The sequence below is a fragment of the Rhodococcus xishaensis genome (genome assembly GCF_004011825.1).
Taxonomy (GTDB): Bacteria; Actinomycetota; Actinomycetes; order Mycobacteriales; family Mycobacteriaceae; genus Prescottella; species Prescottella xishaensis.
The window spans coordinates 496,949-727,634 of sequence record NZ_RKLO01000001.1 but is presented as its reverse complement, the minus strand read 5'-3'; the positions used below and the strand labels follow the sequence as shown (position 1 = coordinate 727,634).

The window sequence follows — 230,686 nt, the reverse complement described above, 5'->3', positions numbered from 1 at the left end:
AGGTTCGTCCCAGGCTCGCCTTTGTCCAAGACTGTACTCAGCAGTCTCTGAAGCTGCCACACGGCGCCCCACCTGCCGTCTCGCGGCAGGAGCTGCGGGGGTGCTCAACGATCACCCGGAGGATCGGACACAGACGCGCGAGCGAGATCCGCTGCACCGATCATGCCGGCGGCCTCGCCGAGGAGCGTGTGCCGGACCCGGGCGAGCGGGCGGTGACCCGACCCGGTGACAAGCCGGGCATAGTGCTCACGGGCGGCGTCGAGGAACAGCGGAGCGGAGCTGCCCACGCCGCCGCAGATCACGATCAGATCCGGATCGAACACGTCGGCGACCGTGGCGAGCCCAACCCCGAGCCACTTCGCGAAGTCCGCGAACGTGGCCAAGGCCAGTGGGTCGCCGTCTTCCGCGGCGGCCGCGATCCGGCGTCCCGTCAGCGCCCCCGGATCGACCGCGACGTCGCGGGCGAGGACCGTCGACGCGGACGGGTCGGCGGCCAACAATTCGAGCGCTGTCTCGACCAGCGCGGTCCCGCTGCAGTATCGCTCCCAGCATCCCAGCTTGCCGCACGGGCAGGCGCGACCATCGGGGACGACCTGCAAGTGCCCCAGTTCCGGTGCCACACCAAAGCTTCCACGATAGAGGCGCCCGTCGATCAGCAGCGCCGCGCCGATCCCGGTGCCGATCGCGACAATTACGACGTTGTGACCACCGGCGGCCGCTCCGAAGTGGCATTCCGCCCACGCGGCTGCGTTCGCGTCGTGTTCGAGGACGATCGGCAGGCCGAGTCGTTCCCCGAGCGAGCGTGCGACGGACGCGTCCACCCACGGCAGGTGCGGGGCGAAACGGACCGTCGTGCGGTCGGAGTCGATGAATCCGGCCACCGCGAGACCGACTGCCGCGACGTCATGCCGGTGGGCGAGTTCGCGGACCGCGCGCTCGACACCCCGTTCGAGGGCATCGGCCGAGTGCGGAGTCGGCGCGTGGGCCGAGTCGAGCACCTGTCCGTCGCCGTCGACGACGGACGCCCAGATGCTGGTGCCACCGATATCGACACCCACGGTGAGAGGTCCGGCGCTGTCCACGCCGTCGATTGTGCCCAGCCTCATGGAGGCGCGGCTACGCCGGGTCCCGCGTGTCCGACATTCTTGATCGCCACGAGCCCCTGTTCGTCACCAGTTCCTGATAGTCACGAGTTCCTGATCGTCACGTCAATCGGCACGAAGGGCGGCGCGGGGGCCGCTTCCTCGCCCATGGTCGACGTGGCCCCGTCGTGGGCGACCTGGGCGGCGTGCTCCTCGAGCGCGTTGCGCAACTCCGCGAGAAACGTCGACGCCTGGGCGGCGACATGCGTGACGAGATCGTGCTGTTCACCGCGGATCAACGCGGCAAGAGCGCACAGCGGACACCACGAGCAGCTACTGCCGGTCGGCTCACCGTCGGCCGCGCTGTCCTTGACCGCTCCGGTTGCTGCCCTCTCCAGAATCGGGTCGAGCCGGTCGAGCACGGTCTCCGCGAGGGCGCGCAGTTCGGCGACCAGTTCGGTGTGTTCTTCGGTCACTGCGGCCACACCGCCGGATCTGGGACGAAGCGCACGACCAGCTCGGTCCCGTCCAAAATCGCGTCCCGCACGACGCACCGGCGCAGCACCGATGCCAGACGCACGCGACGGCGTCTGCCGTCGGCCCCCACCAACAAGTCGTCCTCCACTCGTCCCAACGTCAATGTCCCGGAGTCGACGAGCGGAAGGTGCATCCGCATCGTGTACACCGATTCCCGGTCACCCGAACCCGATTCGAGCGCGACCAGCACCGGCGCGCGGTCGCTCCGGCAGACCTCCGACACATCGACGGCAGCCGGATAGACCGTCCGCGCGACAGCGCCGAGAGCATCCCACCCTATCGGCTCTACGGGCAGTTCGTCGGTCGAGAGGACGGTAACCCCACCCGACCCGGATCGAAATTCGGCGAGAGCGGTCTGCTGCGCCGTTCGGCGGGTGCGGTACCAGTCCGCGACACCGCTCGGGGTGCCATCCGAATCCAGCTGCGGTAGGAGCTTGTTCACGACAACTGCATCGACCCGCAGGCCCGCGAGTGCTGCTGCGGAAAGGACGCGCCGGGTCTCGGCAAATCCGACATGGTCGGCAGAGGTCACCACCCTCACCGAGGTCCGGGACCGGTCGGTCAGCAGTGTCGACACCGCCGCGGTCGCGTCGAGGAAGCGGTCGACCATCGCGACGACGAACGCCAATCGCGCGTCGGAGCCCGTCGCGGCGGTGACCCGGCGGTGCTGGGGCCAGACCCGCTCGACATACCCGGTCACCGATTCGGGAACCGTCAACGCACGCAACGCGTCCGCGGTCGGCGGACAGTCCACGACGATGACGTCCCAACGTCCCTGACTCGCGAGACGCACGATCTCCCCCAGTCCCAGCAACTCCTCGACGCCGGGCAACCCCGTCAGCTCCTCGGGGGCAAGGTCCGTGAGTTGGACTCCGTGAGCGTGCGCCCCGCCCAGTGCGAGCAGCATCGCGAGCCCACGGTAGCGCTCCTCGAGCAACGCGAGCGTGTCGACCTCGACTGCGTCGAGCCCGGCCGCGACCTGGGTCTCGGCGCCGCGTGCGACAGAGCAGTCGAGCACTTCCGACAGGGAATGTGCCTGATCGACAGACGCCAGCAGGACCCTTTGCCCCTGTTCGGCGAGCGCGACAGCCGTCGCAGCCGCAATCGTCGTCCTGCCCGCGCCGCCTTTGCCGACGAACAGCCGAACCTGTGCGCCGCGGGCGGGGTCGGTGGCGTTCAGCCCTCCACCCGCTTCTTCAGTTCCTTGAGCGCCGTGTCGGTGATGACCCTCTCCGCTTTGCGCTTGAACAGTCCGATCATCGGGATCGTGAGGTCGACTGTCAGCTCGTAAGTCACCCGGGTTCCGCCGTCATCCTCGCGCTCAAGCGTGTACGAACCCGACTGCGCCTTCTGGATCTCGCCGGAGACGAGCTCCCAGCGGACGGACATCCCGTCCGGCGCCCATCGGTACTTCAGAACATAGGTGTCCTTGACCATGCCGGCGTCGAGCACGAACCTGACCTCTTCGGCCCGCCCACCGGGACCGGGCACGAGAACCTCGACGGATTTCGCCGCCTCCACCCACAGCGGGTACGAGTCGAAGTCGGCGATCACACCCATCACCCGCTCGGCGGGTGCGTCGATGGTGATCGACCGTTTGGTCTTCTCGGCCATACCTCGAACGCTTCCTTTCAGAACAGCTCGCAGCGAGCGGGAGCGACGCAACGTGCGTCTCACCGCACCTTCATCTCACACGATTCCGGGGCGGAACGCACAATTCTCTACTCGGGCGGCCCGTTTCTCTACTACTCGGGCGGCTCGCCCGCGGGACGACCGGCCTCTAGCTGTTTCTTGAGCTCGAAGGTCATCACCTTGCCTGCGATACGCCGAGCGTGGTTCATGGCAGCGAGGTCGAGGGACGCCAACGCGTGGGGGCTCACTCCGGTCGGTTCGGCGTGCAGGAAGTAGTGGACGATCGTGCCGTCCATCACAGGCTCGAGCCACACTTCCATCGTCCCGGTCAGCGGCCCTGCGACGGTCCATCGGATCCCCTTCTCCGCGCGATCCTCGCGCACGTCGAGAGCGAGGTCCGGCCACCAAGCACGCCAACGAGCGGGCACGGACACGCGGGCAGCCACCTTCTCCGGGGCTGCGGCTACGAAAGTCTGGTCGGAGACCTGAATGCTGCTCACTCCCACAGCTTCACACATTGGGTCCAGCGCTGGTGATCTGGACTACACCGCTTTGCGGACCGATTTCGACAACCTGCAGGTAGGTGGCGGTGCCGTGGATCACGACGCGGCGGTCTATCGTGAGGACCAGCAAATCCTACTCGCCAGTATCTGCAGTACCGGAGGTTGTCGTGTCCGAGTTCAGCGTTCCCGCCACATTCACCATTCCGGAGGACGCATCCGCGGTCGACTCCGTCTTCGACCACGCGCAGACGAAGCCCGGGCACATCGTCTACCGGCGATTGGTGAACGGTTCATGGACCAACGTCAGCGCTGGTGAGTTCGCCGATCAGGTGACCGCCGTCGCGAAGGGCTTGATTGCCGACGGCGTCCAGCCCGGCGACCGGGTCGCGCTCATGTCCGCAACGCGCTACGAATGGCAGCTGATCGACTACGCCATCTGGGCGGCCGGTGCGGTCACGGTGCCCATCTACGAGACGTCTTCGGCCGACCAGGTGCGCTGGATCCTCGAGGACTCCGGAGCGGTCGGCCTGATAGTCGAGACAGATAAGCACTCGAAGACGGTCGCCGAAGTCGCCGAGGCCGCACCGGATCTGCGTGGAGTACTCCAGATCGAGTCCTCGCAGCCCGGCGGGGGTGCCGTCGCCATCCTGACCGCGCGCGGCGCCGACATCTCCGATGACGAGGTCCGGGCCCGCGTGCAGGGTTTGAAGGCCGCCGATCCCGCGACGCTCATCTACACCTCCGGTACCACCGGACGCCCGAAGGGCTGCCAGCTCACCCACGCGAACCTCATCGCCCAGTCCAAGAGCATCATCGCGTCGTCGCTCGGCGGTCTGCTCACCACGCCGGGTGCGAGCACGCTGATGTTCCTGCCCCTCGCACACGTCCTTGCGCGCGCGGTCAGCATTGCCGCCTTCGACGCCGGTGCTTCGGTCGGCCACACCAGTGACATCCCGAACCTGGTCCCGACCTTCGCAGAGTTCAAGCCCGATTTCATCCTGTCGGTCCCGCGCGTTTTCGAGAAGGTCTACAACAGCGCTCGGCAGAAGGCACGCAGCGAGGGTAGGGGCAAGATTTTCGACGCGGCCGCAGCTACGGCCGTCGCGTGGAGCGAGGCGCAGGACAAGGGCGGGCCGGGCCTGTTGCTGAACCTCAAGCACGCAGTGTTCGACAAGCTCGTCTACTCGAAGCTGCGGGCCGCGCTCGGCGGCAAGTGCCAGCTCGCCATCTCCGGCGGCGCGCCGCTGGGCGCCCGACTGGGCCACTTCTTCCGCGGGATCGGCATCACGATCTACGAGGGCTACGGCCTGACCGAGACCACAGCCGCCGTCGCCGTCAACACGATCGGCAACCAAAAGGTCGGCACGGTCGGAAGACCGTTGGACGGCAACGCCGTTCGCATCGCCGAGGACGGCGAGATCATGCTCCGCGGCCCGGTCGTGTTCTCCGGTTACTGGCACAACGAGGCGGCGACGAAGGAGGCGATCGAGGACGGTTGGTTCCACACCGGCGACCTCGGCACGGTCGACCCCGACGGCTACATCAGCATCACCGGCCGCAAGAAGGAAATCATCGTCACCGCGGGAGGCAAGAACGTAGCGCCGGCGCAACTGGAGGACCACCTGCGGGCGCACCCGCTCATCAGCCAGGCGATCGTGGTCGGTGATCAGAAGCCGTTCATCGGCGCGCTCATCACCATCGACGCCGAGGCCCTGCCGGGCTGGAACGAGCGCAATGGTAAGCCGGCCGCAACCGCGGTCGCCGAGTTGCTGGCCGACGCCGATCTCAATGCCGAGATCGACGAGGCCGTCGCAGAGGCCAACAAGCTCGTGTCGCAGGCCGAGGCGATCAAGAAGTACCGCATCCTGCCGGTGGACTTCACCGAGGAGACAGGCGAACTCACCCCGACCATGAAGCTCAAGCGCAACGTGGTGCATGAGAGCTTCGCCGACGACATCGCCTCTCTGTACGCAAAGTAGGACACCACGCAGCGGTCGTCGTGACACCCGGATTCCGGGAGTTGCGGCGACCGTTGCGTTTTCGGCTGAACGCAAGTTCCTCGTGGTATCGACCCACGTGGGGGGACGCAGCCTCGGACCGGGGGTCACCCACCCGAGGCCGATGGTGGCGTGAACGGCGCCGGCAGCCAGGCAGGCGGGAACGCCCGGGCCGGGCTCTGCCGGCCGAGCGTTCCAAGTAACCTGTTGCCCACCAAACGGATCCGGAGCACGTTCCGACACGCGACGTGTATTCAGGTGCTCGCCCCGACCTCCGGTTGATCCTCCTCCGGTTGCTCCTGCTCCGGTTGATCCTTCTGGCGCGAACGGTCCCGCGCGGCCCCGATGAACATGGACCCGGCATAGATCAGCAGTGCGCCCACGACGACGGTCACCATCAGCTCCCGTTGCTGGCCGGTGATCAGAGTGTTCACATGCCCCATGTAGGGGACGCTGTACCAGACCTTCCCCCTGACCTGCTCCGGGACAACAGGATTGGTATCACGTACCGGGTTCGCGTCACCCTGCGTGACGAAGGTCCTCTCACCCTGCGAGTTCTGCCGCACCATCACGATCCGGTGAGTGACCACCTCGGGGTTGCCCGACTCCTTCTGGAACGTGATCACATCACCGGCCTCGAGCGCCACCGGATCCTCCGGCTTGACCACGATCAAAGTCCCCGGCGGATAGGTGGGCACCATCGAACCGGTGAGCACGGTGAAGGGCGTCGCCCCCGCGATCCGAGGGATCACGATCGTCAACGCGAGGATGCCCACCAGCGCCAGGAGCACCAGCCAGGAGACGATGCTCTTGACCCACCCCCACACACCGGTGTCCGACTCGACGCCCTGCACCGCATCACTCATCGGGATTCAGCTGCGAAGGTGAACGTCGCAGTGGTGCTCGCGTTCTGCTCGGCGTCCTCACCGACAGTTCCCCGCATGCACAACACCTCACTGGCACCCGGTTCGACAGTGCGCCACTCGGGTGCCTGTGCGCCGATCATCGGCCCGTCGTACACCACACTCGCCCCGGCCGGGTCACCCTCCTCCGAGCACGCGTCCTCCGATGCCACCACCGAGACTTTCAAGTCCAGAGACACACCCGGATTGGACTGATTTGCATCCTGCAACCGGTACTTCATCACCACGTCACCGGAGTTGTAGATGCTCAGCGGCGCCTGCGCGTAGTCACCCGCACCGAGACCATCCTTGCCCAACGCCTCGAACGCGTAGTCACTGACCCCCGCACTCCCGACCGCGAGATCCAAAGTGCCCGAGGAGATGGTGCCCGGGTTCAGGGTCTGCGTCTGACCCCACAAAGCACCGGTCCCCAGTGTGGGCCAGAACGCCACGCCGACAATCGCTGCACCGCCGATCGCCAGCCATCGAGTCTTGTTCGACATATCCCTACACCTGCCTGAGAGTGACGTTGAAATTGGACAGGTCGACCTGAACGTTCTGCGCCGCATCACCGTCGGTGTCCGCCGCGAAAGTGATGATCACCTTCACGTCGACGATCGCGCCGTCCAGCGCCGGCGTAACCACCACACCCTCGGAATCAACAGGGACCGGGTCACCACCGGACGTCGCGGTGATCTTGTGATCGACCACCGACTCGAACGCCGGATCACCCGCGATGGTTGCCTCGTCGACCGCCAGGCTCGCCCGCAGATTCGTTCCCTGAGCGGTCACCTCGAAACTCGCCGTGTAGGTCAGAACGTCACCGGGAACCGCACGGAAATCGGTGACTGCGATCGGGCCGTTCTGATCCGCCCAATTCGGTGCCACCGTCTGAGTCAGGGCCAGCGCACCCGCGCCGACCGACCCGCCCCCGATACCGGTACCAGAGTTCCACGCGGCCATCGTGCCCGCTCCCCCGGCCAACAACACCGTCGCAGCACCCGCGGCAATAGCGCCTTTCAACTTCTTGTTCATGTCATGGTCAGCTTTCGTAGGACCCCGTCGGGGTAGGAGACTTCGGACCCATCACCGGAAATGCACACAGTCGGCACCACTACTGGACAAGTGCCGCGATACCCGCCGGCACACCATCAGCACTCGGATCAGCCTCGGTCTTCACCCAGCCACCCGACGATCCGACCAGATACAACTCGCCGGAATCCACAATCCACAACTCATCGGAATCCTTCGCCCACTGCACAACGGCCTTCTCACCCACCGCAATGCTCGACATCACCGAACCCGACTCGTCCGTGATCACCACCCGCGACGAAGACACCTCCGCCACGAAGCTCCCCGACGAGGACACATTCGTGATCGCCGAAGAAGACGAATCCTCCACCGATTCAACAGTGTCCGTCACGTCATCGGCAGGATCCCCCGCCGGCTCGTCAGCGGGCTCTTCGGTCGGCTCGTCTGCGGGCTCTTCCGTTGGCTCGTCGGCGGGCTCGTCGATCGGTTCGTCGGCGGGCTCGTCGATCGGCTCCTCGACGAACGGATCAGTCGACGCCAGGCTCACACTCTTCGCGGACAGGCTCTGCACGTTCTCATCGGGCGGGTTCGCGACATACCTCTCGCCGCCGTCGCACTGCGTGATAGTGACAGTCCTGGCCTGGACTCTCTGTCCACGCCACCCGGTCGACGTGTTCGGCCCGTTCACTGTGTGCACCTCGACGGTGTAATCCCTGCCGGTGTCGTTGATGTCGGCCGTATACGACGTCGCTGTGCCCACGTTCTTTCTTGTCTTGACGTTTCCATTGCTGTCCCGGCGCACAACGACCTCGTACTCGTAGTCGTCCCCCAGGGGTGTCTCCCCGAGGCTGGTCCAGGACACCTTCGCGTCATCAGCCAGCCAACCGCCCACGGTCTGGCAACTGGTGGAGGTGACCACCGGGGTCGGGTAGAAGTTCGCGTTCGCACTGAACGTACTCGCCGCGGTCGCCGTGTCGGTGAACGCGGCGGTGGTACCCGCCGCAGTCCCAACGAACGCCGTCAAACCAGCCGCACCGACCGCCATCAGGGACCGTGTCGGCGACAGCGTGCGGGTCGCGTTGACCGGCACGGCCTCCAACTCGCGTGACGAGTTGGCAGCGATGTCACTGCCCCCCATAGGGTTCGGCTCGACATCAACAGACGGCCCCACCGCGGATGTGCTACCGCCTGCCGCCGAATTCCTGCCCGCGGTGGGCCGGAACGCGATCACCATCAGACTGCCGACGAGGGCACCGCCGAGGAAGATCGCAACCGGTGTCGACAGCCACGCCACCGCGTAACCGAGCCCGGGGACACTGAAGAACACACGATCAGCCTCGCTCACCGTGTACGGAGACACGTCGGCGGCCTCGTTCGCGTCACCCTTGAGGATCAACACCGAACTGTTCGGATTGGACGAGACGATCTCCTCGACCCGGTGGGTGATCCGGGTGCCCTGCGCGTCGAGGACACTGACCACGTCACCGACGGCCAGATCTGATGCCGACACACTACGCGAGAGCGCGAGCGAACCGGTGGTGATCTCCGGCGACATCGAACCCGAACGGAAGACAAGCGGCTTGATGCCGAAGAAGAACGACGCCGCTGCGGCCAGCACACAGATCAGGCCGGCGATCGCCCCCACGTTCAGGGCGATCTCACGAATGGACAGCTTGCGATCCGATCCCATCGGATTTGGATGTGTAGTCATGATGCTCACGCCGCCGTCGCGTGGAAGCTGAACGCAACGTCTACCGACTTGCCCTCAACGCTGTTCGACGTACCCGCAGTGTCCGCCGCGTCCGGATGCAGCCTTATCTGGAAGCACACGTACTCACTCTCCCCCGGTGCCAACGTCCTCGGCTCGTCGAACGCGTCCAACGTTCCACCCTTCTCCATCCACGTAACCGGGCCGAGGTTGTTGCCACTGCACCTGTTACCCGACTCACCATTCGGCTCACCGTCCTTGAGCACAAAAACCATGTACGGAGCCAAGTCCGACGATGACGCCGTCGCCGATATCGTGTAGCTCAGCGGTGTCGTTCCCGTGTTCTGCACCGGCAACTTCGCGCTCGAGCGTTCGCCCGGCAACAGCCCCGCCTTCGACCACGCCGTAAACGCGTACGCGTCAGGGTTGCCCTGCTGACCGTCGATCTGCAGATCGATCGAACCGGTCGAGAACACCCCGGAAGTCGCCGTCGCCGTGTCACTCCAAGCCGCGAGCGTGACGATCGCGCCTAGACCGAAAACGATTCCCAGCGACGCGACCGCCCGCGGCTTACCCCCCGACATCCACGACCGCACCCGGGCACCGAACCCCGGCGGTGAACTCGAAACCTCTTGACGAGACAATGCTGTGCCCTTCCTGATCCATCTAGCCGGGGCGCCGGTGCGCCGGAGTCAGTGCTCTGTATGCGGCCGAACCTCATGTGCGGCAGCCGCGGTCGAAACCCGATGGACGCCGGCCGCCGACCCGATCGGGCCGATGACCTTCGCACCTAGGCGGGCGCCCACCCGAAACCGGGTGGGCGACTACGACTAGGAGATGGTCTGCTGCAGCGTGACACTGAACTCGCTGAGATCGGCCTGCTGCCCCTGCGCCTCGGTGCCACTCGTGTCCGGATCGAAGGTGATCGCAACCTCGACGTCGACGACCTTGTCGTTATGCTCGTCGGTGATTTCCAGGCCCTCACCACTCGGATCGAGCGCGACGCCGTCGATCGTCGCGGTGGTGTCGATTCCCAACCGGTCAGCGAGCTCGTTCCCACCACCGATCGAGCCCAGATCAGCAGTCAGAGTCGCGGACAGGTTGTTGCCCTCGGCCCCGACCAAGAAGCTCGCGCTGTAGGTGAGCACATCACCCGGCACCGCCTTGAAGGTGGTGATATCGATCGGTTCACCGCCGACCGCCCAGCCAGCCTCGCCCTCCTGAGTGAGCGACAGGCTACCGGACTGCACGCCGTCGCCGCCGACCGTCTCCGAGGCGCTCCACGCCGCCCACGTGCCCGCCCCACCGGCGAGCAGGAGTGCGGCCGCACCCGCAGCGATCGCACCCTTGGTCTGCTTGTTCATCTGATATCCCCAGCTTTCGTCGAGTCCCAATAAGGGATTTGGCGGTCGGTCTTGACCCGAATATTCGTGTCCCAAACCGAACTCAGGTTGTCGTCATCGCAACGGCCAACTCGACCCCCCAGAACCCAAGAGCGAGTTGCCCGTTCATGCGATGCGCATGATGTCTATCACAGTGAACGAGCTCGAGTCTCGAGAATCCGAGAAGTAATTGGTCATTCGTCCAACTGGAATTACCAGCTTGCATGGAGTGTCAACAGAAAACTTGGCGGTCGGTCGCGACCCGAATATTCGTGCCCTAGAGATCTGATGTCCTCGACCGCCGATCTCGATGGGCAAAGTTGATCGTGGTCTCTCGGTGCACGCGCTCGCGATCCGCCTATTCCAACAAGATTCATCTCCAAAACTATTGGCTCGGACCAACTTCGGCATCTATGCTGCGCGTCATGAAGACAACCATCAGCGCACCCGGCAGCCTCAAACGGTTGACGACTGCCATCGGCGGCGCAATCTTGGCCTTGTTCCTCGCAGCATTTGGTGCACTGGTGAATCCAGCAGCGGCCCATGCTGACCCCAGCGTGCTCGAATACTCCGCCGACAACGAGAACTGGGGCGGCTTGGAGCAGATTCCGGCCATCACCGGCCAACTCATTCCCAACGGCGAGCTGACGTCCACCTTCTACGCCAGGAACCAGACCGAGCAGGGCGGCGAGCTCCAGGTGTACCTCGGCAACTGGTCGAAGACCTCGCCGGATATGCAGGTCTATGTCCGGGTCGAGATCAACGACGCCTCCGGTGAGCTCGTGGACCTCACCGACAACTCTGCCCAGCCGGGCACCGAACTGAACGCGATCCGCGTCGAACCCGGCGAGACCGCCAAGGTGACTCTCGTGGTCGGGATGCCCGCTGAGGCAGGCAATGAGTCGCAGAATGAGTCCGTCAACCCGGCCTTCGCACTCGACTTCGAGGTCGACGACACCACACCGGGCGGGGGCAACGGGTCGGTCGACAGCCTCTTCGGGTCGCTCGGCAACATCTTCGGTTCCTAGCTCTTCCCTGACAATCGCCCCTACTATGCACGGCTTGTAGCGGTCGTCGCGACACCTGTTTTTCCGGGAGTTGCGGCGACCGTTGCGTTTTCGTGTGAACGACTAGTTCCTCGTGGCGTCGGCTCGGGTGAAGGCATGCTCCCTCGGGCGGGTCATCCATCCGAGCCCGGTTGTGTGAGCGCGGCGCCCACAGCTGGCGTTGATCCTGCACCGGGACAACACGATTAGCATCACGAACCGGTGAGAACGGTGAAGTATGCAGGCTGCCCTGTGGCGACCCGATTCTTGTCGCGACTCCTTCGGGCACGGAGTAATCAAGCCTCCGGGTTCGGGAAGCGCCCAACGGTACAAACCGGTGCACAACCTCCCGGCTAGAGCAGTCGACGGGGTGATGCACCACCCGGGGACGAGAGTGTTGGGGTACGGGTTCCCGACCGTCGCCGCACCGCCGACACACTCGAGGGTTACCAGAACGCCGCAAACCATCTGCACGGAGGAGGCGGACGAGACTCGGGGGTAGTGGGAACCTAAGCGAGCAACGACTGCAGCTTTCCGGCGAGAACGCCCCATTGCCACTCGGCCTTGACCCACTCGCGGCCCGCCGCACCCATTGCAGCAGCGCGGTCGGGATCCGAGAGCACTGTGATCACCGAGCGCGCGACCTCCCCCACCGAGGTGCCGTCAACCACGAGTCCGGTCTTGTGCTCGATGACCGTCTCCGGGGCTCCCCCAGAACGGCCGGCGATGACCGGAACACCCGTCGCCGATGCCTCGAGGTAGACGATGCCCAGTCCCTCGACGTCCAGCCCTGCACCTCGCGTGCGGGACGGCATCGCGAAGACGTCCGCGATAGCGTGGTGCGCGGCGAGTTCGGCGGCGGGAACACCACCGGTGAAGACGACATGCTCGGCCACCCCACACTCGCCGGCGAGTGCGCGCAAGCGTTCGGCATACGGGCCACCACCCACGATCACGAGGACCGCGCCGTCGATGCTCTTCCGGATTTTCGGGAGCGCGCGGATCAGCTGATCCTGCCCCTTCCGGGGCACGAGGCGCGACAGGCACAGGATCGTCGGGCGATTCCCTAGCCCGTAGCGGGCCCGCAGTTCCGCCCGCGCGGACGGATCAGGACGGAACACGTCCGTGTCGACGCCCGGCGGGAGGTGTTCGAGTGCCGCGCCGGCTCCGAACGCCGACGCGAAGCGGCCCCGTGTGTACTTGCTGACGTAGGTGACGGCGTCTGTGTGGTCGCCGATGCGACGCAGCGCCTGCCGCGCACCTGGAATCATCGACCACCCCACCTCGTGGCCGTGGGTCGACGCGACTACCCGTTGCGCTCCAGCCCTGCGAAGTGTCGGGGCGAGCAGAGCGAGCGGGGCTGCGGCCCCGAACCAAACCGCGGTGCATTCGTACTTCTCGACCAGCTTCGCCGCACGCCGTGCGACGAACGGAGTGGGCACCATCAGGGTCGTGGGATGCCGCACGACGTCGTAGGGCTGGTCGGCATCGAACCGGACGTGGCTGTCGCCACGCCAACGGGGGGCGTACACCACCAGCTCCTCCGCCGGGAGCTGGGCGGCGAAGGTGTGCAGGTACGACTGGATCCCACCAGGTCGCGGGGGAAAATCATTCGTCACCAACAGGGTTCGGCGCATGCATCCACCGTATTCGCCCAGGCCCCGGCACCTCGAGCCAGGGTCACAGCACCTGCTTGCTGACCCACGTGCTCCAAGAATGAACCAGTTCGTCGGCGCTCATGCCGAGCACTTCGTGGATTCGGTCGTCGAACTGGGCCGCTGTCATCTCTCCCTGCGCCAGGTCACGGTACATCTCCCCGAGTCGAGCCTCCCCGTACTCGCTCGCGACGAAAATCGCCAGAGACCAGGCTGATTCGTAGGCCAGGCGGGCGGTGTCACCACCGGCGTGGAAGTCCTTGTCCGTGGGAAGTGACGTCGGAGGCGCGCCCGCGGCCACCGACGCTGCAAGGGTCGGCGCGACAGCCCCGAACGTCGACTCGATACCGCGGTAGCCGACGTAATCCGCGTAGCCCTCGAGAATCCACATCGGTGATCCGTCCTCGGTGACCACGCGTGCGGCGACGTGGGTCAGTTCATGCCGCAGCACGGCGACTCGGGTGATGTCGGTAAGGCGGTCGGCCGACTCCGGGCTGAACACGATCCGCTGCCCGGACACGGTCCCCGACCGACGGTCGACGGCGTCCGAAACCGCCACCGCCGCGACGTCCGAACCGCTGTAGGACGTTCCCACGAGCGACTCGAACTCCGCCTCGGAAGCTGCGACGAACACGACGGCGCGGCGCGGCCAGTCCTCACCCCATACCTGGCTCACCTCGTCGACCGCGTCAGCGAGTTCAGTGGCGATCAGATCGACCATCTCGGATTGCGCTGGATGGCCGAGGACGACCGATGACCGTCCGTCGGCACCGGGCACATCACGTACGACAACTGGCCCGAAATCCCAAGGTCCTCGCCAGGTTTCGCGTTGGGAACCGGGAAGACCGGAGTCGCTGACAAGCTTCCACGTGTCCCCCCGTCGTGCCAGGACGAGCGCCACTGGCTTGCGTGTCGGCTGGGTGTCCGCGCCAGCGATCGCATAGCGGAGGTACACCGTCGGTGCCCACACGTCGGACGCTCCGAGTTCGTCGGCCAGTTCGGGAGGGACAGGTTGCTCGGGTTCGGATCCGATGTCGTACCCGAATTCGGAGAACGGAACCTGTGCGGCGTTTTTCGCGCGCCGGATCTCCGCGTCGAGGAAACCTGGTGTGGCCGCAGGATCGAAAAGGTCCGGCAGTGCAGCGGTATCACCCGAACGCACCGCCCGGGCCCACTGGTCGAGCACTTCCTGAGCGCCGACGCGTCGACCGTCCTCGTACGGATTGCCGATCGACGTGGCACCGCCCACGCCGGGCTCCCCGGGACGATGGTCGAATGCGGTCAGCGAGAGCACGAGCGCGACCGCGACCGCGAGACCTGCCAGGGCCACCCATTCCCACCGACGCACACGCCGCTTCGGCGCGGGACTCGGAGGGTGATGGTCGGCCGACACGTCCGACAGTGTAGGAGTCGCTCACCCCGAAAGGCCCGCGACCCGTTGGATCGGGGGTACCGGACCGATCCACCGCTGGCGCATCGGATGAATACCGGGGCCTCGTTTCGTGCTCAGTAGCGGCGAGCGCCGTAGAACGGCATCGCTGCCATGGGAGCTACCTTGACCGGCGTGCCATACGTCGACGCGTGCAAGACGTAGCCGTCGCCGGCATAGATGCCGACGTGCGATGCGTCCTCGTAGAAGGCCACGATGTCGCCGGGCTGCAGTTCGCTCTTGTCCACGGGCACGCCGCCTTGCACCTGTGCCTGACTCGACCGCGGCAGGGTCTTGCCGATCTGCTGGTAGGACCACACCACCAGGCCCGAACAGTCGTAGGCGTCCGGCCCGGTCGCCCCCCAGCTGTAGGGCTTGCCGACCTGGGTCAATCCAGCCTGTAGAGCCTCGGACCCCGATCCCGGAGGGAGGTTCGCAAGGATGCGTTCGGCGTCGATCCCGGGTGGGAACGTCGTGCCTGCCAACTGCGCGCGCTCGGCATCGGTGAGCCGGTCGAACGCCTGCATGACCGAGTCGATCTGGGTCTGCAGTTCACTCTGCTTGTTCTGCAGTTCGTCGCTCACGCGCTTGGCCTCTTCGGTGGCCGCGCGCGCCGCATCCGCAGATTCCCGCGAAGCCTCGGCGGCCGCCTCGGCGTCGGATGTGGCCTGCTTGAATTGCGCGACCGCCTTCGACGTCTCGTTGGAGATCGCATCGAGCGCCGTCATCTGGTCCAGCAGCTGCTGCGGCGAATCGCTGACCATGATCGCGAACAGGCGGTTGGTGCGGGCACCCTGATAGTTCGCCGCTACGAGCTTGTTCACGACGGGGCGAAACTGGTCCATACCGGCCTGCGCGGCGGCGAGCGCCTCCTGGTCGCTGGCGAGTCGAGCCTCGGCGTCGCGCTGCGCCGCCTGCTTGTTGTCGAGTTCGATCTGCGCGTCGTGCAGGGCCTCGGTGGTCTGCTCGGACTCGCGCGACAGTTCAGCGAGTTGCTCCAAAGCGGCGGTCGGATTGTTCAGGACAGGATCCGCCCCGGCCGAGGAGGCGGGCAGTCCCACGATGGTCAGGGAGAGCACTCCCGCCGCCAGGGCGGTACACATCGAGCGCTTCATATTGAGCGACGGCTTACGGTCGAACACAGTTGCGCGACTCTCCGTTTCTGCATTCGTCTCCACCGCGCACCAGCGATGGACTCCGGAAGGTCTCGAATAGGTTACGGAATCCCGTTTGTCCGTGTCTACCCGAAAGTTGGGTTTCTAGCCGAGAGTTTCGGGTTTCCAGCCGAGCGTTGAGCACCCACGATGAACAACCCACCGCGCGCGCCGGGCGGATCCAACCCAGGTCGGACCCGCCCGATGCGTGAATCCCCTACGAATCACACGTAACGACGTGCACCGTCGAACGGCATCGCCGAGACCGGCGACATCTTGACCGGCTGCCCCGACGTGGAGGCGTGGATGACGTTTCCGTTCCCGGCGTAGATGCCCGAGTGGCCCCCGCCGTAGAACGAAACCACGTCGCCGACCTGAAGGTTGTTCTGCGAGACCGGAACGCCCACGGCGGCCTGGTCGTAGCTGGTGCGAGGGAGGTCCAGCCCGGCCTGCTTGTAGGCCCACTGCACCAGACCCGAGCAGTCGAAGGCGTTCGGGCCGGCCGCACCGTACACGTAGGGGGCACCGAGCTTGGTTTCGGCGGCCTTGACAGCCCTTTCCGCGGTGCTGGTGACGGGCGCCTGCGGAGCCGGGGCGGGAGTGACTGGGGCAGCCTGGGCTGGGGCGGGATTTCCTGTGTCCATGCCCTGGCCGAGCGCGGGGGCGAAGGTCGCGATCGCGTCGTCGACCTGTTTCTGGGTGACACCCGGGATTTCGATCGGGCCGACGCCGGGGACGCTGATCGGTTCGGCGAGTGCGGGTGCCGCGGAGGCCGAGACAGCTCCGACGGCGAGTGCGCCGGCGACGGCTGCGCGTTGTGCTGAACGTTTGAAAGCTTTTGACGCCACGGTAAAGAACTCCGTTTCTTCCGTTCGTACGCCGACCGGGTTAGCTGACGGGTTCGGGCTGGGAAGATCAGCCCTACCGACCGGCACCGCGGATGCGGCTCCGGCGGGATTCACCCCAATTTGGAAAGGTGGGTTCCCGGTTCGTCCCTCCGAGGAGGATCCGATTAGGCGGCCCCAGCGACGCCGCTCCAAGGTCGAGCGACAAGACTTCGCTAGGTCTCGAAAAGATTACGAAAGCATCTCCGTCATGTCGACCTGAGCCAGGGTGTTTCGCGTGTTCGCGCGTGTTATAGGTCACTCCCGCAAGGACCCGACTCAAGATCACAACGGGATAACAACCGGTCCGCTACTCCTCGCATGGCGCGCTGCACGCATGATGCGTGTGCCCGACCCGGTACCGCGGACGGACACGTCGGCACAGGTCATGGACGGATACCGACAGGCGCCCCCGGGACACCCGCTCTGGATTCCGCGACTCCGCGCGTGTGCGGCCACGCCGAAATCGATCTCCGGTACCGAGAACCTGAATCGAACACTGTGATGCTCGTCTCTCTTCGCCGAAAACTGCCCCGCGGCGCTGTCGGTGGGTGCGTCTACTGTCTCCCGGCGTGAGAGCACAGCCCGCCGACAGCGCCCACGACGGTCAGCTGGCCCTCGACGAGCTGGATGCACCACTGCGTGAAGTCACCTTCGTGGTTGTCGACCTCGAAACCACGGGGGGCAGCGCCGCGACCGACGCGATCACCGAGATCGGCGCCGTCAAGGTCCGAGGCGGGGAGGTCCTCGGCGAACTGGGCACCCTCATCGACCCGGGGCGGGGGATTCCGCCGCACATCGTCGAGATCACGGGAATCACGACAGCCATGGTGCGCGGCGCACCCCGGATCGACGTCGTTCTACCGACCTTTCTCGAGTTCGCGCGCGGCAGCGTGCTTGTCGCCCACAACGCCGGTTTCGACGTCGGGTTCCTGAAGGCGGCCGCGACCCGCGCCGGCATCCCGTGGCCTCGTTTCCAGGTGCTGTGCACGGTCAAGCTTGCACGTCGGATACTCAGCCGTGACGAAGCTCCGTCCGTCAAACTCTCGGTCTTGGCGCCGCTGCTCGGCGCCGACACCACCCCGACCCACCGCGCCCTCGACGACGCCCGAGCCACCGTCGACGTCCTCCATGCCCTCATCGGGCGGGTAGGCAACCAGGGCGTGCAGAGCCTGCCCGAACTCCTCGACTACCTACCACGGGCGTCGAGGGAGCAGCGCGCGAAGCGCACCCTTGCGAGCCATTTGCCCCGAACCCCCGGCGTCTATCTCTTCCGCGGCCCCTCGGACGAGGTGCTCTACGTCGGCACCGCCGTCGACCTCCGCCGCCGGGTCCGCACCTACTTCACCGGTGCGGAGACGCGCGCCCGGATGAAAGAGATGGTGGCGCTCGCCAGTCGTATCGACCACGTCGAGTGCGCGCACGCTCTCGAGGCAGGAGTCCGCGAGCTTCGGCTGCTCAGCGCTCACACGCCGCCCTACAACCGACGATCCAAGTTTCCTCTGCGGGGATGGTGGATCACCCTCACCACGGAGGCGTTCCCCCGTCTGTCAGTCGTCCGTACCCCAACGGCCGATTCGCTGGGCCCCTTCCGCTCCCGCGCCGACGCCCTCGACGCCGCATTGACGATCGCCGAACACTGCGGCCTGCGGACCTGCACCTCCAGAATCGGGAAGGGGCAACGCCACGGGCCCAAGTGCCCGCCACGGGAGATCGGTGGTTGCCCCGCCGTCGCCGACGAGGAGAACGCCTACCAGGTCGCACCGGAACTCGCACGTGCGCTCCTGCGCGGCACGGACGATACGCCGCTACATCGCGTGCGCGACCGAATCGACCAACTCGTGGCGCGTGAACTGTTCGAGGGCGCTGCGCGTCTGCGCGACCGGCTCGCCGCCCTCGGTCTCGCTCTGCGGCGCATGCAGCGGCTTGCCTCGCTCGCCGCGGTCGACGAGCTCGTCGCCGCCCGCCCAGCCGGGGACGGTGGCTGGGAACTCGCCGTCATCCGGGCTGGACGCCTGGCCTCCGCAGGCGTCGCACGACGCGGAGTCGCACCGATGCCGGTGGTCCAGGCACTGGTCGCGTCCGCCGAGACAGTCCTCCCCGAAGCGACCCCCTTCAGGGGCGCTTCTCCCGAGGAACTCGCGCTCATAGCCTCGTGGCTCGGCGACGACGGCGTGCGGATCGTGCAGACCAGCCACGGATATCGCGAACCCGTCCACGGGGCGGGGTCGTGGGAGAAATGGTGCACACTCGCCCGCGCCGCCCGGCCGCTCGCCCAACCGCCTACTGTGTTCGACGAACGTAAGAACGCCGTGTTCGACGAACGTAAGAACGCCGTGTTCGACGAACGTCAGAACGTTGAAGGAGCGAGATGATCAACGCCATCGTCCTGATCCACGCCGAGGCCGACCGGATCCCCGAAACCGCACAGGCGGTGGCAGATCTCGCCGGGGTATCCGAAGTCTATTCGTGTGCCGGTGACATCGACCTGATCGCGATCGTCAGGGTGCGTGACCATGCGCAGATCGCCGAGGTCGTCACCGAACGGATCAACAGGGTGCAGGGCGTAGTCAAGACCGCGACTCACATTGCGTTCCAGTCGTACTCGAGCGCAGACGTCGAAGCGGGCTTCTCGATCGGCGGGTAGACGCCTTTCTGCTCGCCGAGCTCAGTGGGCGGCGGCCGCGAGTTCCGTGGTCAGGGCCGCCCACCGCTCGAGTAGCGCGCCCGCCGCCCCCGAATCGATCGCGCGGGCGGCCTTCTCCATTCCAGCCGCCAACGCCTCCTCGAGGTCACCTTCGAGGCCGTCGAAGGCCGCGATGGCGCCTGCCGCGTTCAACAGCACCGCGTCCCGCGCCGGCCCCTCGTCGCCGGCGAAGATGCCGCGCGCGACGACAGCATTGTCGGCCGCGTCCCCGCCGCGTAGGGCCTCGAGCGGTACCCGAGCAATGCCGAGGTCGGTCGGATCCAGCTTCTGCGGCCGTACCGTGCCGCCGGAAACGACGTACACCACTGACGTGGTCGACGTCGTCAGCTCGTCGAGACCATCGTCGCCGCGCACCACCAGCGCGGAGTTGCCGCGCTCGGCCATGACGCCGGCGATCACCTCGATGAGATCATCGAAGGCGCACCCGATCAGGCCCGCCCGCGGACGCGCCGGGTTGGTCAGCGGCCCGAGAACGTTGAACACCGTCGGGATACCGATCTCCTTGCGCGGTGCTCCCGCGAACCGCAGCGCCGGATGGAAGACCGGGGCGAAGCAGAAGCCGATACCGACTTCCTCGACGCACCGCGCAACCTCCGCCGCGCCGAGGTTGATGTGCACACCGAGCGCCTCGAGGACGTCTGCGCCGCCGCTCTTCGACGACGCCGCCCGGTTGCCGTGCTTGACGACACGGAGGCCGGACGCAGCCACGACGATCGATGCCATTGTCGAAATGTTGACCGTGTGCGAGCGATCGCCGCCGGTGCCCACGATGTCGACCACGTCCGACGAGACCGGCACCTGGCGGGCGTGCTCGAGCATCGAGTCGGCGAGGCCTCGCAACTCGGCCGGCGTCGGGCCCTTCATCTTCAGGGCGACGCCGAAGGCCGCGATCTGCGCGGAGGTCGCGTTGTCGGACATGATCTCGTCCATCGCCCACGCGGTATCGGCGGCGGTGAGGTCACGGCCGTCGGTGAGCGCACCGAGGACGGCCGGCCAGCTCCGGTCGGTCGCGCCCGCCGCTCGCTCCATGCCTTGTGCTGCCGACCGCCGCACCATCCGACCCCTCCTGCCATTCGCCCACCGACCGCTCGGTGGAGCCTAGTCGCACCGCAGCCTAGTGCGCGACGCCCGGAGTCAGGGTGCCGCGTGCGGCTGCAGCCCCTCCCAGCCGAGCGCTGTGCCGCCGTGTCGCTGCGCCAGACCCACCATTCGGGAGCGCTCCTGCGAGCAATGCAAGGCATCGAGCACCTGGACCCGTTCGAGCCGGAGCACGACGACACCGTCTGCCACCGACTCCGGAGCACTGGTCGGCGCGTAGCCGTCCTGGGCCGCGATATCTAGTACGCCCCGGACGGCGTCGGCCGGCAGACGCAGGTGGTGACGGAGCACGGCGTCTGCGTCCACGACCCACACCGGGTCGTCTTCGATGCCACGTTCGAGCGCCGTAGAGCATGCCTCCGCATCGTCGAAACCCGAGACCACCACGACCAGGTCGGAGCGGGTGCGGTCCAGTCGCGCCGGGGCGCGTCGAGACAGAACTCCGCCTATCAAACGAGCCATGCCGCGCCGGAGTTCCATGTGCCTACATTGTCACGTCGGCCGAGAACGGCGCCCACCCCGGTCGAACGGCTTATGACGTGCTCAGACGCACTGAGTTAGGACCCGGATTACCGCCTTTTACGACAAGGCGTCATACTTCAGTGCGTGACGAGCGCAGTAGGGACTTCAGGATCGGCAATCACCCAGCGCGTGCACTCGCTGAACCGGCCAAACATGGTCAGCGTCGGCACTATCGTGTGGTTGTCAAGCGAGCTCATGTTCTTCGCAGGGCTCTTCGCCATGTATTTCGTTGCACGAGCGCAGGCGAATGGGAACTGGCCGCCGGAGCCGACCCATCTCAACCTCGCGTTGGCCGTGCCGGTGACGCTGGTGCTGATCGCGTCGTCCTTCACCTGCCAGATGGGCGTCTTCGCTGCGGAGCGGGGTGACGTCTACGGCCTGCGGCGGTGGTACATCCTCACTCTCGTGATGGGCACCTTCTTCGTGCTCGGCCAGGGCTACGAGTACATCGCCCTGGTGCAGGACGGCACCACGATCTCGAGCAGCGTCTACGGCTCGGTCTTCTACATGACGACCGGCTTCCACGGCCTGCACGTCATCGGTGGTCTGATTGCGTTCGTCTTCTTGATCGTCCGCACCAAGGTCAGCAAGTTCACGCCTGCACAGGCCACTGCGGCGATCGTTGTTTCGTACTACTGGCACTTCGTCGACATTGTGTGGATCGGCCTGTTCGCCACGATTTATTTCATCCGTTAGCCAGCTGAACGACCAGGCTGCCCCCTGACGCTTCAGCCGTCCCGAGATACCAAAGGGATACAGATACAGATGAGTTCATCCCCCCCTCCCGCAATCGAGGGTGACATGCCCAGCCGAGCCACAGCCGCCAAGGCGCGCCGCCAGCGCAAGCTGCGCCGTCGCGTCACAGGCGCGCTGATCCTCATGATGGGACTGGTCAGCGCTGGATTCCTCGCATCCGCGCTCACGCCTACGCCGCAGGTCGCCACAGCGGACGAAGACTCCGCGGCATTGATCCGCGAGGGCAAGCAGCTCTACGACACCTCCTGCATCACCTGCCACGGTGCGAACCTGCAGGGTGTCCAGGACCGCGGCCCCAGCTTGATCGGTGTCGGCGAGGCGGCCGTGTACTTCCAGGTATCGTCCGGTCGTATGCCGGCCGTCCGCAACGAGGCGCAGGCTTCCCGCAAGCCCGCCAAGTTCGACGCCCGCCAGACCGACGCCATCGGCGCCTACGTCCAGTCGCAGGGTGGCGGCCCGACCGTCATCCGCGACGAGAACGGCGAGATCGCGCAGTCGTCGTTGCGCGGCAACGACATCGCACGCGGCAGCGAGCTGTTCCGCATGAACTGCGCGTCGTGTCACAACTTCACCGGCCGCGGCGGCGCGTTGTCCTCCGGCAAGTACGCGCCCGTTCTGGATCCGGCCAACGAGCAGCAGATCTATACCGCCATGGTCACCGGCCCCCAGAACATGCCCAAGTTCTCCGATCGTCAGCTGACGCTCGAGGAGAAGGAGGACATCATCGCCTACGTCAAGCACTCGAGCGAGGTTGCGGACCCGGGTGGCTACGGCCTCGGCGGTCTCGGACCGTCGTCCGAGGGAGTCGTGGCTTGGGTCGTCGGCATCGTCGCTGTCGTCGGTGCAGCACTGTGGATCGGAGCAAGGTCATGAGCGACGCCGGCAGCGGCGATGCGCCGAAGAAGTACACCGACGACGAACTCGCTCAAATGAGCCGGGACGAGCTCGTCGAGCTCGGCACAAACCTCGATGGGGTCGATGTCGCGTTCCAGCGCGACCGCTGGCCGGTCGAGGGCACCAAGGCCGAGAAGCGCGCCGAGCGCTCGGTGGCCTTCTGGTTCATCCTCGCCGGACTCTCGGCACTCGCCTTCATCGGAATCTTCCTGTTCTGGCCGTGGCAGTGGGCGGGACCGGGTGAGGACACCTACTGGGCGTACAACCTGTACACCCCGCTCATCGGCCTGACGATGGGTGTGGCGATCCTCAGTGTCGGCGTCGGCGCGGTGAAGTACACCAAGAAGTTCATTCCCGAAGAGGTCTCGATCCAGGATCGCCACGACGGCGGTTCCGCCGAGGTCGACAAGCAGACCCTCGGGGCCCAGCTGGGCGACACCCTCGACAAGTCGACGATCGGTCGCCGCAAGATGATCAAGCGCAGCCTGATCTTCGGCGGCGGAGCGGTCGGCATCATGTCGGTGTTGCCCCTCGGCGGCATGATCAAGAACCCGTGGGCGCAGGGCGACAACTCCCCGCTGTGGGTGTCCGGCTGGACACCCCGCTACCCGGGCGAGACGATCTACCTGCGTCGCGACACCGGCCGCCCGCACGACATCGTGCTCGTGCGTCCCGAGGACCTCGACGCCGGCGCCATGGAGACGGTGTTCCCGTTCCGTGAGTCCGAGCGTGGCAACGACCACGAGTTGTTCGCGGCACTGCGCGGTATCCGCAACTCCGTGATGCTGCTCCGACTGCGCACCGAGGACACCGAGAGGGCTGTCAAGCGCAAGGGCCAGGAGAGCTTCAACTACGGCGACTACTTTGCCTACTCGAAGATCTGCACGCACCTCGGTTGCCCCACCTCGCTGTACGAGCAGCAGACCAACAGAATCCTGTGCCCGTGCCATCAGTCGCAGTTCGACGCGCTGCAGTACGGCAAGCCGATCTTCGGACCAGCAGCTCGTCCCCTTCCGCAGCTGCCTATTACTGTGAATGAAGAGGGCTACCTCGTCGCCAACGGTGACTTCATCGAAGCCCTCGGCCCGGCATTTTGGGAGCGTCGACCGTGAGTACTACTACCCAGGCCCGGATGGCGGAGCGAGCAGAAGCTGTCGACTCGCGCTATCACCTCTCAGCCGGCCTCAAGCGCCAGATCAACAAGGTCTTTCCGAGCCACTGGTCCTTCATGCTCGGCGAGATCGCGCTCTACAGCTTCATCATTCTGCTGATCTCGGGTGTCTACCTGACGCTGTTCTTCGACCCGTCATTGGCAGAGGTCACCTACAACGGTGCATACGAGCCGCTCCGCGGCATCGAGATGTCCCGCGCCTACGAGACGACGCTGAACATCTCGTTCGAGGTTCGCGGCGGCCTGTTCGTGCGACAGGTCCACCACTGGGCCGCGCTGCTGTTCGCCGCGTCGATCATCGTGCACCTGCTGCGCATCTTCTTCACCGGCGCGTTCCGTCGTCCGCGTGAGGCGAACTGGGTCATCGGCGTGCTGCTGCTGATCCTGGCGATGTTCGAGGGCTTCTTCGGCTACTCGCTGCCGGACGACCTGCTCTCCGGTACGGGCCTCCGGGCCGCGCTGTCCGGGATCACGATCAGTATTCCGATCGCCGGCACCTGGTTGCACTGGCTGATCTTCGGTGGAGACTTCCCCGGCACGCTGATCATCCCGCGCCTGTACGTCGCACACGTGCTGCTCTTCCCGGGCATCATGCTCGCCCTCATCGCCGCGCACCTCGCGCTGGTGTGGTACCAGAAGCACACGCAGTTCCCCGGACCGGGCCGCACGGAACAGAACGTCGTCGGGGTTCGGATCCTCCCCGTGTTCGCCCTCAAGGGTGGTGCGTTCTTCGCGTTCACCTTCGGCATCCTCGCCCTCATGGGCGGCTTGCTGCAGATCAACCCGATCTGGAACCTCGGCCCGTACAACCCGTCGCAGGTGTCGGCCGGTGTGCAGCCCGACTTCTACCTGATGTGGACCGACGGCATGGCTCGCCTGTGGCCGGCGTGGGAGTTCTACCTGTTCGACCGCTACACCATCCCCGCGGTGTTCGCCGTCGCGGTGATCATGGGCCTCGTGTTCACGCTGCTGATCGCGTACCCGTGGATCGAGAAGAAGTTCACGAAGGACGATGCGCACCACAACCTGCTGCAGCGTCCGCGGGACGTCCCGGTCCGCACCGGCATCGGCGCGATGGCCATCGCGTTCTACGTGGTACTGACCCTCTCCTGCATCAACGACATCATCGCCTACCATCTGGACATCTCGCTGAACGCGATGACCTGGATCGGTCGCATCGGCATGGTGCTCCTGCCTCCGATCGCCTACTACGTCACCTACCGGTTCTGCCTGGGTCTGCAGCGCAGCGACCGTGCGGTGCTCGAGCACGGCATCGAGACGGGCATCATCAAGCGACTGCCGCACGGTGAGTACGTCGAGATCCACCAGCCGCTCGGACCGGTCGACGATCACGGCCACCCGATCCCGCTGGAGTACCAGGGTGCACCGATCCCGAAGAAGATGAACCGGCTCGGCTCGGCCGGCAAGCCCGGCTCGGGCAGCTGGGTCACCCCCGACCCGGTCGAACAGAGCCAGGCGCTCGAGGCCGCCGAGCACGCCGCAGAGCACGAGCAGATGCGTGTTCTCACGGAGTACCAGGACCGCGCCCGCGGAGACGGCTCCGGCAACGGCGAGGCGCACTAGTTCGCCAGAGATCGAACGGGAGAGGCCCCGAACCATACCGGTTCGGGGCCTCTCCCGTTCTCGGTGTTCCTGAAGAGCTGGTGTTCCTGAAGAGCTGGTGTTCCTGAAGAGCTGGTGTGCCTGAAGGAACGTCGGAGCTTCAGCAACCGAGCTGATCGGCAAGATCGAGGAAGTCCGCGGCGTTGACGTCGAAATCCGATTCGTAGGTCGTGTCGACGACCCCGTGTGGGCCGAACTCCACCGGGCGGGCCACGAAGGCCGTCCGGAAGCCGAGTTCCCCTGCCGCTCGCAGGTCGTATTTGTGGCACGCGACCATCATGATGTCTTGTTGCGCAAACCCCAGGTAGCGGGCCGCCATGCGATAGATCCTCGGGTCGGGCTTGAACACACCGCCCATCTCCGCGGTGAACACGGCGTCCCACCTCATGCCGCCGGACTTCGACATCTCCACGACCGCAGCAACGTCCGCGTTGGAGAGCGTGGCGATCGTGAACCGTCCACGTAACCGATCCAGGCCAGCAGTCGTGTCCGGCCACGGTTCGAGTCGTCGCCATGCACTCGTCGCACGCTCACGATCGGCATCCGACCAGCCGGTCACGCCCCACTCGTCCAACAGGACATCAAGCGCATCCCGGTACATCGAGTGCACGGATACCCACTCGCCTCCCCTGATCGACGCGTGCTCGACGGATGCGAAGTACGCTGCGCGCCAGCGATCGACGATCCCCTCCCAATCCTGTCGGATGTTGCGCCCGGCATCGACGGCACGAAGCACACCCGACACGGTCGCGTGAAACTCGGCGGCTGTTCCCTGGACGTCGAACAGCAGAGCCTTCGGCATGTCAGTCGCCATCACGATCCCTTCGCTCACTCCGACACCGCCCGCGGTTCCAGGCGCACCCAATTCCCCGACGCACCCAATTCTCGGACAACACCGCTACCGATCGGGGTCCCGACGGCGACGAGTTTCGCGACGGACGCTACGCAACGGTCCGCGACGGATCACCGAGGCAGCACCGACTGGCCGGAACGCCGAAGGCGCCGAACCCCGGACGGGTTCGGCGCCTTCGGTGAATCGGAGGGTGCTAGTGCTTCTCCGGCCCTATGTGGTACTCGAAGACCAGGCCGGCGGCAGCGGCGAGCACCAGGGCCACCGCAGCGACGATCATCCACGCCTGGAAGAAGGCCAGCGCGAGCGCAGCGATCGCGGCGGCACCGGCCAGCAGGATGGGCCAGAAGCTACCCGGGCTGAAGAAGCCTAGATCGCCCGAGCCGTCGGAAACCTCTGCCTCCTCGTAGTCCTCGGGACGAACGTCGAGGCGACGCGCTACGAACCGGAAGTATGTTCCGACGATCAGACTCAGACCAGCCGACAGGACGATCGCGGTGAGGCCGGCCCATTCGATTCCGGTGCGCGAGTAAGCGGTGAAGACACCGTAGACGATCGCGACGAGAATGAAGAACACCGTCAGGATCTCGAAGAGCTTGGCTTCGATCTTCATATCAGTTCTTGTCCTTGGTCAGGGCACTAGGGCCGTCAGTTGCCGGTGGCCGATGCTTCGCGCGCAGTGCGGTCGGTGTTGAACGGCGAGGTCGAGGTAGCGGTGGGAGATTCACCGATCGACGCCAGCGCCTCGGCGGTGCTCAGACCCTGCCCGCCTTCCTCGACAGACTTGCGAGCCTCGATGTACTGCATGAACTTCTCCGGCGTCACGGCACGGACCTCGAAGTTCATCATCGAGTGGAAGGTGCCGCACATTTCCGCGCAGCGGCCCACGAACGCACCCTCCCTCTCGATCTCGCTGATCTGGAAGACGTTGTCCGAGTGGTTCTCCTTGGGGTTAGGGAGCACGTCACGCTTGAACAGGAACTCCGGGACCCAGAACGAGTGGATGACATCGGCGGAAGCGAGTTCGAACTGGATGCTCCGGTTGGTCGGCAGAACGAGGATCGGGATCTCGTTGCTGGAACCGACGGTCTCGATCTTGTCGTAGCGCAGGTAGGACAGATCCTGCGGGATCTTGCCGTGGATCGGGCCGACAATCTCCCGCCCCTCCTCGTCCACGCCCTCGGGCGTTGATGCAGCGAGTGCGGCGGCGGTGGCGGCCTCGTCGATGCCCTCGTACCTCGCGGTGCCGTCGCCCATGTCGATGGTGCGGTAGCCGAACTTCCAGTTCCACTGGTAGGCAGTGACGTCGACAACGACGTTCGGGTTGTCCTCCTTCTCCGAAACGTAGTTCTGGACAACCACGGTGAAGTAGAAGAGAACGGCGATGATTACGAACGGAACGGCCGTATAGAACAGTTCCAGCGGCACGTTGTATGCCGTCTGACGCGGGAACTCCGGCGAGTCCTTCTTCTTGCGGTGGAAAACGACCACCCAGAAGGTAAGGCCCCACACGATGACACCCATGACGAGGGCCGCGATGACCGACCACGTCCACAGTTCGCGCATACGCTCGGCCTGCGGAGTAACTCCTGATGGCCACCCGAAGCGAAGCACCGAATTGTCGATTGAGCAACCCGACAGCAGCACGGCAGCTGTACCCAGAGATGCTGCCAGCCCGGCTCGCCGAAGGATCCGACCTTGCGCCACGTTCACGCCTTCCTGATCGCCGCAATTCCACTAGGGCACACCCGACGGGAAGGCCCAATTACTACGCAGCGTAGACCAACCGCGCCCAACCTCCACTCCCGGGTCGGGGACGGCGCCGCAGTCGGGAGCGGAGCCCGCCGACCGTACCGGCGCGACCTGGGATTCAGCTGAGAGCGCGGTCCCCTCCGACCCGTCCCCCGTGCAAACTGCGGCATACTTCCCTCGGGAATTCCGACGCTCTCCGGAGCCGTCGGGCCGGGACCGACAAACGACTCTGAATCGAGGGACTCGACGCTGTGTGCGGACTGCTCGGACTACTCACCACGGACGGTACCGGCGACGACGCAGTCACGCGTGTCGACGGGGCCATGCACTGCCTGCGCCATCGTGGTCCTGACGAGCACGGCACGTGGCACGACGAGGATCTGATCCTCGGTTTCAACCGGTTGTCGATCATCGACCTCGAGCACTCGCACCAGCCGTTGCGCTGGGGTCCGCCGGAGAACCCCGGGCGCTACGCGCTCACCTTCAACGGCGAGATCTACAACTACCTAGAGGTTCGCGCAGAGCTGGCGAGGGATCACGGCGCCGAGTTCAACACCGAGGGCGACAGTGAGGCGATCGTCGCCGCGTACCACTACTGGGGAGCCGAGGCGGTCCGCCGGCTGCGTGGCATGTTCGCGTTCGCGGTGTGGGACACCGAGACCCGTGAGCTGTTCCTGGCACGCGACCCGTTCGGCATCAAGCCCCTGTTCATAGCGACCGGAACGAACGGCACCGCTTTCGGTAGCGAGAAGAAGAGCTTGCTCGAACTAGCCGACGTCATCGGGATCGACACCGAACTCGATCCGCGGGCGATCGAGCACTACACGGTCCTGCAGTACGTGCCCGAGCCCGAGACGCTGCACGCGCGGATCCGACGCCTCGAATCGGGATGCTACGCACGCCTGGAACCGGGAAAGGCGCCCGAGGTCACCCGATACTTCACACCGACCTTCCCGGCGGCGCCATTCGCTCCCGGTTCCGAGCAGTCCCGCTACCGCGAGATCACGGAGGCGCTCGAGGACTCGGTCGCCAAGCACATGCGGGCAGACGTCACCGTGGGCTCGTTCCTGTCGGGCGGCATCGACTCGACGGCGATCGCGGCGCTCGCCATGCGGCACAACCCGAACCTGATCACGTTCACGACCGGCTTCGAACGCGAGGGCTATTCCGAGGTCGACGTCGCGGCCGAGTCCGCGGCAGCGATCGGCGCCCGGCACGTGGTCAAGGTCGTGAGCCCCGCTGAGTTCGCGGCCGCCATTCCCGAGATCGTGTGGTATCTCGACGACCCGGTCGCCGACCCGGCACTGGTCCCGCTGTGGTTCGTCGCGAAAGAGGCCCGCAAGCACGTCAAGGTGGTGCTCTCGGGCGAGGGCGCCGACGAACTGTTCGGCGGCTACACCATCTACCGCGAGCCGATCTCGCTTCGGCCGTTCGACCACCTGCCGACTGTGTTGCGCCGCGCGGCCGGCAAACTGTCGGATCGGATCCCCGAGGGCACGCGCGGCAAGAGCCTGCTGCATCGCGGCTCGATGACCCTCGAAGAACGGTACTACGGCAACGCACGCAGCTTCAGCGACGCTCAGTTGCGGGCAGCCCTGCGGGACTTCCGGCCCGAGTGGACGCACCAGGACGTGACGGCGCCGATCTACGCGCAGTCGCGCGGCTGGGATCCCGTGGCACGCATGCAGCACCTCGACCTGTTCACGTGGCTGCGCGGCGACATCCTCGTCAAGGCCGACAAGATGACGATGGCGAACTCCCTCGAACTGCGCGTCCCCTTCCTCGACCCCGAGGTGTTCGCGGTCGCGTCCCGGGTGCCGCTGGACCAGAAGATCACGACCAGGCGAACGAAGCGAGCAGCGTCCGCGCCGTCGACCACCAAGTACGCACTACGGCGGGCGCTCGAAGGAATCGTGCCGCCTCATGTGCTGCACCGCGCGAAGCTGGGCTTTCCGGTGCCGCTACGACACTGGCTGCGCGGAACCGAGTTGTTCGACTGGGCACACCAGCAGATCGTGGAGTCGGGCACCGACCACATCTTCGACAAGGCCGCGATCACCCGGATGCTGACCGAGCACCGTGACGGTTCGTCGGATCACAGCCGCCGACTGTGGACGATCCTGACGTTCATGGTCTGGCACGGCATCTTCGTCGAGCAGCGCATCGTTCCGCAGATCCAGGAGCCGCTCTACCCCGTCAGTCTCTGAGGGCGGAACCGTCCGTCTTCACCTACGGCAGCAGCAGCGCGGCTATCTCGTCGGCCGACTCCCTGCCGTAGGCCTCGGTCAGCCGCTTGACCGCGTCGTCGCGGTCAAGGGTCCACTCCTGGGTGCCGACCGTCTCCAGTACGTACACGGCAACGAGCGAGCCGAGCTGAGCGGAGCGTTCCGCGCTCAGTCCACCCGAATGCGCGAGCAGGAACCCGGCACGGAACGCGTCGCCCACGCCCGTTGGGTCGACCTTCCCACGCTCGGGCACCACGCCGACGCGGACCCAGTTGCCGTCGGCGTCGACGATCTCGACGCCCTTCGAGCCGAGGGTGGTGACCCGCATCCCGACCTGCGCCCGGATCTCTTCCTCCGACAGCCCGGTCTTCTGCTGAAGCAGACCCCACTCGTACTCGTTGGTGAACAGGTACGTCGCGCCCTCGATCAGTCGCTTGGCATCGTCGCCGGACAGTCGGGCGAGCTGCTGGGACGGGTCGGCCGCGAACGGGATGCCGAGCAGTCGGCACTCGTCTGTGTGGCGGAGCATGGCGTCGGGGTCGTTGGCACCGATCAGCACCAGGTCGAGGCCACCGGCGGTCTTCGCGACTGCCGCGAGTTCGATGTCACGGGCTTCGCTCATAGCGCCCGGGTAGAAGGAGGCGATCTGCGCCATGTCGTCGTCGGTGGTGCAAACGAACCGGGCGGTGTGCGCGTCATCCGAGATGCGCACCGCACTACAGTCGACGCCGTTCGATTCCAGCCATGCCCGGTAGTCGGTGAAGTCGGCACCGACCGCGCCGACCAACAACGGCGAACCGCCCAGCACGCCCATCGCGTAGGAGATGTTGCCGCCGACGCCACCGCGGCGGATCACAAGGTCGTCGACGAGAAAGCTCAGCGAGATGTGCGCGAGCTGGTCGGCGAGCAACTGATCGGCAAAGCGGCCCGGAAACCGCATCAGGTGGTCGGTGGCGATTGAACCGGTTACCGCAATGGTCACGCGAGTGTGCCTTTCAGCTCTGGTCTCTGGTGGCAGTACTGGTCTCGGATGGCGCCGGAAGCTGCGTCCCGGCGGAATATAGTCCGACGCGGAGCCCGCCGGTGTAGCGGACTCCGCGTCAGGAGCATCGTTGAGGCCGTATCGGACTCAGTTGAAGGAATCGCCGCAGGCGCACGATCCGGTCGCGTTCGGGTTGTCGATCGTGAAGCCCTGCTTCTCGATGGAGTCGACGAAGTCGATGGAGGCACCGTCGACGTAGGGAGCACTCATCCGATCGACGGTGAGGTTGACACCTCCGAACTCGACGACGAGGTCACCGTCCAGCGCGCGGTCGTCGAAGAACAGCTGATAGCGCAGACCCGCGCAACCACCGGGCTGCACGGCAATGCGCAGCGCAAGGTCATCGCGCCCCTCTTGATCGAGCAGCGCCTTCGCCTTCGCAGACGCAGCCTCGGTCATCGTGACGCCGTGCGTGGCGGTCTCGTTCTGCACAGTCATCGGCTCTCCCTGTCGCTCGTATCAAACCCGTGACCGCTTCAACGGTACTCCGCGCCCCCCTATTCCTCTTGGCCCGGCCCGGACTGGACCGAGCCCTCTACCCCTTCCATTCATCACCGACCCTCGAGGTCAACGCCTCGAGTTGGCCGGCGGCCTCGGCCATGGCCTGCTCGACGGATCCAGCGAAATCCGTGACCGAGAAGGCCGCCACGATCCCGACCTCCCGGGCCGCCTCGTCGTCGACGTCGACCTGACCGGCGATCACGATGGCCGGCACCCCAGCGACCGCCGCAGTGCGGGACAGCGAGGTGACGAGCTTGCCGCGCAACGACTGCTGGTCGAATCTCCCCTCGCCGGTGAGCACCACGTCTGCCGACGCGACCTGACGGGCCTGGTCGGTGAACCGGGCGACGACCGCTGCACCCGACTCCCTGGCGGCACCGAGCGCAAACAGTGCGGCGCCGATCCCACCGGCCGCGCCCGCGCCGGGCAGATCGTCGACATCACGGCCGCACGCTTCGCGTAGTTCGGCCGCCCACGCGGCGTTGCGCTGTTCGAGGATCTCGATCGCGGCACCGTCGGCGCCCTTCTGCGGTCCGAAGACCCGGGCGGCACCGTGCTCACCGAGCAGCGGATGCTCGACGTCGGTGGCTGCGACGACGTCGATCCCGTCGAGCCGCTGCCGAGCGCGATCGAGACCGTCGAGCGCCGTCACCATGCCGCGTCCGCCATCGGTGCAGCAACTGCCGCCGAGTCCGACAACGATCCGCTGAGCCCCCGCATCGATCGCGGCTGCGATCAGCTGCCCCACGCCTCGGCTATGGGCGTGCAGCGCGGTCTCCGGGGTCGGCGGTACCTCGAGCAGTGCAAGCCCGACGGCCTGCGCCGATTCGATGTACGCGACGCCCTCGACAAGGGCCCACCGGGCATCAGTAGGGCTATCCAGCGGTCCGTCGACCCACGTCGTACGGATGCCGGTCGTCCGGGCACCAGTCGCGTCGAGATCAGCTGTTTGGAGATCACTGACGGTGCCCGCGATCACGTCGACGAACCCCGGGCCCCCGTCGGACTGCGGCGCGAGGACGACGTCGTCACCGGGCCGCGCGGCCGACCACCCGGCGGCCATCGCGTCGGCTGCCTGTACCGCAGTGAGGGTTTCGCCGAACGAGTCGGGGGCGATCAGCACGCGCATCAGCGCAGTGTATGGCGACCGCCCGACCACGGCATTTCTCCGCTCGTCCTGAGGTGTCGGCCACAGTCACTTTCGCCAGAAGGACCGTCATCCAATAACCTGGTGACGTGAAGCTGCTACGCCGAGGCGACTCCGACAATTCCGATAAGCGTGACGCCGAGGTCATCGAGTCGACCGCTACGACGTCCGAGCCGCCCGAAACATCGGGGGCGACCGAGACCGCCGGAGCATCGACGCCGGGCAAGGGCCGCCCCACCCCCAAGCGCCGCGAAGCCACTGCCAAGCGCCGCGGTCCGGTTGCGCCTGCACCGCTCACGGCCAAAGAAGCCCGCGCTCGCCGCAGGGCCAACCGCGGCAACAAGGTGGAACGCAAAGCGGCCGCCGCCCAGCGACGCGCCGAGTCGGCCGACCGTCGCGCCCGGATGCTCGCCGGCGAGGACAAGTACCTGCTCCCTCGCGACAAGGGCCCGGTCAGGGCGTTCGCACGCGATCTCGTCGACAGCCGCCGCAACCTGGTCGGGCTGTTCATGCCGCTCGCCCTGATCCTGATCATGGCGATGTTCCTCAATCCCGTGATCCAGAACTACGTCACCCTCGGCATGCTCGTCCTGATGCTGTTCATGGCGGGCGAGGGCTACTTCCTCGGCCGGATGATCAACAACAGAGTCCGCGAACGCTTCCCGGACTCCACCGACGGTGGTTTCCGCCTCGGCTGGTACGCGTTCGTCCGGGCGTCACAGATCCGCAAGATGCGCGCACCCAAGCCGCGCGTCGGCCCCGGCGACGCCGTCTGAACCATTTGCGCTGCGGGCCGGTTCTCGCACAGATCAGACCGGCCCGACTCGATTGGTAGCGTCTACCCTCGTGCCCTCCCCCGATCCGCTCTCCTCTCGCCGCACACTCGTGCTCGGCGGCGCCCGGTCCGGCAAGTCGGCTCGAGCGGAAGGCATGCTCGCCGACCTCGACGAGCACACCGCGGTCCGGTACGTGGCGACTGCCCGCCACGATCCGCGTGACGACGACTGGGCGGCTCGGATCGATCTGCACCGCCGCAGGCGACCGGCGTCGTGGGCGACGGTCGAGATCGGCGCCGACGGCAGCCTCGTCGACCTCCTCGACGCACCCGGTCCACACCCACCGACGCTCGTCGATGATCTGGGCACGTGGCTGACCTGTGAACTCGACGACGCCTCGGCCTGGGCGGCCCCGCGCGGTGCGATCGCGGCCCGCATCGATGCGCTTGTCGCAGCCGTGTCCGGCTTCGACGGCCGGTTGCTGCTGGTCAGCCCCGAGGTCGGTTTGGGCGTGATCCCCCAAACCCGATCGGGCCGACTGTTCCGCGACGAGATCGGCGCTCTCAATTCCCGCCTTGCCTCCGTGTGCGACGACGTGCTCCTCGTAGTCGCCGGTATCGCCCTGACGCTCAAGTGATCGAAGCCGAGAATGAAAGGCCGCCGAGAATGAAAGGCCCCAGCGTGACAAGCGAATCCGTGATTCCGCCGGCTCCCGACTTCGAACCACCCGCTCCGCCGGACCCCGAGATCCGAGCACAGGCGCAGGCCCGACAGGTACTGCTGACCAAGCCGTCCGGCTCACTGGGCCGACTCGAGGAGCTCTCCGTGTGGGTGGCCTCCTGCCAGGGCGTCTGCCCACCCCGGATGTTCCAACGACCCCGCGTGATCGTGTTCGCCGGCGACCACGGCATCGCGCAGGGCGGAGTATCGGCGTTTCCGACCGAGGTAACAGCCCAAATGGTCGCGAACATCCGCGCCGGCGGGGCGGCGATCAACGTGCTCGCCGACAACGCCGGTGCCGGGGTGCGCGTGCTCGATATGGCGGTCGACGCGGATACCGACCCGTCGGTCTCGGCCTACAAGGTGCGCCGGTCGTCCGGGTCGATCGACCGCGAGGACGCGATGACCGACGAGGAGACCCTGCGCGCGATCGCGGCGGGCCGTGCGATCGCCGATGAGGAGGTCGACTCCGGTGCCGACCTGCTGATCGTCGGTGACATGGGCATCGGCAATACGACGCCTGCCGCGACCCTGATCGCCGCGATCACAGACACCGAGCCGGTCGCTGCCGTCGGACGCGGCACCGGCATCGATGACGCCGGATGGATGCTCAAGACGGCCGCTATCCGTGATGGATTGCGGCGAGCGCGCTCCTACACCCGCGACGCCGTCGGTCTGCTCCGTACGGTCTCGGGAGCCGACCTGGCCGCGATGGCCGGGTTCCTCGCGCAGGCCGCCGTCCGCCGCACACCGGTAATCCTCGACGGTCTCGTCGTCACCGCCTCCGCGCTCATCTCCGAGGAGTTCGCCCCCGGCGCTCGCGAGTGGTGGGTCGCCGGCCACCGCTCCACCGAACCGGCCCACACGATCGCCCTGCGGCACCTCGGTCTCGAACCGATTCTCGAGTTGAACATGCGCCTCGGCGAGGGCTCGGGCGCCATCATGGCCCTGCCGGTGCTCCAGGGGGCCGTGGCAACTCTGGCGCACATGGCGACGTTCGCCGAGGCCGGCGTGAGCGACAACACCGGCGTGGACGCCGAAGACCACCCAGCCGTGGACGCCGAAGACCACCCAGCCGTGGACGCCGAAGACCACCCAGCCGTGGACGCCGAACACCACCCAGCCGTGGACGCCGAACACCACCCAGCCGTGGACGCCGGAACGGGATCGGACTGATCGTGCGGAGCGCGGTCACCGGGCTGGCACTGGCCCTGTCCTGGTTGACGGTGCTGCCGGTCCGCGGCCCGCGCGACATCGGTCGCCCCGAGGGCCGACGCGCAATCGCCGCGGCCCCCGTGGTGGGCGTGGTACTAGGGGCTGTCGCGGCCGGCTTGCTCTGGCTGCTGCAGTGGGGCCGCCTCGAACCGGCACTCGCGGGCCTGCTGACCGTCGGGGCCCTGGCACTTGTCACCCGCGGCATGCACATCGACGGTCTCGCCGACACCGCCGACGGCCTCGGTTGCTACGGGCCGCCCGAGCGGGCACGCCAGATCATGCACAGCGGCAGTGCCGGCCCATTCGGGGTCACCGCGCTGGTCGTGACGATCGGCGTCCAAGCTCTAGCCTTCGGGACACTGGCGGCCTACAGCTCCTGGTTCGCGGTGGCCGTCGCCCTCACTGCGGGGCGGGTCGCGGTCGTATTCGCTTGCCGCCGTGGGATTCCCGCGTCCAGTGAACACGGTTTCGGTGCGCTTGTGGCAGGTTCTCAGCCGTCGTGGGCTGCGGCGATGTGGGGCACGGCATTGGTCGTCGCCGCCGCGTGGGCGGTCCCGGACCGGTGGTGGCAGGGCCCGCTCGTGGTGGCCGTGGCCCTGGCCGCCGCCGTGCTGCTGGTGCGGCACTGCGTCCGGCGCTTCGAAGGCATCAACGGCGACGTGCTCGGCGCCGCTGTCGAGTTCACGGTCGCGGCGACCGCTGTCGGGTTCCTGCTCGGAGGCTGACGGGCCAACGGCCAGTTCCCGAACCATCGGCCGACAGGCCCGTCAGCCAACCCCCTGTCCGTCGTGCGCAGGCGCGTTGCGCAGCGTGGTCATCCAGCCGTGGGTGTCGGCGAAAGTGCCACGCTGGATGCCGGTGAGAGTGTCGCGTAGTGCCATCGAGATCTTGCCGGGCTCGCCGTCGCCGATCGTGAACTCGCCCTCGGCTGATTTGACCCAGGCGACAGGGGTGATGACGGCTGCGGTGCCACACGCGAACACCTCGGTGAGCTCCCCCGACAGAGCCTTCTCGGTCCACTCATCGGTACTGATCCTGCGCTCCTCGACAGCGAAACCGGCATCGGTCGCGAGAGTCACCAGAGAGTCCCGGGTGATGCCCGGCAGCAGCGATCCGGACAGCGAAGGCGTCACCAAGCGAGCCTCGGGGCCCGAGCCGAAGATGAAGAACAGGTTCATCGCACCCATCTCTTCGACATACTTGCGCTCGATCGCGTCGAGCCACACCACCTGGTCGCAGCCATGGTTTGCGGCCTCCGCCTGCGCGAGCAGGGACCCCGCATAGTTGCCGGCGAACTTGGCGGCTCCGGTGCCGCCTGGGGCGGCCCGCACGTACTCGCGCGACAGCCACACACTCACGGGCTTGACCCCGCGCGGGAAGTAGGCGCCAGCCGGAGACGCGATCAGCAGGTAGCGGTACTGCTTGGCCGGACGAATGCCCAGACCGACCTCGCTGGCGTACATGAAAGGACGCAAGTACAACGCGTCTTCGCTGCCGGCGGCGGGAACCCACGCCTCGTCCACCTCGAGCAGCGCTTCGATAGAACCCACGAACAGCTCGTCGGGCAGTTCCGGCATCGCCAGCCGGCGAGCCGAGTCGCGCATGCGCTCGGCGTTGGCGGTGACACGGAACGACCCGATACTGCCGTCCGGCTGACGGTACGCCTTGAGGCCCTCGAAGATCGCCTGCCCGTAGTGCAGCACCATCGCGGCAGGGTCGAGCTCGAGGGGGCCGTACGGCACAACCTCGGCGTCGTGCCAACCCCGGCCCTCGGTGTACATGATCGAGACCATGTGATCGGTGAAGTACCGGCCGAACCCGGGCGACTCCAGAATCCCGCGCCGCGCCTCGTCGGTCGCGGGGGAAGGATGCTGGGTGAGCACGAATTCGAGGCCGTCTGTCATGAGCCGGAATCCTATCGAACGGAGATTCGCCGCTTGCCAGGTATGGAGCGTTACTTGGTGTGAACCGGCACGAACGGAGGGGTGACGACCTCGCAGCGAAGGGTACGTCCACGCACGTCGACGGTGACCTCGTCGCCGGCCGACAGGTCCGCGGAGGTGTCGAGCAAGGCAAGCGCTATGCCGACCTTCAAAGTCGGCGAGAACGTGCCCGACGTCGTCTCCCCGATCGCGGCACCGTCACGCGAGACGGCCTGCCCCTGACGCAGCACCCCCCGGTCGAGGGCCTTGATCCCCCACAGACGCCGGGCCGGGCCGGCCTCCTTCTCTGCGACGAGCGCATCGCGGCCGAAGAACTGGGGTTTGGACCATCCGATCGCCCAGCCACACCGCGCCTGCAGCGGAGAGATTTCGAGCGACAGTTCGTGCCCGTGCAGCGGGTAACCCGCCTCGGTTCGGAGGGTGTCGCGGGCGCCCAGGCCCGCGACCTCACCGCCGTGGGCGCGGACGGCGTCGACCAACGCCCGGAAGAGCGCCTCACTGTCGGCCCAGCGCGGCACCAGTTCGTAGCCCCGCTCACCGGTGTAGCCGCTGCGGCACACCCGGACAGGCGCGCCGTTCCAATCGGCGTCCACGAAGGCCATGTACGGGATGTCGGTGGGCAGACCCAGTGCCGTGAGGACCTCGGCGGACCTCGGCCCCTGGACAGCGAACACACCGTAGTCGCGGTGCTGATCGGTGATCTCGAGCCCCACCGGCGCGACGGCCTGCAGACGCGCGACGACATCGGCGGTGTTGGCTGCGTTCGGCACGAGGAACACCTCGTCGTCGGCGACGTAGTAGGCGATCAGATCATCGACGACTCCGCCTGTTTCGGTGCAGCACAGCGTGTACTGGGCCCGGCCCGGTCCGATCTTGGCGAGATCGGCGGTGAGGGTCGAGTTGACGAAGCCCGCTGCGCCGGCACCCTTGACGAGCGCCTTACCGAGGTGGCTCACGTCGAACACGCCCACCGACTCACGCACAGCGGTGTGCTCGGCGACGGTACCGGCGTACGAGACTGGCATCTCCCACCCGCCGAACGGTGCAAATGTGGCACCGAGGTCGACGTGGACGGAATGGATGGGACCCCGAAGCAGCTGCGCGTCGCTCATGGGCGACAACGCTAGCCGACGCCGCCGGCACTCCCGCACCGCATTCTGGGCACTAACATCGGACTTCGGTCATCACGTTTCCCTACTCGCATCGTCACACGCAGGAGATACTCGTGCCCGCAACCGCTTTCCCCTCCCGCCTTCTGGGCCCCGAACTGGTGCTCTCCGGTTCGCTCGGCAAGCGGGTCGACGTTCTCGTGATCGGTCTGGCTACCGGTTCCGACGGCCCCGAGGCGCTGGTTGGCGCCGGGGTGGACGAACAGGTACTTGCGGATCTGGTCGACGACCTGCAGTCGGTGGGCGCCACCGGCAAGGTGGAGGAACTCACCCGTGTCCCGGCCCCCACCGAGTTGCCTGTGTCGAGCGTGCTCGCTGTCGGACTCGGCGCCGCCGACGAGATCGACGCGGAGCAGGTCCGCAAGTCTGCCGGTGTCGCTGCGCGTGCCCTTTCCGGTGTCACGACGGCCGCAACCACGCTCTCCGATACGGATCTCGGTGCCGCGGCCGAGGGCTTCTACCTCGGCGCGTACGACTTCGGCGAATTCAAGTCGAAGTCCGCGCCGGACGGCGACGGATTGCCGCTCGCTCGTGTCGAACTGCTCGTCGAATCGCCGCGCGCAAAGACGTCCAAGGACGCGCTGGCAAGGTCGGCGGCGATTGCCGAGGCCGTCGCCACCGCCCGTGAACTCGTCAACACCCCGCCCAGCCACCTCTTCCCCTCCGAGTTCGCTGCCCGAGCGAAGGCCGTCGGCACCGCCGCCGGGCTGACGGTCAAAGTGTTGGACGAGAAGCAACTCGCGAAGGCCGGGTTCGGCGGGATCATCGGGGTCGGCCAGGGATCGTCTCGCCCGCCGCGCCTGGTACAGATGACGTACTCGGCCAAGAAGCGTCGCGGTGTCAAGAAGGTCGCGCTCGTCGGCAAGGGCGTCACGTTCGACACCGGCGGCATCTCGATCAAGCCGGCCGCAGGTATGGAGAACATGACCTCCGACATGGGTGGTGCCGCCGCCGTCGTCGCGACGGTCGTGCTCGCCGCCAAGCTGGGCCTGCCAGTCGATGTCACGGCGTGGGTGCCGATGGCGGAGAACATGCCCTCGGCTACGGCGCAACGCCCTGGTGACGTCCTTACCCAGTACGACGGCACCACCGTCGAGGTCATCAACACCGATGCCGAGGGCCGCCTGATCCTCGCCGACGCGATCTTGCGGGCCTGCGAGGACGCGCCCGATTATCTGATCGACACGGCCACGCTCACGGGGGCGCAGGTGGTGGCGCTCGGTAATCGCACGCCCGGTGTCATGGGCACCGACGAATTCCGGGACCGGGTCGCCGCGATCTCACAGGAAGTAGGCGAGAACGCCTGGCCCATGCCCCTGCCTGCCGAATTGCGCACCGACCTGAAGTCTCGAGTCGCGGACCTGGCCAACGTCACCTCACACCGCTCGGGGGGCATGCTTGCGGCAGCAATCTTCCTGAAGGAGTTCGTCGCAGACGGTGTGCAGTGGGCGCACATCGACGTCGCCGGGCCGGCGTTCAATACCGGCGGGCCGTTCGGGTACACCGGCAAGGGCGGCACCGGCGTGCCGGTTCGGACCATGATCTCGGTTCTCGAGGACATCGCCGACCACGGCTAGAGGACATCGCCGGCCACGGCTAGAGGACATCGCCCGCCTGGGCTGGAGGCGGCGGCAACGGGCGGCGTGGCGAGGAAGTCCCGCTGCCCGTCACTCGAACTCGCGGGCGCGGGCGCGCTTGCGCTCGATCCGCTGCCGGGCGTCGTAGTCACGCATCCGCTGCGGGTAGCCGGTCTTGCGGACGTCGTAGACGGGAATATGAAGTTCCTGGCCGAGCCGCCTGGCACCGCGTTCACCGCCGACCTTGCGACGCGTCCACTCCCCGTTTGCCGCAACGAGGACCACCGTCAGCTCGGTCACCGTGGTCTCCGGTTCGATGAACGCCTCTACGCCGTAGCGCGAGCGAGCCCAGTCTGCGAGGTGACGCGCGTCGGACACCTCGGCCGAAACCGTTCGCGCCCTGGCGCGAGTGAACCTGTCGAACAGCCCCACGTGAACCTCTCCTCCCTGCCACGCAGGCCAACTGCGGGGCGATCTGTCCGATTTTGCCAGTCGAAACGGTCGGCGGCGAGAAGTCCAGATGACACGCCCCGCGCGACACGCGGTCGGCGCATCAATGAAAGGATGGGCGAAGCACGGCGCACGACGACTCCGAGGCCCTGCACACCATCGGTGTGAAGCACCTCGGAATCGTCGTATTGTCACCGCAACCGTGCATCTCGGGGCATCTCGAGCACAATGGTCTTCGACCACAAGTCGACAAAAACTCAACAACCTGAACACAACAGTCGAGGAGTCAAACGAAATGGCCTTCTCCGTCCAGATGCCAGCCCTTGGTGAGTCTGTCACCGAGGGAACTGTCACGCGGTGGCTCAAGCAGGAAGGGGACACGGTCGAAGTAGACGAGCCGCTCCTCGAGGTCTCGACCGACAAGGTCGACACCGAGATCCCGTCCCCCTCCGCCGGCGTCCTGACGAAGATCGTCGCGCAGGAGGACGACGTCGTCCCGATTGGTGGAGAGCTGGCCGTGATCGGTGATGCCAGCGAGGCTGCCGCGCCCGCCGCCGCTGCTCCGGCCGTACAGACACCTGCAGCGCAGGCTCCCGCAGCTGCCGAGCCCTCCCCTGCGCCCGCCGCTCAAGCTCCGGCACCGACGACTCCCGCTCCTGCCCCGACTCCTCCCGCCGGATCCGCGTCCACCTCGGTCACCATGCCTGAGCTCGGTGAGTCGGTCACCGAGGGCACCGTCACCCGCTGGCTCAAGGCCGTCGGTGACGAAGTCGCCGTGGACGAGCCGCTCCTCGAGGTCTCCACCGACAAGGTCGACACTGAGATCCCCTCACCCGTCGCCGGCGTGCTGCTGGAGATCAGCGCGCAGGAGGACGACGTCGTCGGCGTGGGTGGCCAGCTCGCTGTCGTCGGTTCCGGCGCCCCGGCTGCTTCGGCTCCCCCGCCGGCACCGGCCCCCACTCCGCAGCCCACGCCTGCCCCTGCAGCTGCCGCCCCCGCCGCCCCGGCACCAGCCGGCCCCGCCGCCCCGGCACCTGCTGCCCCGGTCACCAAGCCGTCGTCGGCCGGCGCTACCCCGTACGTAACCCCGCTGGTGCGCAAGCTCGCGGCGGACAACAATGTCGACCTGTCGACGGTCAAGGGCACCGGTGTCGGCGGCCGCATCCGCAAGCAGGACGTCCTCGCCGCAGCCGAGGCCGCGAAAGCTCCCGCACCCGCACCCGCGCCGGCCGCCGCTCCGGCCGCTCCGACGCCGGCCGCCACCGCCGGGGTCCGTCCGGAGTTGGCGCACCTACGCGGCACCACGCAAAAGGCCAACCGCATCCGCCAGATCACCGCGGTCAAGACGCGCGAGTCACTGCAGACCACGGCACAGTTGACCCAGACCTTCGAGGTCGACGTCACCAAGATCGCGACACTGCGTGCGCAGGCCAAGGACGAGTTCGCCGAGCGCGAGGGCGTGAATCTCACCTTCCTGCCGTTCTTCGCGAAGGCTGTCGTCGAGGCGCTCAAGGTTCACCCGAACGTGAACGCGAGCTACGACGAGGACACCAAGCAGATCACCTACCACCCGGCCGAGCACCTGGGCATCGCCGTCGACACCGAGCAGGGCCTGCTCTCACCGGTGATCCACAACGCAGGTGACCTCTCGCTGGCCGGCCTCGCCCGCGCGATCGCCGACATCGCCAAGCGCGCCCGGTCCGGTGGCCTCAAGCCGGACGAGTTGGCCGGCGGCACCTTCACGATCACCAACATCGGCAGCCAGGGCGCCCTGTTCGACACCCCGATCCTGGTTCCGCCGCAGGCGGCGATGCTGGGTACCGGCGCGATCGTCAAGCGTCCGGTCGTCCTGCAGGACGAGAACGGCAACGAGTCCATCGGCGTCCGCTCGATGTGTTACTTGCCGCTCACCTACGACCACCGCCTGGTCGACGGCGCAGACGCGGGTCGCTTCCTGACGACGATCAAGCAACGCCTCGAGGAGGCGGCGTTCGAGGCCGACCTGGGACTGTAGGGCCCCGGGCCACGAACTCGACGTGATACTTCACCGAGGGGCACCATCTCGCGAGGGATGGTGCCCCTCTGTGCGTTCGAGAGCGGTGTGTTCGAGAGCGGTGTGTTCGAGAGCGAGGAGGACGCCATGCGTGTGATCGTCGCCGGATCGTCCGGCCTGATCGGGAAGGCGCTCGTCGAGTCCCTGCGCGGCGCCGGCCACGACGTCGCACGTCTTGTGCGACACGCGCCGGCCGGCCGCGACGAGTTCGAGTGGAATCCGGAGACCGGGTTCGTCGACGCGGGCGCGCTGCGCGGCGCCGACGCAGTGGTCAACCTGTGCGGCGCGGGCATCGGCGACAAGCGTTGGTCGGGGGCCTACAAGCAGGCCATCCGCGATAGTCGGCTCACCACGACGGACGTGCTGGCGCATGCAGTGGTCGAGGCTCAGGTGCCGGTCCTCGTCAACGGCAGCGCCGTCGGGTACTACGGCGACACCGGAGACCGGATTGTCGACGAGCGCTCGTCGGCGGGCAGCGGTTTCCTCGCGCAGGTCTGTCAGGACTGGGAGGACGCGACCACCCCTGCCTACGACGGCGGGGTCCGCACCGTGTCGATCCGCACCGCGACCGTACTGTCTCCGCACGGCGGGATGCTCGGCCGCTTGCGACGGCTGTACTCGTTCGGCCTCGGTGGCCGGCTCGGGAGCGGCCGCCAGTACATGTCGTGGATCTCCCTCGCCGACGAGGTGGCCGCCATCGAGTTCGTCCTGACCCACGGCGAGGTCCAAGGGCCGGTGAACCTGTGCGCACCGGAACCCGTCACGAACGCACGGTTCAATGCGGCCATGGGGCGCGCACTCCGCCGCCCGGCGCCGTGGATGGTGCCGGGATTCGCGGTTACCGCAATGATCGGCGAATTCGGCCGTGAGGCAGTGCTGACCGGACAACGCGCCGTCCCGGCCGCCCTCGAACAGGCGGGATTCTCGTTCCTGCACCCGAGCATCGACGCGGCCCTCGCGTACGCGCTCGAGCCGTGACGGACCATCGGGTCGGCGGGCGTAACGTCTATCCCATGCGCAGTACCACCGCGTCGGCCCGATCCAGTTCCCAGCCGGTGTCCGTCGAACTCCTCGGACACGTCGACTACATGCAGGCCTGGGAGCATCAGCGGGTTCTCGCCACCGCTCGCGCGGACGACCTGGGACCCGACACGCTGCTCCTCCTCGAGCATCCCGCCGTCTACACGGCCGGCCGCCGGACCGCTCCGGAGGACCGGCCAGTCGACGGCACCCCGGTCATCGACGTCGACCGCGGCGGCAAGATCACCTGGCACGGCCCGGGGCAGCTGGTCGGCTACCCCATCGTCAAGCTCGCCGAACCCGTCGACGTCGTCAGCTACGTGCGGCGGATCGAACAAGCACTGATCACTGTGTGCACCGACCTCGGTCTGCTGTGCGGCCGGGTCGAGGGCCGCTCGGGTGTGTGGCTTCCCGCCGCGACGGTCGACGGGCGGTGGCTGCCCGAGCGCAAGATCGCCGCAATCGGCGTGCGAGTCCAGCGTGGGGTCACGATGCACGGCTTCGCTCTCAACTGCAACGCCGCGCTGAGCGGTTTCGACAACATCGTTCCGTGCGGTATCCACGACGCCGGCGTGACGACGCTCTCGCGCGAACTCGGCCGCGATGTCACAGTCGACGAGGTCACCCCAGCGGTCACTACGGCGGTCATGGCGGCCCTGGACGGAAGCCTCCCGGTCACCGCCCACGACATCGAGCGTGTAGCGTCCGGCAGCGCATCGCTGGCGCCCGAGTTCACCACCACCCGGTTCGGCTGAGCCGCCCTGCCCAGTCCCGAGCGCGAGATCCGGTCAGGCGTACGATCAACTTCGTGAGTGTCGCCCCAGACGGACGGAAGCTGCTCCGCATCGAGATCCGAAACGCGGAAACCCCGATCGAGCGCAAGCCCGAGTGGATCCGGACCCGCGCGAAGATGGGCCCGGAGTACACCGAGCTCAAGGGCTTGGTGAAAAGCGAAGGCTTGCATACCGTCTGCGAGGAAGCGGGCTGTCCCAACATCTACGAGTGCTGGGAGGACCGCGAGGCCACCTTCCTCATTGGTGGCGAACAGTGCACGCGCCGTTGCGATTTCTGTCAGATCGACACCGGAAAACCAGCGGAGCTGGATCGGGACGAGCCCCGCCGTGTCGCCGAAAGCGTCAAGGCTATGGGCCTGCGGTACTCGACGATCACCGGCGTCGCGCGTGACGATCTCCCCGACGGCGGTGCGTGGCTGTACGCGGAGACGGTCCGGCAGATCCACGCGATGAACCCGGGTACGGGCGTCGAGAACCTGATCCCCGACTTCAACGGCAAGCCCGAGCTGCTGGCCGAGGTGTTCGAATCGCGCCCGGAGGTGCTCGCACACAACCTCGAGACGGTGCCGCGCATCTTCAAGCGGATTCGTCCGGCGTTCCGCTACGAGCGTTCGCTGGGCGTGATCAGCGCCGCCCGCGACTTCGGCCTGGTCACCAAGTCCAATCTCATCCTCGGTTTGGGCGAGACCCCCGAGGAGGTGCACCAGGCGATGGTGGACCTGCATGAGGCAGGCTGCGACATCATCACCATCACCCAGTACCTGCGCCCGTCACCGCGACACCACCCGGTCGAGCGTTGGGTGAAGCCGGAGGAGTTCGTCGAGCACTCCAAGGCCGCAGAGGAGATCGGCTTCGCGGGTGTCATGGCGGGGCCGCTGGTTCGCTCGTCGTACCGCGCGGGACGTCTCTACGCCCAGGCGATGGCACACCATGGGCGGCCGCTGCCGGCGGGACAGGCACACCTCGCCACGCACGGCACCGCTTCCCAGGAAGCCAGTTCGGTCCTCGAACGTCTCGCTCGCGTCTGACGTGCATTTCCCCTCACCGCGCGCGTGTGGTGCGCGGTGCGGGACGTATCCTGTGAGGTATGGCGAACGGCAGTAAATCCGGAAAAGCGGGCAAACCGAGCAAGGAAGCCAAGGCGGCGGCGAAGGCAGCCCGCAAGCAGGCGTCGAAGGAACGCCGGACTCAGCTCTGGCAGGCGTTCAAGATGCAGCGCAGGGAAGACAAGCTGCTGCTCCCGCTGATCATCGGCGCCGTTGTGCTGAGTGCACTCGTGTTCTTCGTTATCGGCCTGATCTTCGGAATCCAGTGGTTCCTGCTGCCGATCGGCATTCTCGTCGGCGTCCTGCTCGGCTTCATCATCTTCGGGAAGCGAGTCCAGAAGACGGTTTACGGCAAGGCCGAGGGGCAGGCCGGTGCCGCGGCGTGGGCGCTCGACAACATGCAGGGCGCCTGGCGAGTCACCAGTGCCGTCGCGGGCACTACGCAACTCGACGCGGTGCATCGTGTGATCGGTCGCCCCGGCGTGATCCTGATCGCCGAGGGCTCGCCGCAGCGAGTCAAGGGCCTGCTCGCGCAGGAGAAGAAGAAGACCGCGCGACTGGTCGGCGACACCCCAATCTACGACTTCGTCGTCGGTAACGACGAGGGCCAGGTACCGCTCTCACAGCTCACCAAACGGCTGAACAAACTGCCGCGCAACATCAACACCAAGCGCATGGACTCGATCGAGTCCCGGTTGGCGGCACTCGGCGGCCGCGCCGGCGCCGCAACGCCGAAGGGCCCCCTTCCTCCCGGCGCCAAGATGAAGGGCATGCAGCGCACGATTCGCCGCCGCTGACGCCTCCCCTCACGGGTGACCCAATGTCACATCGGTTCGGTCCGAGAACTCGGTCCAGCCGAACCGATGTGACATTCGCCGTTTCGTGATGTGTGCTCAGCGCACGCGGACGAGCGCCGTGCCGGTTGCACGATCGTGCATGCCACGCCCGTCGACGTCGGTGATGACCGCGGGAACGATGAACACCATCAGCACCTGACGGCCCAGCGCCCGGAGGAATCCGACCTTGGCAGGGGCGTCGACTCGAGCGACCTGCAGTCCCAGCATGTACTGACCGGGCGTGAACGAGAACAGCGATACACACGCGACGCCGACCAGGAACCACAACATCAGGGTGTAGGTGCCGAGCCGCGGGTTCTCGAGCGGCGCCTCACCGATCAGCAGCATCACTACGCCCGCCGCGGTGAACCAGTCGACCGCGAGGGCCAGGACGCGCCGTCCGGTCGCCGCGAGCGAACCGGGCCCGTCCGCCGGCAAACCCAGTAGTTCACCCCGATAGGCCTGCGCTTCGGTCTGCCCCTTCGGCAGTGCGGCGGAGGGTCCAGAGAGCCAGGAACCGGTCATACGTGCCATGCCGTCCAGGATAGGCGCCGCCGCCGCGAGCACCGCGCCCCAGTCGGCATCGGTGCTGCGCGTCACACCTGTTCGGTACGGAAACGGTCACATCGACCGTGCGTGCGAACAACCAAGTCAACTCCGACGTGTAACACCCACGAAACATAAGGTTGACTAACGGGCAACACCAGCTCTCTAGCCTCGGGCCTCGACGAAACCGCCGCAACTCAACCGGCAGGTAACCGACTGAAGGAGCACCAACGTGGCTTTCTCCACGGCCGAAGAGGTCATCAAATACATCGCCGACGAGAATGTCGAGTACGTCGACATCCGCTTCAGCGACCTGCCCGGCGTTCTGCAGCACTTCTCCATCCCGGCCACGGCTTTCGGCAAGGAAATCTTCGACGACGGCCTCGCATTCGACGGTTCCTCGGTTCGCGGTTTCCAGTCGATCCACGAGTCGGACATGATGCTGCTTCCCGACATCTCCACCGCGCAGCTCGACCCTTTCCGTACGGCCAAGACGCTGAACATCAACTTCTTCGTCCACGATCCGTTCACTCGTGAGGCTTACAGCCGCGACCCGCGCAACGTCGCACGCAAGGCGGAGGAGTACCTGAGGTCGACCGGCATCGCCGACACCGCCTACTTCGGTGCCGAGGCCGAGTTCTACATCTTCGACAACGTCTCCTACGACTCGAGCATGAACGGCGCGTTCTACAAGGTGGACGCGATCGCGGGCACCTGGAACACCGGAAACGAGCGCAACGCCGACGGCAGCGCGAACCTCGGGTACAAGGTCCGCCCGAAGGGCGGCTACTTCCCGGTCGCACCGTACGACCACTACGTCGACCTGCGCGACGACATCTCCACCAAGCTCCAGCGGGCGGGCTTCGAACTGGAGCGCGGCCACCACGAGGTCGGCACCGGCGGCCAGGCGGAGATCAACTACAAGTTCAACACGCTGCTCTCCGCAGCCGACGACCTGCAGCTGTTCAAGTACATCGTGAAGAACACCGCGTGGCAGCACGGCAAGTCCGTCACCTTCATGCCGAAGCCGCTGTTCGGTGACAACGGGTCGGGCATGCACGTGCACCAGTCGCTGTGGAAGGACGGCAAGCCGCTGTTCCACGACGAGGCCGGCTACGCGGGTCTGTCCGATACTGCTCGGTGGTACATCGGCGGCATCCTGCACCACGCGCCGTCGCTGCTGGCGTTCACGAACCCGACGATCAACTCCTACCACCGCCTGGTGCCGGGCTTCGAGGCCCCGATCAACCTGGTCTACAGCCAGCGCAACCGCTCGGCGGCCGTTCGCATCCCGATCACGGGCAACAACCCGAAGGCCAAGCGCCTCGAGTTCCGCGCCCCGGACTCGTCGGGTAACCCGTACCTGAACTTCGCGGCGCAGATGATGGCCGGCCTGGACGGCATCAAGAACAAGATCGAGCCGATGGCCCCGGTCGACAAGGACCTCTACGAGCTCCCGCCGGAGGAGGCCCGCAACATCCCGCAGGCTCCCACCAGCCTGTCCGCGGTCATCGACCGGCTCGAGCAGGACCACGACTACCTCACCGAGGGTGGCGTGTTCACCAACGACCTCATCGAGACCTGGATCTCGCTCAAGCGTGAGCAGGAGATCGCGCCGGTGAACCTGCGTCCGCACCCCTACGAGTTCAACCTGTACTACGACTGCTGAGGCATAGTGCGCTCTGATTTGTCCTAGCGCAACAACTTGCTTGACCCGAGTCCACCCCCATTGCGATCACCACACCGATCGCAATGGGGGTGGACTCTTCCGTGTCTGGCCGCCGGTTCGCGTTCGATCAACCGCGACATGGCCGACCTTCCACACCCGTCGGTAGCCATCTTCGTGATCTACTAGCCACCGGCCATACTGGCCCTCATTGCGAGGCTCGGTCATAGCCGACACCCTCTTGACTGCAGAACAGGACACCTACTACATGACGACCGCCCCGCAGCCGTTCGACGAGAACGCCGACAAGGCCCCGGCGCCGTACCCGGACAACCAGCCGGAAACTGCGCAGAAGCAACCGCAGTACGGGCCGCCGAACACCGGCTACCCATATCCCCAGCCACAGCAGCAACCGCAGTACGGGCCGCCGAACACAAGCTACCCGTATCCCCAGCCTCAGCAGCAGCCGCAGGCATACGACCAAAACGGTGCGGCGCAGGCATACGCGCAAAGTGGCGGACAGCCATCCCAACACCCTGAATATCAGTACCCATATGGGCAGTACGGGCAGCACCCGCACGGGCATTTCCCGCCGCAGGGTTACTACCCACCACCGGCCGCGCCGACGTCCGTTGCTCAGGCAGTCACCGTGAACAACGTGATCCGTGGAGGGGGTCCCCGCACACAGCACCTGGTGCACTTCATCATGACGCTTCTGACGGGCGGATTGTGGCTGCCGGTCTGGATCATCCGCGCATCAATCAACGCGTCCCGCCGAAATTCCATGTGATCCCTCACGCCGTACTGGCGTAAGAAGTCGTCCAAACGGTGGATCTGTACCGTCGATCAGTGGTTGATGCATCCTGCGAAAGGTCATCAAGAAGGCCTTCGACCGGCCGGACCGCCGGGGACTGTCCTACCAGCCGAATTACGCCGCCGCCTTCACGACCGGTGTTGCTGCACAGTGGTCTCGACAGTGTGCAGGTATCAGTCGCGGCAAAGCTGCAGTCAGGTGACAGGTGCGTCGTTGTCCCCTTACTGCGATTTTCACGTCGTCAGGTTGGATTTCAGTAGTACTCGCCGTCTGGTGCCTACCCGAACAAGGACGGCATCCCGCTTTCCACCTGCATCAACGCCGTTGCCGCTGGGGTTCACGAACCCGACGATCAACTCCTACCACCACATGGTTCCGGGCTTCGAGGCCCCGAACAAACTGGCCTACAGCCAGCGCAACCGTTCGGCGGCCGTGCGCATCCCGACCACGGACAACAACTCGAACGGGTGCCGAACCCTTCAGCAGGTTCGAACGCGGATTCAACGAAACGAACCCGTCACCCCTGCAAGGGTGACGGGATCGGTTCACGTCGAGCGACGCTCGGATCAGTAGCGGGTCGCCCCGTCGAAAGGCATCGAGTCCAACGGCGAGATCTTCACGACGTCGCCCGAGGTCGGGGCGTGGACAACTTGGCCGTCGCCGACGTAGATGCCGATGTGGTTGGCCCCGTAGAAGGAGACGACGTCACCCGGCTGCAGGTTGGCTTTGGACACCGAGGTGCCGCCAGCGATCTGGTCGTAGCTGACCCGGGGGACGGAGATGCCGGCCTGCTTGTGGGCCCACTGGACCAGTCCCGAGCAGTCGAACGAACTCGGCCCTGTCGCGCCCCACACGTACGGGGCGCCAAGCTTGGACTTCGCGGCGTTCGCGATTGCTTGCCCCTGCGAGTCCTGCTGGATGACGGAGTTGCCCCAGCCGGGGATGCCCCAGTCCGGGAGGCCGAAGGGCTGTGCCATCGCAGGGGCGACGGGGATCACCAGAGCGCCAACGGTGACGGCACCGAGCACGAGTCCACGGGTGGTGCGGGTCAGTCGGGTCTTCTTCTGTGCGCGGTGCTTAGCCATTCGAGGTCCTCCGGGTCTTACTTGGGGTCCGACACCTCCGTGGCATCGGTGTTCGGGCACAACCCAGAGTTCCGCCGTTACCAATTCGAGACATCCGCATATCTACCGGGGTGGGTACCTAGTCAGGTATAGGGGGTATACGTGCGAGCGCTCGACGACCCGCTCGAGAGTCCGTCAAAAATGCCTTTGAACAGGCGATTTATGCACCCTGGCCTGAGAAGCCTGATCCCGACGAACTGCCAGGTTCGTGATGTAGCTGACAGCCATGTGTCCCGCGCTCAGGACGCTGCATAACGTCCGCGCTCGACAATCACGACGATGAGATCCAAAAGGTAACGGCTCCGCAACGGACATTTCGGGCAGTTGACGCTGCGGAACCCGTGACGCAGGAACGGGCGTCTACGGACTCCGCGAACCACGTCGGCGCCAACTCGGCCGCAATCGACGCATCCGCATGTTCAGCTGCCCCGGCGTTGAACGCCAGAGCAGCCGATAGATTGGCCCGTCACTCGGGCAACTTGCTCGCCAGCACGTCGACGTTCGTAATGGTGGGGTGAGCGACGAACAGTTCGCCTGCCCGCGCCATCAGTGCCTCCGCGACCTGCCCGGCGAGGTGAGCTTGCCGCCCGGTGTCATCGGGGAATGCATCGAATATGCCGAAGGTCGCCGGCCCGAAGCGAAGCGCGAACCAGGCCGTGGTGTCCGGTTCCTCCTGCACGAGCGCCAACGCGCTCTCTAGGAACTCCGCAACCTCCGCCTCCTTGCCCCGTTTGGCTTCCACTCGCACCAGCAGCGCTGCGCTGACCATCGAGCACCTCCCAAAGAGACCGGTGCCCTTTACTGTTCTCGGAGGCATCGGCCGAGTCAACGCACCCCGGCCTCCGGCCGGTGGAGCGCCATGACGCGTCTCCCCTGAGACCGAAACAAGCTCGTGGCGAGGCACAGGACCCTCGCGTATACGCGAGTATTCGATCGTCGGCGGTGGCATAATCGGCACGTCCGAAGACGGAGCCGATTGGGATGGGACAACGATGACGCGCGAGGACGACCTGGCAGATCTGGGCGTGCTACTGCCGTCGGGCACGGGCCGCTCCGACCAGACGTCCAAGCAATACCTGCGACTGCGCGCCGACATCCTCGAAGGTAAGTTCCCGCAGGGTGCCGCACTGCACGAGACGCAGCTGAGCGAGACCTACGGCGCATCTCGCACGCCGATTCGCGAGGCCCTCAACTGGCTCGCCCACGACGGCTTGCTCGAGCGTGCGGCGCGCGGGTTCCGCGTGCGCTCCGGAACCCCCGAGGACGTCATCGAGATCTATGCGGCGCGGGTGGCGCTGGAATCGGAGGCCGCCGGCGCCGCCGCAGTTCGGCACACCGACCTCGACATGGCCCGCCTCGAACGACTGCACGACTCGTGCTGCCATACCGACGACGACACCGCTGCCCGCGTGGACAACTTTCGGTTCCACGAGGCACTCTGGCAGGCCGCCCACAACGCGACGATCACGACACTGCTCGTTCGCTTGACCACGCAGTTGCGGATCTACGACAGCGGCCCGCCGTCGAACTACGGCGAACCGGAACTGCTCAATTCCGAGCATGAGCACATCCTCGACGCACTACGCGCCCGGGACGCGAAGGCCGCACGCGAACACATGCGAACCCACCTCGAGCACAGCCGAGAGCAGCGGATCCGCGTCTTCGCGAGCGGGTGACCGACCGTCACACTCCCCCGAACACCCGCTGCACGACGGCCTTCGCCCGGCGGGTGATACGCAGGTAGTTGTCGAGGAACTCGTTCGGGTCCCCGTCCGGCGAGCCCGCCACCTGCGCGACGGCCGAGAGCACTTTGCCCGGACCGGGCAGTTGGTCGGTCGGCTTGCCACGAACGAGAACAAGCGCGTTGCGGGCCTTGGTCGCGGTGAGCCAGGCGTCACGCAGCAGTTCGATGTCGGTCTCGCTCAACAACTCCGCCGCACCGATCGCATCGAGGGTCTCGAGGGTCGAGGTGTTGTGGAGCGACGGGACCTCGTGGGCGTGCCGTAGTTGGATCAGCTGCACAGTCCACTCGATGTCGGCGAGACCGCCACGACCGAGCTTCGTGTGAGTGGCAGGGTCCGCACCGCGCGGTAGGCGCTCGGAGTCGACCCGGGCCTTGATCCGCCTGATCTCCTGGACCGCCTGGTCCGACACCCCACCCTTGGGGTACCGAGTCTTGTCGATCATCTTCAAGAACCGCAGACCGAGCTCTTCGTCCCCCGCGACGGTGTGGGCCCGGAGCAGCGCCTGGACCTCCCAGGACTGCGCCCACTGCGCGTAGTACGCCTCGTACGATGCCAGCGTCCGAACAAGCGGACCACTGCGCCCCTCAGGCCGCAGTCCGGTATCCACCACCAGCGGCGGATCGGTGCTGGGAGCACCGAGCAGCGTCCGCACGCGGTCGCCGATCAGGTTGGCCCACTTCACTGCCTGTGTCTCGTCGACACCGGGGCGGGGCTCGCACACGAACAGCACGTCCGCGTCGGAGCCGTAGCCGAGTTCGTTGCCGCCGAGCCGGCCCATGCCGATCACCGCGAAAGTGGCGGGTGCAGGTCCACCCAAATCCGTCTCGCTCGCTCGGATCACAGCGGCGAGCGCAGCGTTGAGCACCGCAGCCCATACCGAAGAAAGCGCCCGGCACACCTGCGGAACGTCGAGCATGCCGAGGATGTCGGCGCTCGCAACACGCGCCAGTTCGTATCGGCGCAGCGAACGCGCCGCGCCGACCGCCCGAATCGGCTCGACGTACCGCGCGGACGACGAGAGGATGCCGCGCGCCACATCTTCGGGGTGCGGCTCGAGCAGGCGCGGACCGGACGGGCCGTCGGCGAGGAGTCGGATGACATCGGGCGCCTTGATCAACAGGTCCGGAATGTACGCCGACGAACCGAGAACCGTCATCAGTCGCTGCGCCACCGACGCCTCGTCCCGCAGCAGCCGCAGGAACCACGTGGCGTTGACGAGGGCATCCGACAGCCGACGGTACGCAAGCAGACCGGCGTCGGGGTCCGGTGTGTCACCGAGCCATTCGAGCAGGGTCGGCAACAGCAGCGCCTGGATGCGTCCCTTTCGGGACGCGCCGCTGGTGAGCGCGGTGAGGTGGCCGAGGGCGTTCTGGGGTGCCGAGTAGCCGAGTGCCGCCAACTGCCGTACGGCCGCATCCGGGCTGAGCCGCAGCGCCTCCTTGTCGATGCGGGCGACCGACTCGAGTAGCGGCCGGTAGAACAGCTTGGCGTGCAGGCGACGCACCCGGTGCGAGTTCCGCTTGATCTCTGCGTTCAGCACGCCCAGGGCGTCGTGGCGCCCGTCCGGACGCATGTGAGCCGCGCGGGCGAGCCACCGCAGTGCCTCCTCGTCCTCCGGCGACGGCAGCGTGTGCGTACGCTTCAGCTTCTGGAGTTGCAGCCGGTGTTCGAGCAATCGCAGGAACTCGTACGACGCCGTGAGGTTGGCCGCGTCTTCACGTCCGACGTAGCCGCCGGCCGCGAGTGCGGTCAGGGCGTCGATCGTGCTCATGACCCGCAGTGACGTGTCGGCGCGGCCGTGGACCAGTTGGAGCAGCTGTACGGCGAACTCGACGTCCCGCAGGCTCCCGCGCCCCAGTTTCAGTTCGCGCTCGCGCAGTTCCGGTGGCACCGAGGCCTCGACGCGACGTCGCATGGCCTGCACCTCGGGCACGAAGTCTTCACGCTCAGCCGCCGCCCACACCATCGGGCCCAACGCGTCGGTGTACTGCCGCCCCAGCTCGACGTCTCCGGTCATCGGACGGGCCTTCAGCAGCGCCTGGAACTCCCAGGTCTTGGCCCACCGCTTGTAGTAGGCGACGTGCGATTCGAGGGTGCGCACCAGCTCGCCGCGCTTGCCCTCCGGCCGCAGAGCAGCGTCGACCTCGAAGAACGCCGATGACCCGATGCGCATCATCTCACCGGCAATCCGGCTTGCCACCGCATTGGACGGTTCGGCGACGAACACGACGTCGACGTCGCTGACGTAGTTGAGCTCGCGGGCGCCGCACTTGCCCATCGCGATCACCGCGATCCGCACCGGACACGGCTCGTCCGGGCACACCACCGTGACGGCCACTGCTAGCGCAGCCGTCAGGGCGGCATCAGCCATGTCGGAAAGCTGGTGTCCCACAGTCTGATACGGGACCACCGGCTCGTTCTCGACTGTTGGGGCGAGGTCGGCGGCAGCCAGGACCATCAACTGGTCGCGATAGCATTTCCGCAGTGCCGCAATGGCTTCGGGCCCGGTCAGCACGGCCCGGTGGAGCATCGGCGAGGCATTTGGACCCGCCTCAGGAACTGCCCCGACGCACGCCAGCAATCGTCGCGTCAGCTCCCCCTTGGAGGGCAAAGTCATGTCTCCAGCCAGCAGCTTCCACGACGACGGGTCCGCCACCAGGTGGTCACCGAAAGCGCTGGACGCGCCGATCAATCCGAACAGCCTGCCACGCAATCTCTGGTCCGAGCGCAGCGCTGAGTCGAGCTCGGTCCACCCGGCGCCCAGCCCCTCCTGCAGCCGCACGAGCGTGCGCAGAGCGAGATCGGCGTTCGCGGCTCGCGAGAGCGCCCACAGAAGCTCGACGCCGTCGAGGTTGGACCACCCGAGTGAATCGAGTTCCTCCGGCGCGGTCGGCTCGATCAACCCCAGTCGGCCGACTCCCGGCACGGCCGACCTCGCGTACGGCGGCTTCACCGTCTTCCCCCGACCTCGACGTCATCACGAATATGTGGACCAGCCGGATGGGGCACGGCTTTCACCTCTTCGGGATCGAGTTCATCAGTCGGCCCCTTACAGGCCGAGGTAGGCCTTCAGTTCGAAGGGAGTGACCTGGCTGCGGTACTCCGCCCACTCGCGTCGCTTGTTGCGGAGGAAGAAGTCGAACACGTGCTCGCCGAGCGCCTCGGCGACCAACTCGGACGTCTCCATCTCGCGCAGCGCTTCGGCGAGGCTTCCGGGCAGCGGCCGGTATCCCATCGCCCGACGCTCGGCCTCGGTCAGCGACCACACGTCATCCTCCGCTTGGGGAGGCAGGTCGTAACCCTTTTCGATGCCACGCAGACCCGCGGCGAGCAGTACCGCGAATGTCAGGTAGGGGTTGCACGCCGAGTCGGGGCTGCGGATCTCGACGCGGCGCGACGACGCCTTGTTCGGCGTATACATCGGCACACGGATCAACGCCGAGCGGTTGGACGGCCCCCAGGTGGCCGCGGTCGGGGCCTCGCCGCCTTGGACCAGGCGCTTGTAGGAGTTCACCCACTGGTTGGTGACGGCGCTGATCTCGCTTGCGTGCTCGAGGACCCCCGCGATGAAGGCCTTGCCGGTCGCCGACAGTTGCATCGGATCGTCGGGGTTGTGGAACGCGTTGGTGTCACCCTCGAACAGGCTCATGTGCGTGTGCATCGCAGAGCCGGCCTGATCGCTGAACGGCTTCGGCATGAACGACGCGCGCACTCCCTCCTCGATCGCGACCTCTTTGACGACGTACCGGAACGTCATCACATTGTCTGCCATCGACAGCGCGTCGGCGTAACGGAGATCGATCTCCTGCTGCCCGGGCGCTGCCTCGTGGTGACTGAACTCCACCGAGATGCCCATCGATTCGAGCGCGTCGATCGCGTGTCGACGGAAGCTGGGGGCCCGGTCGTGGACCGCTTGATCGAAGTAGCCACCGCTGTCGGCGGGCACAGGGGGGTGACCGTCGATCGGACCGTTCTCGAGGAGGAAGAACTCGATCTCAGGATGCACGTAGCACGAGAAGCCCAGATCGCTGGCCTTGTTCAGTTGGCGGCGCAGAACGTTGCGTGGGTCCGCCCACGACGGCGTTCCGTCGGGCATCGCGATGTCGCAGAACATGCGCGCCGAGTGCTGGGCACCATCCTTGTGGGCCCATGGCAAGATCTGGAACGTCGAGGCGTCCGGCATTGCGACGGTATCGGCCTCCGAAACGCGTGAGAAGCCCTCGATCGCGGAGCCGTCGAAGCCGATGCCCTCTTCGAAGGCGCCTTCCAGTTCCGCGGGCGCGATCGCCACCGATTTGAGGTAGCCGAGAACATCGGTGAACCACAACCGCACGAACCGAATGTCGCGCTCTTCGAGGGTGCGAAGCACGAACTCCTTTTGGCGATCCATGCCCGCGAGACTAGGCAAACTCCGTTAATTCTGTGTTACATCGCGGAATTTCGCTTCGTGTCCCGCCTCAACAGGTCAAGTCCGGCTCGGGTGTGGCCAGATCGACGAGATACGCGGTAACCGGATCGTCCACGCACGCGACCCCGTCGAAAGTAGCGGTGTGCTGGGCACCCTGGTATGAGATCAGTGAGGCCCCGAGTCGCTTGGCCAGATCGACTCCCGCCTGGTAAGGGGTCGCAGGGTCCTCGGTGGTCGATACCACGACGACAGGAGGCAACCCCTGCAGGTCGTCGATTCCGCGCGGTCCGTTGGTCGGCGGCACCGTCCAGAACGCGCATGCGTCCAACGGGGCGTATCCGGTGCCGCGACCGTCGTCGAGGAACGGCGCGGCCTGGCGGTACCGGGTGTCCATCTCCCCGACGACACCCCGATCGAGCAGTGGGGGGTCGTCGACACAGCGGATCGCGTTGAAGGCGTCCTCGAGATTCGAGTAGCTGCCATCGTCGAGTCGACCCGCGTACCGGTCCGCGAGCAGCAGGAGCGTGTCCCCGCGCCCCTCGGCCAGTTCGGTCAGGCCGCCCCGCAGGGGCGTCCACAAGCTTGGTGAGTACAGCGCCTGCAGTACACCGGTGACCGCGTCTTCGTAGCTCAGACCCCGAGGATCCGTCGTCGCCGCGGGCTGCGTGACAAGCGGGTCGACCAGAGCCCGGAAATTTGCGTTCGCCACCGCTGGATCGGACCCCAAGGGGCATTCCGGAGATTGTGTGCACTGGGCCACGAACGCATCGAACGCCTGTTGGAAACCTGCCCCTTGCAGGACCGTCTCCTCGACGGGGCTCTGGGCGTTGTCGACTGCCCCGTCGAGAACCATCGCGCGCACGTTCTCCGGGAAGGTCTCGGCGTATTCGGTGCCGATCCGGGTGCCGTAGGAGAATCCGAGATAGTTGAGCTCGGCGTCGCCGAGCGCCGAGCGGATGACGTCCATGTCGCGAACGACGTCTCGCGTCCCGACATTCGCCAGCACCGGCAGCCCGGACCGCTGTGCGCAGCGCTCCGCGTAGGTTCGATTCTTCTGCTCGGTGCGGGCGACCCCGCCCGGGCTCATATCGACGTCGGGATCGCTACGCTCTGCATCGATTTCCTGGGCCGTCTGGCATCGCACCTGCGGGGTGGACGCTCCGACTCCGCGCGGGTCGAATCCGATGACGTCGAACCGCTGCGCCACTTCGGTACCGTCGGCCACCGACGCCTGGCTCAGACCCGAAGCGCCGGGGCCACCTGGGTTGACCAGCAGCGACCCGACCCGGGCACCAGTGGCGGGCGAACGCGAGATCGCTATCTGTGCGGTGGCCCCGGCGGGGTTGTCGTAGTCGAGGGGCACGGTGACCCTGGCGCACTCGAGAGTCGGCTTCAGATGGTCCCCGTCCGTCGCGAAACCGTCGCACGACCCCCACTCGATCTGCTGGGTGTAGAACAACTCGAGTCCGGCCGGGACCACCCCCGCCCCGGGTGGCGGTGCCGCCGCGAACGAGGTTCCGGACAGGGTCTCCGATCCCTGCCGGGCCGTCCCGAGGGTGCATCCGGCAACTAGGACGGCCACCGCGCCGATGGCGGTGGCCAGAAGCAATCGAGGTCTCGGCTGCATGTCTTCGATCGTGCCACGCCGCTCTCGGCCGCGACACGCATGTAGAACGCGACCAACCAGTGTGATGAACAGCACCTGGGCGGCTCTTCGCGGCCCCACGACACGGTGGCAGACTGATCCACGTCATCACCCAACCCGGGGACCCGCCACAGCCGGGCCTCGAGGCCAGAAAGGGACAACGATGTCCGAGACCGCTCCATACGGTTCGACCGGCTCCGGCCCCACCGATACGCCGAGGCGCAGGACCCGGGTCCATCACTTGCAGGCGATGAAGGCCGAGGGCACCCGCTGGGCGGAGCTGACCGCCTACGACTACTCCAGCGCCCGCCTCTTCGAGGAGGCTGGGATCCCCGTGCTGCTCGTCGGCGACTCGGCCGCGAACGTGGTGTACGGCTACGACACCACCGTGCCGGTCACGATCGACGAGATGATTCCCCTCGTCCGTGGCGTCGTGCGCGGCGCACCACACGCCCTCGTAATCGCCGACCTGCCGTTCGGCAGCTACGAGGTGTCGCCGCAGCAGGCACTCGAAACCGCATTCCGCTTCATGAAGGAGGGACAGGCCCACGCCGTGAAGCTCGAGGGCGGCGAACGGGTGGCCCCGCAGATCGCGGCCCTCACAGCCGCCGGCATTCCGGTTCAGGCGCATATCGGGTTCACCCCGCAATCCGTGAACACCCTCGGCGGCTTCCGGGTCCAGGGCCGCGGTGACGGTGCCGAGCAGCTCATCGCCGACGCGATCGCGGTCCAGGAGGCCGGCGCGTTCTCGGTGGTGATGGAGATGGTTCCCGCCGAGCTCGCCGGTCAGGTGACACGCAAGCTCACCATTCCGACGGTCGGCATCGGCGCCGGAAACGAGTGTGACGCCCAAGTGCTGGTATGGCAGGACATGGCCGGCTTCACCAGTGGCAAGACGCCGAAGTTCGTCAAGCTGTTCGGAGAGGTCGGTCCGGCCCTGCGCACCGCGGCCGCGGACTACGCCGCAGAGGTTGCCGCAGGTACGTTCCCGGCCGCCGAGCACAGCTTCTGACGCCACCGGCTGCTGCATTCTCAGTGAGGGACGCCGACCGAAGATACCGGGCGGCGTCCCGAACTTTGGCACACTCGACATTCCGGACCGCGAAGTCGGTCCCCGAGAGAACCGAGGTGCACAATGACCGCACGCCGAGGACGCCTCGCGGCCTCCGTGGCCGCCACAGCCGCACTCGCCGCACTTGTGGGCGCGTGCAGCAACGACCCGTCCCCGACACCCGGTAACGCGGCCCAGAGCACAGCTTCGACGTCTGCCGCAGCCCCGACACCGGACGGCGGCACGAGCAACTCGGCGGGCGGGGTCACCAACGCCCAGGCCGTGCAGCTGTGCTCGGACATGGAGTTGCAGTTGCAGAACTGGCGCACCTACCCGCCGACGTTAGGCAAGAGCGGCCTCAACACAGTCGTAATCTCGTGGGCCACCGCGAACGGCGTCGACCTGCTCGCGCTCGCCGGCGACCGCGAGCGAATCGACACGATCACGTCGACGCAGTGCCCGCAGGTACGCCAGGGGGCGCTCGACGCGCTCGAGATCCCGACGCTGGCGTCCGCTCTGATCGGATTCTGAGCCGTGCGAACGCTCTATCCGCCGATCTCGCCGCACGAGACGGGCTTCCTCGCGGTCGGCGACAACCAGCGGGTGTACTGGGAGGTCAGCGGCAACCCCGGCGGTAAACCCGTCGTCTTCCTCCACGGTGGCCCAGGCGGCGGCACCGACCCCGTGCATCGGCAGTTCTTCGATCCCGACGCTTACCGGATCACGCTGTTCGACCAACGCGGCTGTGGTCGTTCGATACCTCATGTCGCCGACGGTGCGGACTTGTCGGTAAACACCACCGATCACCTCGTAGCCGACATCGAAGCACTCCGAAGACATCTCGGTGTCGACCGCTGGCAGGTCTTCGGTGGGTCGTGGGGGTCGACACTGGCGCTGGCGTACGCGCAGCGCTTCCCGGAACGGGTTACCGAACTGGTGCTACGCGGGATCTTTCTGCTGCGCCGCAGTGAGATCGACTGGTACTACAACGGCGGGACCGCTCACTTGTTTCCCGAGCGCTGGGAGCAGTTCCTGGCTCCGGTTCCGCCCGAGGATCGTTCGGGCGACCTCGTCGAGGCGTACCACCGTTTGCTGCACGCCGACGACCCCGACGTCGCACTGCGCGCGGCGATCGCCTGGTCCGGCTGGGAAGGCGCGACGAGCAACCTCCTTCCGAACCCCGAACGTGTCCGAGAGGCCTCCGATCCGCGATTCGCGTTGGCGTTCGCGCGGATCGAGAACCACTACATGCGCAATGCCGGCTTCATCGACGAAGGGCAGCTTCTGCGCGAAGCCGACACGCTCGAGTCCCTTCCGGGCGTCATCGTGCAGGGTCGTTACGACGTGGTCTGTCCCGCGACGAGCGCGTGGGAGCTGCATCGCGCTTGGCCCGGGTCCGAACTGCACATTGTGGACGACGCCGGCCACGCCGCTGCCGAACCGGGCATCACCCACCATCTCGTAGAGGCCACGGATCGCTTCCGTGCCTGACGGCTTCCGTCGACGTGCGCGATCCGTACTGGTAGACCAGAACTGTGGGAGCACGGACGCACGGCACCGCTGTCGCCGACGTCATTGTCCCGGCGACGCGGCAGCACTACGAGCGGCTCACGTCGCTTGTCGCCGACGTCCGTGTGTCCGCTCCGGACTCGGTGCATCAGATGCGCGTATCCGCGCGCCGGCTTCGTAGCCTGCTCGGCTCCTTCCGACTCGCCTTCCCCCCCAAGGCGACGGCCACGGCCCGCGACGAACTGCGTTGGCTCGGATCAGTTCTCGGCGGTGCCCGCGACGCCGAGGTGCTCGCCGAGCGCTTCTCGGAATTGATCGACACCCAGCCGGCCGATCTCGTGCTCGGCTCGGTGAGCCAGAGGTTGGTCGGGACCCAAGAAGACCTGTGCCGGGCCTCTCACGCGCGCGCGGTCGAAGTGCTCGGCGGGGCGAGGTACGCCGCCCTGTGTGCGCTGCTCGACGAGGTCACGTCCGGCACCCACCCGGTCCCGGCGGACATGACGCTGCGCGGAGGGCTCGACAAGGCATACCGGCAGCTGCGCAGGGCCGCACGGAAGGTACTCGCACACTCCCGGGAGGAAGCTCCGGACATAGGGCCCGCGTTGCATCGGGTCCGCAAGCGTGCCAAGAAACTACGGTACGCAGCCGAGGCCGTCGCCGAGGCTGAGCCGTCCGCCGCAGACCTGGCCACCGCGGCGAAATCCCTCCAGACGGTGCTCGGTGACCATCAGGACGGCGTGCTCGCCAGGAGTTGGATCATGGACACCGCCGCGCGAGCCCGAGACGACGGCGAGGACACCTTTACCTACGGACTCCTGTATGCAATCGAGGAGCAACGCGCCGGCCGAGCAGCCGAGGAACTGCCGCGTCATGTCGAAGCGATTCGCCGGGCACACCGAGAACTAGATTTCCGGAACTGACACCGCCGGCGGTCAGGCCTATTTGTTCCACTCGTCGTCTGCGTCGTCCGCTGCCTTGTTCCGTTCGGCCGCGATCTGCAGCGCACGTTCCGCGCTCGCTTTGTCCGGATACGGACCCATCCGGTTGAAGACATCGCTGTCCTTACCCTGGTGGACCGTGCCGTCGGAAAGGTCGAAGTACCACTGCTTGTCGTCATCGCGCATGCCCTCAGTTTGCCCGGTGACCGGAACGGTCACCACCGCACCACGAACGCGACGTTACTGCCGAGTGAACAAAACGATATGGATCTGTGATAAAGGGGCCTTGGCTGATAACCTCTGCGTGTACGGAGCAACTTCGTCGACGCCTCCGCGTTACCGCAGCAGCCCGTCACCATGTACCGACGCGTCGCGTCAAAGATCGGAGTACCGCATGTCCAACCTCCTCTTCGAGACCCTGCTTCCGCATCTTGGGCCCTCTGCAGCCGAGTACTGGGCCAAGCTCCTCGTCGTGAATCCGATCGGCGGCCACTTCTAGTAGGGCAGACCACGAAGGCCCCGGGTGTCCGGGGCCTTCGTCGTATTCGGTTCGGGCGGACGAGTCGGCGTGTAAGCCGGATCCTGTCCCCGGCGCGAGCGCCGGGTGGCGACCATCCATCTGGGCACACCGTCACCGGGTACCTCGAGCGGTTCACCCGCAGGCTCGGACGAGCAGCCCTCGAACACCTGCGCAGCCGCACTGGTCTCCCGGAGGTCACCAGTGCGGCCTTCAACCTTGCTCCGGGCGGGGTTTACCGAGCCGCCCCAGTCACCTGGGGCGCTGGTGCGCTCTTACCGCACCTTTTCACCCTCACCGACGCACGGCGTCGGCGGTCTGTTTTCTGTGGCACTGTCCCGCGGGTCACCCCGGGTTGCCGTTAGCAACCGCCCTGCTCTGTGGAGTCCGGACTTTCCTCGGCTCCGGGCCTGACACCTCATGGATGTCGGTTCCCGTCGCCGCGGCCGCCCGGCCAACTCGTCCGCATGACAAGCCTACTGGGTGACCAGTCATCGGACCGAATCGACAGGCGCAGTGACACAGTTCGTCGTCGGTGGAGGATAGTAATTTCGTCCCATGGCCCGATACGTAGCGCTCCTGCGCGGCATCAACGTCGGTGGAATCAACATCAAGATGGCCGACCTTCGCAGGGTCTTCGCCGACCTCGGGTTCGACGACGTCAAGACCGTTCTCGCGTCGGGGAACGTGCTCTTCACCTCCGACTCGGCGGACGCCACGGCACTGAAGTCCACTATCGAGGCCGCCCTGCGAGCGGCATTCGCCTACGAGGCCTGGGTAGTCGTGCTGGACACCGACAGCGTGGCCCGGGTCGTCGAGGCCTACCCGTTCGACCCCGCCCACTCCGGCCGGCAGCCGTACGTGATGTTCGCGACGCAACCAGACGTCCTCTCGGAGCTACTCACAGTGCAGGACGCCCTCGATCCGGCGATCGAGCGGATAGCAGCCGGTGACGGCGTCGTGTACTGGGAGGTCGAGCGTGGTCGAACTCTCGACAGCATCTTCGGCAAGAACATCGGCAAACCAAAGCTCAAGGCCGTGATCACCACCCGCAACCTCCGAACGCTGGTCAAACTGCTCGGCTAGACCCGACGTGGCATCATTCGGCGGTGACGGTTGTCGCGGTGATGCTGGTAGCCGCCGTGTTGGTCTTCGCAATCGTGCGGCCGCGCGGCCTGCCGGAGATCGTGGTCGCCGGCCCCGCCGCCGCGATCGCGCTCGCGATCGGGTTGGTGACACCCGGTCAGGCCTGGGACGAGATCACCGAATTGCTGCCTACCGTCGGCTTCCTGGCTGCGATCCTCGTCCTGGCTCATTTCGTCGATGCGTTGGGCGTGTTCACCTGGGTCGCGTCCGTGCTCACCCGGACCGGAGGCGGGAATCCGCGCCGACTACTCACGCTCGTGTTCGTCGTGGCCGCTGTCACCACAGCAGTGCTGAGTCTCGATGCAACGGTGGTGCTACTGACCCCGGTCGTCATTCGCGCGGCACGCGCTCTCCGAATGCAAGTTCGCCCGCACGCGTACGCGACCGCGCACCTTTCGAATTCGGCATCGACGCTCCTGCCGGTATCGAATCTGACGAATCTCATCGCCTTCTCCGCGACCGGGCTCACGTTCATCCACTTCGCCGCTGTGATGGCGCTGCCGTGGCTGGTCACCGTGGCGATCGAACTCGCGGTCTTCCTGGTGTTCTTCCGCCGTGACCTGGCCGATCCGATCGCCGAACCCGTACCTTCCGAAGCACCGGTGCAGCCGGCACCAATCCTGGCGCTGTCCGTCCTGACCGCCACGCTGGTCGGGTTCGCACTCGGGGGCCTCGTCGGGATTGCGCCGGGCTGGATCGCCGCCGCCGGTGCCGCCGTGCTCGCGGTACCGGCGTTGCGTGAAGGCCTCACGACCCCGCGTCGCATCCTGTTCGCCGCGGACCTGTGGTTCTGCGCATTCGTGCTCGCACTGGGCGTGGTGGTGGCCGGACTGTCCGCCGGTCCGGTAGGCAGTTGGCTCGGTGACCGCCTACCCACCGAGGCGAGCCTGCTCGGCATGCTCCTGACTGCCGGGATCGCGGCGGTCGCGGCGAACCTGCTCAACAACCTCCCGGCTACCCTGCTGCTGCTCGCAGCGCTCGGGCCCGGCGCCCCGGCAGGCCTGGTGCTGGCGCTGCTGATCGGGGTCAATCTCGGACCGAACCTCACCTACGTCGGATCCCTCGCGACGATGCTGTGGCGGCGGGTCGCAACCGACGGCCGATGCCGACCCGAACTCGGCACGTTCACCAGGCTCGGGCTGGCAACCACCCCGCTGGCAATCGTCGCGGCGACGACGACGCTGTGGCTCGTCCTGTGAGTGTCAGGCCGGGGCTGGGGCCGGGGCCGGGGCCGGCGTCGGGGCCGGTTCGAGCGACTCGTCGGCGAACGGGTCGCCCCGCCGGGGAGCGTTGTACAGCGACTCGTCGAGGATCTTCTCCCGTTTGGCGACGATCGTCGGCACGAGCGCCTGCCCGGTGACGTTGACGGCGGTGCGGCCCATGTCGACGATCGGCTCCACGGCGAGCAGCAGACCGACACCGGCGAGCGGCAGGCCGAGGGTGGACAGGGTCAACGTGAGCATCACCGTCGCGCCGGTTGTTCCGGCCGTCGCCGCCGATCCGATGACCGATACCACGATGATCAGAAGGTAGTCGGTCAGGCTCAGGTGCACACCGTAGAACTCGGCGACGAAGATCGCCGCGATCGCCGGATACACTGCAGCGCAGCCGTCCATCTTTGTCGTCGCCCCCAGCGGCACCGCGAACGACGCGTACTCGCGGGGCACACCGAGGTTCCGTTCGGTGACCCGCTCGGTAAGCGGCAGGGTGCCGATCGAGGAACGGGATACGAAGCCGAGTTGCGTTGCCGGCCACACCCCGGAGTAGAACCGCTTCACCGAAAGGCCGTGCACGCGAATCAGAGTCGGGTACACCACAAGGAAGATGACAGCCAGGCCGAGGTACACGGCGACGGTGAACACACCGAGCTGGCCGATGGCATCCCAGCCATAGGTGGCGACGGCCTTCGCGATCAGAGCCGCGGTACCGATCGGAGCGAGGCGAATGATCCACCACAGCACCTTCTGGACGATCGCGAGGAGCGATGCGTTGAAGTTCAGGAACGGCTCGGCCTTTTGCCCGACCTTGAGGGCAGCGATGCCAATGGCGATCGCGACCACGAGCAACTGCAGCACGTTGAAGCTCAGCGACGTGGTTGCCGTCAGCGACGAGGCGTTGTCACCGGAGACGGTCGTCTGTGCCCCCAGGCCGAGGAAGTTCTGCGGCACGAGTCCGGTGAGAAATGCCCACCACGATCCGGAACTGCCGGGCTCCGTTGCGTTCGTTGCGTCGACCGTGGTGTTGGTGCCGGGCTGGGTGATCAGCCCGATCGTGATGCCGACCAGCACAGCAATGAAGGCGGTGATCGCGAACCACAAGAGTGTCTGCACCGCCAGGCGGGCGGCATTGGCGACGTTGCGCAAGTTTGCGATGGAACTGACGACGGCCGTGAAGATCAGGGGGATGACCGCGACGGTAAGCAGCGAGACGTAGCTGGATCCGATCGTGGTGACGGTTCCGACAAGCCAGTTCTCGTTGCCGTCCGCGGCGTCGGGCATCGACCGGGCCACCAGACCGAGGATGACACCGACGATCAGACCGGCGACGATCTGAGGACCGAAGGATGTTGCCCACTTGGGCAGGACACGCCGGGGCGCATCGAAGGTAGCGGCCGACATGAGGGCCTTTCCGGTAGGGATCTGGAGACGGCGGCGCAAGACGGACAACGCGCGCGACCGCGAGATGGGCGCAAGGAAGACTCGAACATTCCGAGCTCGAACATTCCGGGCCGAACATTCCGAGCCCGGCCCCGGACACTGGAGGTCGGGGCGTCAGGCGTGACAGACCGCGCTGGCCTGCAGACAGTTGTCGACGTAGAGGCGACAGGTCAACAGGGCATTCACAACGTTCCAGGCTACGCCTGACGTCGACCGGCGAGCCAATCGGAAACCTCACGTGCTGAATCGTCGAAGAATGGGTACCCACGCACCAGACAGCGTGAGCACTCACAGTGCGCCACCGGAGGTGGGACGATGGACCGGCCCGAGGGCCTCGCGCGGACCACGACGCAACTTGCAACGACCGTGGTCGCGGCCGCGATTCTGTTGATCGGGTTTCTCGGTTTCGTCCCCGGCCTCACCTCCGAACTGGACGGCATCGCCTGGGCGGGACCCGGCACCGAGGCCGAACTGTTCGGCTCGTTGGATGTGTCGGTCCTGACCAACGTCGCGCGCATCGGGGCCGGGATCGTGGGACTCGCCATGTCGCGCACGCTGGCCGCATCCGAGATGTTCCTCATCGGCGGCGGGCTGCTGGCCGTTCTACTGGGTGTCTTCGGGCTGGTCATCGACGTCGAGAGCGCGTCGAACTTCATGCCCATCGACCGTGCCTCGAGCTGGCTCCATATCGTCGCTGGGGTCGCCCTGGTGTTCCTCGGTATCGCGCTACCTCGGCGCGACGACGGCCCTACAAGTGCGACGTATCGTTGACCAGCCGCACCGACGACCCGCCGTCCGGGTAGAACTCGGCGATGCTGAGCGACGCCGGGTCCAGGTGCAGGCGATAGAGCAGGGACGGCCCCACACCGAGTGCCAGCTGGAGCAGTGTCTTGATCGGCGTCACGTGCGTCACGACCAGGATGTTGGACCCTGCGTAGGCTGCGGTCAGGTCGTCGCGGACAGCTTCGATCCGTGCCTTGACCTCGTCGAAACTCTCGCCCTCCGGCGGTCGAACCGTCGTATCCGACAGCCACCGTCGATGCAGCTCGGGATCACGCTGGGCCGCCTCGCCGAACGTCAGGCCCTCCCACTTGCCGAAGTCCGTCTCCACGAGCCCCTCGTGGACCGTGACCGGCAGCCCGAGCGCACGGGCGGCCGCCTCGGCGGTCTCTCGCGCACGCCCGAGCGGAGACGACACGACCGCCGCGATCGCACCTCTCGCTGCAATCCGCTCGGCCGCCGCCAGTGCTTGAGCACGGCCCTGGGCGGTGAGCGGCGGGTTGCCTCGACCTGAGTAGCGGCGTTCGATCGAGAGCTCGGTTTGGCCGTGACGCAGCAGCAGCATGCGGGCCGGGGCGCCTACCGCACCCGTCCAGCCCGCCGCCGAGCCGGTGGCGGGACGCGGGGCCGGAGCTTCCTCGGTCTCGTCTTCTGCGGCGAAACCCGACGTGATCGCGTCCGCACCGTCCATCGCCTCGTTCGCGAGACGGTCGGCGTGGGGGTTCTCGCTGCGTGGGATCCACGTGTACGTCACCCGCGCGAACGATCCGGCCAACTCCTGCGCCCGCTGCGCGAGCGGAATCATGTCGGAGTGCTTGACCTTCCACCGCCCCGACATCTGCTCGACCACGAGCTTGGAGTCCATCCGCACGTCCACCTCGCGCGCCTCCAGGTCGCGGGCCGCGGTCAGGCCCGCGATCAGCCCCCGATACTCGGCGACGTTGTTGGTGGCCACACCGAGGAACTCGCGGCGTTCGGCGAGGACACGGCGACGGTCGACGTCGAAGACCACCGCACCGTAGCCGGCCGGTCCCGGGTTGCCCCGCGAACCGCCGTCGGCTTCGACGATGACCCGATCATGGGTCACAGACCGGACTCCTTGGTTCGCACCATGATTGCGCCGCACTCGGGGCAGCGTACGACGACGTCCGCGGGCGTCGCAGCGATGCGCGCGATCTCGCCGCGATCGATCTCGATCCGGCACGCGCCGCACCGCCGGGCCTGCAACAGCGCCGCCCCGACACCACGCCGCTCGAGCTGCTTCTCGTAGATCGCCAACAAGTCCGCGGGAATCTGCCCGACCAGGGCTGCACGGTCGGCTTCACATCGCTGGCATGCGTTCTCGAGGTCGGCTACGGCGTCGTCTCGGCGCCGCTCGGCGTCGATCAACTCGTCCTCGGCTTTTGTCAATCGGGCGCCGGCGTGATCGTGGTCGGCCTGCGACGCCTCCCGCCGCTCCATCACCTCGAGCAGCTCGTCCTCGAGCACACTCTGCCGCCGCTCGAGGCTGCCGAGCTCGTGCTGCAACTCCGACAGCTGCTTCGGGGCCAGCGTGCCGCCGTCGAGTAGCTTGCGGTCACGTGCCTCACGCTGGCGAACAGCATCCACCTCGCCTTCGAGCTTCTTGATGTCGCGGTCCAGGTCGTCGAGCACGATCTCGACGGCAACCGCCGCGTCTTTCCGGGAGAGTCGCTCAGCCTCGAGCCGTTCCACCTCTGCCTGCTCGGGCAGTGTCGAGCGACGGTGCGCGAGCCGTGCCAGCTCGGTGTCCGCATCGGCCAGCTGGAGAAGCTTGGACTGCACTGTGGGATCGGCGTTCACGCGTGGAAGCTCCTGCTGTGTTCTTGTTGTTCGGGGTGCTCGGACGGCCCGAGATCAGAAAACAACCGTACCCCTGAAAACACCCTCCACCGACCACATCGGCCGCCCCTCAGTGACGGGCAACGGTCCACGGATCGGTCCGAAGAGCCGTGACATGCACATCCCAACCGTCGACTTCGGAGAACCGAGCGTCCAGCACGCCCTTCGCCTGCGCGCACCACGGCTGTTCGCTGGCCCAGTGCGCGACGTCGACGAGCGCCGGACCGTCCTTGCGCAGATGCTCGTCCGCCGGGTGGTGCCGCAGGTCGGCTGTGACGTAAGCGTCGGCACGAAGTTTGGCGACGGTGTCGAGCAGCGAGTCCCCGGACCCGCCGCACACCGCGACCGTGCGGATGATCCGTTCGGGATCACCGGCCGCCCGCACACCCCACTCCGTCCGAGGCAGCGCCGACGCGACGTGGGCGGTGAATTCCTGCAGAGTCAGCGGGCGTGGCAGCTCGCCGACGCGGCCGAGTCCCCGGCGGCCGGGCAGATCGGCGGTCTCGAACACGTCGAACGCCGGCTCCTCGTAGGGGTGTGCGGCGAGCAGCGCCCGCAGAATCGACGAGCGCGCCGATCGGGGCGCGATTACCTCGACCCGGTCTTCGACCACCACCTCGAGTTCGCCGATGGTCCCCCGTGCGGGGCTCGCACCGGCCAGCGGACGGAACTGTCCCTCGCTGGTCACGGTCCAGCTGCAGTCGCTGTAGCGGCCGAGTTGCCCGGCGCCTGCGTCGAACAGCGCCGCACGCACCCGGGCGGTTTCCGGGGACGGCACCATCACCACCCACTTGTCGGTCACCACGTCCGGGATCGGGACGAGCGGACGGCGGTTGACCAAGCCCAGTGCCCCGGCGAGCGCGTCGGACACCCCCGGATCTGCACGGTCAGCGTTGGTGTGCGCGGAGAAGAGCGCGCAGCCCCCACGGATCAGGCGGTGCAGCAGTGCCCCTTTGGGGGTGTGGGCGCCCACAGTGTCGACGCCGCGCAGCAGCAGCGGGTGATGCACCAGCAGCAGTTGCGCACCCGAGTCGAGTGCCTCGTCGACGACCGCGGCGGTCGCATCGACGGCGACCACGACCTTTCGGATCTCGTCCGCGGGATCGCCGGCCACCAAGCCGACCGAATCCCACGGCTCGGCCAGCGCCGGCGGGTACGCCGTATCGAGGACCCCGATCACGTCGGCCAGAGTCGGGGTCGGGACAGTCGGGGTCGGAGTCACGGCATCTCCCTCGTCAGCTCGCTCATGGCGGTAATCAACTGTTCGGTCAGCGCCCGCGGCCGGACCGCGACGCGCAGAAAGTCGGGGCCCAGGCCCGGGAAGGTATCGCAGCGGCGCACCGCGATGCCCCGCCGACGCAGGTGAGCCCGCATACGTTCGCCGTCCGGCAGCTGCACCAACAGGAACGGCGCCGCGGCGGGTGTCCGGACCTCGATCCCAGCTTCACGCAGCAACGCGACGGCGACGGCGCGATCCGCGCCGATCCGTCGCGCCCTCTCCTGGGCCTCGGCCACCGCTGCGGGCTCACTGCAGGCGGTGATCGCCTCGAGTTGCAGGCTGCCGACCGGCCAATGCGCCCGGCCACGCACCAGCCGTTCCAAGAGCTCGGGATGCCCGAGCGCGTACCCGCACCGTAGGCCCGCGAGCGCCCACGTCTTCGTCAGACTCCGCAGAACCAACACGTCGGGTAGCGAGCGGCCCGCGACCGATTCGGTCTCGCCGGGCACCGCGTCCATGAATGCCTCGTCGACCACGAGGATGCGCCCCGGACGACGCAACGCGAGCACGTCGGCAACCGGGTGCAGCACCGATGTGGGGTTGGTGGGGTTGCCGAGCACGACGAGGTCGGCGGAATCGGGCACCGCGGACGGGTCCAGCTGGTACGGCGCGTCGAGCGTCACGGGCGTCACCGTGATCCCAGCTTCCCGTAGCGCCAGTTCCGGCTCGGTGAACGACGGGTGGATCAACGCGGCCTCGCGCACGCCGAGTCGGGGCAGCATGGCGAACCCCTCGGCGCCTCCGGCGAGCGGTAGCACCTCGGCTGGCGTCCTCCCGTGACGGGCAGCGACCTGCTCCCGGGCTCGCCCGTCGGCCGCGGCGCTCGGATAGCGACCCAGGCCCACGACCGCGTCGGTGAGCCTGCGTCGCAACCACTCCGGCGGCCCGTCACCCTGCACATTGACCGCGAAATCGAGCAGACCGGGAGCCAGCTCGGCGTCACCGTGGTGCCGCAGCCGCGCGAGGGCGTCCACCGTCGGTCCCGAACCGGATTCCATAGCCGTCGAGCCTACGGTGCACGCAGGTGAATGCCGGGACCGAGCGTCCCGCACGATGGTGGTCCGACGGTTGACAGCACAATGGAGCAGTGACATCCCCCGCGACATCCTCCCCGTCCGGTCCCCTGGCCCCGGTGATGCTGTTCGACCTCGACGGCACCCTCACCGACTCGGCGCTCGGCATCCACAACGGCTTCCGGCACGCCCTCGCTGCTATCGGCCGTCCGGAGCCCACCGCCGAGATGCTCGCGACGGTCATCGGTCCGCCGCTGATGGACTCGATGCGGGCGATGGGGTTGGACGAGGAGGGAACAGCGGCGGCGCTGGCCGCGTACTTCGAACGGTACGACGCCGTCGGCTGGTCGGAAAACGAGGTCTACAACGGCATCGAACCGATGCTCGCGACCGTGCAGGCTGCTGGCGCGAGGCTCGCCGTCGCGACATCCAAGACCGAGAAATTCGCGATCCGTATTCTCGAACACTTCGGTCTCGCCCCCTACTTCGAGGTGATCGGCGGGGCCAGTGCCAACGGTTCCCGTCGCGCCAAGGCCGACGTCATCGAGCACGTCCTCGGCGGGCTCGGGATACCGACGACCGGAGGTTCGGCCGACATCGTGATGATCGGCGACCGGGAGCACGACGTCCTCGGCGCGGCGCAATGGGGTATTCCGACGGTGTTCGTCGAGTGGGGCTACGGCTCCGCCGAGGAGGCACGCGAAGCTCGCTGGTCCGCCCCGACCGTGGCGGATCTGGAGAAAATTCTCACGCAGGCGCGCTGAGATGACGGCGATTCACGTCACATTCGTGTGCACCGGCAACATCTGCCGCTCGCCAATGGCGGAGCGGATCTTCGCCGATCACCTGTCTCGCGCGGGCCTGGGCGATCGAGTCCGGGTCACCAGTGCGGGCACCCACAGCTATCACGTCGGTGGCGGCGCCGACCCGCGGACCGACCTGGTGCTCGAGGCCGCCGGCTACCCGACCGGGCACCGCGCCGCGCAGGTCAGCGACGACCATCTGTCCGCCGACCTGGTCGTTCCCCTCGATCGCGGGCATGACCGGATTCTGGCCCAACTAGGCGTGCCCAGCGACCGGCGGCGACTACTGCGCAGCTTCGACCCAGGGGCCGACGGGGAATCGGTCCCGGATCCCTACTACGGCGACATGGCCGATTTCGAGCTCGTCCGCGATCAGATCGAGGCTGCGGTGCCCGGCCTGCTTGCGTGGGTGCGGCAGAACTGACCTGCTGCGAGCCAGTACGGTAGGAGCCGTGGGAAGGCTGAAGTTTCTATTGCGGCCGGGCTGGCTGGCGTTGGCAGCCGTGGTGGCCGGTTTCGCCTTCATGTGCTTCACGGTGCTGGCGCCGTGGCAGCTGGGCAAGAACACCCGGACGTCCGAGCGCAACAGTCTGCTCGAACAGTCGATCAACGCCGACGCCGTCCCGATCGCCCCGCTGATCAGCGGGGCGGGCCCGGCACCGGGTGACGAGTGGCGCAAGGTGACCGCGACGGGGACGTACGTCCCCGACAGCGACGTACTCGTTCGGCTACGTTCGATCGAGGAGAAACCCGCCTTCGAGGTACTCACACCGCTGCGCCTGACCGACGGGCAGACCATGCTCGTCAACCGTGGCTATGTGCGCCCGGTCGAGGGCTCCCAGCCACCGCCTATCCCCGCGCCCCCCATCGGCGAGGTGACCCTCGAGGGCCGGATCCGTATGTCCGAGGGCACCGTTCCCGGCAAGGATCCGATCACCGAGTCCGGCACCAGACAGGTGTACTACATCGACTCCGATCAGATCGGGCAGTTCACCGGTACCGACCTCGTCAGCGGCTACCTGCAACTAGACGACGGCCAGCCGGGCGGGCTCGGCACGATCCCGCTACCACAACTCGACGCGGGACCGTACCTGTCGTACGGCCTGCAGTGGCTCGCGTTCGGGATCATGGCACCGCTGGGTCTGGCCTATTTCATCCGCGCCGAACTGAGGGAGCGCCGAAGGACGCGGGAAGCCACCGCGGCGGCAGCCGCAGCGCCCCCATCAGCGGACTTGGCCACCTCAGCCCCGGAACATACCGACACCCCCGCGCCTACGCAGCGCGAGGCGGAGACGGCCGGTGGCGACGACTTCCAGCTTCCGACCCGTCGGCGATGGCGTGGGAAGTCCACGGCGCCTGTCGCTCAACTCACCGAATCACAGGCGAAACTGGCCGAGCGCTACGGCAAGCGACGCTGAGCGGGACCGACGCCCCAAGCGAGGACGGCGGCACCGACGCCCCAAGCGAGGACGGCGGCACCGACAGCCGCCGCCGTCTGGACGGCGGTGGACAACCGCACCGCCCGCTCCAGGTCGGCGAGCGCCGGTTCGGGCCCTGCACCGAGCGCCGGACGCATCTCCACTCCGTGCGCGTATTCCGTCCGGCCCCCCAACTGCACTCCGAGTGCACCGGCCGCCGCGGCCTCGGCGACACCGGCGTTGGGGCTCGGGTGCTTGGACGCGTCTCCCCGCCACGCCCGCAGGGCTTTGCGGGACGAGCCTCCGACCATGGGCGCGGCTGCGACGGTGAGCGCACCGGCGAGTCGGGCCGGGACGAGGTTGACGACGTCGTCCCACCGAGCCGCGGCCCAGCCGAATCGGCGGTACTTCGGCGACCGGTAGCCGATCATCGCGTCGAGAGTATTCGAGGCGCGGTATGCGACCAGGCCGGGAACGCCGGCCACAGCTCCCCAGAACAGCGCACCGACCGTCGCGTCGGAGGTGTTCTCGGCTACCGATTCCAGGCTCGCGCGGGCGAGCCCGTCGGCGTCGAGGACGCTCGGATCACGCCCACACAGCGACGGCAGCAGAGCCCGCGCCGCAACGAGATCATCGGCTTCGAGATGCCGTGCCATCGCGCGGCCGGTACTCGCGAGCGAGGCACCGCCCAGGACCGTCCAGGTGGCCGCTGCGGTGATCGTCGTCTCCCCGGCCCAACCGGCGCGAGCACCGAGACGCTCAACCAAGACACCGGCCGCCGCGGTGGAACCGATAAGAATGGCGGCGTGCGCAGTCCCCCGCAGTCGGCTGTCGGCGTAGGTACTCTTCTCCAAAGTCATTGCGGTGCGACCGAATCCGGCTACCGGGTGCCAGCGTCTCGGATCACCGAAGGCGCGGTCGGCGGCGTAGCCGAGTAGAAGACCGGCGGCCCGCGACCAGGGACGGCAACGCCGGGCGGAAACTCGAGGGCCTGACCGAGACACGACGGTATTTCTATCAACCCGGAGGCGGGCTCCGATCGCCGGCACCTCCGGGATCAGGCGTCCCCGGGATCTGACGCAGGAAGCGCTGAACCCTCGGGCACAACCTTCCCGGTCAGGAGCCACGTCTCGAACGCCTCATTGCACAGGCAGGCTGCAGATCGTCGTTCCCGTAGCAGGGCCACCGCGCCGGGCGGGTCCGCTTCACCCGACAGCACCAGCGCCCGGGCAGCTACGAGGCTCGACCGGTTGAGCCCCACCTGGCAGTGGACGAGTACCGTGCCTGTCCGCCGGCAGGAGTTCACCCAGTCCGCGAGCGCATCGACTTGCTCGAACCCTTGCTCGCAGCTGTCGTACATGCGGACGTACATCTCGGTACCGATAGCGTGGCAAACCTCGTACTGCTCCCACGGGTACAGCGAGACCAGGTGGGTGACGAACTCCGGCAATACCAGACCGCTGCGGCACCCTCCCTGCCACAAGTTGGGGGCGATTTCGCTGATGACCGGGACATCGAACGGGATGTGACCGTGCGCGGTTATACCGACCAGGTGCTGACGCATCGGGTCGATCTCGATATCGATTGCTGTCGGGTCGAGGTTGTCGTTCACACTCGATATCCGTTCGGATCGTGGCCTGGGATTCCAGTGATTCCAGTATCGCCGTTATTCGGCCCGTCACCACAGGTTTTTTTGCTGGTGCCACCGCGTCGCACGCTCGCGCGCCTGCCTGATCCAGATCGGGAGCTTGACCCAGGTCGACAACCGTGACGAACAACGTCAGGTCTTCCGGAGCTGCCCCGCGGGCCTTAGGCCTTGGCGATAATGTCCTCAACCACGGCTAGCGACGCTCACTTGGAGGAGCGATGACCCAGCCAGACAATCCGTACGGTGCACGGCCCGGCGGTGGAATCAGCCTTCCCGACTATTACCGGCCGATGACCTCGATCAACAACCGGAACTTCTACTCACCGGGGACCGAGATCCTGCCCGAGGGTGAGATGCGCATCAGCATCTTGGGCAGCACACCGTGGCCCCCAACTCGCCTTCAAGCGGGAACTTGCATCCTCGTCGAGTGCGGCAACGGCCAGCCCCAACCACGACGGTTCTTCTTCGATATGGGCAACGGCAGCGTGAAGAATGCGTTGGCCATGCAGGTGCCACCGATCTTCATCAATGACATCTTCATCAGTCACCTACATGGCGATCACTACGCCGATCTGCCGTACATGTACCCGTTCACGGCTTGGGCAGGACGGTGGCAGCCGTTGCGCCTCTACGGCCCGTCGGGAGCGACGCCCGAGTTGGGGATCAAGCACATGGCCAAGCACATGCGCGAGATGATGCGCTGGCACGAGGAGAACTTCCTGCACGCGACTATTTCGGCGGGCTACGAAATGGACGTCACCGAGTTCGATTGGAAGGAAGAGAACGGCATCTGCTACGACCAGGACGGCATCGTAGTTCGGCACTGGCCGCGTTCCCACGTCAAGGACGGAGCCTCCGCGTACCGCCTCGACTGGGAAGACGCCGGGCTCTCGGTGGTGTGGACCGGCGACGGTCGTCCCGACGAGAAAACTGAGCAGTACGCCGCTGGCTGCGACGTGTTCATCACCGAGGGACAGATCGACACACCGTCGCTGATGTCGTTGAAGTTCGGTGTTCCCGAGGAACTAGCCAAGTACACGATCGATTCGTGGCACACGATGTACTACGCGGCGGGATATCTGATGAACAAGGTCCAACCGCGGATGGGAATGATCGTCCACTATGAGGCCGGAGGAGCGGCGCTGGACGCCGAGTCGGTTGCCGAGGTCCGAGCGAACTACGAGGGACTGTTCCAGTTCGGCGGCCCTGACATCCAGGTTGTCAACGTGACCAAGGACCGGATCTGGTCTCGGGAGGCTGCGATCCCGGACGGCGCCGCGATCGCACCGCTCGACCCGCGGTGGCTGCTGCCCTCGCCGCTACCGGCCGAGCTGGAGCTGCCGCGTCCGGAACTGCCTCGCGAACAGCAACAACAAGCGTTCCTGCGGGAGATGGAAATCGATCCACACAAGTACTACCCGCCTGACGCCGACCGCGAACCCGTCCAGAGTTGGCCGGCCGAGGGCTTCAAGATCGACCCGCGCGGCATGCTGCGGGCTCGGGGAATCGATCCCGATGAGTCTTGACGCGTCGTCCGTCCCGGAACCGGATACGGCCGACAGGGTCGATTCCGGCAGGGGCGACTCCGGCGCGACTCCACTGACGATAATCACCGGGTTTCTGGGTGCGGGGAAAACCACGCTGTTGAACCGGCTCCTGGGCGGCGGTCATGGTCTGCGCGCCGCCGTCTTGGTCAACGACTTCGGATCGATCAACATTGACGCCGACCTTGTGGTCGGCGTCGCGGACGACATGATCAGCCTGGCCAACGGCTGCGTCTGTTGTGAGATCCGCGACGACCTGGTCGGCGCAGTCGAGCGTCTCGTCAGCTCTGCGACGCCACCGGAGCACATCATCCTGGAAGCCAGCGGCGTCGCCGACCCCGCCAGTATCTGGGCGACGTTCGCCGGCTCGCAGCGACCTGATTGGGTTCGGCTGGACGGAGTCACTTGTGTGGTGGATACAGAGCAGATCTTCGAACACCTCGACGAGGCCCCCGACTTGTTGATGCTCAAGGCGCGCCAGATCGGTTTCGCAGACCTGGTTGTGCTCAACAAGGTCGACCTTGCCGGGCCCGCAACCGTGGCATGGGTACGGCGGTGGATCGACACGATGATGGATCGCGTTCGGATCGTGGAGGCTGTCCAAGCCGACGTCCCGCTGGAGATCCTGCTCGGGATTCGATGCGAGGAACGGGAGCCCAGCCTTGAACAATCCCCGCGGGGCCTGAGCCACAGGGAACGGTTTCAGACGTGGACCTTCAGAACCAACCGCTTGTTCGACCCACGATCGCTTCAAGAGATGATCCGCCGCGACCTGCCCGGCGAGGTCTACCGCTGCAAAGGCTTTGTGCAAGTTGCCGGCGACACTCCACAACGCATGCTGCTGCAATCCGTTGGGCGGCGCTCCGAACTCATCCCCGCAGGGACGAGAGCAATCGCGACCCATAGCGAGATCGTGGCGATAGGAACGTCCGCGCTGGACCCGCAGCGCCTGCACCGGCTATTCGAACGTTGCCTCGTCACGAGGTGACGCGCAGGCGCGTTCCCCTGGCGTTTCGACCGCTGACAGTGCCGGAACCGCTTCGTGGGCTACCGCATCCAGTCGACAAGCGCTTCGGCGAGGACGCCCCCGCGATCCTCCTGGACGAAGTGGCCACCGCCCTCGATGGTCCGGTGTGGCTGCCCGGCAGCACCGGCGATCTTGGGGATCAGGGCCCGTTCGCTTCCTGCGGTGATGGGATCCTTGTCGGAGAACAGGCACAGGAACGGCTTGTCGAACTTCGCCAACGTAGCCCATGCCGCCCGATTGTCGGGGGTGGCGACGTTGTCCTCGTCCTGCGGAATGAGGTCGGGGAACGCTCTAGCGCCGGCCTTGTAGGAGGCGTCGGGAAACGGGGCCTCGTAGGCTGCGGTCACCTCCGGGGTCAGCGGCTCGGTGCACCCACCGGAAATCAGATTGCCGATCGGCAGGTCCGGGGTGCTCGCTACGAAGTTGCGGAAGATCTGCCACGCCTCCGGGAGTTTGCGGGTCCCGTCCGGAAGCCCGGTGTTGGATGCGCAGACGCGGGCGAATCGCTCAGGATGTTCACCGACCAGTCGTAGACCGATCAGCCCTCCCCAGTCCTGGCAGAACAGGGTGATGTCGTGCAGGTCCAGAGCATCGAACAGGAACGATCGCATCCATTCGACGTGCCGCGCATAGGTGTAGTCGGATACCGCGGTGGGCTTGTCGCTGCGTCCGAACCCGATCAGGTCCGGGGCGACCACGCGCATACCGGCGTCGACGAGGACGGGGATCATGTGCCGGTACAGATACGACCAGGTCGGTTCTCCGTGCAGCAGGAGCACCAACGGACCGTCCTTCGGCCCCTCGTCGATATAGGCCATTCGCAGGCCGTCCGACGTCTCTGCATAGTGGGGGCTCCACGGAAATCCCGGCAGGTCCGCGAAGCATTCGTCAGGTGTTCTCACTGTGTCCACCCCTCGACCCTAGCCGCGAACGAACGTCTGCGATAGATCTGGGACATCGTCAGATGCCCCACCGGACAGCCGTCGACTGAGCATGAACGTTCAATAGTGACAACAGGTTTCGAGTAGCCTATCCCCTCGATCGGACCGAGTCCTGGGAAGCCAGCCGATATGAACGACGGTTGACGGGGTTGTCTCAGCGGTAGTCCGGATTGGCAAAGTCTGGGCGGCAACCGGCATCCCATTCCGATCGCTGATTTCCGTACGCAGGGAACCCACCTGCATTCTTCAGCATCGCGGCGGTGTGCATCAGGTTGTAGGTCATGAAGGTCGTGTTGCGATTGGTGAAGTCGTTCTCAGGGCCACCGGACCCCTCGTCAAGGTACGACGGGCCGGGCCCGACCTCACCGATCCATCCGGCGTCCGCCTGAGGCGGGATCACGTATCCCAGATGCTGGAGGCTGTAGAGAATATTCATCGCGCAATGCTTGACGCCGTCCTCGTTGCCGGTGATCAGACACCCACCCGCTCGGCCGTAGTAGGCGTACTGGCCCTGGTCGTTGAGAATTGACGAGCAACCGTAGAGCCGTTCGATCACCAGTTTCGTGACGGAGCCGTTGTCGCCCAGCCAGATCGGTCCGGCCAGTACCAGGATGTCCGCGTCCAATACGCGTCGAAACAGTTGCGGCCACTCGTCGCGCGACCATCCGTGCTCGGTCATGTCCGGGTAGACGCCAGTCGCTATGTCGTGATCGACGGCCCGGATCTGATCGACGGTGACGCCTTCGTTTTCCATCACACGAACGCTGCGGTCGATGAGTCCCTGGGTGTTGCTCACATCCGGAGATCGCTTCAACGTGCAGTTGATGTACAGGGCACGCAGACCGCTGAAGCGGGGTGCGTCGTCTCTGGGCGATGAATTGGCCATCGGCTTCTCCCGCGAAGAGGGGTCTGGAGTCAGCAAGAAATCCGAAGCCCAGGATATGCCGCGGCAGGTCGTCGCGGGTGAAAAGTTCTCCGACGGCTGGGGGAAGGAACCCCTGCTATCCGGACCGACTTTCGATGTGCCTGTGCACCAACTTCTTTGAGGATTCGCCTACAGTACGTCCGGTGCGCTCCCGAGCTGTACCAGTTCCCTGTCCCGCGCGTCGGTAGCGCTGCGCGCTGAACGCTACGCATTCAAACAATTCGGGCTTCTGATCGTTGTTCCGAACCCGGCCGAGCCCTGAGCGTGACACCCCGGATAGAACCTTGCTGGAACGTAGGACGGCGAACGTGCAGGCGGTACGGACGATGCGCGGACACGCTTCGGCCGCAATGACGTTGGACTGTGGACTATGCGGACCTGTTCGACGACGCCCTCGAGGCAGTGGCGATGTCACTCAGCACGACCCGATCTCGAGCGAGTCTGCGCAATAGGTGGGCAGACCAAGCTAGTGCATCGAAACAGAAAGGCCCCCACCTGCACTTACACGCAGATCGGAGCCAACTCGTCGAGTGGGCGCGGAGGGTTTCGAACCCCCGACCGCTGGTGTGTAAAACCAGAGCTCTACCACTGAGCTACACGCCCCAGACCCGGCGAGTCTGACCGCCGGAACCGCTTCAGGACTTTAGCGCGGTGAGCGCTTTCTCCCAAGCTGCCTGGTCACGGGGCTCGCCGGGACCGTTCATTTCCGCGAACCGGATGATGCCGGCCTTGTCGACGGCGAACGTGCCGCGATTGGCGAAACCGAGCGAGTCGTTGAACACCCCGTACGCCTCGGCAACTGCGCCGTGCGGCCAGAAGTCCGACAGCAGTGGGAAGGTGTAGCCCTGTTCGGCCGCCCAGATCTTGTGGGTCGGCGACGGTCCGACCGAGATGGCGAGAATCTCGGCCTCGTCGTTCTGGAACTTGGGCAACTCGTCGCGCACTCGGCACAATTCGCCCTGGCACACACCGGTGAAGGCCAGCGGATAGAAGACGATCAGCACGTTCTTCTTGCCACGGAAATCCGACAGAGTGACTTCCTGGTTGTCTTGATCCTTGAGTGTGAAATCGGGTGCGATAGCACCCACCTCGAGAGGCATACGTGGTCCTTACGTCGGATATGTCGGCGCATCCGCCACGACAAACCTACGCCGCGCGGATGAACAGGAACGGGACATCGAAAGCGATGAGCGCTCTTGATCAGCGTTTCGGGGCGCGGGCTTTCGGCTGAACCAGTCGACTACCGCTCCACGACCCGAGGTTCGACGCAGAGGTCTGCGTCAGCCCCGCGGTGGGTGCCGATTCGGCGATCTCGCTGGGCTCGACGTGTCCCGGCTGACCTGTCTTGGGGGTGAGGACCCACACGAAGCCGTCGTCGGAGAGCGGACCGATCGCATCCATCAGCGCGTCGACCAGATCGCCATCACCGTCCCGCCACCACAGCAGCACGACGTCCACGACCTCGTCAGAGTCCTCGTCGACCATCTCTCCACCGATGGCGTCCTCCACCGCTACGCGCAGTTCGTCATCGGTGTCCTCGTCCCAGCCCAGTTCCTGAACCACCATGTCGTGGGTAATGCCAAGCTTCTGAACGAAGTTCTGAGCGTCCGCCGCGGCGACCACGGTGGTGTCCTCCTTTGTTCGGTGGGGTGCGGGTATCGCGCACATCGAGTCGGGATCGAGCGTGCCTCGATCAGTAGGTGAAAGCGAACATGGTCGAAGCCATTCGCGCAAGCCGACGAACCCGAAAATCTCGAGAAAGTGTGCGGAAGAGCTCGTAGATCGCCTCGATCAGGGCAAACCGCCGAGTTCGCATGGGGCCGCGACGCGCCGAGTGCCGAAGTACGGCGGTGGGGGTGCTCCACCCGCCCTGATGGTGAAAGATGAGAGTTGCGCCATATTCATAGGGAAACTCGGACCTCCCAACAAGGACGGTCCGTACGGAGTGGACGCGACACCACGCGTCTCACCGAAACGAGGAGCACACCTTGTCAGACCTGATCCAGGGGCCCGCGACTTCACCGAATGCTGACACGCCACGCATCTCCGGGGAGTCCTCGTCATCCGCTGCACACGCGCCCGGCACCGACGGCCGGGTACGCGTCATCCGTGAAGGTGTGGCCTCCTATCTGCCGGACATCGATCCGGACGAGACGAACGAGTGGCTCGAATCGTTCGACGGCTTGCTCGCTCGGGCTGGTCACGCCCGTGCTCGCTACCTGATGCTGCGCCTGCTCGAGCGCGCCGGTGAGAAGCACGTCGCGATCCCCGCACTGACGTCCACGGACTATGTCAATACGATCCCCACCGAGAACGAGCCGTGGTTCCCCGGTGACGAGGAAGTCGAGCGCCGCTACCGCGCCTGGATCCGCTGGAACGCCGCGATCATGGTTCATCGCGCACAGCGTCCCGGTGTAGGCGTCGGTGGCCACATCTCGACCTATGCTTCGTCGGCAGCGCTGTACGAGGTCGGTTTCAACCACTTCTTCCGCGGCAAGGACCACCCAGGCGGCGGCGACCACATCTTCGTCCAGGGCCATGCCTCTCCCGGTATATACGCTCGCGCTTTCCTCGAAGGACGCATCGACGCCGACCAACTCGACGGGTTCCGCCAGGAGGCCAGCCACGCGAAGTCCGGGGGCGGACTTCCGTCGTACCCGCATCCGCGGCTGCTCCCCGACTTCTGGGAGTTCCCGACGGTGTCCATGGGCCTGGGCCCCATGAACGCCATCTACCAGGCGCGTTTCAACCACTACCTACACGACCGTGGCATCAAGGACACGTCCGACCAGCATGTGTGGGCGTTCCTCGGCGACGGGGAGATGGACGAGCCGGAGTCGCGCGGTCTCGCGCACGTCGCGGCAACCGAAGGCCTCGACAACCTGACCTTTGTCGTCAACTGCAACCTGCAGCGCCTCGACGGCCCGGTGCGCGGCAACGGCAAGATCATCCAGGAACTCGAGTCGTTCTTCCGTGGCGCCGGCTGGAACGTCATCAAGGTCGTGTGGGGTCGCGAGTGGGATGCGCTTCTCCACGCCGACAAGGACGGCGCGCTCGTCAACCTCATGAACGAGACACCCGACGGCGACTACCAGACATACAAGGCCAACGACGGCGCCTTCGTCCGGGAGCATTTCTTCGGACGCGACCCTCGGACGAAGGCCCTCGTCGCCGGTCTCACCGACCAGGAGATCTGGAACCTCAAGCGCGGCGGCCACGACTACCGCAAGATCTACGCGGCCTACGCCGCCGCGATGGCGCACAAGGGCCAGCCGACAGTCATCCTTGCCCACACCATCAAGGGCTACACACTGGGCAAGCACTTCGAGGGCCGCAACGCGACACACCAGATGAAGAAGCTCACGCTGGACGATCTCAAGCACTTCCGCGACATCCAGCGCATCCCGATCTCCGACGAGGAACTCGAGAAGGATCCATACCTGCCGCCGTACTACCACCCCGGCCCGAACGCGCCGGAGATCCAGTACATGTTGCAGCGCCGCAAAGCCCTCGGCGGATTCCTCCCCTCGCGGCGCACGGACGCCGCACCGCTGACACTTCCGGGCGACAAGACATACGCGCCGATCCTCAAGGGTTCGGGCAAGCAGGAAGTCGCGACCACGATGGCGACCGTCCGCGTCCTCAAGGAATTGTTGCGGGACAAGGAGATCGGTCACCGCATCGTGCCGATCATCCCGGACGAGGCCCGCACGTTCGGGATGGACTCGTGGTTCCCCTCGCTGAAGATCTACAACCCCAACGGTCAGCTGTACACGTCCGTCGACGCCGAACTGATGCTCGCCTACAAGGAGAGCGTGGTGGGCCAGATCCTGCACGAGGGCATCAACGAGGCCGGTTCGACGGCGTCGTTCACCGCGGCGGGCACGTCTTACGCCACCCACGGCGAGCCGATGATCCCGGTGTACATCTTCTACTCCATGTTCGGCTTCCAACGAACCGGTGACGGTCTGTGGGCGGCAGCGGACCAAATGGCTCGCGGCTTCGTACTCGGCGCAACGGCAGGCCGCACGACGCTCACCGGCGAGGGCCTGCAGCACGCCGACGGCCACTCGCTGCTGCTCGCCTCGACCAACCCGGCCGCGGTCTCCTACGATCCGGCGTTCTCATACGAGATCGCACACATCGTCCGGGACGGCCTACGCCGCATGTACGGCGGAACCAGGAACCCAGACGGAACGACTGTGCCGGGGTTCGGTGGCGAGAACATCTTCTACTACCTCACCGTCTACAACGAGCCGTACGTCCAGCCCGCCGAACCGGAGAACCTCGACGTCGACGGCTTGCTCCGGGGCATCTACCTCTACAAGGGGGCAGAGATCCCCGGCGATGCGGACGGGCGCCCCGCACCACGCGCCCAGATCCTGGTCTCGGGCGTCACGATGCCCGAGGGGCTGCGCGCCCAGCAACTACTCGGCGACGAGTGGGGGGTCGCCGCGGACGTGTGGTCAGTGACGTCGTGGGGCGAGTTGCGGCGTGAGGGCCTCGATTGCGAGCGCGAGGCATTGCACAAGCCCGGTATCGACGCCCCGCAGCCGTACGTCGCCAAGGTGCTGTCGCAGTCCCAGGGGCCATTCGTCGCCGCATCGGATTGGATGCGGGCCGTGCCGGATCAGATCCGCCCGTGGGTCCCAGGCCCCTTCACGACGCTGGGAACCGACGGGTTCGGCTTCTCCGACACCCGCCCGGCTGCCCGCAGGTTCTTCAACGTGGACGCCGAGTCCATCGCCGTCGCGGTTCTGTCGGCGCTTGCGAAGACGGGTGAACTCGACCGTTCCAAGGCTGTCGAGGCGGCCGCGCGCTACCGAATCGACGACGTCCTCGCCGCGCCGGAGCAGGCATCGGACCCCGGCGTGGCGTAGGGCCGTACCAACCAGCAGGACCCAGAGTGCGACCGACAATGAATACACCTGCTGCCGGCACGAGTGTCCGCAAGGTCTCGTGCCGGCTGCGGGCGTAAGTTCCTACACATGGCAGTGGATCAGCCGGAGAGTTCAACGACCTCCCCTCCTCAGCCCCCGTCTCAGCCGGCCGGGAAGGAGGCTTCACCTCCGCTGCATCCACGTCGTACGCGCTACCAACCGGCCGTCCAGGACACCTCGAGCAGGCCGAGCCGTGACTCCCTGCCCGATGCACTGCTGCGTCGGGTCAAGCAGTTCTCGGGTCGGCTCTCTACCGAGGCGATCGCGTCGATGCAGGACCAGCTGCCGTTCTTCGCCGACCTCGACGCCGAGCAGCGGGCAAGCGTGCAGATGCTCGTGCAGACATCGGTGGTCAATTTCCTCGAATGGCTTACCGACGCCGATACCGATATCCGTTTCAGCATCGACGCCTTCCAGGTGATTCCCCAGGATCTCGCCCGTCGCCTGACGCTGCGGCAGACGGTCGACATGGTGCGAGTGGCGATGGAGTTCTTCGAGCAGCGCCTGCCCGCGCTCGCGCGCAATGACCGACAGCTCGTCGCGCTGACCGAGTCGATCCTGCGCTACGGCCGTGAACTCGGCTTCGCGGCCGCGGCGGTGTACGCGAGTGCCGCTGAGTCCCGCGGAGCATGGGATACACGGCTCGAAGCGTTGGTCGTCGACGCGGTGGTCCGTGGTGACACCGGATCCGACCTGCAGTCACGGGCCGCGACCCTGAACTGGGATGCAACCGCGCACGCGACGGTGATCGTCGGCACGCCCCCGCCAGAGGAGAGCGTGTCTGTGATCGGGACCGTGCACAGCACCGCACAGAAACACGGTCGGGCCGCGCTGGCCGTGGTCCAGGGCGAGTTACTCGTAATGGTGGTCAGCGGCGAGTTGAAGGGCAGCAGGGGCGCACGCAAGTTTATGGACGAGTTGATGGAGAGCTTCTCCGGTGGTCCGGTGGTGATAGGCCCCACCACCCCAACGCTCGGGGCTGCTCACTTGAGCGCGGTGGAGGCGCTCGCCGGGATGGAAGCCGTCGTAGGTTGGCGCGGCGCACCTCGCCCGGTATTCGCTGCGGATCTGCTTCCCGAACGCGCCCTGCTCGGCGACACCGCGGCGGTCGTCGCGCTCAACGAACGCCTGATCCATCCGCTGTCGGTCGCGGGAACTGCGCTCTCGGAGACTCTCGACGCCTACCTGGACTCCGGCGGTGCCATCGAGGCCTGTGCCCGCCAGCTGTTTGTTCATCCAAACACCGTTCGGTACCGCCTGAAGAGAATCTCGGAGATCACGGGACGCGATCCGACAAATCCACGCGATGCCTATGTGCTCCGCGTCGCAGCAACTCTCGGCCGACTAGCCCAAACAAACTCTCATACACCTACTTCTGGCACATCGACCCCAAAATTCACATTCCGGAATGTCGGGGCGTAACGCTAGGCGCCCCAATTCCGATCCTGCACTGCGACGTGCAATTTTGTGGGAACCCTACAAATCATCTGTGCAGAGTTCATTCTCGATAACATCTCGCGGGCGACGCTCACAGTGTTCCCATGAATGCGTGATTTCGTTGCTTGCCCCGGGTCAGGGCTCTCAAACTCCCGGCATGCTCAGCCCATGGCTGGAGTTGCCGGGCACACACGATCGCGTCGCGCTGTGGTCGAAGGCATCCGGCCTCGACCTTGTTCGCCTGGGCACCACCGCATCGGCCGACGAGATCACGGATACTGCCGTGACCCAGCCGCTCGTAGTGGCTGCCGCTCTCCTCGCATACGAGGAACTCGAACGCCGGAACCTGGTCCCAGCGGAGACCATCGTCGCCGGCCATTCCGTGGGCGAACTCGCCGCCGCGGCCATCGCCGGCATTCTGTCCGCCGACGATGCCGTGCTGCTCGCCGCAATCCGAGGCAGGGAGATGGCGAGAGCGTGCGCACTCGAACCCACCGGGATGTCCGCTGTACTCGGCGGTGACGAGGCTGCGGTCCTGTCCCGACTCGAAGAACTCGATCTCACGCCGGCCAACCGCAACGCGGCGGGTCAGATCGTCGCGGCGGGATCCCACGACGCCCTCGAGCAACTGGCCGCGAACCCGCCCGAGAAAGCCCGCGTTCGAGCGCTGCCGGTGGCGGGGGCGTTCCACACTCGGTACATGGCACCCGCCCAGGACGCCGTCGCCGAGGCCGCGTCACGGATCACGCCCAGCGATCCCACCCGCACCCTGCTCTCCAACTCGGATGGCGCGCCAGTCACCTCCGGTGCCGACGCCCTGACCAAACTGGCCGCGCAGGTGACCCGACCTGTGCGCTGGGACCTGTGCACCGAGAGCCTTCGGGCTGCCCAGGTCACAGCGATCGCGGAACTCCCCCCGGCGGGAACCCTGATCGGGATCGCCAAGCGTGAGATGCGCGGCACACCGACCGCGGCGCTCAAAGAACCCGGAGATCTCTCGGCACTGACCGAGTTCACCGGAGGAGGCTAGGACACCACGCCCTCACCCAGCGCGTGACCGATGGCCCAACGACCATCCCACGGAAACCCAACCAAGAAAGGAGCCACATAGTGGCCACCAACCAGGAAGACATCATCGCCGGCCTCGCCGAGATCATCGAAGAGGTCACCGGCATCGAGCCCTCCGAGGTCACGATCGACAAGTCCTTCGTCGACGATCTGGACATCGACTCGCTTTCCATGGTCGAGATCGCCGTCCAGACCGAGGACAAGTACGGCGTGAAGATCCCGGACGAGGATCTGGCCAGCCTCCGCACCGTCGGCGACGCCGTCACCTACATCCAGAAGCTGGAAGCCGAGGGCGGCGAGGCTGCCGAAGCGGTCAAGGCAAAGCTCGAGGCCGCGAAGAACGACGACGAGTGAGCCCATCGTGACTTCCGCTTCTACCAAAGGGAGATTTCCCAACATCGTCGTCACGAGCCTCGCGGCTACGACGTCGGTCGCCGGAGATGTGGATGGCACGTGGAAGGGTCTGCTTGCCGGTGAGAGCGGCATCGACGTGCTCGAGGGCTCGTTCGTGGAGGAGTTCGATCTACCGGTGCGTTTCGGTGGCCAACTGAAGGTCCCCTTCGACGACGCGCTGAGCCGGGTCGAGATCCGTCGGATGAGCTATGTCGAGCGTCTCGCGTTGGTGTTGGGCAGGCAGGTCTGGCGAAATGCCGGCAGCCCCGAGGTCGACAAGGATCGTCTCGGGGTTGTCATCGGCACCGGGCTCGGCGGTGGAGAGGCGCTCATCGATGCCGTCGACAAGCTGCGCACAGGCGGATACCGCAAGGTGTCACCGTTCGCGGTTCAGATGGTGATGCCGAATGGTCCTTCGGCCACCGTCGGACTCGAACTGGGCGCGCGCGCTGGTGTCATCACGCCGGTATCGGCGTGTTCATCCGGGTCGGAGGCCATCGTTCATGCCTTCCGCATGATCGCGATGGGCGACGCGGATATCGTCGTCACCGGCGGAGTCGAGGGCAACATCGACTCCGTGCCGATCGCGAGCTTCGCCATGATGCGAGCGCTCAGCACCCGCAACGACGACCCGAAGGCGGCATCGCGCCCCTTCGACAAGGACCGGGACGGGTTCGTCTTCGGTGAGGCCGGCGCCATGATGGTCCTCGAGACGGAGGAGCATGCGAAGGCGCGTGGGGCGACCATCCACGCTCGCATACTGGGCGCAGGCATCACCTCGGACGGCTACCACATCGTGGCACCCGATCCGGAGGGCGTCGGGGCGGCTCGCGCCATGACCCGGGCTCTCGAAACTTCCGGTCTCGCCAAGTCCGACATCAAGCACGTCAACGCACATGCGACCGCAACGCCGATCGGCGACATCGCCGAGAGCATCGCCATCAAGGCCGCGGTCGGCACGCATCCTGCGGTGTACGGGCCCAAGTCGGCTCTGGGTCACTCGATCGGCGCCGTCGGCGCTCTCGAGGCAGTGCTCACCGTCCTGAGTGTCCGTGAGGGCGTCATCCCCCCCACGCTCAATCTGGACAACCAGGATCCGGAGATCGATCTCGACGTCGTCAAGGGTGAACCCCGCTACGGCGACATCGACTTCGCGATCAACAACTCGTTCGGTTTCGGTGGGCACAACGTTGCACTCGCCTTCGGACGGGCGTAACCCCACTCGAACCTCGCTGGATCGCAGGGTGGGGACGCCGCACCCGGGGTCCCCACCCCGAACTTTCGCCCAACATGGGCTAGCTCAAGGAGGACACGATGACCGTCTTGGCCCCCGCGACGCACTCCGAAGCATCCGTCGATCCGCGCGACCCTCTCGCGCGCCTCGCCAAGCTGTTCGATGCCGGAACCGTCGTACCCCTACACCCCCGCGACAAATCCGGGGTGCTCACCGCATCGGGTGAGATCGATGGCGTTCGCACTATCGCCTATGCCTCCGACGCCACCGTCATGGGCGGCGCGATGGGCGTCGATGGCTGCAAACACATCGTCGACGCGATCGATACCGCGATCGCCGAGAACGCCCCGGTCGTCGGGTTGTGGCATTCGGGGGGCGCCCGACTGGCCGAAGGGGTCGAGGCCCTCCATGCCGTCGGTCTCGTCTTCGAGGCCATGGTGCGCGCGTCGGGCCTGATTCCGCAGATCTCCGTCGTGCTCGGCTTCGCCGCGGGTGGCGCCGCCTACGGCCCCGCCCTCACCGATATCGTGATCATGGCGCCCGAGGGCCGCGTCTTCGTCACCGGCCCCGACGTGGTCAAGAGCGTGACCGGCGAGCAGGTCGACATGGCGTCGCTCGGCGGGCCGGACACGCACAGCAAGAAGTCCGGAGTGGCGCACATCGCGGCCCGCGACGAGAGCGACGCCTACCGTCGAGCCCGCCGCCTGGTGTCGATGATGAGTGAGCAGGGCGAGTTCGACCTCGCGGCCGCCGAACACGGCGATCGCGACCTCCGCGAGCTGATGCCGGAATCCGCGAAGCGCGCGTACGACGTGCGCCCGATCGTCCGGGAACTGCTCGACAACGTCGAGGGCGAGTCGAGTTTCGAAGAGTTGCAGACCAACTGGGCGCGCAGCATCGTCACCGGGTTGGGCCGTCTCGGCGGCCGCACGGTCGGTGTGATCGCGAACAACCCGCTCCACCTCGGTGGTTGCCTCAACAGCGAGAGTGCGGAGAAGTCCGCCCGCTTCGTCCGCCTGTGCAACGCCTTCGGCATCCCACTGGTGGTCATCGTCGACGTCCCCGGCTATCTCCCCGGCGTCAGCCAGGAGTGGGAGGGCGTTGTGCGACGCGGCGCGAAGCTGCTGCACGCGTTCGCCGAGGCCTCCGTTCCCCGCGTCACGTTGGTGACGCGCAAGATCTACGGCGGCGCATACATCGCGATGAACTCGCGCGCCCTCGGCGCAACCGCGGTGTACGCGTGGCCCGACTCCGAGGTCGCGGTGATGGGCGCCAAAGCGGCCGTCGGCATCCTCCACAAGCGCGCCCTCGCGGCCGCACCGGAAGAGGAGCGCGAAGCCCTGCACGATCGTCTCGCCGAGGAGCACGAAGCCATCGCGGGCGGCGTCGGGCGGGCGATCTCGATCGGTGTCGTCGACGAGACGATCGATCCGGCCAAGACCCGCAGCGTCCTCGCCGGCGCACTCGCCGCAGTCCCCGCAACGCGTGCCCGGCACAAGAACATCCCGCTCTGACGCGCACGATCCGACAACTCCCGGCAAGGGCCCCGCAAGCGCGGGGCCCTTCTCTCGTCTTCGGTGTCTTCCGACCTCATCCGACTTCGCGGCGCAGCCAGGTCACCTCGGCTCCCTCTCCCCCACTCCGATACGGCTCGAGTGCGTCGTCCCAGGCGGTTCCCAGTGCATGCTCCACCGCTGCGGCGAAGCCGTCCCGCCCCTTCTCCAAAAGGGCCCGGAGCTGCATCTCGCCAACGACCACATCGCCGTTCGCGCTGGTGTTCCCCCGCCACAGCCCCAACTCGGGAACGTGGCTGAAGCGCTCGCCGTCGACACGGTCGCTCGGGTCCTCGGTGACTTCGAAGTACAGCAGCGGCCACGCCCTCATCGCTGCCGCCAACCGGGATCCCGTGCCGACGGGGCCGATCCAGTCACAAGTCGCTCTGAGCGTGCCGACGGCCGCGGGTTGCGCAGTCCAGCGCAGGTTGGCGCGGGCATCAAGGATCGAGGTGAGCGCCCATTCGACGTGCGGGCACAGAGCGGCGGGCGACGAATGGACGTAGATCACTCCGGTCGTCGCATCCGCGAACTGGTTCAACGAGCGCACTACAACACCTCCAGCCTCGACGAGGGACGTCTTCCCCAACGACCTCGCCCGGAGAGCCGGAGTCGTGCGCTGCTTTGCAACACACAGTGCACTAGTGTGCACTGTGATACCACTGTTACGCCAGTGATTCCAGTGAATTGGTTTAGGCGCGTGCCGAGAGTTCGGCGACGACCCCGTCGCTGACCTCGGACCACAGCGGTTTGGCCCAGTCACCGAAGACCCGGTCGGTGAGCACTACGCAGGCCGCCTCGACCTGCGGATCCACCCAGAGGAACGTGCCCGACTGGCCGAAATGCCCGTAGGTCGCGGGTGAGTTGTCGGCACCGGTCCAGTGCGGGTGTTTGCCATCACGGATCTCGAAGCCGAGCCCCCAGTCGTTCGGCCGCTGAGGTCCGTAACCCGGCAGGAGCCCGGCCAAGCCCGGGAACTGGATGGTGGTCGCCTCGGCATGGGTCTGCGGCGAGACCAGTGTCGGCCGCAGCAACTCGGCCGCGAATGCCGTGAGGTCGCGGACGCAGGACTGGGCGCCGTGCCCGGCCGGGCCGACAAGCGCCGAACTTCTCATGCCGAGCGGCTCGAAAACCCCCTCGGCGACGTAGTCCGGAAAAGCGATGCCGGTCTCGGCCTCGACGACGTCGGCGAGTACTTCGAAGCCGGCGCTCGAGTAGATGCGCTTGGCCCCCGGTTCCGCCTGAACCGTTCGCTCGCCGAACGCCAGCCCGGACGCGTGTGACAGCAGATGCCGCACCGTCGCCCCAGGTGGACCGGCGGGCTGGTCGAGGTCGATGGCACCCTCCTCGACGGCGACGAGTACGGCGTAGGCGCACAGTAGCTTCGTCACCGAGGCCAGTGGGTAGACCTGTTCCTGATCTCCGAATTGCGCAACGCCCCGCCCACCGTCGTAGACGACGGCGGCCGAGGCGTTGTCTACCGGCCATTGCCCGATCCGATCGAGGGTCTGCACCCGATCAGACTACGAGGGCGTGTGATCGACGATCTACCAGTCCGCTTCGGTGTAGCGGACCACGCCGCGAATGATCTTGCCGTCGAGCATGTCCTGGTAGCCCTCGTTCAGCTGCTCGAGCGAGTAGGTCTTGGTGACCATGTCATCCAGGTTGAGCAGGCCCGCCTTGTACAGGTTCATCAGGTTCGGGATGTCGACGCGGGCGTTGCAGCCGCCGAAGATGTTGCCCTGCAGGTCCTTCTGCAGCATCGCAAACAGGAAGGAGTTGAGCTTGACGTCCATGTCCGCCATGTGACCCATGGCCGTGACAACGCAGCGACCGGCCTTCGAGGTCAACGTCAGGGCCTCGTCGATGTACTCACCCTTCATCTCACCGACCGTGATGATCGTCTTCTGCGCCATACGGCCCCAGGTGATCTCCATGATCGGCGCGATCGCCTCGGCCATTGACGGGAAGGCGTGCGTCGCACCGAACTTGAGCGCCTGCTCACGTTTGAACGGCACCGGGTCGATTGCGAACACATGGCGCGCTCCCGACGCCACGGCGCCCTGGACAGCGCTCATGCCGACGCCACCGACACCGATGACCGCGACGGACTCGCCCGGCTTCACGTCGGCGACGTGTGTGGCCGAACCCCAGCCGGTCGGAACACCACAGCCCACGAGAGACGCGAGTTCGAACGGAATGTCCTTGTCGATCTTGACGACCGAAGTCTCGTGAACCGTCATGTAAGGCGCGAATGTGCCGAGCAGGCACATAGGGATCACGTTCTGGCCGCGGGCCTGGATACGGAACGTGCCATCGGAGATGGCCTGGCCTTGAAGCAGGCCCATGCCGAGGTCGCACAGGTTCGATTGCCCCGCCGAACACGAAGGGCACTTGCCACAGGCCGGGATGAAGGACAGCACGACGTGATCGCCGACCTCGAGATCGGTGACGCCTTCGCCGACCTTGGTGATCACGCCGGCACCCTCGTGACCGCCCATCACCGGGTAGGACGGCATCGGGGTCGCGCCCGTGACGATGTGGTGATCGGAGTGGCACATGCCAGCCGCTTCCATGCGGATCTGCACTTCGCCAGCCACCGGATCACCGAGCTCGATCTCCTCGATCGACCACTCCTCGTTGACGCCCCACAGCACCGCGCCCTTGGTCTTCATTGCAACCGTCCTTCCGTAGCTAACTACCGGTGGCTGTGACGATAGCCACAAATCGTTCAAATTGAAACATGTTCTAGCGGTTCAGGCACCAAGCGGCCGCTCAGCAGAAGATTTACGCAGTTCACGGCTTCGCGACGCACCACGACGGCCTTGGGTCGCGGCAGGTAGAGGGGGCAGGTCTCGAGTGCGCGCTCGCAGCTCGGCACCGAATTCATACTCGAACTCCCGTTCTAGTACGGAGCTAGAGTTGCGCCGTGGCCTGAGCGAAACGGCCATGGGAGAGCGGTGTACCGTGCTAGCCAATCTCGAGGCAGGACAATCCATGACCGTTCCCGTCGATTCCGACACGCGCATCAGACAGATCACACTGCCTGATGCGACGGCGGCCTGGGAGATATCCGGCTACACCACCGTGCGGCATCTCCTGGCTGATCAGCGTCTGTCGCTGAACCGGAAGAACTCCACCGCCGGCTATCAAGGGTTGTCGTTGCCCCCCGCCCTCGATGCAAACCTGCTGAACATGGACCCGCCGGAACATACCCGGATCCGCAAACTGGTGGCCGCAGCTTTCACCGCACGCCGGACCGAAGCCCTCGAGCCACACGTGCGGTCCGCATGCAGAGAACTCCTTGCCGAGTTGCCGGTCCAGGCCGACGCGGACGGCGTCGTCGATCTGATCCCAGCATTCACCAACGTGATCCCATCTCGTGCCATCGCCGACCTGCTGGGTGTCCCTGCCGAAGATTCGGCGGACTTCTCCCGCTGGACAACGACATTGGCGAACGACGCCACAGCTGACCGGGAAGCTGTCAAACAGGCCGCCGTCGCGATCGTCGTCTACCTGACGGAGTTGATTGCCGCGAAACGCAGCCACCCCCAGGATGATCTGATCAGCGACCTGATTGCCGCACGCGATCACCACGACGCACTGACAGATGACGAGCTGCTGTCCCTGACGTTCCTACTCCTCGGGGCGGGATACGAGAATGCCGCAAACCTGCTCACCAACACACTGCATGCGATGCTTTCTTCCGCGGATCTCGCAGCCGAGATCACCGAATCACTCACGCGTAGAGGCAAGATCGACGATCGGCTCCGGGAAACTCTCATTCGCCGCTACGACGGGCTGAAGCATGCGATACGCCGCTTCCCCACAACCGACATCGCGGTCGGTGACACGACCATTCCCGCCGGCAGCACGATACTTCTGGCGATACGCGAAACGAACGCCAGAGCTCACCATCATCTCAGTTTCGGGCACGGTATTCATTTCTGCATCGGAGCCTCTCTGGCGCGACTGGAGCTCGCCATTGCACTCGAAGAGTTCCTCAGCACCTACCCAAGAGCGCGGCTCGCGGACCGGGAGATCAGTTTGCGGCCTTCCACGCGCGTCCACGCACCCAACACCCTGCCCGCCGTCCTGGTGTAGGGGACCCTGGAACGCGCCGGGCGCTACCGTGTGCCGCCGTGACGATTGAGCGGGTCGAGCGGAGCGGAACGTTGGAGTCCCAAGTAGTGTCTCGCCGCGTTCGGTCCTCCTACCTGTTGACTACCGGCCAAATCTCCTGCACTGACATGTTCGCCAGCGCGGCAACCTGCCGAAACGACGCCCCGTAGACCACCGCGGCGCGAATCGCCTCGTCCCGTGCCTCCACAGCCGATCGCACAGCTTCTTGCGCCGCGGTCAGCGCCTGCGAGGCCGCATGCTCCGCGGCGCGTACCGCCTCGTCCCGTGCCTCCACGGCCGATCGCACAGCCTCTTGCGCCGCGGTCAACGCCTGCGAGGCCGCACGCTCCGCGGCCTGGCCCACCTCGAGGGCCGCTACAGCGGCGACTACCGCATACAGCGGGACCTCGCGACTGGCCATCCTGGGCCTGAGCACGGCGTGGAAATGGAACTCCGGGGCGTCTGGTGCAGCATCCCACCTGTTGGAGACCGACTCGAACCCGAACTCGTCGGTGCTCTCCCCTACGACGGTGTCGTATCCGAGTTTGCCGAGGATTTCGAATGCCTGACGGGTAGTTCCCGTGGAGACGAGTATGCGTGGTTCGTCGTTCTGGTCGTGATCATGGTTGTAGATCGTCAACTCGCGACCACCCAGTTCGGCCCGGTCAGGGATGACGAACTCGTTCAATGCAGTCCTCCATTGGCTTTGGAGTGCCCAACGCTCATCTCGGTGCAAACAAGCTGCGCGTGAAGTAGATACCAGTACCCGGATTCAACCAGACCGGATGGCGGGGCTTCGCCCGGTTCCAGCATGGACACCCACATGGACACGCACGAGGAGCTAGGCGCGGAGATCCGCGAGGCCCGGAACGAAACGGGGACGTCGACCGTCATCAGCCACAAGCGATGAACAATCGATGAATGCCCACTCCCGAAAGTGCGGAAACGGGCTCTGACGTGGGGCGGGCGGGGCTCGAACCCGCGACCAATGGATTATGAGTCCACGGCTCTAACCGACTGAGCTACCGCCCCGGCTCGCGACGACGTCTCGTCGACAGCCAAATGCTACCGCCTGCGCTCGGCAGACTCCGCCCACGGGGTGGCGAGTGTCGCACTCGACCGAAGGACTGTCGGTGCCTGCGCGCAGACTCGGTGTCAACACCAGCGAGCAGCAGGCTCCCGTGACATTCGGAGGACCGTCAATGAGCAACTCGACCGCGAGCGACTGGACCACGGGCGACTGGACCACCCGCCCGATCTGTGCGTTCGATCTGGAAACCACTGGCCGAGACCCACTCTCGGCCCGAATCGTCACCGCGTGTGTCGTCCTCTTCGACGTCCCGGACGACGACGTCCCGGACGACGACGTCCCGGTCGATGACGTGACGCCGCGGGCGCGAAACTGGATCGTCGACCCCGGTATCGAGATACCTGCGGATGCAGTCGCGATACACGGCATCTCCACCACCTACGCACGCCACTACGGCCAGGACTACGCCTCGGGGTATCTCGAGATCCGGGAAGCACTCACTGACGCGTGGGCGGCCGGGTACGCCGTCGTCGCGTTCAACGCGGCATACGACCTCACCGTGATGGATGCCGAGGGCCGCCGCCTCGACCTGCCCCCGCTCGATGGCTACGGGCTCGTGCTGGATCCGTACGTGATCGATCGAGAGGTCGACCAGAATCGCCGCGGCAAACGTACGCTCGGCGCGCTGTGCGAGCACTACGGGATCGATCTCGGCTTCGCCCACCAAGCCGAGGCCGACGCTCTCGCCGCTGCCGAACTCGCTCGCCTGCTCCCGCAGCGCTTTCCACACCTCGCCGACCTCGACGACATGATGACCAGCCAGGCGACGTGGCATGCCAAGCGCCAGCTCGACCGCGTCGAGTACCTGCAACGAGAGGGCAGGGACGCATCGGACGTCGACGGCCGCTGGCCGATCCGAACAGTGGCCTGATTCGACGAAGATCCCGGGCCCTTGCGGCGCTGCCCTTGCCCACGTCCGATGCGTCAGCGGACGATGCGTCAGCGGAGCGAAGGCGGACAAGTGCAAAAGGGAAGGCCCTCACCCGATCGGGTGAGGGCCTTCCCTGGGAGCTCCCCCGGCTGGACTCGAACCAGCAACCGTTCGATTAACAGTCGAATGCTCTGCCAATTGAGCTACAGGGGAATGTCCTGCATGCACTGCCATCCCGGCGGCGCCTGGAAAACTGTAGCCCATACCCCCACCTATGCACCAAATCGCCTGAACAGAGGCTGATCGGGCAGGATGTAGGCAGGCACTTCGACGGGAGGAATCCGGAATGTTGCAGTTGTTGGTTGGTGTTGCGGCGGGCTACGTCCTAGGCACCCGAGCCGGGCGGGCCCGGTACGAACAGATCAGCAAGGCGGCCAAGGCAGTGGCGACCAGTCCGGCCACCAAGAAGGTGGTCGAAGCAGGCCGACAGAAGCTGTCGGACTCGCTCAACACGCAGCCACGACTCGAGCCGATGAAGCCGATCGACGAAAGGACCACCATCTTGGTCCCCCACGACCGCTTACGGCGGAATTGACGCCGAGAGGCGACCGGTCAGGCGATCCCTTCACCGCTGGTGTCGCCGATCGCCTGATCGAGCAGGCTGCGACGGTATTGCTCGAGCGCGACGAGATCACCCAGCAGGGAATGGAACTCGTCGGAGTCGGTAGTCGGCGAAATCCGCTGCAGTCTGGACTTGAGTTCGGCCACCTGTTCACCGACCCACGCCTCCTGCAGTCGCGCGAGCACACCCCGGATGTACCGGGGTGCGGTGTCATCGTCGGCCGGCAGGGGCTCGACTGCCAGCTCCATCACGACCGACTGCACAACCAGATCACCGGCGTTGCGACCGACTGCGTCGACCCATTCGCCGCCACCGAGACCGGCCGATGTTCCACCCGCCGCGGCAACTGCCTCACGCACCGCGGCGTACGCCGGGTGTGTGAAGGTCTCGCGCGGTAGTGAGTCGAAGACCGTGCCCGCGATCGCGGGGTATTGCAGCGCGGCTTTGAGTGCGTCCCGCTGCGGCCACAATGCCGGATCGTTCGGGCGTGGCCGCGACAAACCCGGCGCCGGCGTACCGACGTCGGCCTGTGACGCACTGGCCGGACGGCGCTTCCCGGTCCCGCCGCCCCCGCGCCCGATCTTGCGTGCCTCGTCACGCACCCGGCGCCGGACCGCCGGGATGTCGTCCCACCCCACCCAGCCGGACAACTGCACGGCGTAACCGTCGCGCAGCGTCGGCTCCTTGATCCGTGCCACCACCGGAACGGTGCGGCGCAGGGCTTCGACACGCCCTTCCGCAGTGTCCAGATCATGTTCGGCGAGAAGTGATTTGACGACGAACTCGAACATCGGCGTGCGACGTGCGACCAGGTCGCGCACGGCCACGTCGCCGGACTGCTGCCGCAGTTCACACGGGTCCATTCCGTCGGGAGCGATCGCGACGAACGTCTGTCCGGCCATCTTCTGGTCACCCTCGAAGGCCTTCATTGCCGCCGCCTGCCCGGCGGCGTCGCCATCGAACGTGTAGATCACCTCACCACGGAAGTAGCTATCGTCCATGAGGAGTCGGCGCAACATCGCAAGATGCTCGTCACCGAACGCGGTGCCGCACGACGCGACCGCCGTCTTCACACCCGCAAGGTGCATCGCCATCACGTCGGTGTATCCCTCGACGACGACCGCCTGGTGCCCCTTGGCGATCTCCCGCTTGGCCAGATCGAGTCCGAACAGCACCTGCGACTTCTTGTAGAGAATCGTCTCGGGCGTGTTGACGTACTTACCGGGCATGGTGTCGTCGTCGAACAGCTTCCGGGCACCGAAACCGATTACGTCACCTGCAAGGTTGCGGATGGGCCACAGCAGCCGCCGACGGAACCGGTCGATCGGTCCGCGACGTCCCTCCTTGGACAGTCCGGCGGCCTCCAGTTCCTTCGCCTCGAATCCCTTCCCCATCAGGTGCTTGGTGAGGGTGTCCCACCCGTCGGGGGCGTAACCGCAGCCGAACTGGGCAGCGGCGGCCGCGTCGAAGTTCCGCTCGGTCAGGTAGTCCCGCGCGGCCTGGGCATCAGGTTCGCTCAACCGCGCCGCGTAGAACTCCTGCGCCGCGGCATTGGCGGCGACCAAACGCGCGCGGGTTCCGCGGTCACGCTGGACCGACGTGCCACCGCCCTCGTAGGAGATCTGGTACCCGATGCGGTCGGCGAGTTGTTCGACCGCCTCGACGAAGCTGACGTGCTCGATCTTCTGCAGGAAGGAATAAACGTCACCGCCCTCGCCGCAGCCGAAGCAGTGGAAGTGACCGTGGTTGGGACGGACGTGGAACGATGGCGACTTCTCGTCGTGAAAGGGGCAGAGCCCCTTCATCGAATCGCCGCCCGCGCGCTTGAGCGAGACGTACTCGCCGACGATGTCCTCGATCCGGGTGCGCTCGCGAACGGCCGCGATGTCTCTGTCAGGAATTCGGCCCGCCACGAAGGCAGTCTAGGCCCTCTTCCTCGGACGCACCTACCCCCAGCTGGCCTGCGCGCCGAGGCTTTGCTTGTCGATGCGTTCGAGCCGACTCTCGGTGCACGACGCGATCTGGTCGACGATCACCCGCATCCGCGCGCCGTCGTCCGTGGCGCCACTCCAGGCAGGCAGGAACAGCGGATCCAGACTGGCCGGCGCGGTCCGCAGTAGCCATTCCGCTACTCGGTGTATTCGTTCCCGCTGCCGATCCTGACGACTCTTGTGACCGACATCGGACATCACGTAGTGCAACGCGACGGTCTTGAGCAGCGCCACCTCGGCGGCCACGATCGGCGGCACCTCGAGGGTTGCCTGGTACCGCGCAAGCCGACCCGGGCCGGTGACGGCGCGGGTGCCATCGACCGCTGCGGACGCGAACCGGCCGACGAGCTCGCTTGTGAGGTTCTTCAGCGCCACCGAGCTGGTCAGCGTTCCGTCGAACTCGCCGACGGAAGCAACGACGGGAAGCTGTGACAACCGCTCGGCCGCCTCGACCAGTTCGTCGGCGATCAGCGCCGTGAACTGCGTAGCACCCAACTCGGCCAGCGCTCGGACCTCGGAGGGATCACCGAGAACACGTAGATCGATCCGGCCCGCGATCACGCCGTCCTCGACATCGTGCACCGAGTACGCCACGTCGTCGGCCCAGTCCATCACCTGCGCCTCCAAACACTGCCGATCCTCGGGGGCGCCCTCGCGCACCCAGGCCAGGACCCCCGCGTCGTCGGCGTACGCACCGAACTTGGCGCCGGGCGCGGGCCGTGTCCACGGGTACTTGATCACCGCGTCGAGCGAGGCCCGGGTCAGGTTGAGGCCGACGCTACGACTGTGCGGGTCGAGGACCTTCGGTTCGAGACTGGTGAGGATACGCAGGTTCTGGGCGTTGCCCTCGAAGCCACCGCACCCGGCGGCCACCTCGTCGAGGGCCTTCTCCCCGTTGTGGCCGTAGGGCGGATGACCGATATCGTGTGCGAGGCCGGCGAGATCGACGAGATCAGGGTCGAGCCCGAGACCGTCCGCGATACCACGCCCGATCTGCGCCACCTCGATCGAGTGGGTGAGCCGGGTGCGAGGGGTATCACCGTCACGAGGGCCGACAACCTGGGTCTTGTCCGCCAGGCGACGTAGTGCCGCGGAGTGCTGGACGCGCGACCGGTCGCGGGAGAACGCCGAGCGATGCTGCGACGCTTCCGCCGCCGGCACCAACCCGGCGGTCTTCGGCGCCTCGGGCACCCGCCGTTCAAGATCGTGCTCGACGTAGCCCGCGTGGGCCGCGGCATCGCTCATTGGCCCGCCGTGTACGCGAAGTCCACGGAGAAGTGGGTGAGCTGGTACCACAGCAAAGCGCCTGTCTCCCTGGCAATTCCGTTCAATTGCGACTCCCGTGTGATCACCGCCGGACCCTGGCGGGTCGGCGCCGTCCACGCCTCGAGACCCGCGTCGCGCGCCATCGTTCGGGTGCGCAACGAATGCCACGGGTCACTCACGAGGACGGCCGAGCGCATCCCCTGACGTTCCATCTCCCGACTGACCGCCTCGACGCTGAGCAGCGTGTCAGATCCTTCTTCGACGGCGATGATCGCATCAGCGGGCACGCCCTCGTCGATCAGGAAGCTCTTCCCGGACGCGGCCTCGGTGTACCTGTCGCCGTCCTGCTTGCCTCCGACGGTCACGATCACGGGCGCTACACCCTGCTCGTACAATTTGTGGGCCTGGTCCAACCGGGCCTCGAACACCGACGATGGAGTGCCGGCGTACTGCGCAGCCCCGAGCACCACGATCGCGTCGGCCGGGGTGGTGTCAATGATCCGGGCAACCTGCCACACTCGGAACGCGGTTCCGCCGACGAGTACCACCGCCATCACGATCCCACCCAGCAGCACGCGGCGGACCCAACGCCCGACTGCCCCACCGAACGAACGCCGGGGTGAACGGCCCGGCACGGGGGGTGACGACAACCCCGGCAGGTTGAAACTGGGCGCGGTACTCACTCCCCGATTCTGCCAGTCGGTCGACCGGGCGGCGGCGGGCGACGCGCCAGACCGGCTAGATTCGGAGCATGGTCCAGGCTCCGTCGCGTCCGCTCCCCCGCCACCACGTATTTCGCCGACCGCTCGCCATGACAGTCCTCGGCGCGCTGCTGTCGGTGATGATCCTCGCCTTCTCCCCCGCCACCGCGGCGGCAGAGTCGCCGCTGCGGTTGCCCGAGCCTCTCACCGATCAAGCGGGGGTCCTCGACCCCACCCAGCGGTCCGACGTCCAAAGCGCCCTCGACACGCTCTACGACGACCACCGGGCGTCGCTCTGGGTGGTCTATGTAGACGATTTCGACGGGCTCCCTCCCGAAGCGTGGGCCGACCGCACTTTCGGCCTGAGTGGACTCGGCGACCGGGACGCACTGCTCGCGGTTGCGACCACGGCTCGGGCGTACTACTTCTACACTCCGCCGGGGCTGTCGGAGATCTCCAGCTCCGACGCTCAGTCGATCAGGCAGAACTCGGTGGAACCCGCACTACGGCAAGGGGACTGGTCCGGTGCCGCGATCGCGGCGGCGAGCGGGATCGGGGACGCGATGACGGCCACCCCCCTGTCGCTGGGGGTTCTCGGCATCGGGGTCGTAGTGCTTGTCGTCGTGGGGACCGGAGTCTTCCTGTTCTCGCGCAGGAGACAGGCCGAGCGCCTCGAGCAGTCCGTGGCCGCCGCACGCAAGGTCGATCCCACCGACGCCGCCGCACTTGCCGCGCTTCCCATTCCGGCGCTGGATGCGCTCGCCAAGGACGCGCTGGTCGAAATGGACAACGCGATCCGCACCAGCGAAGAGGAATTGAACCTGGCAGTCGGCGAGTTCGGGCCCGACACCACCGAACCGTTCACTGCGGCGTTCGAGCGGGCCCGTAGCACCCTGGCGTCTGCGTTCACCATCCGCCAGCGTCTCGACGACGACATCCCCGAGACTCCCCAGCAGCAGCGACAGATGCTCGTCGAACTCGTGACGACGTGTGCCCGTGCCGACAAAGAGCTCAATGACCGTGTGGACGAGTTCGACTCGATGCGCGACCTGCTGCTCGACGCCCCTGCCCGCCTCGACACCCTCACGCAGTCAGTCGTCGCACAGACCGTCCGGGTGCCCCAGGCCGAGACCAAACTGACCACCCTGCGCACCGAGTTCCCGGCTTCCGTCTTGGCCACGATCGAGCACAACCCGGCGATGGCTCGGGAACGCATCGAGCTCGCCGAGCAAAGCATCGCCTCCGGACGCGACGCGGTGGCACTCCCCGCCGGCAAGCAGGGCCCGGCCGTTGTCGCGATCCGTACGGCGGAGGGCGCGCTGGAACAGGCCCGCGCCCTCCTCGACGCCGTGGACCGCGCCGACACCGACATCCGGCATGCGATCGCGACCCTGCCGGAAGCGATGGCAGACGTACAGCGCGGCATCACGCACGCCGAGGGGCTCGCCGCCCAAGGCGGCCAGAAACTCGCCGACGCGAAGGCAGCCGCTGAGGAAGCACTGCGAAACGCTCAGGCCACCAAGGACACCGACCCGCTCGGCAGTTTCAGCAAGGTCGTCGAGGCCGATGCGAAACTCGACGCCGCCCTGGCCGAGGCGCAGGAGTCCAAGCAGCAGGCCGATCGGGCCCGCGCGCGACTCGAGCAGGATCTGACCGCCGCCCGGTCGCAGGTGGCGGCGGCGTCGGACTTCATCTCCACCCGGCGCGGCGCCGTCGGAGCAGAGGCACGCACGAGGCTGTCGGAGGCGCAGCGGCATCTGCAGGCGGCGCAGCAACTGGCCGACTCGGACCCTTCGCAGGCGCTGCAGCACGCCCAGGCGGCGACCCAACTGGCTTCGCGAGCCCTGTGGGCGGCCCAGGCGGACGTGAACCGGTACCAGGACAACCATCGACCACCCAGCGGCGGCACCCGCGGCGGTGGCGGCAATCTGGGCGGTGCCATTCTCGGCGGCATCCTCATCGACGCCGTGCTGCGCGGCGGCCTCGGAGGCGGCGGCCACTGGGGCGGCCGGGGCAGCGGCGGATGGGGTGGACCGGGTCCCGGGTCGTTCGGCGGGCCGAGTAGTTCGGGCCGCATCGGCCACGGAGGCGGAGGCCGCTTCTAGGAGGGACTTGCTCTACGGCAAGGCGCAACATCGCGCGGTGCCCGGACCCAGGTCCGGACACCGCGCGCATAGGCGTCAGGCGCCGATCAGACGCTGGGCCAGGTAGCCCTCCACCTGGTCGAGGGCGACCCGATCCTGCGTCATCGTGTCACGTTCCCGGATTGTGACCGCCTGGTCGTCGAGGGTGTCGAAGTCGACCGTGATGCAGAACGGCGTGCCGATCTCGTCCTGGCGACGGTAGCGGCGGCCGATGGCGCCGGCGTCGTCGAACTCGACGTTCCAGTACTGGCGCAGGGTAGTCGCCAGTTCCTTTGCCTTGGGCGACAGGTCGGCGTTGCGGCTGAGCGGAAGGACCGCGGCCTTGACCGGTGCGAGACGACGGTCCAGGCGCAGCACGGTGCGCTTGTCCACGCCACCCTTGGCATTGGGGGCCTCGTCCTCGGTGTACGCGTCGACCAGGAAGGCCATCAGCGAGCGGGTGAGGCCGGCTGCGGGCTCGATGACGTACGGCGTGTAGCGCTCACCGGTCGTCTGGTCGAAGTAGCCGAGATCCACGCCGGAGGCTTTGGCGTGAGTCGCGAGGTCGAAATCGGTACGGTTCGCGACGCCCTCGAGTTCACCCCACTCGGTGCCCGGGAACTGGAAGCGGTACTCGATGTCGACGGTGCGCTTGGAGTAGTGCGACAGCTTGTCCTGCGCGTGCTCGTACAGACGCAGGTTGTCCTTGTTGATGCCGAGGCCCGTGTACCAGTCCATGCGGTAGTCGATCCAGTACTGGTGCCATTCCTCGTCGTCGCCTGGCTTGACGAAGAACTCCATCTCCATCTGCTCGAACTCGCGGGTGCGGAAGATGAAGTTGCCCGGCGTGATCTCGTTACGGAAGCTCTTGCCGATCTGGCCGATGCCGAACGGGGGCTTCTTGCGCGACGTGGTGAGCACGTTGGCGAAGTTCACGAAGATGCCCTGTGCGGTCTCGGGGCGCAGGTAGTGCAGCCCGGTCTCGCTGTCGACGGGGCCGAGGAACGTCTTGAGCAGGCCGGAGAAAGCCCTGGGCTCGGTCCACTGGCCCTTGGTTCCGCAGTCGGGGCACACGACCTCGGCCATCGGAACGGCGTCGGGGTCGTCAAGGTTGTTCTTCGCGGCGTACGCCTCCTGCAGGTGGTCCTGGCGGTGGCGCTTGTGGCAGTTGAGGCACTCTACGAGCGGGTCGGTGAACACCTCGACGTGGCCCGACGCCTCCCACACTTGGCGGGGCAGAATTACCGACGAGTCGAGGCCGACGACGTCGTCGCGGCTGGTGACCATGTTGCGCCACCACTGCTTCTTGATGTTCTCCTTGAGTTCCACGCCGAGCGGACCGTAGTCCCAGGCCGACTTGGTACCGCCGTAGATCTCACCGCATGGGTAGACGAGGCCCCGGCGCTTGGCAAGGTTGGCGACGGTATCGATCTTGGACTTGGGTGCCACTTGGATGCTCTCCATCTGGGTAATAGATGCGTGGTTTACATGCGGATTTCGCCCGTCCAGACTATCGGTAGCCGCGCCGGGGCCTCACGGGCCCGGTTGACATGCATATTCGTGCATATCAAAATGGAATTGATTTGCAATAAGGGGCGTGTCCGACCACGTTCGATCCACGTGAGGAGTTCCGCTGTGAGTGTCGCCGATGCGGGTCACCGGCACCCCGAAACAGCCGACCACGGGGAGTGCGCCAAAACCCCGCTGGCCCCGATGCCGTCGAAGGAGACGCTCGCCGGGGCGGGCGAGATCCTGCGCGCCCTCGCCGCACCCGTACGGATAGCAATCGTGTTGCAACTCCGCCAGTCGCAGCGGTGCGTTCACGAACTCGTCGGAGCGTTGGGCGTCACCCAACCTCTGATCAGCCAGCACCTGCGGGTACTCAAGTCCGTGGGTGTCGTGCACGGCGAGCGCACCGGTCGCGAAGTGATGTACCGACTCGTCGACGACCACCTCGCACACATCGTGGTCGATGCCGTCGCCCATGCGGAGGAAGGATGACCGAGAACGCAATGGACAAGATCGGCCCACGTGGACGCGCTGTCGTCGGAGTACGCGCCACCAAACAGCGCAGCGCAATTTCTGCACTGCTCGACGAGATCACCGACTTCCGGTCGGCCCAGGAACTGCACGATGAACTTCGCAAACGCGGCGAAGGAATCGGACTGACCACCGTGTACCGGACGCTCCAGGCCCTCGCCGAGGCCGGCACAGTCGATGTGTTGCGCACCGACAGCGGCGAATCGGTCTACCGCCGTTGCTCGTCCGGACACCACCACCACCTGGTGTGCCGCCGGTGCGGATTCACGGTCGAGGTCGATGGCCCCGCCGTCGAGCAGTGGTCCGAGACCATCGCCGACAAGAACGGTTTCACGGACGTCAGCCACACCGTCGAAATCTTCGGCACGTGCCGCGAGTGCTCGGAAACGGGATAGCAACAGTGACGGGATAGCGACGGTATCGAAACCCCCTACGCCAGCAGCCCCTTTCGGGCGTCTTCGATGCCCGAAAGTACGAGCAACAGCATGGTCGCAAGTGGCGCGTCGGCCAATCCAGTCGCCGGGAACGTGTAGCGAAGCACCACGTCGGCATACTTACCGCGCGTAATCACGCTGATCGTGCCGAACTGAACCTGCGAATTCCGCTCGGCCACCCGCTTGTGCAGGGTGGGCTTGACCGTACGGTCCCACGCCAGCACACCGGTCAGTGACAGCACGTCCAGGCCGGCCGCGAGGGTGACCGCACGCAGCGAGCACAGAGCGCCCCCATACTCGAACCGCAGTGAACCGTCGTTGTCGGATTCGACTGGAACGAAGTTCCCGAGCGCTCCACCCGCCCGCGCCTGCAACTCCTCGGCCGCGTCCATCCCGGTGCTCACCGGTCATTCACCCCGTCACTGTGGCTGATCATCGGACACCGCCAAAGCGACGATCACGCGACGCGTACTCGACGCACGCCGCCCACAGGTCGCGGCGATCGAAGTCGGGAAACAGTTTCTCCTGGAACACCATCTCCGCGTACGCCGACTGCCAGATCAGAAAGTTCGATGTCCGCTGCTCTCCGGACGGGCGTAGGAAGAGGTCCACGTCGGGCATGTCCGGTTCGTCGAGGTACTTCGCGAACGCCGCCTCGGAGATCTTCTCCGGGTCGATCTCCCCTGCGGCAGCCCGACGAGCGATCTCCCTTGCCGCGTCGGCGATCTCGGCCCGACCTCCGTAGTTGACGCACATTGTGAGCGTCATGACGGTGTTGTCCTTGGTGAGTTCCTCGGCGACCTCGAGTTCCTTGATGACGCTGCGCCACAGGCGAGGCCGACGACCAGCCCATCGGACACGCACACCCATCTCGTGCATCTCGTCACGACGCCGCCGAATCACGTCTCGGTTGAAGCCCATCAGGAACTTGACTTCGTCGGGGCTGCGCTTCCAGTTCTCGGTCGAGAAGGCATACGCGGACAACCACTTCACACCGATCTCGATGCACCCCGCGATGGTGTCCATGAGGACGTCCTCGCCGCGCTCATGCCCGGCGGTCCGCGGCAACCCACGCTCCTGCGCCCAGCGCCCGTTGCCGTCCATCACGAGCGCCACGTGGTTGGGGATCAACTCGGGCTGCAGAATAGGCGGACGGGCGCCCGAGGGATGCGGGAACGGCGGGCGGATCTCCCCCTCAGGTCGAGCTTGCGGATCGCGTCGTCGAATCACGCTCCCCATCCTGCCTGACCGCTTCGCCGTCCCCTACCGCCGCACGTGAACGGGCACGTTCGATCAGGGGCAGCGTGCGTAACTGCCGTTCGAGATGCCACTGCAGGTGCGCGGCAATGAGCCCGCTCGCCTGGTTACGCGTCGCTGGTGTCGCGGACTCGGCGTGCTGCCACTGCCCGCGTGCGAGCGCGTCCATGAATTCGAGCACGCCGGGTGCCGGGGTGACCGCGCCCGGCGGCCGACAGTGCACGCACACCGCGCCACCAGCAGCAACGTGGAACGCACGATGCGGCCCAGGGGCCGCGCACCGTGCGCACTCGCGGAGGGCCGGTGCCCACCCCGCATATCCCATCGCCCGCAGCAGGTAGGCGTCGAGGATCAGTTCGGTCGGCCGAGTCTGCTCCCCCACTGCCCGCAAGGCCCCGACAGTGAGACCGTGCAACCGCGGAGCGGGAGCCCGCTCCTCACCCGCCAGACGCTCGGCGGTCTCGAGAATCGCGCAGGCGGTGGTGTAGCGGCCGTAGTCGTCGACGATGTCGGCACCGAACGCGTCGACGGTGTGTACCTGGGTGACGACGTCGAGACTGCGGCCGGGATGCAACTGCACGTCGATGTGCGCGAACGGTTCGAGGCGTGCCCCGAACTTCGACTTGGTCCTCCGCACGCCCTTGGCGACCGCTCGCACCAGGCCGTGCTGCCGGGTCAACAGGGTCACGATGCGGTCGGCTTCGCCCAGCTTGTGCTGGCGCAGCACCACCGCATGGTCCCGGTACAACCTCACGTGCCTCAGTCTCCCACGCCACGATGACGCCGGCGGACAAGCACGTCCACAGGACCGTTTCCCCGAGAACTAGAACTTGTTACTGTTCGTTCGAACGAGCAGCGCGATCGAACGGGACAGGAATGACAACTGAACTGCGGGAACAGTCCGCCGAACAGCACGCGCCGGGGCTCGAGGACCAGGCCGCCGCCCTCGCCGCGGGCCGCACCTCGTCGGTTGCCGCGGTCACCGCCGCCCTGGACCGGATCGAGGCGAGCCAGTCGACCCTCAACGCGTTCCGGATCGTGCGCCGTGACGCCGCGCTGGCGGAGGCCGCCGGCGCCGACCGCCGCTTGGCCGCTGGGGAACGGCTGCCCCTGCTTGGTGTCCCCATCGCAGTCAAAGACGACGTCGACGTTGCGGGCGAGCCGACGGCCTTCGGGTGCCCTGGGGATTTCCCAGCGAAGTTCGCCGACTCGGAGGTGGTTCGACGGCTGCGGGCCGCCGGCGCGGTGATCGTCGGGAAGACGAACAGTCCAGAACTCGGTCAGTGGCCGTTCACGGGTGGCGCGTTCGGCCACACCCGCAATCCGTGGAACGGCGGGCACACCCCGGGCGGGTCCTCCGGCGGCGGAGCCGCCGCGGTCGCCGCCGGTCTCGTTCCCGCCGCGGTCGGATCGGACGGTGCCGGGTCCGTCCGCATCCCCGCAGCCTGGACGAATCTCGTCGGGATCAAGCCACAGCGCGGCCGCCTGTCGACGTGGCCCGAGAGCGAGGCGTTCAACGGCTTGACCGTCAACGGCCCCTTGGCCCGAACCGTCGCCGATGCTGCATTGCTGTTCGACGTCGCCGCAGGAAACCACGACGGTGACCTGCACAAGCCGCGACCAGTCACGGTGCGCGACGCGGTCGGCCGGGACCCCGGGCGGCTACGGATCGCACTGTCGTTGCGGATTCCGTTCAAGGCGACACCGATGGAACTGCACCCGGAGATCCATGCCGCCGCAGGACGCATGGCACACACCCTCCGCCGACTCGGTCACGACGTCGTCGTCGACGATCCCGCGTACGGACTCTTGCTGGGGCTCAACTTTCTTCCTCGCTCACTCGCCGGGGTCGACGACTGGCTCGACCGGGTTCCCGACCCCGCACTCGTCGACCCGCGCACCCGAGCCAACGCCTGCACCGGGCGACTGCTGTCGGGCTGGCCCTTGCGCGCCGCCCGGGCCGCCGAGCCTCGGCTTCGACGCCGAATCGGCGCGATCTTCGACGACTACGACGTGATCCTCGCCCCCACCACAGCAACTCCCCCACCGCGAGTGGACGCCATGGACGGGATCGGGGGCGTGAAGACCAACGAGGTGATCACCACCGCGTGCCCCTACACGTGGCCGTGGAACATCCTGGGCTGGCCCAGCGTGAACGTGCCCGCAGGCTTCACCGCCGACGGCCTGCCGATCGGCGTTCAGCTCATGGGCCACGACAACACCGAGCCACTCCTGGTTTCCCTTGCAGCGCAACTCGAGTCCGTTGAACGATGGCACGAACGTAGACCCCGGCAGTGGTGGTGACCGGTGCCTTGCTTCAGCTGATCGGGGGCGGTGAGTCAGTCCGCCTCGGGGTCGAGGACGATCACGGGGATCCGGCGACCCGTGACACGCTGTTCGTAGTCCGCCCATCCCGGGTAGTACTGCAGCGCCAGTTGCCACAATCGCTCGCGCTCACTGCCCTCGGCCTCCCGCGCCAGGACCTGCTGTGAGGGTCCGCCCGCAACCGCCATCGAAACACGCGGATGGGCGCGCAGGTTGTGGTACCAAGACGGATTGCCCGCCCGCCCGTAGTTCGACGCGATCACGACGATTCGGTTCCCGTCCGGGAGGCCGAGGAGCGGAACCGTCCGAGACAGTCCACTTCTCGCGCCAACGGTTGTCAGCAGGACGATCGGCCAACCCAGCGCCATGCTCGTCAGCGTTCGCCGGCCCTTGCTGATCCGGAAGATCAGTGCATCGACGTGACGCTGTGTCGGGGCAAGAATCCGACCCGCGGCCACCGAAGCGCCGTTCCTGATAACGAACCTCTGCAGCGGGTTCGCGGCTCGATACCTTCCGTTCTTGGACATCGGATCCCTCGTTTCGACCGGCATCGGGTAAACGTCGAGGATCCGATGATCGCATACGGCAGCAGCCCGGGCCGGAGACCGCCGCGCCCGCGAAACTAGAAACCCAGTCGGCCCAACTGTTTCGGATCGCGCTGCCAGTCCTTGGCGACCTTGACGTGCAGGTCCAGATAGATCTTGGTGCCGAGCAGCTTCTCGATCTGCTTGCGTGCCACCGTGCCGACCTCGCGCAGCCGTCGGCCGCCCTTGCCGATCACGATGCCCTTCTGGCTGGGTCGCTCGACATACAGCAGCGCATGAACGTCGAGCATGTCGTCGCGGCCCTCACGCTCACGAACCTCTTCGATGACAACGGCCAGCGAGTGCGGCAACTCGTCCCCCAGGCCTTCGAGGGCGGCCTCACGGATCAGCTCGGCCATCAGGGTTTCCTCGGGCTCGTCGGTGAGCTCACCGTCCGGGTAGAACGCCGGTCCGGGCTCCATCAGCTCTGCAAGCACCTTTACCAACAACTCAACCTGCTCACCCGAGACAGCAGAAACCGGGATCACCTCGGCCTCCGAGCCCAGGAGCTTGGAGACCGCTACGAGTTGCGCGGCCAGAGCGTCCTTGCTCACCTTGTCGATCTTGGTGACGATGCCGACGAGCTTGGTCTTCGGTGCCATTCGCCGGACCTGGTCGAGAATCCATCGGTCACCCGGGCCGATCTTCTCGTCGCCGGGGATGCACAGACAGATCACGTCGACCTCGGAGTACGTATCGCGCACGAGATCGTTGAGGCGCTGACCCAGCAGGGTCCGCGGCCGATGCAGTCCCGGCGTGTCCACCAGGATCAGCTGCGCGAAGTCGCGGTGCACGATGCCGCGGATCGTGTGCCGGGTGGTCTGTGGCCGCGACGACGTGATCGCAATCTTCTCGCCCACCAGAGCGTTTGTCAGCGTCGACTTGCCGGTGTTGGGCCGTCCGACGAAACAGACGAAGCCGGAACGGAATTCGCTGTCGGTCATGGTCACTCCTGGTCCACGTTCCCGTCTTCGTTCACATCATCGACCGCAGCCGACTCCTCGGTGGGTAGACGCTCGACGTGCACCGTGCTGATACGCACCCGCCCGCGCGCATCGGCGCCGCCCTCGCCGCGTAGCCGCAGCCCCGTGGTGACAACCTCCGCCCCGGGGAGGGGCACGCGTCCGAGTTCGAATCCGAGCAGTCCCCCGACCGTCTCGACCTCGTCGGTCTCGATCTCGAGGTCGAAGAGCTCACCGAGATCCTCAACCGGAAGCCGCGCCGAAACCCGGTACGTGCCATCACCGAGGTCCTCGATCGGCGGCGTCTCATCGGTGTCGTACTCGTCGGCGATCTCCCCGACGATCTCCTCGAGCACGTCCTCGATGGTGACGAGTCCGGCGATGCCGCCGTACTCGTCGACCAGGATGGCCATGTGGTTGCGGTCGCGCTGCATCTCGGCGAGGAGGCTGTCGAGCGGCTTCGAGTCGGGCACGAACACCGCTGGGCGCATCACCTGCGACACGGTGACGCTCCGACCACCGTCCGACGAGTAGTAGGTCTGCTGCACAAGGTCTTTGAGATAGACCACGCCCAGCACGTCGTCGACGTTCTCACCGATCACCGGAATACGGGAGTGGCCGCTGCGAACCGCCAATGACGTGGCCTGACCGGCCGTCTTGTCCACCTCGATCCACACCATCTCGGGTCGTGGCACCATGACCTCGCGCGCCGAAGTGTCGCCGAGTTCGAACACGGACTGAATCATTCGGCGTTCCTCGTCCGCCACCACGCCGCGCTCCTGGGCGAGGTCGACCAACTCACGCAGCTCGATCTCGGACGCGAAGGGTCCGGCACGGAAACCCCGCCCCGGGGTGAGCGCGTTGCCGACCACGATCAGTAGCCGGGTGACCGGGCTGAGGAGGACGCCGAGCGTGACCAGCGGCATCGAACCGGCGAGTGTGAGCGGGTATGCATGCTGACGGCCAAGGGTTCTGGGCCCGACCCCCATCGCGACGTAGTCGACGAGAACCATCACCACGATCGTGACGACCACGCCCCAAACCGGGCCGATCAGCTCGATCAACGCCCTTGCGAGCAAGACCGCGGCTGCGATCTCGCACAGGATCCGCAGCAGGACCATGAGATTGATGTACCGGGGTCGGTCCGAGACGATCCGCACCAGGCGCGCTGCGCCTGCGTGCCCATCCTTCGCCAGTTCCTCGACCCGAGCGGGTGAGAGCGTGTTCAGTGCCGAATCCAGAGCGGCGAAGAGACCGCCGAGCGGAACGAGGACGACCGCGATCGCTATGAGGATTACGACGTCACTCACCGGCCGATCACCACCCGTCGCGGGTCACTGCCCCGCCTCGTCGACGAACCCTGTCTTGCCCAGCAGCCGCTGGTCCCGCGCCGCTAACTCGGCCTCGCGCTCCGCGCGACGCAGGTCCTCGTACCATTCGGCAAGCAGCTCGTTCTGCAGGGCGAACATCTCCTTCTCCGCCTCGGGCTCGGCGTGGTCGTAGCCGAGGAGATGAAGGACACCGTGCACGGTCAGTAGGGCCAGCTCGTGATCGACGGAATGACCCGCCTTGTGGGCCTGTTCGGCCGCGAACGACGGGCAAAGCACGATGTCGCCGAGCATCCCCGGTCCAGGCTCCTGCGCGTCGGGGCGTCCGCCGGGCTCGAGCTCGTCCATCGGGAAGGACATGACGTCCGTCGGTCCGGGCAGGTCCATCCAGCGCATGTGCAGATCCGCCATGGTCGCCGAATCGACAAGCACCATAGACAGTTCCGCCGCGGGGTGAACGTCCATGCGAGCGATCACGAATCGGGCGACGCTGATCAGGTCCTCGCCTGAGACGTCCATCCCCGATTCGTTGGAGATCTCGATGCTCATCTACGTTGCTCTCTCGTCGGTCTCGGGCCGTCCATGGCCCAGTCGCGCGGAAACTGTCACGCGGAAACTGTGGGGCGGGGACAACCCTACCGCCGGTGCGAACGCGACTGGACAGCTCGCCTCTGCGCGCGGTTCCCGAGCGGCAACTCGTCGGCACGAGACGCCTCGAAGCGGTCGTACGCTTCGACTATGTCTGAGACCAGGCGGTGCCGCACGACGTCGCTGCTGTCGAGGACCGTGAACTGAATACCGCCGATACCGTCGAGGATCTCTGTTGCCGCACGCAGACCCGAGCGCGCCCCGCCCGGAAGGTCGACCTGTGTGATGTCGCCCGTGACGACGATCTTCGAACCGAAGCCCAGCCGGGTCAGGAACATCTTCATCTGCTCGGCCGTGGTGTTCTGGGCCTCGTCGAGGATGATGAACGCATCGTTGAGGGTGCGGCCCCGCATGTAGGCGAGTGGAGCGACCTCGATGACGCCGGCCTGCATCAGCTTCGGGATCGCCTCCGGATCCATCATGTCGTGCAGGGCATCGTGCAGAGGACGTAGGTACGGGTCGATCTTCTCGTGAAGCGTGCCCGGAAGGAAACCCAGCCGCTCACCCGCCTCGACTGCGGGTCGGGTGAGGATGATCCGCGTCACCTGCTTGCTCTGCAGGGCCTGCACGGCCTTCGCCATCGCAAGATAGGTCTTGCCGGTGCCGGCCGGGCCGATGCCGAACACGATTGTGTTCTCGTCGATCGCATCGACGTATCGCTTCTGATTGAGCGTCTTGGGCCGGATCGTCTTTCCGCGGCGGGACAGGATGTCGAGGCTCAGCACGTCCGCCGGCGACTCCGACAGCCCCTGGGTGAGCATGCCGAAGGTGCGGCGAACCACGTCGGGAGTGACCGGCTGATCGCGGCGGACCAGTGCGGAGAGCTGCTCGAGCACCCTTTCGGCAAACGCGACCTCGGCTGGCGTCCCGGTCAGGGTGACGGAGTTCCCACGGACATGAATGTCGGCGTCGAGGACCCGTTCGAGAGCGATCAGATTCTCATCGGAGGCTCCGAGTAGCGGCGGCACCACCTCGGGCGGCAGTTCCATGCTCGAACGCACGGTGCGCTCGGCCGGCTGAGCAGGATCCTGCGGGGCGCCGCTGTAGCGCGGTGAGCCGTTCTCGATTTGTTCACTCACGTGAGGGCTATGGCCTTCTTTCAGATCTGACGGGTCACTGTTCTCACACGACAGGCTGTCGTGCGTGCCCAAAGTCTAACGCCGACGACGACACCGCACAGCGAGTTACCTGGCCGAACCGGTGTGGGGATTCCAAGCCGAGCAGGGCCGCCTCGGGCGCATCCTGCCTCTGCCCACGTCAGGGGAGGTCAGGCCTGGTCGTCAGGTCTGATCTGTCAGGTCTGACTATCGAGGAGCAGCTCGCGTGAGAGCTTCCAACTGCGCGTACTCGGATCCAGGAAGGCGAAGTGATCCTCCCCGTCGATCAGGTGCAGGTCAACGGGATCGCCGATGGCGTGGGCAGCGTCGTGATAGCGAGAGGCGATCTTCGCCGGAACCTGTTCGTCCTCCGTGCCGTGGATACACACCACAGGCACACCGATCGGCAGCCGATGCAGTGGCGACGCCGAACGGTACAGGTCGGGATCCTCCCCGTACGCGACACCGAACAGGTCCTCTATGTAGCTGATCCGACGGCCCCGTTCCCCCGCTGACGCCAGATCCAATGCTCCGGCCTGCGACACGAACAATTCAGGACGAACCGCTGTATCGCGTTGGCCGGCAAGCCAGACCGCGAGCTGCCCACCCGCGGAGTGCCCGACGACACGCACTCGATCCAGGTCGAGCGGCACCGGTGACGCCTCGGCGACCGGGCCGGCGATGGCCTCGAGTGCGGCGACGACGTCCGCCGATATCTCCGGCCATCGTCCGCCCGCGCCGATCCGTCGGTACTCGACGTTCCACACCGCAACGCCGCTCTGGGCCAATTCGACCGAGAACGGCGTTCCGAGGTTCAGGTGATACTCGCCACTCCAGAAGCCACCGTGGACCACCATGACCACCGGAACGGGCTCCTCCCCAACCCCCTCAGGCACATAGAAGTGTCCGAACTGTTGCGGCTCGGGGCCGTATTCGATGCATGTCCTGGGCACTATGGTCGCTCCGCTCCTGGGCACTATGGTCGCTCCGCTCCTGGGCACTATGGTCGCTCCCCGTCAGTCGATTAGCAGTCGGTCGATCGGCAGTCAGTCGATCGGCGCCGAGGTCCAGCGGTCGGTGAGCACACCGATCGCGCCGAGCGCCACGGCAGCCGCCGTCGAAGTGCGCAGCACGGTCGGGCCCAGCAGCACCGCCGTGGCGCCGGCGTCGGTCAGGTCGGTGACCTCCTCGTCGGACAATCCACCCTCGGGGCCGACGACGAGCACCAGTTCAGGTACCTCCCGCAGCGGCAACGCTGCCAGCGGCGTGCGCGCCGACTCGTGCAGGACCGCGACGGCGCCGCCGCGACCGACGACGGCGCGGACCAGCTCAAGCACCTGAGGGGTGTGGTGCAATTCGGCGACGTCGGGCACGAACGAGCGGCGGGACTGTTTGGCCGCGGCGATCGCCGCGTTACGCCAGCGAGTGACCCCTTTGTAGGTCTTGGCGCCCTCCCACCGCGCCACACACCGCGCCGACTGCCATGGCACCACCGCGTCGACGCCCGCTTCCGTAGCGAGTTCGACGGCGAGCTCGGAGCGCTCGGCCTTGGGAAGCGCCTGCACCAGCGTCACCGCCGGCGTCGGCCGCTGCTGCTCCCGGCGGGCGGTGACCTCGAGGTCCAGTCGGTCCTTCGCGGCTGCGGTGACGGTCGCGTCGGCGATCCCGCCGCGACCGTCGGCGAGCAACAACCGCTCACCTGGCTTGATCCTGCGCACCGTCGCGGCATGCCGACCCTCGGGACCGTCGAGCACGGCGGGCTGCCCGACGCCGGGCAGCGGCTCCAGGTAGAAGACCGACGCAACCATCAGCGGCCCGCTCCGGTCACCGACCGCTGAAGGCGTCGCGCAGCCGGGAGAACAGACCCCCGCTGTGTTGCGACCCCGTCGACACCACTTCGGCGTGGTCGCGGTCGCGGTGGGCTTTGAGTTCCTCCAGCAACTTGATCTGTTTGCCGTCGAGGCGTGCCGGGACGACCACCTCGAGATGCGCGTGCAGGTCACCACGGACGGTCGAGCGCAGCTTCGGCATGCCGTGTCCACGCAGCACGGACACCGAGCCGGGCTGCGTGCCTGGGTCGACCGTGATCTCGGTGGGACCGTCGATGATCGTGTCGAGCGTGACGGTGGTGCCAAGAGCCGCGTCGACCATCGGCACCCGGATCGTGCAGTGGAGGTCGTCGCCGTCGCGCACGAAGGTCTCGTGCGGCTGCTCGATCACCTCGACATACAGGTCACCGGCCGGACCGCCGCCCGGCCCCACCTCGCCCTGTGCGGCGAGCCGGATCCGCATGCCGTTGCTCACGCCCGCGGGCACCTTGACGTTGATGTCCCGGCGTGCCCGCACGCGACCGTCGCCGCCGCACTTGTGGCACGGGTCTGGGATCGTCTCGCCGGCGCCACGACAGGTGGGGCACGGTCGCGATGTCATGACCTGGCCGAGGAACGAGCGCTGCACGGACTGGACCTCACCGGCACCGCCGCAGGTCTCGCAGCGGATCGGCTTGGAGTTGTCGTGGGTTCCCGCGCCGGCACAGCCGTCGCACAGGATCGCGGTTTCGACCGTGATGGTCTTGGTGACACCGGTGGCGCACTCGGCGAGCGTCAACCTGGTGCGCAGCAGCGAGTCGGCGCCGGGCTGGACACGCCCCCGGGGCCCGCGGGTGGCCCCGCCACCGCCGCCGAAGAACGCCTCGAACACGTCCCCGAGACCACCGAAGCCGGCACCGGAGAACCCGGCACCACCCCCAGCAGCGGATTCCATGGGGTCGCCCCCCAGGTCGACGATGCGACGCTTCTCCGGGTCCGACAGCACCTCGTACGCGGTGGAGACCTCACGGAAGCGGGTCTGCGCCGACTCGTCCGGGTTGACGTCCGGATGCAGCTCGCGGGCGAGCTTTCGGTACGCCCGCTTGATCTCCTGATCGGTCGCCTTCGGCCCGACGCCGAGTATGCCGTAGTAATCCCGTGCCACTTTGGGTATCTCGTCCTTCTCTACTTCGTTCGCACCACGCGGTGAACAGCTCCGACCGGAGCAACCTGGCCGACGTCCGGTCCGACATCGTCGCCCGGACGCACACTACCGCTCGGCGAGTACCTCGCCGATGTACCTCGCAACGGCAGCGACCGAGGCAATTGTTCCCGGATAGTCCATTCGGGTGGGACCGAGGACCCCCATACCGCCGAGGACGGTGCCGGCGGCGCCGTAACCGGTCGAGATGACCGACGTGCCCCGCATCTCCTCGACCTGCGTCTCTTCACCGATCCGGACCGTCACCCGGCCGGCGCCCTGTGTCGCGGCAATCAACTTGAGGACCACGACCTGTTCCTCGAGCGCTTCGAGGACGGATCGCAGGGAACCGGGCAGGCCGGCCTGGGGCGCGAAGTCGGCCGCGTTGCGGGTCAGGTTCGCGGTGCCGCCGAGCAGCAGCCGGTCCTCGGGATGCTCCACGAGAGTCTCGACCAGTACCGTCGCCGACCGCACAACCGCGTCACGGATACTCTCCGGTGCGTCCTCGGCGAGTTCGGACACCGCAATCGAGGCCGCGGCGAGCCGCTTGCCCTCGAGCGCACCGCCGAGCAGGGACCGCAGCCGGGACAGATCCGCGTCGTCGATCACGTCCCCGAGTTCGACGATCCGCTGATCGACCCGGCCAGAGTCGGTGATCAGGACCAACAGCAGACGAGCAGGCGTGAGAGCGACCACTTCGATGTGGCGCACCGACGACGCCGACAGCGTCGGATACTGCACGATCGCGACCTGGCGGGTGAGCTGCGCCAAGAGACGAACCCCTCGCCGCAGGACGTCGTCCAGGTCCACACCGGATTCGAGGAACTCGAGAATGGCGCGGCGTTCCGCTGGTGACAGGGGCTTGACGTCGGCGATGCGGTCGACGAACTGACGGTATCCCTTGTCCGTCGGTACCCGACCCGAGCTCGTGTGCGGCTGTGTGATGTAGCCCTCGGCCTCTAGAGCGGCCATGTCGTTGCGGATCGTGGCGCTCGACACACCGAGGTTGTGGCGCTCGACCAGCGTCTTCGACCCGATCGGCTCCTGGGTGGAGACGTAGTCGGCGACGATCGCCCGGAGTACCTCGAAGCGCCTTTCCTCCGTGCTCGGCACCGTCGACCACCTCCACTTCGCCACAAGATCTGAGCCTGCCGTAGGGCACCCCCCGGCATCGGATACCGCGGTTCGTGGCACCCACCTCGGTACCAAGTCTAATGGCCGGTTGGAATGCTAACGGCGCAGGCTGCGCTCGGCATTTGTCACCAGCCGGGCAACCCGTCAGGCCGTAGGGTTGTCGTGGGGTCGGTATGTAGGTCCGGCCGCAGACGAAGAACACCGCTGACAAAGAGCGCAGGCAGAACGCAATGATCTTCAAGGGTGTCCGGGACGGCAGGCCATACCCAGATCACGGATTGACGCTGAGGGACTGGTCCCGGATCCCGCCTCGCCAGATACGCCTGAACGAGATCGTGACCACGACGAGGGTCCTCGAACTCGACCGACTGCTTTCCGAGGACTCCACCTTCTACGGCGATCTGTTTCCCCACGCGGTGATGTGGCACGGCGTGCTCTACCTCGAGGACGGCGTACACCACGCGGTGCGGTCGGCACTTCGCAACCGGGCTGTCCTTCACGCGCGGGTCTACGACCTCGATGCCGAGCAAGGCTCCGAGCAGTGAACTCCTTCCGGCACTGAGCACCGTCCGAGGGACGGCGCTGGAGATACCCGCTGGTCGCGATGGGACGACGCGAGGTCCGCCTACGCGAGGAGGTCCCGCACCACCGCATCGGCGAGCAGGCGCCCCCGATCAGTGAGCACCAGGTGGTCGGACTCGACCACCGCGAGACCGTCGTCCAAGACCCGCTCGGCCGCGACGCGTTCACCGTCTCGCAGAGCCGACAACGGCAGCCCGCTCCGCAGGCGCACGGTCAGCAGGACTCGCTCGACGTGGATGTCTTCCTCGGTGAGCGTTTCACTGCCCTCGACCGGCAACTGCCCGGCGGACAGCCGATCCGCGTACCGCGCCGGATGCTTCACGTTCCACCACCGCACGCCGCCGACGTGGCTGTGAGCGCCGGGCCCGACACCCCACCAGTGACCGCCGTCCCAGTAGCCGAGGTTGTGGCGGCAGCGCGCGTCGTCGTTCGACGCCCAGTTCGACACCTCGTACCAGTGCAGCCCGGCATCGGCCAGACGCGCGTCGATCCGCTCGTAGCGGGACGCGAGGACGTCGTCGTCGGGGGCGGGCAGTTCGCCGCGCCGCACCTTCCGAGCCAGTGCGGTCCCATCCTCGACGATCAGCGCATACGCGGAAACGTGGTCGACGCCGGCACCGAGCACGGCGTCGAGCGACGCGTCGAGGTCGGCCTCCGTCTCACCGGGCGTGCCGTAGATGAGATCGAGGTTGACGTGATCGAACCCGGCGGCGCGTGCCTCCCGGGCCGCGGCGACGGCCCGGCCCGGAGTGTGGGTGCGGTCGAGGACCTTCAGCACGTGTTCGGCCGCGGACTGCATGCCGAGCGAGATCCGGGTGAATCCCGCCTCGCGAAGGGCCGCGAAGAACTCCGGTGACGTCGATTCCGGATTCGATTCGGTTGTCACTTCGGCGCCGTGCGCGAGCCCGAAGGTGGCCTTGACCGCCCCGAGGACGCTTGCGAGCACGTCGCCGCCGAGCAACGACGGCGTCCCACCACCGACGAAGACGGTGTCGACCAGGGGGCCGCCGGTGATCTCGGCTGCCCGCGCGAGTTCGCGCTCGGCTGCCTCGAGCCACGACTGCGGCGAGGCGGAGGTACCCAACTCACCGGCCGTGTAGGTGTTGAAGTCGCAGTAGCCGCACCGTGTCGCACAGAACGGGACGTGGACGTAAATACCGAACGGACGCGTGCCTACCTCGGCCAGCGCCGAATCGGGAAGTTCGAAGGGCGTCGAGGCGACCGCGGGGGTCGAGAGGGCGGATCCACTCACGGCTCCAGTGTCCCAGTCGCCCACGTTCGCGCCAGGGCCGCCTCGACGATCAGGCATTTCCCGCGGTTTCGAGGGAAATATGCTCCCGGCGGTCGGCACAGCGGGATTCCCATGGCACAATGGCCCGCATGACAGATGCAGGGGTGCGATTGGTGGTCAGGCGCCACGTCGACCTCAAGCGTGTCTGTAGCTGTTGCTGTCTGTCCTGCGGCGCGTAAGCAGCCCAGCGACTCCCTGCCCCAGAGCAGTCGACGCTGGCCTGCGTCTCCCCCCGTTTCGCCCGCCAATCCCGGCCGGCCGAGCCTGACTCCGTGAGGAAGCAGCCCTCCTCCCGTGTCTTCGACCGGTGCACTGCGAGATTGCACACAATTCAGGAGCATTCATGACGTCGACCACCGACGCCAACTCGACGACGAGCCCTCCCGGCAAGGCCCGTGCCGCCCGTCCGAAAAAGCGCCGATCCGAAGGCCAATGGGCGCTCGGCTACCGCGAACCGCTCAACGCGAACGAGCAGACGAAGAAGGACGACAACCCACTCAACGTCCGCGCTCGCATCGAGAACATCTACTCGAAGCAGGGTTTCGACAGCATCGACAAGGCCGACCTGAGGGGCCGGTTTCGCTGGTGGGGCCTGTACACGCAGCGTGAAGAAGGCTACGACGGCACCTACACCGGTGACGAGAACATCGACCTGCTCGAGGCCAAGTACTTCATGATGCGGGTGCGGTGCGACGCCGGCGCTCTCAACGTCGAGCAGTTGCGCACCCTCGGCGGCATCTCCACCGAGTTCGGTCGGGACACCGCCGACCTGTCCGATCGCGAGAACGTCCAGTACCACTGGATCCGCATCGAGGACGTTCCGGAGATCTGGAACCGCCTCGAGTCGGTCGGCCTCCAGACCACCGAGGCGTGCGGCGATTGCCCGCGCGTCGTCCTCGGCTCCCCACTGGCCGGCGAGTCCCTGGACGAGATCATCGACCCGACGCCGGCGATCGACGAGATCGTCCGCCGGTACATCGGCGATCCGCGCTACTCGAACCTTCCCCGCAAGTTCAAGACCGCGATTTCCGGGCAGCAGGACGTGGTCCACGAGATCAACGACGTCGCGTTCGTCGGCGTCGTCCACCCCGAGCACGGTCCGGGGCTGGATCTGTGGGTCGGCGGTGGGCTCTCGACGAACCCCATGCTGGCGCAGCGCGTCGGCGTCTGGGTGCCGCTGGACGAGGTGCCGGACGTGTGGGAGGCCGTCGTCGCCATCTTCCGGGACTACGGATATCGCCGTCTGCGCGCCAAGGCACGGCTGAAGTTCCTTATCAAGGACTGGGGCATCGAGAAGTTCCGCGAGGTTCTCGAAACCGAGTACCTGAAGCGCAAGCTCATCGACGGTCCCGCCCCCGAGAAGCCGGCCCGCCCGATCGACCACGTCGGCGTCCAGCGGCTGCGCAACGGCCTCAACGCCATCGGGTTCTCGCCCATCGCCGGTCGGGTCTCGGGCACGATCCTGACGAAGGTGGCCGCCGCGGTCGAGGCCGTCGGCTCCGACCGTGTTCGCTTCACCCCGTACCAGAAGCTCGTCGTGCTCGACGTGCCGGACGACAAGGTCGAATGGCTCATCGACGAACTCCGGCCACTCGGGCTGCACGGCCGGCCGTCGCATTGGCGGCGGAACCTGCTGGCGTGCAGTGGAATCGAGTTCTGCAAGCTGTCGTTCGTGGAAACCCGCAAGCGGTCGCAGGTGCTCGCACCCGAACTCGAGGAACGACTCGCGGACGTGAACGCGCAGCTCGACGTCCCGATCACCGTCAACATCAACGGTTGCCCCAACTCGTGCGGTCGATCACAGATCGCAGACATCGGGTTCAAGGGTCAGCTGGTCGACGACGGCGAGGGCAATCAGGTCGAAGGCTTCCAGGTGCACCTGGGCGGCAGCCTCGGCCTCGACAGCGCATTCGGGCGGAAGCTGCGACAGCACAAGGTGACCAGCGCCGAACTCGGCGACTACATCGACCGTGTGGTGCGCAACTTCGTCAAGAACCGTCACGAAGGCGAACGGTTCGCACAGTGGGCAATTCGAGCAGACGAGGGAGACTTGCGATGACGGTGGATCTGACCACGGCAACCGCGGACGAGCTCCGCGCGCTCGCCGCCCGCGGAGCAGCAGACCTGGACGGTGCATCCGCACTGGAGTTGCTGCGGTGGACCGAGGACACATTCGGATCGAACTACATCGTGGCCTCGAACATGCAGGACGGCGTCCTCGTTCACCTTGCGACACAGGTGCGTCCCGGCGTCGACGTGCTGTTCCTCGACACCGGATACCACTTCGCCGAGACCATCGGGACCCGGGACGCGGTCGAGCAGGTGTACGGCGTCAACGTCATCAATGCCAGGCCGGCCACCACGGTCGCCGAGCAGGACTCGATCGAGGGCAAGGACCTGTTCGCCCGTGATCCCAACCGCTGCTGCGCGCTGCGCAAGGTCGCGCCACTGAAGGCGACGCTCAGTGGCTACCAGGCGTGGGTCACCGGCATCCGCCGGGTGGAGTCCCCCACCCGGGCGAACGCCCCGCTTGTCTCGTTCGACGAGGCGTTCGGGCTGGTGAAGATCAATCCCATCGCCGCATGGTCCGACGAGGACATGCAGGCGTACATCGACGAGCACTCAATTCTGGTCAATCCGCTCGTCGACGAGGGATATCCGTCCATCGGGTGCGCTCCCTGCACCGCCAAACCACTCCCCGGCACCGATCCGCGTAGCGGTCGGTGGGCCGGTTCGGCCAAGACAGAATGCGGGTTGCACGCGTCATGACAATCGACATTACTGAGACCGTCCCGACTCTCGGCGCCGCGGTGCCGCGACCTCAGCTCGATACCACCGAGCGAGTTCGACTCGACGGCAACAAGTTCGACACCCTCGATGCTCTCGAGTCCGAGGCCATCCACGTCTTCCGCGAGGTGGCCGGCGAGTTCGAGCGGCCCGTGATCCTGTTCTCGGGTGGCAAGGACTCGACAGTGCTGCTGCACCTGGCGTTAAAGGCGTTCTGGCCTGCGCCGCTGCCGTTCGCGCTGCTGCACGTCGACACCGGCCACAACCTGCCCGAGGTTCTCGAGTTCCGCGACCACGTCGTCGCGAAGTATGACCTGCGTCTGCACGTCGCCAAGGTCGAGGACTACCTCGCCGACGGCCGGCTCACCGAACGTCCCGACGGGATCCGGAACCCGCTGCAGACGGTTCCGCTTCTCGATGCCATCACCGAAAACCGCTTCGACGCGGTCTTCGGCGGCGGCCGCCGTGACGAGGAGCGCTCACGAGCCAAGGAGCGGATCTTCTCGCTGCGCAACGCCTTCGGGCAGTGGGATCCCAAACGGCAGCGCCCCGAGCTGTGGAACCTGTACAACGGGCGGCACGCGCCGGGTGAGCACGTGCGGGTGTTCCCGCTGAGCAACTTCACCGAGCTCGACATCTGGCGGTACATCGCTCGTGACGACGTCGAACTCGCGAGCATCTACTACGCGCACCAGCGTCAGGTCTACCGGCGCGACGGCATGTGGATGACGCCGGGCGTGTGGGGTGGTCCGGCCGAGGGCGAAGAACTCGAGGTCCGGTCGGTGCGGTACCGCACCGTCGGCGACGGCTCCACCACCGGCGCCATCCTGTCCGACGCCGCCGACAACGAGGCCATCCTGTCCGAGGTCGCGGCGTCCCGGCTGACCGAACGCGGCGCCACCCGCGGCGACGACCGAGTGTCCGAGGCCGCCATGGAGGACCGCAAGCGAGAGGGCTACTTCTGATCATGAGCGACCTTCACGAGCGTAGCCCGCGAAGCGAGACGAAACTCCTGCGACTGGCCACTGCCGGCAGCGTCGACGACGGCAAGTCCACCCTGGTGGGTCGGCTGCTCTACGACACCAAATCCGTTCTGGCCGACCAGATCGACGCGGTCACCCGTGCGTCGGTCGACAAGGGCCTGTCCACCCCGGACCTGTCTCTGCTGGTCGACGGCCTGCGCGCCGAACGCGAGCAGGGCATTACGATCGACGTCGCGTACCGCTACTTCGCGACCCCGCGCCGGTCGTTCGTACTCGCCGACACCCCCGGCCACGTGCAGTACACCCGCAACACCGTCTCCGGCGCCTCGACCGCCCAGTTGGTGATCCTGCTCGTCGACGCTCGCAAGGGTGTCGTTGCGCAGACCCGCAAGCACGCCGCGGTCCTGGCACTGCTCGGCGTGCCGCGATTGGTGCTGGCGGTCAACAAAATCGATCTCGTCGACAATCCGGCGACGGTGTTCGCCGACATCTCCAGCGAGTTCAACGAGCTGACCACGTCCCTGGGCTGGGCGCCCGAGGACGTCGTGGAGATCCCGGTCTCGGCACTGCACGGCGACAACGTCGCGGTGCACTCGCAGAACACGCCGTACTACGACGGCCCGACGCTGATCGAGCACCTGGAGTCGGTGCCGGTGGACGGCGACAACGAAGGTAAACACGATGTGGGCCTGCGGTTCCCGGTCCAGTACGTGATCCGACCGCGCACCGCCGATTTCCCCGACTACCGCGGCTACGCCGGTCAGGTGGCCGCCGGTTCGGTCGTGGCCGGCGACGAGGTCGTCATCCTGCCGTCAGGCACCCGGACCACCGTGTCCCGGATCGACACGGCCGACGGCGAACTCGACGTCGCCCACGCAGGACGCAGTGTCACGCTGGTGCTCGCCGACGACGTCGACGTCTCCCGCGGTGACACGATCGCGTCTCCGTCGAACTCGCCCGAGCCGATCGATCAGTTCGACGCGACCGTGTGCTGGCTCGCCGAGAAGCCGCTGCGCCCGGGCGCGCGCCTGCTACTGAAGCACGGCACGCGCACCACGCAGGCGATCGTGGGTGCACTCGTGGAGCGCTTGGACGAGCAGGAACTGGTGTCAGAGGCGTCCCCGGAGACGCTCGAACTCAACGAGATCGGCAAGATCTCGGTGCGTGTCGCCGACCCGATCGTGGCCGACGACTACACCGTGAACCGGCACACCGGTAGCTTCCTGCTGATCGACCCGGCCGGCGGCAACACGCTGGCGGCTGGACTCGTCGGCGATGCGATCGCCGCCGTCGAACTCGGCGAACGGGTCTGAGACAGTGCACCCGCAGGTCGCTGCCGCGACGGGGCACCCGCAGGTCGCTGCCGCGACGGGGCACCCGCAGGTCGCTGCCGCGACGGTTCCGCTCATCGCTGTCGCCCATGGCAGCCGCGACCCCCGCTCCGCGCGGGTGGTCACGGCCGCCGTGGCGGCGATCCGCGCCCGGCACCCGGAACTCGACGTCCGAGTGTGTTTCCTGGATCTCACCGCGCCTTCGGTCGACCAGGTGCTCGACGCCGTCGCCGCAGAGGGCCATTCGACGGCCGTCGTTGTTCCACTCCTCCTCGGCAGCGCCTACCACGCACGGGTGGACCTGCCGGGCATTCTCGCCGCAGCCCGCGCCCGCCATCCGCAGTTGAGCGTGTTCCCGTCGGACGTGCTGGGGCACGATCCCCGCCTCGTCGCTGCGGTGCGGGAGCGGATCGTCGCGGCGGGTATCGCCACGGACGACGCCGAGACCGGAGTCGTCCTCGCTGCAGTCGGCTCGTCCGATCCGTCGGCGAACGACCGCACCCGCGCGCTGGCCGCCGTCCTCAGCGAGGGGACCGGGTGGGGTGTCGAGACCTGCTTCGTGACGTCCGCGGAGCCCACTGTCGGACAGGCGATCACCCGGCTGCGTTCGCGGGGCGCGGGGCGGATCGCGATCGCACCGTGGTTCCTGGCGCCCGGCCGACTGACCGACCGCCTCGGCCGAGCCGCATTGGAAGTCGCCCCCGATGCGGTGTTCGCGGACACCATCGGCGCGCACCCCAGCGTCGCCGAAGTCGCCCTCGACCGCTATGCCTCCGGTAGGGCCCAGACCTTCCAGACACAGGCCAAACGATCGGCCTGAGTGCTGATCCACTCAGAGGGGACTGCCGGAAGGACTACGCGGAGAGGGCTTGGCTCGGAGAGCGCAGGGATCCTCTCTTCCCTAGCCGGATATGTCGGTCGGCCGGATGTAGATGGTCTCCCCCTCGCGGAGGTCCAGTGCCTCCGCGTCGCTGCGCGTGATCTGCGCGGATAGTTCCTGCGCACCGGTCTTCGGCTGCAGCTCCACCCGCACCTCGAAGCCGAGGCGCACGACACGGGAGACAGTGGCCGCGAACGACTGCGGTAGCTGGTTGCGGTCCAGGCGCAGGTCATGTGGGCGCACCAGTTGCCCGTTGAGCCGGGCGACCGGTCCCAGGAACGACATCACGAAGTCGTTGGCGGGGGTGTCGTAGAGCTCCTGCGGGGTTCCGACCTGTTCGATTCGCCCCCGGTTGAGCACCGCGATCCGGTCGGCGACGTCGAGCGCCTCCTCCTGATCGTGGGTGACGAGCACGGTCGTCACGTGGACCTCGTCGTGCAGGCGCCGCAGCCACGCACGCAGGTCGTCGCGCACCTTCGCGTCGAGCGCACCGAACGGCTCGTCGAGCAGAAGCACCTGCGGGTCCACCGCGAGGGCACGCGCGAGAGCCATGCGCTGACGCTGGCCACCCGACAGCTGCGCGGGGTAGCGGTGTTGGAAGCCGTCGAGTCCGACGATGCCGAGCAGGTCGTCGACCTTCCTGGCGACTTCCGCCTTGGGACGCTTGCGGATCTTCAACCCGAAGGCAACGTTGTCACGCACCGTCATGTGTTTGAACGCGGCGTAGTGCTGGAAGACGAACCCGATGTCGCGCTTCTGCGGCGGCACGCCGGTGACGTCCTTGCCGGCGATCGTGATCGTGCCCGAATCCGGATGCTCGAGTCCGGCGATCGACCGCAGCAGCGTCGACTTGCCCGAGCCGCTCGGTCCGAGCAGGGCCGTCAGCGAACCCGAGGGAATCTCGAGGGTGACGTCGTCGAGCGCGGCGAAGTCGCCGTAGTTCTTGCGCGCTCCGGTCACGGTAATCATGTCGTGCTCCTCTTGCGGTCGAGCAGAGTCATCAGCAGCAGGGTGAGCAGCGCGATCGCCATCAGTAGCGTCGCCGCCGAGTACGCCCCGAAAGTGTTGTGGTCGTCGATGTATCGCGCATGCACCAGCAGCGTCAAGGTCTGAGACTCACCTGGAATGCCGGACGAGACCATGATCACCGCACCGAACTCGCCGAGCGCGCGCGCCACCGTGAGCACGACACCGTATGTAAGGCCCCAGCGGATAGCCGGCAGCGTGATCCTAGAGAACGTTTGCCACTTCGACGCGCCGAGGGTTGCGGCGGCCTGCTCCTGCTCGTCGCCGATCTCGTGCAGGACCGGTTCGACTTCACGGACCACGAACGGCAGTGTCACGAAGATCGTGGCGATCACCATGCCGGGCAGCCCGAAGATCACCCGGAAGCCCAACGATTCGACGCCGCCGAGCCAGCCACCGGCACCCCAGAGCAGGATCAGCGAGACGCCGACGACGACGGGAGAGACCGCGAACGGAAGGTCCACGACCGACTGCAGCAGACCGCGTCCAGGGAAACGGCCGCGGACGAGGGCGAGCGCCGTGACGATCCCGAAGACCACGTTGACGGGGACGACGATCGCCACGATCAGCAGCGACAGATTGAGCGCCGAGATGGCGGCGGGCGTGCTGATGGACTCGTAGAACGCGACGAACCCGTTCTCGAACGTGCGGTAGAGGATGACCGCGACCGGGGTGAACAGCAGCGCGAACAGATACACCAGCACGACCGTGCGCAGACTGATGCGAGCCAGCGGGGAGATCTTCACTGTGCGTGCTCCTCTCTGCGCTGGTTGCGGGCCGCGAAGACACGGAGCACGAACAACGTCGCGAACGCGATCGCGAGCAGGGCCATCGACACCGCGGCCGCACTGACCGGCCTGTCGATCTCGATCTGCTGCTGAATGTACTGCGAGGCCACCTGGGTCTCACGTGGGATGTTGCCGCCGATCAGTACCACCGAGCCGTACTCGCCGATCGCGCGGGCGAATGCCAATCCGGCACCGCTGATGATCGCCGGCGTCAGGGTCGGCAGGACCACCCGGCGGAAGATGGTCCAGTTGCTCGCTCCGAGTGAGGCGGCCGCTTCCTCGACTTCGCGGTCAGCTTCGATCAGCACGGGCTGCACGGATCGCACGACGAACGGCAGCGTCACGAATGCCAGCGCGATGATCAGGGCGGGCCGCGTCGCGCTCAGGTGCACGCCGATCGGGCTCTCCGGCCCGTACAGCGACAAAAGCACGATGCTCGCGACGATCGTGGGCAGCGCGAACGGCAGATCAATGAGCGCGTTGATGATCCGCTTACCAGGAAACTCGTCGCGCACGAGGACCCACGCGATCATCGTTCCCATCACGACGTTGATCAGTGCGACGATCGCCGACACCGCTACCGTCACCTGGAGGGCGGCGAGCGCGCTGGGCGCGGTGATCGCTTCCCAGAATCCGCCGATTCCGTCCTCGAGCGAGGCGACGGTCAGCGCGGCCAGCGGCAGCAGCACGATGACGCTGAGCCACAGCGACGCGACTCCGATACCCAGCGGGCCGACGGTCCCGGTGACCGCGAGCCAGTTCTTGCGGCGCGCCACTACTTCGTCGCGTTGTCGTAGACGGCGGCGATGCTGCCGGTACGCGAATCGAACAGATCCGCGTCGACGGTCTCCCAGCCACCGAGGTCGGCTATGGTCCACAGCTGCTGCGGCTGCGGGAAGTCGTCTGCGAACTCCTTCGCGACCGCCGGATCGACCGGACGGAAGCCGGCTTCGGCCCACAGTCGTTGCGCCTCAGGCGTGTACAGGTAGTCCCGGAAAGCCCTCGCCTGAACAATGTTCGGGCTGTTCGAGATCACAGCAGCCGGGTTTTCTATCTTGAACGTTGCCGATGGAATCACGTGCTCGACCGGGTCGCCGCTCCGCTCGATGAACAGCGCCTCGTTCTCGTAGCTCAACAGGACGTCGCCGCGACCCTGCAGGAAGGCCTCCGTTGCCTCCCGCCCGGACTTGGGCTGCACCTTGATGTGCTCGCCGACCAACTTCTCGAGGTAGTCGATCCCGGCCTGCGGATCACTGCCGCCGCCGCTCTCGGCGGCATACGGCGCCAGGAGATTCCACTTGGCCGAGCCCGAACTGAACGGATTCGGGGTGACGACCTCGACACCTGGCCGAATGAGATCGTCCCAGTCCCGGATGTTCTTCGGATTGCCCTCGCGGACGACGAATGTGACGACCGAGCCGAAGGGAATCCCGTGGTACGCGTCACTGTTCCAGTGCTCGTCGACGCGACCTGCTTCCACCAGTCGGGTGATGTCGGGTTCGACCGAGAAGCTCACGAAGTCGGCCGGGGCACCGTCCTCGACCTTGCGGGACTGATCTCCCGATGCACCGTAGGAGGGCTTGAAAGCGATGCCCTCGCCTTCCTCGGTCTCGGCGAACCCCTCCATGACTTTGTCGAAACCGGGCTTGGGAACCCCGTATGCGAACACGCTGACGGTGCCCCTACTGCCGTCCCCACCGATATCGCCGCCGCCCACGACGTCACTCGAACCGCCACTGCACGCGGTCAGCGCGACTGCGCCGATCGCGACGAGCGCGGTCAGTAACAAGCGGGAACGGTGCCTCATGGCGGATAACCTTCCAAGCGAGCCGGCAAGTGCAGAAGACCACATAGGGAATCAACCCGGCAAACACCGGGTCTCGGCGTTCGGAACTCTCACCGAGTTCCTGGGAGGGACGGCGCTCGGCGCGATGACGCTCTGAGGACGGATCACACCACGTCCGCGGTCGACATCGCATGAGCAGGATCGCGGTGGTCAGCGACCGGGCCTCATGCGGGAGACAACGCCGAGAGTCGAATCAGCAACAGTGAATGTCGGCAACCGTCAGAGCACCGACAGCGATCAACGCCAATTCATGGCGGACCCTGGGAGCAGCGGCGACAGACACAGGGCAGACTTTAGCAGAGGCGCGGAGGGGGTCCGAATCCCGACAAGAAGGACGGCTCAGCGGGTCAGGAACCAGGCGACGACAACAAGCACGAGCAGTGCGATCAGCGCGATAGTCACGCGGGAGCGTGGCATCAGGAACCCCCCACCTTCGTCTGCTCGTCCGGGTACACACCGGGATCGGCCTCCGCGCGCCCCACCAGGACGAACACTGCGGACAAGACGCGGTCCAGCACCCAGGCGATGCCGAAACAGAGCGGGATCATCACCGCCAGCACCAGGATGACCTGGGGAATGAACGGCAGCCCGGCGATCCACAACTCGGCGCCGTCCCACCAACTCGCGAGTTGGTCCACACGACCACCCTAGCCGCTGCCCTCACCGCCACCGAACAGGCCAACCATCACGGGCCCCCGAACCGTGGACGGTGAAGGCAGTGCAGGTCGATGATGAGGTGATGACGTCCTCCGAGCAGTCCACTGCCACCCCGCTGGGAGACTCCGCCGAGGTGCCACACAAGCATCGCAGTGCCTTCCCTCCAATCGACGACTATGCGTTCCTGTCCGACTGCGAGACGAACTGCCTGGTCGCCCGCAACGGCGCAGTGGAGTGGATGTGCATTCCGCGTCCAGACTCCCCCAGCGTGTTCGGCGCGATCCTCGACCGCAGCGCCGGACACTTTCGGATCGGGCCGTACGGCCAGAACGTGCCGGCAGCGCGTCGGTACTTGCCGGGAGGTTTGATTCTCGAGACCACGTGGCAGACGCAGACGGGATGGCTGATCGTGCGTGACGCGCTTGTCATGGGGCGGTGGCATGCGACCGAGCAACGCTCCCCCACCCGGCGTCGCACACCGTCGGATTGGGACGCCGAGCACATCCTGCTGCGCACGGTGAAGTGCGTGAGCGGCACCGTCGAGGTCGAGATGAGCTGCGAACCGGCCTTCGACTATCACCGAGCCCCCGTGCGCTGGGAGTACACGGGCAAGGTGTACGAGGAGGCCACCGCGAGCTGTCGCACCACAGCGCCCGGCCTACACCCGACACTGCGGTTGACCTCGAACCTGCGTCTGGGGCTCGAGGGTCGCGAGGCTCGGGCCCGAACCCGCATGGTGGAGGGGGACAACGCGTTCGTGGCGCTGTCGTGGTCCGAAGTGTCCGCCCCGCAGACGTTCGCGGAGGCTGCCGAGAAGATGTGGCAGACCACCGAGTGCTGGCGGCAGTGGGTGACGATCGGACACTTCCCGGACCATCCGTGGCGCGGTCACTTGCAGCGCAGCGCTCTGACGCTCAAGGGTCTGACCTATGCTCCGACCGGTGCACTGCTCGCGGCCCCTACCACGTCTCTGCCGGAAACCCCTCAGGGAGAGCGGAACTGGGACTACCGGTACGCATGGGTGCGGGACTCCACCTTCGCCCTGTGGGGCCTGTACACCCTGGGGCTCGACCGCGAGGCCAACGATTTCTTCTCCTTCATCTTCGATGCGGCGCAATCCGACGACGGCGAGCCGACGTCCCTGCAGGTGATGTACGGCGTCGGTGGCGAGCACACCCTCGTCGAGGAGGAACTCGGCCACCTGAGGGGGTATGACGGTGCACGGCCCGTGCGGATCGGAAACGGCGCCTACAACCAGAATCAGCACGACATTTGGGGCACCATGCTCGACTCGGTGTATGTGCACGTCCGGTCCCGCCACCAGGTACCCGAGACGCTGTGGCCGCTGCTCGAGCGGCAGATCGAGGAGGTCGTCGAGAACTGGCGCCTACCGGACCGCGGGATCTGGGAAGTGCGCGGGGAGCCACAACACTTCACGTCCTCGAAGATCATGTGCTGGGTAGCGCTCGACCGTGGCGCCAAGCTCGCCGCAATGCACGGCGAAAGCGCCTACGCGGAACAGTGGGCCGAGCTCGCGGAGGAGGTCAGGGCCGATGTCCTCGAGCACGGCGTCGACGAGCGCGGAGTGTTCACGCAGCGTTACGGGCATCCGTCCCTCGACGCGTCCCTGCTCCTGGCGCCGCTGCTGCGGTTCCTGCCCGCCGATGACCCGCGCATCCGGGCGACGGTTTTGGCGATTGCGGATGAACTCACCGAGGACGGACTGGTGCTGCGCTACCGGGTCGAGTCCACCGACGACGGCTTGTCGGGCAAGGAGGGAACGTTCACGATCTGCTCGTTCTGGCTGGTCTCGGCACTCGTCGAGATCGGCGAGTTCCATCGTGCCAAGCAGTTGTGCGAGCGCCTGCTCGGGTACGCCAGCCCCCTGAAGCTCTACGCCGAGGAGATCGAACCCAAGACCGGTCGGCACCTGGGCAATTTCCCGCAGGCGTTCACCCACCTCGCGCTGATCAATGCCGTCGTCCACGTCATCCGCGCTGAGGAGTCCGGCGACACGGGGACCTTCCAGCCCGCGCACGGGCGCTCCTGACGGATCCGGGCTTCGCCCCGGCGCGTCAGAACGGACGACGCAACAGCCGTTCTGCGTCGGTCGCGATGACGCGCACCACCTCACTCGCGGGACGTTCCGACGTCACGAGACCGGCCACCTCGCCCGCGTACACGACACCCAGATCCGGGTCCTCGGGATCGTAAGCTGCGGAAAGGGTTTCGTTGTCGGCGCCCTGCCCGTGCCACATGGTGGTGTACTCGTTGGCGAGGGCGCGCCCACCCCACCGGGCCGGCCATGGCTGGTCACGCGCCCGGTCGAAGATCGACGTGTAGACGGTGTCGGCGCTGCCCGCCTCAATCAGCTTGCCACGCGCATACTCCGGGCCAATCGTCTCGGGGCTGGCGAGTAGGGCCGTGCCGATCATGGCGCCTTCCGCACCTGCCGCGATGACAGCGGCCAGCCCGCGGCCCGTCCCGATTCCGCCGGCCGCGAGCACCGGCAGGCTCGTCGCGTCGAGCACCTCCTGCAGCAGCGGCAACGTCCCGATCCGTCCGGTGTGGCCACCTGCCTCGTGGCCCTGCGCGACGACGAAGTCGACCCCGGCCCGCTCCACGACCCGCAAGTCATCGAGCGTGTTGACCTGCGAGATGGCCAGCGCCCCGGCCGCGTGGACCCGCTCGACGTACGGTGCAGGATCTCCGAACGACAACGACACCAGGCTCGGATCCTCGGCCAGCACCGCATCGAGCAGGGAGTCGTCGGCGTCGAGCGCCCAGGTCATCAGCCCGACGCCGAGCGGTCCTCCGCCGATTTCACGAGCGATCGCAGCCTCCTCGGCGACCCAGTCGGGGGTGGCGTATCGGGCAGCCCCGAGGAGACCGAGCCCGCCGGCGCGGGTGACCTCGCCGGCCAGGCGCCCGCCCGCGCGCCCGCCCATCGGGGCACCGAGGATCGGCACCGCCAGCTCCAGCTCGCGGGTCAGCCGGGTGTCGATCATCGAGTCCCCCTTACTTCTTGGGCCCTACTTCTTGGGCTTGTCTGCGCTCGCCTCCGAAGACAGCGCCGCGACGAAGGCCTCCTGGGGGACCTCGACGCGACCGATCGTCTTCATGCGCTTCTTGCCTTCCTTCTGCTTCTCGAGCAGCTTGCGCTTGCGGGAGATGTCACCGCCGTAGCACTTGGCGAGCACGTCCTTGCGGATCGCGCGGATGTTCTCGCGGGCGATGATCTTCGATCCGATCGCGGCCTGGATCGGCACCTCGAACTGCTGCCGCGGGATCAGTTCCTTGAGCTTGGTGGCCATCTTGTTGCCGTACGTGTACGCGGCGTCCTTGTGGACGATCGCGCTGAACGCGTCGACCGCCTCACCCTGCAGCAGGATGTCGACCTTGACCAGGTCGGACAGCTGCTCACCAGCCTCCTCGTAGTCGAGGCTCGCGTAGCCACGGGTGCGCGACTTGAGCGAGTCGAAGAAGTCGAAGATGATCTCCGCCATCGGCAGCGTGTAGCGGAGCTCGACGCGCGTCTCGGAGAGGTAGTCCATGCCGCCGAGCTCACCGCGGCGGGACTGACACAGCTCCATGATGGAGCCGATGAACTCGCTCGGCGTGATGATCGTGCACTTGACGATCGGCTCGTAGATCTCCCGCGACTTGCCCTCGGGCCAGTAAGAAGGATTGGTGACGATCTGTTCCTCGCCGCCCTCGAGCACGACGCGGTAGACCACGTTGGGCGAGGTGGAGATCAGGTCGAGACCGAACTCGCGCTGGAGGCGCTCCCGGGTGATCTCCATGTGCAGCAGCCCGAGGAAGCCGCACCGGAATCCGAAGCCGAGGGCCACCGACGTCTCGGGCTCGTACGTCAGCGCTGCATCGTTGAGCTGCAGCTTGTCGAGCGCGTCACGCAGGTCCGGGTAGTCGGAACCGTCCACCGGATACAGACCCGAGTACACCATCGGTTGTGGTTCGCGGTATCCGGTCAGTGGATCGGCGGCGCCGCCGCGCGCGGTGGTGACGGTGTCGCCGACCTTCGACTGGCGCACGTCCTTGACCCCGGTGATGAGGTATCCCACCTCACCGACGCCGAGACCGGCGGTCGGCTTGGGTTCGGGCGAGACGATGCCGACCTCGAGCAACTCGTGGGTGGCACCCGTCGACATCATCTTGATCTTCTCGCGCGGGACGATCTTGCCGTCCACCACACGGACGTACGTGACGACGCCGCGGTAGGTGTCGTAGACGGAGTCGAAGATCATCGCGCGTGCCGGGGCTTCCGGGTCACCGACGGGCGACGGCACCTGACGCACCACCTCGTCGAGAAGTTCCGCCACGCCGACACCGGTCTTGCCGGAGACCCGCAGCACGTCCTCGGGTTCACAGCCCACGATGTGGGCGATCTCGGCGGCGTACTTGTCAGGGTCGGCGGCCGGAAGGTCGATCTTGTTGAGCACCGGGATGATCGTGAGGTCCTTGTCGAGGGCCAGGTACAGATTCGCCAGCGTCTGCGCCTCGATGCCCTGCGCGGCGTCGACGAGTAGCACCGCGCCCTCGCACGCCTCCAGCGCACGGGATACCTCGTAGGTGAAGTCGACGTGACCGGGCGTGTCGATGAGGTGCATGACGTAGTCCTGCTCGACGCCGTCATCGTCCTTGACCTTCCACGGCAGGCGCACGTTCTGCGCCTTGATGGTGATGCCGCGCTCGCGTTCGATATCCATGCGGTCGAGGTACTGCGCACGCATGGCCCGCTCCTCGACGACGCCGGTGAGCTGGAGCATCCGGTCGGCCAGGGTGGATTTTCCGTGATCGATGTGCGCGATGATGCAGAAGTTCCGGATCCTCGCCGGATCGGTGAACGTCTTCTCCGCAAAGTTGCTGCTCAAGCCCTATTCCCTCGTCTCACTCACGCACCTACACCGACCCGGTCCGACATCCGCCGCGTCCCGCGCCCACCATCATCCCTTGAACACCGCTGCGCGTACACATCCAGGGTCAGAGGCCGGTTCGCGTCGGCCGCACCACTACTCTCGGACTCATGGCGAGCACCTGGGGCAGCATCGGCAGAATGCTCGGCGACTATGCCGCCAAGCAGGGACCGAAACTGCTTCGGCAGCTGCAGAACAGCCGACCCGTCAGGCGCGCAACCGAGGCGATCGCCGGCCCGCCGCATCCCGGTGCCAAGCCCGGTCGCCCCGTGTCACGCACGTCTGCACCCACCGCGCACCGGGCACGGAAGATCGAGTACGCCCCCAACCTCGATGGACAGGCCGACCCGGGCGAAATCGTTTGGACGTGGGTCGCGTACGAGGAGGACCCGAGCCGCGGCAAGGATCGCCCGGTCCTCGTCATCGGCCGTGACGGGCACACGCTGCTCGGGCTGATGCTCTCGTCGAACAGCGAACGCGGCACCGATCCCGATTGGTTGGCTCTGGGCACCGGCAGGTGGGACCCGCAGAGCCGGCCGAGTTGGGTCCGACTGGACCGGGTCCTCGACGTCCCGGAGGAAGGCATCCGCCGCGAGGGAGCGATCCTCGACCGCGAACGCTTCAACTCCGTCGCCGCGCGCTTGAAGAGCGACTACAGCTGGCACTGACCGCCCATTTGAGAACACCAAACGGCTACTGGTAGTGTCGTCGGTCGGCGCACACGTGTGCCCAGAGCTTTTGACAGAAACCAAAGACAGGATTTTACGCGTGGCCAACATCAAGTCCCAGGTGAAGCGGATCCGCACCAACGAGCGCAACCGACTCCGCAACCAGTCGGTCAAGTCCTCGCTGCGTACGGCTATCCGTTCCTTCCGCGAGGCCGCGGCAGCCGGTGACAAGGACAAGGCCAACGAGCTCCTGATCTCCACCAGCCGCAAGCTCGACAAGGCCGCCAGCAAGGGCGTCATTCACGCCAACCAGGCCGCCAACAAGAAGTCGGCGCTCGCGAAGCTCGCCAACTCGCTCTGACAAGTTTCTGACGGTTCCGCCGTCGCAAGCTCTGCGGAAGTAGCCCCCGGTCGCAGATCGGGGGCTACTTTCTGTTCGGGGTCTTCCCCCACTCCCTATTCGGTGACGCTCCTCGTCCGGTGACGGAGCGACAGCGCCGAACGCTCAGCCACCCCCGTACAGGTCCGCGACCTTCTGCACAGCCCACTCGAGGGCGTAGTCCGCGTCGGCGGCCTGACCCTTGACGTCCGCATTGAGCTTTGCGACGACCTGCAGTGCCTCACCGATCGAGGCGGGATTCCACCCACGGGCCTGCGCCTGTGCCTTCTTGATCTTCCACGGCGGCATGCCCAACTCGGATGCCATCCGGAACGGGTCACCGCGACCGGCCGAGCCAACTCTCGCGATCGTGTGGACCGCATCGGCGAGCGCATCGGCGAGCAGGACGTGTGCCACCCCACGATGCATCGCCCATCGGAGGGCCTCCAGCGCGCCGCGACTGTCGCCGGCAACGGCCTTGTCCGCGACGTCGAATCCCGACACCTCGGCCCTACCCGAGTAGTACCGCTGAACCGCGGCCGCATCGATCTTCCCACCGGTGTCGGCGACCAACTGCGAGCAGGCCGAAGCGAGTTCGCGCAGGTCCGATCCGACAGCCTCGACGACCGCTTCCAGCACCTCGGTACCCACCCGCACCCCCGCGGCACGGAACTCACCGCGCACGAAGTCCACCCGCTCGCTGGGCTTGAGCTTCGCGCACTGGTGCACGGTGGCGCCGGACTTTTGCAGCACCCCCGCCATCGCCTTCGCCCGGCCAGCGCCGGAGTGCAGCACGATCAGCACCACACCTTCCGGCAGGTCAGCGGCGGCGTCCTGGACGAGCGTGACCGCGTCCTTGCCCGCCTCGGCGGCCGCCCCGAGCACGATCACCCGATCCTCCGCGAAGAGCGACGGGCTGAGCAGTTCCGCCAACTCGGGGGCGCTCGCGTCCCCGGTCCGCAGGCGAGAGACAGGGATGTCCTCACCGGCCGGACCCGCAGCCGCGCGGACCGCACGGACCACCGAGGCGACTGCGCGCTCGACCAACAACTCCTCGTCGCCGAGAACGAGGTGGAGCGAATCAGGTCGTGTTGAAAGGCTCACCGGACGATCGTGCCACGGGAACTCCCCACCACCGCAAGTGCCCCGGCCCCGGAGCGAACCACGGCGACGTCGCCATCGACATCGGTTCGGGCCGTCATAGCGCCCAGTGCTGAAATCCAGTCGACGACGGCCCCATTCGGGTGCCCGAAGGAATTACCGGCACCGACACTGATCACCACGAGACGCGGCCGTACCGCTTCGATGAATTCCCTTGCTGTCGTGCGCGATCCGTGATGTGGAAGTTTGAGCACGTCGGCCCGCAGGGGCACGCCCGCCCGCAGCAGTGCGTGCTGTCCCCGCGCCTCCACGTCGCCGGTCAGCAGGATCGTCCCGGCCGGCGTGTGCGCCATGATCACTAGCGAACCGTCGTTGGCCGCCTCGTCGGCCGCCTCGGGGTCGCGTGGCGGCGGGACCAAGGGTCCCAGAACCTGTAGCCGCAGTTCCCCCGTCGTCACCTCCTGTCCCGGAGCCAACCGAACCAGGGCGACGCCGGCACGGGCGGCCGTCGCCGAGACGAATCGGAACCCACCGTGAGGCAGATCCGACGGACCGATCGCGATTGCGCCGACCGCACGGCCGTCCAGCACTCCCTCGAGGCCGCCATAGTGGTCGGCGTGCAAATGCGTCACGATCACCAGAGCCACCTCGCCGACCCCGAGGCCTCGCAGACACCGATCCATCGGCGCAGGATCAGGACCTGCGTCGACGACCACGGCGCGACCGTCGCCCGAGGACAGCACCAGACCATCCCCCTGCCCCACGTCGCACGCGACGAATGACCATCCCGCGGCCGGCCATCCCGGGTAGTACACCCGCGTTGGGAGCCACACCGCGGCCACACCGATCCCAAGCGCCAACAGGATCCGCCGCGACCACCGATACCGCATGGCGGGCACCACAACCGCGACACCGACCGCCACAACGATCGCTCCCGCCAGCCCGTCCGGGACCGCGACCGTCGCTCCCGGGACCGCCGCTGCGCGATCGGCAACCTCGAGCAGCCACCACAGCGGCGGGCCCGCGATCCGCACGACGAGGATGGCCGCCGGAAGCCACACCGTAGCAAGGACTGCGGCCACCGCGCCGACGACCGTGATCGGCGCGATGACCGGTGCGACAAGGATGTTCGCGACGACCGATACGACACTGACCGTGCCCGACATGGCCGCCACAAGTGGCGCCGTGACCACGAACGCTGCGAGCGCCACAGCGCACATCTCGGCGATCCATCGCGGCCAACCCCGATCCCGCATTCGGTCCACCAAGACCGGGGCCACGAGGATCAGGCCCGCGGTCGCGACCACAGATAGTGCGAAACCGAAATCCACTGCGAGTGAGGGGAACAGGGCGAGCAACACGACGACGGACGCAGCCAGCGCAGGCAGCGCCTGTTTCCGTCTCCCCGTCACCAGCGCGAGCAGGGCAATACATCCCATTGCAGCGGCGCGAAGCACACTCGGCGACGGCCGGGCGATGACGACGAACGCGGCCAGTGCCGCGGCAGCCAGCAACGCACCGGAGCGTGGGCCGATCCCGACTCCGCGGACCACGAGCAGCACCGCGCCCACAATGATCGAAACGTTGGCCCCGGACACAGCGGTGAGGTGCGTCAGCCCAGCCGCGGTGAACTCGCCCTCGACGTCCTGCGACAGCCGAGAGGTGTCCCCGACGACCAGTCCCGGCAGCAGACCAGCCTGATCGGCCGGCAGTGCAGCTGAAGCCGCTGCAGCCAACCGGTCGCGAACGCCGCCGGCCCAACGCTGGATCGTCGATGGTGGATCGACGTGCACCGGCGGCCCCGTGGCCCTGACGACGGCGACGGTGAGATCACTGCGCTCGGGCTCCATGAGACGTCCGCGCAGGGTCACCCTCTGGCCGGGTAGCAGACCGCCCCACCGCGATCCCTCAGCGAAGACGAGCACCGATCCCCCGACCCGAACCCGCGAATCGCCGTCCCACACCTCACGCAACGATGCCCGGACCAACAGCTGCCTATCGCCTCCGAATCCTCTGCCACGAAGCGCCTTCGGATCTTCCTCGAGTACGACGGTCACAGTCGCGAAGCCGCCCGACTCCGCCTCTTGTGCAAGCGGATGAACCGCGGCAGCGTGCGTGCGCACCGCGATCGCGGCGGCGAACCCGGCACCGAGCAGCGCAGCCGCGACGACCCCCACGCGCACAGCGACCCGAGCCGCGTCCGGCCAGACCCCGCGCCTGCGGTACGCTGCGAGACCCGTCAGCACGGCACCAAACCCGGCGAGCCCGACGGCGAGCACCGCCACGGGACGCCATCCCGCGAGCAAACCGACGATCGTCACGGCCCAACACACCGCCGCGGACGGTACGAGACGTACGTCGAGCGGGCGGTCCGAATCCGTCACAGCATCACCAGGTCCCGCAGTTTCGCGAGTCGGGCGGGTCCGATGCCATCCACCTCACTCAGCTGCTCGACGTCGGTGAACCTGCCGTTGGTCTGCCGCCACGACACGATCGCCGCCGCAGTGACGGGGCCGACGCCGGGCAACGCGTCGAGTTCCGTCTCAGCGGCCGTGTTCAGATTGATCTTCCCGACACGCCTTGCCTGCGCACCTATGGCGGTGCCCGAGGCCGTGCCGGCGCCCACATGTGCACTTCCGACAGGGCTCGGCCCACCGTCGGGCGGCACCACCCCGACCAGGATCTGGTCCCCGTCGTGCACGCGTTCGGCCATGTTCAGCCCGAGCAGGTCCGCCCCCGGCCGCGGTCCCCCCGCGGCTTCGAGAGCGTCGGCAACACGCGAGCCGGGCGGAAGCAGAACCAGACCAGCATGATTGACAAGCCCGACGACACTCACCACCAGATGCTCGTCGGGTGGAGGTGTCGTCGACGGACTTGGTGGCGCCGACGGACTTGTCGAGGTCCCCGCCGGTGCCGCGCCACCGTCAGGCACGGCCTCCGCGTCCCGGACCTCGACGATCGGCAGCGGCGGAACCGCTTGTGCAGTGGGTCGATCCCGCCACACCGACACCGCCGCGATCCCCGCCGCGACCAGCCCGACGACGACGAGTGCAGCAGCTCCCCTACGCCCCGGGCTCAGACGCGGGCCGCTCCACCTGGAAGTCTCCGGCCACCGGTCAGCCTCGTCGAATGCGGCGTCCGTGCCGGACAACCATTCCGGCACCCACATCGAGGTGTCGCCGGCATCGAGGTCGTCGGTCTCGTGGTGGTGGCCCTTGGGCGTTGGCGCCGATCCCGCGGACGCTACCGCGAGCCGACTGCGCGCCCTCGCTCGATCCTGATCGGTACCCATACTGGCGACCGTAGGTTCCGGCGACCACGCGCAATCGGCCGAAAACGTCTCGTGGAGAAAACCTGTGGATCAGCGAGCGGCTGTGGATGAATCCCCGACTTCCACACCACTCGGACAGACCACGACACCGACGGACCCTGGACCGAGGTGTGCCCCGAGCACACTCCCGATCTCGGTGACGACCAGTTCGCTGACCGAGGGGATACGTTCCTTCAGCTGCGCCGCAACGTCATCCGCACGTTCACGCGCGTGACAATGGTGCACCGCGACTGCAACGGCGTCCCCACCGGCCAGCTCGACGGCCGCGTCGATCAACTTGGCCCGAGCCTTGGTCGACGTTCGCGTCTTCTCCCGCAGCACGAGCTTGCCGTCGACCAGATGCAGGACCGGCTTCATCGCCAGTGCCGTGCCGAGCAGGGCGGCTGCCGTGCCGATCCGCCCGCCGCGCCGCAAGTGCTCCAGGCGGTCGACCACGACCAGCGTGCGCCCGCCTGCTGCAACCTCGACAGCTTTCTGGTAAACGTCCTCGAGGCTGCCTCCGGCCAGAGCGACCCTGGCCGCCGCAAGCGCAGGGTAGCCGAGCCCCATCCCTGTCGACTTCGAATCGACGATCCGAACCTTCTCGCCCAGATCCTCTGCCGCCCGACGTCCCGCCTCCCAGGTTCCCGACAGGTGGGTCGAGATGTGCACGGCAACGACGCCGTCACCGCCGCTGGCCGCCAGCGCCGCCGCGTACGCTTCGCCGAGCTCCCCGGGCGAAGCCCCAGACGTGGTCGCCCCGGATAGGTCTTCCGGAGTCTCGTCGACGCCATCGCGCAAGTCACGGCCGTCGTGGAGCACATGCAGGGGCACAACCCGAATGCCGTATTGGTCGGCCAGTTCCGGCGACAGGCACGACGAGGAGTCGGTGACGACGACGACCGCCACGCCTCTACCCCTCTTCGATCTCGACGGAGGTCGCTGAGCGACGGGCGTTCTTGATTGCGTCGATCATTGCCGCCGCGACCTCCTCGTGGGCTTCCCAGCCCCAGTGGATGCCGTCCGGATTGGCCCGATCGGAGAAGATGTTCTCGCGGACTGCGGCCGCGAGATCGACCATCGGTACGGACTTCTCGGCCGACCACGCCTCGAGCGCCCGCACCGCTGGCGTACGACCGGTGTGCACCTGCCCGTACGCGTCGCATCGGTGCACCGACGGATAGGTGCCTATCACCGGCAGGTCCGGCCGGATCGCGACGAGCGCGTCCCGGCACCTCTCGAGGTATCGGACCGACAGCGACGGCGGCAACGCGACCGGGCGGCCCAGTTTCGACAGCCGCGGCTGGAGCCACTGATAGCCGGAACGGACGACACGCCGCAGCGCAGGCGGGCGGATGTAACGCAGCTGTTCGCGCAGTGCCGTCGGCAGCGGAGACGGGAGCGAGTCCATGCCGCCGACCGCGAATACGACGGCCTCGGCGTGCGATACCGCGGCCCACACCCGCGGATCCTGCGTGATCGCCCACCACGCGTCCCGGCTGGTCCAACCGATCCGCGCCACGAGCTCGACCTCCCACCCCAGTTCCTTCGCGACCAGGCTCGGCCAGATCCGGGGGTGGTCTGCGGGTAGCCCGCCCTTGGGTCCGTAGTAGGCAAGCGAATCCGCGATCACCAGGAGAACGGGCCGCTGGACGTCCTCTGCAGCGGCACCGTCAGAGGACGTCGCGACGGCCGAGCCGTCAGAGGATGTCACGACGGCCGAGCCGTCAGAGGACGTCACGACGGCCGAGCCGTCAGAGGACGTCACTGGCCACGCTCGCTGACGCGTTCCATACATCCAACCGCCATGCTTGTTCCGTACCCTCCCGATGTCCGCTGAGCTGCACCCAGCTGGTGTTCCCGAGTCCCCCGAGTACCGGCCACCGATCCACCGGTAGGTCGAGCAACCGCGCGGTCAGCGCGGCGATGAGGCCGCCATGCGCCACCAGCACCAGCGGGTCCGATCCCCACTCCTCGTGCCGGTCGAGCAGTTCCTGCACCACCGGGAGGCTACGTGCGGCGACGTCAACGCGGCTTTCTCCGGCCGGTGGCGCCCATTCGGCGTCGTCGCGCCACTGGGCTCGCGCGCCGGGCGCGATCGCGTCGACGTCTGTGTGGGTGAGCCCCTGCCAGTCGCCGAGATGCGTTTCCCGGAGCCGCCTGTCGGTCTCGACAGGAAGCCCGGCGTGGTCGCCGAGCGCGAGCGCGGTGTCGTGCGCGCGCCGCAGGTCTGATGCAACGATCGCGAACGGACGCTTTTCGGCGAGGGCCTGCGCGGCTGTCTTCGCCTGCGCCCGTCCCAGATCGGATAGGTCGGTGTCGAGCTGTCCTTGCATCCGGTTCGTGGCGTTGAACTGGGTCTCCCCGTGTCGCAACAGGATCAGCCGCCTGACTGCCGACCCGGACTCGGCCGCTTTCACAGTCCCGGCTCCTCCGCCTCGCTCACCGACTCGGAGTCGGCCGGCGGTTCCCGCTGCTCGATGCCCTCGACGGTGATCTCCGGGCAGTCCTTCCACAGCCGATCCAGCGCATAGAAGTTGCGCTCGTCGGTGTGCTGGACGTGTACGACGACGTCGACGTAGTCGAGCAGCGCCCACCGTCCTTCTCGGGTGCCCTCTCGACGCACCGGCTTGTGCCCGGCCTCGCGGAGCTTGTCCTCGATGTTCTCGACAACCGCGTTTACCTGACGCTCGTTGGGGGCGGAGGCAAGGACGAAGCAGTCCGTGATCACGAGCTGCTCCGCAACGTCCAGCACCACGACGTCGGAGGCCAACTTTTCGTCGGCCGCCAGCGCGGCGATGCGTGCCAAGGCGATGGCCTCGTTCGAAGCGCTCACTCAGTGTTCTCCCGGTTCTGCTGGTGTTGTCGATTCTGGTGGTTGGGCGCTGGCCTGTCTCGTCGGGGCCGGCTCGGAAATCGAGACCGCGCCGTCGGACCGGGCGTCGCCGCTAGCGCGGTACAGGTTGCGCTTGCTGATGTACTGCACGACGCCGTCCGGGACGAGATACCAAACGGGCCGGTTTTCGGCTGCCCGCTGACGGCAGTCGGTCGAAGAGATGGCCAGGGCCGGGATTTCGATCAGGTGAACCGCGTCAGCCGGCAGTTGCTGGAGGTGCGAGACGAGATGCTCGGTGTGCAACTTGTAGCCGGGGCGGGAGACGCCGACGAACTTCGCGAGTCCGAACAGCTCCTCCCAGTCCTGCCACGTCAGGATGCTCTCGAGCGCGTCGGCACCAGTGATGAAGTACAGATCCGCGTCCGGGTGCTGGGCCCGCAGGTCGCGAAGTGTGTCGACGGTATACGTGACCTTGTGGCGGTCGATGTCGACCCGGCTCACGGAGAACCTCGGATTGGAGGCGGTCGCGATGACCGTCATGAGGTAGCGGTCCTCAGGGGAGCTGACATGCCGGGCGCCCTTCTGCCACGGCTGCCCGGTGGGGACGAAGATCACCTCGTCGAGCGCGAACCGATCCGCGACCTCGCTGGCCGCCACGAGGTGGCCGTGGTGGATGGGATCGAAGGTTCCACCCATCACGCCGAGGCGGCGCCGGGGGGTAGTCTGCGTCGGCTGCTGCACGGGGATCCAGCTTACGGTCTGTCGCGGCGTCGACTCACACAGGCAGCAATCCGGCGACTACCGCGGCGAGTTGCTGGGCGGATCTGCACTCGTGCATGTCGATCACCTCGTTGTAGACGAGCGCTGCCGAGTCCCCGGTCCCCCATTGTCCCCGGGGCTCGGGGTTGAGCCAGTGGGCATGTTTGGCGACGGACACGAGATGCGCGAGGGTGGGCAACGCGGGATCGCGGTAGTTGTTACGTCCGTCGCCGAGCACGAGCAGCGAGCTGCGGTTCGTAAGGCTGTGCGCATACCTTTCGGCGAATACGCCCAGCGCGTTCCCGTAGTCCGAGTGACCGTCGTAGGTGATCAGTTCAGCCTCCCGGATCATTCGGGACATCGCCACGCCCAGATCGGAACCGGACTCGAAGAAGCGGGTCACCTCGTCCGTGCTGTCGATGAACGCGAAGACTCGCACACGCGAGAACTGTTCACGAAGCGCATGCACGAGAAGCAGCGTGAAGTGCGAGAACCCGGCGACCGACCCGGAGACATCACACAGCAGAACCAATTCGGGTCGAGCCGGACGCGGCTTGCGCTGCACCAGGTCGATCGGAACACCGCCGGTCGACATGGACTTTCGGAGCGTGCGGCGCAGGTCGACCGCACCCGCGCGAGCACGGCTTCGCCGGACAGCCAGGCGGCTCGCGAGCAGCCGCGCCAGCGGCGTGACGCTACGTCGGAGTGCCCCGAGTTCGGAGTCGGACGCCCGCAGGAAGTCGACCTCCTCGGCCAGTTTCGGCACCCCGTAGTTCGCGACCCGTTCCCGGCCGATCTGCTCGGCGGACCTTCGTTGCGTCTCGGATTCGATCATCTTGCGAAAATCCATGATCCGCTGGATCGCGCCGCGCTTGGCCACCTCGGAGGTGTAGTCACCGCCGGACTTGTCCTCGCTCGGCTGGTTACCGAGCAGACCGGAGAGGATCTTCTCGAGTAGATTGTCCGGCGGTACGTTGCGCAACGCTTGATAAGCGGAGAACGCCGGCCCGTTCCTGGACTCGTACTGTCCGATCTCCTCGACCATCCGAGCCGCGAGATCCTCGAGTTGTGCGAGCGCCTCGGGCGAGTCGTCGGAGAGCAACTCGGCGAGCATCGCCTGCAATGCCTCGTAGTCGATGTCGCCGTCGGGCGTGCGCGGCAGCGGCTGGTCGGTGTCACCGTCGTCGCGGACGCCGACGCCGACGGGGAACCACAGGTTGAACAGGGCGTCGAACGTAGCCCGGTGGGTCGGGCGGCGAAGCAGCGCGCAGGCCAATCCTTCCCGGAGTGCCTCTCTGTCGAGCAGGTCCAGGACGGCCATCACCTGCCCGGCGTCGACGGTTTCGGATGGCCCGACGGGGATGCCTCGACGACGCAGAGCCTCGACGAAATCGACGAGGTGCCCGGGGATCCCATGCGGGGCGGGCGGACCGTTGCGACGCACGGGCGAGGAGACCATCGGTTCGACCCTCTCAGTTCAGACGCAGCTCTGCAGCGACACGCTGCTGGTCGGCACGATGCTTGAGCACGACGCCCAGTGTTGCGCGCAATGCATCGGTGTCCAGTGTGTCCAGGCCGAGCGCGAGCAGCGTGCGGCCCCAGTCGATCGTCTCGGACACCGACGGAACCTTCTTGAGTTGCATGCCGCGTAGCACGCCCACCGTGCGAACGAGCTGTTCCGCGACCGCCTCGGGAAGCTCGGGCACCCGGCTCGCGAGGATACGACGCTCGAGTTCGGCGTCCGGGAAGTCGAGATGCAGGAACAAACAGCGCCGCTTGAGCGCCTCCGACAATTCCCGGGTCGCATTCGACGTCAGAACCGCGAACGGCTTGCGAGATGCGGTGATCGTGCCGAGTTCGGGGATTGTCACCGCGAAGTCGCTGAGGACCTCGAGCAGCAGACCCTCGATCTCCACGTCAGCCTTGTCAACCTCGTCGACGAGCAACACCGTCGGGTCGTCGCGACGGATCGCGGTCAGCAGCGGCCGCGCCAGGAGGAACTCCTCCGAGAACACGTCCTGCCTGGTCGCGTCCCAGCCGTCGACGCCGCCATGTCCGTTCCCTGCCGCTCCGGCTTGGATGCGCAGGATCTGCTTCGCGTGGTTCCACTCGTACAGCGCGCGGGATTCGTCGACGCCCTCGTAGCACTGGAGCCGCACCATCTCGGCGCCGGACGTCTGCGCGACGGCACGGGCCAGCTCGGTCTTGCCGACACCGGCGGGACCTTCGATGAGCAGCGGCTTGCCGAGCCGGTCCGCGAGATAGACCGCGGTCGCGGTCGCCTTGTCGGACAGGTATCCGGTCTCGGCGAGACGATCGACGACGTCGTCGACGCTCGCGAACAGCGGGGGTGCGGTCGGTAGTGCCCGGTCCACACTCACTCCTTTCGGCCGTCAGGCAGGTCGGGTATGACCGTCTCCCCAGACGGTCCACTTGGTCGAGGTGAGTTCGCCCAATCCCATTGGGCCGCGGGCGTGCAGTTTTTGTGTGGAGATCCCGATCTCCGCGCCGAATCCGAACTGCTCTCCGTCGGTGAACGCGGTCGAGGCGTTGACCATGACCGCGGCGGCATCGACCCGAGCCGTGAACTCTCTGGCGGCGGATAAATCGGACGTGACGATCGCCTCGGTGTGGCCGGTCCCGTACCGATCGATGTGGGCGACTGCCTCGTCGATGCCATCTACGACCTTGAGGGCGATGTCGAGGGTCAGGTACTCCTCGGACCAATCCTCCTCGGTGGCCGGGACCAGGCCCGGCAGATCGCCGTGCACCGTGACGCTTTGCATCTGCAGGGCTTGGAGCAACTGCGGGACCGCGGTCTCGGCTACCGCCGCGTCGACCAGCACCGTCTCGGCCGTGTTGCAGACGCTGGGGCGGCGGGTCTTGGCGTTGATGAGGATCTTTTCGGCCATCTCCAGATCCGCGGCAGCATGGACATAGACGTGGCAGTTGCCGACGCCGGTCTCGATCGTGGGGACCGTCGCGTCCCGAACCACCGCGTTGATCAGGCCGGCACCACCGCGCGGGATGACCACGTCGACGAGTCCCCGGGCCTGGATCAGGTGGGTGACGCTGGAACGGTCGGCGCTGGGCAATAGTTGGACCGCGTCCGCGGGCAGGCCCTGCGCTGCGAGCGACGCCCGGAGCGCCTTCACGAGCGCGGCATTGGAGCGCGCCGCCGACGAGGATCCGCGCAACAGTGCTGCGTTTCCGGACTTGAGCGCGAGGCCGAAAGCATCGACGGTCACGTTCGGGCGTGCCTCGTACACCATGCCGACCACGCCGAGCGGGACCCGCACCTGGCGGATCTCGAGGCCGTTCGGCAGTGTCGAACCGCGGACGACCTCTCCGACCGGGTCGGCCAGGCCGGCGACCTGACGCAAACCAGATGCAATGCCCTCGATGCGGGCGTGGGTCAAACGCAGGCGGTCGAGCAGGGACTCCTCGGTACCCGTCGCGCGGGCCGCCTCGATGTCCTCGGCGTTCGCCGACAGGACTGCGTCGGCGGCGGCGAGCACCGCATCCGCGGCAGCGTGCAGTGCGGCATCCTTGCGCGCGGTGGTGAGCAGCGCGAGGGCACGGGACGCGACGCGCGCTCGAAGGGCGGCGTCGTGTACCTCCTGGCGGATGTCCCCGGAGTCACTCACGGCCGGTGTGGTGGGCGTCGCGGCGGTCATGCCTACAGGTTAGCGACCGGCTCGACATCGAAATGAAGCGGATAATCGCACTGGCCACTCACCGCCGGTAAGGAGACAGCCGGTGTCGCAGCACAAGACGATCCACATGGCCCCCTCCGAAGAGGGATACAACCGCGGACTCAACGCCCGCACGGTGCAGATGATCGCGATCGGCGGCGCGATCGGGACCGGACTGTTCTACGGTGCCGGCGGGGCCATCGAGAAGGCGGGCCCCTCCCTCATCCTGGTCTACCTGGCGGCGGGTCTGGCGATGTTCGTCATCATGCGTGCTCTCGGCGAATTGCTGACGTATCGGCCGATCTCGGGCAGTTTCGGCGAGTACGCCGAGGAGTTCCTCGGACGGTTCTTCGGATTCGCCACCGGCTGGGCGTACTGGGCAATGGGGGCGGCCACCTGCATGGCCGAGATCACGGTGGCGGGCAAGTACGTCGAGTACTGGTGGCCGAGCATCCCGACCTGGCTGACCGCACTCGTGGTCTTGTTCGTGCTGTTCAGCGCAAACCTCGTCTCGGTGCGACTGTTCGGCGAGACCGAGTTCTGGTTCTCCTCAATCAAGATCACCGCAATCGTCGGCATGATCCTGATCGGCATCGGCGTCCTGACCCTCGGCTTCGGACACGCGAGGAACCCGACCGTGACGAACCTGTGGGCCGACGGTGGTGTGTTCCCGAACGGATTCGGCAGTGCGCTGATGACTCTGCAGGTGGTGCTGTTCGCGTACGTGGGAGTCGAACTCGTCGGAGTCACGGCCGGTGAGGCGAAGGACCCCCGGCGGACGCTCAGAAAGGCGATCAACACCCTGCCGTTCCGCATCGGGCTGTTCTACATCGGATCGCTGCTAGTGATCTTGTCGGTCGCAAGCTGGCGGGACTTCCATGCGGGCAAGAGCCCCTTCGTCGAGGTACTCGAGCAGATCGGCATTCCCGCTGCGGCGGGAATCATGAACTTCGTCCTGCTGACTGCTGCGCTGTCGTCGTGCAACTCGGGCATCTACGCGACGGGTCGGATGCTTCGTAGTCTGTCGCAGCGCCGCGAAGCGCCCGCCGCGCTGGCCAGGCTCAGCAGCCGACATGTGCCGTACGCGGGAATCACCATGTCCGCCGGCGTGATGGTCATCGGTGTGATCGTGAACGTGCTCTCGCCCAACCGTGCCTTCCTCTACATCACCTCGGTGTCCACGGTCGGGATCATCTTCGTGTGGGGCGTGATCCTGGTCTGCCACCTCCGCTACCGGCGTCTTGTCAACCGCGGGGCGCTGCCGGCGTCCGACTATCGTCTTCCCGCCGCGCCGTACACCACCTGGATCACGCTGGCATTCCTCGCGTCCGTCGTCGTGCTGTTGTTCTTCACCGACGCCGGACGAATCGCACTCGTTGTCGGCGCGGTGTTCGGTGTGATGGTGAGCGTCGGTTACTACGCGCTGCTGGGGCGCGAGTCGTCTCGGTACTGAAGTTTCGTTTCGGGGACTCGAGGTTTCGGCAGGCAGCTGACCCATCACCCTTTTGTTACCGTCACGAAGGTAGTGCCTGGTGGACCGGGGACTACTCTCGGGGGAAAGACCTGGGCACCGCGCCGGAGAGCGCTGGAGAGCACAGCCATGACAACACCAGACCCCCCGTCGACCGCCGGGAAGGATCCGGTCCTCGCGTCCACCGCGGTCACGGTGACCGACGGCGCCGCCGTCAAGCGGGCGGTCATGGCCACCATGCTCGGAAACGCCATGGAGTGGTTCGACTTCGGCGTGTATGCGTACCTGGCTACCACGATCGGCCAGGTGTTCTTCCCGGAAGCGAGCGGCCCTGCACAGCTCATGTCCACGTTCGCAATCTTCGCCGTGGCGTTACTCGTTCGACCACTCGGCGGACTGTACTTCGGCCCGCTCGGCGATCGGATCGGCCGCAAGAAGGTCCTGGCCGCCACGATGATCCTGATGGCTTGCAGTACCTTTGCGATCGGATTGATCCCGAGCTACGACTCGATCGGCATTGTTGCGCCGATCCTCCTGGTGATATTCCGTCTGTTGCAAGGATTCTCGACCGGCGGCGAGTACGGCGGCGCTAGCACGTTCATCGCCGAGTACGCGCCTGACAAGCGTCGCGGATTCCTGGCAAGCTTCCTCGAGTTCGGGACCCTGGCAGGCTTCGCGGCCGCCGCAGGACTCGTCACGCTCATCGCCGCGTCGGTAAGCGAGGAAGCACTCGTCGACTGGGCTTGGCGCATCCCGTTCCTCGTCGCCGGCCCGATCGGCGCCATAGGTGTCTACCTGCGAGTCCGCATCGAAGAGACTCCCGCCTTCCAGCAGTACGAGGCAGCCGAACACCTCGCCGAATCCTCACTCTCGGCCGCCGGGCGCCTGCACGAGACGCTCGTGACCAACTGGCGTCCACTGGTGCTGTGTATCGTCCTGGTCGCGGCCTACGACATCACGGACTACGGACTGCTCACCTACATGCCGACCTACCTGTCGAGCACCCTCGGCTACGACGAAAGCCACGGCCTGGTCCTGATGGTCGTCGTTATGGTCCTCATGATGGCCGGCATCACCTTCGTCGGTCGCTTCTCCGACATCGTGGGACGAAAACCGCTGCTGCTCGCAGGGTGCATCGGATTCTTCGTGCTTTCACTGCCCGCATACCTACTGATCGGACTCGGCGCGTACGCGACGATTTTCCTGGGCCTGCTCATCCTCGGATGTCTGCTGCTCCTGTTCGTCGGCGTGTTTCCCTCGACACTGCCTGCACTCTTCCCCACCGGCGTACGCTACAGCGGCGTCGCGATCGGCTACAACGTCTCAGCCGCGCTGTTCGGCGGGACGACTCCACTCTTGATGACCGCACTGCAGGAGGCGACAGGAAGCCACCTGGTCGCCCCGATGTACATGATGATCGCAGCGGTCCTCGGTGGCATTGCGGTCCTGCTCATCCCCGAGACCGCACGCAGGCCCCTCCGAGGGAGCCCGCCCTCGGTGGCCACCCGGGAAGAAGCGCTCGAGGTGCTTTACCACAACCGAAGGTCGGGCCGGTCCCGGCCCGCAGACGGTTGAGGCAGCCACCGGGCCCGATCCGCTTCACGAATCCGTATGCGGGCATACCTCGATATGCCTAGTGTCAGGGCATGCCCGCACTCAGCGTCGTGGTCGTCGGCAGTATCAACATGGATCTGGTTGCCACGGCTCCGCGCCTGCCCTCACCCGGGGAGACAATCCTAGGGACGTCGTTCACGACGACACCCGGCGGTAAGGGGGCCAACCAGGCGATCGCGGCCGCGAAGGCCGGGGCGGACGTCGTGTTCGTAGGCGCTGTCGGGGAAGACACCTTCGCGCTCGAGTTGCGCCAAGCTCTCGTGGACGCGGAGGTCGACAGTGAGCATCTGCGGGAAGTCGACGGCCCCAGCGGTATTGCCACTATCACCGTCAACGGCGATGGACAGAATTCGATCGTCGCGGTCTCGGGGGCCAACTCCCGTGTCACCGAGCTCACCGATGACGATCTCGAGGCTCTTGCCGGCGCCGATGTCCTGTTGTGTCAGTTGGAGATACCACTCGACACCGTGACGACCGCGGCCCGGTACGCTGCCCGGTCCGAGACCGCTGTGATGCTCAATCCGTCACCGGTACAAACTCTTCCACCGGCACTCCTCGAATTGGTCGATGTCCTGATCGTCAACGAAACCGAGGAACGGCAGCTCTCCGAGGACGCCCTCGCCGCAGTACCGCATGTCGTGACGACCCTGGGCGCTGCCGGGGCGCGCTACCGTGGACCCGACGGCGAGCGCCTACGCATCGACTCCCCCATCGTGGGCCCGGTCGACACAACCGGCGCCGGCGATGCCTTCGCCGGGGCGCTCGCGTCCATGTGGAATCGGGGCCCTCGCGAAGCTTTGACCTTCGCATGCGCGGCCGGTGCGCTCGCTACCACTCGTCCGGGAGCAAGCTGCGCATCTCCGACGCGGCCCGAGATCGAGGCTTTGCTGGCCAAGCAGGGCTGACACCCCGAAAAGGTGTTGGCACACTCACCCGGTGCCCGTACGGTCCACGCCATGAGCACATCGCGCGGTCCTGTGCTACGGCCGTGCCTCGGCGAGCAGGAATGGCCCGTACTCGTCGGCATCTGGCGCAGCGCGGTCGAGGCGACACACGACTTCCTCACCCGCGAGGAAGTCGAGTCATACGAGTCCCGCATGGTGAGCGACTACCTACCTGCCGTCGACGTGGTTGTCGCCGAGGTCGACGGGATCCCGGCGGGTTTTTTCGGACTCGTAGACAATTCCCTGGAGATGCTGTTCGTCGACGACTCCTATCGGGGTCACGGCGTCGGCGCCGCGCTGCTCGGACGCGCGGTCGCAGACCATCCCGACCTGGTCCTCGACGTCAACGAGCAGAACCCTCAGGCCGTCGGATTCTACGAGCGCCACGGTTTCGTCACGCTGAGTCGCTCGGCGACCGACTCGGACGGGCTACCGTTCCCGACCCTGCACATGGGACGTCCGGCCGGCTGATCCGATCCGCCGAGATTGCAGTCGATATTCCAGGGGGTGTCTGCGACCTCGGGCACGATGGAGCCATGACGACCGCGACCACAGCAGATCTCCGCGATGAGGCCGAACGGTTGCTCCGGGTACTCGCCGGCCCGGACGCTCGGCTGCGTGAGGATCAGTGGACGGCGATCGAAGCACTCGTCGTGGGACGCCGACGGGCCCTTGTCGTCCAGCGCACGGGCTGGGGCAAATCGGCGGTCTACTTCATCGCCGCGAAGCTGCTCCGGTCCCGCGGACACGGCCCGACAGTCATCGTCTCGCCGCTGCTGGCACTGATGCGGAACCAGGTAAGCTCCGCCGAGCGGGCGGGTGTGCGCGCCGCCACGATCAACTCCGGCAACGTCACCGAGTGGGACGAGATCCACCAGCGCGTCGCGGCACGCGAGCTGGACGTTCTGCTGGTCAGTCCCGAGCGGCTCAACAACCCCGATTTCCGCGATCAAGTGCTCCCGTCCCTCGCCGCCGACTCGGGCCTGGTCGTCGTCGACGAGGCACACTGCGTCTCCGACTGGGGGCACGACTTCCGGCCCGACTATCGGCGCATCCGCACCCTCGTCGAGGATCTCGGGGAGGGCATTCCCGTCCTCGCGACCACCGCGACTGCCAACGACCGCGTCGTCTCCGACGTCGCCACCCAGCTCGGAGTCGGCGGCACCGAGACTCTCGTCCTGCGCGGCACCCTCGAACGTCACTCGCTGAGCCTGTCCGTCGTTCGCATCGCGGAGGCGACCCAGCGCGCGGCCTGGCTCGCCGAACACCTCGACGAACTCCCCGGTTCCGGCATCGTCTACACACTCACGGTCTCCGCCGCGCGAGACCTGGCGAGTCTGCTCGCCGATCGCGGACACCAGGTGGCTGCCTACACGGGTCAGACCGATGCTGCCGAGCGCGAGGTCCTCGAGAGCGACCTGCTGAACAACCGGGTCAAGGCACTGGTGGCTACGTCCGCACTGGGCATGGGCTTCGACAAGCCCGACCTCGGGTTCGTCGTGCACGTGGGCGCGCCGTCGTCGCCCATCTCGTACTACCAGCAGGTCGGCCGCGCGGGACGCGCCACCGACAGCGCCGAGGTGGTGTTACTGCCAGGGCCCGAGGATCAGCAGATCTGGAGCTACTTCGCTTCGGTGTCGTTCCCCCGCGAGCACATTGTCCGCAAAGTGATCGACGTCCTCGAAACCGAACGCCCCCAATCCACGATGGCCCTCGAGCCCCTCGTCGAGCTAGGCCGCACCCGGCTCGAACTGGTCCTGAAGGTCCTCGACGTGGACGGTGCCGTCCGGCGCGTGCGAGGCGGCTGGGTCGCGACCGGACAGCCGTGGTCGTACGACGCGGATCGTTACGGCCGGCTCGAGGCGGCTCGCGGGGCCGAGCAGCGGGCGATGCTCGAATACGAGCGCACCGACGAGTGCCGAATGATGTTCCTACGGCGCCAACTCGACGATCCGGGGCTTGACGGCGACAGTTACTGCGGACGTTGCGACAACTGCACCGGCCCGAAGTACAGCACCGATGTCGCTGCGGAGGCGGTCGCTGACACGCAACGCCGGCTCGACCGGCCGGGCATCGATCTTCCACCACGCAAGCAGTGGCCCACCGGAATGGCGAAGTTGGGAATCGACCTGTCCGGCAAGATCACCGACGGACCGGAGCCTGGCCGCGTCTTGGGCCGCCTGTCGGATCTCGGCTGGGGGCAGCGCCTTCGCACACTGATCGGCGGTTCCGACGCCCCGGTGCCGGATGCGATCGTCGACGCCTGCGTCAAGGTGCTCGCCTCGTGGGACTGGGCCGAGCGCCCGGGCTCGGTGATGTGCGTTGAATCGCCCACCCACCCTGCGTTGATGCGCTCACTCACCACACGGCTCGCGCGCGTGGGGCGTCTTTCCGACCTGGGGGACCTTCGGGTGCAGCCCGGACATTCACCAGCGTCGACGGCGAACTCCGCTTACCGCGTCGCGGGTCTGGTCAACGCGTGGGAGACCCCGGATCTGTCCGGACTCGACCGGCCCGTCCTGCTGCTGGACGCGGTCACCGACTCTGGTTGGACATTGACGATGGCGGCACGGGCGATACGTAGGGCAGGGGCTCCCTCGGTCCTTCCTTTCGCCCTCGCGACCCCGAAATGACACCGAATGTGATAAGCCTCACATTCTGGCTCTCACCTGCGCGGGTGCACGGTCTCCCTCGGCCGATTTCGTCGCGACGATGAAATCCTTAGGCCTGCTTGTTACGTTCGATTGTCGAGGACGCCAACCGCCATGATGCCAACACAATCTAGAACTACCCCAACCACCGCGCCGGACGCGGTGAAGTTCCGTAAACCACAGATCTCAGACGGAGTCCGGCTCTGGGAGATTGCCAAGGATACGCAGGTGCTCGACCTCAACTCGAGCTATTCGTACCTGCTGTGGTGCAGAGATTTTCGGGAAACCTCGATTGTCGCCACCGTGAACAACCGGGCAGTCGGATTTGTCACTGGCTATGTGCGCCCCGGGGTAGTACCCGCCACCCTGTTCGTCTGGCAGGTCGCCGTGGACGAAGAGCATCGCGGGCACGGGCTGGCGGGAAGAATGCTGACCAGTCTGATGGACCACGTCGCACTTCAGGGTGTCTGGGCGTTGGAGACCACGATCAGCCCCGACAATGCAGCATCGATTGCGCTGTTCACATCCGTCGCGCATCGACGTGGATGCACCATCACCAGGCAAGAACTCTTCTCCCCGAAAGACTTTCCCGACAGCCACGAATCCGAAGATCTCTACATCATCTCGCCACAGAACGCTTCCTGAGGAAGGGCTCTCATGACCACTGTCGAGACCAGCATCTTCGAATCCCTCGAATCCGAGGTGCGCAGCTACTGCCGCAGCTGGCCGACTGTCTTCGAAACGGGATCGGGCGCATGGATCCAGGACGAGTCCGGGCGTGAGTACCTCGACTTCTTCGCGGGTGCGGGCGTGCTCAACTACGGCCACAACAACCCGGTGATGAAGAAGGCGCTGATCCAGTACATCACCGACGACGGAATCACTCACGGCTTGGACATGTCCACCGTTGCCAAGCGTGAATTCCTCGAAAGCTTCAAGCGCAACATCCTCGACCCGCGCGCACTCGACTACAAGGTGCAGTTCCCTGGCCCCACCGGTACCAACGCCGTCGAGTCAGCCCTCAAGCTCGCCCGCAAGGTAACCGGCCGAGAATCGATCATCAGCTTCACCAACGCTTTTCACGGTATGACGCTGGGTTCGCTCTCGGTGACCGGCAACTCGATGAAACGTGCCGGTGCCGGCATTCCGCTGGTGCACACCACCCCGATGCCGTTCGACAACTACTTCGGCGGAGTGAGTGAGGATTTCCAGTGGTTCGAGCGGGTGCTGGACGACGGCGGCAGCGGCCTGAACCAGCCCGCCGCCGTCATCGTCGAGACCGTACAGGGCGAGGGTGGTGTCAATGTGGCTCGGCCCGAATGGCTTCGGGCACTGGCTGACCTGTGCAAGCGGCATGACATGCTGCTGATCGTCGATGACGTACAGATGGGTTGCGGCCGGACCGGTCCGTTCTTCTCGTTCGAGGTCGCAGGTATCACCCCCGATATCGTCACGCTGTCGAAGTCCATCGGCGGCTATGGTCTGCCACTGGCGCTGACTCTGTTCAAGCCCGAACTCGATTTGTGGGGTCCGGGAGAGCACAACGGCACCTTCCGTGGCAACAACCCCGCGTTCGTAACCGCAACCACAGCACTGGACCACTACTGGTCTGACGACAGACTGCAGAATGAGACCCTCGCCAAGGGCGAGCGCATCAACGAGGTCCTCTCGAACCTTGCCGACGCGTTCGACGGCGTCAGCACCCGCGGCCGCGGCATGGTCCGAGGATTGGCATTCGACGAACCCCAGAGGGCAGTCACCGTCTGTGGACTGGCATTCGACGAAGGCCTGCTGGCAGAGACATCCGGTCCCTCGGACGAGGTGGTGAAACTGCTTCCGCCGCTAACCATCACCGATGCCGAATTGGACCACGGGCTGAGCATTCTCGCCGAGGCCACCGCCAGGACGTTGGCCTGAGCCACTCCTTCGAGGGTCTGCTTGGTCGGCTTCGAGTCGGCGATTGTTGACCCCCGTAGATGTCCCGCCCGGGTCGATGACGCGGCCGCCGCAACCTCCCGAATCGAGAGTGTTACGGCGACCGCGTGAACCCGCTCGGAGCGGACCCAGGGCCCGGCTTCCGATCCAGAGCGTTTCCGCGTCAGCCCACAGTCTGCAGTTCCGGAGACGGTTCCGGCAACGGCTCCACGTCTTCGACCTCGGGTTCCTGCCTGCGTCGCCACCAGATGGTGAAGGCCGCCGCAGCAACGACGAGTGCAGCGAGAGCGAAGACCACGACCCAGAAACGCGGCCCGTAGTACCCGACAAGCACCATGCGCATCGAGTTGTGTGCCCACGTCAGCGGCATCAATGAATGGATCCACTGCACCGGCGCCGGCAGCTGCTCGATCGGGTAGACGGCACCGAACGTGAAGATCTGGATCATCAAGGCGCCCAGCGCCACGAAGGTTCCGTTCACCGCTCCGAGCACCACGGTGAAGACACGCCCGGCTGCGACAGCAGCGGCGCCGACCAGGATCATGACAGCGATCATCGCCAGGACACTCGGTGGGTCGACGTCAGCGACGACGAGGGACACCACCGACGCCACCAGCGCGGCGACCAGGGCGACGGCGGCAGGGATCCGGTACCGACGCAGACCCTCCTGGATCACGCCGTCATGCACCTGCCGCGCCGGTCCACGACGCGGACGGACGACGAACCAGACCAGGATGCCGACCAGGAACAGCAGCACCGATATCACGGCCGGTACTGCGCCCGGACCGAACCCGGCTGCGGGATAGGCGTATACCTCATCAACACCGACCGGCGAGGCCAATAGTCCCGCGGTGGTGAGGCGCTGCTCCTCGGTGAACTGCGGAACCTGCGCCAGACCCTCGGTGAGCCCGGTTGCAAGTTCGACGCTGCCGGAGTCGAGCTCGCCCATACCGGCGGCAAGCTGTCCCAGTCCGGACGAGAGTTCACCGGCGCCGGCGCTCAACTCTTGCGCACCGGCCGCCAGCTCGCCCAGACCCGCGTCGAGATCAGCTGCACCGGCAGTAGCGGCGAGCACTCCGCCGCGGTAGTCGCTCGAGGGATCGGTGAGCTGGTACGCCAACTCACGAGCACCATCACGCAGTTCGACAAGCTGAGAGGCAATGTCGCCCTGCTCTCCCATAACGCTCAAGATCGGGCCGGTGACCAGGTCGACGACCTCACTGATCTGGCGGGCTCCGTCACCGAGCAGGTCTGTGCCTCCGACGAGCTCATTCATACCTGCGCTCAGCTCACTCGAGCCTGCCGCAGCCTGGTCCGCTCCCGCCGATAGCTCAACGGCGCCGGCAGCGAGTTCCCGGCTTCCTGCGTACGCCTCGTTGGCACCCGCCAGGGCCTCGCCCGCACCGTCCGAGAGTTGCTGGGCACCGGCCGCCGCCTCACCGAAGCCCTGGCCCAGCTCGCCCAGACCGATGAGGACCTCGTCCGCGGACTGCTGACCAATGGACTCCGACACAGCGGACCGCACCTGCGCAATGACACTCTCCCCGACCGGCGTCGCGACCAGGCTGTTGAAATCGTTGTAGACGACTTCGAGCTGGGCCCTGCGCCCGTCCCCGGTCGCGGCGCTGGCCACGTCCGCACTGAACGTCTCCGGGATCACGACCGAGTAGTAGTAGGTACCGTCGTCGACGCCCTCCCGCGCCTGCTCGGCAGTAACCACCTTCCAATCCACGTCACCGCTCTCGACCAGCGCCGCGACTACTTCGTCGCCCACCTCGAGCGGAGTTCCGTCGACCTCCGCGCCCACGTCCGAATTCACGATCGCCACTGGGAGCCGGTTGACGGTGTCACCCGGATTCCACAGAGCCCACATGTAGAAGGCGGCGATCGCGAGAGGGGCGATCACGAGGATGGCGAGAATCGACCGAACGGTATGAGGCCGACGCGCGGACGCGCCAGGCCTACCGGGGGAGCCGGTAGAGAAATCCATTGACTGCTCTCTCGTCGAAGGAACGGGAGCGCGGATGGCGCACGAAAGCACCACCCCGCGATTGACATGTATCGAATTAGTCACGATAGAGAAGAGAACCCGTCGAGGGGGGCGTTTCCGACAAAATGCCCGTGACGGGTCTTCGACGCCTGCATCGGCCCCACCAAATCGGGGGTGGACCGATTCCCGCCCGGTGAGTCACCTCGTCCGTCAGGGGTGCGCGGTGACGTGACGGCCCGACGACAAGCACGGGCCTACCCTGGATCGGGTGATCGACCGGATACTCGAACTGCTCGGCGGCCGGCGCCTGTGCGTGCTTACCGGGGCGGGCGTCTCCACCGACTCGGGTATCCCCGACTACCGGGGCCCCGACTCACAACCCCGGAACCCGATGACCTACCAGCAGTTCGTCGGCGATGTGGCGTTCCGTCGCCGCTACTGGGCTCGAAATCACCTCGGCTGGCGATACATGGACGCCGCCCGCCCCAACTCCGGGCACCGCGCCTTGGCGGGGCTCGAACGCGCCGGCGTGGTACGCGGAGTGATTACCCAGAACGTCGACTTGTTGCACACGAAGGCTGGAAGCCGCCGCGTCATCGACCTACATGGGACCTACGCCCAAGTACGCTGTCTCACTTGCGAACACCGGATCTCGCGGATGACACTCGCCGAACGCCTCGACGCCGCGAACCCCGGCCTCGCCGACACGGGGGCCGTGGCCACCGGCGTCGAAATCGCGCCCGACGCCGACGCGGTCGTCCAGAGCACCAACGACTTTCGGGTGGTCGACTGCGACCGGTGCGGCGGCATGCTCAAACCCGACATCGTCTACTTCGGCGAGAGCGTCCCGAAGCCGCGGGTTGCCTGCGGCTTCGAGATGCTTGCCGAAACCGACGCCCTGATGGTCGTCGGCTCCTCACTCACAGTGATGTCGGGTCTGAGGTACGTCCGCCGCGCCGCTCGCGACGGCAAGCCGATCGTCATCGTCAACCGGGGCGCAACCCGCGGCGACGAATTCGCAGCGCTCAAGGCTGAACTCGGCAGCTCCGAGCTTCTGGTGGAACTAGAGGCCGCCCTACCCGCCTGACTTCGACAACAGAGTGACCAGGGCTACAGCGGGACCAGGTCATCTGCGTGAACGACCGGACGCTGCATGTACGCAGGCAACTCGCTCGTCGAACGACCGAGCATGTCCTCGATCTCGGTCGAATCGTATGCAACGACGCCCCGCGCCACGGGGCGCTCGTCCGGCGCAATGAGAGCAACCACGTCGCCGCCGTAGAAGCGGCCCACGACCTGGGTGATGCCGGCCGGCAGGAGCGACCTCCGTCGCTCCACAATCGCGTTCACAGCTCCCGTATCCAAGTGGATCGCGCCCTGCGTGTCCGCGGCGTGTCGCACCCAGAACTTGCGCGCCGACATCCGGTGCGGCCGAGCGGCGAACACCGTGCCGACATCAGCTGTCGCCAGCGCCGTCGCGGCGTCCGATGCGGCCGCGAGCAGCACGGGCACCCCCGAATCTGCCGCCAACCGCGCCGCCGACAGCTTGGATGCCATACCTCCGGTTCCGAGCGCTCCCCCGGATCCGGCAACCACTCCATCGAGGTCCTCGGGACTGTTGACCTCGGGAATGAGTGTGGCCCCGCCCTTTCGGGGATCGCCGTCGTACAGTCCGTCGACGTCGGACAACAGCACGAGGGCGTCCGCACCCACAAGGTGCGAGACGAGTGCGGCGAGCCGATCATTGTCGCCGAAGCGCAGTTCGGTAGTCGCGACGGTGTCATTCTCGTTCACGATCGCTACCGCGTGCAGCGCGCGCAGCCGATCGAGAGTGCGCTGCGCATTGCGATGCTGCGTGCGACGGGCGATGTCGTCCGCTGTGAGCAGCACCTGGCCAACGGTGCGCCCGTACCGCGCGAACGACGTACCCCACGCGTGCGCCACGGCCAACTGGCCGACACTCGCCGCTGCCTGCTTGGTTGCGAGATCCCTTGGACGATGGGTCAACCCGAGAGGTGCCAGCCCGGCACCCACCGCCCCTGAGGACACCACGACGACGTCCGAACCGGCCCGCATGCGCGCCTCGAGGGCATCGGCCAGCAGGTTCAACCGTCCGAGGTCGAGTCCACCGACCATGCTCGTGACGGCCGAGGATCCGATCTTGACGACGACGCTGCGCGCCGACGCGATCGCAGCCCTGATCTCACTCACTGCTCTTCAGAATCCGTGTCATCGTGCCCACGACGGACGCGGCGGGCGTGTTTGCGTTCGGCCGCGCCGATCCGCTCGACCTGGTCGAGTCGGGCATCGGTGCCGCGACCGGTCCGGACGACGTCGACACCGGCGGGAGTCTGCGGCTCCCATTCGAATCCGACGTCACCGATCGTGACGAAGGCGCCGGGCTCGGCACCCTGCCTGACGAGTTCGTCCTCGACACCGAGGCGCGCCAACCGGTCGGCGAGGTAGCCGACGGCCTCGTCGTTGTCGAACGCGGTCTGCTGCACCCACCGCTCGGGTCGTGCGCCCCGCACTATGAAGCCGCCCGGATTCTCGGGATCGGCGACGACACTGAAGCTGTCCTCGTCGGCCGCGATGGGTCGGATCACCTGACGTTTGGGCGCCGCCGGCGGATGCGACTCACGATAGTCCGCCACCAGCTTCGCAAGCGCGAAGGTCAAGGGACGCAATCCTTCTCGGCTCACCGCGGAGATCGTGAACACCGGCCATCCACGCTCGACGAAATCGGGCGTGACCATCTCGGCCAGTTCCGCGGCCTCCGGCACATCGGCCTTGTTGAGGATCACGATGCGCGGACGATCCGCCAGGTCGCCGAGACCGGTATCGCCCTCGAGGGCGGGCTGGTAGGCCGCCAACTCAGCCTCGAGGGCTTCGACGTCAGAGATCGGATCCCGGCCGGGCTCCAGCGTCGCGCAGTCGACGACGTGCGCGAGAACCGCGCAGCGCTCGAGGTGACGCAGGAAGTCCAGGCCCAGGCCGCGGCCCTGGCTGGCGCCGGGGATGAGGCCGGGAACGTCGGCGACGGTGAACGTCGTCTCGCCGACCGAGACCACGCCGAGGTTCGGCTGGAGGGTCGTGAACGGATAGTCGGCGATCTTCGGCTTGGCAGCCGACAAGACCGACACGAGCGAGGACTTGCCGGCGGACGGGAAGCCGACCAACCCGACATCGGCAACCGACTTGAGTTCGAGGACGAGGTCCCGCTCCTCCCCCGCCTCACCGAGCAGAGCGAAGCCAGGAGCCTTGCGCGCCTTGGATGCGAGTGCCGCATTGCCGAGCCCACCTCGGCCACCGCGGGCCGCCACGTACCGAGTCCCAATGCCGATGAGATCGGCGAGAACCCCACCCTTTGCGTCGAGGACGACGGTGCCGTCGGGAACCTTGAGGATCAGATCCGAGCCGTTGGCGCCCTCCCGGTTGCCACCCATGCCCTGCGCACCGTTGGTCGCCTTCGCACGCGGATGGAAGTGGAAGTCGAGGAGGGTGTGGACGCTGCGGTCCACCTCGAGCACAACATTCCCGCCGCGCCCTCCGTTACCACCATCCGGACCTCCGAGCGGCTTGAACTTCTCGCGGTGGACGGAGGCGCAACCATTGCCGCCTTTTCCGGCGCTGACGTGCAGCACCACGCGGTCAATGAATCGGGACATGACTTCCGGATCCTCCTCGGTCCGTATTTGTTGGCGATTTCCGGGCACTTCCGGAGCAAATGCCCTCGGTGATACACAGTGTGCCGCAGCAGACGCAGCATGGATGAAACAACAATGATGAAACAACAGTAGGGGCGGGCAGGGTTCTGAGACCCTCGCCCGCCCCTACTGGGAAGATCGGAACGGAATCGAACTCGTCACCGAGCCCGGACCGTACGTGGCGGCAGACTAGGCCTCCGCCGCTTCCGGAACAACATTCACGGTCTTGCGCCCGCGCTTGGTGCCGAACTCGACGGCACCCGCAGCGAGAGCGAACAGTGTGTCGTCACCGCCACGACCGACGTTGACGCCGGGGTGGAAGTGGGTGCCGCGCTGACGGACGAGGATCTCGCCGGCGTTGACGGACTGACCGCCGAAGCGCTTCACGCCAAGTCGCTGCGCGTTCGAGTCGCGACCGTTACGGGAGCTGGATGCACCCTTCTTGTGTGCCATGTCGAATCCCTCCCAGGAATCGGAAAAGCTGTATCGGTAGAAGCTGTCTCAGTAGCTCGAGCTACTTGATGCCGGTGACCTTGAGGACCGTCAGCTTCTGCCGGTGACCTTGGCGCTTGTGGTAGCCGGTCTTGTTCTTGAACTTGTGGATCCGGATCTTCGGGCCCTTGGTCTGCTCGACGACCTCGCCGGTCACGGAGATCTTCGCCAGCTTGGCGGTGTCGGTGGTCAACTTCGAACCATCGACCACGAGAACCGGGGCAAGCGAGACAGCGGTGCCGGGCTCACCCTCGATCTTCTCGACCTTGACGAGGTCACCAACAGCGACCTTGTACTGCTTTCCGCCAGTCTTGACGATCGCGTACGTTGCCATCGGACGGCTACCCCTTGCTAATTCGAACGTGCTCGCGCCGCTGCCGTGAGGCCTTCGATGCTGCGCGACTGGTCTGGTATGGCGGCTACCCCTTGCGCGCCCGATGTAGGCCCGAATCGGGCGCAGCAGAGCGATATCGCCGGGTAGCGACCGGTCAAGATTACGGGAAGGCGACCGCCAGGGTCAAACCGGGCCATCGCGTTGCCCCGCAGTAGCGGCAGCTCGCCGCGACGTGCTCCACGGGCGGCGAACTGCCACGATCTCATCAGGTTTCCATCAGGCCTCGGTGTCGGTGGGCGGGCCTGCGGGGCGGGCCGCTGCACGGCGACGACGGGGCCGGCGGACAACCTGTACATCGGCGTCAGCGACTGCCTCCGACGGTGCGGGCGGAGTCGGTGCAGCCTGGGGTTCGACTTCGTGATCGCCCATCGACTGCGAGGTGGGCTCGAGAACCGGGATCACGAACACCGTGCCCGCGTCGGACGCCTCACCCGTCGGTGCCGCCGCCGCCCGCGACACCCGCCGACTCCGCCGTCGCGCCCGCGGTTTCGGCGCTGCCTCCGGCTCGGCTTCGGTCGTATCGGGTTCGCGCTCCTCGGCCTCAGCCGTCCGAGCCTCGACCCGTTCTGCCTCAGCCTGGTCTGCCTCAGCGTGCTCTGCCTCAGCCTCCACGCCCTCGACCTGGGGGATTCCGGCCTTTGCAGCGTCCGAATCGACGTCCCCTGTGTCCGACTCGACCTTCACAGCGTCCGACTCGACCTTCACAGCGTCCGACTCGACCTTCACAGCGTCCGACTCGGAGTCCTCCATGTGGTCGTCCGCGTGGTGGGAAGCCATTGCCAGCGCCACCGGGTGTGCCCGCTTGACGGACGCGTCCGCGGCCGCTTCCTCTGGCGTCTGGTGAGCGTGCTGGCCGTTGGTCGCCGGTTCCTGAGCAGCCGCAGTCGCCCGGTCCCGACCACGCTTCTTTCGAGAGCCCGACTCCTTGGCCTGTCCTCGGCCGTCGTCCCCCGATTTCGTCTCGATGGGGTCGCTGTGCACGACGATCCCGCGTCCGTGGCAGTGCTCGCATGTGGTGGAGAATGCCTCCACCAGGCCCGTGCCGAGCTTCTTGCGGGTCATCTGGACCAGACCCAGAGAGGTGACCTCGGAGACCTGGTGGCGTGTGCGGTCCCGGCTCAGCGCCTCGGTGAGGCGGCGCAGGACCAGGTCGCGGTTGGATTCGAGCACCATGTCGATGAAGTCGACGACGATCATGCCGCCGATATCGCGCAGCCGCATCTGTCGGACTATCTCCTCGGCGGCCTCGAGGTTGTTCCGTGTGACGGTCTCCTCGAGATTGCCGCCTGAACCGGTGAACTTGCCGGTGTTGACGTCGATGACAGTCATCGCCTCGGTTCGATCGATCACGAGCGTGCCTCCCGACGGCAGCCACACCTTGCGATCGAGTGCCTTCGCGAGTTGCTCGTCGATGCGGTGCGTCTCGAAAACGTCGGGTGTGCCCGGCTCCGGGTCGTGCCGCTGGGCCCGCGGCAGCAGGTCCGGGGCCACGTTCTTGATGTACGCCTCGACGGTGGTCCACGCCTTCTCACCCTCGATGACGAGCTTCGAGAAGTCCTCGTTGAAGAGGTCCCGCACGACCTTGACGAGTAGATCGGGCTCCTCATAGAGCGCCTGCGGGCTTCCGCTCCCCTTCGCCTGCGCCTTGTCGGCCTGATCCTGGATCCTCGTCCACTCCGTCTGCAGGCGGTTCACATCGCGTGACAGTTCCTCCTCGCTGACACCCTCGGACGCCGTCCGAATGATCACGCCGGCGTCGGCCGGAACGATCTCTCGCAGGATCTCCTTGAGCCGCTTGCGTTCGGTGTCCGGCAACTTGCGGCTGATGCCCGTGGAACTGCCTTTGGGCACGTACACCAGGAAGCGGCCGGCGAGGCTGATCTGCGTCGTGAGCCGCGCACCCTTGTGACCCACCGGGTCCTTACTGACCTGGACGAGCACCTGGTCGCCAGGCTTGAGCGCCTGCTCGATCTTGCGTTCCTTGCCGCCGAGACCAGCAGCCTCCCAGTTGACCTCGCCGGCATACAGGACACCGTTGCGGCCACGGCCGATGTCGATGAACGCCGCTTCCATGCTGGGCAGCACGTTCTGCACGCGGCCGAGATAGACGTTGCCGACCATCGACGCGGACGACGAACCCGTCACGAAGTGCTCGACCAGGACGCCGTCCTCGAGAACCGCGACCTGGGTCGACGCAGCCGGATTGGCACCGTTGACCCGCTCGCGCACGACCATCACACGGTCGACAGATTCACGACGAGCCAGAAATTCCGACTCGCTCAGGATCGGCGGGCGGCGGCGGCCGGCGTCCCGACCGTCCCGGCGACGCTGACGCTTCGCCTCGAGGCGCGTGGATCCGGTGATCCCCTGGACCTCGTCCTTGGCGCGGGCCTTGTTGCGCGGCTCCCGCTCGTGCACGACGGTGTTCGGCGGATCGTCCTCCGCCGCGACTTCGCCACCCTCGGCGCCGCCCTTGCGACGCCGACGCCGACGCCGACGCCGACTGGTGCCCTCGGCGGCTTGGTCCGACTCTTCCTGCTCGACCTCTCCGGACTCAACGTCCGAGCCGGGTTCGGTGCCCTCGGTGCGCTCACCTGTGGGCTGCGACGAGTCCCGAATCTCGCTGGTGCCATCGGCACCGACCCCGCCATCGGTGGGGCCTTCCTGACTCACGCCCGACTCGGCTCCCTCGGCGGGCTGTTCACCGCGGCCACGCCCGCGACCGCGCCGCCCCCGACGACGTCGACGCTGTTGGTCGCCCCCCTCGGTTTCGGTTGGCGTGGCTTCGGTTGACGGGGCTTCGGTTGACGTGGCTTCGGTCGACCCAGCCGAACCCGCTGTTTCCTCGGCGTCGTCGGCGCCTGTTTCCTCGGTCGCCTCGGCTTGCTGCTCGTCGGCAGGTTCTGGAGCTGCGGCGCCGCGGCGGCTGCGACGACGTGGCGCGGGCTCGGCAACCACAGGCTCGGGCTGCAGAAACAGGGGCGCCTCCATGGCGGCCGTTGCCGCGGTGGGCGGCGGCTCCTGTGCTTGACCTCGATCGAACACGGCGTCGGTGAACAGGCCGGCGCTGGATGATTCGAGCACGTCGGTTCCGGGCGTCGTCTCGACCTCTACATGCGCCGGGTTGACCCCGGTCTCAGCTGGGGTGTCCGGTTCGGACGCGGTCTCCGCCTCGGGGGCAGCCTTCTTGCGGGTGCGCTTGCGCGACGCGGGCTTGACGGCCGCATCCGCGGCCGCGTCAGTTGAGACCGCCGCGTCGACCTGGGACTCGGCGACCGAAGCCTCGGTGAGCAGGGTCTCCGGTTCCCGGGAGGGCTCGGCGGCACCGGACACGGCCAGGTGGATTCGCTCGGCGATCTCGCGCGGCAGGCTGGAGTGTGCGCTGCGCAGCTCGGTTCCGAACGCGGCAGCCTCGGCGAGGACCTGCTTGCTGGTCACACCCAGCAGCTTCGCCAGCGCATGGACGCGAATCTTCTCGGGGAGTACCGGGGGGGTACTCGGTTCGACCGACGCTTCCGCGATCGGTTCCTGAACGTTGTCGGGCGGCGCTTGTTCGGCCACGTATTCTCCTCGAGCCCCCGGGCGCGTCCGTCCGTCTGGTAACCGGAAATGACGCGGCCGCGCGGGGGCGATCGTTGTGTACTCGCACCGAGGTACGAGATTGTATGGTCTCGCTCCACGTGCTTCGCAGTGCCGTTATCACTACAAAATCGCGCGGTGCCTGGCAGGATGGCGGCGATCCACGGCGCGAGCGCCTGACCGCTCACGAAGCGAGCGCCTGATCATCCAGCGTGCCGCACGTGGAAGGATTTCTTCCGTACCAGTGGGCAGCGATGACGGGCTTCGCGCCGTGGTGTCATCCGATCGGATCCGCGTGTAGCAAAATTGCGGCCCGACCGATTCAAGTATCCCACACCCGCGCTGTGTATCTGTCTATTGACGCTCAGGTAGGTGGTGAAACGAAAGGACGCCCCATGGACTCGACGGCCATGCAGCGTCCTGGATGGCGGGAATCAGCGCTGTGCGAGAACCGGGAACCAGAGTGCGATCTCACGCTCGGCCGACTCGATCGAATCGGAACCGTGGACGAGATTCTGGCCTCCGTCGAGCGCGAGGTCAGCGCGTATGGTGCCGGGAACCGCCTTCAAGACAGGGTCGGTTCCGCCGGCGATCTGACGGAATGCGGCGATGGCTCGTGGCCCCTCGATGACCGCGGCCACGAGCGGGCCCGACGTGATGAACTCGAGCAGTCCCGGGTAGAACGGCTTGCCCTCGTGTTCGGCGTAGTGTGTCGCGGCGACATCGGTGGATGCGGTCCGCAACTCCATTGCCGCGATGGTCAGACCCTTGCGTTCGATACGGGCGAGGATCTCGCCGACGTAGCCGCGTGCTACGCCGTCGGGCTTGATCAATACCAGGGTGCGCTCAGTCACGGGAAGTAGCGTAGACGGTCAGTCTCGTTGCCCGGGAAGCAGACCCCGCTCGATCCGGCGGGTGATGTCCTTCCGCAAGTACAGGATGTACAGCCACACCGCACCGAACAACAACCCGATGACACCGAGTGCTGTGTCCACGAAGAAGCCAAGGATCGTGAAGACCTGCAGTGTCAGGTTGAACTTCATCGCCCACGGACGGCCCTGAACGCCGGCACCGAGAATCATCAGGAGTGCGAGCAAACAGATGTAGATGCCGGAGAACCACGTCAGGCCCCTCGAGTTGACGACGGCCACCACTGGAAGCGCCAGCAGCACGACGATCGCTTCGAGGACGAGTGTCCCCGACAGCACGCCGCGGAAGCCCTTCCAGGGATCGTTCGCCGGAGGGCGGAATTCGGGCTCGGAGTTGCCAGGGGTCTCGCTCACACGGGGTCCTTTCCGAATAGGGATCGGGCAACGCCCGCAGTCACGACCGAACCGGTCACTACCACGCCCGCACCCGAGACTGCTTCACCGGGCTCGGCAACTTCCTCCGCCAGCCCGATCGCGGTCTCGAGAGCGTCGGCCAGCGTGGGCGCCACGACGACCCGCTCGTCGCCGTACCTGGCCACGGCGCGACTGGCCAGGTCCTCGACGTCCATCGCCCGCGGGGAGCCGTTGTGGGTGACAACGAGCTCGTCGAAGACTGGTTCGAGGGCGTCGAGGATCCCGTCGATGTCCTTGTCGTGCATGACGCTGACGACACCGACGAGCTTGCGGAAGTCGAACTCCGTGGAGAGTGCGGCGGCGAGCGCCTTGGCCCCTTGGGGGTTGTGCGCAGCGTCGAGGAACACCGTCGGCGCGCTGCGGACGCGCTCGAGTCGACCCGGGTTGATCACTGACGCGAAGCCAGCGCGAATAGCGTCGGCGTCGAGCTGACGATCCTGACCGGCGCCGAAGAACGCCTCCACCGCAGCCAGCGCGAGGGAGGCGTTGCGGGCCTGATGCTCGCCGTGCAGCGGCAGGAAGATGTCGTGGTACACACCGCCGAGACCCTGCAGTTCGAGCTGCTGGCCACCGACCGCGATCTGCCGACGCAGCACCTTGAACTCGGATCCTTCACGGGCGACGGCCGCGTCGACCTCGACCGCGCGCCGGAGCAGCACGTCCATCGCCTCGGGAGCCTGCTCCGCAAGGATCGCGACGGTGTCGGTCGAGACAATGCCGTCGTCGCGGCCGGTCTTGATGATCCCAGCCTTCTCCCCCGCGATCGACGCGAGGTCGGGACCGAGATAGTCGACGTGGTCGAGGCCGATCGGGGTAATCACCGCGACCTGCGCGTCGATGACGTTGGTGGCGTCCCACTTGCCGCCGAGACCGGTCTCCACGACGGCGACATCGACGGGCGCCTCGGCGAACGCGGCGTACGCCATCGCGGTGGTGACCTCGAACTTGCTCATCACCGGACCGCCGGCAGCCTCGGACTGCTGGTCGATCATCTTGATGTACGGTTCGATCTCTCGATAGGTGTCGATGTAGGTGCGCACCGGAATCGGCGCCCCGTCGATGCTGATCCGCTCGGTCGCCAACTGCAGGTGCGGACTGGTGGTCCGTCCGGTCCGGCGATGCAGGTGGGTGAGCAGCGCATCGACCATCCGAGTAACCGACGTCTTGCCGTTGGTGCCGGCGACATGGATGGCCGGATAGTTCCGCTGCGGTGAACCGAGCAGATCCATCAACGCGGAAATCCTCGTCAGCGACGGCTCGATCTTGTTCTCGGGCCAGCGCCTATCCAGTTCCGCCTCGACGAGCGCGAGTTCGGCCAGATCGACCGGGGAAGGTTCTCCCGGGCGTTCGGTGGTCACGCTCCGCCCAACTCCTTCAGACGGGAGGTCAGGCGGGCGATCTCCTCCTGGGCCACCTGCCGGCGGCCACGGATCTTCTCGACGACCGCTTCTGGCGCCTTGGCGAGGAACGCCTCGTTGGACAGCTTGGCGGCAGTGCCCGAAAGCTCCTTCTCGGCGACCGCGAGGTCCTTCTCGAGGCGCTTCTTCTCGGCCGTCAGGTCGACGGCGCCCGAGGTATCGAGTTCGACGGTCACGGTGGCCCTGCTCAGGCGCACCTCGACGGACGCTGTCGCCGCGAAGCCGTTCCCGGACTCGGTGAGCTTGGCGAGCGACGCGACGGACGTCAGCTGGGCCTCGATGTCTGCCTCCGCGGCACCGGAGAGGCGGGCAGCCACCTTCTGCGACGGCTTGAGGCCTTGGTCACTGCGGAAGCGACGGACCTCGGTCACGAGCCTCTGCATGTCCTCGATGCGCTGGGCCGCAACGGGATCGGCGGCAACGTCACTGGCATCCGGCCACTGTGCGACGACGACGGACTCGCCGCCGGTGAGCGCCTTCCACAGCGTCTCCGTGACGAACGGGATGACGGGGTGCAGCATCCGCAGAAGAGTGTCGAGAACGTTTCCGAGGACGGCACGGGTCGATGCTGCCTGCTCCTCCCCGCCGGCGAGCTGGACCTTCGTGAGCTCGAGGTACCAGTCGCACACCTCGTCCCACGCGAAGTGGTAGAGAGCCTCGCACGCCTTGGAGAACTCGAACTTCTCGAACGCCTCATCGACCTCGGCGCGGACCTGCTCGAGCCGGTCCAGGATCCAACGGTCGGCGTCGCTGAGCCGGTCCCGGGCAGGCAGATCGGCGACCACGGCACCGTTCATCAGCGCGAACTTGGTGGCGTTGAACAACTTGTTCGCAAAGTTACGGGACGACTGCGCGTGGTCCTCGCCGACTGCGAGATCGCTGCCCGGGTTGGCGCCACGGGCGAGCGTGAAGCGCAGGGCATCCGCACCGTAGTGATCCACCCAGTCGAGGGGGTCGATGCCGTTGCCGCGGGACTTCGACATCTTCTTGCCGAACTGGTCACGGACGAGGCCGTGCAGGAACAGGTCCTTGAACGGAACATTGCCCTGGAGATTGCGCTCGTCACTTCGCTCGCCGGCGGCGTAGGTACCGAACATCATCATCCGGGCCACCCAGAAGAACAGGATGTCGTAGCCGGTGACGAGGACGCTGGTCGGGTAGAACTTCTCGAGTTCGGGGGTCTTGTCGGGCCAGCCCATCGTGGAGAACGGCCACAGCGCCGACGAGAACCACGTGTCGAGCACGTCGGGGTCCTGCTCCCAACCCTCGGGTGCGGTCTCGTCCGGACCGACGCACTGGACCTCGCCGTTCGGGCCGTACCAGATCGGGATGCGGTGGCCCCACCAGAGTTGCCGCGAGATGCACCAGTCATACATGTTGTCGACCCAGCCGAACCAGCGCGGTTCCTGGCTTGCTGGATGGATGACGGTGTCGCCGTTGCGGACCGCGTCACCGGCGGCCTTGGCGAGCGCATCGACCTTGACCCACCACTGCATCGACAGACGCGGCTCGATCGTCTCCCCCGAGCGCTCGGAGTGGCCGACACTGTGCAGGTAGGGACGCTTCTCGGCGACGATGCGGCCCTGCCCGGCGAGTGCCTCCCGCACCTTCACGCGCGCCTCGAAGCGGTCCATGCCGTCGAACTGGGTTCCGGTCTCGGCGATCCGACCAGCCTTGTCCATGATCGTGGGCATCGGCAGGTTGTGCCGCAGGCCCATCTCGAAGTCGTTGGGATCGTGTGCGGGCGTGATCTTCACAGCGCCCGTGCCGAACTCGGGGTCGACGTAGTCGTCGGCGATGATCGGGATCTGGCGTCCGGTGAACGGGTGCTCGAGTGTGGTGCCGACGAGATGCTTGTAACGCTCGTCGTCGGGGTGGACCGCGACCGCTGTGTCGCCGAGCATCGTCTCGACACGGGTGGTGGCGACGATCACGTGCGGCTCGCCGTCGTCCAGCGAGCCGTAGCGCAGCGAGACAAGTTCGCCCTCCACCTCCTCGAACTTGACCTCGATGTCGGAGATCGCGGTCTGCAGCACCGGCGACCAGTTGACCAGACGCTCGGCCCGATAGATCAGGCCCTGGTCGTAGAGACTCTTGAAGATCGTCTGGACGGCACGCGAGAGACCCTCGTCCATCGTGAAGCGGTCACGGCTCCAATCCACACCGTCGCCGATGCGGCGCATCTGCCCCTGGATCGTGCCTCCGGACTGGCGCTTCCACTCCCAGACCTTCTCGACGAAGGCCTCGCGGCCGAAGTCTTCCTTGGTCACGCCGTCGGCAGCGAGTTGCTTCTCGACGATCGTCTGCGTCGCGATGCCGGCGTGGTCCATGCCCGGCAGCCACAACACCTCGTAGCCCTGCATGCGCCTGCGTCGCGTCAGGGCATCCATCAGGGTGTGGTCGAGGGCATGGCCCATGTGCAGCGAGCCGGTGACGTTCGGCGGCGGCAGCACTATCGAGTAGCCGGGCTTCTCGCTCGACGGATCGGCGGTGAAGTAACCGGCGTCCACCCAGCCCTGGTACAACTCGGCCTCTACCGCGCTGGGATCCCAGCTCTTGGGAAGGGCATCTGCGGCATTCTGGGGAGTCTCTGGCGCACTGGTCACCCCCCAATCGTAATCAGTGGCGGCGAATCGCCCGGATCCGGCTCGGGGCGGTGGCCATACCCGCGACGGGAGCTGAGGCCGTGCTCGGCGAGGAAGGACTGCACGACGACCACCCGGGAACCGTCAACGCGGATTTCGCCACATCTTCCACAGTGTCGGGCCGCCGTCGGGCAGCGCGATCTCCCCGGTGACCTCGAAACCGAACCGCTCGTAGTAAGGGATGTTCTCCTTCTTACTGGATTCGAGGTAGGCCGGAGAACCTTCGGCGTCGCACCGGGCCAACCGCGAGTTCAGCAACGCCTTCCCGTGACCCCGACCGCGACCGGCGGCGGTCGTACCGATCGCCGCCAGATACCAGTGCGGCTCGGTGGGATGCGCCGATTCGAGGGCGTGCACAGCCCCGGCGCCGGCCCGAAGGTGTCGGCCCAGTGCGCGTGCAACCGCCGGAAAACCGAGAAGGGAGTTCAGCGTCGACTGCTTCCACCGCCCCGGTGGATCCCAGAGCGCTCCCCCGACGATGACGCCCTCAGGCGTCTCGGCCAGTTCGGCTCCACCTCCGGCAAGGTGGTGGTAGCGGATCTCGGCACCGAACAGCCTGGCAAGGCCCACCGGGCGCTTGGCGGCGTCGGGCAGCATCCAGGATGACACCGGATCGTCATCGAACGCTTCCGCCAGTGCGCGAGATACGGCGGGGATGTCCGATCGGGTCACAGGTCGCACGACGACTCCCATGTCGCCAGAATACCGGCCGCTCAGTCCATCAGTGGTGCGATGCGCCCAGGGATGTTGTCAAGCGCGTGCGGCAGACTCAGCACCGTGCTCCAGGCCATGGCCTGGGCAGCCTCGTCGTCGAGAATGATGGCCCGACCGTCCTTGACGACGTCGAGAGTCTGATACAACGGCGTCCTGTCGAGTTCGGTCCTCAGCTGGTCGCCGAAACCTTCACTCGCGTACCACACCAGTAGGTCGACGTCGGCGAGCGAGAGCTGTTCTGCGCTGATCTCGGCGAAGTTTGTGGACCGGAGTTGTTCGGCGACAGGGGGATTGACGAACCCAAGCTCCGTGAAGAATCGAACCTTGGGATCGTCCGGTCCGTACACACCGAACTGGCCGGGGCCCTTGAGCGCGCCGACGAGGACGGTCTTGCCCGCGAACATGGGATGCGCATCGGCGGTGTCGGCGAACTGGTTCTGCACGCCCGCCACCAACTCTGCAGCCCGTTCCTGCTCGCCGAGCGCCTCCCCGAGGATCCGTGTCTGGTCCTGCCAGGACACGCCGTAGTCCGCGACACCGGCCGGTTGAGCGATGGTCGGTGCCAGGGCCGAGAGCATGTTGTACTGCCCCTGAGTCAGCCCCGAGTACGTCCCGACGATCAGGTCCGGCGCCGCTGCGGCCACCTTCTCGATATCGATTCCGGTGCCTGCGCTCCCGACGATCGCCGGCTCACCATCGCCGAGCAAGTCCTGAGCCCATGGCCACACCGCGCTCGGATAGTCGCCGTACCAGTCGAACACGCCGACCGGGACCGCACCCAGCGCAAGCAACGCGTCCTGGTCGTTGTAGCCGACACTGACGATCCGCTGAGGGTTCACGGGAACCGTTGTCTCGCCGTACTTGTGGGCGATCGTGGCGCCGCCTGCGACCGCACCGCCGTCACCGGTGCCGCCGCCACACGCCACAGCGAATGCGAGCACCGCGACTGCGCTTCCGATCAGAAACCCGCGGCGCGATAGTTCGCCGGCTCGCGTCTGGAGATCACCCATGAGGACCCTTCGTGTCGTGGCGGCACCCCACCGGAGAAGGTAAGGCTAGCCGATCTTAGCGTCACCCTCAGTGGGTCGAATCGTGCGTCTTCGACAGATCAGGGCCAGTATGGGCTTATGACGCGTAAGGGCCCCAGGGACGACATCAACGAGAACGAGCTCGTCGTCAGCCACCCCAAAGACTCTGCAGCCGGCATTCCGGCTGTACTGGTGTCGCTGGACCGCGCGATCGAGCAGATGGGGGTCGCCCGCACCGCCCGCACACTCATCCGACTCAACCAGCCACACGGTTTCGACTGCCCGGGCTGCGCGTGGCCCGAGACGCCCGGCCACCACAAGCCTGCAGAGTTCTGCGAGAACGGCGCCAAGGCCGTAGCCGAGGAAGCCACGCTACGGACTGTGACCCCGGCGTTCTTCGCGGCGCACCCGGTCTCGGAATTGGCTGGACACACCGACTACTGGATGGGTCAACAGGGCCGACTTACGCACCCGATGGTGCTTCGACCCGGCAGCGACCGCTACGAGCCGATCGGGTGGGACGCCGCATACCGGCTGATCGCCACCCACCTCCGCGAACTCGACAGCCCTGACGAAGCGGTTTTCTATACCTCCGGGCGGACCAGCAACGAAGCAGCGTTCTTGTACCAGTTGATGATTCGCAGCTTCGGCACGAACAACATGCCGGACTGCTCCAACATGTGCCACGAATCCTCCGGCAGCGCGTTGACCGAGGCCATCGGCATCGGCAAGGGATCTGTCTCCGTGACCGATATCGAGCAGGCCGACCTGATCCTGATCGCCGGCCAGAACCCGGGAACCAACCACCCCCGGATGCTCTTGACACTCGAGAAGGCCAAAGCGAACGGCGCGCGGATCATCGCGATCAACCCGCTGCCCGAGGCAGGCCTGCGCCGCTTCAAGGACCCGCAGAAAGTGGGCCGGGTGCTCGGCCGCGGCGTCGACATCGCTGACGAGTTCCTCCAGATTCGCCTCGGCGGCGACATGGCGCTGTTCCAGGGTCTGGGCCGACTGCTGCTCGAGGCCGAGGACCGCGCGCCCGGCACCGTCGTCGACCGCGCGTTCGTCGACACTTACTGCGCCGACTTCGACGAGTACGCAGCGCACGTACGCGCGGTCGATCTCGACACCGTCGTGCAGGCCACCGGGCTGTCGATGAGACAACTCGAGGACACCGCCCGCGCGCTGATCGACTCCGAACGCACCGTGACCTGCTGGGCGATGGGCCTGACCCAGCAGACGCACGCCGTCGCGACCATCCAGGAGGCCACCAACCTGCTGCTGCTGCGCGGCATGATCGGCAAGCCGGGGGCGGGCGTCTGCCCCGTCCGCGGCCACTCGAACGTCCAGGGCGACCGGACGATGGGTATCTGGGAGAAGATGCCCGAGGAGTTTCTCGCCGCGCTCGACGCCGAATTCTCCATCGAGAGTCCGCGTCGGCACGGATGGGACACCGTCGACGCGATCCGAGCCATGCGCGACGGGCACGCCCGGGTGTTCATGGCGATGGGCGGAAACTTCGTATCTGCCACTCCCGACACCGCCGCCACCGAGCAGGCGCTGCGCAATTGCGAACTGACGGTTCAGGTCTCGACGAAGCTCAATCGCAGCCACGTCGTTCACGGTCGCACCGCACTGATCCTGCCGACGCTCGGACGGTCCGATCTCGACGTCCAGTCGACCGGCAAGCAGTCGGTGTCGGTGGAGGATTCGATGTCGATGGTGCACCTGTCGCGGGGCCGGCTGAAGCCCCTCAGCGACCACCTGCGCAGCGAGGTCGCGATCATTTGCCAGCTCGCGCGGGAACTGCTCGGCCCCGACCATCCCGTGCCGTGGACGCAGTTCGAGGGCGACTACGACCTGATCCGGGACTCGATCTCGCGCGTCGTCCCGGGGTTCGAGGACTACAACACACGCGTCCGGCAGCGCGACGGCTTCCTACTGCCGCATCCGCCGCGTGACTCCCGCGAGTTCCTCACCCACACCGGCAAGGCCAACTTCGCGGTGAACCCGCTCGAATGGGTGCCGACCCCACCCGGCCGCCTGATCCTGCAGACACTGCGCAGCCACGACCAGTACAACACCACTATCTACGGGCTCGACGATCGCTACCGTGGCGTCAAGAACGGCCGCAAGGTGGTATTCGTCAACGCCGACGACATCGCCGAACTCGGCCTGCGCGACGGCCAGATAGTGGACGTCGTGTCCGAATGGACGCCCGGCAACGACACCGACACGGTGGAGGAGCGCCGGATCCACGACTTCCGGATCGTCGAGTACAACACGCCGCGCGGCAACGCGGCCGCGTACTATCCCGAGACCAATCCGCTCGTACCACTCGATCACGTTGCCGCCAAATCGAACACACCGGTGTCGAAGGCGATCGTCGTGCGGCTCGAACCGAACGGGAGCAGATAGATGGGCCGGGTCACCGCCCGCCGCCCCGTTCTGCGGATCACCGCAGACGGCACTCGGCGACGGCCGGACACCCTGGCCGTCGAAGAGCCGCTCGAGATCCGCCTCGGCGGGCACCCTCTCACGGTCACGATGCGCACCCCCGGCAACGACGTGGACCTGGTCCACGGGTTCTTGTTGGCAGAGGGGATCATCGAGTCCGCCCGGGACGTCAGCATCGTGCGCTACTGCGACGGCGTCGGAGAGGACGGCGCCAACACCTACAACGTGCTCGACGTCGAACTCGCTTCCGGAGTGCCGGATCCGGGGAACCGGGGGCGACGCGAGTTCCTGACGACCTCCGCGTGTGGCGTGTGCGGCAAGGCGTCACTCGACGAGGTCGCGGTCCGCAGCAGGTTCTCCTTGTCCGACAGCTCGCTCGAGGCCACAGCGACGGCGCTTTCGTCGATGCCGTCCACCTTGCGACGCAGTCAGCGGGTGTTCGCCGCAACGGGCGGGCTTCACGCGGCCGGACTGTTCACTGCCGACGGCGCCCTACTGGCAGTTCGCGAGGACGTCGGTCGGCACAACGCGGTCGACAAGGTCCTGGGCTGGGCTCTCACCGAGAACCGGATCCCGCTTACCGACGCGATCCTCATCGTCAGCGGCCGCGCCTCGTTCGAACTGGCCCAGAAGGCGACCGTGGCCGGGGTTCCTCTCCTCGGTGCTGTGTCCGCACCGTCGTCGCTCGCCGTCGACCTCGCGCGCGATCGCGAGATGACGCTCATAGGCTTTCTGCGCGGCGAGACCATGAACGTCTATGCGGGCGAGCACCGCATCAAGATCTGAGCCGGGGCACGTCCAGTACCCTTGTCCGTCGTGGACTCCCCGAACACGGTGCTGGGCAAGGTGGTCACCGTCCTCGACGCCTTCACCGCGGAGGACCACTGGGTGAGCTTCAGCGAGCTCGTGCGTCGTACGGGGCTGAACAAGACCACACTGCACCGACTGCTCGCGGAACTGGTCGGGACCCGACTGATCGACCGGTCCGGCGCCGGGTACCGCTTGGGTCGGCACCTGTTCGAGTTGGGGATGCGCGCTTCGGTGGAACGCGGCCTGATCGAGGTGGCGACCCCGTTCCTGGAGGACCTCCGTGAGCGCACACGTGAAACCGTGCACCTCGGCGTGCTCGAGGGCGAAGAGGTCGTGTACGTCGCCAAGATCGGTGGCCATTCGCAGGCCGAGTCACCCTCGCGTGTCGGCGGGCGAATGCCGTTGTACTGCACCGCAATCGGCAAGGCCATGCTCGCTCACTCCCCGAGCGAACTGAAGGCGCGCACACTCGCCGGCCCGCTCCCGCGCCGCACGCCTCGGACCATCACCGTTCCCGGCCGCCTGGCCCGACAACTCGACACCATCGCTGAGACGGGTGTGGCCTTCGAGTACGAGGAGTCGGCCGTCGGGATCGTGTGCGTCGCGGCGGCGATCCTCGACGCCGACGATCGTCCGGTTGCCGGGGTGAGCGTGACCGGCCCGGCCACGCGCCTGCGACCCGACGCCCACACCAACCAGGTCCGCGCGGCCGCCGCGGGAATCGCCGCGACCCTCGTGCGCCGCGAAAAGCTGCGCAACGACTGACCTCACCAGGAGAGTTTCGTTCAGCGAAACTGATTGCTCGCGGCGAACGGGTGACATCCCGCACAGTCCTTCCAGGAACAATCCAGCCAGGGACACCGACAAGGACACCCATGCCTCCACTCGAACCGACAATCTCCGCCGAGGCGATCACCCGGGCCGCCGAACGCCTCGCGGGGGCCGCGAAGACCGGCATCCCGTGCCCCCCGGTGCGGGACCTGATCGGCCCGTCCGACATCGGCGTGGCTTACCAGGTGCAGCAGAAACTGACCGACTGGCGCGTGGCTGACGGTGCCACCATCGTCGGACGCAAGACCGGCCTGACCTCCGAGGCGGTCCAGAACCAGCTAGGCGTCAACCAGCCCGACTTCGGTGTGCTGTTCGCCGATATGGACGTCACCGATCTGCCCGAGGTCCCCAGCGAGCGCATGCTGCAGCCCAAGGCCGAGGCCGAGGTCGCGTTCCGCCTGGGCGCCGATCTGACCGAGGGTGACCTCGACATGGATCAGATCCGTGCAGCGGTGTCCGGTGCCGTAGCCGCACTCGAACTGGTCGACAGCCGGGTAGCCAACTGGGAGATCGGTATCACCGATACCGTCGCGGACAACGCCTCCTCGGGCCTGTACGTGCTCGGCGACAACTGGCTCACCCTCGACGAGGTCGAACCGAAGGATGTCGTGATGCGCATGTACGCGGACGGCGAACTGGTCTCCGAGGGCAACGGCGAAGCATGCCTCGGTGACCCGCTCATCGCCCTGCAGTGGCTCGCGCGCACTGCCCTCGAGTACGGCCAACCGCTGCGCGCCGGCCAGATCGTGCTCTCCGGCGCCCTGGGCCCGATGGTCTCCGCGACGCCCGGCATGGCCATCCGCGCCGAGCTGTCCACCCTCGGCACCGTGACTGCCGCTTTCTCCCGGAAGGAATCGTGACGAACGTGACGAACAACGCTGAGCCGAAGAAGATTCGGGTCGCCATCATCGGATCGGGCAACATCGGCACCGACCTGATGATCAAGGTGCTCAACAAGTCCGACGTACTCGAGATGGGCGCCATGGTCGGTATCGACCCCAACTCCGACGGCCTCGCCCGCGCGGAGCGTCTGGGCGTGCCCACCACCGCCAAGGGTGTCGACGGCCTCATCGCCATGGACGGCTTCGGCGATATCGACATCGTCATGGATGCGACGTCTGCCAAAGCTCACGTCGCCAACGCCGAGAAGCTCGCGCCGTTCGGCAAGAAGCTCGTCGACCTCACTCCGGCCGCGATCGGCCCGTTCGTGGTGCCGCCGGTCAACCTCGACGAGCATCTCGACGACGACCTCGACAACCTCAACATGGTGACCTGTGGCGGCCAGGCCACCATTCCGATGGTCGCGGCCATCGCCGCGGTCACCGCGGTCCCCTATGCCGAGATCGTCGCCTCGATCTCCTCGAAGTCCGCCGGCCCCGGTACCCGCGCCAACATCGACGAGTTCACCGAGACCACCTCGAACGCCATCGAACACGTCGGCGGCGCCGGGCGCGGCAAGGCGATCATCATCCTGAACCCTGCGGAGCCGCCCATGCTCATGCGCGACACCGTCCTGGCGCTGGTCGGCGACGCCGACCAGGAGGCGATCCGCACCTCGGTCAAGGAGATGACCGCACGCGTCGCCGAGTACGTGCCCGGCTACCGCCTCAAGCAGGAGGTGCAGTTCACGCCGATCGCACCGGACGAGCCGGTTCACACCCTGCTGCCCGAGGGCGTAGACCCGGTCACCACCAAGGTCACCGTGTTCCTCGAGGTCGAGGGCGCTGCGGACTACCTGCCCGCATACGCCGGCAACCTCGACATCATGACCGCGGCTGCCCAGCGCACCGCCGAGTCCATTGCGCGTCGTCTCATCGCCGCGCGCAGCACCGACAACACCCCCGCGGAGGTCTGAGCGTGTCCACCAAGCTCTACATTCAGGACGTCACCCTGCGCGACGGCATGCACGCCGTCCGGCACCGGATGACCCCGGAGGACGTCGCCCGGATCTCCGGCGCCGTCGACGCCGCGGGTGTCGATGCGATCGAGGTCTCGCACGGTGACGGTCTCGCCGGCGGTTCGCTCAACTACGGCCCCGGCAGCAACACCGACTGGGAGTGGATCGAGGCGGCCGCTGATGCCATAAAGAACGCCAAGCTCACCACGCTGCTGCTGCCGGGTATCGGCACGATCGAGGAACTCGAACACGCCTACAAGCTGGGCGTGCGGTCGATCCGCATCGCCACCCACTGCACCGAGGCCGACGTGTCCGCCCAGCACATCGCCAAGGCGCGCGAACTGGGCATGGACGTCTCCGGCTTCCTCATGATGAGCCACATGGCCCCGGCCGAAGCGCTCGCCCAGCAGGCCAAGCTCATGGAATCGTATGGGGCACACTGTGTCTACGTCACCGACTCGGGCGGACGGCTGACGATGGATGGCGTCCGCGAACGCATCCGCGCCTACCGCGACGTCCTCGACGCCGACACCCAGATCGGCATCCACGCCCACGAGAACCTGTCGCTGTCGGTCGCGAACAGTGTCGTCGCCGTCGAGAACGGCGTCTACCGCGTCGATGCGTCGCTGGCCGGTCAGGGCGCCGGTGCCGGCAACTGTCCGATCGAGGCGTTCATCGCCGTCGCGAACCTGTACGGCTGGGAGCACGGCTGCGACGTGTTCGCGCTCCAGGATGCCGCCGACGATATCGTCCGGCCATTGCAGGACCGACCCGTGCGGGTGGACCGCGAGACGCTCACCCTCGGCTATGCCGGTGTGTACTCGAGCTTCCTCCGCCACGCCGAGAAGGCGGCGCGCGACTACGGTCTCGACGCCCGCGCGATCCTGCTCGAGGTCGGCAAGAGGGCACTCGTCGGCGGCCAGGAGGACATGATCGTCGACATCGCGCTCGACCTGCTGAACAGTGCCCCTGAAACGAAGGCCCCCGAAACGAAGGCCCCTGAACCGAAGGCCCCCGAGACGGCAGCCGCCTCCGCCTGAGCCACTGACGGGGCGGGCCCATTCGTTCGCGGACGGGCCCGCCCTCAGTCCATCCGAGTCAGTCCATCCGAGTCGGCGGTTCGTTCGCGTCGGGCCGGACCCGTGCCCGCTCAGGTGAGCATCTGGTAGACGAACAGAGCGGACACGCTGAGAATCGCGCAGAACCCGAGAACGCCGAGTACGTTTTGCCACGGCTTGTTGCGCAGGGGCCCCATGAGGGCCGTGTTGTTGCTCATCACAAACAACAGGAACCCCAGAAGCGGAGCGACGAGCACGGTCAGTGCCTGGGCGCCGATGATGAGCTGGATCGGGTTGGCCTGAACGACGAGGGTGACGACCAGCCCGACGGTGAGGATCGCCCCGCTCGCAAATTTGGCGGTGGTGCTCGACGAAGTCGGGCCCTTGCCGAGTGCGTCAGAGAAGATGATGCCGCCACCGGTGGCGTTCGCGACCATCGAAGAGAACGCCGCGCCGGTGAGTCCGATGGCGAAGATCGTCGATCCGACGGGTCCCGCGAGGGGTTCGAAGATCTTTGCGAGGGCGGCGAACGTGGTCGCCTCGATGCCCTCACGACCGAGGACCGCGGCGGAGACGATCATCACCAGCGACGACATCACCGTCGGTGCGACGATCCCCGGGATGGTGCCGACGACGGTCGCCTCGCGGTACTGAGCCTCGGTGCGGTTGCGTTCGTGGGTTGTGTAGGAGGCGAAGAATGCCGCGTTCAGGGAGAAGTTGGTGCCGACGATGGCGACGACCAGTAGCTGCGCACCGGGCGGAATGCTGGGAATCATGCTGTTCACCGCCTCGTACCAGTCCGGCTTGGCGATGACCGCACTGATGACGAAGGTGGCCGCCATGATCGCGATGGCCGCCACCACGATTCGCTCGACCACGCGGTAGACGTTGCGGAACAGCAAGATCATTCCGACGGCAACGGTGCACACCACGCTCCAGACCAGCGGGGATCCACCGAACACCAACGACAATCCCAGCCCGGAACCGACCGCATTGCCGACCGAGAAACACAGGGTGATACAGAAGACACCGACACCGGCGGCAACGCCGGCACCACGGCCGAGTACCTCTTTGACAGAGCTGATGAGCGAGACGGGTGTGCGAATGCCAAGGCGGACACTCATGTCCGCATAGGTGAGCGAGAAGATCGCCGAGCACGCGAGGACCCACACCAGCGCGTAGCCGTATTCACTACCGGCCTGAATCGAGGTCGCGAGGGCGCCAGGTCCGAACTGCCAGGCCCCGACGATGAATGCGGGCCCGGCCATCGCCAGCATCCGGACCCAGCCACGCCGTGCGCTGGGCCGGCGAACGCGCAGCTCAGGATCTCGGGCGATCACTGCTCTGCCGGCGGGTGCACCGCCTGAGGTTCGAGCTTGTTTTGCCATCTGTGAGCATTCCCTCCATTATTCGAACCTCAGGCGGAGATTGGCCAGACCAGGAGTGCAGATCGGCGGGCAATCTTCCGCTGATGGCGCGAAGTGTGGCGCGTGGCGACTGCTACACGTAGGCCACGACCGCATGCAGGCCCGCAGATTCGAGGGCCTTGGCGATCTCGAGCCCTGCTCCTTCAGCCAGAGGAAGAAGCGGCGACCGAACGGTGGCGTGTTCGAGGATGCCCCGGGCGACCAGTCCTTCCTTGAGCGCGACGGTGCCCTCCATGTGCGAGCCGCGGTGGTAGACGGTGCGGGTCACCGGCAACAAGCGGTCATGGATGGCCCGAGCAGCGGTGTAGTCCTTCGCCTTTCCGGCGGCGATGAGTTCGATCAGCGGCTCGGGCGCGAGTCCTCCGTATCCGACGAGGGCACCGTCGACGTCGAACATGGTGTGGAGCAGGTACTCGTCGTGGCAGGTGAGGATCTGCAGGTCTGGGTTCTCTGCGCGCAGGACCGGGATTTCAGTGTCCCAACGACGCATGTTGCGCACGCCGTTCTTGGTGGCGAACACTCCCGGCTGAGCAGCAATCTCGAGCTGGGTTTCGAGGTCGTAGGTCGCCTTGGTGACGTCGGGGTACTGGAACAGGATCAGCGGCAGGCCGGACTCCTCGTGGATCTGTCGGTAGCGATCCTGCGGGGCACCCTTCTGAAAGCCGAATCGTAGCCATCCGTGGGACGGGTAGACGAGGCCGGCCGCAGCTCCGGCGGTCACTGCCCCCTTGGCTTCTTCAGCTGCGACAGCGGTCCCCTCGCCCGTGATGCCGGCAATGATCGGGACACGGTCGTCGACTGCTTCCCGGAACGCCGAAATCACGGCCGCCCGCTCACCGGCAGTGAGAAAGGTGCCCTCACCGGCGTGGCCGAGAACGACAAGACCCTTTACTCCGTCCACGCCGGCCAGCCAAGTACCGAGTCGATTGATCGCTTCGAAGTCGAGGGACTCGTCCCGATTGAAAGGGGTGATAGGGGCGGGGACAAGTCCTCGGAGGTCGAGTGACATCACAATCTTCCTTCTCCGTCGTCGGTACAAAGCAGTCGATGCAAACGTTTCCGGTAACGTTTGCATCGTGCTTGTAGCCTGGTCCCTGTGTCAAGGGTCACGTGTTCGACCGTCGGAGATCATGAGTCGGAGCGGAAGTGCTTAGGCTTTCCGGCGGGCGATGTTCCAGCAGCGTGAGCAGACAGACAGGCGTGAGCAGACAGATAGGTAGGGATGGAGTGGAATCGAGGCGGAGCATGGAACCGAGGCAGAGCATGGAATCGAGGAGCGCTTCGCGGCCGAGGGCGGACAGGCACGCACCCGTCACACTGCGTGACGTCGCCACCGCAGCTGGCGTAAGCCCTTCGACGGTGAGCCGGATCCTCGACGACCGTGTCCCGCCCTCACGAACGGCTACTGCAGAGCGCGTTCGAGCCGTTGCCGCCTCCCTCGGCTACCGCCGCAATACATTCGCCTCCAACCTGCGCCGCGGTAGAACCGCCACGATCGGAGTTCTCGTACCCCGGTTGTCCGACACCGTCATGGCTCTCATGTTCGAAGCGATCGAACGGGCAGCGAACCGGATCGGCTACTTCACCGTGGTAGCGACGACTGGCGATGACCCCGCCGACACGCAGGAGGCGGCACAGACGCTTCTCGGGCGTAATGTCGACGGCTTGATCATCGCCTCGAGCCAGCGAAAGGACGACTTGCCGCGCCAACTGCGCGAGGAAGGCGTCCCACACGCCCTGGTCCTCCGCACCGACGGCATCAGCCCGTCTTCGCTCGGTGACGACGAGGCCGGCGGCTACCTCGCCACCCGGCACCTCATAGACCTCGGCCACACCGATATCGCCGTCCTGTCGGGACCACTGTTCACCTCGACTGCCGCCGGCCGCCTTACGGGGAGCATGAGGGCTCTGAACGAAGCAGGCATCGACATCGACCCGAGCTGGGTCATCGAATCGGGCTTCGGCATCGAAAGCGGGGCGGAAGCCGGCCGTCGTCTATTCGGATCATCCACGCGGCCCACCGCAATCTTCGCTGCCAACGACAACCTCGCGTTGGGGGTCATGGCTGCGGCACACCAACGATCCCTATCCGTCGGTGATGATTTCGCGCTGGTCGGGTACAACGACATCCCGCTGGCGCACCTACTCTCGGTCCCCCTGACCTCGGTACGCACACCCTTCGACCAGATCGCAGCGACCGCTCTTGATCTGATGCTCGCACCCGCGCCCGTCAGCGACCCGATCCGGCATACGCTTCCCACCCTCATCCCCCGCAGGTCGTCCGGTATGCCGGTGAACAGGGCCGGCGGCACTTGATCAGTTCACTGCTCGCGCTCAGCGGTCGGCGATGTGACATATGAGATTAGGATCCGGGGGCGCACTGCAGAATGGGGCCCGGCTACCGCGGGTTGACCGTCCTCCGGATAGTCATGGGCGTCGCGAGCCAGTTCTTCGATGGTTCTCGGCGCTGGCCCTACAACGATGGGGTCGGCTTCCCAATCATGATCATCTGGGATTCCAGCCGGCATAGTTGAGCCTGGCTCCCCTATCCCGTCCCCGTCGCAAGCACGAATGGCCTGCGGCTCGTCAGGCCGACTTGTCACGGCGCTCGCGTTCCGGTTTGCGAGGCACGATTGTCGGGAGCACGTTGTCGTTGACGGTCTCGGCGGAGACGACCACCTTCGCGACGTCGTCGCGGCTGGGGATGTCGTACATCACCGGCAGCAGGACTTCCTCCATGATGGCGCGCAGGCCACGAGCGCCGGTACCACGGTGGATGGCCTGGTCGGCGACCGCCTCGAGCGCGTCGACGGTGAACTCCAACTCGACGCCGTCCATCTCGAAAAGCCGGGTGTACTGCTTGACGAGCGCGTTCTTGGGCGTGGAGAGAATTTTGACGAGCGAGTCCTTGTCGAGGTTCGTCACAGACGCGACAACCGGGAGGCGGCCGATGAACTCGGGGATCAACCCGAACTTGATCAAATCCTCGGGCATGACCTCGGCGAAATGATCCTGTGTGTCGATCTCGGCTTTGGAGCGCACCTCGGCACCGAAACCGATGCCCCGCTTGCCGACCCTCTCGGAGACGATCTTCTCGAGGCCCGCAAAGGCGCCGGCGACGATGAACAGCACGTTCGTCGTATCGATCTGGATGAACTCCTGGTGCGGATGCTTGCGCCCACCCTGAGGGGGGACGCTTGCCTGGGTGCCTTCGAGGATCTTCAGAAGCGCCTGCTGCACACCTTCGCCAGAGACGTCACGGGTGATCGACGGGTTCTCGCTCTTGCGGGCGATCTTGTCGACCTCGTCGATGTAGATGATGCCGGTCTCGGCACGCTTGACGTCGTAGTCGGCCGCCTGAATCAGCTTCAACAGGATGTTCTCGACGTCCTCACCGACATAGCCGGCCTCGGTCAGCGCCGTCGCGTCGGCGATCGCGAACGGCACGTTGAGCATCTTCGCAAGCGTTTGCGCCAGGTAAGTCTTGCCGCAGCCGGTGGGGCCGAGCATCAGAATGTTCGACTTCGCCAACTCGACGGTCTCGCCCCGCGCGTCCCGGCTGCGGTCGCCGGCCTGGATCCGCTTGTAGTGGTTGTAGACGGCCACCGCCAGCGTCCGTTTCGCGGAGTCCTGCCCGATGACGTAGTTCTCCAGGAAGCTACGAATCTCCGCAGGCTTCGGAAGCTCGTCGAGCTTGACCTCACTCGACTCGGCCAGTTCTTCCTCGATTATCTCGTTGCACAGATCGATGCACTCATCGCAGATGTAGACCCCTGGTCCCGCAATGAGCTTCTTGACCTGCTTCTGGCTCTTACCGCAGAACGAGCACTTGAGCAGATCCCCGCCGTCACCGATGCGTGCCATCTCGTAAGGTCCCTACTTCCTTGTCTACGTGCCAACCCCGACACCCACTCCCGCAAGCCACCTGAGCGACTCCGCATCCCGGGTCAGGTTCGAGGGGTCATGGTGTGACCGTACCCGCAGATCGCGAACGAGGTCGACCAAAAGCCCGCTATTTCCCCAGTGCAAACTTTGTTACTTCGGACGAAACCTGCCCACGGGATGAGCGCGGAATACCCAAGCTTGACCGGTATTCACCCCGGCCCACCGCAACCAGAGAACTCGGCGTGTCGGCGGGCCGGGGATGCCGCATTTCACTTCTGGATGGAGAGCTTCCGGTACTCGAGCACATCGTCGATGATGCCGTACTCCTTGGCCTCCTCGGCGGTGAGGATCTTGTCACGATCGGTGTCCTTGCGGATTACGTCGGGATCCTTACCGGTGTGCTTCGACAGGGTCGTTTCCATGAGACGGCGCATCCGCTCGATTTCTGCCGCCTGGATCTCGAGGTCGGAGACCTGACCCTGGATGCCGCCGGTCGCCGGCTGATGGATCAGGACGCGAGCGTTCGGCAGCGCGAGACGCTTGCCCCGGGAGCCGGCCGCGAGCAGCACCGCAGCGGCGGAGGCCGCCTGGCCCAGGCACACGGTCGTGATGTCGGCACGGACGTACTGCATCGTGTCGTAGATCGCCATGAGCGACGTGAACGAGCCACCGGGCGAGTTGATGTACATCGTGATGTCGCGGTCTGGATCTAGCGACTCGAGCACCAGCAACTGGGCCATGATGTCGTTGGCCGACGCATCGTCGACCTGGGTGCCGAGGAAGATGATCCGCTCCTCGAACAACTTGTTGTACGGGTTGGACTCCTTGACGCCGTAACTGGAGTGCTCGATGAACGACGGCAGGATGTACCGGGACTGGGCGCCGGCCGGAGCCTGGCCGCCGAGACCATGGGCAGCTCCGCCGCCGAGGTTGCGGGCGGCACCGCCGTCGTGAGCACGAGGATCGAAAAGGTTGGTCATCGGTTCTCCAAGGGTGGTCTGTGCGGATGGGCGAGGGGCGGGCGCGGGCCTAGTTGCCGGTGCCACCCGCCTGCCGCGCGCGGGCGACGACGTGGTCGACGAAGCCGTACTCGAGCGCCTCCTTGGCGGTGAACCAACGATCCCGGTCCGAATCGGCGGTGATCTGCTCGACCGTCTGGCCGGTGTGCTCGGCGATGAGCTCGGCCATCTCGCGCTTGGTGTGCGCAAACTGCTCCGCCATGATCGCGATGTCGGACGCGGTGCCACCGATACCGGCGGACGGCTGGTGCATCATGATCCGCGCGTGCGGCAGTGCATATCGCTTGCCCTTTGTGCCGGCCGAGAGCAGGAACTGCCCCATCGAGGCGGCCAGACCCATCCCGAAGGTCGCGACGTCGCACTCGGCGAACTGCATGGTGTCGTAGATCGCCATTCCGGCCGTCACCGAACCGCCGGGCGAGTTGATGTAGAGGTTGATGTCCCGCGTCGGATCCTCCGCCGACAGCAGCAGGATCTGAGCGCACAGCTTGTTCGCGATGTCGTCGTCCACCTGGGTGCCGAGGAAGATGATGCGCTCGCGAAGCAGGCGTTCGTACACCGAGTCGCTGAGATTCAGACCTGAGGTGGCCGAAGTCATGGCGGGATTCTGGTAAGTCACGGTACCTGCCTTCTGGATATGTCGTTGGGGCCTGACACAGACACTAACGAAGTAGGGCGGCACCGGAGTCCCGGTGCCGCCCTACTTCGCTGAAAGCGGAAAAGTCGATCCCTGCGCGACGTCCTTTGACGACGTCACAGACGTCGCGAGGGTCTACCTCTACTTGTTGTCCTCGGCGTCGCCACCCTCGGTCGACTCGGCCGCGCCGAACATCTCGGCGGTGTCGACCGTCTCGCCGGCAGTGTCGGTCACCGAAGCGGCTTCGACGACGCCCGCGAGCGCCTTACCCCGGCGGACGTCCGCAAAAACGGCGCCGAGCTGGTTGGCCTGCTGGATCTGCTGAATGAACTCCTCAGGGGCCATGCCGTAGCGCTGCGCCTGGAACAGGATCCGCTCGGTGAGCTCATCCTGGCCGACGGTGGTGCCTGCGGCATCGGCGATGGCGTCGAGCAGCAGCTGGGTCTTCACCGAGCGCTCGGCGGACTCCTTGGCGTCTGCGTCGAACTGCTCGCGCGTGGTGCCCTGCTCCTCCAGCAGCGCGTTGAGCTTCGCCTCGTCGTGGTCGAGACCATGGATGGCGTCGTGCAGAGCGGCATCGACCTCCGCTTGGACGACGGCCTCGGGCAGCGGAACCTCGACGGTCTCGAGCAGCGACTCGAGGACCTTGTCGCGGATCTGGCCGGCCTGCTCGACCTTGCGGACCCGTCCAACGCGCTCACGCAGATCGGCCTCGAGTTCTGCGAGGGTGTCGAACTCGCTTGCCATCTGAGCGAACTCGTCGTCGGCCACGGGCAACTCGCGCTCCTTGACCGAGTTGACGGTGACGGTGATGACTGCTTCCTGACCGGCGTGCTCGCCCGCAACCAGCTTGGAGGTGAACTCCTTCGACTCGCTGACGCCGACGCCGACGATCGCCTCATCGAGGCCCTCGATCAGCTGGCCGGAGCCGACCTCATGGGACAGGCCAGAGGTGGAGGCCTCGGGTACGTCCTCACCGTCGACGGTGGCGGACAGATCGATCGAAACGAAGTCACCGTCCTGCACGGCGCGCTCGACGCCCGTGAGGGTGCCGAAACGCTGACGCAGCGACAGCAGTTGCTCGTCGACGGCCTCGTCGGTGATCTCGATCGGGTCGACCGTGACGGAAATCGTGCTGAAGTCGGGGAGGGTGATCTCCGGGCGAACGTCGACCTCGGCTGTGAACACGAGTTCCTCGCCGTCCTCGAGCTTCGTGACCTCGATGTTCGGCTGACCGATGGCCTTCACCTCGGAGGCCGAGACGGCTTCGGAGTAGCGGGACGGCAGAGCGTCGTTGACGACCTGCTCGAGCACGGTACCCCGACCGACGCGGGCCTCGAGCAGTTTCGCCGGGGCCTTGCCCGGGCGGAAGCCGGGGAGACGAACCTGCTGGGCGAGCGTCTTGTAGACCTTGTCGAAATCCGACTTGAGCTCCTCGAAGGGCACCTCAACGTTGATACGGACTCGCGTCGGGCTGAGCTGCTCGACGGTGCTCTTCACGGATCTGACTCCTTCGTTGCGGGTGGTGCTCAGTTCGATATGTCGTTCGTACGCGAGCGGGCCGCATCCACGACGCCGTCACGCGATTGGTCGGGGTGACAGGATTTGAACCTGCGACCCTCCGCTCCCAAAGCGGATGCGCTACCAAGCTGCGCCACACCCCGTCCGGAAAAGGACTTCGCGAATCTCGCGAGGACCCGGGGCAGAATCCTACGGCCCCCGGATTAGGAATTCCAAAGCGAGGTCGGTACAGTCTCATCTCGCACACGGCACCACTGGCGATCCCACGAATGCCGTTTGCACGGGGATGTAGCTCAATGGTAGAGCCCCAGTCTTCCAAACTGGCTACGCGGGTTCGATTCCCGTCATCCCCTCTCACAGAAAACCCCGGATCATCTGCGCAGACGCAGTGGCCGGGGTTTTTTCGTTTCCTGGCATCCTGCCGACGCCATCCGATATGCGGCCGAGACCTACAGGTCCGCTGGACATCAAGGCCCGGTATTCTGGTCGATGTCCGCTTTGCCGCTCTCGGAAGGCACCCCGTGGAACTCCTTCTCATCGCCGCCGTTCTCGCCGCCGTCGTATTTCTGGTCATGAAGAGTCAGAACAAGGACAAGGCCAGCTCGGCAAACCAACTCGACGACGCCAAGGCGGATGCTCGCCAGTCGATCGAGCGACTCGGTGGCCAGGTCTTCAATCTCACCGGCACCGACGACGCCTCCAAGCAGGCGCTCGCGGACGCATCCGAGCGGTACACCGCTGCCGGTTCGCAGATCGAGCAGGCGACGACGCCCGTGCAGGCGCGTCTGGCCAAGCAGACCGCGCTCGAAGGCCTCTACTACATTCGTGCCGCGCGCACCGCGATGGGCATGGATCCTGGCCCGGAGGTCCCGAGCATCGACGGACAGAAGTCGGCCGGTGCTGTCACCGAGGACCGAGAGATCGAGTTCGAGGGCCGTCAGGTGTCGGCGTCGCCGAACCCGTCGGCACGCACGCCCAACTACTACCCCGGCGGCCGGGTCGCCGGACGCCCGGTTCCGGCGGGCTGGTACTCCGAGCCGTGGTGGAAGCCGGCGCTCGTCGCGGGCGCCTGGGGCGTCGGGTCGATGTTCCTGTTCTCGGCCATGTTCTCCGGCATGGCCGGCGTTCCCTATGACGCCAACGAGTTCGCCGACGGCTACGAGGCCGGCCTCGAGGACGGTATGGCCGGTGACGGCGCCGAAGGTGGGGACTTCGGCGGCGGCGAGGATTACACCGCGATGGACGGCGGCGACTTCGGCGGGGGCGACTTCGGCGGGGGCGACTTCGGCGGGGGCGACTTCGGAGGGGGCGACTTCGGCGGGGGCGACTTCGGCGGCGGCGACTTCGGCGACTTCGGCTTCTAGTCAGCCTGACAAGCGGGGCACCAGAACAGGTTGCGCCCTTTCATGACCAGGTGAGCGATCGGCGTGCCGCAGATGCGGCACGCCGATCCTGCTCTTCGGTAGGCGTAGGTACGCGGACGATCCTTCACGTACGACGGCTCGCCGTGATCGTCCTCGGGACGCACCACGTGCATCTTGCCGCGGCGCACTCCGATCGTCATGAGTTCGACGAGGTCGGCCCACATCGCATCGAACTCGGCACGGCTCACGCGGCGACCGGGGCGCTGGGGGCTGATGCCGTGCCGGAACAGGATCTCGGCCCGGTAGACGTTCCCGACACCGGCGATGACGGCCTGGTCCATCAGCAGGGCGCCGATCGGTGTCGGCGACTTGCAGATGCGCGCCCACACGCGCTCGGGATCGGCGTCCCTGCGAAGCGGATCGGGCCCCAGCCGCGCCTCGATCGCCGCTACCTGTGGTGGATGCAGCACCTCACATGCGGTGGGACCGCGTAGGTCCGAACCGTACTCGGCGCCGACCATGCGCATGCGGACCTGCCCGACAGGGGGTTCGAGCGGCACCGCGGACTCGGTGAAGGATCCGTACAGACCCAGATGGACGTGGACGACGAGCCCGCCCTCGTAGTGATGCCACAGGTGCTTGCCCCAGGCATCGGATCGGACGAGGACGCGGCCGTCGATCAGGGCCGCATCCTCGGCGAATCGCCCCTGCGGGCTCGACACACGCACCGGAGATCCCGCGAACCGACGCTGGTGCAGGCGCGCAAGTCGGTGCAGCGTGTGACCCTCGGGCAACGCGGCCTACTCAGGCTTCGGGAGCGCCGGGGACTGCCGGAGCCACGCCCGTCTTCTCGTACTCCGCGAGGATGTCGATGCGGCGTTGGTGGCGCTCCTCCTGCGACCACGGCGTCGACAAGAATGCGTCGACGATCGCGAGAGTCTCCTCGAGGGTGTGCATGCGACCGCCGATGCCGATCAGCTGCGCGTTGTTGTGCTGACGCGCGAGTTGCGCGGTCTCTACGCTCCAGGCCAGCGCACATCGCGCACCCGGCACCTTGTTCGCGGCGATCTGCTCGCCGTTGCCGCTACCGCCGAGGACCAAGCCCAGGCTGCCAGGATCGGCTACGACGCGGCGGGCCGCCTCGATGCAGAAGGCCGGGTAGTCGTCGAGGGCGTCGTAGACGTGTGCACCGCAGTCGATGGCCTCATGGCCGTTCGCGGTGAGGTGTTCGATGATCTGGTTCTTGCGTTCGAAGCCGGCGTGGTCGGCACCCAGGTATACGCGCATGCCCCCAATTCTGACAGGCCACGTCGACGTCACACCCCTGGGGACTCGGGACCACGCCGCACTCGTCGGCGCCGAGACGCGCAGGAAGGCATCGGGATACGTCGGAGCCCATCGGAACCCATCCCGGCCCCGTGGGAGCGGGCTTGCGCCGGTAGATTCCGGTCATGTATCCGAACCATCCGCACAGCGCCGGGCCTACCGTGTCGCCACAGGCCTCCACGTGGGCGCACTCGCCGGTCCCGACTCCCCCTGGGCTTTCTCCATACGGGCCACCGGCCCGGCACCCGTGGGAGATCCCGCTGCTGGTGCTGGTCGTGGTGATCACGGCAGTCACCTACGTCGTCGCGATGGTGGTCTTCCTGCGCGGCGACCTGCCGTACTGGGCGATGGTGGTGTTGGCCGCGCCGATCCTGATCTTCGTGGCCCGCGGCCAGATGTACGGGACCCAACGGGTGAACGGCATCAAGATGTCGCCGACGCAGTTCCCCGACGGCTACCGCATGGTGACCGAGGCGGCGGCCAGGTTCGGGATGGCCGAAGTACCCGATGCGTATGTCGTACTGGGGAACGGACGGATCAACGCCTTCGCGTCCGGTCACGGGTTCCGGCGCTACGTCGTCGTCTACAGCGACCTCTTCGAGATCGGCGGGCAGGCCCGCAACCCCGAAGCCCTGGCCTTCATCATCGGGCACGAGGTGGGCCACATCGCGGCCGGCCACGTCGGATACTGGCGACAACTCGGCATGTTCGCCACCAGATACGTGCCGGTGGTCGGCTCGGCGCTATCCCGGTCCATGGAGTACACCGCGGACAATCACGGCTACTGCAACAACCCGACCGGTGCGCCCGGAGCGATGGGTGTACTCGGCGCCGGCAAATACCTCGTCGGCCACGTGGGCTTCGACGAGTTGGCCGATCGCGCGACCAACGAACGCGGCTTCTTCCCCTGGCTGGTGAACCTGCTGTCGAGTCACCCAGTCCTGACGTGGCGTGCCGCGGCCCTGCGGGACCGGACACGCCACGGCAGGCTGTTCCAGCGACCGGACTACATCTATCGCGACCCGAACTTTTCGTTCACGAACCGCTGAGGGGACTCAGTCGAATATGGGTCCTTCGGTGCGGGTCCGCTTGAGCTCGTAGAAGTAGGGGTAGGACGCGAGGGTCACTGCCCCGTCCCACACCTTGCCGGCGTCCTCGCCGCGCGGGATGCGCGACAGGACCGGGCCGAAGAATGCCGTGCCGTTGACGTGGATGGTCGGGGTGCCGACATCGTCGCCGACCTTGTCCATGCCGGCATGGTGACTACGGCGCAACTCGGCGTCGAACTCCTCGGTCTCCGCGGCGGCGGCCAACTCCGCGGGCAGCCCGAGTGACGCGAGCGACTTGACGATCACGTCGGTCAGGTCCTTGTTGTCCTCGTTATGGATACGGGTGCCCATCTCCGTGTAGAGCGGAGACAGGATCTCGTCACCCCGCTGTTGCGCGGCTGCGATGAGCACTCGTACCGGCCCCCACGCCTTGGTCATCGCCTCGCGGTATTCGTCCGGCAACTCGCGGCCCTCGTTAAGGACGGCGAGGCTCATGACGTGGAAGTTCGCGTCGATGTCACGGACCTTCGTTACCTCCAGGATCCAACGTGAAGTAATCCAGCACCACGGGCAGAGTGGATCGAACCAGAAATCGACAGTGTCCTTGGCAGCCCCGTCCTTGACAGCCCCGCTTGCGGCGCTTGTATCACTCACGTGCGTCTCCTTACTCGAAGTGGTGTGACGGTCCGGTGGTGTGACGTCTGCACGACGTCGGAGTACACCTTTCCGTCAAAGACAACCACGACCCCGTACGGATCCTTCCCGGACACCCTCGCCCCCGATAGTGTCGATGGAGGACAGCCACCAGCGAGAGTCGCCTACGGCGGTCGACAGCGACGGCCGTCGCGACTCGGAGACGGAGCAATCCGTGACACTTCACGAGTCATCCCATCGCACATTCGTCATCGTCGGCGGCGGCCTGGCCGGCGCCAAGATCGCAGAAGCGCTCAGAGACAGGGACTTCGACGGATCGATCGTGCTGCTGTGCGGCGAGGAGCACCTGCCGTACGATCGGCCGCCACTCTCGAAGGAGCACGTCGCCGGAAAGAAGGATTTGCCCGATTTCACCGTCCAGCGCGGGGACTGGTATCGCGACCACAAGATCGACGTCCGCCTGGGAACTACCGTCACATCGATCGATCGCGAGCACAAGAAGGTCGTCCTCCCAGACGATTCGACGATCGACTACGACAAGCTCGCCCTGGCCACGGGGTCGCGACCGCGACGCCCGCCGATCCCCGGCGCCGACGCGGCGGGCGTGCACTATCTGCGAACTATCGACGAATCGGACTCGCTGATCTCCGAACTGACCGCGGGATCACGCCTGGTGATCGTCGGCGCCGGCTGGATCGGACTCGAGATCGCGGCCGGCGCGCGGGCTCGCGACGTGGCCGTATCCATCGTCCAGCCGTCCGACCTGCCTCTGCTGCACGCCCTCGGCAAGGAAATGGGCGCGGTGTTCGCAGATCTGCACCGTGAGCACGACGTCGACTTCCACTTCGGCGTGAGGGCCGAGGAGATCACCGTCTCGGCCGGACGTGCAGACGGCGTCCGGCTCAGCGACGGCACGGTCCTGCCCGCCGACGAGGTCCTGGTGGCGGTCGGCGCCGAGCCGAACGTCGAGATCGCCGAGGCCGCGGGGCTCTCGGTGGACGGCGGTGTACTCGTGGACGAGCACCTCGCCACGTCCGACCCCGACATCGTGGCGGTCGGCGACATCGCCATGCAGCAGCATCCACGGTTGGGCACCCGGATTCGTGTGGAGCACTGGGCCAATGCCTTGAACCAACCTGCGATCGCGGCCGCAACGATGCTCGGGCGTCCAGCGGAGTACACGAATCTGCCGTACTTCTTCACCGACCAGTACGACCTCGGCATGGAGTACGTCGGCTGGGCACCTGAGTACTCGAGGGTGGTCACCCGCGGCGACGTCGCTGAACGCGAGTTCCTGGCCTTCTGGCTGGACGAGGAGAACCACGTGCTGGCTGGGATGAACGTCAATATCTGGGATGTCAACGACGACATCAAGGCGATCGTGTCGTCGTCCGCCTCGGTAGATCCGGCCCGACTCGCCGCTCCCGACGTGCCGCTGTCCGACCTCGTCCGCTGAACGACAGGCTTACGTGATGGGATGGCAGTGCTGACTGTCCATCCCTGAAGATGGCCGTGCTGACTGTCCATCACCGAAGATGGACGTGCTGACTGTCCATCCCTGAAGGAGATCTTCGTGGCCCCACCGAATCTGACCCGTGAACAGGCCGCCGAGCGGTCGGCGCTGGTCTCGGTCGACAACTACCGCGTCGAACTCGACCTGACCGACGGTTCCGGCGGCCCGGGCGAGAAGACCTTCCGTTCACGGACCACGGTCGCCTTCAGCGCCCGGGCCGGGGCTTCGACGTTCATCGACATCGTCGCCGCCACAGTGCATTCCGCGGTGCTCAACGGTTCACCGGTGGATGTGTCGTCCTACGACGAGGCCAGCGGCGTCACGCTCGCCGGCTTGGCCGAAACCAACGAACTGGTCGTCGATGCCGACTGCCTCTACACGAACACAGGTGAGGGGCTGCACCGCTTCGTCGACCCCACCGACAGTGCGGTATACCTGTACTCGCAGTTCGAGACCGCCGACGCCAAACGGATGTTCGCGTGCTTCGACCAGCCCGATCTCAAGGCCACCTTCGACATCGCGGTCACCGCGCCAGAGAACTGGAAGGTGGTCTCGAACGCCGCGCCTGTCGAGGCTCCCGCGGCGACCCCGGGCCGGCACATCTTCCGCACCACTGCCCGCATGAGCACGTACCTGGTGGCGCTGATCGCCGGCCCGTACGCGCAGTGGTCGGACATCTACTCCGACGAGCACGGCGATATCCCTCTCGGCATCTATTGCCGAGCCTCGCTCGCCGAGCACATGGATGCCGAACGGCTCTTCGCCGAGACCAAGCAGGGGTTCGGCTTCTACCATCGCAACTTCGGAATGCCGTACGCGTTCGGCAAATACGACCAGCTGTTCGTGCCTGAGTTCAACGCCGGCGCGATGGAGAACGCGGGCGCGGTCACGTTCCTCGAGGACTACGTGTTCCGGTCCAAGGTGACCCGCGCGGCGTACGAGCGACGCGCCGAGACGGTGCTGCACGAGATGGCGCACATGTGGTTCGGCGATCTCGTCACCATGCAGTGGTGGGACGACCTGTGGCTCAATGAGTCCTTCGCGACGTTCGCCTCGGTGCTGTGCCAGAGCGAGGCCACCGAGTACGCCAACGCGTGGACCACGTTCGCGAACGTCGAGAAGTCTTGGGCGTATCGGCAGGACCAGCTGCCGTCGACGCATCCCATCGCTGCCGACATCCCCGACCTGGCGGCCGTCGAGGTGAACTTCGACGGCATCACGTACGCCAAGGGTGCGAGCGTGCTCAAACAACTCGTTGCGTACGTGGGTCTCGAGCCGTTCATGACGGGTCTGCGCGACTACTTCGCCGCCCACGCGTTCGCCAACGCGACGTTCGACGATCTATTGCGGGCGCTGGAGAAGGCGTCCGGGCGCGACCTGTCGAACTGGGGCGCGCAGTGGCTCAAGACCACGGGCCTGAACATTCTGCGACCGGACTTCCAGATCGAGCCGGACGGAACCTTCTCTCGTTTCGCCGTGCTCCAGGAGGGCGCTGACCCTGGCGCCGGCGAGACTCGTGTGCACCGTCTCGCGGTCGGCATCTACGACGACGACCCGGCAACAGGCAAGCTGGTCCGCACCCACCGCGTCGAACTCGACGTCGAAGACGCCAGCACAGATGTCCCCGAACTGGTGGGTGTCCCGCGCGGCAAGCTGATCCTCGTCAACGACGACGACCTGACCTACTGCTCGCTGCGCCTCGACCGCGACTCGCTCGACACCCTCGTCGGCCGCATCGATGACATCGCCGAGCCGCTCCCGCGCACGCTCGCATGGTCGGCGGCATGGGAGATGACGCGGCAGGCCGAGATGCGGGCGCGCGACTTCGTCGGCCTCGTCCAGCGCGGCATCGGTGCCGAGACTGAAGTCGGCGTCGTGCAGCGACTGCTACTGCAGGCACAGACGGCGCTGTCGGCGTACGCCGATCCCGGCTGGGCCGACGCGTTCGGCTGGCCGGCGTTCGCGAACCGTCTGCTCGAGTTGGCCCGCGAGGCCGAGCCGGGCTCGGACCACCAGTTGGCGTTCGTCAATGCGTTGGCCGGTTCGCAGCTGTCGGCGTGGCACACCGAGGTCCTACAGGAACTGCTGGACGTCGAGGATCCCGCGACGCTCGGCCTGAAGGGGCTGGTCGTCGACACCGACCTGCGCTGGCGACTGGTGCATGCGCTCGCGGCTGCCGGGGAGGTGGACGCGGACGGACTCGACACTCCGTTCATCGACGCAGAGGCGATGCTCGATCCCACTGCCGCCGGAGCCCGGCAGGCCGCGGCGGCGGCAGCCGCCCGCCCACAGGCCGCGGTCAAGGAGAAGGCTTGGACGACGGTGTTCGACGACGACACCGTCCCGAACATCACAGCCCGCGCCATCATCGGCGGGATCGTCGCGCCGGGACAGTCGCAGTTGCTCGAGCCGTACGTCGCACGGTATTTCGCGGAGGTTCCCGCGGTGTGGGAGCGACGGTCGAGCGAGGTCGCGCAGACCGTCGTCGTCGGGCTGTACCCGTCGTGGTCGATCAGTGAACAGTCCGTGGAGGCCGCCGATCAATTCCTGACGGGTGATCACCCGCCCGCGCTGCGTCGTCTCGTGGTCGAGGGCCGGGCTGGGGTGGTCCGGTCGCTGAAGGCCCGCGCATTCGACGCGACCTGAGCCCTGCGACTCGAGGCTCGCCACCTGAAGAAGAAGTGCCGGTGACCCGATGTCTGGTGCGGTCAGCCGAGCTGAACCGCCGAGACGCCGGGTCACCGGAGGTGGAGCGATGAGTGCGAGGCTTACCTGGGCGCTATCGCGGCGCTCATGACACGAAGAGCGGACACGAGGCCGTCGATGAGGTTGCCCTCGGTGAACGAGGCGACAGCGGCCGTGACGCCGAGCTGCGCGACCCGGTCGGTGACGCGGTTGGCGACAGCGCTACCGCCACGGACCTCGATCACCCGCTGGTTCGGCGACACCGCGATCAGGACCGAACGCTCGGCCTCCGGGGTGGTCGGGAACACGGCATCGGCACCCATAGCCGGGTCTTCGCCGAGGTCGCCGATGTAGATGTTGAACCGCACCTTGGTCAGGCGAGTCGCGTCGATGAGTGCGTCGTCGATGCGCACCAGGTCGTCCGTTGTGAACGGCGGCTGATCGAGCAACTCCCCGACGTGGTGGACTGCGGAGAGGCGGCCGCTGGTGGTCACGACCGTGCCCACCGGCAGGTCCTCCGGCGCCACTGCCGGGGTCTGGAGAACGTCACCACTTGCCACTTGCGGTACCTCCGATCAGATCTGCGTCCAGCGCGGTGTGCGCCGCGTGGTGACCGTGCGTGGTCACCTCGTCGGTGGCGCTCCACAGGATCGGCCCGCGCGTCCACTGCTCACCGAGGCGGTACGCCGCCGGTTGGGGGTTCGCCAACCGCCGGCCTCGGAGGGACAGGAGACCGATGATCGCGACGACCAGGAGGGGAATCCCTACGAATATCAGCGCTGTCTCGAGAATGCTCACGAGGCCAACCTAGCCCAGTGCTGCCGAAATGGAAGTTCCGGGTCCTGTCAGGCAGCACCCTCGCCGAGATACGGAAGCCAGGTGGGGTGTACCTCGGTGATCGTCGCGAGCAGTCGCCAGTGCGGGCCGGTCGGAGGCACCAGCGCGGTGCGCAGGGACCACCCTAGTTCGCCGAGTAGTTTGTCGGCTTTGCGATGGTTGCAGGGAGCGCAGCAGGCGACGCAGTTCTCCCAGGTGTGTCCGCCGCCACGGCTTCGGGGAACGACGTGATCGATGGTCTCGGCCTTGTCACCGCAGTAGCCGCAGCGGAATCGGTCGCGGTACATGAGGGCCGCGCGAGTCAACGGCACGCGGGTCCGGTACGGCACCCGCACGTAGTTGCGAAGCCGGATCACGGACGGCACCTGGAGAGCCCAACCCTCGGAATGGATGACGGGCCCGAAGGGATCCTCGTGGACGGTGTCGGCCTTGGCGCACACCATCAGCACCACCGCGCGACGCGCGGGCAAGGCGGTGAGCGGCTCGAAGGTGGCATTGAGTAGCAGTACTCGACGTTTGTTCCACGGGGTCGGTGTGCTGCCACCGGACAGTCCAGGAACTGACGAACTCGACTCGGGGATGACGTGCAACGGGTAAGCCCCCGACGTGCGGTGTTCACGCACGTCAGTGGGCATAAGTTGTCGGTGCGATCGACCGCTCTTTCGGTGTGTCATGCCACCTCCGCGAAGACTGCCACAAGTTGACCACGGATGGTCGGTTCACGCACACCCATTTCGGCAAAAATACTGCCCCACATCGGGGTAAACAACCATCGACGGCCGCGGTCGTCGACTGCAGGCACAATGGAGCGTGACATGACTGAGACGAACCCAGAAACCATCGGCGGAGCGCAGCCGCAGCAGACCTTCTACGAGGCAGTCGGCGGCGCCGAGACGTTCCGCAAGCTCACCGCCCGATTCTACGAGGAAGTGGCGAAGGACGAGATCGTCCGCCCGCTCTATCCCGAAGCCGATCTCGGGCCGGCCGAACGCCGCATGCGCATGTTCCTCGAGCAGTACTGGGGTGGGCCGCGCACATACTCCGACGAGCGGGGCCATCCCCGACTGCGGATGCGGCACGCCCCGTTCCGGATCGGCCCGATCGAGCGGGACGCCTGGCTGCGCTGCATGCACACGGCGATCGCATCCATCGACGACCGAACCCTCGACGAATCGCACCGGCGTGCCCTCATCGACTACATGGAGATGGCGGCAGCGTCGATGGTGAACTCGCCGGTCTAGCCCCTGTGCGATGACCGAGGTCGTTGCCGGGCATTCAATGCGGCACTATGAGTGAATGTGTCCACGCGAGAGGATTCGTCCGTCGCCCAGGAGCCGTCGGACTCGCACCGGTGGTGGACGGACGCCGTCTTCTACCAGGTCTATCCGCGGTCGTTCGCCGACTCCAACGGCGACGGTGTCGGTGACCTTCGTGGCGTGACCGATCGCCTCGGCTATCTCGAACTACTCGGGGTCGACGCGATCTGGCTCAGTCCGATCGCCCGTTCTCCGATGGCAGACCACGGCTACGACGTGTCGGACCCGCGGGATATCGATCCTCTCTTCGGCGACCTCGCGACGATGGACACCCTCATCGCCGAGGCGCACACGCGCGGCATCCGGGTCACGATGGACCTGGTCCCGAACCACACCAGCGATCAGCACCCGTGGTTCCAGGAAGCCCTCTCGTCCGGACCCGACAGCAACGCCCGCGAACGCTACATCTTTCGCGAGGGCCGCGGACCGGACGGTTCGCAGCCTCCGAACAACTGGCCGAGCGTCTTCGGTGGCCCCGCCTGGACGCGCATCACCGAACCCGACGGCACCCCTGGCCAGTGGTATCTGCACATCTTCGCGGCCGAACAGCCCGATCTGAACTGGGACAACCCGGAGGTCTTCGCTGACCTCGAGGAGACACTGAGGTTCTGGTTGCATCGCGGAGTCGACGGCTTCCGGATCGACGTCGCACACGGAATGGCCAAACCGGAGGGCCTTCCCGACCACGACTGGGACACCAACGCGCTGCTCCGCAACGACGACGACGATCCCCGGTTCAACAACCCGGGCGTCCACGAGATCCACCGCGGCATCCGGCGGGTCATGGACGAGTATCCGTTCGCGATGTCCGTCGGCGAGATCTGGGTACGGGACAACGAGCGGTTCGGCGAGTACATCCGTCCGGACGAACTGCACCTGGGCTTCAACTTCCGCCTCGCCGAGACACCCTTCGACGCCGACTCGGTGCGGGCTGCCATCGAGAACTCTCTCGATGCGGTCGAGCGGGTCGGCGGCACACCCACATGGACACTGTCCAATCACGACGTCGAGCGTGAGGTCACCCGCTACGGCGACGGCGACCGCGGAGTAGCCCGCGCCCGGGCGATGGCCCTCGTCGAACTCGCACTTCCTGGCGCATCGTTCATCTACAACGGCGCCGAGTTGGGCCTGCCGAACGTGGACCTGCCGGACTCGGCGCTCGAGGACCCGGTGTGGGAGCGATCCGGGCGCACCGAACGCGGCCGCGACGGGTGCCGCGTGCCGATGCCGTGGGAGGGAGCGCGCCCACCGTTCGGCTTCTCGACCGTTACGGACACGTGGCTGCCGATGCCACCGGAATGGGAGTCCCTGACGGTCGAGTCGCAACTCGAGGACGTCGATTCGACGTTGTCGCTGTACCGGACGGCCCTCGAGTTGCGATCGTCGCTCGCGGAGTGCTCCGGCGCGGAAATCGACTGGTATGGAAGCCCGCCCGGATGCATGGCCTTCCGCCGCAGGGGCGGACTGATCTGTGTCCTCAACGCCACCGAGGCGCCGATCCGGCTTCCGGCCGGCACTGTCGTGCTGACGAGTCTGCCCCTTGTCGAGGGGCTGCTACCCGCCGATTCCGCAGCCTGGCTGGTCTGATCCGGTCGCCCGTCGAGCCGCTCCGGCACCTCCGGCCACCATTGACAAATCGAGTGATCTGTCTCACGGTTGAGACATGACGAAGACAATGTCTGGCAAAGCGGCCTACGTCCCTCGCTCCGGCCCCACGTGGCGGGACCCGTGGCCGATGTACGCGGCGCTGCGCGAGCACGATCCCGTCCACAACGTCGTGCCGGAGGGAGCACCGGACTACGACTACTGGGTGCTGACCCGGCACGCCGACGTATACAACGCGGCCCGTGACGCCGAGACGTTCTCGTCCGCCGAGGGGCTGACGATGACCTACGGCGAACTCGACAAGATCGGGTTACGTGACAATCCCCCGCTGGTCATGCTCGACCCACCGGTGCACACTCAGTTCCGCCGTCTCGTAGCCCGTGGGTTCACGCCGCGCCAGGTCGAGACGGTCGAACCGGAGGTACGCCGCTTCGTCGTCGAGCGGCTGGAGCGACTGCGCGCCGCCGGTGAGGGTGACATCGTCACCGAGCTGTTCAAGCCGCTGCCGAGCATGGTCGTCGCGCACTACCTGGGTGTGCCTCCGGAGGACCGCGGCCAGTTCGACGGTTGGACCGAGGCGATCGTGGCGGCGAACGCGAACGGCGACCCGCTCGAGGCAGCGTCCGCGGTCGGAGATCTCATGGCCTACTTCGGCGAACTGATCGAACGACGCAAGACCGACGCCGCCAATGGGGACGCCGGTGACGACACCATCTCACATCTCGTCGCCGCTGGCATGGGCGCCGACGACGATGTTGCAGGCATCCTGTCGATTCTCGGTTTCGCGTTCACGATGGTCACCGGAGGCAACGACACCACCACCGGAATGCTCGGTGGCGCAGTGCAACTGCTGACCCAGCGTCGCGACCAGCGGCAGCTGCTTCTCGACGACCTCGGACGGATCACCGCTGCGGTCGAGGAGTTGCTGAGGCTCACCTCCCCCGTCCAGGGCCTCGCGCGCACCACCACCTGCGACGTGACGATCGAGGATGTGACGATCCCCGCCGGCCGCAAGGTACTGCTCGCCTATGGCTCTGCGAATCGCGATCCCCGCGTGTTCGGCCCCGACTCCGAGGAACTGGACGTGCTGCGCAACCCGCGGCAGATCCTCACGTTCAGCAATGGCAACCACCACTGCCTCGGTGCGGCCGCCGCACGCATGCAGGCGCGAGTCGCGCTCGAGGAACTGCTCGCACGTTGCCCCGACTTCGACGTCGACATCGACGGAGTCGAGTACGCGGCCGGGAACTACGTCCGGCGCCCCACCCGGGTGCCGTTCCGCGCCGGATGATCATGAACGCCAGGACATCCGGTTCGTGGCTGCAGGACGATCGCGTCGAGGCTGCGGCAGAGCGGATTCTCGACGCGGCCGCGGCACTCTTTGTCGAGCGTGGCGTGGCCACAACGGGTATGGCTGAGGTCGCCAAGGCCGCGGGATGCTCGCGGGCGACTCTGTATCGCTACTTCGAGAACCGGCGAGCCCTGCACCGCGCCTTCGTGCACCGTGAGGCCCGCCGCCTCGGGGAACGTATCGCCGCGGCACTCGCCCCCGTCACCGATCCTCGGGAGCGCGTGACCGAGGCAGTGATCATGGCGGTACGCGAGGTCCGGTCTACACCAACCCTCGCCGCGTGGTTCGGTCTCGGCGACGCAGGAGTCGCATCCGAACTCGCGAGTACATCCGAGGTGATCGAGGTGCTCGGCATCTCGTTCCTCTCCGACGAGCGGGGCCGCGACAACCGGAGCGCCGACCGCCGAAACAGTGACGTCCGATTCAGGGAGGACGCCGATATCGCTGGTCGCGCGCGGTGGTTGGTACGCGCAATCGTCTCGCTTCTCACCGTCCCGGGCGCCGACGTGGACGACGAGCGCGCCATGGTGGAGCAGTTCGTGGTCCCGGTCGTCCTACCTACATGGTGAGCTGTCCTGGCTACACGGAGAGCTGCCCTAGCTACACGGTGAACAAGGGGATCGCCCCCGCGCGGCGCGCGTAGACCGAGCCGAACCGGGCGTCGAGGCGCAACCAGGACGGCGCAGCGCGCACCCGAACGATCTCGTTCTCGGCGATGGCGTCGAGATCAGTCTCCGCGGCCGCCGGCCGGCCGTCCGCGCGCGGCACGAAGCCCATGCCGGTGAGAGCGAAGACGGTCCGCATCGATACCTCAACGGTCGTCCCGCCCCCCTCGACCTCGAGAACCTTCTGGTCGAGCAACGACGTAGGTGGCCCCTGTGTGCTGCCGTGTTCTCTCGCCAGAGCGGCACCACGCTGGGCCAGCCCGAGCAGGACCCGGGCTGGCACGTCGTCCACGTGGAGGAAGCCGGCCTCCGGCGGGAGTGCCCCGCGCCACGCCGAGTCCATAGCGAACCCGGGATCGATGTCGGTCGCTGCTTCACCGAGCGCCCGAAGCAGCATGTCGCCGCCCGCAGTCGTGTCCTGCGGGCGGACGTCTCCGGCGACGGAACAAGTGGCGAGAGCATCGAATCCGGTCGGCACCCACACCGACACACGCCCGTCGTCTCGACGCCGCAGGCGGATCACCGCCGACTCGTCGAGGCGCAGCGCGCGCCCGACGAACATCGCGAGGTTCGCGCGATCCGCGGCGTCGGGAACCCTCAGAACCCGTTCATCCACGCTTCAACTGCTCCAGGTATCCGCGCTCGGACGCGGTCAGTCGACGCAGCCTCTGGGTGGCGATGTCGAACGCGGCGATCTGTGTCGAGGCGACGATCGATGCCGGCGTCGAGGCCGCCGCTCCTCCGGGGCGCACCTCATAGGCGAGCGTGAAGTCGACGGCGCGTATCTGCTCGACCCACATCAGGACGTCGAGGGGGCTGTCGTCGTGGCGGAGTTGGCCGCGATAGCGCACGTGCAGATCGGCGATGACCGCGCCGTCGCGCAGTGTCGCCGTCGGTAAGCCTTCCTCGAAGAGCAGCGGGACCCGTGCCTCCTCGAGCAGCGTCACCATCCGTGCGTGATTGATGTGCTGGAAGGCGTCCATGTCGGACCAACGGACCACCACCTTCGTGTGGAAGCCCGCGCGACGCCCTTCGACGACAGCCCTTACAACACTCCCGTTCCGCATGGCGTCCTGCGCCCCACTCACCGTCCGACCTCCGATCTGGTGCCCATGCCTCGCACCATGCTCCGTACCTGACGCGCCGCCACCGACAACGTCGCGAGATCCAGGGTTCCAGATTCGAAGATCTCCGCGAGCGCGGACCTCGCGCGCGCAAGTCGCGACGCGTTCGTCGACTCCCAGTAGTCGATCTTCTCCTCCGGCGTTTCGCTCGGCTCACCGGCGACCAGCACCTCGAGCGTCAGCGACCGTAGCGACCCGTACAGGTCGTCCCGCAATGCCAATCGCGCCAGCGCGTGCCAGCGGTCGCCACGCTCGAGGTCGGAGACAGCGGTGAGCAGCCAATCGACGCCCAGGTGAGCATCGAGCGCGAAGTACAGCTCGGCGACCTCCTCACCGTCACGCTCGCAGATGTCGGCGACATCGATGATGTCGAGCAGACTGAACAGGTCCAGCAGCCCGTACACCTCGAGGGCGAGGTCGCGGGGTGCTCCGTCCGCCACGACCTCCCCGGCGCTCCGCTCGAGGTCGGTCAGACGGTGGCCCTGCACCCAACCGGGGACCCTGGGGGCCAGCTTGCGGAACTCGGAGGAGTACCTGCTGATCTCGGCTCCGACCGCGATCGGCTGGGGACGACTCGACAGGAACCAGCGCGAAGCCCGATCCAACACCCGCCGGGACTGCAGCATCAGCAGATCCGACACCTGTGTCGGCATCTCGGCGGCGCGCACCCGCTCCCACACGTCGTGTAGTTCGAAGATCTCGGTCACCGCGGCGTACGCCCGGATCGAGTCGGTGCTGGACGCCCCTGCGTCCTCGGCGAGCCGGTACGCATAGGTGATGCCGCCGTTGTCGATCGCGTCGTTGACCAGCATCGTCGCGATGATCTCGCGACGCAGTGGGTGCGAGCGGATCGACGACTTGAACCGAGAACGCAGCTGGATCGGGAAGTAGTCCGGGAGCCAGGCCGCGAAGTAGTCGCTGTCGGGCAGTTCCGTCGCCAGCAAGTCCTGCGCGAATGCGAGTTTGACATGCGCCATCACCGTGGCCAGCTCCGGCGAGGTGAGGCCGTGGCCGGCTTGTGCGCGCTTGGTGAGCTCGGGTGAGGTAGGCAACGCCTCGAGCCTCCGGTCGAGACCATGCTGGGAGACGAGGGAGGCGATCAGGCGACGATGGACGCCGAGCATCTGCGGCGCGCTCGCTCGCGACATACCCAGCTGATCGTTCTGCGAGATGTTGTCCGCCAGCACCAGCCTCGCCACCTCGTCGGTCATCGCCACGAGCAACGGGTCGCGCTCCTCCGGTGCCAACTCGCCACTGCTGACCTGCGCGTCGAGCAGGATCTTGATGTTCACCTCGTGGTCCGAGCAGTCCACACCGGCCGAGTTGTCGATCGCATCGGTGTTGATCTTGCCGCCGTGCAGTGCGTACTCGATTCGTCCCAGCTGGGTGGCGCCGAGATTGCCGCCCTCACCGACGACCCTGGCCCGCAGGTCGGCGCCGTCGACCCGCACGGCGTCGTTGCTCTTGTCGCCCACCGCGGCGTCGGACTCGGACGCCGCCTTGACATACGTGCCGATGCCGCCGTTCCACAACAGATCCACGGGTGCGGTCAGGATCGCCTTCACCAGGTCCGGCGGCGGCAGTTCGGTCACGCCCTCGTCGATGCCCAGCGCCGCCCGCACCTGCGGGCTGATCGGCACCGACTTCGCCGTTCGCGCGTACACACCGCCACCGTCACTGATCAGTGTGGGGTCGTAGTCCGCCCACGACGAGCGCGGCATCGCGAACATCCGACTCCGTTCGGCGAACGACCGGGCCGCGTCCGGATTCGGATCGAGGAACACGTGCCGATGGTCGAAGGCGGCGACCAGGCGGATGTGCTCGCTGAGGAGCATCCCGTTGCCGAACACGTCGCCGCTCATGTCACCGATTCCGACGACCGTGAAATCGTCTGTAGTGACATCGATTCCGAGTTCCCGGAAGTGTCGTTTGACGCTCTCCCACGCACCGCGCGCGGTGATACCCATCTCCTTGTGGTCGTATCCCGACGAACCTCCGGACGCGAACGCGTCACCCAGCCAGAACCCGTACTCCGCCGCGACCTCGTTCGCGATGTCGGAGAACGTCGCCGTGCCCTTGTCCGCCGCCACGACGAGGTAGGCATCGTCGCCGTCGCGGCGCACCACCCGCGCAGGTGGCACCACCCCACCGGCTGCCCGGTCGACGTTGTCGGTGATGTCGAGCAGACCCGAGATGAAGGTTCGGTAGCACGCGACTCCCTGATCACGAGCCGCCTGCCGGTCGGCGGTGATGTCACCCGTGACCGGCACGGACTTCTTCACGACGAACCCGCCCTTCGCTCCGACCGGTACGATCACAGCGTTCTTGACGGCCTGAGCCTTCGCGAGCCCGAGGATCTCGGTGCGGAAGTCGTCACGGCGGTCCGACCATCGCAGGCCACCGCGCGCGACGGGGCCGAAACGGAGGTGGACGCCCTCGACGTCGGGTGAGTACACGAACACCTCGAACCGCGGGCGGGGCTTGGGCAGTTCCGAGATCCGGCCCGGGTCGAACTTGAGCGAGAGGTACCCGCGCGAGTTGCCATCGCCGTCGACGACGAAGTGGTTGGTCCGCAACGTCGCTCGTACGAGACCGAAGAGCGCACGCAGAATGCGGTCGACATCGAGACTGACGACCTCGCCTATGTCTGCCCGCAACGCAGCCTCCAGGTCGCGCGAGCGCTCGTCAGAGGCGTGGTCCGGGTCGAACAACGCCTCGAACAACTCGATCAGCTCCCGGGCGATCTCCGGATGATCGAGCACCACCCTTTCGATGTGGATCTGGCTGTACGCGAAACCGGCCTGGCGCAGGTACTTCACGTACCCGCGGAGCACCGTGACCTGCCGCCAGGCCAGGCCGCCGCGCAGCACCAGTTCGTTGAACCGGTCGGCCGCGCACCGACCGTGCCAAATGGCGGTGAACGCCTCCGTGAAGCGATTCCGCAACCGTTCGTCCGGTCCGCCGGCACTCAAGTCCACGACTGCGCCGCCCAGGAGTTCCGCCGGGACCTCCAGACCGAATTCGTATATCCAGCAATGCATTGCGTCCGGCCTCACGATCAAGTACGGACGCTCGTCGAGAACTTCGACGCCCAAGCTGTGCAAGACCGGTAGCACATGCGACAGCGAGATGCCCTCACCAGCGAAGTACAGCGCGAATCGCCACTGCCCTGCAGGTGCCGACGCGTCCTGGTAGAGCCGCAAGTCGATGGAGTCGGCGTCGAGGGCCTCGACACGCACAATGTCCGCCAACGCCCGCTCGGCGTCGAAGTCCTCCTTGTAGCTCTCCGGCAGCGCGGCCGCATATCGCGCCGCCAGCGCGGGATCCACCGTCGGATCGTCGGCCACGGCATCCGAGAAGTGGTCGTCCCAGCTACGGCTCGCAGCGGCCAACAGACCCTGGATGCGGAGGCGGTTCCACTCCCCCGTGTCGATATAGACGTCGCGCGCACTCGGTGGCTTGCGGATGGTTACGTGCAGCATCGCGAGATCGCCCTCGGTGACGCGGACGGTGTACTCGAGCGAGCCACCGCCGAGTTCGTCGAGCAGAATCTGCTGCATCGCCCGCCGCACCCGGGTGTTGTACCGGTCCCGCGGCAAATAGACCAGGCACGAGACGAAGCGCTTGAAACCGTCCTCGCGCATGAACAATCGAACCTGGCGCCGCAGCCCGATGTTGAGCACTGCGGTCATCGTTTCGACCAGGGTGTCGGTGTCGATGGAGAAGAGCTCGGTGCGCGGGAACGACTGCACCACCTCGAGCATCGCCTGACCCGAGAACGATTCGATATCGAACCCGGCACGTTCGATCGCGGTTCGCACCCGGCGTTCGATCACCGGAATGTCGAGCACGTTCTCGTGCATCGCCGTCACGGTGAACACCCCGAGGAATCGGTGTTCGCCAATGATCGCACCGTCGTCGTCGACGATGCTGACGCCGACGAAGTAGGGATAGACCGACCGATGCACCGTCGCCGGCACAGACCCCTGGGTCAGTACCAGCAACGGACAATCCGGGATGTCCACCGCCAAAGGGACTTTGACGTACTCCCCGATGAGCCGGTCCGCACGCAGCACGCCCAGCCCGCTGCCCCGGACAACCTCAGCTCGGTGCCCACTGCCGATTTCGTAGCGTCGGTAGCCGAGCACGGTGTAGTGGCCGTCCGCAAGCCAACGCAGCAGATTCGCACAATCGCGCACCTCGTCGGCCGACCGTCCCGGTGGCGGACTGTCAGCGCGCGAATCGAGTTCGGCCGCGATCGTGCGCTCCAGCGCCCGGATCTCTTCGGTGTCGGCCACGACCTGCGCCACGTCAGTAAGGACGTCAGCGATCGACGATTCGAGGGAGTCGAGAAGGGCACCTTCGGTTGCGGGGTGCAACTGCACGTGAATCCACGACTCCAAGGCGACGCCGCTGGGCACGTCGTGGGTGGAGACCTCCGGCAGGACCTCTTCCAACGCCCCCTCCGCGTCCCTGCGCACGCCGAAGATCGGGTGGACCACTTCACTGATCGTCAGATTGAGCCTTACCAGAAGCGCGGTGACCGATTCGACGAGCAGGGGCATGTCGTCGGTGACGATCTGCAGTGCCGCCCCGACTCCGGTGTTGTCGCTACGACGGTGGACGCGGACTGCTGCCCGGCCGAGCTTGCGGCGTCGAGCGAGGCGCAGATGCTCGCGAAGAATGGAATCCAAACGGCCGTTCAGGACGCTATCGGGTTCACCGGCGGAGGTGTGCCGAAAGTAGGCGTTCCTCAGCGCCGGCAGACACTCGCGCAAAGCGGCAGGCAATTCGAGGGTCCAGTCGGCATCTACAGATTCCGTCATCGCGACGCTCCGTCCCTGGTTCGAGGTCACCGGGTGGCTCAATGGCGAGCCTAACGCGGCGACCGCACCGCGGGTGAGACGCAGACCACAGCAGACGGTCGTATCTACTCGGAGTGCATCGTGCAGGTAACGGCGACGTGGGTGCGGCGCCGACCGGCACCGCACCCACGATCATCAGATCAGTCCCGGGTCAGCTTGCGGTGCGTGACCCGGTGCGGACGTGCCGCTTCGACGCCGAGGCGCTCGACCTTGTTGTTCTCATACGCCTCGAAGTTGCCCTCGAACCAGAACCACGCGCCCTCTTCGACGTTGCCTTCCCACGCCAGGATGTGGGTGCAGGTGCGGTCGAGGAACCAGCGATCGTGGGAGATCACCACGGCGCAGCCCGGGAACTGTTGGAGGGCGTTTTCGAGCGAGCCCAAGGTCTCCACGTCGAGGTCGTTCGTCGGCTCGTCGAGGAGGATCAGGTTGCCGCCCTCCTTGAGGGTGAGCGCGAGGTTCAGGCGGTTGCGCTCACCACCGGACAGGACCTCGGACGGCTTCTGCTGGTCCGGCCCCTTGAAGCCGAACGCGCTGACATATGCGCGAGACGGCATCTCGTTCTGACCGACCTCAATGAAATCGTTACCGCCCGAGACGACTTCCCACACCGTCTTCTTCGGGTCGATGTTGGCGCGGGTCTGGTCGACGTAGCTGAGCTTGACCGTATCGCCCACCTTCACCGTGCCCGAGTCCGTCTCCTCGAGGCCCACGATCGTCTTGAACAACGTGGTCTTTCCGACACCGTTCGGGCCGATGACGCCGACGATGCCGTTGCGCGGGAGAGTGAACGAGAGGTCCTTGATCAGGACACGGCCGTCGAAGCCCTTGTCCAGATGGTCGACCTCGACGACAACGTTGCCCAGACGCGGCGGCGTCGGGATCTGGATCTCCTCGAAGTCGAGCTTGCGGTGCTTCTCGGCCTCGGCAGCCATTTCCTCGTAGCGGTCGAGGCGGGCCTTGTTCTTGGTCTGACGAGCCTTTGCACCCGACCGGACCCAGGCTAGCTCCTCCTTGAGGCGCTTCTGGAGCTTCTGGTCCTTCTTGCCCTGGACCTCGAGGCGCTCGGCCTTCTTCTCCAGGTACGTGGAGTAGTTGCCTTCGTAGGGGTGCAGCTTGCCGCGATCCACCTCGCAGATCCATTGCGCGACATGGTCGAGGAAGTAACGGTCGTGGGTGATGGCGAGGACCGCTCCCGGGTAGCTGGCGAGGTGCTGCTCGAGCCACAGAACCGACTCGGCGTCGAGGTGGTTGGTGGGCTCGTCGAGGAGCAGCAGGTCCGGCTTGCTCAGCAGCAGTTTGCACAACGCGACCCGACGGCGCTCGCCACCGGACAGGTGAGTGACGGGCTCGTCGCCGGGCGGACAGCGCAGCGCGTCCATGGCCTGCTCCAGCTGGGAATCGAGGTCCCACGCGTCGGCGTGGTCGAGATCCTCCTGGAGCTTGCCCATCTCCTCCATGAGCTCGTCGGAGTAGTCGGTGGCCATCAGCTCGGCGATCTCGTTGAAGCGGTCGAGCTTGACCTTGATCTCGCCGAGGCCCTCCTCGACGTTCTGCTTGACCGTTTTCTCCTCGTTGAGCGGCGGTTCCTGCAGCAGGATGCCGACGGTGGCCTCGGGGTCGAGGAAGGCCTCACCGTTCGACGGCTGGTCCAGTCCGGCCATGATCTTCAGGATGCTCGACTTGCCGGCGCCGTTCGGGCCCACCACACCGATCTTGGCGCCCGGGTAGAAGCTCATGGTGACGTCATCGAGGATGACCTTGTCGCCATGCGCTTTGCGCACCTTTTTCATCGTGTAAATGAACTCAGCCACCCAAGGGCTCCAATCTGGACTGGAAACGTGCAGCTCACCGGCTGCGAGAACGTACGACTCGCCTGTCAGCGTACCGTGACCACCTGTTCGGCCCGACCGTGAGCCGACACCGCGAGGAGTCCGGCTATCCGGTCAGTGATGCGACGCCCTCGTCGACATCCTTGTCGGCGACCTCGCCGCTTCCGTGGCCGTTCCGATCGCAGGTGGCCGCCTCTCCCACGGCCGCCGCTTCGACCGCGGCCTCATCCGACGACGACCCGACTCGCAGCCGCCCCGACCTGTCGACTCGAACACTGCACCGCGCGAGGTCGGGGCCCACTGCGCTGGCCCGCATCTCGAGGTCCGTGCGCGGGTCACCGTCTCTTGTGCGGTACTCGTTGGTGCGCAGTTCGCCGTAGGCAATGATCGGATCGCCCTTCATCAGCGACGCGCCCACGCCCTGCACCAGCCGGCGCCAGCAACTCACCGTCAGGTACAGGGTGCCGCCGTCGACCCAATCCCCCGACTCTCGGTCGCGTCGGCGGACGTTGCTTGCCATGCGGAAACTCATCACCGCTTCGCCGGATGCCGTCTCGCGCTTGACCGGATCGGTGATGACTGTGCCGATCACTGCGGCGTGCGTCTCGTACATCGACTTCCCCCTCGTCTGTCGACCACTTCTGTCTCGACCACTTCCGTCCCCCGCAACGACGAACGCACCGCTCGTTGGAGCGGTGCGTTTGACGATGCCGCGGATTCGGCACGGATTACAGGTCCGGAAACGGATGTGGATGAACCGAAGTCGCATCCCCAACAGCACGCGGATCGGTTGCTCGGCAGCGGGGCTGTCGGCGCGACGTGCTAGAGGCCGGCCTCCCGATCGCGACGCGCGAGTTCGGCGAACATCGCGTTGTGTGCGGCCAGTTCCGCGTCGTCGTCCCGCTGGGCGGCGCGATCGACCCGGCGCGCGGTCCGCTGATCGCTGCGCGACCACTGGATCAGCAGGGCGAGCATGATGATCACGAGCGGCATCTCGCCGGTGGCCCACGCGATCGACCCACCGAGTTGCTGATCACGCAACAGGTCCTCGTTCCACCCCAGTCCCAGTGACCGGTAGAACGTCGCGCCCATGACCTCACCCATGCTCATCAACGCGATGCCGAAGAACGCGTGGAACGGCAACGACCCGAACACGACCGCCAGTTTCGTGATGGGCTGCAGGTTCCGCGGTGACGGATCGACACCGATGACGACCCAGTAGAACAGGTAGCCGCTGAGGATGAAGTGCAGATTCATCAGCAGGTGAGCGGCGTGACTGTCGACCGCGGCACTGAAGATGCCCCCGAGGTAGAGCGCGTAGAAGCCACCGACGAACAGCGCGGCCGCCACCAGTGGATGGGTGAGGAACCGCGAGATCGGGCTGTGCAGGAAACTCAGCAGCCACTCACGGGGACCCGGCACCCCGTCCTTGCCTGCAGGGCGCAACGCCCGCAGCGCCAACGTGAACGGCCCGCCGAGCGCCAGTAGCACCGGCGCGAGCATCGACAGTGCCATGTGGGCACCCATGTGGACACTGAAGACAGCCGGCGCGTATCTGCCCACGCCGGAAGACGTCGCGACGAGCAGCACGAGGCAACCGGCGAACCAGGCGATCGAGCGGCCGAGCGGCCACGAGTCGCCGCGGCTGCGCAACCGGCGCAGACCGACGGCGTAGAGCACCGCCAGCACGATCGCAGCGGTGCCGAAGATCAGGTCGAAGCGCCAATCGAGGGCCAGTCGGGCGAAGGTCGGCGGCCCGGCGAGGTTGTAGCCGAGTTCGACCTCGGTGAGCGTCGGAATAGATTCCGGTGGCGGAGGCGGTGTGCGCCCCAGTCCAACCGCCAGACCGATGGTCGCCGCGAAGACGAGCGCCTCGGCCCCGGCGAAGCGGAGCAGTGCCCCACGAGACTCGGGATCCGCCGCCAGCGCGGGCAGCGACCGGCGCCGGTGGAACCAGCCGAATACGCCGAGCACGACGAGGGCGACGACCTTGGCGATGACCAGCCGGCCGTACGTCGTGGTGAGGACCTCGTCCAGCGGCATCCGCACGAACGCGTTCACGACACCGCTCACCGCCATGGCCACGAAGCAGATCGTTGCGACGAACGAGAAGCGGCGGGCTGCGACGTCGGAGTGCGCGCCACGCCTGCGGGCATGCGCGAGGAGCGCGAACAGGCCGCCGGCCCAGAACGCGGCAGCTACCAGATGCCAGATGAGGCTGTTCGTTGCGACATCGTGTGACCCGCCGGCCGACGAGTGCCCGGTGAAGGCGAGCGGCATCATCGTGATCACGCTCAGCAGCAGGAGGAACGGCGTCCATGCCCAGCGCAGCGCCAGCCGAGCCGCTACCGCGAGCACGACCGCGAGGCCCGCCGTCCACGCCCACGCCACGGCGTTCTCGACCTGCCCGATCGCCGACCACAGGTTGCCGGGCTCGATCGCCACCGTGAACGGCTGCCCGGAGGTGTCCGACAGCGTCAGCGGCACGAGGAGCACCGCGCACAGCGCCCACGCGAAAGCGGCGTGCGATGCCGCACGGACGGCACGGTAGCCGTCGACATCGAGGACACCCGACTTCTGCGGCGGCACCATGAACGCCGCGAACAGCAGCGAACCGACCGTGATGACTGCAGCCACCTCGCCGATCGCGCTGATCGCCGGCAGCCCGTAGGTTGTGAAGGGCCCCGGGTCGGGGATCCCGAGAAGTACCAGCGCCTGAGCGGCCGACATCGCCACGACCAGTGCGGCCACGACCCCCGCAAGGACGGCACTGACCGCGTACATGACGCCGGATCCGCTACTTCGCGCTGAAACGGGAGCGAGGTCGGACTGCTCTCGCAGGGGTGTTGCCATAGCCACCAGAGTAGGACCTACGACGTAGCGTCGGACATCCTGCCACGCACAGCCCTCTGCCCGTACTGTGCGGGCGCGCCGGTGGCGGCACGCGCGACGACGTCCAACATCTCACCGAGCGCCGAGACGGTGTGGGCCGACAGGAAGTGATCGCAGTACGGCAAGGCGGCAGACATGGATCCGGCAACGGGCTCGAAATCCGGTGCGCCTGCACGGGGATTGAGCCACACGAGGCGGTGGGCGCGCCGCCGGACGCGGGCGACAGCGCGGGCGAGATCGGCGGGTGTGTCGCTGTCCCAGCCGTCGGACGCGATGATTACGACAGCCCCGCGCAGCACATTGCCATGTGGTGAGGACAACAGCGCCGCGAGGCTTCCCGCGATGTGGGTGCCGCCGAATCGGTCCACGACGCGCTCGTTGGCCAGCGCCACCGCGACATCGGCGTCGCGGTGCGCGAGGACGGCAGTCAGCCGGGTGAGCCGGGTCGCGAACGCGAACACTTCCGCGTCGCGGCCGGTACCGCGCACCACCGCGGCACGCATCAGGTGCAGATAGACGTCCGCGTACCCGTGCATCGACCGACTCACGTCGCACAGCAGGACGATCCGGCGTCGCCGGACCCGCGGGCGGCACCGAACCGGCCGGATCGGTTCGAACCCCGTTTCGCGCGCACGCCGCATCGTCGCCCGCAGATCGACCCGACCGTAGCGGTGGGGCTCGCGGCGCCGACTGCGGCGGGTGGGCCAGTGCATCCGGGCCTGTTCGAGCCAGCGCCCCAGCAGCCTCAGGTCCTCGTCCCGGAATTGGCCGAACGGCTGGTCCGCGATCGCCTCCAGCGGGCTCGGCAGCCGCAACGTGAGCCCGATCGTCTCGACGTCGGCCTCGACGTCGTCCGGGGGCGCGATCGTTGCGGCGTCGGGACTCCCCGAGTCCCGGGTCACCCACGGTGGCGCCGACCGCGGCCTGCGGGACGTCGGTGCGGACGCCGCGTCGCCGGGTTCGTGACGGTCGACGCGGCCTCGGCCGCGACCCGCGGCCCGCGCGGCCGGATCGAGTGCCAGCACCCCCTGGTCGAACACGGAAGCGAAAACCGCGTCGAACCGGGCGAGGTCGCTGCGTCGTCCGACGAGGGTGACCCGTGCCGTCCAATACAGCCGTCTACGACCGGTCGGCGGTAGCACGCGCAGCGCCTCGGTGAACCGGGCCGCGCCGCTCGCCGACACCCGCACCCCGGACTCCCGCGCCCGTGCGACCAGTGCAACCGCGAACGCCGCCCGATCGACACCGCGCAGCAACACTGGGGACGAACCGGTCACCGACGCCGGGACCTCACGACGACGAAGACGACGACGGCCGCGATGAACGCCGCGATCCACGGTGCCGCGCGTCGTGCGATCGAACCGCCTGCCAGTTCGAGCAGGTCGAGGGGCTCCGGTTCCGGCCCCACACGAACCGCCTCCGGTTCGGGAACGGAGGTCACGACGGTGGGTTCGGCCGCGGCCTCGGCTGGCCCCTTTCCCCCGGCCCCGGCGTCGGCCGCAAGTTTGTCCTCGAGCGACGCCGCGAACTGCCCCATCAGTTTCGTGGAGACCTGCTGGATCATCCCGCTGCCGAACTGGGCGAGCTTGCCCACGATCTTCATGTCGGTGTCGACGGTGACCCGGGTCGCGCTCCCGGACGCGTCCAGGTGAGCGGTGATCGTCGCCGACGCGTTGCCGCTGCCGCGCTTCTCCCGTCCACGAGCGTCGATCACGGCGGTGTGAGACTTCTCGTCCTTCTCGACGAACGACGCCCGACCCGCGAACTCGCTCGTGACCGGTCCCACCTTGATCTTCACGGTGCCGAGATAGTCGTCACCCTCGCGCCCGGTCATCTGCGCGCCCGGTAGCAGCGGCGCGATGCCCTCGAGGTCGGTCAGCACCTCCCAGGCGCGGTCGATGGGTGCGTCGACCGTGAACTCGTCTGCGATCTTCATGTTGGTCCTCTCATCCGGTTGCCCCGCTCGCCGGGTATTCGCCGACCGCCTCTGCCAGCACGGTTCGATCGTCAGGGGTCTTCGCGAGGGCGCCGAGGCTCGCTAGCGCGTCGGCCGGCACCAGGTCGGCAGCCCCGAGTGCGGCGAGCGCTGCCAGCCAGTCGATGCTCTCCGCGACACCGGGCGGCTTGTCCAAGTCCAGTGTCCGCGCCGACGACACGAATTCGGTGACGCTCGCGATCAGCGCGGCGGTGGCGCCGGGCACGGTCCGGCGCAGGATCGCCGCGGCCCGTTCGGGCATCGGATAGTCGATCCAGTGGTAGAGGCACCGTCGGCGCAGTGCATCGTGCAGGTCGCGGCTGCGATTGGACGTCAGAACCACGATCGGGGCCTGTTCCGCGACGAATGTGCCGAGTTCGGGGACCGTCACCGAGGCCTCACCGAGGAACTCGAGAAGTAGGGCCTCGAATTCGTCATCGGCCCGATCGATCTCGTCGATCAGCAGCACTGGTGGCAGTCCGCCGCGGTGGCGCACACACCGCAGGATGGGACGTTCCAGCAGGAATCGCTCCGTGAACAGATCTGCCTCCTCCAGCCGCTCACCACGCGCCTCGGACAACCGCACGGCCAACAGTTGCCGCTGGTAGTTCCAGTCGTAGAGGGCCTCGTCGGCGGCCAGCCCCTCGTAGCACTGCAGCCGAACCAATGGTGCGCCCAGCGCCGCGGCGAGCGCCTTCACCGCCGTCGTCTTTCCCACGCCGGGCTCACCCTCGAGGAGTAGCGGGCGCCCCAGGCGCAGCGCCAGGAAAAGGGCGGTGGCGGTGCCTTCGTCGAGAAGGTAGTCCTGCGCATCGAACCGTCGAATCAGGTCGTCGACGCCGGTGAAGTAGGTGTTGGGGGCCGCGGTCACGACGCGTCCTGGTCCTGGTCGAGCAGCGCCCGGTATTCATCCCAGGTATCGACGTCGAGCGGGATCCGATCGTCCACCGGAATCTCGAACGCGTCGTCCGGGTGACGGTCGAACAGGCCCCACACGGCCTTGTCACCGCGCAGCATGGCCAGTTCGCCGAACACACTGCGTCCCAACCACAGTGGATGACCGAGTCCGTCCGTGTAGCGACACATTCCGATGTTCTCCATGGCGCCGCGGGATACGAGGTCGCGCACCGTCCACGGTTGGACACCGGGTTGGTCACCGAGCAGCAGCACGATCCCGGCCGCGAGCGGATCGACCTCGGGCAGGGCCGCTTTCACCGACGCCGAGCAGCCGCTGCCCGAGTCGGGGGTGTGGACTACGGTGCAGCCGCGTAGGTCGACAATGTCCTCGATCGCTTCGGCGGCCCCTGGCACGGTCACCAGCAGCTGGTGGAAACGGCAAGCCCGGGCTGTTCGCAACGTCGCGTCGAGCAGGGTCGCGCCGCGGTACGGCAGCAGTTGCTTGGGCCGCCCCAGTCGCCGAGACCTACCGGCGGCCAGCACCAGTCCGGTCACGAACATCGGGCTCGCTCCTTCTCATAGGCTCGCAGACACCCGGGCGCACAAAACCAGTAGTCCTCACCGTCGATCTGCAGGTGCGGGGTCTCGTCGTCGACGATGACGGTCATGCCGCACACGGGGTCGACCACGGTCAGTCGGGCGGTCTCCGACCCCGTTGTCCCGGTGACTGTTCGATCCGGCAGCTGCCCGCCGCGAATCTCACGGACCAACTCGGCGAGAATCGACACCGCGATCTCGCTCGGCGTTCGCGCTCCTATGGGCAGTCCCGCCGGGGTGTGGACGGCGGCACGCGGCTCGGGGTCGAGGTCGAGTTCGTCGAGGATCGCGGCTCCGCGGGACCGGCTCGCGACGAGTCCGACGTAACCGGCTCCGGCGTCGAGCGCCTCCCGGATCACGCTCGGCTCGTCCCCGCCGAGGCTTGCGACGACCACCGCCGATTCCCCAACGCTCGGTGTGGGGCCGCGCTGGACCTCGAGGTCGAGCGACTCGGCGAACGAGGCGACCGCGTCCGCGACGGGAGTCTCGCCGACAACCCTCACGATCGGCGCGGGCAGGCACGGCTGCAGGAAGATCTCGATCGCCCCGCCGGACAGGCACGGGTTCGTGACCACACGCGCCCCGGGGACATCCGGGTAGACGGGCCCGTCGTCAGGCAGGACCCGCAGCAGCAGACTCTCGCCCGTCTCGAGTACTTCCGTCGCGGCCTGCCGTACCGAGTTCTGCACGCAGTGGCCACCGACGAAGCCTTCGATCGTACCGTCCGCCAACACGATCGCGTCATTGCCTGGCGCCGACGAGGTCGGTTGCTGGGCGCGAACTACCGTCGCGCGGACGAAGGCTCGCCGCTCGCTAGCCAACAGTGCGGCGCGTGCACCGAGATCCATTCGCACCTCCCGTCAGATCGGCGGGGCCGCCCGACCCTGCATCGCCTCCCACACGCGGGACGGCGTCAGCGGCATGTCCGCGTGACGCACCCCGTACGGCTTCAACGCATCGACGACGGCATTCACCACGGCCGGCGGCGAGCCCACGGTCGCGCTTTCCCCAACCCCCTTGGCTCCGATGGGATGGTGTGGCGACGGGGTGACCGTGAATCCCGTCTCGAAGTGCGGCACCTCGAGCGCCGTCGGGATCAGGTAGTCCATGAACGAGCCACCGAGGCAGTTGCCGTCCTCGTCGAATGCGACGATCTCCATGAGCGCCATACCGATTCCATCGGTGATGCCGCCGTGAACCTGCCCTTCGATGATCATCGGGTTGATGCGGGTGCCGCAGTCGTCGACCGCGAGGAACCGGCGCACCTTCACCTCACAGGTGCCGGGGTCGACGTCCACGATGCAGAAGTACGCTCCGTACGGGTAGGTGAGATTCTCTGGGTTGTAACAGATCTGGGCTTCGAGGCCGCCCTCGATGCCGTCGGGTAGATCTCCGGCCCCATACGAACGCATCGCGATGTCCTGGATCGTCACCGCCGCCGAGGGGTCGCCCTTCACCTGGAACGCACCGCCGCGCTCGTCGTCCTTGACCCATTCGAGGTCAGCGACGGACACCTCGAGCATGCCCGACGCGATGATCCGCGCCTTGTCACGCACCTTGCGTGCGACGAGGGCAGCCGCCGCTCCCGACACCGGGGTCGAGCGGCTTCCGTAGGTCCCGAGGCCGAAGGGGGTGTTGTCGGTGTCGCCGTGGACCACGTCGATGTCCTCGGGTGGAATGCCGAGTTCTTCGCCGACGATCTGCGCGAACGTCGTCTCGTGCCCCTGCCCCTGTGTCTGCACCGAGATCCGGACGACCGCCTTGCCGGTCGGGTGAACGGTGAGTTCACACCCGTCCGCCATACCGAGCCCGAGGATGTCCATGTCCTTGCGCGGTCCGGCGCCGACGGCCTCGGTGAAGAAGGACATCCCGATGCCCATCAACTCGCCACGCTCGCGGCGCTCGGCCTGCTCCCGGCGTAGCTCGTCGTAGCCGATCATGTCCATCGCCTTGCGCATCGTCGTGGCGTAGTCGCCCGAGTCGTACTTCCACCCGGTCTTGGACGTGTACGGGAACTGGTCGGGGCGCAGCAGGTTCTTCAACCTCAGCTCCGCCGGGTCCATGTCGAGGTCGTACGCGAGGCAGTCGACCATTCGCTCGACGAGGTACACCGCCTCGGTGATGCGGAACGAACACGCGTACGCCACACCGCCAGGGGCCTTGTTCGTGTACACGGCGGTCATGTGGCAGTACGCAGCCTCGAGGTCGTAGCTGCCAGTGAAAACCCCGAAGAAGCCAGCCGGATACTTGATCGGGGCCGCGGTGCCGTTGAACGCGCCGTGGTCGGCCAGGACGTCGGTGCGGATCGCGAGGATCTTGCCCTCGCTGGTCGCGGCGATCTCGCCGACCATGATGTAGTCACGCGCGAAGCCGGTGCTGGTGAGGTTCTCGCTGCGGTCCTCCATCCACTTGACGGGCTTGCCGGTGACCAGTGATCCGACGATCGCGCACACGTAGCCCGGGTAGATCGGCACCTTGTTGCCGAAGCCACCGCCGATGTCCGGCGAGATCACCCGGATCTTGTGCTCCGGCAACCCCGCGACCAGCGCGTACAGGGTGCGGTGGGCGTGCGGGGCCTGACTCGTGGACCACAGTGTGAGCTTGCCGTTCACCGCGTCGTAGTCGGCGACGGCGCCGCACGTCTCCATCGGCGCCGGGTGCACCCGCGGGTACACGACCTCCTGTCGCACCACCACATCGGCCTTCGCGAAGACCGCATCGGTGGCCGCAGAATCTCCTGTCTCCCACTCGAAGCAGTGGTTGTCGGTCTTACCGTCCAGATCGGTGCGGATGACCGGTGCGTCCGGTGACAGTGCAGTGCGCGCATCGACGACAGGCTCGAGCGGTTCGTACTCGACATCGATCAACTCCAGCGCATCGCGCGCGGAATAGCGGTCCTCGGCGACGACGAACGCCACCTCCTGCCCCTGGAACCGCACCTTGTCGGTCGCCAGGACGGCCTGCACGTCGTTCGACAGGGTCGGCATCCATGCCAGACCCTTTTCCGCCAAATCGGCGCCGGTGACGACGGCCACAACCTTGGGATGTTCCTGCGCCGCCGTCGTGTCCACGCTCACGACCCGCGCGTGTGCGACCGGCGAACGAAGGATCGCCAGGTGCAGCATTCCGGGCAGTTGGACATCGTCGACGTAGTGGCCCTTTCCGCGGACGAACCTCGGGTCCTCCTTGCGCAGCATCCGACCGTGCCCGCACGGCTTCCCGTCGTTCGAAACGCTGTCGGGATCGACCGTCTCGGGCGCCTTGTCGAGCGTGGTCACGACGCACCTCCGGTGGTCACGTTGTCGGTGGTCGCGCCGCTGTGTTCGGCGGCCCACCGGATGGATCGGACGATCGTGGTATAGCCGGTGCAACGGCAGATCTGGCCCGAGATCGCCTCACGAATTGTCTGTTCATCAGGATCCGGATCGCGATCGAGTAGTGCGCGGGCGGTAATCATCATGCCGGGCGTGCAGAATCCGCACTGCAGTCCGTGGCATTGCATGAACCCTTCCTGCACGGGGTCGAGCACCCCGTCCCGCGAGAGTCCCTCGACCGTGCGCACGTCGCGCCCGCCGGCCATGACCGCAAGCATCGTGCACGACTTCACCGGTTCGCCGTCCACCGACACCACGCAGGTGCCGCAGTTACTCGTGTCGCAACCCCAGTGGGTTCCGGTGAGTCCCAATCGATCGCGCAGAAAGTGCACCAGCAGCGTGCGCGGTTCGATGTCGTCGTTGACCTCGGTGCCGTTGACCGTCATCGTCACTCGCATCTCATGCCTCCGTTCGTGGGACGACGGCCCGATCGGCAGCGGTGCGCAACGAGCGGACGGTCAGTTCGTCGGCCAGGTGCCGCTTGTAGGCCGCGGTGCCGCGAGGATCGGCCACCGGTTCACATGCCTGCCCGGCCAGTTCACCGGCCCTGTGGAACGTCTCCTCGGTGATCGGTTGCCCCCGAAGGAAATCGCCGATCGCCGCCACCCGCTCGGCGTCCGGTTCTACCGCGGTGAGTCCGACCGACGCCCCGCCGATGCGGTCCTCGTCGAGCCACAGTGCCGCCCCCGCGGCTGCGATGGCCCAGTCCCCCACGCGTCGTTCCACTTTCGAGTAAGCGCTGGATCCTGGATGCTCCGGCGGGGTACGGGGGACGCGGACCTCGACGAGGATCTCGTTGCTGCGTACGGCAGTTTCGTACGGGCCGACGAGAAACTCGTCCATCGGCACCTCACGCACGCCGGTCGGGCCACGAATGACGCAGACGGCGCCGACCACCGAGCACACCGTCGTCAGATCCTCGGCTGGATCGGCCTGGCAGAGCGAACCGCCGATGGTGCCACGATTGCGCACTACCGGGTCGGCGATCACACGCTCGGCGTCCCGGAAGATCGGGAACACCTTCGCCAGGTCGTCGGACTCGAGCATCTGACGATGTCGGACCATCGCGCCGATCCGGACAGCGTCTGACGCGACCAAGATGTATCCCAGTTCGTCGACAAGGTCGTTGATGTCGATGAGGTACTCGGGGTTGGCCAGCCGCAGCTTCATCATCGGCAACAGGCTGTGACCGCCCGCAACCACCCTTGCCTCGTCGCCCAGCCGATCCAGCAACGCAATCGCATCCGCGACGTCGGCGGCGCGTTCGTATTCGAACAATCCCGGAACCTGCATGTGTCACTCCTCACAGAGCCGGATCGTTTCCAGCCTGTTCCAGGGTGAAGGCCACCGTCAAGGCCTATTCAGCGATCACTTGATCTCGGTGCCGTAATCATTCGGGTCGGTCATGGTGAATACGTCCGTGCAGGTCACGTAGCGGTCGACCCCCGCCACCCCACCGCCGAGCGATGATCTCGGCGGCGATCGACACCGCTGTCTCCTCGGGTGTGCGCGCACCGAGATCGAGCCCGATAGGACTCGACAACCTCGACAATTCCTCATCCGTCAGACCGGCCTCACGCAGCCGCGCGAGACGGTCCAGGTGGGTGCGCTCGGAGCCCATCGCCCCGACGAAGCCCACGTCGGGGAGGCGCAGCGCTACCTCGAGGAGCGGGACGTCGAACTTGGGGTCGTGGGTGAGGACGCAGATCACGGTGCGCCTGTCGATCGCACCGGCCTCGGCCTGTGCGGCGAGATATCGGTGCGGCCAGTCCACCACCACCTCGTCGGCGGTCGGGAACCGGCTAGCGGTCGCGAACACCTCGCGCGCGTCACACACGGTGACCCGGTAGCCGAGGAACGCACCCTGCCGCGCGACGGCGGCGGCAAAGTCGATCGCACCGAACACGAGCATCCGCGGCGGCGGCGCGAAGCTCGAGACGAACACCCGCAGGCCCTCCCCGCGGCGCTGCCCGTCAGGTCCGTACTCGAGGACCGCGGACCGGCCTGCGGCCAGCAGCCCGCGCCCGTCGTCGGTCACGGCCTGGTCCAGACGAGCGGAGCCGAGCGATCCGCTTGCGTTCTCCGGCCGGACAACGAGATGGCGGCCCACCCGCGCACCGTCGGGGCGATCGATGTCCGCGATGACCGTAGCGACTGCGACCGGCAGGTTCTCGCGGATGTCAGCGACGACCGCATCGAGGTCCGGGAAGGTGTCGCGAGAGACCGGCTCGACGAAGACGTCGAGGACACCCCCGCAGGTGAGGCCGACCGCGAAGGCGTCCTCGTCGCTCACACCGTATCGCTCGAGAACCGGCCGGCCGGTGCCGACGACCTCCGACGCGAGGTCATACACCGCGCCCTCGACACAGCCACCCGAGACGGACCCGGTGACGCTCCCGTCCGGTGCCACCAGCATCGCGGCGCCCGGATCTCGAGGCGCAGACCGGAATGTCGCGACCACCGTGCCCAGTCCAGCTGTGCCGCCCGCCCGCCAAATTGTGAAGAGATCGGACAAGACGTCGCGCATCGCGTCAGCCCCCAGTTCCGGCCGTCGCCTTTGGTGAGGTTGTTCAACAGCGAGCTTATTCCGTGGTGACGCGGCTAGGATCGGTTCTGGTGGTGGCGTGTGAATTTGGTATTCATCAATCAGCGTGCACGGGGCACCCCGGACGGGCGGGTATGCTTCTGGCCGCGCCTCCGTAGCTCAGCTGGATAGAGCAAGAGCCTTCTAATCTCTAGGTCGCAGGTTCGAGTCCTGCCGGGGGCACTCATCTCATCAGACTTAACATGCCAGATATCGGTCTGAACTGTTGGAATTCCGATTCTCCACGACCTTCATATGACGAGTGAGAGAGCGTTGCGGAGGCCAAAGTGGGGAGTAAATGGGCAGTGGCACCTACCCGGCCCAGCCCGTTCCCGGAACACGGATCCAGCTGACTGACCCCCGATCTCCAGGGAGCCTCCGTCCTCCTGCGACGGGGTTCTCCCCCTCCCCTTCCGTGCGACCTCCCCTGCCGTGCCACGCTGTCGACGATGCGCCGCAGACACCCGCGGCGATAGCAGTGGTGGGTTCGATCGGGTTCACGGCGCCTCCTCGCCGGTCAGCTTCTGTGGGCGATGCGGGCTTCGATCAAAACGTTGTGCAGGACGATTCCCCAAACATTTGCGGTAGGCACTGTTAGATTCCTTCCCGCCGGGAGGGATTCACTCGCGTTCTTTCGAGGTACCACCGGTGCACGACCACCCGCACGCGGGCCCGCATACGGAGAACAAGAGAAAGAGAACTCCTTGATCAAGTCAGTACGTGCCGCCGCCGCAGCAGCCTTGGCCGCGCCGCTCCTGGCCGCCGTGTTCGCCGCGCCGGCCAACGCCGGAGTCAAAGACGTCACCCTCTCCGCCAAGGTTCAGGGCAACGACGTTGAAGTCATCATCACCAACGACAGCCAGAGGACAATCGTCTGCCACTGGACGGCAGCGGAAGACCGGATCTTCGGCGAGTCCTACCGAGCCTTCTTCCAGCGTGTCGAGTCCGACGAGGTGTATCGCTTCCCGGTGACCGTCGCCGATGGTAGCTATAGCATCAACTGGAACTGCGTCACCCCGCTCGGCGGCGAGACGTGGGGGTCGACGTGGGACACAGGGCGAAAGACGGCCGATCCGTTCCTGTTCACCGCCCCGGCTGATACCGACGACGAGGGCACCGGTTCAGGCAGCCTCGGCAGCCTAGGGAGCACGTCCGGCAGCTTCGGCAGTTCCTGACCGCCCCCTTTCTGGCCCGGCACCATTCACGGTGTCGGGTCAGAAGCATTTCGGGCCCGCTGTTCGTCCGTGTTGGTTCGGGTCCGCCCCCGCTTAGCACACTCGTTCGATCGTTCGGCATGTAGCTCGGCTTCCTATGAGTGCCGCCGTCAGCTGTTGTGGGGTACGGGGGCTTCGATCGGAACACTGCGCATGGCGATTTCCCGAACTTTGTCGGGCGGGACACTGTTAAATTCCTTCCCGCCGGAAGCGATTCACTCGCGTTCTTTCGAGGTACCACCGGTGCACCACCACCACCCGTACGCGGGCCTGCATACGGAGAACAAGAGAAAGAGAGCTCCTTGATCAAGTCAGTACGTGCCGCCGCAGCAGCAGCCTTGGCCGCCCCGATCCTGGCCGCCGTGTTCGCCCCGCCAGCCAACGCCGCACCCGAAGACGTCACCCTCTCCGTCGACGTCAGGGGCAACTTCGTTGACGTCGCCATCACCAACAACAGCTCGGGGATGATCACCTGCAACTGGGTGGCAACAAACGACGCCAATCCCGAAATCAAGAACGAGTCCCCGCATTTGAACATCCATCCCAACCGTGGCTGGGTCATCACGACGGTATTCATCGATGGCGACTACCACCTCAGCTGGTCGTGCGGCGACGCTTTGAGTGGCGAGACATGGGGGACAGGGGAAACCGGGCGAGAAACGGACCAGCCTCATGCATTCACCGCGGCGTTCAGCCCCGCCGGTAGCCTCGGCAGCACCGGCACTGGCAGCCTTGGCAGCCTCAAGTACGGGGGACTCGCGAGCCTCGAGTACGGCAGCCTCGGCAGCCTCGAATACGGCAGTTTCGGACTTTCTTAACCATCCCTTTCTGGCCCGGCACCATCACGGTGCCGGGCCAGAAGCATGTTCGGGCCCACTACTCGGTCGTGCTGGGTCGGGTCGGCCTCTCACCTGACACACCCCGTTCGGTCGTTCGCCATGTAGCTCGGCTTCTTGTGTGTGCTGCCGCCAGCCGTTAACGGTGATTCGGGCTTCTTCGATCAACGGCAGATGTTAATTTCCTTCAAGTCGGGGCGGAGATACCCGCGCTCTTTCGAGGTACCACCGGTGCACTACCACCCGCACGCGGGCTGCATACGGAGAACAAGCGAAAGGGGAACTTGTGATCAAGTCAGTTCGTGCCGCCGCCGCAGTAGCCTTGGCCGCTCCGCTCCTGGCCGCCGTGTTCGCCGCGCCGGCCAACGCCGCACCCGACGACGTCACCCTCGCCGCCGAGGTCGAGGGCAACGACGTTTGGGTCACCCTCACCAACAACAGCCAAGGGGAGATTGTCTGCCAATGGAATGAAAGGAACACCACCAACCCCTCAGCCGAACCAAACGTTTTCGTGACGACGCAGATCCAACGCGGCTACGAGCGTCGCATCGGGGCGACCTTCGTCGATGGCGACTATCAGATCTGGTGGACGTGTAGCCACCCAGATACTTCCGAGACGTGGGGCACGGGCGAAACCGGACGCAAGACGGCTGAGCCGTTTCCGTTCACCACCTCGGGCAGCACCGACGATGACAGCACCGGACCCGGCAGTCTCGAAGACTTCCTCGGGACCCTCGGCCTCGGCGGTCTCGAAGGCATCCTCGAGATCCTCGGCCTCGGCGGTCTCGAAGGCATCCTCGGGACCCTCGACGCCGGCAGCCTCGAAGGCATCCTCGGGACCCTCGACGCCGGCAGCCTCGAAGGCATCCTCGGGACCCTCGACGCCGGCAGCCTCGAAGGCATCCTCGGGACCCTCGACGCCGGCAGCCTCGAAGGCGCCCTCGGGGCCCGCAACTCCGGCAGTCTCGAAGGCGTCCTCGGCTTTTCCTGACCACCGCTTCCTGGCCCGGCGGCATCGCAGTGTCGGGCCGGAAGCATGTTCGCGCCCGCTGTTCGTTCGTGTTGGTTCGGGTCCGTTCAACGACGCGCTCGCCAGGTCAATGGGTTGTGTTGGCACCGAATAGGAGTCTGAGACGACCGTGGCCCGCCCCATGCGGGGACGGGCCACGGTCACACCCGGTGCGGATCATTCCTCTTCGGGCAAGTCCTCGGGCATGTCGAAACGGAGGAGTTTCTGCTCGCCGGTCTCTGCGGGGTCGGGACGATCGACCTGGTCAGCCGGCGACATGTTGTCGACCTTGGAGAGATCGGTTCGCATATAGATCACGTTGTACCGATCCCACGTCGTCAGTACGAAGTACAGGTCTGAACCGGTCGCCCACGGGTGCATGAACCCGCCGTACAGCGCCGGCAGCGTGACCGCACTGATGAGCGTCTCGGTAGCGCTCCACGGGCCCTCCAGTTGGTCGGCCATCCGGATCTTCAGGCCACCTATGTCCGTGTACATCGCGATGTACTTGCCCAGGTAGTCATTCCACTGCACCGACAGCTCGCTGACCGGCGCCTTGATCACCGGCACCGCGTCCGCGATGTCCGGCGACCAGTCGGCCCCAGTCCAGTACTCGTACGTGCTCGGATCTTCTATGGCCTCCGGGGTCGCCGGCACGCGAGCCAGCCGCGCGGAGCCGGAACGCCCTGAGGGGGTGCCGAATTCGTAGATGAACCCGTCACCGCCTGGCACGAAGGCACTCATCTGCCAATCGCTGTTGTAGGGAGAAATCTCTGGTATGTCGGGGACAAGGTCCGCAGGGATTTCGGGAATGATCGAGTCGAGATTGACCCGGGCGGTCGGCAGCACTGGATTCCACGTTTCACCGTTGTCGTCCGAACGGGCGATTGCGGAGTAGTTCGTCGTCCACTCGCCGGGTTCGTCCCATGAGCGCACCGACATGAAGCGAACGTACTGGACCCCGTCCACCGCCACACCGGCCGTGGGTATCACGGTGTACTCGGGGAAGCTGCCCGGCGGAGCCTCGAGCAGGCCGTCGATGACCTGCCTGGAGAAGTTCACAGCGGGCGGCGGGGCGAGCGGCGAGTTGTCGATCCGCATGCCATCGCTCAACGTGGTGTCGCTGCTCCGGAACAAGACGTTGCTACGCCACTGGGTGCCAGGTACGTCGCAGTCACCGACGGTGTCCCCGAAGGCCATCAGCACCTGTCCTTGGCCGCCATCCCACATGATGCCGAGGTCCGTGCCCGAGACACTGTACTTCTCGATGCTCTCGTTCGGACTGCCCGGACCGGTGACCATCTCGATCGCCTTGGTGCGGCCCCTCAGCACCGGCAGCGCGCCGTCGGGCGAACCAATAATCCAGGGAAGCGAATTCACGAGGGAACCCGTCGCGCTGCCTAGGCTGCCCGAGCCCAGGCTCCCGATCAGGCCTTCGGTGCTTCCCGAGCTGCCGCCGCTGCCGGAATTGCCAGAGCTACCCAAGCTTCCGCTGCTACCCAAGCTGCCACTGCTACCCAAGCTGCCACTGCTACCCGAGCTACCGCTACCGCTCTGCCCGCACGGCCCCCCGTGCCCTTCGGCTCCGACCGGAGTCGTCATCGCCACCGACAGGCCGACGGTGACCGCAGCAGCCGACAGCGCTGCGGTCCAACTACGATTCACTGCTCTCACAGACTGTGTCCTTCCCATCGCTCGAGGGGGGAGACGAGCCGGACGAAACCTCCCCCCAGGTGTGCGCCGATCAATGAGCAAACCATGAAAGACCGACGACGACGCTGAAGCTACGAGTGCGATTTCCGTAGAGTCGCGTTCGCTTCCCGTTCTTGCCGGCAGGGTGCTCCGCCTCGGACAACGACGAACCGGCAACAGCAGCAGAATCTGCACTGTCGATGAAGGCCGAGTGCTGCTGGAGGAGTCTGCTGTCTGCGCAATCGAGCCCACCCCCTACGCCGGCACCGCCGCCGAGGTCGCAGGTTCGAGTCCTTGCCGGGGCACCGAAAACAGGGGACTCTTCGACGACAACGGCCCGTCCCCCGTCGGGACGGGCCGTACGTCACGCGCAGGTGCCGATCATTCCTACTCGGGCAGGTCGTAGCGGAGGAGTTCCTGCTCGCCGGTCTGCGCGGGGTCGGGACGGTCGAACTGGTCAGCCGGCGACATCTTGTCAACCTTGCGGAGATCAGTCCGCATGTAGATCACGTTGTACCGGTCCCACGTCGTCAGTACGAAAAACAGATCTGACCCCGTCGCCCACGGGTGCATGAACCCCGCATACAGCGACGGCAGCGTGGCCGCACTGATGAGCGTTTGGGTACCGCTCCACGGACCCCACGGGTCGTCGGCCTGGCGGATCTTGAGGCCGCCCGCGTCCGTGTACATCGCGATGTACTTGCCGAGGTAGTCATTCCACTGCACCGATAACTCGCTGACCGGTGCCCCGATCACCGGTTCCGCGTCCGCAATGTCTGACGACCAACCAGTTTCCGTCCAGTACTCGTACGTGCTCGGGTCTTCAAAGTCCGCCGGGGTCGCCGGCACGCGAGCCAGCCGCGCTGCCCCGGCACGGCCTGAGGGGGTACCGAATTCGTAGACGAACCCGTCTCCGCGGTCTGGCACGAACGCACTCATCTGCCAATCCCCGTTGCCCTTCGAAAGCGCTGAGGCGAGGGTGAGGCGGACTGTCGGCAGTACCACGTCCCATATCTCGCCATTGTCGGTCGAGCGGGCGATTGCGGAGTAGTTCGTCGTCCACTCACCGGGTTCGTCCCATGAGCGCACCGACATGAAGCGAACGTACTGGACCCCGTCCACCGCCACACCGGCCGTCGGGATCACGGTGAACTCCGGGCGGTTGCCTGGCGGAACGTTGAGCAGGCCGTGGATGACCTGCTTGGAGAAGTTCACAGCGGGCGGCGGGGCGAGCGGCGAGCTGTCGATCCGCATGCCATCGCTCAACGTGGTGTCGCTGCTCCGGAACAAGACATTGCTACGCCACTGGGTGCCAGGTACGTCGCAGTCACCGACGGTGTCCCCGAAGGCCATCAGCACCTGTCCTTGGCCGCCATCCCAGATGATGCCGAGGTCCGTGCCCGAGACACCGTACTTCTCGATGCTCTCATTCGGACTGCCGGGACCGGTGACCATCTCGATCGCCTTGGTGTTGCCTCTCAGCACCGGCAGCGCACCGTCGGGCGAATCCAGAATCCACGGAAGAGAATCCGCAACCGAACCCACCGCACTGCCCAGGCTCCCAACCAGGCTTCCCGCGCTCCCGGAACTACCTGAGCTGCTCGAACTACCCGAGCTACCGGAGCTGCCCGAGCTACCGGAACCACCGCCCCTACCGGAACCACCGCCGCTACTGAAGCTACCGGCGCTACCGGAGCTGCCGGAACTACCGGAACTACCGGAGCTGCCGGGGCTGCCGGGGCTGCCGGGGCTGTCCGGGTTACCGCCCCCGCTCTGCCCGCACGGCCCCCCAACCGGTCCCTCGGCTGCTCCCACCGGAGTCGCCATCGCCACCGACAGGCCCACGGTGACCGCAGCAGCCGACAGCACGGCGGTCCAACTACGATTCACTGCCCTCACAAACTGTGTCCTTCCCATCACTCGAGAGGTGACCTGCTCGTATTCCCCCGAGGTGTGCGCAGACCAATGAGCAAACCATGGAACACCAACGACATCGCCATTAATGGTGCGATTTCTTTGGAACCCAAACTCTTCCTGTTCTCGCAGG

The 230,686-nt window shown here is 66.6% G+C and carries 207 protein-coding genes, 6 tRNA genes, 1 other RNA gene, 1 pseudogene and 1 riboswitch; of the genes and pseudogenes, 85 read left to right on the top strand and 130 right to left on the bottom strand.

All coding sequences use genetic code 11. The features are described 5' to 3' along the window. Positions 1–104: 104 nt before the first annotated feature. The 5 genes from EGT50_RS03465 to EGT50_RS03445 form a co-directional block, all read right to left on the bottom strand. A complete protein-coding gene (locus EGT50_RS03465) occupies positions 105–1,106 on the bottom strand; it encodes an ROK family protein (protein WP_127951155.1) in 1,002 nt (333 codons plus the stop codon). An 80-nt stretch (positions 1,107–1,186) separates the two neighbouring features. After that, positions 1,187–1,558, bottom strand: coding sequence for a hypothetical protein (locus EGT50_RS03460; protein WP_206615709.1), 372 nt, complete (start codon positions 1,556–1,558; stop codon positions 1,187–1,189). After that, the gene (locus tag EGT50_RS03455; RefSeq protein WP_206615741.1) at positions 1,555–2,760 is read right to left on the bottom strand and encodes an ArsA family ATPase; all 1,206 of its coding nucleotides are present in this window, start codon (positions 2,758–2,760) and stop codon (positions 1,555–1,557) included. Before EGT50_RS03455 ends, EGT50_RS03460 begins: the two co-directional genes overlap by 4 nt. 35 nt (positions 2,761–2,795) lie before the next feature. Continuing rightward, positions 2,796–3,233 carry an SRPBCC family protein gene (locus tag EGT50_RS03450; protein WP_127951153.1) on the bottom strand — a complete coding sequence of 146 codons (438 nt, stop codon included), beginning with the start codon at positions 3,231–3,233 and terminating at the stop codon, positions 2,796–2,798. 131 nt (positions 3,234–3,364) lie between these two features. Then, entirely contained in the window at positions 3,365–3,751 is a 387-nt protein-coding gene (locus tag EGT50_RS03445) for a polyketide cyclase / dehydrase and lipid transport (RefSeq protein ID WP_127951152.1), read from the bottom strand. Between the two features lie 170 nt (positions 3,752–3,921). Here EGT50_RS03445 and EGT50_RS03440 point away from each other — a divergent pair, with 170 nt between their 5' ends. Then, the gene (locus EGT50_RS03440; protein WP_127951151.1) at positions 3,922–5,733 is read left to right on the top strand and encodes an AMP-dependent synthetase/ligase; all 1,812 of its coding nucleotides are present in this window, start codon (positions 3,922–3,924) and stop codon (positions 5,731–5,733) included. Between the two features lie 272 nt (positions 5,734–6,005). On the opposite strand, the gene EGT50_RS03435 is transcribed toward EGT50_RS03440, so the two are convergent. The 6 genes from EGT50_RS03435 to EGT50_RS03405 all read right to left on the bottom strand — a co-directional run bounded on the left by EGT50_RS03435 (position 6,006) and on the right by EGT50_RS03405 (position 10,757). Next, positions 6,006–6,617 (bottom strand): signal peptidase I, encoded by a 612-nt coding sequence (locus EGT50_RS03435; protein WP_127951150.1) that lies wholly within the window; start codon positions 6,615–6,617, stop codon positions 6,006–6,008. Then, on the bottom strand, positions 6,614–7,156 hold the full coding sequence (locus EGT50_RS03430; RefSeq protein ID WP_127951149.1) for a hypothetical protein: 543 nt from the start codon (positions 7,154–7,156) through the stop codon (positions 6,614–6,616). The genes EGT50_RS03435 and EGT50_RS03430 overlap by 4 nt, the downstream gene beginning before the upstream one ends. 4 nt (positions 7,157–7,160) lie before the next feature. Beyond that, a complete protein-coding gene (locus EGT50_RS03425; RefSeq protein WP_127951148.1) occupies positions 7,161–7,688 on the bottom strand; it encodes an alternate-type signal peptide domain-containing protein in 528 nt (175 codons plus the stop codon). A gap of 79 nt (positions 7,689–7,767) precedes the next feature. After that, positions 7,768–9,396, bottom strand: a complete 1,629-nt coding sequence (locus tag EGT50_RS17135; protein WP_235870529.1) for a signal peptidase I — start codon at positions 9,394–9,396, stop codon at positions 7,768–7,770. Positions 9,397–9,401: 5 nt separating this feature from the next. After that, the gene (locus tag EGT50_RS03410; RefSeq protein WP_235870528.1) at positions 9,402–10,037 is read right to left on the bottom strand and encodes a SipW-dependent-type signal peptide-containing protein; all 636 of its coding nucleotides are present in this window, start codon (positions 10,035–10,037) and stop codon (positions 9,402–9,404) included. 186 nt (positions 10,038–10,223) lie between these two features. Continuing rightward, positions 10,224–10,757 carry an alternate-type signal peptide domain-containing protein gene (locus EGT50_RS03405; protein WP_127951147.1) on the bottom strand — a complete coding sequence of 178 codons (534 nt, stop codon included), beginning with the start codon at positions 10,755–10,757 and terminating at the stop codon, positions 10,224–10,226. Between the two features lie 443 nt (positions 10,758–11,200). Here EGT50_RS03405 and EGT50_RS03400 point away from each other — a divergent pair, with 443 nt between their 5' ends. After that, positions 11,201–11,803 (top strand): hypothetical protein, encoded by a 603-nt coding sequence (locus tag EGT50_RS03400; protein WP_127951146.1) that lies wholly within the window; start codon positions 11,201–11,203, stop codon positions 11,801–11,803. Between the two features lie 527 nt (positions 11,804–12,330). On the opposite strand, the gene EGT50_RS03395 is transcribed toward EGT50_RS03400, so the two are convergent. The 4 genes from EGT50_RS03395 to EGT50_RS03380 all read right to left on the bottom strand — a co-directional run bounded on the left by EGT50_RS03395 (position 12,331) and on the right by EGT50_RS03380 (position 16,907). Next, positions 12,331–13,458: a glycosyltransferase family 4 protein gene (locus EGT50_RS03395; protein WP_127951145.1), complete on the bottom strand. Its 1,128-nt coding sequence runs from the start codon at positions 13,456–13,458 to the stop codon at positions 12,331–12,333. A 43-nt stretch (positions 13,459–13,501) separates the two neighbouring features. Next, positions 13,502–14,800: a peptidase MA family metallohydrolase gene (locus tag EGT50_RS03390; protein ID WP_408014595.1), complete on the bottom strand. Its 1,299-nt coding sequence runs from the start codon at positions 14,798–14,800 to the stop codon at positions 13,502–13,504. A 182-nt stretch (positions 14,801–14,982) separates the two neighbouring features. Then, positions 14,983–16,008, bottom strand: a complete 1,026-nt coding sequence (locus EGT50_RS03385; RefSeq protein ID WP_235870526.1) for an NlpC/P60 family protein — start codon at positions 16,006–16,008, stop codon at positions 14,983–14,985. 275 nt (positions 16,009–16,283) lie between these two features. Then, positions 16,284–16,907, bottom strand: a complete 624-nt coding sequence (locus EGT50_RS03380) for a C40 family peptidase (protein ID WP_127951144.1) — start codon at positions 16,905–16,907, stop codon at positions 16,284–16,286. A 13-nt stretch (positions 16,908–16,920) separates the two neighbouring features. Beyond that, a riboswitch (cyclic di-AMP (ydaO/yuaA leader) is annotated at positions 16,921–17,088 on the bottom strand. Between the two features lie 427 nt (positions 17,089–17,515). Here EGT50_RS03380 and EGT50_RS03375 point away from each other — a divergent pair. Both EGT50_RS03375 and EGT50_RS03370 read left to right on the top strand, forming a co-directional pair. Continuing rightward, on the top strand, positions 17,516–19,318 hold the full coding sequence (locus EGT50_RS03375; RefSeq protein WP_127951143.1) for a DEDD exonuclease domain-containing protein: 1,803 nt from the start codon (positions 17,516–17,518) through the stop codon (positions 19,316–19,318). Then, on the top strand, positions 19,315–19,590 hold the full coding sequence (locus EGT50_RS03370; RefSeq protein WP_127951142.1) for an Lrp/AsnC family transcriptional regulator: 276 nt from the start codon (positions 19,315–19,317) through the stop codon (positions 19,588–19,590). The genes EGT50_RS03375 and EGT50_RS03370 overlap by 4 nt, the downstream gene beginning before the upstream one ends. A gap of 21 nt (positions 19,591–19,611) precedes the next feature. Here the strand turns inward: EGT50_RS03370 and trpD are convergent, their stop codons facing one another. Continuing rightward, a complete protein-coding gene (gene trpD / locus EGT50_RS03365) occupies positions 19,612–20,706 on the bottom strand; it encodes an anthranilate phosphoribosyltransferase (RefSeq protein WP_127951141.1) in 1,095 nt (364 codons plus the stop codon). 78 nt (positions 20,707–20,784) lie between these two features. Then, positions 20,785–21,210, bottom strand: coding sequence for a ribonuclease E inhibitor RraB (locus EGT50_RS03360; RefSeq protein ID WP_235870525.1), 426 nt, complete (start codon positions 21,208–21,210; stop codon positions 20,785–20,787). Between the two features lie 144 nt (positions 21,211–21,354). On the opposite strand from EGT50_RS03360, the gene ctaE reads away from it, so the two are divergent. From ctaE to qcrB, 4 genes are all read left to right on the top strand, one after another. Then, complete coding sequence (gene ctaE, locus EGT50_RS03355; protein WP_127951139.1) at positions 21,355–21,966, top strand: aa3-type cytochrome oxidase subunit III; 612 nt, start codon at positions 21,355–21,357, stop codon at positions 21,964–21,966. A gap of 69 nt (positions 21,967–22,035) precedes the next feature. After that, positions 22,036–22,899 carry a cytochrome bc1 complex diheme cytochrome c subunit gene (gene qcrC / locus EGT50_RS03350; RefSeq protein WP_206615205.1) on the top strand — a complete coding sequence of 288 codons (864 nt, stop codon included), beginning with the start codon at positions 22,036–22,038 and terminating at the stop codon, positions 22,897–22,899. Continuing rightward, entirely contained in the window at positions 22,896–24,032 is a 1,137-nt protein-coding gene (gene qcrA / locus EGT50_RS03345; protein WP_127951138.1) for a cytochrome bc1 complex Rieske iron-sulfur subunit, read from the top strand. Before qcrC ends, qcrA begins: the two co-directional genes overlap by 4 nt. 20 nt (positions 24,033–24,052) lie before the next feature. Next, entirely contained in the window at positions 24,053–25,675 is a 1,623-nt protein-coding gene (gene qcrB, locus EGT50_RS03340) for a cytochrome bc1 complex cytochrome b subunit (protein ID WP_127951379.1), read from the top strand. A 139-nt stretch (positions 25,676–25,814) separates the two neighbouring features. On the opposite strand, the gene EGT50_RS03335 is transcribed toward qcrB, so the two are convergent. The 3 genes from EGT50_RS03335 to ctaC form a co-directional block, all read right to left on the bottom strand. Continuing rightward, the gene (locus EGT50_RS03335; RefSeq protein ID WP_127951137.1) at positions 25,815–26,528 is read right to left on the bottom strand and encodes a haloacid dehalogenase type II; all 714 of its coding nucleotides are present in this window, start codon (positions 26,526–26,528) and stop codon (positions 25,815–25,817) included. 232 nt (positions 26,529–26,760) lie between these two features. Continuing rightward, on the bottom strand, positions 26,761–27,177 hold the full coding sequence (locus tag EGT50_RS03330) for a cytochrome c oxidase subunit 4 (protein ID WP_127951136.1): 417 nt from the start codon (positions 27,175–27,177) through the stop codon (positions 26,761–26,763). A 35-nt stretch (positions 27,178–27,212) separates the two neighbouring features. Further along, a complete protein-coding gene (gene ctaC, locus EGT50_RS03325) occupies positions 27,213–28,277 on the bottom strand; it encodes an aa3-type cytochrome oxidase subunit II (protein ID WP_127951135.1) in 1,065 nt (354 codons plus the stop codon). Between the two features lie 290 nt (positions 28,278–28,567). Between ctaC and asnB the strand changes: the two genes are divergently transcribed. Next, positions 28,568–30,523, top strand: coding sequence for an asparagine synthase (glutamine-hydrolyzing) (asnB, locus tag EGT50_RS03320; protein ID WP_127951134.1), 1,956 nt, complete (start codon positions 28,568–28,570; stop codon positions 30,521–30,523). Positions 30,524–30,545: 22 nt separating this feature from the next. Here the strand turns inward: asnB and EGT50_RS03315 are convergent, their stop codons facing one another. From EGT50_RS03315 to EGT50_RS03305, 3 genes are all read right to left on the bottom strand, one after another. After that, the gene (locus tag EGT50_RS03315; protein ID WP_127951133.1) at positions 30,546–31,523 is read right to left on the bottom strand and encodes a carbohydrate kinase family protein; all 978 of its coding nucleotides are present in this window, start codon (positions 31,521–31,523) and stop codon (positions 30,546–30,548) included. Between the two features lie 147 nt (positions 31,524–31,670). Next, positions 31,671–32,021, bottom strand: a complete 351-nt coding sequence (locus EGT50_RS03310; RefSeq protein WP_127951132.1) for a HesB/IscA family protein — start codon at positions 32,019–32,021, stop codon at positions 31,671–31,673. Positions 32,022–32,118: 97 nt separating this feature from the next. After that, complete coding sequence (locus tag EGT50_RS03305) at positions 32,119–33,213, bottom strand: glycerate kinase family protein (RefSeq protein WP_127951131.1); 1,095 nt, start codon at positions 33,211–33,213, stop codon at positions 32,119–32,121. A gap of 107 nt (positions 33,214–33,320) precedes the next feature. On the opposite strand from EGT50_RS03305, the gene EGT50_RS03300 reads away from it, so the two are divergent. From EGT50_RS03300 to EGT50_RS03285, 4 genes are all read left to right on the top strand, one after another. Then, positions 33,321–34,007, top strand: coding sequence for a DUF3043 domain-containing protein (locus tag EGT50_RS03300; RefSeq protein ID WP_127951130.1), 687 nt, complete (start codon positions 33,321–33,323; stop codon positions 34,005–34,007). 70 nt (positions 34,008–34,077) lie between these two features. Then, the gene (locus tag EGT50_RS03295) at positions 34,078–34,644 is read left to right on the top strand and encodes a bifunctional adenosylcobinamide kinase/adenosylcobinamide-phosphate guanylyltransferase (protein ID WP_408014584.1); all 567 of its coding nucleotides are present in this window, start codon (positions 34,078–34,080) and stop codon (positions 34,642–34,644) included. Positions 34,645–34,688: 44 nt separating this feature from the next. Then, positions 34,689–35,903 (top strand): nicotinate-nucleotide--dimethylbenzimidazole phosphoribosyltransferase, encoded by a 1,215-nt coding sequence (cobT, locus tag EGT50_RS03290; protein ID WP_235870524.1) that lies wholly within the window; start codon positions 34,689–34,691, stop codon positions 35,901–35,903. A gap of 2 nt (positions 35,904–35,905) precedes the next feature. Beyond that, complete coding sequence (locus EGT50_RS03285; RefSeq protein ID WP_127951127.1) at positions 35,906–36,667, top strand: adenosylcobinamide-GDP ribazoletransferase; 762 nt, start codon at positions 35,906–35,908, stop codon at positions 36,665–36,667. A 42-nt stretch (positions 36,668–36,709) separates the two neighbouring features. On the opposite strand, the gene EGT50_RS03280 is transcribed toward EGT50_RS03285, so the two are convergent. Together EGT50_RS03280 and gcvT are read right to left on the bottom strand one after the other, a co-directional pair. After that, positions 36,710–37,846: a branched-chain amino acid aminotransferase gene (locus EGT50_RS03280; RefSeq protein WP_127951126.1), complete on the bottom strand. Its 1,137-nt coding sequence runs from the start codon at positions 37,844–37,846 to the stop codon at positions 36,710–36,712. Between the two features lie 50 nt (positions 37,847–37,896). Continuing rightward, positions 37,897–38,997, bottom strand: a complete 1,101-nt coding sequence (gene gcvT, locus EGT50_RS03275) for a glycine cleavage system aminomethyltransferase GcvT (protein WP_127951125.1) — start codon at positions 38,995–38,997, stop codon at positions 37,897–37,899. Between the two features lie 113 nt (positions 38,998–39,110). Between gcvT and EGT50_RS03270 the strand changes: the two genes are divergently transcribed. Beyond that, positions 39,111–40,631: a leucyl aminopeptidase gene (locus EGT50_RS03270; protein WP_127951124.1), complete on the top strand. Its 1,521-nt coding sequence runs from the start codon at positions 39,111–39,113 to the stop codon at positions 40,629–40,631. A gap of 90 nt (positions 40,632–40,721) precedes the next feature. On the opposite strand, the gene EGT50_RS03265 is transcribed toward EGT50_RS03270, so the two are convergent. Next, the gene (locus EGT50_RS03265; protein ID WP_127951123.1) at positions 40,722–41,063 is read right to left on the bottom strand and encodes an oxidoreductase; all 342 of its coding nucleotides are present in this window, start codon (positions 41,061–41,063) and stop codon (positions 40,722–40,724) included. A 313-nt stretch (positions 41,064–41,376) separates the two neighbouring features. Here EGT50_RS03265 and sucB point away from each other — a divergent pair, with 313 nt between their 5' ends. From sucB to EGT50_RS03240, 5 genes are all read left to right on the top strand, one after another. Beyond that, positions 41,377–43,095 carry a 2-oxoglutarate dehydrogenase, E2 component, dihydrolipoamide succinyltransferase gene (gene sucB, locus EGT50_RS03260; protein ID WP_127951122.1) on the top strand — a complete coding sequence of 573 codons (1,719 nt, stop codon included), beginning with the start codon at positions 41,377–41,379 and terminating at the stop codon, positions 43,093–43,095. Positions 43,096–43,221: 126 nt separating this feature from the next. Further along, positions 43,222–44,112, top strand: a complete 891-nt coding sequence (locus EGT50_RS03255) for a TIGR01777 family oxidoreductase (RefSeq protein ID WP_127951378.1) — start codon at positions 43,222–43,224, stop codon at positions 44,110–44,112. Positions 44,113–44,147: 35 nt separating this feature from the next. Then, positions 44,148–44,909, top strand: coding sequence for a lipoyl(octanoyl) transferase LipB (gene lipB / locus EGT50_RS03250; RefSeq protein ID WP_127951121.1), 762 nt, complete (start codon positions 44,148–44,150; stop codon positions 44,907–44,909). Between the two features lie 53 nt (positions 44,910–44,962). Then, entirely contained in the window at positions 44,963–45,976 is a 1,014-nt protein-coding gene (gene lipA / locus EGT50_RS03245; RefSeq protein ID WP_127951120.1) for a lipoyl synthase, read from the top strand. Positions 45,977–46,035: 59 nt separating this feature from the next. Further along, positions 46,036–46,791, top strand: coding sequence for a DUF4191 domain-containing protein (locus EGT50_RS03240; protein ID WP_127951119.1), 756 nt, complete (start codon positions 46,036–46,038; stop codon positions 46,789–46,791). Positions 46,792–46,887: 96 nt separating this feature from the next. Here the strand turns inward: EGT50_RS03240 and EGT50_RS03235 are convergent, their stop codons facing one another. Next, complete coding sequence (locus EGT50_RS03235; RefSeq protein ID WP_127951377.1) at positions 46,888–47,364, bottom strand: RDD family protein; 477 nt, start codon at positions 47,362–47,364, stop codon at positions 46,888–46,890. Between the two features lie 244 nt (positions 47,365–47,608). Between EGT50_RS03235 and glnA (EGT50_RS03230) the strand changes: the two genes are divergently transcribed. From glnA (EGT50_RS03230) to EGT50_RS17185, 3 genes and pseudogenes are all read left to right on the top strand, one after another. After that, positions 47,609–49,045, top strand: a complete 1,437-nt coding sequence (glnA, locus tag EGT50_RS03230; protein WP_127951118.1) for a type I glutamate--ammonia ligase — start codon at positions 47,609–47,611, stop codon at positions 49,043–49,045. 265 nt (positions 49,046–49,310) lie between these two features. Beyond that, entirely contained in the window at positions 49,311–49,832 is a 522-nt protein-coding gene (locus tag EGT50_RS03225) for a hypothetical protein (protein ID WP_127951117.1), read from the top strand. Positions 49,833–50,177: 345 nt separating this feature from the next. Next, positions 50,178–50,330, top strand: a pseudogene (locus EGT50_RS17185) (type I glutamate--ammonia ligase); the annotation flags it as partial. Positions 50,331–50,422: 92 nt separating this feature from the next. Here EGT50_RS17185 and EGT50_RS03215 read toward each other — a convergent pair. Then, positions 50,423–50,941 (bottom strand): C40 family peptidase, encoded by a 519-nt coding sequence (locus tag EGT50_RS03215; RefSeq protein WP_127951115.1) that lies wholly within the window; start codon positions 50,939–50,941, stop codon positions 50,423–50,425. Positions 50,942–51,446: 505 nt separating this feature from the next. Beyond that, the gene (locus tag EGT50_RS03210; RefSeq protein ID WP_127951114.1) at positions 51,447–51,749 is read right to left on the bottom strand and encodes a putative quinol monooxygenase; all 303 of its coding nucleotides are present in this window, start codon (positions 51,747–51,749) and stop codon (positions 51,447–51,449) included. Positions 51,750–51,972: 223 nt separating this feature from the next. On the opposite strand from EGT50_RS03210, the gene EGT50_RS03205 reads away from it, so the two are divergent. Further along, entirely contained in the window at positions 51,973–52,656 is a 684-nt protein-coding gene (locus EGT50_RS03205; protein ID WP_127951113.1) for a GntR family transcriptional regulator, read from the top strand. 7 nt (positions 52,657–52,663) lie between these two features. On the opposite strand, the gene EGT50_RS03200 is transcribed toward EGT50_RS03205, so the two are convergent. The 3 genes from EGT50_RS03200 to EGT50_RS03190 form a co-directional block, all read right to left on the bottom strand. Further along, positions 52,664–55,678 (bottom strand): bifunctional [glutamine synthetase] adenylyltransferase/[glutamine synthetase]-adenylyl-L-tyrosine phosphorylase, encoded by a 3,015-nt coding sequence (locus EGT50_RS03200; protein WP_127951112.1) that lies wholly within the window; start codon positions 55,676–55,678, stop codon positions 52,664–52,666. Positions 55,679–55,774: 96 nt separating this feature from the next. Then, a complete protein-coding gene (gene glnA / locus EGT50_RS03195) occupies positions 55,775–57,115 on the bottom strand; it encodes a type I glutamate--ammonia ligase (RefSeq protein ID WP_127951111.1) in 1,341 nt (446 codons plus the stop codon). Positions 57,116–57,182: 67 nt separating this feature from the next. Beyond that, positions 57,183–58,760: an alpha/beta hydrolase gene (locus EGT50_RS03190; protein ID WP_127951110.1), complete on the bottom strand. Its 1,578-nt coding sequence runs from the start codon at positions 58,758–58,760 to the stop codon at positions 57,183–57,185. A gap of 181 nt (positions 58,761–58,941) precedes the next feature. On the opposite strand from EGT50_RS03190, the gene panB reads away from it, so the two are divergent. From panB to EGT50_RS03170, 4 genes are all read left to right on the top strand, one after another. Further along, positions 58,942–59,790, top strand: a complete 849-nt coding sequence (panB, locus tag EGT50_RS03185; RefSeq protein WP_127951109.1) for a 3-methyl-2-oxobutanoate hydroxymethyltransferase — start codon at positions 58,942–58,944, stop codon at positions 59,788–59,790. Positions 59,791–59,913: 123 nt separating this feature from the next. Beyond that, complete coding sequence (locus tag EGT50_RS03180) at positions 59,914–60,360, top strand: hypothetical protein (RefSeq protein WP_127951108.1); 447 nt, start codon at positions 59,914–59,916, stop codon at positions 60,358–60,360. A gap of 3 nt (positions 60,361–60,363) precedes the next feature. Next, positions 60,364–61,320 (top strand): prolyl aminopeptidase, encoded by a 957-nt coding sequence (pip, locus tag EGT50_RS03175; protein WP_127951107.1) that lies wholly within the window; start codon positions 60,364–60,366, stop codon positions 61,318–61,320. Positions 61,321–61,364: 44 nt separating this feature from the next. Beyond that, positions 61,365–62,258: a CHAD domain-containing protein gene (locus EGT50_RS03170; RefSeq protein WP_127951106.1), complete on the top strand. Its 894-nt coding sequence runs from the start codon at positions 61,365–61,367 to the stop codon at positions 62,256–62,258. Between the two features lie 18 nt (positions 62,259–62,276). Here EGT50_RS03170 and EGT50_RS03165 read toward each other — a convergent pair whose 3' ends face one another. Beyond that, complete coding sequence (locus EGT50_RS03165; protein ID WP_127951376.1) at positions 62,277–62,462, bottom strand: hypothetical protein; 186 nt, start codon at positions 62,460–62,462, stop codon at positions 62,277–62,279. Positions 62,463–62,831: 369 nt separating this feature from the next. Further along, positions 62,832–63,255: RNase P RNA component class A (gene rnpB / locus EGT50_RS03160), an RNA gene on the bottom strand. A gap of 96 nt (positions 63,256–63,351) precedes the next feature. On the opposite strand from rnpB, the gene EGT50_RS03155 reads away from it, so the two are divergent. After that, entirely contained in the window at positions 63,352–63,879 is a 528-nt protein-coding gene (locus EGT50_RS03155; RefSeq protein ID WP_127951105.1) for a DUF1697 domain-containing protein, read from the top strand. 23 nt (positions 63,880–63,902) lie between these two features. After that, entirely contained in the window at positions 63,903–65,138 is a 1,236-nt protein-coding gene (locus EGT50_RS03150) for an SLC13 family permease (protein WP_127951104.1), read from the top strand. 3 nt (positions 65,139–65,141) lie between these two features. On the opposite strand, the gene EGT50_RS03145 is transcribed toward EGT50_RS03150, so the two are convergent. Then, entirely contained in the window at positions 65,142–66,557 is a 1,416-nt protein-coding gene (locus tag EGT50_RS03145) for a dicarboxylate/amino acid:cation symporter (protein WP_127951103.1), read from the bottom strand. A 354-nt stretch (positions 66,558–66,911) separates the two neighbouring features. Between EGT50_RS03145 and EGT50_RS03140 the strand changes: the two genes are divergently transcribed. Beyond that, positions 66,912–67,367 (top strand): DUF4383 domain-containing protein, encoded by a 456-nt coding sequence (locus EGT50_RS03140; protein WP_235870523.1) that lies wholly within the window; start codon positions 66,912–66,914, stop codon positions 67,365–67,367. Here EGT50_RS03140 and EGT50_RS03135 read toward each other — a convergent pair. The 4 genes from EGT50_RS03135 to cobC form a co-directional block, all read right to left on the bottom strand. Then, complete coding sequence (locus EGT50_RS03135; RefSeq protein ID WP_127951102.1) at positions 67,345–68,463, bottom strand: bifunctional RNase H/acid phosphatase; 1,119 nt, start codon at positions 68,461–68,463, stop codon at positions 67,345–67,347. The two genes, EGT50_RS03140 and EGT50_RS03135, sit on opposite strands and share 23 nt — an antisense overlap. Continuing rightward, on the bottom strand, positions 68,460–69,197 hold the full coding sequence (locus EGT50_RS03130) for a zinc ribbon domain-containing protein (protein WP_127951101.1): 738 nt from the start codon (positions 69,195–69,197) through the stop codon (positions 68,460–68,462). The genes EGT50_RS03135 and EGT50_RS03130 overlap by 4 nt, the downstream gene beginning before the upstream one ends. Before the next feature lie 109 nt (positions 69,198–69,306). Further along, a complete protein-coding gene (locus tag EGT50_RS03125; protein WP_127951100.1) occupies positions 69,307–70,458 on the bottom strand; it encodes a Nif3-like dinuclear metal center hexameric protein in 1,152 nt (383 codons plus the stop codon). Next, positions 70,455–71,513 (bottom strand): Rv2231c family pyridoxal phosphate-dependent protein CobC, encoded by a 1,059-nt coding sequence (gene cobC, locus EGT50_RS03120; RefSeq protein WP_127951099.1) that lies wholly within the window; start codon positions 71,511–71,513, stop codon positions 70,455–70,457. The genes EGT50_RS03125 and cobC overlap by 4 nt, the downstream gene beginning before the upstream one ends. 137 nt (positions 71,514–71,650) lie before the next feature. On the opposite strand from cobC, the gene EGT50_RS03115 reads away from it, so the two are divergent. The 3 genes from EGT50_RS03115 to EGT50_RS03105 are packed head-to-tail and all read left to right on the top strand — an operon-like array spanning position 71,651 to position 73,749. Further along, positions 71,651–72,292: an HAD-IA family hydrolase gene (locus EGT50_RS03115; protein WP_127951375.1), complete on the top strand. Its 642-nt coding sequence runs from the start codon at positions 71,651–71,653 to the stop codon at positions 72,290–72,292. 1 nt (position 72,293) lies between these two features. Beyond that, on the top strand, positions 72,294–72,755 hold the full coding sequence (locus EGT50_RS03110) for a low molecular weight protein-tyrosine-phosphatase (protein ID WP_127951098.1): 462 nt from the start codon (positions 72,294–72,296) through the stop codon (positions 72,753–72,755). 28 nt (positions 72,756–72,783) lie between these two features. After that, entirely contained in the window at positions 72,784–73,749 is a 966-nt protein-coding gene (locus EGT50_RS03105) for an SURF1 family cytochrome oxidase biogenesis protein (protein ID WP_127951097.1), read from the top strand. On the opposite strand, the gene EGT50_RS03100 is transcribed toward EGT50_RS03105, so the two are convergent. Beyond that, complete coding sequence (locus EGT50_RS03100) at positions 73,731–74,753, bottom strand: cobalamin biosynthesis protein (RefSeq protein WP_127951096.1); 1,023 nt, start codon at positions 74,751–74,753, stop codon at positions 73,731–73,733. The genes EGT50_RS03105 and EGT50_RS03100 overlap by 19 nt on opposite strands. 53 nt (positions 74,754–74,806) lie before the next feature. Then, positions 74,807–75,361 (bottom strand): protein-tyrosine phosphatase family protein, encoded by a 555-nt coding sequence (locus EGT50_RS03095; protein WP_235870522.1) that lies wholly within the window; start codon positions 75,359–75,361, stop codon positions 74,807–74,809. 254 nt (positions 75,362–75,615) lie between these two features. On the opposite strand from EGT50_RS03095, the gene gntH reads away from it, so the two are divergent. Next, on the top strand, positions 75,616–76,923 hold the full coding sequence (gene gntH, locus EGT50_RS03090; RefSeq protein ID WP_206615708.1) for a guanitoxin biosynthesis MBL fold metallo-hydrolase GntH: 1,308 nt from the start codon (positions 75,616–75,618) through the stop codon (positions 76,921–76,923). Further along, a complete protein-coding gene (locus tag EGT50_RS03085) occupies positions 76,913–77,929 on the top strand; it encodes a CobW family GTP-binding protein (protein WP_127951095.1) in 1,017 nt (338 codons plus the stop codon). The genes gntH and EGT50_RS03085 overlap by 11 nt, the downstream gene beginning before the upstream one ends. A gap of 59 nt (positions 77,930–77,988) precedes the next feature. On the opposite strand, the gene EGT50_RS03080 is transcribed toward EGT50_RS03085, so the two are convergent. The 5 genes from EGT50_RS03080 to EGT50_RS03060 form a co-directional block, all read right to left on the bottom strand. Continuing rightward, on the bottom strand, positions 77,989–78,879 hold the full coding sequence (locus EGT50_RS03080; RefSeq protein ID WP_127951094.1) for a haloalkane dehalogenase: 891 nt from the start codon (positions 78,877–78,879) through the stop codon (positions 77,989–77,991). 184 nt (positions 78,880–79,063) lie between these two features. Beyond that, complete coding sequence (locus tag EGT50_RS03075; protein WP_127951093.1) at positions 79,064–79,795, bottom strand: flavodoxin family protein; 732 nt, start codon at positions 79,793–79,795, stop codon at positions 79,064–79,066. Between the two features lie 570 nt (positions 79,796–80,365). Continuing rightward, a tRNA-Val gene (locus EGT50_RS03070) sits at positions 80,366–80,437 on the bottom strand. A 32-nt stretch (positions 80,438–80,469) separates the two neighbouring features. Then, positions 80,470–80,934: a peroxiredoxin gene (locus tag EGT50_RS03065; RefSeq protein WP_127951092.1), complete on the bottom strand. Its 465-nt coding sequence runs from the start codon at positions 80,932–80,934 to the stop codon at positions 80,470–80,472. A 100-nt stretch (positions 80,935–81,034) separates the two neighbouring features. Then, a complete protein-coding gene (locus EGT50_RS03060) occupies positions 81,035–81,457 on the bottom strand; it encodes a DUF3052 domain-containing protein (protein ID WP_127946619.1) in 423 nt (140 codons plus the stop codon). Positions 81,458–81,822: 365 nt separating this feature from the next. Here EGT50_RS03060 and aceE point away from each other — a divergent pair, with 365 nt between their 5' ends. From aceE to EGT50_RS03030, 6 genes are all read left to right on the top strand, one after another. Further along, a complete protein-coding gene (aceE, locus tag EGT50_RS03055) occupies positions 81,823–84,714 on the top strand; it encodes a pyruvate dehydrogenase (acetyl-transferring), homodimeric type (RefSeq protein ID WP_127951091.1) in 2,892 nt (963 codons plus the stop codon). Positions 84,715–84,822: 108 nt separating this feature from the next. Further along, positions 84,823–86,196: a PucR family transcriptional regulator gene (locus tag EGT50_RS03050; RefSeq protein ID WP_127951090.1), complete on the top strand. Its 1,374-nt coding sequence runs from the start codon at positions 84,823–84,825 to the stop codon at positions 86,194–86,196. 127 nt (positions 86,197–86,323) lie between these two features. After that, on the top strand, positions 86,324–87,241 hold the full coding sequence (locus EGT50_RS03045) for an ACP S-malonyltransferase (RefSeq protein ID WP_127951089.1): 918 nt from the start codon (positions 86,324–86,326) through the stop codon (positions 87,239–87,241). 80 nt (positions 87,242–87,321) lie between these two features. Continuing rightward, positions 87,322–87,633 carry a meromycolate extension acyl carrier protein AcpM gene (gene acpM / locus EGT50_RS03040; RefSeq protein WP_127951088.1) on the top strand — a complete coding sequence of 104 codons (312 nt, stop codon included), beginning with the start codon at positions 87,322–87,324 and terminating at the stop codon, positions 87,631–87,633. Between the two features lie 7 nt (positions 87,634–87,640). After that, entirely contained in the window at positions 87,641–88,888 is a 1,248-nt protein-coding gene (locus EGT50_RS03035; RefSeq protein WP_127951087.1) for a KasA/KasB family beta-ketoacyl-ACP synthase, read from the top strand. Between the two features lie 98 nt (positions 88,889–88,986). Continuing rightward, complete coding sequence (locus EGT50_RS03030) at positions 88,987–90,420, top strand: acyl-CoA carboxylase subunit beta (RefSeq protein WP_127951086.1); 1,434 nt, start codon at positions 88,987–88,989, stop codon at positions 90,418–90,420. Between the two features lie 76 nt (positions 90,421–90,496). Here EGT50_RS03030 and EGT50_RS03025 read toward each other — a convergent pair whose 3' ends face one another. The 3 genes from EGT50_RS03025 to EGT50_RS03015 all read right to left on the bottom strand — a co-directional run bounded on the left by EGT50_RS03025 (position 90,497) and on the right by EGT50_RS03015 (position 93,134). Continuing rightward, entirely contained in the window at positions 90,497–91,009 is a 513-nt protein-coding gene (locus tag EGT50_RS03025) for a DUF3145 domain-containing protein (protein ID WP_127951085.1), read from the bottom strand. Positions 91,010–91,151: 142 nt separating this feature from the next. Next, entirely contained in the window at positions 91,152–91,973 is an 822-nt protein-coding gene (locus EGT50_RS03020; protein ID WP_127951084.1) for a serine hydrolase domain-containing protein, read from the bottom strand. 33 nt (positions 91,974–92,006) lie between these two features. Continuing rightward, positions 92,007–93,134 (bottom strand): NDMA-dependent alcohol dehydrogenase, encoded by a 1,128-nt coding sequence (locus tag EGT50_RS03015; RefSeq protein ID WP_127951083.1) that lies wholly within the window; start codon positions 93,132–93,134, stop codon positions 92,007–92,009. A 322-nt stretch (positions 93,135–93,456) separates the two neighbouring features. Between EGT50_RS03015 and EGT50_RS03010 the strand changes: the two genes are divergently transcribed. Further along, positions 93,457–94,563 (top strand): cytochrome P450, encoded by a 1,107-nt coding sequence (locus EGT50_RS03010; protein ID WP_164873328.1) that lies wholly within the window; start codon positions 93,457–93,459, stop codon positions 94,561–94,563. A gap of 109 nt (positions 94,564–94,672) precedes the next feature. On the opposite strand, the gene EGT50_RS03005 is transcribed toward EGT50_RS03010, so the two are convergent. Together EGT50_RS03005 and EGT50_RS03000 are read right to left on the bottom strand one after the other, a co-directional pair. Then, on the bottom strand, positions 94,673–95,269 hold the full coding sequence (locus EGT50_RS03005; RefSeq protein WP_127951081.1) for a hypothetical protein: 597 nt from the start codon (positions 95,267–95,269) through the stop codon (positions 94,673–94,675). Between the two features lie 270 nt (positions 95,270–95,539). Next, positions 95,540–95,613 (bottom strand) — tRNA-Ile (locus EGT50_RS03000). Positions 95,614–95,783: 170 nt separating this feature from the next. Between EGT50_RS03000 and EGT50_RS02995 the strand changes: the two genes are divergently transcribed. Then, positions 95,784–96,542: an exonuclease domain-containing protein gene (locus tag EGT50_RS02995; protein ID WP_127951080.1), complete on the top strand. Its 759-nt coding sequence runs from the start codon at positions 95,784–95,786 to the stop codon at positions 96,540–96,542. A gap of 140 nt (positions 96,543–96,682) precedes the next feature. Here EGT50_RS02995 and EGT50_RS02990 read toward each other — a convergent pair. Continuing rightward, a tRNA-Asn gene (locus EGT50_RS02990) sits at positions 96,683–96,755 on the bottom strand. A gap of 133 nt (positions 96,756–96,888) precedes the next feature. Here EGT50_RS02990 and EGT50_RS02985 point away from each other — a divergent pair. Next, a complete protein-coding gene (locus EGT50_RS02985) occupies positions 96,889–97,137 on the top strand; it encodes a hypothetical protein (RefSeq protein ID WP_127951079.1) in 249 nt (82 codons plus the stop codon). A gap of 17 nt (positions 97,138–97,154) precedes the next feature. Here EGT50_RS02985 and dnaG read toward each other — a convergent pair whose 3' ends face one another. From dnaG to EGT50_RS02970, 3 genes are read right to left on the bottom strand one after another with little or no spacing between them, the layout of a single operon-like run. Beyond that, on the bottom strand, positions 97,155–99,077 hold the full coding sequence (gene dnaG / locus EGT50_RS02980) for a DNA primase (protein ID WP_127951078.1): 1,923 nt from the start codon (positions 99,075–99,077) through the stop codon (positions 97,155–97,157). Between the two features lie 33 nt (positions 99,078–99,110). Beyond that, positions 99,111–100,400, bottom strand: coding sequence for a deoxyguanosinetriphosphate triphosphohydrolase (locus EGT50_RS02975; protein ID WP_127951077.1), 1,290 nt, complete (start codon positions 100,398–100,400; stop codon positions 99,111–99,113). Continuing rightward, on the bottom strand, positions 100,397–101,071 hold the full coding sequence (locus EGT50_RS02970; RefSeq protein ID WP_235870569.1) for a YdcF family protein: 675 nt from the start codon (positions 101,069–101,071) through the stop codon (positions 100,397–100,399). Before EGT50_RS02970 ends, EGT50_RS02975 begins: the two co-directional genes overlap by 4 nt. Before the next feature lie 101 nt (positions 101,072–101,172). On the opposite strand from EGT50_RS02970, the gene EGT50_RS02965 reads away from it, so the two are divergent. Continuing rightward, positions 101,173–103,227 carry a TPM domain-containing protein gene (locus EGT50_RS02965; protein ID WP_127951076.1) on the top strand — a complete coding sequence of 685 codons (2,055 nt, stop codon included), beginning with the start codon at positions 101,173–101,175 and terminating at the stop codon, positions 103,225–103,227. A 75-nt stretch (positions 103,228–103,302) separates the two neighbouring features. On the opposite strand, the gene EGT50_RS02960 is transcribed toward EGT50_RS02965, so the two are convergent. Further along, positions 103,303–104,694 (bottom strand): glycine--tRNA ligase, encoded by a 1,392-nt coding sequence (locus EGT50_RS02960; RefSeq protein ID WP_127951075.1) that lies wholly within the window; start codon positions 104,692–104,694, stop codon positions 103,303–103,305. A 186-nt stretch (positions 104,695–104,880) separates the two neighbouring features. Between EGT50_RS02960 and EGT50_RS02955 the strand changes: the two genes are divergently transcribed. Both EGT50_RS02955 and EGT50_RS02950 read left to right on the top strand, forming a co-directional pair. Then, positions 104,881–105,246: an ArsR/SmtB family transcription factor gene (locus EGT50_RS02955; RefSeq protein ID WP_164873327.1), complete on the top strand. Its 366-nt coding sequence runs from the start codon at positions 104,881–104,883 to the stop codon at positions 105,244–105,246. Then, positions 105,243–105,680, top strand: coding sequence for a Fur family transcriptional regulator (locus EGT50_RS02950; RefSeq protein ID WP_328590633.1), 438 nt, complete (start codon positions 105,243–105,245; stop codon positions 105,678–105,680). Before EGT50_RS02955 ends, EGT50_RS02950 begins: the two co-directional genes overlap by 4 nt. Before the next feature lie 35 nt (positions 105,681–105,715). Here EGT50_RS02950 and EGT50_RS02945 read toward each other — a convergent pair whose 3' ends face one another. The 3 genes from EGT50_RS02945 to recO are packed head-to-tail and all read right to left on the bottom strand — an operon-like array spanning position 105,716 to position 107,730. After that, on the bottom strand, positions 105,716–106,111 hold the full coding sequence (locus tag EGT50_RS02945; RefSeq protein ID WP_127951370.1) for a hypothetical protein: 396 nt from the start codon (positions 106,109–106,111) through the stop codon (positions 105,716–105,718). 40 nt (positions 106,112–106,151) lie between these two features. After that, a complete protein-coding gene (locus EGT50_RS02940; RefSeq protein ID WP_127951074.1) occupies positions 106,152–106,958 on the bottom strand; it encodes an isoprenyl transferase in 807 nt (268 codons plus the stop codon). Beyond that, a complete protein-coding gene (gene recO, locus EGT50_RS02935; protein ID WP_127951073.1) occupies positions 106,915–107,730 on the bottom strand; it encodes a DNA repair protein RecO in 816 nt (271 codons plus the stop codon). Before recO ends, EGT50_RS02940 begins: the two co-directional genes overlap by 44 nt. 122 nt (positions 107,731–107,852) lie before the next feature. On the opposite strand from recO, the gene EGT50_RS02930 reads away from it, so the two are divergent. Further along, positions 107,853–109,280, top strand: coding sequence for an amidase (locus EGT50_RS02930; RefSeq protein WP_127951072.1), 1,428 nt, complete (start codon positions 107,853–107,855; stop codon positions 109,278–109,280). 35 nt (positions 109,281–109,315) lie between these two features. Here the strand turns inward: EGT50_RS02930 and EGT50_RS02925 are convergent, their stop codons facing one another. The 9 genes from EGT50_RS02925 to hrcA all read right to left on the bottom strand — a co-directional run bounded on the left by EGT50_RS02925 (position 109,316) and on the right by hrcA (position 118,042). Next, positions 109,316–109,828: a nitroreductase/quinone reductase family protein gene (locus EGT50_RS02925; protein ID WP_164873326.1), complete on the bottom strand. Its 513-nt coding sequence runs from the start codon at positions 109,826–109,828 to the stop codon at positions 109,316–109,318. A gap of 95 nt (positions 109,829–109,923) precedes the next feature. Continuing rightward, complete coding sequence (era, locus tag EGT50_RS02920) at positions 109,924–110,829, bottom strand: GTPase Era (protein ID WP_127951070.1); 906 nt, start codon at positions 110,827–110,829, stop codon at positions 109,924–109,926. Between the two features lie 2 nt (positions 110,830–110,831). Beyond that, a complete protein-coding gene (locus EGT50_RS02915) occupies positions 110,832–112,157 on the bottom strand; it encodes a hemolysin family protein (protein WP_127951069.1) in 1,326 nt (441 codons plus the stop codon). A gap of 24 nt (positions 112,158–112,181) precedes the next feature. Further along, positions 112,182–112,724, bottom strand: coding sequence for an rRNA maturation RNase YbeY (gene ybeY / locus EGT50_RS02910; protein ID WP_127951068.1), 543 nt, complete (start codon positions 112,722–112,724; stop codon positions 112,182–112,184). A gap of 86 nt (positions 112,725–112,810) precedes the next feature. Continuing rightward, entirely contained in the window at positions 112,811–113,902 is a 1,092-nt protein-coding gene (locus EGT50_RS02905) for a PhoH family protein (RefSeq protein ID WP_127951067.1), read from the bottom strand. Positions 113,903–114,117: 215 nt separating this feature from the next. Continuing rightward, positions 114,118–114,873, bottom strand: coding sequence for an alpha/beta hydrolase family protein (locus EGT50_RS02900; RefSeq protein WP_127951066.1), 756 nt, complete (start codon positions 114,871–114,873; stop codon positions 114,118–114,120). A 93-nt stretch (positions 114,874–114,966) separates the two neighbouring features. Then, the gene (locus EGT50_RS02895) at positions 114,967–115,728 is read right to left on the bottom strand and encodes a 16S rRNA (uracil(1498)-N(3))-methyltransferase (RefSeq protein ID WP_127951065.1); all 762 of its coding nucleotides are present in this window, start codon (positions 115,726–115,728) and stop codon (positions 114,967–114,969) included. Positions 115,729–115,744: 16 nt separating this feature from the next. Beyond that, positions 115,745–116,893 carry a molecular chaperone DnaJ gene (gene dnaJ / locus EGT50_RS02890; protein WP_127951064.1) on the bottom strand — a complete coding sequence of 383 codons (1,149 nt, stop codon included), beginning with the start codon at positions 116,891–116,893 and terminating at the stop codon, positions 115,745–115,747. A gap of 105 nt (positions 116,894–116,998) precedes the next feature. After that, positions 116,999–118,042: a heat-inducible transcriptional repressor HrcA gene (hrcA, locus tag EGT50_RS02885; protein ID WP_127951063.1), complete on the bottom strand. Its 1,044-nt coding sequence runs from the start codon at positions 118,040–118,042 to the stop codon at positions 116,999–117,001. A gap of 251 nt (positions 118,043–118,293) precedes the next feature. Here hrcA and EGT50_RS02880 point away from each other — a divergent pair, with 251 nt between their 5' ends. Next, the gene (locus tag EGT50_RS02880; protein ID WP_127951062.1) at positions 118,294–118,608 is read left to right on the top strand and encodes a type II toxin-antitoxin system VapB family antitoxin; all 315 of its coding nucleotides are present in this window, start codon (positions 118,294–118,296) and stop codon (positions 118,606–118,608) included. Between the two features lie 80 nt (positions 118,609–118,688). On the opposite strand, the gene hemW is transcribed toward EGT50_RS02880, so the two are convergent. Beyond that, positions 118,689–119,954 (bottom strand): radical SAM family heme chaperone HemW, encoded by a 1,266-nt coding sequence (gene hemW, locus EGT50_RS02875; protein ID WP_127951061.1) that lies wholly within the window; start codon positions 119,952–119,954, stop codon positions 118,689–118,691. Between the two features lie 325 nt (positions 119,955–120,279). Between hemW and EGT50_RS02870 the strand changes: the two genes are divergently transcribed. Genes EGT50_RS02870 through EGT50_RS02850 form a run of 5 tightly spaced genes read left to right on the top strand, consistent with a single transcriptional unit; the run spans position 120,280 to position 125,857 of the window. Next, on the top strand, positions 120,280–121,995 hold the full coding sequence (locus tag EGT50_RS02870) for a nitrite/sulfite reductase (protein ID WP_127951060.1): 1,716 nt from the start codon (positions 120,280–120,282) through the stop codon (positions 121,993–121,995). After that, complete coding sequence (locus tag EGT50_RS02865; RefSeq protein ID WP_127951059.1) at positions 121,992–122,705, top strand: phosphoadenylyl-sulfate reductase; 714 nt, start codon at positions 121,992–121,994, stop codon at positions 122,703–122,705. The genes EGT50_RS02870 and EGT50_RS02865 overlap by 4 nt, the downstream gene beginning before the upstream one ends. Then, a complete protein-coding gene (gene cysD, locus EGT50_RS02860) occupies positions 122,702–123,688 on the top strand; it encodes a sulfate adenylyltransferase subunit CysD (protein WP_408014583.1) in 987 nt (328 codons plus the stop codon). Before EGT50_RS02865 ends, cysD begins: the two co-directional genes overlap by 4 nt. A gap of 2 nt (positions 123,689–123,690) precedes the next feature. Continuing rightward, complete coding sequence (locus tag EGT50_RS02855) at positions 123,691–125,019, top strand: sulfate adenylyltransferase subunit 1 (RefSeq protein ID WP_127951058.1); 1,329 nt, start codon at positions 123,691–123,693, stop codon at positions 125,017–125,019. Then, positions 124,982–125,857 carry a sirohydrochlorin chelatase gene (locus tag EGT50_RS02850; protein WP_127951057.1) on the top strand — a complete coding sequence of 292 codons (876 nt, stop codon included), beginning with the start codon at positions 124,982–124,984 and terminating at the stop codon, positions 125,855–125,857. The genes EGT50_RS02855 and EGT50_RS02850 overlap by 38 nt, the downstream gene beginning before the upstream one ends. An 81-nt stretch (positions 125,858–125,938) precedes the next feature. On the opposite strand, the gene EGT50_RS02845 is transcribed toward EGT50_RS02850, so the two are convergent. The 6 genes from EGT50_RS02845 to EGT50_RS02825 form a co-directional block, all read right to left on the bottom strand. Further along, positions 125,939–126,886 carry a sulfate/molybdate ABC transporter ATP-binding protein gene (locus EGT50_RS02845; protein ID WP_127951056.1) on the bottom strand — a complete coding sequence of 316 codons (948 nt, stop codon included), beginning with the start codon at positions 126,884–126,886 and terminating at the stop codon, positions 125,939–125,941. Continuing rightward, a complete protein-coding gene (cysW, locus tag EGT50_RS02840) occupies positions 126,883–127,689 on the bottom strand; it encodes a sulfate ABC transporter permease subunit CysW (RefSeq protein ID WP_127951055.1) in 807 nt (268 codons plus the stop codon). Before cysW ends, EGT50_RS02845 begins: the two co-directional genes overlap by 4 nt. Continuing rightward, a complete protein-coding gene (gene cysT / locus EGT50_RS02835; protein WP_127946574.1) occupies positions 127,686–128,507 on the bottom strand; it encodes a sulfate ABC transporter permease subunit CysT in 822 nt (273 codons plus the stop codon). Before cysT ends, cysW begins: the two co-directional genes overlap by 4 nt. Beyond that, positions 128,507–129,538 carry a sulfate ABC transporter substrate-binding protein gene (locus EGT50_RS02830; RefSeq protein WP_127951054.1) on the bottom strand — a complete coding sequence of 344 codons (1,032 nt, stop codon included), beginning with the start codon at positions 129,536–129,538 and terminating at the stop codon, positions 128,507–128,509. The genes cysT and EGT50_RS02830 overlap by 1 nt, the downstream gene beginning before the upstream one ends. 232 nt (positions 129,539–129,770) lie before the next feature. Beyond that, positions 129,771–129,860 (bottom strand): Ms4533A family Cys-rich leader peptide, encoded by a 90-nt coding sequence (locus EGT50_RS17375; protein ID WP_408014582.1) that lies wholly within the window; start codon positions 129,858–129,860, stop codon positions 129,771–129,773. A 133-nt stretch (positions 129,861–129,993) separates the two neighbouring features. Beyond that, entirely contained in the window at positions 129,994–130,215 is a 222-nt protein-coding gene (locus EGT50_RS02825) for a hypothetical protein (protein WP_127951053.1), read from the bottom strand. 101 nt (positions 130,216–130,316) lie between these two features. Here EGT50_RS02825 and EGT50_RS02820 point away from each other — a divergent pair, with 101 nt between their 5' ends. Beyond that, positions 130,317–132,284, top strand: a complete 1,968-nt coding sequence (locus EGT50_RS02820; protein WP_127951368.1) for a glycoside hydrolase family 15 protein — start codon at positions 130,317–130,319, stop codon at positions 132,282–132,284. Positions 132,285–132,309: 25 nt separating this feature from the next. Here the strand turns inward: EGT50_RS02820 and EGT50_RS02815 are convergent, their stop codons facing one another. Together EGT50_RS02815 and lepA are read right to left on the bottom strand one after the other, a co-directional pair. Continuing rightward, complete coding sequence (locus EGT50_RS02815) at positions 132,310–133,242, bottom strand: NAD(P)H-dependent flavin oxidoreductase (protein ID WP_127951052.1); 933 nt, start codon at positions 133,240–133,242, stop codon at positions 132,310–132,312. A 24-nt stretch (positions 133,243–133,266) separates the two neighbouring features. Then, positions 133,267–135,126 carry a translation elongation factor 4 gene (gene lepA / locus EGT50_RS02810; RefSeq protein WP_127951051.1) on the bottom strand — a complete coding sequence of 620 codons (1,860 nt, stop codon included), beginning with the start codon at positions 135,124–135,126 and terminating at the stop codon, positions 133,267–133,269. 152 nt (positions 135,127–135,278) lie between these two features. On the opposite strand from lepA, the gene EGT50_RS02805 reads away from it, so the two are divergent. Both EGT50_RS02805 and rpsT read left to right on the top strand, forming a co-directional pair. Beyond that, positions 135,279–135,836: a type II toxin-antitoxin system PemK/MazF family toxin gene (locus EGT50_RS02805; protein ID WP_127951050.1), complete on the top strand. Its 558-nt coding sequence runs from the start codon at positions 135,279–135,281 to the stop codon at positions 135,834–135,836. 100 nt (positions 135,837–135,936) lie between these two features. Next, positions 135,937–136,197 (top strand): 30S ribosomal protein S20, encoded by a 261-nt coding sequence (rpsT, locus tag EGT50_RS02800; protein WP_127946565.1) that lies wholly within the window; start codon positions 135,937–135,939, stop codon positions 136,195–136,197. 144 nt (positions 136,198–136,341) lie between these two features. Here rpsT and holA read toward each other — a convergent pair whose 3' ends face one another. The 11 genes from holA to EGT50_RS02745 form a co-directional block, all read right to left on the bottom strand. After that, positions 136,342–137,319: a DNA polymerase III subunit delta gene (gene holA, locus EGT50_RS02795; RefSeq protein ID WP_127951049.1), complete on the bottom strand. Its 978-nt coding sequence runs from the start codon at positions 137,317–137,319 to the stop codon at positions 136,342–136,344. Beyond that, the gene (locus tag EGT50_RS02790) at positions 137,316–139,700 is read right to left on the bottom strand and encodes a ComEC/Rec2 family competence protein (RefSeq protein WP_127951048.1); all 2,385 of its coding nucleotides are present in this window, start codon (positions 139,698–139,700) and stop codon (positions 137,316–137,318) included. The genes holA and EGT50_RS02790 overlap by 4 nt, the downstream gene beginning before the upstream one ends. Further along, a complete protein-coding gene (locus EGT50_RS02785) occupies positions 139,697–140,608 on the bottom strand; it encodes a helix-hairpin-helix domain-containing protein (protein WP_127951047.1) in 912 nt (303 codons plus the stop codon). The genes EGT50_RS02790 and EGT50_RS02785 overlap by 4 nt, the downstream gene beginning before the upstream one ends. Positions 140,609–140,677: 69 nt before the next feature. Further along, entirely contained in the window at positions 140,678–141,535 is an 858-nt protein-coding gene (locus tag EGT50_RS02780; RefSeq protein ID WP_127951046.1) for a DegV family protein, read from the bottom strand. Positions 141,536–141,539: 4 nt separating this feature from the next. Then, on the bottom strand, positions 141,540–142,262 hold the full coding sequence (octT, locus tag EGT50_RS02775) for a diglucosylglycerate octanoyltransferase (RefSeq protein WP_127951367.1): 723 nt from the start codon (positions 142,260–142,262) through the stop codon (positions 141,540–141,542). Between the two features lie 118 nt (positions 142,263–142,380). After that, on the bottom strand, positions 142,381–142,962 hold the full coding sequence (locus EGT50_RS02770; protein ID WP_235870567.1) for a histidine phosphatase family protein: 582 nt from the start codon (positions 142,960–142,962) through the stop codon (positions 142,381–142,383). 80 nt (positions 142,963–143,042) lie between these two features. Then, positions 143,043–143,462 carry a ribosome silencing factor gene (gene rsfS / locus EGT50_RS02765; protein WP_127951044.1) on the bottom strand — a complete coding sequence of 140 codons (420 nt, stop codon included), beginning with the start codon at positions 143,460–143,462 and terminating at the stop codon, positions 143,043–143,045. Further along, positions 143,463–144,158 (bottom strand): nicotinate-nucleotide adenylyltransferase, encoded by a 696-nt coding sequence (nadD, locus tag EGT50_RS02760; RefSeq protein WP_206615739.1) that lies wholly within the window; start codon positions 144,156–144,158, stop codon positions 143,463–143,465. Between the two features lie 79 nt (positions 144,159–144,237). Further along, positions 144,238–145,680 carry a vWA domain-containing protein gene (locus EGT50_RS02755; protein ID WP_127951043.1) on the bottom strand — a complete coding sequence of 481 codons (1,443 nt, stop codon included), beginning with the start codon at positions 145,678–145,680 and terminating at the stop codon, positions 144,238–144,240. A gap of 13 nt (positions 145,681–145,693) precedes the next feature. Further along, positions 145,694–146,596, bottom strand: a complete 903-nt coding sequence (locus EGT50_RS02750) for an AAA family ATPase (protein ID WP_127951042.1) — start codon at positions 146,594–146,596, stop codon at positions 145,694–145,696. Between the two features lie 18 nt (positions 146,597–146,614). Further along, on the bottom strand, positions 146,615–147,898 hold the full coding sequence (locus EGT50_RS02745) for a glutamate-5-semialdehyde dehydrogenase (RefSeq protein ID WP_127951041.1): 1,284 nt from the start codon (positions 147,896–147,898) through the stop codon (positions 146,615–146,617). Positions 147,899–148,004: 106 nt separating this feature from the next. Between EGT50_RS02745 and EGT50_RS02740 the strand changes: the two genes are divergently transcribed. From EGT50_RS02740 to ectB, 7 genes are all read left to right on the top strand, one after another. Further along, complete coding sequence (locus EGT50_RS02740; RefSeq protein ID WP_127951365.1) at positions 148,005–149,369, top strand: amino acid permease; 1,365 nt, start codon at positions 148,005–148,007, stop codon at positions 149,367–149,369. Positions 149,370–149,516: 147 nt separating this feature from the next. Next, positions 149,517–150,962 (top strand): MFS transporter, encoded by a 1,446-nt coding sequence (locus EGT50_RS02735; protein ID WP_127951040.1) that lies wholly within the window; start codon positions 149,517–149,519, stop codon positions 150,960–150,962. Between the two features lie 71 nt (positions 150,963–151,033). Further along, a complete protein-coding gene (locus EGT50_RS02730) occupies positions 151,034–151,906 on the top strand; it encodes a ribokinase (RefSeq protein ID WP_127951039.1) in 873 nt (290 codons plus the stop codon). A gap of 51 nt (positions 151,907–151,957) precedes the next feature. Continuing rightward, positions 151,958–152,416, top strand: a complete 459-nt coding sequence (locus EGT50_RS02725; protein WP_127951038.1) for a GNAT family N-acetyltransferase — start codon at positions 151,958–151,960, stop codon at positions 152,414–152,416. A 65-nt stretch (positions 152,417–152,481) separates the two neighbouring features. After that, positions 152,482–154,578, top strand: coding sequence for a RecQ family ATP-dependent DNA helicase (locus EGT50_RS02720; RefSeq protein WP_127951037.1), 2,097 nt, complete (start codon positions 152,482–152,484; stop codon positions 154,576–154,578). A gap of 132 nt (positions 154,579–154,710) precedes the next feature. Beyond that, positions 154,711–155,241 (top strand): diaminobutyrate acetyltransferase, encoded by a 531-nt coding sequence (ectA, locus tag EGT50_RS02715; protein ID WP_127951036.1) that lies wholly within the window; start codon positions 154,711–154,713, stop codon positions 155,239–155,241. 12 nt (positions 155,242–155,253) lie between these two features. Then, the gene (ectB, locus tag EGT50_RS02710; RefSeq protein ID WP_127951035.1) at positions 155,254–156,513 is read left to right on the top strand and encodes a diaminobutyrate--2-oxoglutarate transaminase; all 1,260 of its coding nucleotides are present in this window, start codon (positions 155,254–155,256) and stop codon (positions 156,511–156,513) included. 181 nt (positions 156,514–156,694) lie between these two features. Here the strand turns inward: ectB and EGT50_RS02705 are convergent, their stop codons facing one another. After that, positions 156,695–158,521 (bottom strand): YhgE/Pip family protein, encoded by a 1,827-nt coding sequence (locus EGT50_RS02705; protein WP_127951034.1) that lies wholly within the window; start codon positions 158,519–158,521, stop codon positions 156,695–156,697. Between the two features lie 268 nt (positions 158,522–158,789). On the opposite strand from EGT50_RS02705, the gene EGT50_RS02700 reads away from it, so the two are divergent. Continuing rightward, on the top strand, positions 158,790–159,608 hold the full coding sequence (locus EGT50_RS02700; RefSeq protein ID WP_127951033.1) for an NAD-dependent protein deacetylase: 819 nt from the start codon (positions 158,790–158,792) through the stop codon (positions 159,606–159,608). Between the two features lie 23 nt (positions 159,609–159,631). Here the strand turns inward: EGT50_RS02700 and proB are convergent, their stop codons facing one another. The 11 genes from proB to EGT50_RS02645 all read right to left on the bottom strand — a co-directional run bounded on the left by proB (position 159,632) and on the right by EGT50_RS02645 (position 173,823). Then, entirely contained in the window at positions 159,632–160,732 is a 1,101-nt protein-coding gene (gene proB, locus EGT50_RS02695) for a glutamate 5-kinase (protein ID WP_127951032.1), read from the bottom strand. After that, positions 160,729–162,189 (bottom strand): GTPase ObgE, encoded by a 1,461-nt coding sequence (gene obgE / locus EGT50_RS02690; protein WP_127951031.1) that lies wholly within the window; start codon positions 162,187–162,189, stop codon positions 160,729–160,731. Before obgE ends, proB begins: the two co-directional genes overlap by 4 nt. A 228-nt stretch (positions 162,190–162,417) precedes the next feature. After that, positions 162,418–162,681: a 50S ribosomal protein L27 gene (gene rpmA, locus EGT50_RS02685; protein WP_127951030.1), complete on the bottom strand. Its 264-nt coding sequence runs from the start codon at positions 162,679–162,681 to the stop codon at positions 162,418–162,420. 61 nt (positions 162,682–162,742) lie between these two features. Then, positions 162,743–163,054, bottom strand: coding sequence for a 50S ribosomal protein L21 (gene rplU, locus EGT50_RS02680; protein ID WP_127951029.1), 312 nt, complete (start codon positions 163,052–163,054; stop codon positions 162,743–162,745). A 276-nt stretch (positions 163,055–163,330) separates the two neighbouring features. Beyond that, positions 163,331–166,675, bottom strand: coding sequence for a translation initiation factor IF-2 N-terminal domain-containing protein (locus EGT50_RS02675; protein WP_127951028.1), 3,345 nt, complete (start codon positions 166,673–166,675; stop codon positions 163,331–163,333). 452 nt (positions 166,676–167,127) lie between these two features. After that, entirely contained in the window at positions 167,128–167,547 is a 420-nt protein-coding gene (ndk, locus tag EGT50_RS02670; RefSeq protein ID WP_127951027.1) for a nucleoside-diphosphate kinase, read from the bottom strand. A gap of 18 nt (positions 167,548–167,565) precedes the next feature. Next, positions 167,566–167,976, bottom strand: a complete 411-nt coding sequence (locus EGT50_RS02665) for a DUF4233 domain-containing protein (protein WP_127951026.1) — start codon at positions 167,974–167,976, stop codon at positions 167,566–167,568. Continuing rightward, entirely contained in the window at positions 167,973–169,394 is a 1,422-nt protein-coding gene (folC, locus tag EGT50_RS02660; RefSeq protein WP_127951025.1) for a bifunctional tetrahydrofolate synthase/dihydrofolate synthase, read from the bottom strand. The genes EGT50_RS02665 and folC overlap by 4 nt, the downstream gene beginning before the upstream one ends. Beyond that, a complete protein-coding gene (locus EGT50_RS02655; protein ID WP_127951024.1) occupies positions 169,391–172,060 on the bottom strand; it encodes a valine--tRNA ligase in 2,670 nt (889 codons plus the stop codon). Before EGT50_RS02655 ends, folC begins: the two co-directional genes overlap by 4 nt. Before the next feature lie 123 nt (positions 172,061–172,183). Continuing rightward, positions 172,184–172,792: a GNAT family N-acetyltransferase gene (locus EGT50_RS02650; RefSeq protein ID WP_127951023.1), complete on the bottom strand. Its 609-nt coding sequence runs from the start codon at positions 172,790–172,792 to the stop codon at positions 172,184–172,186. Between the two features lie 20 nt (positions 172,793–172,812). After that, complete coding sequence (locus EGT50_RS02645; RefSeq protein WP_127951022.1) at positions 172,813–173,823, bottom strand: iron-siderophore ABC transporter substrate-binding protein; 1,011 nt, start codon at positions 173,821–173,823, stop codon at positions 172,813–172,815. A 117-nt stretch (positions 173,824–173,940) separates the two neighbouring features. Here EGT50_RS02645 and EGT50_RS02640 point away from each other — a divergent pair, with 117 nt between their 5' ends. The 6 genes from EGT50_RS02640 (at position 173,941) to dmpG (ending at position 180,876) form a co-directional block, all read left to right on the top strand. Beyond that, entirely contained in the window at positions 173,941–176,259 is a 2,319-nt protein-coding gene (locus EGT50_RS02640; RefSeq protein ID WP_127951021.1) for an FdhF/YdeP family oxidoreductase, read from the top strand. Continuing rightward, on the top strand, positions 176,260–177,084 hold the full coding sequence (gene fdhD / locus EGT50_RS02635; protein WP_127951020.1) for a formate dehydrogenase accessory sulfurtransferase FdhD: 825 nt from the start codon (positions 176,260–176,262) through the stop codon (positions 177,082–177,084). Between the two features lie 30 nt (positions 177,085–177,114). Then, complete coding sequence (locus tag EGT50_RS02630; RefSeq protein WP_127951019.1) at positions 177,115–177,873, top strand: IclR family transcriptional regulator; 759 nt, start codon at positions 177,115–177,117, stop codon at positions 177,871–177,873. A 110-nt stretch (positions 177,874–177,983) separates the two neighbouring features. Continuing rightward, positions 177,984–178,799 carry a 2-keto-4-pentenoate hydratase gene (locus EGT50_RS02625; protein ID WP_127951018.1) on the top strand — a complete coding sequence of 272 codons (816 nt, stop codon included), beginning with the start codon at positions 177,984–177,986 and terminating at the stop codon, positions 178,797–178,799. Positions 178,800–178,804: 5 nt separating this feature from the next. Continuing rightward, positions 178,805–179,794 (top strand): acetaldehyde dehydrogenase (acetylating), encoded by a 990-nt coding sequence (locus tag EGT50_RS02620; protein ID WP_127951364.1) that lies wholly within the window; start codon positions 178,805–178,807, stop codon positions 179,792–179,794. Positions 179,795–179,796: 2 nt separating this feature from the next. Next, the gene (gene dmpG / locus EGT50_RS02615; RefSeq protein WP_127951017.1) at positions 179,797–180,876 is read left to right on the top strand and encodes a 4-hydroxy-2-oxovalerate aldolase; all 1,080 of its coding nucleotides are present in this window, start codon (positions 179,797–179,799) and stop codon (positions 180,874–180,876) included. A 110-nt stretch (positions 180,877–180,986) separates the two neighbouring features. Here the strand turns inward: dmpG and EGT50_RS02610 are convergent, their stop codons facing one another. Together EGT50_RS02610 and EGT50_RS02605 are read right to left on the bottom strand one after the other, a co-directional pair. Then, on the bottom strand, positions 180,987–182,162 hold the full coding sequence (locus EGT50_RS02610; protein ID WP_127951016.1) for an Nramp family divalent metal transporter: 1,176 nt from the start codon (positions 182,160–182,162) through the stop codon (positions 180,987–180,989). Positions 182,163–182,394: 232 nt separating this feature from the next. Further along, positions 182,395–183,333 carry a dihydrodipicolinate synthase family protein gene (locus EGT50_RS02605; RefSeq protein ID WP_127951015.1) on the bottom strand — a complete coding sequence of 313 codons (939 nt, stop codon included), beginning with the start codon at positions 183,331–183,333 and terminating at the stop codon, positions 182,395–182,397. A gap of 251 nt (positions 183,334–183,584) precedes the next feature. Between EGT50_RS02605 and EGT50_RS02600 the strand changes: the two genes are divergently transcribed. After that, complete coding sequence (locus EGT50_RS02600) at positions 183,585–184,637, top strand: LacI family DNA-binding transcriptional regulator (RefSeq protein WP_127951014.1); 1,053 nt, start codon at positions 183,585–183,587, stop codon at positions 184,635–184,637. Between the two features lie 270 nt (positions 184,638–184,907). On the opposite strand, the gene clpX is transcribed toward EGT50_RS02600, so the two are convergent. The 5 genes from clpX to EGT50_RS02575 form a co-directional block, all read right to left on the bottom strand. Then, positions 184,908–186,185: an ATP-dependent Clp protease ATP-binding subunit ClpX gene (gene clpX / locus EGT50_RS02595; RefSeq protein ID WP_127946528.1), complete on the bottom strand. Its 1,278-nt coding sequence runs from the start codon at positions 186,183–186,185 to the stop codon at positions 184,908–184,910. Between the two features lie 290 nt (positions 186,186–186,475). Further along, positions 186,476–187,186, bottom strand: a complete 711-nt coding sequence (locus tag EGT50_RS02590; RefSeq protein ID WP_235870518.1) for an ATP-dependent Clp protease proteolytic subunit — start codon at positions 187,184–187,186, stop codon at positions 186,476–186,478. 49 nt (positions 187,187–187,235) lie between these two features. Next, a complete protein-coding gene (locus tag EGT50_RS02585; RefSeq protein ID WP_127946527.1) occupies positions 187,236–187,844 on the bottom strand; it encodes an ATP-dependent Clp protease proteolytic subunit in 609 nt (202 codons plus the stop codon). A gap of 159 nt (positions 187,845–188,003) precedes the next feature. Then, complete coding sequence (gene tig, locus EGT50_RS02580; RefSeq protein ID WP_127951013.1) at positions 188,004–189,362, bottom strand: trigger factor; 1,359 nt, start codon at positions 189,360–189,362, stop codon at positions 188,004–188,006. 87 nt (positions 189,363–189,449) lie between these two features. Then, positions 189,450–189,526 (bottom strand) — tRNA-Pro (locus EGT50_RS02575). 139 nt (positions 189,527–189,665) lie between these two features. On the opposite strand from EGT50_RS02575, the gene EGT50_RS02570 reads away from it, so the two are divergent. Both EGT50_RS02570 and EGT50_RS16950 read left to right on the top strand, forming a co-directional pair. Next, a tRNA-Gly gene (locus EGT50_RS02570) sits at positions 189,666–189,736 on the top strand. A gap of 168 nt (positions 189,737–189,904) precedes the next feature. After that, complete coding sequence (locus EGT50_RS16950) at positions 189,905–190,747, top strand: GA module-containing protein (protein ID WP_164873325.1); 843 nt, start codon at positions 189,905–189,907, stop codon at positions 190,745–190,747. Here EGT50_RS16950 and EGT50_RS02560 read toward each other — a convergent pair. Next, positions 190,744–191,541: an Fpg/Nei family DNA glycosylase gene (locus tag EGT50_RS02560; RefSeq protein WP_127951012.1), complete on the bottom strand. Its 798-nt coding sequence runs from the start codon at positions 191,539–191,541 to the stop codon at positions 190,744–190,746. The two genes, EGT50_RS16950 and EGT50_RS02560, sit on opposite strands and share 4 nt — an antisense overlap. 10 nt (positions 191,542–191,551) lie before the next feature. Next, positions 191,552–192,034, bottom strand: a complete 483-nt coding sequence (locus EGT50_RS02555) for a ribose-5-phosphate isomerase (RefSeq protein ID WP_127951011.1) — start codon at positions 192,032–192,034, stop codon at positions 191,552–191,554. Between the two features lie 164 nt (positions 192,035–192,198). Here EGT50_RS02555 and EGT50_RS02550 point away from each other — a divergent pair, with 164 nt between their 5' ends. Beyond that, the gene (locus EGT50_RS02550; protein ID WP_127951010.1) at positions 192,199–193,122 is read left to right on the top strand and encodes a M48 family metallopeptidase; all 924 of its coding nucleotides are present in this window, start codon (positions 192,199–192,201) and stop codon (positions 193,120–193,122) included. A 6-nt stretch (positions 193,123–193,128) separates the two neighbouring features. Here EGT50_RS02550 and EGT50_RS02545 read toward each other — a convergent pair whose 3' ends face one another. Then, positions 193,129–193,776, bottom strand: coding sequence for a DsbA family protein (locus tag EGT50_RS02545; protein WP_127951009.1), 648 nt, complete (start codon positions 193,774–193,776; stop codon positions 193,129–193,131). A gap of 214 nt (positions 193,777–193,990) precedes the next feature. Between EGT50_RS02545 and EGT50_RS02540 the strand changes: the two genes are divergently transcribed. Both EGT50_RS02540 and pepN read left to right on the top strand, forming a co-directional pair. After that, a complete protein-coding gene (locus tag EGT50_RS02540; RefSeq protein ID WP_235870516.1) occupies positions 193,991–195,232 on the top strand; it encodes an NAD(P)/FAD-dependent oxidoreductase in 1,242 nt (413 codons plus the stop codon). 117 nt (positions 195,233–195,349) lie between these two features. Then, a complete protein-coding gene (pepN, locus tag EGT50_RS02535) occupies positions 195,350–197,935 on the top strand; it encodes an aminopeptidase N (RefSeq protein ID WP_127951007.1) in 2,586 nt (861 codons plus the stop codon). Between the two features lie 122 nt (positions 197,936–198,057). Here the strand turns inward: pepN and EGT50_RS02530 are convergent, their stop codons facing one another. The 3 genes from EGT50_RS02530 to EGT50_RS02520 are packed head-to-tail and all read right to left on the bottom strand — an operon-like array spanning position 198,058 to position 199,446. After that, positions 198,058–198,534: a DUF5130 domain-containing protein gene (locus EGT50_RS02530; protein WP_127951006.1), complete on the bottom strand. Its 477-nt coding sequence runs from the start codon at positions 198,532–198,534 to the stop codon at positions 198,058–198,060. Beyond that, positions 198,521–198,772, bottom strand: coding sequence for an aa3-type cytochrome oxidase subunit CtaJ (ctaJ, locus tag EGT50_RS02525; protein ID WP_127951005.1), 252 nt, complete (start codon positions 198,770–198,772; stop codon positions 198,521–198,523). The genes EGT50_RS02530 and ctaJ overlap by 14 nt, the downstream gene beginning before the upstream one ends. 47 nt (positions 198,773–198,819) lie before the next feature. Then, complete coding sequence (locus EGT50_RS02520) at positions 198,820–199,446, bottom strand: HNH endonuclease (RefSeq protein WP_408014579.1); 627 nt, start codon at positions 199,444–199,446, stop codon at positions 198,820–198,822. 180 nt (positions 199,447–199,626) lie between these two features. Between EGT50_RS02520 and EGT50_RS02515 the strand changes: the two genes are divergently transcribed. The 4 genes from EGT50_RS02515 (at position 199,627) to EGT50_RS02500 (ending at position 203,652) form a co-directional block, all read left to right on the top strand. Next, entirely contained in the window at positions 199,627–200,052 is a 426-nt protein-coding gene (locus EGT50_RS02515) for a globin (RefSeq protein WP_127951003.1), read from the top strand. Between the two features lie 57 nt (positions 200,053–200,109). Beyond that, complete coding sequence (locus EGT50_RS02510) at positions 200,110–201,714, top strand: glycoside hydrolase family 13 protein (protein WP_127951002.1); 1,605 nt, start codon at positions 200,110–200,112, stop codon at positions 201,712–201,714. 76 nt (positions 201,715–201,790) lie between these two features. Then, on the top strand, positions 201,791–203,023 hold the full coding sequence (locus tag EGT50_RS02505; RefSeq protein ID WP_127951001.1) for a cytochrome P450: 1,233 nt from the start codon (positions 201,791–201,793) through the stop codon (positions 203,021–203,023). Between the two features lie 2 nt (positions 203,024–203,025). Continuing rightward, positions 203,026–203,652, top strand: coding sequence for a TetR/AcrR family transcriptional regulator (locus tag EGT50_RS02500; RefSeq protein WP_127951000.1), 627 nt, complete (start codon positions 203,026–203,028; stop codon positions 203,650–203,652). A 31-nt stretch (positions 203,653–203,683) separates the two neighbouring features. On the opposite strand, the gene EGT50_RS02495 is transcribed toward EGT50_RS02500, so the two are convergent. From EGT50_RS02495 to EGT50_RS02425, 15 genes are all read right to left on the bottom strand, one after another. After that, positions 203,684–204,364: a hypothetical protein gene (locus EGT50_RS02495; RefSeq protein WP_127950999.1), complete on the bottom strand. Its 681-nt coding sequence runs from the start codon at positions 204,362–204,364 to the stop codon at positions 203,684–203,686. Beyond that, positions 204,357–204,815 (bottom strand): acyl-CoA thioesterase, encoded by a 459-nt coding sequence (locus tag EGT50_RS02490; protein ID WP_127951363.1) that lies wholly within the window; start codon positions 204,813–204,815, stop codon positions 204,357–204,359. Before EGT50_RS02490 ends, EGT50_RS02495 begins: the two co-directional genes overlap by 8 nt. A 17-nt stretch (positions 204,816–204,832) precedes the next feature. Beyond that, a complete protein-coding gene (locus EGT50_RS02485; protein WP_127950998.1) occupies positions 204,833–209,698 on the bottom strand; it encodes an NAD-glutamate dehydrogenase in 4,866 nt (1,621 codons plus the stop codon). A gap of 179 nt (positions 209,699–209,877) precedes the next feature. After that, the gene (ettA, locus tag EGT50_RS02480) at positions 209,878–211,551 is read right to left on the bottom strand and encodes an energy-dependent translational throttle protein EttA (protein WP_127950997.1); all 1,674 of its coding nucleotides are present in this window, start codon (positions 211,549–211,551) and stop codon (positions 209,878–209,880) included. A gap of 124 nt (positions 211,552–211,675) precedes the next feature. Further along, positions 211,676–212,182, bottom strand: a complete 507-nt coding sequence (gene ssb, locus EGT50_RS02475; protein ID WP_127950996.1) for a single-stranded DNA-binding protein — start codon at positions 212,180–212,182, stop codon at positions 211,676–211,678. 209 nt (positions 212,183–212,391) lie between these two features. Continuing rightward, positions 212,392–214,422, bottom strand: coding sequence for a cytochrome c oxidase assembly protein (locus EGT50_RS02470; protein WP_127950995.1), 2,031 nt, complete (start codon positions 214,420–214,422; stop codon positions 212,392–212,394). A gap of 17 nt (positions 214,423–214,439) precedes the next feature. After that, positions 214,440–215,738, bottom strand: a complete 1,299-nt coding sequence (locus tag EGT50_RS02465) for a vWA domain-containing protein (RefSeq protein ID WP_206615706.1) — start codon at positions 215,736–215,738, stop codon at positions 214,440–214,442. Further along, complete coding sequence (locus EGT50_RS02460; RefSeq protein WP_127950994.1) at positions 215,735–216,397, bottom strand: SRPBCC family protein; 663 nt, start codon at positions 216,395–216,397, stop codon at positions 215,735–215,737. The genes EGT50_RS02465 and EGT50_RS02460 overlap by 4 nt, the downstream gene beginning before the upstream one ends. Positions 216,398–216,407: 10 nt before the next feature. Continuing rightward, positions 216,408–217,307, bottom strand: a complete 900-nt coding sequence (locus EGT50_RS02455; protein WP_127950993.1) for an AAA family ATPase — start codon at positions 217,305–217,307, stop codon at positions 216,408–216,410. After that, the gene (locus EGT50_RS02450) at positions 217,304–217,894 is read right to left on the bottom strand and encodes a nucleotidyltransferase family protein (RefSeq protein ID WP_127950992.1); all 591 of its coding nucleotides are present in this window, start codon (positions 217,892–217,894) and stop codon (positions 217,304–217,306) included. Before EGT50_RS02450 ends, EGT50_RS02455 begins: the two co-directional genes overlap by 4 nt. Next, positions 217,885–218,778: an XdhC family protein gene (locus EGT50_RS02445; protein WP_127950991.1), complete on the bottom strand. Its 894-nt coding sequence runs from the start codon at positions 218,776–218,778 to the stop codon at positions 217,885–217,887. Before EGT50_RS02445 ends, EGT50_RS02450 begins: the two co-directional genes overlap by 10 nt. A gap of 12 nt (positions 218,779–218,790) precedes the next feature. Beyond that, positions 218,791–221,208, bottom strand: a complete 2,418-nt coding sequence (locus tag EGT50_RS02440) for an aerobic carbon-monoxide dehydrogenase large subunit (protein ID WP_127950990.1) — start codon at positions 221,206–221,208, stop codon at positions 218,791–218,793. Continuing rightward, positions 221,205–221,702: a (2Fe-2S)-binding protein gene (locus tag EGT50_RS02435; RefSeq protein ID WP_127950989.1), complete on the bottom strand. Its 498-nt coding sequence runs from the start codon at positions 221,700–221,702 to the stop codon at positions 221,205–221,207. Before EGT50_RS02435 ends, EGT50_RS02440 begins: the two co-directional genes overlap by 4 nt. Before the next feature lies 1 nt (position 221,703). Next, positions 221,704–222,597 (bottom strand): FAD binding domain-containing protein, encoded by an 894-nt coding sequence (locus EGT50_RS02430; RefSeq protein ID WP_127950988.1) that lies wholly within the window; start codon positions 222,595–222,597, stop codon positions 221,704–221,706. 97 nt (positions 222,598–222,694) lie between these two features. After that, positions 222,695–223,831, bottom strand: coding sequence for an XdhC family protein (locus EGT50_RS02425; RefSeq protein WP_127950987.1), 1,137 nt, complete (start codon positions 223,829–223,831; stop codon positions 222,695–222,697). Between the two features lie 166 nt (positions 223,832–223,997). On the opposite strand from EGT50_RS02425, the gene EGT50_RS02420 reads away from it, so the two are divergent. The 4 genes from EGT50_RS02420 to EGT50_RS02405 all read left to right on the top strand — a co-directional run bounded on the left by EGT50_RS02420 (position 223,998) and on the right by EGT50_RS02405 (position 226,929). Further along, a tRNA-Arg gene (locus tag EGT50_RS02420) sits at positions 223,998–224,071 on the top strand. 521 nt (positions 224,072–224,592) lie between these two features. Further along, positions 224,593–225,063, top strand: a complete 471-nt coding sequence (locus EGT50_RS02415) for a hypothetical protein (protein ID WP_127950986.1) — start codon at positions 224,593–224,595, stop codon at positions 225,061–225,063. A gap of 341 nt (positions 225,064–225,404) precedes the next feature. Beyond that, positions 225,405–225,920, top strand: coding sequence for a hypothetical protein (locus tag EGT50_RS02410; RefSeq protein ID WP_127950985.1), 516 nt, complete (start codon positions 225,405–225,407; stop codon positions 225,918–225,920). 304 nt (positions 225,921–226,224) lie between these two features. Next, on the top strand, positions 226,225–226,929 hold the full coding sequence (locus EGT50_RS02405) for a hypothetical protein (RefSeq protein WP_127950984.1): 705 nt from the start codon (positions 226,225–226,227) through the stop codon (positions 226,927–226,929). Positions 226,930–227,124: 195 nt separating this feature from the next. On the opposite strand, the gene EGT50_RS02400 is transcribed toward EGT50_RS02405, so the two are convergent. Beyond that, entirely contained in the window at positions 227,125–228,621 is a 1,497-nt protein-coding gene (locus tag EGT50_RS02400) for a DUF4185 domain-containing protein (protein WP_235870515.1), read from the bottom strand. A gap of 405 nt (positions 228,622–229,026) precedes the next feature. Continuing rightward, positions 229,027–230,538 carry a DUF4185 domain-containing protein gene (locus EGT50_RS02395; RefSeq protein WP_235870514.1) on the bottom strand — a complete coding sequence of 504 codons (1,512 nt, stop codon included), beginning with the start codon at positions 230,536–230,538 and terminating at the stop codon, positions 229,027–229,029. Between the last annotated feature and the right edge of the window lie 148 nt (positions 230,539–230,686).

Excerpts from the sequence above, each read along its gene's own strand:
- EGT50_RS03465 (WP_127951155.1), bottom strand. The coding sequence starts at position 1,106 with ATGAGGCTGGGCACAATCGACGGCGTGGACAGCGCCGGACCTCTCACC.
- EGT50_RS03450 (WP_127951153.1), bottom strand. The coding sequence starts at position 3,233 with ATGGCCGAGAAGACCAAACGGTCGATCACCATCGACGCACCCGCCGAG.
- EGT50_RS03435 (WP_127951150.1), bottom strand. The coding sequence starts at position 6,617 with ATGAGTGATGCGGTGCAGGGCGTCGAGTCGGACACCGGTGTGTGGGGG.
- EGT50_RS03430 (WP_127951149.1), bottom strand. The coding sequence starts at position 7,156 with ATGTCGAACAAGACTCGATGGCTGGCGATCGGCGGTGCAGCGATTGTC.
- EGT50_RS03425 (WP_127951148.1), bottom strand. The coding sequence starts at position 7,688 with ATGAACAAGAAGTTGAAAGGCGCTATTGCCGCGGGTGCTGCGACGGTG.
- EGT50_RS17135 (WP_235870529.1), bottom strand. The coding sequence starts at position 9,396 with ATGACTACACATCCAAATCCGATGGGATCGGATCGCAAGCTGTCCATT.
- EGT50_RS03405 (WP_127951147.1), bottom strand. The coding sequence starts at position 10,757 with ATGAACAAGCAGACCAAGGGTGCGATCGCTGCGGGTGCGGCCGCACTC.
- EGT50_RS03400 (WP_127951146.1), top strand. The coding sequence starts at position 11,201 with ATGAAGACAACCATCAGCGCACCCGGCAGCCTCAAACGGTTGACGACT.
- EGT50_RS03395 (WP_127951145.1), bottom strand. The coding sequence starts at position 13,458 with ATGCGCCGAACCCTGTTGGTGACGAATGATTTTCCCCCGCGACCTGGT.
- EGT50_RS03385 (WP_235870526.1), bottom strand. The coding sequence starts at position 16,008 with ATGTGTACCGCCCTGGCGGCGGGAGTGCTCTCCCTGACCATCGTGGGA.
- EGT50_RS03370 (WP_127951142.1), top strand. The coding sequence starts at position 19,315 with ATGATCAACGCCATCGTCCTGATCCACGCCGAGGCCGACCGGATCCCC.
- trpD (WP_127951141.1), bottom strand. The coding sequence starts at position 20,706 with ATGGTGCGGCGGTCGGCAGCACAAGGCATGGAGCGAGCGGCGGGCGCG.
- EGT50_RS03360 (WP_235870525.1), bottom strand. The coding sequence starts at position 21,210 with ATGGCTCGTTTGATAGGCGGAGTTCTGTCTCGACGCGCCCCGGCGCGA.
- qcrC (WP_206615205.1), top strand. The coding sequence starts at position 22,036 with ATGAGTTCATCCCCCCCTCCCGCAATCGAGGGTGACATGCCCAGCCGA.
- qcrA (WP_127951138.1), top strand. The coding sequence starts at position 22,896 with ATGAGCGACGCCGGCAGCGGCGATGCGCCGAAGAAGTACACCGACGAC.
- qcrB (WP_127951379.1), top strand. The coding sequence starts at position 24,053 with ATGGCGGAGCGAGCAGAAGCTGTCGACTCGCGCTATCACCTCTCAGCC.
- EGT50_RS03335 (WP_127951137.1), bottom strand. The coding sequence starts at position 26,528 with ATGGCGACTGACATGCCGAAGGCTCTGCTGTTCGACGTCCAGGGAACA.
- EGT50_RS03330 (WP_127951136.1), bottom strand. The coding sequence starts at position 27,177 with ATGAAGATCGAAGCCAAGCTCTTCGAGATCCTGACGGTGTTCTTCATT.
- EGT50_RS03310 (WP_127951132.1), bottom strand. The coding sequence starts at position 32,021 with ATGACTGTGCAGAACGAGACCGCCACGCACGGCGTCACGATGACCGAG.
- EGT50_RS03305 (WP_127951131.1), bottom strand. The coding sequence starts at position 33,213 with ATGCGCGTGCTGATCGCCCCCGACTCGTTCGGCGAAACCCTCACTGCG.
- EGT50_RS03280 (WP_127951126.1), bottom strand. The coding sequence starts at position 37,846 with ATGACAGACGGCCTCGAATTCGTGCTCACCCAGCATCCTTCCCCCGCG.
- gcvT (WP_127951125.1), bottom strand. The coding sequence starts at position 38,997 with ATGAGCGACGCGCAGCTGCTTCGGGGTCCCATCCATTCCGTCCACGTC.
- sucB (WP_127951122.1), top strand. The coding sequence starts at position 41,377 with ATGGCCTTCTCCGTCCAGATGCCAGCCCTTGGTGAGTCTGTCACCGAG.
- EGT50_RS03255 (WP_127951378.1), top strand. The coding sequence starts at position 43,222 with ATGCGTGTGATCGTCGCCGGATCGTCCGGCCTGATCGGGAAGGCGCTC.
- lipB (WP_127951121.1), top strand. The coding sequence starts at position 44,148 with ATGCGCAGTACCACCGCGTCGGCCCGATCCAGTTCCCAGCCGGTGTCC.
- EGT50_RS03240 (WP_127951119.1), top strand. The coding sequence starts at position 46,036 with ATGGCGAACGGCAGTAAATCCGGAAAAGCGGGCAAACCGAGCAAGGAA.
- EGT50_RS03235 (WP_127951377.1), bottom strand. The coding sequence starts at position 47,364 with ATGGCACGTATGACCGGTTCCTGGCTCTCTGGACCCTCCGCCGCACTG.
- EGT50_RS03225 (WP_127951117.1), top strand. The coding sequence starts at position 49,311 with ATGACGACCGCCCCGCAGCCGTTCGACGAGAACGCCGACAAGGCCCCG.
- EGT50_RS03215 (WP_127951115.1), bottom strand. The coding sequence starts at position 50,941 with ATGGCTAAGCACCGCGCACAGAAGAAGACCCGACTGACCCGCACCACC.
- EGT50_RS03210 (WP_127951114.1), bottom strand. The coding sequence starts at position 51,749 with ATGGTCAGCGCAGCGCTGCTGGTGCGAGTGGAAGCCAAACGGGGCAAG.
- EGT50_RS03205 (WP_127951113.1), top strand. The coding sequence starts at position 51,973 with ATGACGCGCGAGGACGACCTGGCAGATCTGGGCGTGCTACTGCCGTCG.
- glnA (WP_127951111.1), bottom strand. The coding sequence starts at position 57,115 with ATGGATCGCCAAAAGGAGTTCGTGCTTCGCACCCTCGAAGAGCGCGAC.
- EGT50_RS03190 (WP_127951110.1), bottom strand. The coding sequence starts at position 58,760 with ATGCAGCCGAGACCTCGATTGCTTCTGGCCACCGCCATCGGCGCGGTG.
- panB (WP_127951109.1), top strand. The coding sequence starts at position 58,942 with ATGTCCGAGACCGCTCCATACGGTTCGACCGGCTCCGGCCCCACCGAT.
- EGT50_RS03180 (WP_127951108.1), top strand. The coding sequence starts at position 59,914 with ATGACCGCACGCCGAGGACGCCTCGCGGCCTCCGTGGCCGCCACAGCC.
- EGT50_RS03165 (WP_127951376.1), bottom strand. The coding sequence starts at position 62,462 with ATGCGCGATGACGACAAGCAGTGGTACTTCGACCTTTCCGACGGCACG.
- EGT50_RS03155 (WP_127951105.1), top strand. The coding sequence starts at position 63,352 with ATGGCCCGATACGTAGCGCTCCTGCGCGGCATCAACGTCGGTGGAATC.
- EGT50_RS03145 (WP_127951103.1), bottom strand. The coding sequence starts at position 66,557 with ATGTCGGCCGCTACCTTCGATGCGCCCCGGCGTGTCCTGCCCAAGTGG.
- EGT50_RS03140 (WP_235870523.1), top strand. The coding sequence starts at position 66,912 with ATGGACCGGCCCGAGGGCCTCGCGCGGACCACGACGCAACTTGCAACG.
- cobC (WP_127951099.1), bottom strand. The coding sequence starts at position 71,513 with ATGGAATCCGGTTCGGGACCGACGGTGGACGCCCTCGCGCGGCTGCGG.
- EGT50_RS03115 (WP_127951375.1), top strand. The coding sequence starts at position 71,651 with ATGCTGTTCGACCTCGACGGCACCCTCACCGACTCGGCGCTCGGCATC.
- EGT50_RS03110 (WP_127951098.1), top strand. The coding sequence starts at position 72,294 with ATGACGGCGATTCACGTCACATTCGTGTGCACCGGCAACATCTGCCGC.
- gntH (WP_206615708.1), top strand. The coding sequence starts at position 75,616 with ATGACCCAGCCAGACAATCCGTACGGTGCACGGCCCGGCGGTGGAATC.
- EGT50_RS03085 (WP_127951095.1), top strand. The coding sequence starts at position 76,913 with ATGAGTCTTGACGCGTCGTCCGTCCCGGAACCGGATACGGCCGACAGG.
- EGT50_RS03075 (WP_127951093.1), bottom strand. The coding sequence starts at position 79,795 with ATGGCCAATTCATCGCCCAGAGACGACGCACCCCGCTTCAGCGGTCTG.
- EGT50_RS03065 (WP_127951092.1), bottom strand. The coding sequence starts at position 80,934 with ATGCCTCTCGAGGTGGGTGCTATCGCACCCGATTTCACACTCAAGGAT.
- EGT50_RS03050 (WP_127951090.1), top strand. The coding sequence starts at position 84,823 with ATGGCAGTGGATCAGCCGGAGAGTTCAACGACCTCCCCTCCTCAGCCC.
- EGT50_RS03030 (WP_127951086.1), top strand. The coding sequence starts at position 88,987 with ATGACCGTCTTGGCCCCCGCGACGCACTCCGAAGCATCCGTCGATCCG.
- EGT50_RS03015 (WP_127951083.1), bottom strand. The coding sequence starts at position 93,134 with ATGAAGACCAAGGGCGCGGTGCTGTGGGGCGTCAACGAGGAGTGGTCG.
- EGT50_RS03010 (WP_164873328.1), top strand. The coding sequence starts at position 93,457 with ATGACCGTTCCCGTCGATTCCGACACGCGCATCAGACAGATCACACTG.
- EGT50_RS02995 (WP_127951080.1), top strand. The coding sequence starts at position 95,784 with ATGAGCAACTCGACCGCGAGCGACTGGACCACGGGCGACTGGACCACC.
- EGT50_RS02985 (WP_127951079.1), top strand. The coding sequence starts at position 96,889 with ATGTTGCAGTTGTTGGTTGGTGTTGCGGCGGGCTACGTCCTAGGCACC.
- EGT50_RS02975 (WP_127951077.1), bottom strand. The coding sequence starts at position 100,400 with ATGAGCGATGCCGCGGCCCACGCGGGCTACGTCGAGCACGATCTTGAA.
- EGT50_RS02965 (WP_127951076.1), top strand. The coding sequence starts at position 101,173 with ATGGTCCAGGCTCCGTCGCGTCCGCTCCCCCGCCACCACGTATTTCGC.
- EGT50_RS02950 (WP_328590633.1), top strand. The coding sequence starts at position 105,243 with ATGACCGAGAACGCAATGGACAAGATCGGCCCACGTGGACGCGCTGTC.
- EGT50_RS02945 (WP_127951370.1), bottom strand. The coding sequence starts at position 106,111 with ATGGACGCGGCCGAGGAGTTGCAGGCGCGGGCGGGTGGAGCGCTCGGG.
- EGT50_RS02940 (WP_127951074.1), bottom strand. The coding sequence starts at position 106,958 with ATGGGGAGCGTGATTCGACGACGCGATCCGCAAGCTCGACCTGAGGGG.
- EGT50_RS02930 (WP_127951072.1), top strand. The coding sequence starts at position 107,853 with ATGACAACTGAACTGCGGGAACAGTCCGCCGAACAGCACGCGCCGGGG.
- EGT50_RS02925 (WP_164873326.1), bottom strand. The coding sequence starts at position 109,828 with ATGTCCAAGAACGGAAGGTATCGAGCCGCGAACCCGCTGCAGAGGTTC.
- era (WP_127951070.1), bottom strand. The coding sequence starts at position 110,829 with ATGACCGACAGCGAATTCCGTTCCGGCTTCGTCTGTTTCGTCGGACGG.
- ybeY (WP_127951068.1), bottom strand. The coding sequence starts at position 112,724 with ATGAGCATCGAGATCTCCAACGAATCGGGGATGGACGTCTCAGGCGAG.
- EGT50_RS02895 (WP_127951065.1), bottom strand. The coding sequence starts at position 115,728 with ATGGTTGCGTCGGTCTTCTACCTGGAGCCGCTGCCCGGCGTCGGGCAG.
- EGT50_RS02880 (WP_127951062.1), top strand. The coding sequence starts at position 118,294 with ATGATCTTCAAGGGTGTCCGGGACGGCAGGCCATACCCAGATCACGGA.
- hemW (WP_127951061.1), bottom strand. The coding sequence starts at position 119,954 with ATGCCTGATCGTCGAGGCGGCCCTGGCGCGAACGTGGGCGACTGGGAC.
- EGT50_RS02870 (WP_127951060.1), top strand. The coding sequence starts at position 120,280 with ATGACGTCGACCACCGACGCCAACTCGACGACGAGCCCTCCCGGCAAG.
- EGT50_RS02865 (WP_127951059.1), top strand. The coding sequence starts at position 121,992 with ATGACGGTGGATCTGACCACGGCAACCGCGGACGAGCTCCGCGCGCTC.
- cysD (WP_408014583.1), top strand. The coding sequence starts at position 122,702 with ATGACAATCGACATTACTGAGACCGTCCCGACTCTCGGCGCCGCGGTG.
- EGT50_RS02855 (WP_127951058.1), top strand. The coding sequence starts at position 123,691 with ATGAGCGACCTTCACGAGCGTAGCCCGCGAAGCGAGACGAAACTCCTG.
- EGT50_RS02850 (WP_127951057.1), top strand. The coding sequence starts at position 124,982 with ATGCGATCGCCGCCGTCGAACTCGGCGAACGGGTCTGAGACAGTGCAC.
- EGT50_RS02845 (WP_127951056.1), bottom strand. The coding sequence starts at position 126,886 with ATGATTACCGTGACCGGAGCGCGCAAGAACTACGGCGACTTCGCCGCG.
- EGT50_RS02830 (WP_127951054.1), bottom strand. The coding sequence starts at position 129,538 with ATGAGGCACCGTTCCCGCTTGTTACTGACCGCGCTCGTCGCGATCGGC.
- EGT50_RS02820 (WP_127951368.1), top strand. The coding sequence starts at position 130,317 with ATGACGTCCTCCGAGCAGTCCACTGCCACCCCGCTGGGAGACTCCGCC.
- EGT50_RS02815 (WP_127951052.1), bottom strand. The coding sequence starts at position 133,242 with ATGATCGACACCCGGCTGACCCGCGAGCTGGAGCTGGCGGTGCCGATC.
- EGT50_RS02805 (WP_127951050.1), top strand. The coding sequence starts at position 135,279 with ATGGCGAGCACCTGGGGCAGCATCGGCAGAATGCTCGGCGACTATGCC.
- EGT50_RS02785 (WP_127951047.1), bottom strand. The coding sequence starts at position 140,608 with ATGGGTACCGATCAGGATCGAGCGAGGGCGCGCAGTCGGCTCGCGGTA.
- EGT50_RS02770 (WP_235870567.1), bottom strand. The coding sequence starts at position 142,962 with ATGCAAGGACAGCTCGACACCGACCTATCCGATCTGGGACGGGCGCAG.
- nadD (WP_206615739.1), bottom strand. The coding sequence starts at position 144,158 with ATGGGTGGAACCTTCGATCCCATCCACCACGGCCACCTCGTGGCGGCC.
- EGT50_RS02755 (WP_127951043.1), bottom strand. The coding sequence starts at position 145,680 with ATGGTCTCCTCGCCCGTGCGTCGCAACGGTCCGCCCGCCCCGCATGGG.
- EGT50_RS02745 (WP_127951041.1), bottom strand. The coding sequence starts at position 147,898 with ATGACCGCCGCGACGCCCACCACACCGGCCGTGAGTGACTCCGGGGAC.
- EGT50_RS02740 (WP_127951365.1), top strand. The coding sequence starts at position 148,005 with ATGGCCCCCTCCGAAGAGGGATACAACCGCGGACTCAACGCCCGCACG.
- EGT50_RS02735 (WP_127951040.1), top strand. The coding sequence starts at position 149,517 with ATGACAACACCAGACCCCCCGTCGACCGCCGGGAAGGATCCGGTCCTC.
- EGT50_RS02730 (WP_127951039.1), top strand. The coding sequence starts at position 151,034 with ATGCCCGCACTCAGCGTCGTGGTCGTCGGCAGTATCAACATGGATCTG.
- EGT50_RS02725 (WP_127951038.1), top strand. The coding sequence starts at position 151,958 with ATGAGCACATCGCGCGGTCCTGTGCTACGGCCGTGCCTCGGCGAGCAG.
- EGT50_RS02720 (WP_127951037.1), top strand. The coding sequence starts at position 152,482 with ATGACGACCGCGACCACAGCAGATCTCCGCGATGAGGCCGAACGGTTG.
- ectA (WP_127951036.1), top strand. The coding sequence starts at position 154,711 with ATGATGCCAACACAATCTAGAACTACCCCAACCACCGCGCCGGACGCG.
- ectB (WP_127951035.1), top strand. The coding sequence starts at position 155,254 with ATGACCACTGTCGAGACCAGCATCTTCGAATCCCTCGAATCCGAGGTG.
- EGT50_RS02705 (WP_127951034.1), bottom strand. The coding sequence starts at position 158,521 with ATGGATTTCTCTACCGGCTCCCCCGGTAGGCCTGGCGCGTCCGCGCGT.
- obgE (WP_127951031.1), bottom strand. The coding sequence starts at position 162,189 with ATGTCCCGATTCATTGACCGCGTGGTGCTGCACGTCAGCGCCGGAAAA.
- rpmA (WP_127951030.1), bottom strand. The coding sequence starts at position 162,681 with ATGGCACACAAGAAGGGTGCATCCAGCTCCCGTAACGGTCGCGACTCG.
- rplU (WP_127951029.1), bottom strand. The coding sequence starts at position 163,054 with ATGGCAACGTACGCGATCGTCAAGACTGGCGGAAAGCAGTACAAGGTC.
- EGT50_RS02650 (WP_127951023.1), bottom strand. The coding sequence starts at position 172,792 with ATGGGAGTCGTCGTGCGACCTGTGACCCGATCGGACATCCCCGCCGTA.
- EGT50_RS02645 (WP_127951022.1), bottom strand. The coding sequence starts at position 173,823 with ATGGGTGATCTCCAGACGCGAGCCGGCGAACTATCGCGCCGCGGGTTT.
- EGT50_RS02640 (WP_127951021.1), top strand. The coding sequence starts at position 173,941 with ATGACGCGTAAGGGCCCCAGGGACGACATCAACGAGAACGAGCTCGTC.
- fdhD (WP_127951020.1), top strand. The coding sequence starts at position 176,260 with ATGGGCCGGGTCACCGCCCGCCGCCCCGTTCTGCGGATCACCGCAGAC.
- EGT50_RS02625 (WP_127951018.1), top strand. The coding sequence starts at position 177,984 with ATGCCTCCACTCGAACCGACAATCTCCGCCGAGGCGATCACCCGGGCC.
- EGT50_RS02610 (WP_127951016.1), bottom strand. The coding sequence starts at position 182,162 with ATGGCCGGGCCCGCATTCATCGTCGGGGCCTGGCAGTTCGGACCTGGC.
- EGT50_RS02600 (WP_127951014.1), top strand. The coding sequence starts at position 183,585 with ATGGAATCGAGGAGCGCTTCGCGGCCGAGGGCGGACAGGCACGCACCC.
- clpX (WP_127946528.1), bottom strand. The coding sequence starts at position 186,185 with ATGGCACGCATCGGTGACGGCGGGGATCTGCTCAAGTGCTCGTTCTGC.
- EGT50_RS02590 (WP_235870518.1), bottom strand. The coding sequence starts at position 187,186 with ATGACCAACCTTTTCGATCCTCGTGCTCACGACGGCGGTGCCGCCCGC.
- EGT50_RS02555 (WP_127951011.1), bottom strand. The coding sequence starts at position 192,034 with ATGCGCGTATACCTGGGTGCCGACCACGCCGGCTTCGAACGCAAGAAC.
- EGT50_RS02550 (WP_127951010.1), top strand. The coding sequence starts at position 192,199 with ATGTATCCGAACCATCCGCACAGCGCCGGGCCTACCGTGTCGCCACAG.
- EGT50_RS02520 (WP_408014579.1), bottom strand. The coding sequence starts at position 199,446 with ATGCCCACTGACGTGCGTGAACACCGCACGTCGGGGGCTTACCCGTTG.
- EGT50_RS02515 (WP_127951003.1), top strand. The coding sequence starts at position 199,627 with ATGACTGAGACGAACCCAGAAACCATCGGCGGAGCGCAGCCGCAGCAG.
- EGT50_RS02505 (WP_127951001.1), top strand. The coding sequence starts at position 201,791 with ATGACGAAGACAATGTCTGGCAAAGCGGCCTACGTCCCTCGCTCCGGC.
- EGT50_RS02500 (WP_127951000.1), top strand. The coding sequence starts at position 203,026 with ATGAACGCCAGGACATCCGGTTCGTGGCTGCAGGACGATCGCGTCGAG.
- EGT50_RS02490 (WP_127951363.1), bottom strand. The coding sequence starts at position 204,815 with ATGCGGAACGGGAGTGTTGTAAGGGCTGTCGTCGAAGGGCGTCGCGCG.
- EGT50_RS02485 (WP_127950998.1), bottom strand. The coding sequence starts at position 209,698 with ATGACGGAATCTGTAGATGCCGACTGGACCCTCGAATTGCCTGCCGCT.
- ssb (WP_127950996.1), bottom strand. The coding sequence starts at position 212,182 with ATGTACGAGACGCACGCCGCAGTGATCGGCACAGTCATCACCGATCCG.
- EGT50_RS02470 (WP_127950995.1), bottom strand. The coding sequence starts at position 214,422 with ATGGCAACACCCCTGCGAGAGCAGTCCGACCTCGCTCCCGTTTCAGCG.
- EGT50_RS02460 (WP_127950994.1), bottom strand. The coding sequence starts at position 216,397 with ATGAAGATCGCAGACGAGTTCACGGTCGACGCACCCATCGACCGCGCC.
- EGT50_RS02450 (WP_127950992.1), bottom strand. The coding sequence starts at position 217,894 with ATGTTCGTGACCGGACTGGTGCTGGCCGCCGGTAGGTCTCGGCGACTG.
- EGT50_RS02445 (WP_127950991.1), bottom strand. The coding sequence starts at position 218,778 with ATGGATCTCGGTGCACGCGCCGCACTGTTGGCTAGCGAGCGGCGAGCC.
- EGT50_RS02435 (WP_127950989.1), bottom strand. The coding sequence starts at position 221,702 with ATGCGAGTGACGATGACGGTCAACGGCACCGAGGTCAACGACGACATC.
- EGT50_RS02430 (WP_127950988.1), bottom strand. The coding sequence starts at position 222,597 with ATGCAGGTTCCGGGATTGTTCGAATACGAACGCGCCGCCGACGTCGCG.
- EGT50_RS02425 (WP_127950987.1), bottom strand. The coding sequence starts at position 223,831 with ATGCGCGACGTCTTGTCCGATCTCTTCACAATTTGGCGGGCGGGCGGC.